Raw genomic sequence first — 226,055 nt, 5'->3', positions numbered from 1 at the left:
TAGGTGACGCCGAGCGCCTCCTCGTCGGGCTTGCCCGGGTTCAGCGTCTCCAGATCCGCGGTCGGGGTCTTCCAGGTCAGCTCGTCCGGTGCGCCCAGAGCCCCCGACAGGGCCCGTACCCGCCGCTTGGTCAGGCCGGTGAGCGGCACCACGTCGGCGGCGCCGTCGCCGAACTTGGTGAAGAAGCCGGAGACCGCCTCTGCCGCGTGGTCGGTGCCCACGACCAGGCCCTCGTGCGCGCCCGCCACCGCGTACTGGGCGATCATGCGCTGCCGGGCCTTGATGTTGCCGTGCACGAAGTCCTGGTGGTGCGCGTCACGGAAGACGGTGCCACCGGCCAGCACCGCCTCCAGCGCGGCGTCGCTGGCGGGCTTCACATCGACGGTCAGCACCCGGTCGGGCCGGATGAACTCCAGCGCCCGCTGCGCGTCCTTCTCGTCGGCCTGGGTGCCGTACGGCAGCCGCATCGCGAAGAACGTCGACTCCTGCCCGGCGGCACGCACCCGCTCGACCGCCAGCTGGCACAGCCGACCTGCGGTCGAGGAGTCCACTCCGCCGCTGATGCCCAGCACCAGCGAGCGCAGGCCTGTGGAGGTCAACTGGTCGGCGAGGAAGGCCACCCGGCGTTCGATCTCCTGCTGTGCGTCGAAGGACTCGCTCACCTGGAGATCCCGGGCGATGTCCCGCTGCAGGGATATGGACGTCGGGTCGGTCACGGTGGCTCCTCGGTCGTGCTCGTGGACAGGGTCGGCACGCGCCGCGGGGCCGGGGCCACCGGCGCGTGCAGGGACGGAAGCACTCTAAAGGAGGTGCGACATCCCGCGTGGTCCGGCAAGGGGCAGGTCAGGCGCCGAGCGGCGTCGTGGCCGGGCTGGTGCCGTCCTTTCCCGGCTCTTCGGCGGTCGTCTCTTCGGCGGTCGCCTCAGGGACGGTCGCCTCCGGGGCGGTCGTCCCTTGGGCGGTGCGGTGCGCCTGTTCGATGGCCTGGCCCCAGTAGGTCCCCGCGACCATCAGCACCGCGCCGAGGGCGGCGAGGGCGGTCAGATGCTCGCCTCCGATGCCGATACCGATGGCGGCTGCCCACACGGGTTCGGTGCCCAGCAGAAGGCTGGCCCTGCTCGCGGAGGTCCGCTGGATGGCCCAGGTCTGCGCGATGAAGGCGAACACGCTGCAGAACAGGGCGAGATAGGCCAGCTGGGCCCAGGTGCCGGCGGTGATGTGAGCCACAGCCGCCCCACCGCCCGCGGCGGCCGGGGCGAGACACAGCACCGCCCCGACGACCGTCTGCACGGACGTCAGCTGGAGCGGCCTGAGCGAGCGGCCCGAGGTGAGCCGTCCGACCAGGGCCACATGGACGGCTCGGACCACGGCCGCGGCCAGCATCAGGACGTCCCCCACCCCGGGCGTGTGCAGGCCGTGGACCGAGGTGAGCAGGCCGACCGCCACGACGCACACGCCGGCGGCGAGGAAGAAGCGTGGGGGCACCCTGCCGCGGCCGCCCGAGCGGTCCAGCAGCGGTGTGATCACCAGCGTCAGACTGATGAGCAGCCCCGCGTTCGCTGCGCTGGTGTGCGCCACGCCGTACATCTCCAGCACCAGGACCGCTGTCTGGGTCAGGCCCAGCACCGACCCGATGTGGATCTCCTCCCGGGTCCAGGGAAACCGCCGCCGGCGCGCGAGGGCCAGGACGAGGGGCACGCCGGCCAGCGCGGACAGCAGATAGCGCAGGAACAGCACCACCAGGACCGGAGCGACCTCGGTGGCGTTCTTCGCCGTCAGATAGCTGGATCCCCAGACCATCGCGACGATCAGGAGCACCAGATCCGTTCGACGTGTGTCACGCATGCGCTCCACGGTGCCCGACCAGCACAATGAAGCCAAGTAGCAGCTACTGAACTGAGGCTTTAGCAGAGCTACAATGTCCGCGTGGACGAGAGGCAGCTACGGGTCCTGCGTGAGCTGGGCGAGCTGGGCAGTGTCACGGCCGCGGCCGAGGCGCTGATGGTCACTCCTTCGGCGATCTCTCAGCAGCTGCGTCTGTTGCAGCGTTCGGTCCCCGTCCCGCTCACCGAGCGCGAGGGCCGGCGGCTGGTGCTCACTCCCGCGGGCCGGGCTCTGGCCGCCGCCGCGATCGAGGTGGAGGCCGCCCTGGCCCGAGCCCGCCACAGCGTCGAGGAGTTCCTCGGTCAAGCCGACGGCCCGGTGTCGGTGGCGGCCTTCCACAGCGCCGCCGCGGCCTTCTGGCCGCACCTGGTGCGCGCCCTGTCCGCCCCGGGCTCACCGAGACTCACGTTCGCGGACGAGGACGTGCCCCAGCACGACTTCCCGCTCCTGACCCGCGAGTACGACATCGTCCTGGCCCACCGCCTCGACCACGCCGCGCCCTGGCCGGTAACCGTGTCCGCCACCGCCCTGCTGCACGAACCGCTCGACGTAGCGCTGCCCGCCGGCCATCCGTTGACCGCCAAACGGCGGCTGACACCCCGCGACGTGGCCGACTGGCCCTGGGTCACCGTCCATGACGGCTTCCCGCTGATGGCCACCATCGAGGCGATCGCCGCGGCGGCCGACCGTCGGCTCCACCTCGCCCATCGCATCAACGAGTTCGCCGTGGTCGCCGAAGTCGTGGCCGCCGGGGCCGGAATCGCCCTGATGCCGCGCTGGACCGCCCGCCCGCATCCCGACGTGGTTCTCAGGCCCCTGGTCGGCGTCAGCGCACGGCGTCACATCGACGCGCTCCACCGCCCCGAACGCACGGCCCGCACGGCTGTCCGGACCGTTCTCGGTGAGCTGCGAAGCGCCGCGGCGGCCGTCAGCGGCCGGGCTACCGGCGACACGCAGACGCGCGACTGAGTTGCCGGCGCTCGGCGTCAACAGCGGTTCCGTGCCGTTCGGCGCGCGGTCCGGACGGGCGGGCACGGCCTGACGGCCGGGGCCCCGCGGCGCTCGTCCGGCTCCGACGCGACGCGGACCGTCAATCCGGCTCCGACGCGACGCGGACCGTCAGTCCGGCTCCGACGCGACGCGGACCGTCATTGCTGACGGAGCGTCACTGTCCGGCGGAGCCAGCCGACTTCGCGGCCTGGAGGACGAGGTCGGTGACGGCGTCGGGGTGGGAGATCATGGCCACATGGGAGGAGTCGATCTCCACCGTGTGCGAGCCCGCACGCTGCGCCTCGAAGCGTTCCTGGGCCGGGTTGATGGTCATGTCCTGCTTCGCTACGAGGAACCAGGACGGAATGGTGCGCCAGGCGGCCTCTTTGGCCCGCTCGGAGAAGGCGGCCGTGCTCGCGGGCCGCTGGGTCGCCGCGAGCACGCGCGCCGTGCGCTCCGGCAGATCGGCGGCGAACACCCGGTGGAGCTTGTCCGGCTGGAGGTAGAGATCGGTTCCGCCCACTCCTCCACCGGCCCGGTACGGAACGGAGCGGAGAGAACTGGCGAGTTCACTCGGGAACTTGCCGGACAGCGACATCCCGCTCTCGCCCTTGTCCGGCACCAGGGCCGACACGAACACAAGTGACCGCACCTGTCTGTTGCCGGCCGCGGCGGAGCTGATCACCGCGCCGCCGTAGGAGTGGCCCACCAGCACGATCGGTCCCTTGATGCTCTGCAGCACCGAGGCGATGTAGGTGGAATCGTTGTACAGGCCGCGCAGCGGATTGGCCGGGGCGACGACGGTGTAGCCCCGGCGCTGCAGCCGTTCGACGACTCCGTCCCAGCTGGAGGCGTCCGCGAAAGCCCCGTGCACCAGGACGACGGTGGGCTTGGTGTCGGAGGTGGCGTCGGCCGCGCCGACGGGGGCTGCCCCGACGACACACAGGGCCAGGGCGGACCCGACCGCGGTGAGGTGCGCGCCTCGTATGCGACGCGCTGTGCCGTGGATCGCAGATGCTGTCATGGCGTTCTCGCTTTGCTCGAGGTCTCCGTGACCCCGAGTGTTCACCCGTTCGTGGCGGGTGGCCCGGCCGCATGGTCCGAACGGGGCAATGATCGCCCGTTGGGGTGACGGCGGCCTGCCGGCCGGCCGGAGGCCTCCCCCTCCCTCCGGATCCCGTCACGAATCCGGGGCCGGCCGTCGCCACAGCACGGTGCCCACTCCGGCGACGAGGAGGGTCGCGCAGCCCGCGAAGACCACACCGGCGTCGCGCACTCCGAGGGCCGCGGCCAGGGCGCCGACCCCCACGACGGGCAACGAGATGCCCACGTACGCGACGACGAAGAACGCCGAGACGGTGGCGCCCCGGTGCGTCTCGGGCGCCGCGGAGCTCACCGCGGTCAGACCGGCCCGGAACGCCATGCCCTGCCCGGCACCGCCGGTCACGGCCCCCAGGAGGAGCACCGGCAGCGACTCCAGCAGCAGTGAGACCCCGACGAGCACGAGACCGGCGACGAGCACCAGACAGCCGAGCGGCAGGGCTCTGCGCGTCCTCACCCGCCCCTGAAGCAGCTGTCCGCCGGTCGAGGCGCAGAACACGGAGAAGACGACGGCTCCGACCGCCGCCAGATCACGCTCGCCGAGCGTCTGGCCGAGGAAGGCCGGGGCGACCGCGGTGAACAGGCCGAGCAGCGAGAAACCGGCGAAGGCCGCGAGGGCGCACGGCGCGAACACCCCGCGCACTTCGGGCGGGACCTTCATGCCCTGGGGTCGCAGCGGGGGCCGGGGGCCGGACCGGCGAACGGTCTCCGGCAGCAGAACGGTGACCACGGCGGCGGCCGCCAGCAGCACCAGATGCACGAGGAAGGGCAGCCTGAGCGGCCAGGGCGTGTACTCGGCGAGGGCACCGGAGACGAGGGGACCGAGTCCGAGGCCGCCCATGTTGGCCGCGGTCGCCGCGAGACCGGCGCGGGTGCGTCGCTCCGGGGGCGCCAACTCCAGGACGGCCGCGGTGCCGGTGCCGCTCAACAGGCCCGCGGAGAACCCCGACAGGACCCGTCCCACGTACAGCAGCGGCAGCCCGCCCTCGCAGAGGAAGCACACCGCGCTGAGCGCGGCCAGCCCGAGCGCGGCCAGCAGCACCGGGCGTCGCCCGAGCAGATCGGAGAAGTCACCGGCCACCAGCAGGGCGGTGATGACGCCCACCGCGTAGACGGCGAAGACCACGGTGACGATCAGCTCGGAGAACCCGATCTGGTGGCGGTACAGCCCGTACAGCGGCGTGGGCAGGGTGGTGCCCATCATGCCGACGGCGAAGACGCCCGCCGCGGCCACGTATCCGGGCCGAGGGGCCGGTCGACGGCGTTCGGTGTCACGGCTCATCACGTCCCACCATAGGTATCCGGCACGCGGTGCGGTGCGCCGGGCCCGGCGCGGTCGACGGCCGCGCGGTTCACGGCCGGTCCGGCGCCCCGACGGAGACAGGGCCGGACGGGTGACGGCCCAACGGGTGACGTCCACGCGGGACAGCGCACACTGCTGCTACCTGCAATCGGCTTCAAGTGCCGCCGCAGACAAGTTACTTGGGCAGGACCACGGCCCGGGACAGCGCCCGACAGGGCCGCCGACGCCACGGCGCCGGGCCCGCCCCCACCGGCCCTGACGTGCTAAGCGAAGGCTATGAGACAGTCCCGAATCGCGGCATGTGTGTCCTCGCTCCTCCTGTCCGCCGTCTGCACCCTCACGGGTACCACGGCGGCACAGGCCGCCCCGGAAGCAGCGGCCACGGGCTATGTGGCCCTCGGGGACTCCTACTCCTCCGGGGTGGGAGCCGGCGGCTACTTCGCCGACAGCGGCGACTGCCTGCGCAGCAGTCGGGCGTATCCCGCCCTGTGGGCCGCGTCCCATCATCGGTCGTCGTTCAGCTTCACCGCGTGCAACGGCGCCCGCACGAGTGATGTCATGGACCACCAGCTCAGCCCGCTCGGTGCCCGTACCGGACTGGTCAGCGTCACCGTCGGCGGCAGCGACTCGGGCTTCGGCCATGTGATGACGACCTGTGTGCTGCGCGGCAGCGCCGCGTGTCAGTCCGCCGTGTCCGAGGCGCGCACCTATATGGACAGCACCCTCCCGCACGACCTGGACCGTCTCTACACGGCCATCCGGCGCAAGGCCCCGGCCGCCCGCGTGGTGGTCCTCGGCTATCCGCATCTGTACAAGGTCCACGGCACCTGCACGGCCGGCCTGGCCGACGCCTCACGATCCGCGCTCAACAACGCCGTCGACCACCTCGACACCGTGATCGCGAAGCGGGTCGCCGACCACGGATTCACGTTCGCCGACGTGCGCGGCGCCTTCAAGGACCACGAGATCTGCACCTCCAGCCCCTGGGTGCGCAGCGTCAGCCTGCTGGCGCCCGTCGAGTCGTACCACCCCACCTCGCTCGGGCAGTCCCGCGGCTACCTCCCCGTCTTCACGCGTACCACCTGAGCGGCCCTGAGCGGGCGCGGTCGGGACGGCAACGGCTGCCTCACCTTCCGCGGCTGACGTTCTGTCACAGGGCAGGTCACGGTGCCGGAGGCAGGTGGAAGCCGTGCAGGTCCTCCGGCAACGGGCCCGCGGGCCGGAACACGGTCGCCGCCGGACCGTCGGCGACCGTCGCGGGCGCGTCGGTGAGCCGCATCCGGTCCCTGAGCCGCCCGTAGAAGTTGGCGGGGGCCAGCCTGACCAGGCGCAGCGGGCGCGGCGCCGCGGCCACCCCGACCCAGTCGCCGGGCTCCAGGATGCCGCGCGACTGCCCGTCCACACTCACCGCGGCCCGCCCGGAGTGGGGCAGCACCAGCAGGGCGATCGGCTCGTCCAGGTTGGCGACCACCGTGCGGTTGAACGCCATGTGCGGGGCCACAGGGGTGAAGACGAGGGCCTTCATCCGTGGCGAGAGCACCGGGCCTCCCGCGGCGAAGCTGTACGCGGTCGAGCCGGTCGGGGTGGCGAGGATGACGCCGTCGGCCGAGTACGACGCGAGCAGCCGGCCCGCGAAGTACACGCCCACGCTGACCTGCCGGTCCCGCGCCAGTTTCTCCACCACGATGTCGTTCAGCGCATTGACGTCCAGTGGGATCCCCCAGCCGTCGTCCTCCGCGGCGTCCGGCTCCGGCTGCGGCTGGGGCGGCGGCAGCGCCGGGCCCCGCCCGTAGCACAGGGTCTGTTCCATGCCGACGGGAATCTCCAGCAGCCTGGAGGACCGCATCATCAGCATCATGCGTTCCTCGCACTCGGACCTGCCTGCCTGGATCGCCTCCAGTGCCTGCGCCACCTGGGTGACCGGGGTCTCGGTCAGGAAGCCGACCTTGCCCACGTCCACGCCCAGCACCATGGCGTCGTTCTTGGCGGCGACGCGCGCGCCACGCAGAAACGTACCGTCCCCGCCGAGTGTCACGATGAGGTCCGGACCGCCCGCCGCCCGCACCTCCTCCCGGGCGTGCCGGCGGCTCGCGCCGTCCTGCCACACATCGATGTCGACGCACTTGATCCCGTGCTGCGAGCACCACTCCCGTACCGTCTGCGCCCCGGCGACCGCCTGTGGACGGCCCCCGTGCACCACAAGTCCCACCCGGCTGATCGGCATGACACCACCTCCGGCCGCGGCCCCTGCGACAGGCCGGAATCGGTCGGCCCTGCTTCCGGTGAAGCCCGTCGCGGGAGAGCGGCCCGTCCCACTATCGTCGCGCAGCGGGCGCCGGGCCTCCTCTCGCGTGACGGGCACCGCCGCCGCAAGCCCGGGACGGGAAGGGCGTGGCGCTCCTCCGTTTGCCGGGCCCCGTGGGCGGAACCCGAAGGGTCTGTCGGGCGCGGCCACCACGGAACCTAGGAGGTGTCGCGTATGCGGCCCGTGACCAAAGGTCTGCTGGCGGGGGCGGCCGGCACCGTCGCACTGAACCTGGTCGGCTACGGCGACATGCTGCTGCGCGGCCGTCCGTCCAGCGATGTGCCCGCCGAGATTGCCGATCGTCTCGCCGAGCGCACCGGTGTCGCACTGGGTGACGCAGAAGCGAGATCCAGCCGTGAACAGGCGGTCGGCGCCATGCTCGGGTACGTCATCGGTCTCGGGATCGGCGGCGCGTACGGGCTGTGGCGGTGCCGGGCCGGCCCGCCGTCGCTCTGGACGGCCGGGCCGCTACTCGGCGCGGCCGCCATGGCGGGCAGCGACCTCCCGGCCACCGTGCTGAAGGTGACCGACCCGGCCTCCTGGCCCCTGACGTCCTGGGTGTCGGACGCGGTGCCGCATCTCGCCTACGGCCTGACCACGGCCTCCGTGTACGAGGCACTGCGCTGACGAGCGGCCCCTGCGTAGCTGCGGGTCGAGGCTCCAGGGACGTACAGTGAAAACAGTGCCGGCTCTCCCGCAGCCGCTCCCGGTTCGGGGTGTCTGTGGGAGGCCGCGGGCCGCAAGGAGCGAGGCATGATCCATTCAGCCGACATCCGCGAATGGCGCAACCGTGACGTGCTGGACCCCAAAGGGCGCAAGATCGGGGCCCTGGAGGCGGTCTATGTGGACACCACCACCGACGCGCCGGCCATGGCCACCGTCCGCACCGGGATACCGACCCGTCAGCGGCTGGTCTTCGTCCCCCTCGACGAGGCGACCCTGGGGCCGGGCTACGTCAAAGTGGCGCATTCCAGAGGGCTGGTGAAGAAGGCGCCGTCCATGGGCCTGGACGACATCCTGCCGGCTGAGCGCGAAGCGGAGATCTTCCAGCACTACGACCAGGCCTATGCGCCCGGCGCCGACCGTGGACGCCGCCTCGCACGCCGCTGACCAGCCATGTCGCCGATCGGCCCGCAGAACGTCGGCGATCCGTCATCCGCACCACCGCCCGGAGGATGTGTTCCCTCATGGCGTTCCTAGCGCTTGTCCTGTTCCTGATCCTCGCGGCGGTCGTCCTCGGGTTCCTCGGCGCGATCCTCAAGGGGCTCTTCTACCTCTTGATCATCGGCGTCGTGGTCTTCGCGGCGACCCTGTTGCTGTCGGGGTTCCGCTGGTCCCGCCGCTCCCATCGGCACTTCGTCCGCTGACGCCTCCGGCCGGGGGCGCACCGCGGTGGGGCGCGCCCCCGGCGGTCGGGCTCAGCCGCGTTCGCGCTGGTAGGCGGCCAGGAGGAAGAGCCAGATCTCGCTCACGGTCGGGAAGCAGGCGACCGCGTGCCGCAGTCGCTTGAGCGGCACCTCACCGGCGACCGCGACGGTCGCCGAGTGCAGCAGTTCGCTGACCCCCGGCCCGACGAAGGTCACTCCCAGCAGGATCTCCCGGTCCTCGTCGACGACGAGCCGGGCGTGGCCCCGGTAGCCGTCGGCGAAGAGGTTGGCGCCCTGGGCGGCGTTGAAGGGCACGTCGACCGTTCTGACGCGGTGACCGGCCCGGGTCGCCTGTTCGGCGGTCAGGCCCACCGCCGCCGCCTCGGGATCGGTGAAGAAGACCTGGGGCACGGCATGCTGGTCGGCGGTGGTGGCGTGGTCACCCCAGGGCGCGTCGTCCAGCGGGCGGCCCGCGGCACGGGCGGCGATGGCGTCTCCGGCGGTGCGGGCCTGGTACTTGCCCTGGTGGGTGAGCAGGGCGCGGTGGTTGATGTCCCCGCAGGCGTACAGCCAGTCGCCGTCGACCTCACGCACCAGGCAGGTCGTGTCCACGTCCAGCCAGGATCCGGGCGTCAGGCCGACCGTGTCGAGGCCGATGTCGTCGGTGGCGGGCCTCCGGCCGGTGGCGAACAGGACCTCGTCGGCCTCCAGTTCGCTGCCGTCGTCGAGGGTGAGCGTGACGGGCCCCTGCGGTTGCGGACGCCGTAGCGCGGTCACCTGCCGGCCGATCCGCACGTCCACCCCCGCCTCGGTGAGCCCGCGTTCCAGCAGCTCGCCCGCGACGGGTTCCATCCGGGGCAGCAGGGCGCGGCGGGCGAGCAGGGTGACCTGGGAGCCGAGGCCCTGCCAGAGGGTCGCCATCTCGACACCGACCCCGCCACCGCCGACGATCGCGAGGCGGGCGGGCACGTGGCTGGAGTCGGTGCCGTGGCGGTTCGTCCAGGGCCGGGCCTCCTGGATGCCCGGCAGATCCGGCAGGGACGGCACGCTGCCGGTGGCGACGGCCACGGCATGCCGCGCGGTCAGGGTCCGGCGCGCGCCGTCGTCGCTGGTGACGGTGACCCGGCGGGGGCCGTCGATCCTGCCCTGCCCGCGGAACAGGTCGGCGCCCATGGACTTGACCGCTTCGGCCTGCCCGCTGTCGTCCCAGTCGGTGACGTAGTGGTTGCGGCGGCCGAAGACCCGTTCGCTGTCGATCCGGCCGGTCACGGCCTGCCGGGCGCCGTCCACCCGGTGGACGTCGGCCAGGGCGATCACCGGCCGCAGCAGTGCCTTGCTGGGGACACACGCCCAGTAGGAACACTCGCCGCCGACGAGTTCACGCTCCACCACGGCCACGGAGAGCCCGCCCGCGCGTGCGCGGTCGGTGACGTTCTGGCCCACCGGGCCCGCACCCAGCACGATCACGTCATACGTGGCGGTACCGGCTTCCTTGTCTCCGCCTGCTTCGCTCATTTCTCCCTCGCATCCTGGTCGGGGCTGCCCGGCACGGCGGAAGACCGGCGGGAAACGCCTCCGTGCGCATCCCGGGTCATGTAACCGCGCGGTGTCCGCCGACCACGGGACCCCGGCCTCATGGCTCACGAAGAGCGCCCGGAAGAGGCACGTTCGGCCGCACGCAGGCGCCGTGCCGAGGCCGCACACCTCGTAGACGGCGGCTCACGGCCGGGGTGCCTCCGCGCCGGACGGTCACGCGAGCGAGGCCGGACACAGCAGACCGGCCCCTCTCCGTACGGGACGGAGAGGGGCCGGGTGTATGTCCGGTGTCCGGTGAGGCTGCGTCAGCCCTGGCGGGCCTTGAAGCGCGGGTTCTTCTTGTTCACGACGAAGACCACGCCCCGGCGGCGCACCACCTGGGCTCCGGGCTTGGACTTCAGGGAGCGCAGGGACTTGCGTACCTTCATGACTGTCTTCTCCTCTCGCAGGCCGTCCGGCCGGTCGTCAGCGCTGGGCCGGGGCCGTGCGGCCGTAGCGGCGTTCGAAGCGCTCCACCCGGCCGGCGGTGTCCACGACACGCGAGGTGCCGGTGTAGAACGGGTGGCTCGCCGACGAGATCTCCACGTCGACCACCGGATAGGTGTGGCCGTCCTCCCACTCGACGGTCCGGGTCGAGTGTGCCGTCGAGCGGGTCAGGAACGAGACGTTCGCGGCGCGGTCGCGGAAGACCACCGACCGCAGTTCGGGGTGGATGCCAGGCCTCATGGGAGTTCCCTTTCTCGTGGCCGTTCGTGTGTGTCCCGTGGCCTCGGGGCCGACCGGGACTCGGGTCAGCGCTCCTCGCGGAAGAGGACGTGCTGGTTGGCCACCGGGTCGTACTTGCGGAGCACCAGCCGGTCGGGGTGGTGCTGACGGTTCTTGCGCGTCACATAGGTGACGCCGGTACCGGCCGTCGACTTCAGCTTGACGACCGGGCGCGCGCTGCTGCGTGCCATGAGGTCCTCCCTTCACCCACATCCGCGATCCTGACTCGCGCATGTCAGCTACGTGCTCTGTAACAGCGACCCCCGCCCTTGCATTCCCGGCCGATCCGGCGAATTCGACGAGCGTCCCGCCGCGGCGGCGAGGGTGGTGCCGCACGGCGTATGGGCGTCGCCGACCGGGGCATCCGGTTGTGCGGGAGGTCGAGATGAACACGAGCGCGATGGCCCAGGGCGGCCGGACACGGGCCCGGCGCGCGGCACGGAGCCCGGTGATGCGAGGCGCCGCCCGGGCGGGACTGACCGCCAGCGGAGTGATCTACCTGCTGGTCGGTCTTCTGGCGCTGCGGATCGCCTTCGGTGACCACCGGCAGCAGGCCGACCGCAGCGGTGCCGTCGACCGGATCGCGCACGAGCCGTTCGGCGCCGTACTCCTGTGGGCCCTCGGTACGGGATTCGCCGGCATGGCGCTGTGGCGGCTGTCCGAGTCGGTGTTCGGTTCGGTCGGGCCGGACGGCCGCAAGGTGACGAAGCGGCTGTCCGCCCTGGCCCGGTGCGTGTTCTACGGGTGCGTCGCCTACTCCGTGCTGTCGTTCGCCGCGGGCTACGGCGACCAGGGCCGCTCCAGCGACCAGCAGTCCCGGGATGTCACGGCCAGGCTGCTGGGGATGCCCGCCGGACAGTGGATCGTCGGCGCCGCCGGGATCGGGATCGTGGTGGCGGGCGTGTGGGCCGGGGTCCAGGCCGTTCGGCGCGACTTCCACACCGAGCTGAGGCTGGGCGAGATGTCCCCGGGCGCCCGGCGGCTGGTGGACCTCACCGGCGTCGGGGGTGGCGCGGCGCGGGGACTGGTCCTCGCCGCGGCGGGGGGCTTCGCGGTGCGTGCGGCGCTCGACTACCGGCCCGACCGCGCCAAGGGACTCGACGACACGCTGCGCTCCTTCGCCGGCACGCCGTTCGGGCCATGGCTGCTGGCGCTGGTCGCGGCCGGGCTCGCCCTGTTCGGGCTGTTCTCCTTCGCGCTGGCCCGCTGGGGCAGGGTCTGACCGTGCCGCCCGGACCCGCGCCGATCGTCACGGAGGATGACCAAGGCTTACCCTCGGTGACTGGTGCTGGAGAGGAGCGGCGATGGAGCAGCACGAAGAGCCGGGCGACGGTCCGGGGCGCACGACGTGCATCGCGGTGGTGGTTTTGGTGGCCGCGTCCGGTGCGGTGGAGGCCATCTCGTTCACCGCGCTCGGCCATGTCTTCGCCGGTGTCATGACCAGCAATCTCGCCCTGCTGGGGATGGCGCTCGGCCGCGGCCGCGGTACGGGAGTCGCCTCCGCCGTGCTGGCCCTGGCGGGGTTCGGCGCGGGCGCCGGGCTGGTCGCCTGGGTGACCCACGGCCGGACGGAGGTCGCCACGCACTGGCCCCCGCGGGTGATGTTCTGTCTGATCGGCGAGGCCGTGCTGCTGGCGGTGGGAGCGGGGTTCTGGGCGGCCTCGGGCGGCGCACCCGGAGCGGGGGCGCGGGCCGCCCTGCAGTGCGGCGCCGCGATGGCCATGGGCGGGCAGGCCGCGGCGATGGTGGCCGCGGGACGGGCCGCCGCCCCCACCACCTATCTGACCGGGACGCTCGCCACCTACATCGTGCGCGGCGTCGGACGGACCCGCCCCGACGGATGGGTGCCCGCCCGGCTCGGAGCGCTCATCGTCGGCGCGGCGGCCACGATGGCGTTGCGCCGGGTGGCGCCCGCGTGGGCCGGGGCGCTGCCCTTCGTGCTCGTCGCCGCCGCCACGCTCACCGCGGCCCGGGCCGTGTTCCTGCACCGGCCGGCGGCGGGTGGCCGGCAGGCGTAGGGCCGTGACGGGGCTTCACAGTGCCGTGGGCCGCGTCCCCGGGGTCTCCAGCGCCACCACGGCCTCAGACGTGTAGACCATGAAGGTCAGCGTCTCCTGGAAGTACAGCCGGACGCTGTTCTCGTCGTGCGACAGATAGCCGATCGACAGGTCCTGGCCGAGGCGCAGTTCGAAGTCGCCGCCCCGCGTGGACAGCAGGAAGGCTCCGTCGATGGCGGGCGCCCACACGATGTCGCCGTCCAGAAGCCGGGCCATGTGGTCGATTACCGGATAACCGTAGTCGGAGGTCTCGCTGACGGCGGTGTACGCCGCCGCACTCAGCACCAGGGTGTAGGCGCCGCCCACACCCGCGAGCCGCAGCGCGCTCACGGCCTGGCTGACGGCGTTGGGGTACTCGGGCACCCCCTCGGGCAGGACCAGGCGCGGGTTCGAGGAGCTGTCGCGCAGTCCGGCGATGCCCGCGGCCGCGTAGCCCTCGAACACCGCCCGGTCCTCCGCGTACGCGATCCGGCGGGCGGCGTCCTTGACCGGTTGCCAGTCGGCGTCCTTGGCTCCGCGTGCGACATCGTCGACCTGCCGCCGGTCCACGGTGAACGGGACTCTCAGCTCGACGAGCGGCTGGAAGAGGCGGGTGTGGGCGATGACGCCGTCGGCGGGGCCGTCGACCGCCTGGAGGTGTCCGGTGCCCACACCGGCCAGCTCGGAACCGCCCGGCTCGGGTACATCGACGATCCGGCGGGCCGCCACATGGCGTCTGAATGTGCGGCCGGCTTCCTCCTCCAGATCGGCCCACGCCTCGGCGGAGACGGGCGCCAGTTCGCGGTGAAGGTTGTTCATCGGCCCAACCGCCCTTCAGGAATGAGGTTCTTGACCGCGCTTCAGGTCGCCGATCCCGAGGGAACCGTCCGGGACCCGCGCCGGTACCAAGGGCGCGGTGTCGCTCTCGCCGTCACCGTCGTCCATGGGCGTGCCGGCCTCGTACGCGGACGGCGGGGTCGCGTACGACGGCGAGCCGGACTCCGCCAGGGGCGTGCCCGACTGGCGTGACGCGCTCGCGCCGGGCGGATCGGGCAGGTCGTCCAGGAAGTCACTGGTGGGGACGTGGAACAGCGATCCGGTGACGGCGGTGGAGAAGTCCAGGATCCGGTCGTGGGCCGCCGACGGCACGCCCAGGAACATCCGCTCCAGCATCCGCTCCGTCACCGTCGGGGTGCGGGCGTACCCGATGAAGTACGTGCCGAACTCGCCCTTCCCGACGGTGCCGAAAGGCATGTTGTCGCGGAGGATCTCGTGCTTCGTGCCGTCGGCATCGACCAGCGTGTTCAGCGCGACATGCGAGTCGGCCGGTTTGACCTCGTCGTCCAGTTCGATGTCGGACAGTTTCCGACGGCCGATGACCAGCTCCTGCGCCTCGACCGGAAGGGCGTTCCAGGCGTCCAGATCGTGGAGGTACTTCTGGACGATGACATAACTCCCGCCCGCGAACGCGGGATCCTCGTCCCCGACCAGCACGGCCGCCCGCGCCGCCGGGCCCGTGGGGTTCTCGGTGCCGTCGACGAAGCCCAGCAGATCACGCACGTCGAAGTACTTGAACCCATGCACCTCGTCGCGCACCGTGACGACGTCCCGCAGCCGTTCCATGATCTCGGCGGCCAGCGCGAAGCACAGGTCGAGCCGCGCGGCACGGATGTGGAACAGCAGGTCGCCGGGCGTCGACACGGCACGGTGGACGGGCCCGGACAGTTCCCGGAACGGATGCAGTTCCGCCGGCCGCGGGCCGGCGAACAGCCGGTCCCATGCCGCGGAGCCGATGCCCAGGACGCAGCTCAGCCTTCCGTCCGGCTCGGCCCGGAAACCGACGGCCCGCTGTATTCCGGTGAGGTCGGCCAGCACATCCCGCACCACCGGCTCGCCCCCTGGGTCGATCGTCGTCACCAGGAAGATCGCCGCAGTGGTCAGCGGCGACAGCACCGGCTGGGGAACGGGATCCCGGGGGCGTCCGGCCATGGGCCACACCTCTTCCCAGCGGCCGCGAGCGGAGCCTTGGGGCGCGGCCGTAGATCGGCGCCGGGCCCGGGTGACCGCACACCACGGCCGGGTGCGGTGGCCGCCCGGCCGCTCGGCGCGCGGGACCTGACGGAGAACGTTCTTTCACTCTAGGGCGGCCACCGCGCCCTCTGCCACCGCGGCGGCCCCCGCGCGGTCAGCGGGGTCGGGTGGCCCGGGTGCACCGCGGCCGTACAACTCCTGGCCGGGATCCCCCGGGTTGACCGTGCCGGTCACTCACGGCCGCCGGAAGGCCGGGGGCGGGGAAAGTGCTCCAGGGCGGCGGCCAGCCCGGTGGCGTCGGTGCCGATCTTGCGGTAGGCGGAGGAGAGCAGCTGCCGCACGCCTTGCTCGGTGAGCTGGAGCTCCTTGGCGACCACTCCCGTCGAGTGGCTGCGGGCCGTCATTTCGGCGGCTCTGCGTTCCTGGGCGGTGAGCGTGTCCGTCTGTGCGTAGCGCAGGGGCAGCGGCCGCAGCCCGGCCTTGGCGAGTTCCCTCCTGGCCCGGGCCGCCAGACCCTCGGCACCGCAGTGGACGGCGCCTTCCAGGCCCCGGTAGAGCCGGTCGGCGGCCTCATGGGGCTGCCCGTTCTCGAACAGTGCGGCGCCCTGGCCGATCAGCGCACGGGCCAGCTCGTACGCCGCCGGTGAGCGCTCCAGGTGGGTCACGGCCTCCGCGTAGGGTTCCAGTGCGGCCGCTCCGACGGCGACCTCGGCCCGGGTGCGCAGTGCCTGGCCCACGGCGGACGGCGCGCCGAACTCCCGGGCCCGTGCGACGGCCTCCTCCGCGAGGCGGGCGGCCTGCTCGGGAGCGGTGGGGGCGAGCGCTGCGGCCAGGTCCAGCCGCCAGGGGCACCACGCGGGATTGCGCCACGCCCGTGACTCCAGCCACTCCCCCACGTCGAGCAGCAGGTCCGCCGCCTCGCCGTGCCGTCCCTCGGCCAGAAGCAGTTCGGCGTACATTGTACGGGGGTCGGGGTAGATGACGGCGTTCGGGACCACCTTGCCGTAGCCGTGCGCATCGGCGAGCCGACGTGCCTCGGGGGTCCGCCCGCGCGCCAGCAGGATCTGGATGAGGATGCCGACCGCGAACCACTGCGCGGGCACGCCCTCGTCGACCCGGTCGGCGATGCGCAGCCCCTCCCGGACCAGCTCCTCCGCCTCGGCGAGCGAGCCCCGGTGGTGACGGATGTAACCGAAGAGCGTCTGACCGAGGGCGAGGTGCGAGCCGCGCCAGCCCTTCGCCTCGCACTCGGCGATGCCCTGGGTGAACAGCTCTTCGGCGCGTCGCGGCTGGTCGCAGTACATGAACGTCAGAGCGACCGAGACCGGCACCTCGAAGCCCCGGTTCTCATCGGTCCAGCTCAGCCCGCCGCGCAGCGCCTCCGCGGCATACCTGAGCACGGTGTCCCTCGGTTCGCCGCGCAACAGGGCGTCCCAGGCCCGTAGGCCCAGGATGGAGCGCTCCTCCGGCCCGCGGCCGGTCAACCGCCCGGCCAGCTTGGCCAGTCTGCGGGAACGGGCCGCGGAGTCGGGCTCGTCGGTGCGGCACTGGCTCCACTGGAAGTGGTCGGCCAGCATGCGCAGCCGGATCCGCGGATGGGAGGTCAGTCGCGCCTCCTGCTCGGCCACGGACGCGGCCTCCGCCACCCGGTCGGTGTGGGCCAGCGCCTGGGTCAGCCGGTAGACGATGGAGGCGCGCAGCTCGTCGGTGATCACCGGCTCCGCGAGTGCCGCGCGTAGATGGCCGACCGTGGAGGTGGGTTCGATCAGAAAGGTGGAGCAGGCGAGTTCGTAGAGCAGGGCGGCACGCTCCTCCTGGGCGGGCGGCTCCCGCAGGGCCCGGGTCAGGACGCGCTGGGCGGCCTCCGGAGCGCCCGCCCGCAGAAACTCACGGGCCGCCTCCCGAAGGCACACGACCGCCTCGGAGTTGCCCTCGCACGGCACCTCCAGCAGATGCCGGGCCGCGGCGGCGGCTCCGAGGCCCGCGGCGCGGATCGCCTCGGCGGCCGCATTGTGCAGTCCGACCCGGAGGCCCGGGGGAATGGCCCGGTAGACGGCCGTGGCGATCAAGGGATGGGCGAACTCGAGGACGCCGCCCGGTCCCTGACCGTCGGCCAGGATCCGGGCGGCGCGCAGCTTCTCGGTCGCCTCGTCGGCCTGCTCGCTGCCGACCACGGCGATGGTGGCGGCGAGTTCCCGCGGGACGGCCGTCCCCAGTACGGCGGCGGCCCAGGCGAAGCGCACGGTGGGGGTGCCGAGGCGTTGGAGACGTTCGACCAGTCCGGGTCCCTTGACCGCCGAGGCGAGTTCCCGGAGTACGGGCACGTCCCGCCGGGTGCCTCTGACCCGCCGCTCACCGAGCCGGACGGCCAGCTCCACCGTCTCGAACGGGCTTCCGCCGGTGATGGCCCAGCACTCGCCGCAGAACCCGTCCTCGGCCTGCTCCCCCAGTTCGTCCCGGAGGACACGGGCCACACCGCCGGCGGTCAGCGGCGCCAGGGAGTAGGGGCGGTTGCCGTGCCGTTCCGCGAGAGAGCGGAAGACGGCCGCTCCGGGCGGCAGTTCGTCGGGCCGGTAGGCGACGACGATCAGCAGGGGCAGGTCCTCCGCCCGTGGTGCGAAGGAGGCGAGCCAGCTCAGAGACTCCTCGTCGGCCCAGTGCATGTCGTCCAGGAGGAGGACGAGGGGCGCCCTGCGCACCGCCAGACGGGTCAGGACCCAGTCGAGACCGTCGCGCACCGCGGTCGGATCCGGCACATGCGCGGCGTCCTGCGCCTCGATGCCGAGGGCCGCGGCGACGATGTCGTACCAACTCCCCAGCAGTTCACGGCGTTCCGCCTCCTCCATGGCCGCCAGGGCGGGTTGCAGCAGGCGGCGGACCAGGCGGAAGGCCACGCCCTGCTCGTTCTCGCCGCCGTGGCCCGAGAGGACCGTGCATCCCCGTGCCACGGCGCGCACGCGCGCCTCCGTGAGAAGGGTCGTCTTGCCCAGTCCGGCCGAACCCGTGAAGGCGAGCAGCCCGCCCCGCCGCCCCCGTGACACACCGTCGGCGGCCTCACGGAGGTCCGAGAACGCGGAATCGAGGCCATGGAGCTCCCGATGACGCTCGAACAGGGGCCGGCGCTCGATGACCGGATAGGAGGTTGCGTCCACCATGTGCTCTGCCGCTTCCTGCCGTCGGCTTCGGACGACGGAGACGAGCGTACGCCCAGGTGGACGTCGAGTAGAGGTTTTGGAGATTCCTCGCCTACGGAAAGAGTGAATCACCCATTTCGGTGTTTTGACCTTCCGCGCCTCGGGTAGCGGACGTTGATCGAGTTTCTTGCGGGACGGATGCCGATGTGTGCCCCGGATGGTGCGCGGAAGCCGAAAATCCTATTCCAGGGAGCCGACGGGTACGGCGGCCGTGTCGGCATAGCGCGGTACGCCGCGGGACCAGTAGTAACAGCCGCGAATCCAGCCGGCCATGCCGTTCACATAGCCGATGCCCAGGGCGCTCAACTCCGGCTCGGTCTCCTTGAAGAGCCGCTCGAACTCGCCGATGGTGTCGTTGATGCGCCGCACCGCCAGCATCACCCCTTCCTCCAGTGAGCAGCGGTGCTCCCGGCGGTAGGCCAGGGCCAGGTTGATCACTCCGCCCAGCCGCTGTTCCTTCACCGCGGAGAACAGGTCGGGAATCCACACGGCCGCATCGGCCGACAGCCTGCGCAGGCGCCGTACGGCCGGGTGACCGAGTTCCTCCGGCGTCAACTCGCCGGGCAGCGCGGCCTCGCACAGCGGATAGAAGGGCTCCACGCCCGCGATGAGTGAGCGTATCGAGGTGCACAGCCCGATTCCCGGACCCTCGGGGTCCTCCTGGGCCACCGCCTCGTACAACAGGCCGTGCACATACTCACGGCCCGCCCATGCCCAGCGTTCGGCCTGGTCGGGGGTGCAGCGCTCCAGGACCTGGCGCCGGAGATCGGCCAGGGCCGCCCCGAGCGGGGTGCTCGGCGACCGGCCGTCGCGCAGGATGCCGACGCTCTCGCAGAGCATCGGCATCAGCCGGCTCGGCCGCCGTCGCCCGATCTCCTCCGCCCGGTCGTCGAAGACGAACTGATAGGCGATCTGATTGGCCGTGATCTGGAGGATGTCCGGGTCCATCGTGGGCCCGTTGTAGGACGCCAGTTGGGCGGGGCGGGTGTGGGCGATCATCGCCGCCACCGAAGGGTCGTCGGTCAGCCCACAGTCGCGTAACCAGTCGTCCACGCCCGCCGCGACCTGCTCCTCGTACGGATTGCCGAGAAAGGGAAAGGGCATGTGGAGCCGGGTCTCGATCAGGTCCTTCAGGCTCGCGGCCGGTATCCGGCCGTGCGACGCGGCCGGGTCGCCCTCATGCGCCGTGGTCACCGTTCTCACCTTCTTTCCGGTGCTTTCCGGTTCTTTGGAGAAGTCCCGTGAGCGGTGCGTCACCGCCGTCCGGGTTGCGGGGGAGCCTCGTTCCGGTCCCGAGAGAGCGGTGCGCGGGAGGGGGCCGGTCCGCTCAGGGTGCGGGAGCCGACTGCGCGGGGCCCAGGTCCCGGGCGGTGGTGCCGTGCGCCGGCGGTTCGGTGGCCGGTGCGTGGGGGCGCGGTTCGCAGATCATCCTGAGCGCCCTGGGCCCGAGGGTGGCCGCGGGGCGCGGTTGTTCGGCGTGTCCGCGCAGCGGCCGCAGGCGCCAGCGGCCGGCGATCGCCGCGACGGCCAGCGTGGCCTCCGCCAGGGCGAACGTGTCACCGATGCACTTGCGGCTGCCCGCCGCGAAGGGGAGCATCGCGCCGTGCCGGGCTGCCGCGCCGGGCCCCGGCAGCCAGCGGTCCGGGAGAAACCGGTCCGGTTCCGGGAAGGACGCGGGATCGTGGTGCAGTAGGTAGGGGCTGTACAGGACGGTGGTCCCCTTGGGGAGCCGCACTCCGCCGAGCTCCGTGTCCCGGGTGGTGATCCTGGTGAACAGCCAGCCGGGCGGACACGTCCGCAGGGTCTCCGCGACGACACAGCGGGTGTGGACCAGGTGCGGCAGGTCCTCGCCCCCGGGCCGGCGGCCTCCCGGGAGCACCGCGTCGATCTCGGAGTGCAGTCGCCGCTCGGCCTCCGGATGGCCGGGGAGCAGACCGAAGAGGGAACCCAGGCACATCGCCGTGCTCTCGACTCCGGTGAGCAGCAGGGTGATCAGCTGGTCGTGTATCTCCTGCGCGGTGACCGGGGACGCCGGCCCGTGGTCCTCCTCGGCCGACAGCAGGGCGCCCAGCAGGTCGTCGCGAGGGCTGCTCCGCCGACGCTGCTCGACGACGGAGTCGGTGATGGCGTGCAGGCGGTCGAACGCCCGCCGATAGCGCAGGTTCGCGGGTGTCGGTACCCGGAACAGAGGGGCGACGGGCACGACGGTACGGATGAACAGGCCCCGGACCAGGGCGGCAAGACAGTCCCGCACCTCGGCGACGGTCGCCGCGTCGAGCGAGTCGGAGAAGAGGACCCGGCTGGTCACCCGGGTGGTCAGTGCCAGCATCGCCGCGCTGACATCGACCGTCTCCCCCGGTCGCCACGTACGGCAGACCGCCTCCGCCTCCTCCGCCATGATCTGCGTGTAGCCCGTGATGCGGGAGGGGTGGAAGGCGGGCTGAAGGAGCCTGCGCTGCCTTCGGTGCTCCTCATGGGCCGAGGTGACGAGACTGTTGCCCATCAGCGGCCGGAGCCTGTCGTACTGCGGGCCTCCCTTGTCGAAGGTGCGGGCGTCCATGAGCACGCGGTGGACCAGCTCCGGGTGGCACGCCAGCCAGGCGCGCTGGGGGCCGAGGCGTATCTCGACCACATCCCCGTACGCGGGCAGGGAATTCAGAAAGGCCAGGGGCCGGCGGAACAGGGAGATGCCGTGCCCCACGAAAGGGAATATGCCTGGCGCAGTTCCACTCTTCCAGACTCGCTCTTGGGTGGGTATGGAAGCGCTCATGGAATACCACCTGCCTCAGTCGGTACATGGAGGAAGTCGGTGAAGCGTTCCAACGACGGGACACTTGAATCGTTTCCCGACCAGTGCAACCCGTACGGGCGCCCGAATTCCTCCGCCCAAGGGGGCGCACGGGAGCACAACGAAGCATGCGCCACAGGTGAGTTACGGCATTCTGCTCACAGATCACGCCCCGGCCGGCGAGGACACCGGCCGGGGCGTGCCGTGGGTCGTCAAGCCGCCAGGGCGTGGCCGGGGTGCAGGACCACCTTGGTGTAGCCCTCGACCCGCTTGTCGAACTTCTCGTACGCCTGCGGCGCCTGGTCGAGCGGCAGTTCATGGGAGACCACGAAGCTGGGCTTGGCCCGACCGGCGATGATCATGTCGCGCAGCTGACGGTTGTACTGCTTGACGTTGCACTGACCGGTGCCCATCTGCTGGCCCTTCTCGAACATCTTGCCGATGGAGACGAGCAGTTGGCCGTGCCTGGCGTGGTCGTCCGGTCCGCCCGGGTCGGAGGGCACATACAGGCCCGGCACACCGAGCAGGCCGGTCGGCCGTACGGTCTCGACGAGCGCGTTGAGGACGATGGCGGGTTCCTCGTGGCTCGCGTCATGCGCCTGAGCCTGGTAGCCGACGGCGTCCACACCCTTGTCGGTGCCCTCGCCGTTCGTCTGCGCCTTGATCTGCTCGGCCGGGTCGCCCTGGGTGAAGTCGATGGGTATGGCCCCGATCTCCTCCGCCTTGGCGAGCCTCTCGGGCACCCGGTCGACGCAGAACACCTTCGCCGCACCGCGCAGCAGAGCGGAGTAGGCCGCCATCAGTCCCACCGGGCCGGCACCGTAGACGGCCACGCTGTCTCCCGTGGACACCTGGGCGAGTTCACAGCCGTGGTAACCGGTCGGGAAGATGTCGGCGAGCAGGACGAAATCGTTCTCGAACTCGCGCCCCGGCGGCAGCTTCAGGCAGTTGAAGTCCGCGAACGGCACCCGCAACCGCTCCGCCTGACCGCCCTTGTAGGGACCCATCGCGACATACCCATAGGCTCCGCCGGCGAAGCCGGGATTCACCGTCAGACAGAAACCGGTCTTGCCGGCCAGGCAGTTCTTGCAGAATCCACAGGCGACGTTGAAGGGCATCACGACACGGTCACCCTGGGACAGGGAGACCACACCACTGCCGAACTCCTCGATGATGCCGAGGTTCTCGTGGCCGAAGACGATGCCCGACTCCGCCGCCGTACGCCCCTCGTACATATGCAGGTCCGAGCCGCAGATCGCGGTCGACGTGACGCGCACGATCACATCGTTCGGATGCTCGATCTGCGGATCGTCGACCTCGCGCACCGTCACATTGAAAGGCTTCTCGTAGACGACGGCTTTCACCTGGGTCACCTCCGCGTCGCACGCTGGCATGACGGCGGCGACGGTCGGGGCGCTACGGGGGCACACAGAAAGGCGCGGGCCAGCGGTCTGTGCCGTGGCCCCAGGGCGCTCTCGTTCTCACCGCCGGGCCAGGGCGTGTTTCAGAAGTCCCGCCTGTCTCGCGACGCCTGGCACGCCCTAGTTCCAGGTAACGCCCACGCGGCACGGGCCGCAACCCACACCGGGTGCGCCCGCGATCCGTTCCACGAACTCCGCACGGTCCGAGGGCTCGGCAGGCCTCGTCGATGTTCGGCTCCGGGCCTGTTCACGACCGCTGTGGTGCCGGCTCCTGGGCGCCGGGGCCCGAGCCGTTCCGTCGTACCGGCGCCGTGTCCCAGGCTCCGCCGGCGGCCAGGGCACTCGCCAGGCCCACGCTGCCCGCCCCGATGAGCGCCACGCCGACCACCTCGGGCAGCACCCGGACGCCGAGGGCGATGCGCTCCTCGAACAGCACCCACCCCAGAGCCACGCTGGTCAGCGCGTCCCCCAGGGTGAGAGCCGGCTGCGAGGCCGACAGCGAGCCGGCCCGGAACGCGCTCTGCAGCAGCAGGAAGCCGACCGTTCCGGCGGCGATCCCGGCGTAGAGCGGCCAGTGCGTCACCACGACATCGACACCGTGCCCGAGTTGCCCGACGACCTCCTTCATGAGCGCGGCGGTGGCGGCGAAGGACACGGCCGACGCCAGGCCGAGCAGCACCGCTCGCGGCGATCCCGTCACCGGAAGGGCCGCCACGATGAGCACCACCACGGCGCACAGCACCGCCGTTCCCGTCACCGGCCAGCGGCCCGCCACGGCCGTGGTCCGCCCGGCGGAGGGCGCCGCCGCCCCCAGGAAGAGCGCGAGCCCGGCGGCGAGCGCCGCGAACGCCAGCCAGGTACGGCGGTCGGGGCGCCGATGGAAGACCACGCTTCCCACCATCAGGGTGAACAGCAGTTCGCTGGCCAGCAGGGGCTGAACGACGGAGAGACTGCCGACGGCCAACGCGGAGGCCTGCAGCACGGTGGACAGCGCGAGCAGACCGGTGCCCGCCAGCCAGTGCGGCCGGCGCAGCACCTGGGCGAGCCAGCGGGCAGCCTGCCGGATTCCCCGGCCGCCTTCGGCCTGGTCCGTCGCCGCCCGGCGCTGCAGCACGGACGCCGAGGCGTTGGAGAGCGCGGTGAACAGCGCGAGGACGACGGTGAGGACGCTCACCCGGCACTCACCCGAACCTGGCCGCGAGCCGCCGGTACAGGCCCGGCGCCGCGCCGCGCACCCGTGCGGGCAGACGCAGCCAGCCGGGGACGTAGATCTCGTCCCGGCCGCGGGCCGCGGCACGCCAGACCGCGTCCGCGACGCGCTCGGCCGGCACCGGCCTCGGCCTGCTGCGCCGATAGGGCACGCCCCGGCGGTCGAAGAACGGGGTGTCCACCACCCCCGGGATCACCAGACTGATGCCCACGCCGGTGCCCCACACCTCGTAGCGCAGGGCGTCGGCGAACGTGGCGAGTGCTCCCTTGGCGGCGGAGTAGACGGCCTCGCCCCGGACGCCGACGGTGCCCGCGAAGGAACCGATGATCACGATCCGTCCGGAACCGGCGTCGACCATGTGCGGCAGCAGATGCCGCACCAGGCGCATCGTGGCGAGCGCGTCGACCTCGATCACCTCGGCGATGGCGGACGGGGGCATGGTGGTGAAATCACCCGCCCAGCCGATGCCCGCACCGGCCACCAGCAGGTCCACCCGGCCGACGCGGCGGAGGGCGAACTCGGCCAGCCGCCGGTCGGCGCCCGGGCGGCTGAGGTCCGCGGGGAAGACGGCGGCCGACGCCTGGGCGGCGACGCCCGTGAGCCGTGGCACGTCACGGCCGTTCAGGACCAGGCTCCAGCCCCCTTCGGCGACCAGCCTGCCGACCACGGCGGCGCCGATCCCGGAGGACGCGCCGGTCACGAGCGCCGTGCCCCGGGTGACCGCCCGGCCTGCGGACCCCCGACGGCCCGGGCGGGCGCTCGGGCCCGACGTGGCCACGGGCAGGCCGGGGACGGATCGTGCGCGGGAGGGAGCATGGGACATGGCGGCTGACCTCGGCTGCGACGGCGAAACCGGACGGGCGGGCGGGACGGCTACTGCTCCCGGGTTCCGGCCGGAGCGGGACGGGTACCCGCCCGCCTCACCCCGAAGCTCGGAACGCATGGATGTGTGGGGAAGACCGTGGAAAGGGACAATCGGTACCGATGGCTGTATTTTTCCCTGCTCGGCGACGGCAGGCGACGCGAGCGGTCGCCGCGGCTCCCCCGGTTGCCGGTGAGCGGCGCGGTCCATGAGCGCGCCGAGACGGCTGCTGATCGTCAGCGCGAGCATGGGGTCCGGGCACGACACAGTGGCCGGGGAACTGGCACGCCGCGCCGTACAGCACGGCCATCAGGCCCAGGTCGTGGACGTTCTGGGTTTGCTGCCGTACGGCCTGGGCCCCGGGCTGCGGGGCTTCTACCGGTCGTCCGTACGGCACTACCCCTGGGCCTACGCCGCCCTGTACCGCACTTTTCTACGGCGCGGGAGGGGCCGCCGCCCGAGTGGTGTGCCGTTGGCCCGGCTGGCCGGGCAGCGTCTGCGGGAGCTGGCGGACCGCACCGGCGCGGACGCGGTGGTACCCGTCTTCCATCTCGCCGCACAACTCACCGGCCACCTCAGGGCCAAGGGACTGCTCGCGATCCCCAGCGCCGTTCTGGTGATCGACTTCGCCGTTCACCGGCAATGGCTCCATCCGGGGAACGACACGTACTTCTGCCTCACGGACGAGGCCGCGCGGGAGGTGCGCCAGGACCTCTCGGTACCCGCCGAGGCACCGGGCGCGGTCGTCGCCCCCGAGTTCCTCGCGGCGGCTCCTGGCGCGGCCGAGTGGTCCGCGCGGTTCGCCCGGCACGCCCCGGGTCGCCCGCCCGTCCTGCTCTCCGCGGGCGCGTGGGGCGTCGGTTCGCAGCTGGCCTCGACCTCCGCACTGCTGGCCGGACACGGCTTTCAGCCCGTGGTGCTGTGCGGCCGGAACGAAAGGCTCCGTGACGCGCTGGCCGGGGTGCCGGGCACCGTCGCGCTGAGCTGGGTGTCCGACATGCCGGGTCTGTTGCGTGCCGCGGGCGCCCTGGTGGACAACGCCGCCGGTCAGACGGCCGTCCAGGCGCTCGCCGCGGGACTGCCGGTGGTGGGCTATCGCCCGTTGCCGGGCCACGGCGCGGACGGCGTACGAAGGATGGCCGAACTCGGCCTCTCGGAGTTCGCCGCGGACGCTCCCGGACTGCTCGGCTCGCTGGGGCGACTCACCACAGCCGGCCCGGACCGGGACCGCAGGATCGCCCGGGGGCGCACGCTCTTCCGCGATGACGTGCTCACCCGGGTGCTCGCACTCTGCCGTGCAGGCGCCGGTTGAGCGTTCACGGAACGGCCGCCGCTTGAGCCTCTGCGGTCCGACCGCCGTTCGAGGGCGCCGGCGCCGTACCGGACCCTGCCCAGGGGCATGCGGTGGGGTACGGCGCGCCGCGCTCAGGTGAACGGTGCGCTCATGGCGATGGCGGGTCACATGCCGTGTGCGAGGTGGGGAACGGCTCGACCGGAGCCCCGGCCGGGGCCGCGCTCCCTGCCCTCAGCTCACCGGCGCGTGCGGTTGGCGATGCCGATCGTCAGGCCCATCGCGGCCAGACCCAGCAGGATCGTCACCGCGCCGACCACGCAGTTGCTCCAGAGGACGCCGGCCCGTGCGCCGTGGGCAGCGGTCACCACCCAGGGCGAGATCACCAGCCAGATACCGAGCGGAACGGCCAGCCACGCCATGCGGAGCATCCGTTCCGGAATCATGGCCAGACCGACTCCGATGAGGCCGATGGTGAGGCCGACAATCAGGTTGTTCACAGTGAGGTTGGGCTCAGCCCCCGAAAAGTGCATGACCCAGGGCGATATGGCGGCGTAGATGCCCGCCAGCATGATCAGGCCCTCGATGATGACCGCTTTGCCGGAGGCCGCACGCTCGAACCGTTCCCGCATCTCTGCTATCTCGGGGTGCGTGCCCATCTCACTGGAGTGATGCGGATACGACATCGCTGTCGTCCCCTCTCCACGAGTGCTGTAATGCCTCTGCCCTGTACAAGATTCCCCCATTCGGGGGGTTTACGCGACTTTCGCACTCTTTGCCGAGATGAGAGCCATGTGTCCGTGCGGGGGCTGTCGGCGGCCCAGGGCCTGTCGTCGAACTCGCGTCGTCGCCCGGAGGGCGGCTCTGCGGCGTCAGATGCGTGCTCTGGGGGCACCGCCCCTGCTCGAAGAGCTTGGGGGAGTGCCCGGCGGAAGCCCTCGTACTGGACGTACGTGGGGTTTCGCCCGGCGCGGCGGTGGGGGCACCGCCCGCGCGAGCGAAGCCGAGCGTGGGGGGAGGGTGCATGGCGTCGCGCGCCCGGCGGGAATCGCCAGACGCCCTAGGGTGTAACGCGCCGGTCGACGGCCACACAGACCGGAACCCCGGCCCGATTCCGGCGGGCCGGGGTTCTCGTTCTGCGGTACGAGGCGAGTGGATGTCACTTACCGGGGGCGGGGCTGCTGGTGGTGGTGCTGCTGTCGTTGCTGTTGTTGTTTTTGTAGCTGTAGTCGTACTCGTACGAGTTGCCCTCGTCGTCGTTGTCGTTGTCGCCGTGGTCGTGGTCCTCGTCGAAACGGTGCACGATCCGGATGCTGCCCACCACGCCGTGCTTGACCTTCACGCCGCCGCGGACGCGGCGGGGGAACAGGCCGTTGCTGGAGCTGTGCGGACCGACCGTGGCGATGGGGGCGCCGTTGTCGCACGTAGCGCCGTTGAAGACCTCGACGAACTTCTTGCTGTCGTTACGAATGTTGAGGCTGTTCGCCCCGAGGCCGCTGACGACCGTGATGCAGCTGCTCTCGTGGGGGGAGTACTCCCGCTCGTTGACGAAGATGCGCCCCTCGCCGTGGTGGTGGTGCTCGTGCTCGTGCTCTTCCCCGTGCTCGTGGTGGTGGCCCTCGTTGCCCTTGGAGTTGTCGTTGTTGTAGTTGTCGTTGTTGTTACTGTTGTTGTTTCCACTGCTCCCCAGAGGGGCAGCGACAGCGGCGGCCGGCTCGGAGGCGGCGGAAGCGTAAGTGATGCCGGTGGCCACGAGGGCCGCGCCGGCCGCGACGGCCGCAGTAACAGCGATGGAACGCGTTGCCATGTCACTTCTCCTGTTCTCAGACACGTCGGCTGTGAACCGATGCGTGATTGAAGGTACATATCGGATCTATCCGTGTCATACAGGACATACCGACAATATGAGGATGAATCCGATCGGAGCAGTTCCGTCGCTGACACCTCGTCATTTCACCAGGTCGCGGCGGCGTCGCCCCCTGCGGGACGGCCTGCCCGGCCGGGCGCGGCGCGCCGTGTGCGGGCAACCCGCCCAGGCGCCGATTTCCTTGTCGGAGAGGCGCGTTGACTGCCGACGGCCCGCCAGTCCGGTTCTCGGCCGGGGACTTCCGTTGCCGGACGCTCCGGGGCGAGGGAGCGGTCGCCATCCGTCCGGAGCGCGCTTGCGGCGCGGGCCGACACGCCGCGCCCGACCGCCCTGCGAAGCCGGTCATGGTCTGCCGTTCGGCCGCCCTCCGGTGGCGGCCCCCTCCGGCCGGCGGCTTGCTGGTGCCAAGATCCGGCACGGAGGAAGCGAGCGCCCATGGAGACGACGGAGCCGAGGCAGCAGGTACTGCAGACCCCACGCGCCGCCGGGCTGGCAGGGGTCGTCTTCGCGGTCCTGCTCACGGCCATGATCGTGCTGATCCGGCTGGGGATCCCCGAGGGCGCCGACGCGCCCGCCCCCGAGGCGTCGGCCGATCCCGTGCGGCTCAACTCGGTACGGGCGGCGCTCGCGCTCGTCCCCTTCGCGGGGATCTTCTTCCTGTGGTTCGTCGGCGTCGTGCGGACCCATATCGGGGCGGCGGAGGACAAGTTCCTCGCCACCGTGTTCCTCGGCAGCGGGCTGATCTTCGTGGCCACGCTGTTCGAGGCCGCCGCGGCCGCCGCGGCAGTGCTGGACACCACCTCCCCGTCCCGTGGCGCCCCCGGAGGTCCCACGTGGGCCTACGGCCGTCACTTCGCGTACACGCTGATGATCGATTACGCGATGCGGATGGCGGCCGTCTGCACCTGCTCCCTGTCGGCGATCGCGTACCGCATCGGGGTGCTCCCCCGCCGGCTCGCCCTGCTGGGCTTTCTGACCGTCCTGACGCTGCTCTTCGTCGCGACCGCCGTCCCCTGGTCGGAGCTGGTGTTCCCGGCGTGGGCGCTGCTGGTCAGCGTCCACATCCTCACGGCGTGGGGCCGCTCCCGGCCCGGCGCCCCGGCGGCGGCCTGAGACGGGGCGCCGGGCCGGGAGCGGCCCCTCCTCGGACCCGCCCTCACTCCTTCGGCACGCCCCGCGAGCGCGGGTCCCCACGGGTCTCCCATGCTGGCGTGGGGAGATGACCGCCGTCCGGGGGTGCCAACGGAGCGTGAGGCGCCCGGCGGACCTGGCCGCCGGAAGGGGCGAGTGGTGATGAGGCTTGTCGTCGATCTCAACAGGTGCCAGGGCTATGCGCAGTGTGCGTTCCTGGCGCCGGAAGTCTTCACCATGCACGGTGAGGAGTCCCTGGTCTACAACCCTCGGGCCGAGGAGGAGCACCGGGACAAGGTGGCGCGCGCCGTGGCCGCCTGTCCCGTGCAGGCGATCACGGCCGAGGGACTGGACGACGCGGCCGATCCGCCGGCCTGGGCCGGTCAGGAGGCCTCCCATGACTGCTGACGACCATCTGGCGTGGCTGCGGCGCGAGGGCCGGATCGTGATCGTGGGCGCCTCCCTCGCGGGCCTGAGGGCGGCCGAGACACTCCGCGAGGAGGGCTTCACCGGTTCGCTCACCATGATCGGTGACGAGCCCTACGAGCCGTACGACCGCCCGCCGCTGTCGAAGGCGGTCCTGCTCGGCAAGGCCTCCTCCCAGTACACCGAGCTTCCCCGGCGCCGGGACATCGACGCCAAGTGGCTCCTCGGGGTCGCGGCGACCGGCCTCGATCTGTCGGCCAAGCGGGTGCGGCTGGAGGACGGGGACGAGGTGGAGTACGACCGGCTGCTGATCGCGACCGGAGTACGCGCCCGGCCCTGGCCCAAGGAGGCGGAGGCCCAGCTCGACGGCGTCTTCGTGCTGCGGACCCGTGACGACGCGGTCGGGCTGGAGCGGCGGCTGCGGGCCTCGCCACGTCGTGTGCTCGTCATCGGCGCCGGTTTCACCGGGTCGGAGATCGCCTCCGCCTGCCGGGACCAGGGCATCGCGGTCACGGTGGCGGAACGCGGGGGCGCGCCCCTGGTGGGCGCGCTCGGCGGGGTGATCGGCGCGGTGGCGGCGGAACTGCACCGCGAGAACGGCGTGGACCTGCGCACCGGCGTCATGGTCACCGCCCTGGAGGGCGACCCGGCGGGCCGGGTGCGGGCCGCGCACCTCTCCGACGGCGACATCGTCGAGGCGGACGTGGTGGTGGTGTCGCTCGGCGCGACCCGCAACACCGAGTGGCTGGCCGGATCGGGGCTCGGCGCGGGCCCTCGGGGCATCGCCTGCGACGCGGGGTGCCGGGCCTTCGACTTCCGGGGCATCGTCACCGACGACATCTATGTCGCGGGCGATGTGGCACGCTCCCCGCACCCGCTGTTCGGCTACCAGTTCCTGTCCCTCGAACACTGGGGGAACGCCGTCAGCCAGGCCGAGGTCGCCGCGCACAACATGATCAGCGCCAGCGCCGACCGGCGTCCGCACATCTGGGTGCCCGCCTTCTGGTCGTCGCAGTTCGGCGTGAACATCAAGTCGGTCGGCGTCCCGCCCATGGGCGACGAGATCATGATCACACAGGGTTCGCTGGCCGAGCGCCGTTTCGTCGGGGCGTACGGCTACCAGGGGCGGGTCATCGCCGCCGTGAGCTTCGACAACACACGCTGGCTGGAGTTCTACCAGCGGCAGATCGAGATGGCCGCGCCCTTCCCGGTGGAGTTCCCGACGGTGGACCGCCGTCCCGAGGGCCAGCGGCCGGTCCCGTCCGACTTTCCCGACCCGTCCCTGCCGAGCCATGGTCCGACGGTGACCCTGAGCGGTTACTCGCCGGCCGACCGGCGGCTGGTCTTCACCCCGGCCCACCACTGACCGACCGCCGGCCCGACCTCACGCCCCGAGGATCCCTCATGACGCACCACTCGCTCCTGCGCCAGATCACCGACTACACCAATCGCGCCGACCCGTATCCGCTGTACAAGGAGCTCCGAAAGACCCCGGTGCTGCACGAGGGGGACGGCGGCCCGTACCTGGTCAGCTCCTACTGGGACATCCTCAACCTGCTGCACGACCCGAGGATCAGCTCCGACGCCGCCAACCTCGCCGCCGCGGGCGCCGACGAGATGGGCGGGGCGGAGACGGGGCTGCCGCCGAGTTTCATCCGGCAGGACCCTCCGGAGCACGACCGGCTGCGCCGGATCGCCAACCGTCCCTTCGGGCCCCCGCACAGCCCCCACAAGATCGAATCGATGCGCGGGGAACTGGCCGAGATCGTCTCCGAGCTGATCGACGGCCTCTCAGAGACCCGGCAGATCGATCTGGTGGATCAGTTCGCGTACCCCTTCCCGGTGACCGTGATCTGCCGGCTGCTGGGTGTGCCACGCGAGGACGAGCCGCGCTTTCGCGCCTGGGTCGACCCGATCGTGGCGAGCCTCGACCCGGACACCGGCAGGGAGGACGCCGAACGCAGGCGTGCCGCCCAGGAAGCGCGGATGCAGCTGGGTATGTACCTGGCCCAGCTGGTCGAGCAGCGAAGCAGGAAGCCCACCGGGGACATGCTGTCCGAACTGGTCACGAGCCACGGCCCGGACGGCCCCATGACGACGATGGAGGTACTCAGCACCGCGGTGCTGCTGCTGATCGCGGGCCATGAGACCACCGTCAACCTGATCACCAACGGCATGCTCACCCTGCTGCGCCACCCGGAGTACCTCGAGAGGCTGCGCGACGATCCCAGACTGTCCGTCAACATCGTGGAGGAACTGCTGCGCTACGAGCCCCCGGTGCAGCTCGTGCCGCAGCGGACCTGCATCGCGGATATCGAGGTACGCGGCATCACCATCCCGAAGGGTTCACGGATCTGGCTGATGCTGGCCGCGGGCAACCGGGACCCCGAGCGCTTCCGGGACCCCGACCGGTTCGACCCCGACCGCGGGGACATCCAGCATCTGGGTTTCGGCAGCGGCATCCACAGCTGCTTCGGCGCGCCTCTCGCGCGGCTGGAGGCACAGATCGCCCTGTCCGAACTGGCCCGCCGTCTCGACAACCCCCGCTTGGTGGAAGACCCTCCCCCCTACCGCCAGAACGCGGTGCTTCGCGGCCCGCGCCATCTGCCGATCGGCTTCGACGGCCTGCGTCCCTGAGCGGACGGCCGCCCCGCCCACGGCACACCGCGGCGCCCCGGCCGCCGGAGACGGCGGGGCGCCGCGGAGCCACGGCCTCAGCCGATCGGACCGGGGCTGCCGGAGTCACCGGGCCGGATCCGATCCCGCCAGGCTCCGGATTCACTCCCGCGCTCTTCGATGAACTCCTTGAAGCGTCGCAGGTCTCCCTTGACGCGCCGGTTGATGACGCCCAGGGTGTCCGCCGTCCGCTCCACGGCCCCGGCGGGCTCGACGTCCATCACGAGCTCCACCCGGGTGTGCATGTCGTCCACGCGCTGGAAGCGGACCGATCCCTTCTGCCGGGTGTCACCGCTGGTGGTACGCCAGGTGATCCGCTCGTCGGGAAGCTGGTCGACGATCTCGGTGTCGAACTCCCGGCGGATGCCGCCGATCTTGGTGGTCCAGTGATTGTGGCGGTCGTCGAGCTGCCTGACCTCCTCGACACCCTCCATGAATTTCGGGAACTGCTCGAACTGGGTCCACTGGTTGTAGGCGGTGCGGAGGGGGACCTCGACCTCCACCGTTTCCTTGACCGTGCTCATCTGCGCCTCCTTCGGCTGATCGACCGCGACCGGCCGGGGGCCCGCCGCTCGGATCCTGGTCATCGCGCCGAGTACCCGGCACGGACCCGTTTACGGCGGCGACGCCCCGACTTCCCTACAACCACCACCGCTGCCACACCGCACTCGGCGGCCACCCACCGATCAGCCGCGTGAACAACGCTCGTGATCAATACACCTTGGGGGTGCTCGGCCTTCATCCGGTGGCCGCGCGACCGATGGGGAGGCAGGGTGTAACCATGGGTCTCCGGCAATGGGCCGTCGCGGGGCTACGAGAGCAGTGGCAGTCGAGCCATGCCCTCCTGCTGCTCCCCGTCGCCCTGATCGTCGCGATCATGGCAGTGGACATCCACTCCCCCGAAACCATCCATCTGGGGCCCGCACTGGTGATCGCGCCCGCGCTCACGTCCTCGTTCGCCGGGCCCCGGTTGTCCGGCCTGGTCGGGGCACTGGCGGTGCTCGCGCAGATCGTCATCGCCGTCCTGCACGGCGGGTTGGGCACCACCAACCACATCGTGCAGATCCTCACCCTGTTCGTGCTGTCGGTGATGATCGTGGTCTACTGCGCCGTCCGGGACCGGCACCGTGAACAGCTGGCCCAGGTCCGGTCGGTGGCCGAGGCGGCACAGCATGTCCTGCTGTGGCCGCTGCCGGAACACATCGGCCCCTTGCGGGTGGCGTGCCTGTACCTGGCGGCCGAGGACGAGGCGCAGATCGGCGGCGACCTGTACGCCGCCACCCGGGCCGACAGCAGGGTGCGCGTCCTGATCGGCGACGTACGCGGCAAGGGGCTCTCCGCCATCGGCGAGGCCGCCCTGCTGCTCGGAGCCTTCCGTGAGGCGGGCCACCGGCAGTCGTCCCTGCCGGATCTGGCCGCCACCCTGGAGCAGAGCGTGACCCGCTATCTGGCCGACTTCGAGCCGCCCGAGGAAATGGGCGAACGCTTCGCCACCGCCCTGCTGATGGAGATCCCCGACGGGGACCCGATCACCCGTATGACCAGTTGCGGGCATCCTCCGCCGCTGCTGCTCAGTCCCGGTCATGTGGTCACCGTCCCGAGCGTGCACCCCGCACCGCCGATGGGGATCGGATCGGCGCACCCGGGGGACTACCACCTGGACGTGTTCTCCTTCGAGCCCGGGGACACCCTCCTGCTCTACACCGACGGCGTCATCGAGGCCCGGGACGCCGCCGGCCGCTTCTATCCGCTCGCGGACCGCGCGGCCCAGTGGACCGAGGAGAACCCCGAGACGCTGCTGCACCGCATCCGTCGTGATCTGCTCGCCCACACCGGCGGGCGCCTGGACGACGACGCCGCCCTCATCGCCCTGCACCGGACGCCCAGCGTCCATCACGGGCGTCCGCACCAGCGGATCATTCACGCCGACGGCTTCCGTCATCGTCCGCAGAACCAGCCGCAGGGCGGCTGACCCCCCGATCCGCACCCTCACTCAGGTGGTGAAGGGGGTGGAGGGACCCGGAGGGGTGGGCGTGGGCGCCGGTGCGGACGTCGGGCGGGTCTCGGCGGCATGGCCCGACAGGACCAGCTCCTTCGCCCTGCGGAACTCGTCGTCCGTGATGTCGCCGCGGGCGCGCATCTCGGAGAGCCTGGCGAGTTCGTCGACGCCGCTGGTGGGCCCGCGGGTGCCGGCCGTCTCGCGGATGTAGTCGTCGACGGCGCGTTGCTGCGCCCGGGCCTGGGCCATCTCCCGGCGCCCCATCTCCCTGCCGCGGACGACGACGTACGCGAAGACGCCGAGGAAGGGCAGGACCAGACAGAAGACCAGCCAGCCGGCCTTGGCCCAGCCGCCCATGGAGTCGTCGCGGAAGATGTCGAGGACGACCCGGAAGAGCAGGACGAACCACATGACCCACAGAAAGAACCACAGCAGCGTCCAGAAGGCGCTCAGCAGGGGGTAGTCGTACGCGAGGTACGTCTGTGTGACCATTTCCTCCTCCGTTCCGGGCATGCGCCCCGACAGCGGCCCCTGGCGCCTTCAGGGTGCCCACGGCATCCGGCGGCGGGCCTCACCCGGGGCGGGTGAGCGGGCGCGGTCACCCCCACTCCGGCAGCCGGCGCATCTCCACGAGATGCAGTCCGAGGGACTGGCAGCGGGCCAGCAGCTCGTACACCTGCGCATCGTCGAGGACGGGGCCGAACAGAAGGGTCTGGCCGGACATCGTGACGTGCTCCAGCTCGGGAAACGCCTGGGCCAGCGTCTCCGACATCTGCCCGTCGACACGGATCTCAAAGCGCATGGGCTGCTCTCTCGCGGATGGCCTGGGCCGGGCGGCGTGCGCCTCTCCCCGTGATGGTGCGCTCCGACGCGTCCCCGCACCTCACCTGGGGCAGGTGAACCGTCCCGCCGTCAGTCCTTCACGGCGATCTTGAACACGATGATCAGCAGACCGATCAACAGGTTGATCGTGGCGGACACGGCCACCAGGCGCCAGGAGGCCCCGGCATGGCGTGCTGCGGCGGCCGACCAGCCCATCTGCCCGGCCACGGCCACGGAGAGCGCCAGCCAGACCGTGCCCCGCAGGTCCAGGCCCAGCAGCGGGCTGACGGCGACCGCCGCGGTCGGCGGGACGGCGGCCTTGACGATCGGCCACTCGTCACGGCACACATGCAGAACGGTCGCGCGGTCCAGGCGCGGCTGCGCCAGGCGCGCGCCGAACAGCTGGGCGTGGACATGCGCGATCCAGAACACCACGCCGGTACTCAACAGCAGCAGCATCAGTTCGCCCCGCGGCACCGGGCCGTGGGTACCGGCGCCGACCACCACCGAGGCGGCGAGCAGGGAGCCGTAGACACCGCCGGTGTAGTCGGCACGGGCCCGGCGTTCGGCGACGCGCGCCCGGGCGTCGGAGTCGTCCGCCTTGGACCTGCGTCGCATGGGGGATGACCTTCCTGATCGCTCCGCCTCGTCGTGCCGGGGCACCGGACCCTCGTACTGAAGCAGTCGAATAACGGAATATCAGAAATACGAGGCGAGATCGCGCATCGGGCGCCGGTGTCCCCGGCAGTGCGGGTGGACCGCCCTACCGGTACCGGGGGCGCCCGGCGTCACCCACCCGGCGCGGGAATCCTTCGCACTCCGTTCCGCCCGGAAAGCGACGGCCGGGCCAGGGGTGGATCGGCGAAAAGCGGAGCTCGATGGGAACGTCCGGACGAAAATCACACTTAGGTATCGGACATTTCGCGCTTCAATCTTCACGCCAGCCACACAAGTTGGCTAAGTTGACGGCTGGGCCGAGCGACTCCCTCCGGCGAACCTCGCCGGGTTGCACGGCCTCCGCCGAATCCGGTGCATCTTGACCACAGCCGGAACCGGGGACCCAACCGACCACGGGGTGAATCGGTCCAACTGCCGTCGAGGCAGGGGCCGTAGGGCATACCTTCCGGATCCGTCCGCCCGAACCCGTCAGCTAACCCGGTAGGCGGAGCACGGAAGGAGTACGACCCCATGGCGCCGGAGCGAACCCCGGGCCCAGGAGGCTTCGACCTCCCCGGCAGGCGCAGGTTCACCGAGGACGACGCGCCGAGCCGCGACGAGGTCCAGCAGCGGATCCACAGCCTGTATGACCGGGCGGAGACCGACAGCGGAACCTTCAACGCGACGCGCGCGGTGGCGACGGGGACGCAGAGGCGTGCCAATCCGGTGCTCGACAAGGATCGCCGACGCGCCGACCTCGCCCTCGACGACGTGGCCCGGCAGTGGCTCGAGTCGGCGCGCCTGAGGCTGGGCCCGACCGTTCCGGCCGCGCTGCCGCGCGACAGGATGCCGGACAGGCCGTCCGCGGGCCGGCCCTCGGAGCCGGCGAGTCTCCCGGTGAGCGACCTCGTCGTCCTCCTGCGCGAGCTGGGCCTGGCCGACCGGCCCGACCGCGAACTCACCGCCGGCCCGGCCGCGCGTCCCGTGGCGGAGCTGACCGCCGCCGTGGCGGAACCGGCCGCGCGCCCCGCCGCGGAGCTGACCGCCGGACCCGCTGCGGAGCTGACCGCCGGCCCCGTCGCAGCGCTGCCCGCTGCCCCGCCGAGACTGCCGGAGAGTCCCCAGGTCACGCCGGGCGGGGCCACCGAGCCCGAGTCGTCCGTCCCCGAGACCGCCAAGGAGCACACCCGGCAGAGGCTCTCCGCGGCCCGTGACCTGCTGGCCCAGCGATCCGCGCGGCAGGGCACGCCGTCCCCGGCGGTCGAACCCCCGGCCGCGACGGACGCCTGGCGCTCTACGGAGGGGCAGGACGGCCCGGCGGTCCAGGAGGCCTGGCAGCGGCAGCAGGCCGCCGGCCTCGGCATGGACTTCCCGGCCACCTCCCCCGGCACCGGCCTTTCCACCACCGTCCCGGCGGCTCCCCTCACACCGGATCCGCTGACGGACCCTCGATTCGCCACGGAGAACACGCCGTTCGCCGCGGACCCCCAGGCGTTTCCGACCATGGAACCCTGGCCCGCCGCCGGCCAGCTCCCCACCCCGGAACCGTTCCTCGCCGCCCCTCAGCCGTTCCCCACCACAACACCCCTGCCCGCCGCACCCCGCCTCCCCGTCCCCGAACCGTTCCCCGCCACCCCCCAGCCCTTCCTCACCGCCGAACCGGTTCCCGTCGCCGAGGCCGTTCCCGGCGCGGGACTCCCCCTGGGGATGGGCGGGGCGCAGGAGCCGGGGTACGAGACGAAGTACGCGAAGGCGGTCACCTTCGCCCGTGCGCAGCTCGGCAGGCCCTGCCTCTGGGGCGCGGCCGGACCCGAGTCGTACGACGCCGCCGGTCTCACCCAGGCCGCCTGGAGGGCTGCCGGGGTGACTCTCCCGCGTGCGGCCCGCGACCAGTCGTTGATCGGCACGGTGGTCCCCCTCACCGACATCCAGCCCGGTGATCTCGTGTTCTTCAACCCGGACGCGAGCCATGTCGGCCTGTGCACCGGCAACGGCATGATGATCCACGCCCCGGGCCCGGGCGCCTTCATCCGCGAGGAGGCGGTCCTCTACGCGGGTGAGGCGGCGATCCACAGCGTGCTGCGGCCCGTGTGACGCGACCAGGGGGCGGCCGTACTCGGTTCGCCCCCGGCTCTTCGTCGCCGGAACCCGTCCGGGGGCTCGGGCGACCGCTCGTCGATCACCGGTGGCGGAGTGTGCCCGAAGGGACGTCCCGGCGGCCGCCGCGAGCGCTTCACCTGCGCGTTCGGACCGGTCACGCGGCGGCCGGTCGGCATTGCGGCAGGCGGCTTCGCGTAGCAGCGTAGTGGGTGTGAAAGGCCCGGGTTTCCAGCGGATCCACCGGAAGGGGGACCGGCGAGGCTGGCTGAGAGGCGCGCCACCCCCTTGGTGGGTGAAGGTGCTGCCCGTGGTCCTGCTCATCGTCGTGGGCATCGTCAGCCTGGCCGCACCGTCGCCGCTGGACATCGGATTCCTTCTGGGAGCCATCCCGCCGCTCGCCGTCCTGTCCTACGGCCCCGCCGCCACCGCCGCGCTCGGCCTTCTCGTCGTCGGACTGCAGCACACCCGCGTCTTCCACCTGGACCGGCCGGGCAGCACGGACCTGCTCACCATCAGCTTCGTTGCCGTGCTGAGCGTGTTCGTGTCGTATGTGCGCAGCCATCGCGACGCCCAGCTCAACGTGGAACGCACGGTCGCGGAGGCGGCCCAGAACGCGCTGGTCCCCCCGCTGCGCGAGCAGGTGGGACCGGTCCACTGCGCCGGTCTGTACCGGGCGGCCCAGCGCGGGACGCTCGTCGGCGGCGACTTCTTCGATGTGCGCGAGGGTCCCACCGGGGTACGGGCGGTGATGGGCGATGTGCAGGGGCACGGGCTGTCGGCGGTCTCTACGGTCTCCTCGCTGCTCGGGGCCTTCCGGGAGGCGGTGCTCGACCAGCCCGATCTGCCCTCGGTCGCCTCCCGCCTCGACCGCAGGCTGCTCGTGGACTCGGGGAGCAGCCAGCTCGCGGAGCTGTTCGCGACGGCGGTGCTGCTGGAGTTCTCCCCCGACGCCCGGACGGTACGGATCATCGCCTGCGGCAGTCCGGCGCCCGTACTGCTCCACGACGGCAAGGCCACCGAGCTGGAGGTGTCCTCCGGCACGCCACTCGGGATCGGGCTGAGCGAAGGGGGCACGTACGACGAGGCCGTCCGGACGCTGGAAGGCGGGGACCGGCTGTTCCTGGCCTCGGACGGCATCTGGGAGGCACGGGACGCGACCGGCGCGTTCTATCCCCTGGTCGACCGGCTCCCCCGGCTCGCCGACGACGAGGCCACCGAGACGACCGAGCGAGTGTGGGAAGATCTCCTACGCTTCTGCGGATCCGTCCGCGACGACGCCACGATGCTCCTCCTCACCCCGGAGCCCCAGGGCGACCCATAAGGCCGCCTTATGACGTCATAGAGGCAACCCGCGTACCAAGTAAGGTTTGCCTTAGTTTAAGGTTTCCGACGAGCCGTCTGTCACCGCTCGAAGGGAACCTGATCATGCCGCGCCCCCTGCGGGTAGCCATCGTCGGAGCCGGCCCCGCCGGGATCTACGCCGCCGACGCCCTGCTCAAGTCCGAGGTGGCCGCCGAGCCCGGCGTGTCCGTCGACATCTTCGAGCGGATGCCGGCGCCGTTCGGCCTCATCCGCTACGGCGTCGCCCCGGACCACCCGCGGATCAAGGGCATCATCACGGCCCTGCACCAAGTGCTCGACAAACCGCAGATACGTCTGTTCGGCAACGTCGACTACCCCACCGACATCAGCCTGGACGACCTGCGCGCGTTCTACGACGCCGTGATCTTCTCGACGGGTGCGACGGCCGACCGGGCCCTCGACATACCCGGCATCGGTCTCGAGGGCTCCTACGGCGCGGCCGACTTCGTCTCCTGGTACGACGGACACCCGGACGTGCCGCGGACCTGGCCCCTCGCGGCCGAGAAGGTCGCCGTCCTCGGCGTGGGCAACGTCGCGCTCGACGTGGCCCGCATCCTGGCCAAGACCGCGGACGAGCTGCTGCCCACCGAGATCCCGCCGAATGTCCACGACGGTCTCAAGGCCAACAAGGCCCTGGAGATCCATGTCTTCGGCCGCCGTGGTCCGGCACAGGCGAAGTTCAGCCCGATGGAGCTGCGGGAGCTGGACCACTCCCCCAGCATCGAGGTCATCGTGGACCCCGAGGACATCGACTACGACGAGGGGTCGATCGCGACGCGGCGCGGCAACAAGCAGGCCGACATGGTCGCCAAGACGCTGGAGAACTGGGCGATCCGGGACGTCGGCGACCGGCCGCACAAGTTGTTCCTGCACTTCTTCGAGTCGCCCACCGAGATCCTCGGCGAGGACGGCAGGGTCGTCGGTCTGCGCACCGAGCGCACGGCCCTGGACGGCACCGGCAACGTCAAGGGCACGGACACGTTCCGGGACTGGGACGTGACCGCGGTCTACCGTGCGGTCGGCTATCTGTCCGACCCGCTGCCCAAGCTGCCCTGGGACCTCGCGTCGGGCACCGTTCCGGACCAGGGCGGGCGCGTCATCGAGGAGAGCGGCGAGCACCTGCAGTCCACCTATGTCACCGGCTGGATCCGGCGCGGTCCGGTGGGCCTGATCGGTCACACCAAGGGCGACGCCAACGAGACGGTGGCCAATCTGCTGGACGACCACGCCAACGGGCGGCTGCACACGCCGGCCTCCCCGGCGCCCGAGGCGGTGGAGGCGTTCCTGGCCGAGCGGAACATCCGCTTCACCACCTGGGAGGGCTGGTACCGCCTCGACGCCGCGGAGAAGGCGCTCGGCGCGCCGCAGGGCCGTGAGCGTGTGAAGCTCGTCGAGCGGGAGGACATGCTCCGCGAGAGCGGAGCCTGAGCGCACGACGCCGTCCCGCCGCGGCGGGACGGCGTGACCGCCGGCCGGACGTCCCGGCCGGCGGTCTCCATGCGGACCGGTCAGGGGTAGGAGACCAGGTTCGCCACGTTCGTGGACGCGTCGGACGGTCCACCCCGGTCGTTGACGACGTGCCGGATCGTTCCCGTGCCGCCCAGCGAGACGGTCACCATGTCATGGAACTGGACGCCCGGCGTGTGAGGCACCTCGAAGGCGTGCTCCGCCGTGACGCCCGGGTTGGCGCTGAAGTAGCAGTAGCTGCCGAGCCCGTACGCCTGGTGGCTGGTGACCGAGTTCGCCACCTTGTAGGCCGCGTAGCCCTGGGTGGAGCCGTTCATCCAGGCCGCCTGGTTCGGCGGGTCGTACGGCATCTCGTTCTGGTAGAAGTACGTGCGGCCGCCGTTGCCGTTCCAGATCGTCTGGTACTTCTGGAAGTGCTCCACGAACAGGCCGTACATCGTCACGTCGTCGCCGTTGACGATCAGGCCCGTGTCCGCCGTGTTCTGTGTCCAGCCCACCCCGCTGCCGTGGTCGGCGCGCCAGATCCACATGTGGTCGCCGATGACGTTGCGGCTGTTGACCACCAGGCTCGTGGTGGCCTTCCCGACTCCGGCGCCGCCGACCCGGAAGTAGACGTCGTGCAGGGACGTCGGGTCGCCGGCGTGGGAGGCCGAGGCACCGGACGGCCCGACCTCCATCAGGGTCGGCGAGTTGGTGGTTCCGGCGTCGAACAGCAGACCCGCGACATCGACACCGTCCACGTCCGCGACGGTCATGGCGGTGATGCCGTTGTCGGGGACGAGGGTGGCAAGGCCCAGACCGAGCACCACGGTGTCGGGACGGGTGACCTTCAGTGTCTGGTCGAGATGGTAGACACCAGGGGTGACCAGGAGGTTCTTGCCCGCGGCCAGGGCCGCGTTCAGCTGCGCGGCGGTCGCGCCGGGTTTGACGACGTAGAACTGGTCCAGGGACAGCGAGCTGCCCGCGGGGGCACCGGAGGCCCAGCTGGTGGCCGTCGAGTCGGTGCGCACGGACGGTACGAACACCCGGTAGGCGCCCGCGCCGTCGACGTAGAGGAACGGCTTCTCCCGGGTGACCGGGCTGCGGTCGACCGTGGTGTACGGCGGGTTGGGGAAGCTCGTCGACGGAACTCCCTGGCTGCCGACGAAGACCATGTTCCAGTTGGCTCCGGTCCAGCTGCCGAGCTGGGAGTTGCGGGTCAGCCACTGCTGCTGGGTGCCGGAGCGCACCTGCCCGTCGATCTTGCTGTCCGCCAGATAGCCGCCGCTCGACCAACCACCGTCGTCCAGCGCCAGGTTGCCGCGCAGATGCATCCGGCGGTACGGGGCGGCCTGGGACACCGCCCAGCCGTCGGTGCCGCCGGTCGGGTCGACCGAGAGGTTCTCGGCGCCGCGCCAGAAGTTCTGGGTGGCGTTGCCCTGGAACCAGTCGGCCTCCGCGTGCACGGCGCCGTTGATGGTGACCGCGTCGGGTGACAGACCGAGCCCGAGGACCTGGGTGTAGAAGCCGACGTTGACGTCGTTGCTGTAGGTGCCGGGCTTGAAGAGCACGGCGTAGCGCTGGGAGCCGAACTGGTTCGTCTCCTGCTGCTGGAATATGGAGTTGAGCCGGCTCTGGATGGTGGACGAGGACATGGACGGGTCGAAGACGACCACGTTCGGGCCGAGGTCGACGTCCCCGGGCGTGGAGGCAACGGGGGCCACCTGGAAGCGCTGGGCGGCGGTGCCGTTGCAGGTGTACTGGGCGAGTTGGACGCTGTCCGCGATCGAGGCGGCCGGGACGTCGAGGCACTTGCCGCTGTGCCGGTTGACGAAGTGATAGGCGCCACCGCCCTCGTCGACCGGCTGCCACTGCTGGTTGTCGCCGCCGCCGTACGTCCAGAGCTGGACGGGCGCGCTGTCCGCGGTGGACACATCGGTCACGTCCACGACCTGCGCGGGGTCGTTGCGGTTGTCGATACGGACGTAGCCGTCGCCGGTGGCGGTGAAACTCCACTGCTGGGCCGTTGAGTTGTTGCAGCTGTACTGCTGGACGACGGTGCCGTTGGCGGTGGCCGCGGCGCGGGCGTCGAGACACTTGCCGCTGCCGCTGTTCACGACGGTCGCATAGCCGTCGGGCAGGCCGGCCGGTGCGGCGGAGGCGGGGGCGGCCGTGGAGCCGAGGGTCAGCGCCGAGGCGGCGGTGACCAGCGCCAGGGCGGCCGCCGTACGGGGGCGGGCGCCCCGGCGGCGGCCCGCCGGGGGATGGATGAGGGAGCGAAGCACGGTTTCTCCTGGGCCGGCCGGTGGCCGGCCATGACGGGGGTGGGGGGTGGGACGGGCCTCGGTCAGCCGGTGTAGGCGGCGAGGACGCGGGTGTAGTCCCAGTCCTGCTGGCTCACGCCGGAGCAGCTGTCGGCCGGGCCGCCCGTGCACGGGCGGTCGCGGTTGGCGGACCAGAAGGTGAGCCGCGCCAGATGGTGCTGCTGTGCGTAGCCGAGGATGGTGCGGAAGTCGGCGACGGTGACGGTCTCGTTCTGGTCGGTGACGCCGTTCATCGAGGAGATGCCCATGTCGCGGTAGGCCTGGTCGTCGCTGTAGCCGTAGGCGCTCTTCAGCGCCGACTTCAGGCCCTCGGCCGCGCGCAGGGTCAGCGTGCCCATGTTCTGGCCGGCGCCGCCGAAGTCGAACGGCATGATGGTCCAGCTGTCCACCGTGAGGCCCGATCCCGCGGCCCGGTTGATCAGGCTGGTGTCGGGGCCGCTCTGGTCGGTGCCGATGGTGACGTACACCTTCAGTCCGGGGTTGTTCGCCTTCACGGTCTTCAGGGCGTCGACCGTGCGCTGCTGGACGGTCGGGTTGCTGTAGGCGTCGGCTTCTATGTCGATGTCGATCGCCTTCAGCCCGTAGGTGTTGATCACCTTCTGGTAGGCGGCCGAGAGTTCGCCCGCGCTGGAGCAGGAGCTCTCCAGCTTGTTGCCGCTGTAACCGCCGAAGGACGGGATCACGTCGCCGCCGTTCGCCCGGACCGTGTTGACCGTCTGCTGGTCGACACCGCCGGTCAGCGGGCGGCTGCCGTCCCACTGGGGATTGCAGTAGCCGTTGCTGAGGACGAAGGCCAGGGTGAACCACTTGACGCCCGTGGCGTTGGTGATCGTGGTCGGGCTCGGCGGGCTCCCCCAGCCGTTGTAGAGGTACGGGGCCACGGCCATCGGTGCGGCGGGGGTGGTGCCGCCGGCCGCGGGAGCCGTCCACTTCTGGTTGGCGCCGCCCGTGCAGCTCCAGATCTGGGTGGGGGTGCCGTTGGCGGAGTTGTTGCCCGTGACGTCCAGGCACTTGTTCGCCTGCGGGTTGACGATGTCGTGGGCGGCGGTGACGGTCCACTCCTGGTTCGCGCCGCCGGTGCACGACCACAGCTGGGCGCGGGCGCCGTCGGCGGTCGAATTGCCGGTCACGTCCAGGCACTTGCCGAGGGCGCGGAGGGTTCCGTCGGTGCCGACCGTCCACTGCTGGGCCGCGGTGCCGTTGCAGTCGTAGAGCTGGACGGGCGTTCCGTCGGCCGAGTTGGCCCCGGCGACGTCGAGACACTTGCCCGCGAGACCGGTGACGGCTCCGGTGGCGGCGGCAGCGGGGGACGCGGACAGGGCGGTTGCGGACAGTGCCAGCAGGGACACGGCCAAAGCGGCGCGAACGGCGGTAGGGGTGCGCATGACTCTCCCTTTCTTCACGTGGGGGGTGAGGTGAGAGTTACTTCAAACCGCGATTTAAGGAGTGAACTAATGGAGTGTCAAGTCCTTGGTCCGGACCACTGGTTGACTCATGGAATCACCGGCCTGCACCCGCCCGCTCCGGACGCCGGCCGGTTCCGTCGGGCGTTCGGGTCGAACGGGATCCCGGAGGACTCGGCCTTCGCCAGGCGGGAGGCGAGGGTGTCGTCCCGCAGACCGAAGTGGGCGCGGCCGAAGTCGGCCCAGCTCAGCCTGTCGCGGGCAAGCTTGTCATGCATAGAACAACGCACCGGAACGACACCGCGGAACCCTTGCGACACGGCGGACATCGGCGGTCGCGCCGGTGAGGGCCGGTCGACGCGTGGACGGCGAGCGGCGTCGCGTGGAGGGGCGCGAGTCGCCTCCGGGCGGAGCAGTCCCGCGCGACAGGCGGCCGGGCGCGTACGAGGGTGGAGAGCATGACCGAGGACACGTCATGATCGAGGCCCGCTCCCTCACCAAGCGGTACGGAGCGCGAACCGCCGTCGACGACCTGAGTTTCGCCGTGCGCCCCGGCGTCGTGACCGGGTTCCTCGGGCCCAACGGGGCCGGCAAGTCCACCACGATGCGGATGCTCCTCGGGCTGGACGCACCCACCTCGGGCCGGGCCCTCGTCAACGGCAGGCGCTACGCCGAACACCGGGCGCCGCTGCACGAGGTGGGGGCGATGCTGGAGGCGCGCTCGGTCCACACCGGGCGCAGCGCCTATCACCATCTGCTCGCGCTCGCCGCGACCACCGGCATCACCCGGCGCCGGGTGAACGAGGTGATCGACCTGGTCGGGCTGCGCGAGGTGGCGAGAAAACGGGTCGGCGCCTTCTCGCTGGGCATGGGGCAGCGGCTGGGCATCGCCGGCGCGCTCCTCGGCGACCCGGCGACGGTACTGCTCGACGAGCCGGTCAACGGCCTCGACCCCGAGGGCATCGTCTGGATCCGCACTCTGCTGAAGAAGCTGGCCGCCGAGGGGCGTACGGTCCTGGTGTCCTCGCATCTGATGTCGGAGATGGCGCTGACGGCCGAGCATCTGATCGTGATCGGGCGGGGGCGGCTGATCGCCGACACATCGGTCGCGGAGTTCATCGCCCGGGCCGCCGGGGACGTGGTGCGGGTGCGCACGGACGAGGCGGGGCGGCTGGCCGCCCTGCTCGCCGGCCCGGACGTGTCCGTCGTGTCGCAGGAGCCGGGGGTGCTGCAGGTCACGGGGCTCGCCGGCGAGCGGATCGGGCGGATCGCGGCCGACCACGGCGTCGCCCTGGCCGAACTGACGCCACAGCGGGCGTCGTTGGAGGAGGCGTTCATGGAACTGACCCGGGACGCCGTGGAGTACCAGGCACCGGCGGCGCAACTTGTCGGTGCGGCCGGGAGAGGGCGTGCGGTATGACGACGGCCACGGCGATTCCCGAGGCGGAGCGGGGCCACGTCACCCAGCTGCGGGTGATCCGCTCCGAGTGGATCAAGCTACGGTCGCTGCGCTCCACTGTGTTCACGCTGCTCGCGGCCGTTGTCGCGATGACGGGCCTGGGCTTTCTGTTCAGCTACTTCACCGCCGTGCGCTGGGACCGGCTGCCGCCCGAGGAGAGACTCGCGTTCGATCCGACGCTGGTCAGTCTGCGCGGGTTCTTCCTGGCCCAGTTGGCCGTGGGCGTCCTGGGTGTGCTGGTGGTCAGCGGCGAGTACGCGACCGGGATGATCTGGTCCTCGCTCTCCGCGGTGCCGCGCCGCCTTCCCGTGCTGTGGGCCAAGGCCCTGGTGTACGCGGCGCTCGCCTGGGTGTCGATGACGACAGCGGCCCTCGGGGCGTTCCTGCTGGGGCAGTTCGCACTGTCCGGCGCGCACCGGGGAACCTCGCTGAGTTCCCCCGGCGTGCTGCGCGCGGTCCTCGGCGCGGGTCTGTATCTGACCGTGGTGGGTGTGATCGGAGTGGCCCTGGGCGCGCTGATCCGCAGCACGGCGGGCGGTATCGCCACCCTGTTCGGTCTGCTGCTGGTGCTGCCGTTGCTCGCCCAGGCGCTCCCCTCGTCATGGCTCGACACCATCAACCCGTATCTGCCGAGCACGGCCGGCCAGGGCCTCGTCCATGTGCAGCAGCAACCCCACACCCTGGCGCCCTGGACGGGGTTCGCGGTGTTCTGTCTGTACGCACTGCTGGCGCTGGCCGGGGCGGGGGTGGCCCTCAGACGACGGGACGCCTGATCCCGCAGCCCCGGCGCGGCCACGACACCCCGCCCCCGCCGACGTGTTCAGCAGCCCGCCCGCGCCGGCAGGCCGTCGGGGGCCGGGGTCCGGTCGCGGTAGGTCTCACGCAGGAGGCGCAGGAACGCGTCCACGTCCCCCGGCTGGGACGACACTCCCAGGGAGACGCGGACCGCACCCGCCGAGGGCAGGCCCAGCACCTCCAGATGGACGTGAAGACCACCGTGTACTCGGCCGGGTCCGCGCGGAAGTGGCGAAGTACCGCCCGCCGGGCCTCGGCCGGCAGCCGGCCGGAGGAGCGGGAGGCGGGGCTCTCGGAGTGGGGGTTGCCGAACAGACCGCCGGTGATCCGCTCCGCGCTGCCCGTGACCAGGGAACGCGGGAGCAGTCCGGCTCCGGTGTGGTCGAGGTAGATGTGTCCGCCGGCGTCGAGATAGCCGAACTCGTCGGCACGTAACCGGGCGAAGTCCTTGGCGATGTGTTCGTGTTCCACGGGGTCCCCCCTCGGGTCCGGCCGTCCCGTCCCCTCACCGGCACGGAACGGGCTGCCCTCATCCCCCGCCTGTTCGAAGGGACCTGTGCCGCGGCCACGGGAAGAGATCTTCCTCGGGCACCGGGCGCGGCACGCGCCTCGTCACACCCGCGCAACGATCACCTGAGAGAATCGAACGAGGCAACGGCGTACGCCGCAGCTGCCATGGACCCTGGAGGAGCCCTGTGCCGCCGACCTCGACACCGCTGGAGAAGCTCGGCTTTCTCACCATCGGCCTGTTCGACGAGGCCGATCCCCGCCGCGGGCACGAGTCGACGCTGGAGATCATCGAGCTGGGCGAGCGGCTCGGCTTCGACAGCGCCTGGGTGCGCCACCGCCATCTGCAGTACGGGATCTCCTCCCCCGTCGCCGTGCTCGCCGCCGCCTCCCAGCGTACGAGCCGGATCGAGCTGGGCACGGCGGTGATCCCCCTGGGCTGGGAGAACCCGCTGCGGCTGGCCGAGGATCTGGCGACCGTCGACATCCTCTCCGGAGGCCGGCTCAATCCCGGGGTCAGCGTGGGCCCGCCGATGCACTACGACCATGTGAAGCAGGCGCTCTACCCGCGCACCGCCGAGACCGAGGACTTCGGCTACGAGCGCGTGCAGCGGCTGCTGGACTTCGTACGCGGAAAGCCCGCCACCGACTTCAGCGGCGTGGAGGGCATCGAGGTGTTCTCCGACCGGGTGCAGCCCGTGTCCCCCGGCCTCGGCAGGCGCATGTGGTACGGCGGCGGGAGCCTGCGCTCGGCCCGGTGGGCGGGCGAGCACGGGATGAACCTGCTGACCAGCAGCGTCGTCAAGGCGGAGGAGTCGGAGGACTTCGCCGAGGTGCAGCTCTCGCACATCCGCGCGTTCCGCGCCCAGCACCCCGACGGCGACCGCGCCCGGGTCTCGCAGGGCCTGGTCGTCATCCCCACCGACAGCGCCTCGCCGGAACAGCGCGCCAAGTACGAGGCGTACGCGGCGCAGCGGATGCCGCGCACGGCGGCCCCGCAGGGTCCGGCACGGATGATGTTCGCGCCGGACCTCGTCGGGCCGTCCGAGCGGGTCGCCGAACAGCTGTACGCGCACGCCGCGTTCCGGGAGGTGACGGAGGTGGCGTTCGCCCTGCCGTTCACCTTCGAGCACGAGGACTATGTGCAGATCCTCACCGACATCGCGACCCGGCTGGGCCCGGCACTCGGCTGGCGGCCGGCCGGCTGAGGGGCCGCGACGGCCGGGGCCGGGGGCCCTCAGGCCGTCAGCAGTCCGCGTCCCAGCCAGTCCGAGGAGTTCTTCACGCCGGGGAGGGCGAAGAAGTAGCCGCCCCCGGTCGGGGAGATGTAGTCGACGAGAGGCTCGTCGATCAGCCGCGTCTGGGTCGCCTCGAACTGGCGCTGCACATCCTGCTGGTAGCAGCAGAAGGCCAGTCCCATGTCGAGGTTGCCGACGCTGTCGATGCCCCGGTCGTAGTTGTAGCCGCGCCGCAGGATGCGGGAGCTGTCCGTGCGCTCGGTGCGAGGGTTGGCGAGGCGTATGTGGGCGTCGAGCGGGATGGCCGTGCCCTGCGGGTCCTTGGCGTAGTTGGGCGTGTCGGTCTCCTTGGCACCGTCCAGCGGGGCGCCCGTGTCCTTCCGGCGGCCGAACATCTTCTCCTGCTCGGTCAGCGAGACCCGGTCCCAGAACTCCACCAGCATCCGGATGATCCGGATGACCTGGTAGCTGCCGCCGGTGGCCCAGGCGGGTTCGCCCTGTCCCTCGCCCACCCAGATCAGACGGTTCGTCTCACGGGCGGAGCTGACGTCCGGGTTGGCGATGCCGTCCTTGAAGCCGAGCAGATTGCGCTGGGCACCGGAAGGGCGGGGCGCGTTCTGGAAGCCGTCGATGCGCCACTTGATCTGCATCGCGCCCCGGGTGTGCCGCGCGATGTCGCGCAGCGCGTGCAGCACGGTGTCCTGGCGGGCGGCGCAGATCTGCAGGGACAGGTCGCCGTGGCACTCGGCCGGCCGGAGGTTGTCGTTGGGGAACGTGCGCATCGGGGTGAGCCGCCGGGGCTTGGCCGCGGCGAGACCGTAGCGGTCGTCGAAGAGGGAGGCGCCGACGCCGACGGTGACGGTCAGCGCGTCGGCGGGGACCTCCGGCCCGAGGATGCCGTTGTCGGAGGGCGGGGCACCGACGCCCAGGTCCTCCGGGGTGCCGCCGGCGGTGAGGAAGCGGGCCCGCTCGGTGATGGTCCGGAACAGGTCGGTGAGTTCCTGGCGGCTGTCGGCGATGACGTCGAGGGACACAAAGGTGGCCGCGGCCGGGGCGGGGGTGATGATGCCCGCCTGGTGGATGCCGTGGAAGGCGACCTTCGCGGAGTCGGTGTCGTCCGCGGCGCGGGCCTCGCCGGCGCCCGCCTGGCTGAGGGCGAACCCGCCGCCCGCCAGGGCGGCGCCGGCGGCGCCCGCGCCCAGGGCCGTCTTCACGAAGGAGCGACGGCCGGCACCGGCAGGGCAGCCGCCCGGGTGGGCGGGCGTTTCGGCGGACGGCATGCGGAGGTTCCCTTCGGTGGTCATGTGGTTCGTGCGCGGATCGGCCATCAGGCGGACTTCCGGATCTCCAGCAGGTCCGGAACGGGGGCGAGGTCCTCGAGGAGCTGTCCGGTGGCCCCGTTCAGCCGGTCGCGGGTGGTCGCGTCGAGGTGGTCCACGGGGGTCCAGGAGTCGCCCTGATGGGCGCCGTCGAGCAGCTTCTGCACCCGGTCGATGTCCGTGTCGACGGTGGGGAGCAGATGCGGGGCGCGGCTGGTGAGCAGGGGCGTGAGCACGGTGAGGAGTTCACGGGTGCCGGACAGGTTGGCGTCCGCGGTGGCCAGTTCGGTGCCGCTGCCCTGGTCGGTGTCGCCGGTGAGCTCGAACTGAAGGGTGTTCTCCAGGATCTCGTGGGCGCGCAGGGGCAGGTCGCCGGGGTCGAAGGTCTGCGTGGGGAACGCCTTCTGCAGCCCCGCGGCCGCGTCGGCGAGCTGCTGGGCCGGGCCCTTCAGCTGGTCGGCGGACTGGCCGTGCCACAGCCCGTACTCGACCCGGTGGAAGCCGGTGAAGTCCGGGTCGTTCACCCCGCCGGGGAGCCCGTCGGCCCGACCGTTGATCTTCTTGTCGAAGTCCTCGAAGGTGCCGTAGGCGGCGCCGAGCGAGGAGTAGGTGCGGTGGGCGGTCAGCCAGTCGGTGCGCGCGGTGTCGAGGTGGTTGCCGGCGATGTCGTCGTTCAGCTTCCCGGTCTGGGTGACGAGGGTGGCCAGGCCCTGGCCGACGTACGCCTTGTACGCCTTCAGGGGCGCGGCGAGGTCGTTCTCGGAGACGGGTACGACGGCCTTGGCTCCGCCGCCGCCGGTGACGCGGACGGCCTGGGAGGTGACGGCCTTGCCGCCGGTGGGCACGCAGCGCCAGGCGTAGCTGCCGCCGGCGACCGTGGCGACGAGGTCGCGGGTGGTCCCGGGGGCCAGTCCCTCGATCTCGCCGTAGACCGCGTTGCTGGCGGGGTCGACGAGATAGACCTCCGAGGTCTTGTTCCCGGTGTTGTGCATCTGGAAGGTCTGCCGGCCGGGCCGGGGCGCGCTGAAGCCCTTGCCGCAGTCGGTCTCCGAGACGGCGACCGTCTGGGCGCCCGCGGGCTTCGAGCCGCTGAGGGCGACGGTGAGCCCGGCGAGCACGGAGGGCACGGCGACGACGGCGACGGGCACCACCCAGACGGGACGGCGACGCTCGGGGGCGACCGGCTCGGGGGCACGCGGGGCGGGCCGGGACCCGGGCGCCTGCGCGGCGTCGGGCTTCTCGTCGGCCTTTACGGCGGTCTCGGGCTGCTCGTCGGCCTTCGCGGCGACCTCGGACACCTCCGGCGCCTTCCCCGCGGGCTCGGGCTTGGCGGACGGGGCGGTGCGCAGGCCGCGCACGAACAGGGTCATCACCGTGGCGAGATAGGCGACATAAACCGCGACCTGCAACCACGTCATCGTCGGCGTCAGGTTGAACACGCCCTGGACGAGGGTGCTGTACCAGGAGCCCGCGTCGATGCTGCCGCTCAGATCGACGGCGTACGCGCTCTTGCCGGGCAGCACCCCGCCCTCCTGCAGATCGCGCAGACCGTAGCCGAGCACACCCGCCGCGATCACGACGAGGACCGCTCCGGTGGCGGTGAAGAACCTGGTCAGGTTGATCTTCAGGACCCGGCGGTACAGGCCCCAGCACAGGCCTGCCGCGAGGACCAGGCCGATGCCGGCCCCGGTCAGCGGACCGGCGGACTCGCCCGCCGCACGGGCCGTGGTCCACAGGAACAGCGCCGTCTCCAGGCCCTCGCGGCCCACCGCGAGGAACGAGGTGACCACCAGCATGCCCGCGCCCATCGCGAGCGCCTGGGTGACCTTCTGCTTGATCTCGCCGGACAGGCTGCGGGCCGAGCGGCGCATCCAGAACACCATGGCGGTGACGAACGCGACGGAGATCACGCTGAGGGTGCCGCCGAACGCCTCCTGGGCGGTGGCCGACAGGGACGCGGCGGTGAACGTCAGCACCGCGCCGAAGCTCAGGGCGAGCGCGATCGCGGCCAGGACTCCCGTCCACACCTGGGGCAGCCGGGACTTGGCGTCCGCCCGCACAAGGGTCGCGATCAGGAGGGAGACGATGAGTCCCGCTTCGAGCCCTTCCCTCAGTCCGATGAGAAAGCTCGGAAACGCGTCATCCCACATACGGCCCTCCCCGGCACACCCCCCGCCGACGGTCGTGCAGGTTAGCGAAGGCATGCCTTACTTGTGCCGAACCATCATGACTACAGGTGTGTCGTCAATCGCCCAAGAGGTGGTAATGGAACGGCAAAAGGACCTGTGCGAGGCGGGGCGCACGGGGTCCGTGTGATCTTTCGCACGGGTCCGGGACGGGCCATGCTGGGCCCGTGACATCCGCCCGCACGACCGACGGAGGCCGTATGACGACGGAGAGCGCAACCGGGATCTCGGTGAGGCCCGTCGCGGGCCGCATCGGCGCCGAGATCAGCGGGGTCGATCTGGCCGGCGACCTGGACGGCGCGACGGTGACCGCGATCCGGTCGGCCGTACTCCGCTGGAAGGTGGTGTTCTTCCGGGACCAGAAGCTGGACCATGCCGCGCACGTCGCGCTCGCTCGGCGGTTCGGCGACCCCGTCGTGCCGGGCCGGCGCGGCAGCGCCTCGCCCGCGGACTTCCCGGAGGTCGAGACCACGGCCGACCGGCTGGAACTGGGCGGCCGCTACGGCATGGAGCACGACGAGTGGCTGCGGCGCCGACGCCACTCCCTGCTGCGGGGCTGGCACTGCGACCACGGCGCCCGTATCGATCCGCCCGCGGCGACCATCCTGCGGGCCGAGACCGTGCCGCCGTACGGCGGGGACACCCAGTGGTCGAATCTGGCCGCCGCCTACGCGGGCCTCTCGGAGCCCGTACGGCGTTTCGTGGACGGTCTGCGGGCCGAGCACCGGCTCGGCGTCGGCTACCAGGCGCGGCCCGGCGACGACGCGTATCTGCGTCATCTGCTGGACCACCAGGTGGCCTCCGAGCATCCTCTCGTCCGTGTGCACCCGGAGTCCGGCGAGCGGTCGCTGTTCGTCAACGGCTACTACGTGGAGCAGATTCGCGGGCTCTCGCGCGCCGAGAGCGCTCATGTGCTCCAGATGCTGCTGGAACAGGCCACCCGCCCCGAGTACACGGTCCGGTTCCGCTGGGAGCCCGGCAGCGTCGCCTTCTGGGACAACCGCGCCACCATCCATCTCGCCCCCGGCGATCTCGTCACCCCGGAGCACCCCCGCATCATGCACCGGGTGATGCTCGCGGGCGAGGTCCCGGTGGGTCCGGACGGCCGTCCCTCGGAGCCCGTCACCGGTACGGAGCCCGGCCGCTGGTGAGCCGGCGGCCGGCACCGGGCGCCCCCGGACGGGCGCCTCTCGGCCCCGTGGCGCCCGTACTCCCGATTGCGGTGGGTTCCTTGTCGGTTCCCTCCCCGTCGGGCGGCGACCTCGGCTAGATTCGAGCTCCGCCGATGCCGCACGCGTCGGGGGCGTCGCAGGAAGGGCTCGTGAACGGCGCATGCGCGACTTCGGGAACGCCCGGGCGGCCGCCCCAATGACGGCGTCAGGCCCGGTCATGTCGGGGGGACTTGCGGACAGCGTCTTCGACACGGCGAGCCGGGACCCCGGCCTGCCGCTGATCGCCCGCCGCATCGGTCCCGCCGAAGCGCCCTGGACCCAGATGACGGCGAGCGAACTCCGCGACGAAGTGGTCGATCTGGCCCGGGGACTCGTCGCCTCGGGCATCCGCCCCGGCAACCGGGTGGCGGTCATGGCGCGCACCCGTTACGAGTGGACCCTCTTCAGCTGTGCGCTCTGGGCGATCGGGGCCGAGGTCGTACCGATCTACCCGACGTCCTCGCACGAACAGGTCGAGTGGATCCTCAGGGACGCGCACTGCGTCGCGGTCGTCGTCGAGGACGAGCAGGGCGTCATGACCGTCGGCTCGGTCTGCGCCTCGCTCCCCCAGCTGCGGCACGTGTGGCAGCTGGACTCCGGCGCTGTGCAGGCACTCGTACTGCGGGGCCGTCCGGTGCCCGCCACCACCGTCGACTCGCTCCGCCGGATCGTGCTGCCGGACTCCACCGCGGTCGTCGCCTACACCTCCGGCACCACCGGCCGCCCCCGCGGCTGCGCCCTGAGCCACCGCAATCTGGCGGCCCCCTGCGACACGATCCTGGCCGGGTGGGGACACACCGGAGCACCGCCCGGCCAGCAGCCGGCCATTCTCGCCTTCCTGCCGTTCTCCCATGTGTACGGGCTGATGATCCAGGGGCTGTGCCTGCGCGGCGGACTGCTCATGGGCCATGAGCCCGAGCTCAACGCGGACGTCCTGGCAGCCGCGTTCCAGAGCTTCCGCCCCACCTATCTGTACGCGGTCCCGTTCGTCTTCGAGAAGCTCTACAAGAATTTCCTGCGCACCGCCCAGCAGGCGGGCCGCGGCGCCCTGTTCGAGCGGGCCGTGCGCACGGCCCAGGACTACGCCCTGGCCATGGAGCGGCAGCGGATGGGAGCGGGGTCCGGCCCCGGCATCGATCTCAAGCTTCAGCACGCCCTGTACGAAAAGGCGGTGTACCGCAAGCTGCGCGCCGCACTGGGCGGCCGGGTGTACGGCGCCGTCTCCGGCGGATCGCCGCTGAACCGTGAACTCGCCCTGTTCTACGCCGGTATCGGGATCTCCGTCCATGACGGCTACGGACTCACCGAGACGGGCGGGGGCATCACCGTGCAGCCCCTCGGGCGGGAGAAGTCCGGCACCGTGGGGCGCCCGCTGCCTGGGGTCGAGGTACGGGTGGCCGAGGACGGGGAGATCCTGGTGCGCGGGGCGTCGGTGTTCCAGGGGTACGTCAACGACGACGCCGGCACCCGTGCCACGCTGCGGGACGGCTGGCTGGCCACCGGCGATCTCGGGCAGCTGGACTCCGACGGCTATCTGTCCATCACGGGCCGCAAGAAGGAGATCATCGTCACGAGCGGCGGCAAGAGCGTGGCTCCGGCGGCGCTCGAGGAGCGGCTGCGCGCGCATCCGCTCATTCACCAGGCCGTGGTCGTGGGCGACAACCGGCCCTGTGTGGGCGCCCTGATCACCCTCGACCCCGAGTTCGTGGCGCACTGGCGCGGCGGTCTGTTCACCCAGGGCGACACGGCGGGGCGGGAGGCCCGGGAGGAGAACGCCCTGCGGCAGGAGATCACCCGGGCGGTGGCCGCGGCCAACACCACGGTGTCCCGGTCCGAGTCGATCCGGGTCTTCCGGATCCTGCCGGAGCCCTTCGATGTCGCGAGCGGACTGCTGACGCCGTCGATGAAGCTGCGCCGGGACGCCGTCGTACGCCGGTACGCGGTCGAGATCGACGCCATGTACCAGTCCTCGTCGCGCATCCCCCGCGAGCGGAGGGGGGAGGACCCGCCCGCCTGGGACGACGCCTCCGACGATGTGTTCCGCCGGGTGAGGTAGACAGGCCCGCGTCCCGGCGCGACAGGGCACGCTCGCCGCGAGTCGGGGCCCGTCACCCCGCCGACGGCACACCCGGGCGGGCGGTGCCGTTCGTTCCGGCACCGGCGGACCCGCACGGCCCGTCCACGGCCCCGCCGCCCCGATCCGGTGCACGGCGGGAGAGTGCCCCCAGGTCGTCCGGATGCGCATGCGGGGCGATACGGCGCATTCTTGCTGTGTTACCCGACCCGACGGCCCGTGACGAGGGCAGACCGATGCAAGGGAGCGCCGAGAGCGCGGACAGCGCGCCCGGGACGGCCACCGCCGTGCTGACCGGCGCCGTGGCAGACGCGATCCACGCCGCCGGCGGCCTGGTGGGCGGGATGTACCTGCGCTCGAGCACGCCAGAGGTGCTGCGTCTGGCCGTGCTCGCCGGGCTGCCCGCGAGCCTGTTCCGGCCGTGGTCACGGCTGCATCTGGACCGGCCGTTCCCCGTCGCGGACGCGTTCCGGCTCGGGGTCCCGGTGGTGCTCAACGACGCCACGGAGACGATGCGGCGCTACCCCCAGCTGGCGGCCGGGCTGCCGTTCCGCTTCGGCTCGGTGTACGTGCCCGTGGTGGGCGCCACGACGACGTACGGCGTCCTCATGGTGCTGCGCCCCTCGGGGCCGGACGCCATCGAGGCACTGCCCGATATGGACCGGATGATGGCGACCGCGGAACGCCTCGCCGAGGCCCTCGGTGCCGTGGAGAAGGCCGGGGACCCGGTGGTCTGGGACGGCCCGCCGCTGTGTGTGCGCCCCCCGGCCGCCGCCCGGCTCCGCAGCCGTATCGGGCACTTCGTCTGGGACCCGGCCGAGGCGACGGTGACCGGGGACGACACCTTCCAGGAACTGTCGGGCGGCGCCGTGCAGGACCTCGCCGGGTCGCCCGAGGCGCTCGCCGAGGCAGTCTCGCCGGACGACGCGCGCCTGGTGCTGTCGGCACTGCGAGAGACCGCGGGGGGCTGCCCGCCGAGCCGCCCGCTGCGGGTGCGGGCCAAGGACGGCGGACAGCGTCTGCTGGAGTTCTGGGCGGAGAACCCGGCGCTTGGAGGCCCGCACCGGGTCGGGGGTCTCGTGGTCGATCCGGGAACCGGCCCCGCCGCACAGGGAGCCACGGACCTGCTGCCCGACGGCGTGTTCGCCTTCGACCGGATGGGCCTGATCACCTACGTCAACCCGCGCGCCGGCGACCTGCTCGGCAGCTCGCCGCAGGACCTGGTGGGCCGGCACCTCTGGTACGCGCTGCCCTGGCTGGACCGGCCCGCGTACGAGGACCATCTGCGGGCGGCGCTGCTGGCTCCGGAGCCGGTGCACTTCCAGGTCCGCCGTCCCGTGGAGGGCGCCGACGGGGAGGGGGACGGCGACTGGCTCACCCTTTCGGTCTATCCGGGCACGGATGTCCTGACCTGTCGGGTGATGCCGTTCGGGCACACCGCCGACACGGCTTCGCTGAGCGAGGCGTCGAACAGAACGGCGGACCAGCTGAGCCCCTGGGACGCGGCGGCGCCGGTGTACCGCCCCGTCATCCTCGCGATCGCGCTGTCCGAGGCCGTGACCGCGCGCCAGGTGTCCGAAGTGGTGATGCGCGAGCTGCTGCCCGCGTTCGGCGGCCACCGGCTGGCCATCCATCTGCTGCAGGAGCGGCATCTGTACCTGGCCTGGGAGACGGGCTTCCCGGCCGGGTACCTCGCGCAGTTCGACGGAGCAGGGCTCGACGCCAGGCTGCCGGGGGTGGACACCCTCACCACGGGCCGCCCCCTGTTCTTCGAGTCGATGCAGCAGTTCGCGGCCGCGTACCCGGCCCTCCCGCTGGACACCACCGAGGGCTCCCGGGCCTTCCTGCCGCTGATCGCCTCCGGACGGCCGGTGGGCTCCTGCACCCTCGGCTTCGAGAGCCCCCGCGTCTTCAGCGACGAGGAGCGCACGGTGCTCACCGCGCTGGCCGGGCTGATCGCGCAGGCGCTGGAACGCGCACGGCGCTACGACTCCGAGGCCGCCCTCGCGCGCGGACTGCAGGAGGCCCTGCTGCCGCACCGGCTGTCCACCCACCCCCAGGTGGAGACGGCGGGTACCTATCTGCCCGGCACCCAGGGCATGGACGTGGGCGGCGACTGGTACGACGTCATCGAGGCCGGCGACGGGCTGGCCCTGGTCATCGGCGACGTCCAGGGGCACGGGGTGCAGGCCGCGGCCACCATGGGGCAACTGCGGAGCGCCGTCCGGGCGTTCGCCTTCGGCGACCACGCCCCGCACCAGGTGATGAGCGGCACCAACCGGCTGCTGATCGACCTCGATCCGGGCCAGTTCGCCAGCTGCTGCTATGTCCGGCTGGACCCGGTCACGGGGCACGCCCGGGCCGCGCGGGCCGGGCATCCGCAGCCGCTGCTGCGCCATCCGGACGGTCGCACCGACGTCCTCGACCTGCCCGGCGGACTGGTGCTCGGAGTGGACCCCAAGGCCAGCTACCCGGTGACCCATCTGCGGCTGGAACCCGGTGCCGTGCTCGCGCTGTACACCGACGGCCTGGTGGAGCGGCCGGGAGCCGACATCGACGAGGGGGTCGAAGCGCTGCGCGCCGAGTTGTCTCGCGCGAAGTACGACACCCACCGCCGGGGCGGCCTGTCGCTGACGGGGATCGCGGACCGGCTCACCGAACGGGCCCGGCACACGGCGGACCGTCCCGACGACATCGCGATCCTCCTCGCGACCCGCCTCCACGGCACGGAGGGCATCGACGACGTCCTCGGTGAGGCGTAGCGCGAACGCCGCCGTGCGCGGCGCGAGTTCCGGCCGGTGGTGCGGGCGCCGCCGACGTACATCGCGCCATCCGCATGAACATTCCCGGGTGCGAGCCGCCCCGAGGTGATCCCGGGCGCGGGGCGCCGGACGGCGTTGCGATGATGTTGTCCGCAGGCCCGGCCGTACCGCCTGCGGCCTGGCATCGAGAGGCAGGAGAACCCCTTATGACCGCCGTTCGTGGAACGTCCGTGGACATCCCCACCCCGGACGGTACGGCCGATGCCTATCTGGCCTACCCGGACGACCACAGCCCCCACCCCGCGGTCCTGCTCTACATGGACGCCTTCGGACTGCGCCCCGGTCTGAAGGCGATGGCCGACCGCCTGGCCGGGAACGGTTACACCGTCCTCGTCCCCAATCTCTACTACCGGCACGGGCGCGCTCCCGTCGTGGAGCTGCCCGAGTTCATCGACACGTCCGAGCGCCCGGAGCTCTTCCAGCAGCTCATGCCGCTCATCCAGGAGCTGACGCCCGACGTCGCCGACCGCGATGCCGACGCTTATCTGCGCTGGCTGGCCGACTGCCCGCAGGCCGCCGACGGGCCCGTCGGGGTCACCGGCTACTGCATGGGCGCCCGGCTTTCCCTGCGTGCCGCCGGCACCTACCCGGAGCGCATCGCCGCCGTGGCCGGCTTCCACGGCGGACGGCTGGCCACCGACTCCCCCGACAGCCCGCACCTGGTGGCCCACCGCATCACCGCGGAGGCCTACTTCGGCCACGCGGACCACGACTCCTCACTGCCGCCGGAGCAGATCGAGCGGCTGGAGAAGGCACTCACGGAGGCGGGAGTGCGCCACCGGTGCGAGGTCTATCCCGACGCCCCGCACGGCTTCACCCAGGCCGACACCTCGCACTACGACGCCGAGGCGGCGGAGCGCCACTGGACGGAGCTGCTGGCCCTCCTGGACCGCGCCCTGTAGGAACGGTCCGCGCGACGGGGTGAGGTGACCGCCCGGGCAGGTCTTCGAGCCGTGCCGGGGCGGGCGCCCGCGGTCCGAAGCCCGGTGCGCCCGGCCGGATCAGGCGGGGGGTACGACCGCCACGGGGCAGGGCGCGTGGTGCAGCAGCGCGTGCGCCACCGAGCCGATGCGCGCTCCGACGGGCAGGCTCGCGTGCCGTCCCACCACCACGAGCTGAGCGCCGGCGGCCGCCTCCAGCAGGACCTGGCCCGCGCTGCCCATCTCCACTTGCTCGGTCACCGGTACGTCCGGGAAACGTTCCCGCCAGGGCCGTAGCGCCTCGTCCAGCGCCTTGCGCTCGTACGGTTCCAGACCGCCGGCCTCGTCGAGGAGCTTCAGCGAGGCCGGGCTGTAGGCGAACACGGGCGGCAGGCTCCAGGCCCGTACGACGCGCACGGCCGCTCCGCGGGCCGCGGCGGTCGCGAAGGCGAACCCGAGGGCGGCCGCGCCGTCCTCGGGATCCCCGTGCTGGCCGACGACGATCTGCCGGCCCGCCGCCTCGGCCGTGGCCCGGTCGTCCGAGCGCACGAGCACCACCGGCGCGGCGGACTCGGCGATCACCTGCCGGCCCACCGAGCCCAGCAGGAAGCCCACGAGGGCGCCGTGCCCGCGCGAGCCCAGCACCAGCAGTTCGGCTGCGGCCGCCTCCGCCGTCAGCGTGTCCACGGACCCGCCCTCCACGGCCTCAGCCGTCACGGTCAGCCCCGGGTGTCGTTCGGCGATCGTCGCCCGGGTCTCCTGCGCGAGCTGCCCCGCCCACGCGGCCTGGGCGTCCCGGTCGGCGGTGGGGGCGAGGTCGTACGACTGCCACTGCCAGGCGTGCACGATCCGCAGCGGGAGGTCGCGGCGTACCGCCTCGCGGCCCGCCCAGGCCGCCGCGGCGACGCTCTCCGGTGATCCGTCCACTCCCACGGTGACGGGGCGGGTCATACGGCTGCCTCCTCGTTCGCGCTCCGGTGATCACACGCTACCGGTTTCGATGCTCGCCGGGTTCCGAGGCGAAACCGGTCGATCGAACATACGATGGGCGAGACGCGAAGAGTTCGGGGCGGGAGACTCTATGACACAGGCTGCCGGTGCAGCTGCACGGACCGTCATCCTGACCGTGGACGACGATCCCGGGGTGTCGCGCGCCGTGGCCCGTGATCTTCGGCGCCGGTACGGCGAGTCGTACCGCATCGTGCGGGCCGAGTCCGGCCAGAGCGCGCTGGACGCACTGCGGGAACTGAAGCTGCGCGGCGATCTGGTGGCCGTGATCATGGCCGACTACCGGATGCCGGAGATGAACGGCATCGAGTTCCTGGAACTGGCCCTGGACGTCTACCCGGGTGCCCGGCGGGTGCTGCTGACCGCCTACGCGGACACGAACGCGGCCATCGACGCGATCAACGTGATCGACCTCGACCACTATCTCCTCAAGCCGTGGGACCCGCCGGAGGAGAAGCTCTACCCGGTCCTGGACGATCTGCTGGAGGCGTGGCGGACCTCGGACTACCGGCCGGTGCCCACCACCAAGGTGGTCGGGCACCGCTGGTCGGCACGGTCCGCGCAGGTCCGCGACTTCCTCGCCCGCAACCAGGTGCCCTACCGCTGGTACTCGGTCGACACCCCGGAGGGCAGGCGGCTGCTGGCGGCGGCCGGGGAGGACGGGGAGCGGCTGCCGCTCGTCGTCACCCCTGACGCCACCCCGCTGGTCGAGCCGGAGGACGCGGAGCTCGCGGAGCACGTCGGGCTGGCGACGAACCCGACCGCCGAGTTCTACGACCTCGTGGTGATCGGCGGCGGGCCCGCCGGGCTCGGGGCCGCGCTGTACGGGGCGTCGGAGGGGCTGCGGACGCTCCTCGTGGAGCGGTCCGCCACCGGCGGACAGGCCGGGCAGAGCTCCCGGATCGAGAACTATCTCGGCTTTCCCGACGGGGTGTCGGGCGCCCAGCTGACCGACCGGGCGCGACGGCAGGCCAAGAAGTTCGGCGCGGAGATCCTCACCGCGCGGGAGGTGTCCGCCCTGGAGGTCAACGGGGCCGCGCGGATCGTGCGGTTCTCGGACGGGCCCGCCATCTCCGCGCACAGTGTGATCCTGGCGACCGGTGTGTCCTACCGGCAGCTTGCGGCCCCGGGCCTGCGGGATCTGACGGGGCGCGGGGTCTTCTACGGCGCGGCGCTCACGGAGGCCCCGGCCTGCACGGGCCAGAACGTGTACATCGTCGGCGGTGCCAACTCCGCGGGCCAGGCGGCGATGTTCCTGTCCCGCAACTGCAAGTCGGTCACCCTGCTCGTACGCGGAAAGTCCCTGTCGGCGTCGATGTCGCACTATCTGGTCCAGCAGATCGCCGAGACGCCGAACATCGTCGTGCGCACCAACACCGTGGTGGACGCGGCGCACGGCACCCAGCACCTGGAGCAGCTGACGCTGCGGGACGTGTCGACGGGAGAGACCGAACTCGTCGACACACCATGGCTGTTCGTGTTCATCGGGGCGGCTCCGCTGACGGAGTGGCTGGAGGGGACCGTGCTGCGCGACGACCACGGCTTCATCCTGACCGGCCCCGACATGACGTGCGACGGGCAGCCGCCGCCGGACTGGGAGCTGGACCGGCCCCCGTACCACCTGGAGACCAACGTCCCCGGTGTGTTCGTGGCAGGTGACGCACGCGCCGAGTCCGCCAAGCGGGTCGCCTCCGCGGTGGGCGAGGGCGCGATGGCCGTGATGCTCGTCCACCGGTATCTGGAGCAGTCATGAACCCACAGCCCGGGGAGCGGACATGAGCAGCCGGCCGATGTTGTGCGACAAGGCGGAGCTGAAATCACTCTTCCTGTTCGAGAAGCTGAGCGACGAGCAGTTGGCGCGGCTGTGCCGGGAAGGGCGCGTGGAGGAGTTCGAGCCCGGCCCGGTGTACACCGAGGGCGACCCCGCCACCTGCTTCTTCGTGCTCCTCGAAGGCACGCTGGTGCTCTCGCGGCGGGTCGGCGACGACGATGTGGAGACCAACCGGACCTCGCAGCGCGGCGTGTACTCGGGCGCCTTCCAGGCGTATCTGGGCGACCGGGCGCGGGCGGCCCAGTACAACGCCTCGATGCGGGTCACCGAACCCTCGCGGTTCTTCATCCTGCCCGCCGAGACGTTCGCCTCCGTGATGCGGGACTGGTTCCCGATGGCCGTGCATCTGCTGGAGGGGCTGTTCTTCGGCATCAAGAACATCCAGCAGGTCGTCAACCAGCGGGAACGGCTGCTGGCGCTGGGCTCCCTGTCCGCGGGTCTCACCCATGAGCTCAACAACCCGGCGGCCGCGGCCGTGAGTGCCACGTCGGCGCTGCGCGAGCGGGTGGCCGGGATGCGGCACAAACTCGGGGTGATCGCGGCCGGGCGGTACGAGCCGGACGCGCTGCTGACGCTGGTGGACATCCAGGAGCGGACGGCGGAGCAGGTCGCGAAGGCCGTCCCGCTCAGTCCTCTTGAGGCATCCGACCGCGAGGACGCCATCGGCGACTGGCTGGACGGCCACGGCATCCAGGGCGGCTGGCAGCTCGCGCCGACCTTTGTGCAGGCCGGCCTCGACACGGACTGGCTGGACCAGGTCGAGGCGGCCGTGGACGAGGGAACCCTGGAGGGCGCGATCCGCTGGCTCAACTACACGGTCGAGACCGAGCTGCTGATGAACGAGATCGAGGACTCCACGACCCGGGTCTCCACCCTGGTGAACGCGGCGCGGCAGTACTCGCAGCTCGACCGGGCCCCGTACCAGGTCGTCGATGTGCACGAACTCCTCGACAGCACCCTGATGATGCTCTCCGCCAAGCTCGGCCCCCGGATCACCGTGGTCAAGGACTACGACCGCACCCTGCCGAACATCCCCGCCTACCCCGGCGAGCTGAACCAGGTGTGGACCAACCTCGTCGACAACGCGGTGTCGGCCATGAACGAGGTCGACGGGGACGGGACGCTGACCGTGCGAACGGCGCTCGACCGGGATCGGCTGCTGGTCGAGTTCCGTGACACGGGTCCCGGCGTGCCGCCGGACATCCGCGGCCGTATCTTCGACCCGTTCTTCACCACGAAGCCGGTCGGCCAGGGCACCGGACTCGGCCTGGACATCTCCTGGCGCATCGTCGTCAACAAGCACCACGGCAGCATGGACGTCCGATCGGAGCCGGGGGACACCCGGTTCCAGGTGTGGCTGCCGCTCACCGCCGCGGCCTCCGACGTCCCGCAGCAGAACTCCGGCACGCAGCCCGGTTCCGAGACACCAGTGGAGGCATCATGACGACAGCCAGCGGGATCGATCCCAGCGTCCCGCCCGGCGGCACGGGCTGCGCGGAGTGCGACGCGGCGGGTGGGTGGTGGGTCCATCTGCGGCGCTGCGCGCAGTGCGGGCACATCGGCTGCTGCGACGACTCCCCCGCCAAGCACGCGACGGCCCATTACCACGCCACCGGGCACCCGGTGATCCGCAGCTTCGAGCCGGAGGAGGACTGGTTCTGGGACTACACCACCTCCGAGTTGTACGAATCGGGGCCCGAGCTGGCTCCCCCGGTCTCCCATCCGCTCGACCAGCCGGTACCGGGGCCGGCGGGCCGTGTCCCGGCGAACTGGGCGGACACGCTCCGCTAGTGCCGTGAACGGAAAGGTTCACCGGCTCGCGACGCCCGGCACGGGACCGGGCGCGAGTCTGACGGCCCGTCGGCAGCCCCTGATCCCCGGCTGCGGCGAGCCGGGGCGAGTCGAGGTGCCCGACTGATGGCCGAAACCACGGAATGTGTCGGATGCGGCGGCGCGGTTGCGCCCGACGGCGTCTGCTGGCACTGCGGCTTGGCGCAGCCGGCCTTCCGTGCGCATGTGGAGATCACCGTGGGCGCCGACGCGGCCGGGGTCAGCGACCGGGGCCACCGGCGGGAGGTCAACGCGGACGCCCTGGCGCTGGCCGCCACCGGACTCTGGACGGTCGGGGTGGTCTGTGACGGGGTGTCCCTGTCACCGCGGCCCGAGCGTGCGGCCCGGGTCGCCGTCAAGGCCGCGGCGGCTGCCCTGATCGCCCGGCTGCGGGAGGGACAGCTCCCGGAGGTGGCGCTGGCCGAGGCGGCCGGGCGCGCGGGCCGGGCGGTGAGCGCTCTGGCGGCCGTGCGGGACGGCGCGCCCGCCTGTACGTTCGTCGCGGGCGTCGCCGGTCCGGAGGGGATCTGGAGCGCCTGGATCGGTGACAGCCGGGCCTACTGGCTGCCCGGCGAGGGGCCGGGCCTGCTCATGTCCGAGGACGACACGGGCGACCACGACGCTCTCACCGCCTGGCTGGGCGCCGACGCCGGGCCGGTGACCGCACGGGTGCGGGCTCACCGGCCCCGGGTACCCGGCCGACTGCTGCTGTGCACGGACGGTCTGTGGCGGCATCTGCCGGACGCCGCCGGGCTGCTGAGGTTGCTCGGGCGGCAGGGGCGGAACGTACTGGCCGATGCGCGGGCACTGGTGAGCCGCGCCCTGGACGCGGGCGGCGAGGACAATGTCACCGCCGCGGTCATCCGCGTGGTGCCGGCTCCTCTCGGGACCTGAGGGGTGCCCGGTTGCGGCGCAGCGGGCCGCCGTGCAGGGGTGCGGTGTGCCAGCGGGCGGTGAAGGTGCCGGCGCCCGGGGTGTCCGCGTCGAGGGTGCCGGTCACGGTGAGCCGGTGCGGTGTCTGCAGGAACACGACGTCGAACCGCAGGGTGTCCGGGTCCGTCCAGCCGCCGCTCACCGCCGTGGGGACACGCCCCTCGTCGAGGGCCCAGCCGGAGTCGGGGACCCGCAGCACGAGGCGGTCGTCGCCCTCCACCAGGGTCACCGTCCAGCCGCCGTCCGGGCCGGAGATCTCGGCCGCGGTCAGGCCGGGCTGGTCGGCGCAGCGGCCGCCCTCGGGCGTGAGCCGGGCCCCCGACCAGAGCCCGGAGGCCGTCCCGGGCGCGGGATGGGCGGCGACCGGGGGCAGGGCGAGCCCGTCGAGACGGTGCTGGAGCGCCTTGTCCTCGTCGGCGCGGTCCGGGAGCGGGTCGGGGCCGAACGCGGGCAGCAGATGGCGCCACACCGCGTCGAGCAGCTGCTGCATCTGCCCGGTGGCCGCGGTCGTGGCGATCACGGCGTCGTGCTGGGGCAGGACGATGCAGAACTGGCCGTAGGCCCCGTCGCCGCGGTATCCGTGCTGCGACATCCAGAACTGGAAGCCGTATCCGTGCTGCCAGTCGGAGCCGATGCCCTCGAGCGTGCCGTCGGCGGTGGGGATGTGCGGGCGCGTCGCCTCGGCGACCCAGGACGACGGCAGCAGGCGCTTGCCCTCCCAGACACCGTCCTGGAGGTACAGCAGGCCCAGGCGGGCGATGGCGTCCGTGGTGGCGTGCAGTCCGCTGAAGCCGAGGTCGCGGCCGCGCGGATGCTGGATCCAGGCGACCTCGCCGATGCCGAGCGGATCCAGGATCCGGGGGCGCAGATACTCGGTGAGGGACTGGCCGGAGCAGCGCTGCACGATCGCGGCCAGGGTGTAGGTCGCGGGCTGGTTGTAGGCGAAGACGGTGCCGGGGTCCCGGTCCGGCGGGATCAGCAGAAAGCCGCGCACGGGTTCGGCCCGGTCGGTGCCGAACGCCTGGTCGTTGGTCTCGGCGAGGTGCCCGCTCGCCATGGACGCGACGTGCCGGACCAGCATGGCGCGGCTGCGCGGGTCGGTGATGTCCGCCTCGAACTCCGGGAAGTACGAGATGACGGGCGCGTCGAGGTCGAGGAGCCCCTCGGCGACGGCCACCCCGGCGGCCGTGGAGGTGAAGCTCTTGCTGAGCGAGTACAGCAGATGGAGGCGGTCGGCGGCGTACGGTGCCCACCAGCCGGAGGCCACCAGCCGGCCATGACGCAGGATCATGACGCTGTGCGGCTCGATGTCCGGGGCCGCCTCCACCGCGTCGAGGAACGCATGGATCCCGCGGGCGTCGACGCCCTGCTCGGCGGGCGTGCCGACGGGCAACGGACGGGTGCTCATCCGACGGGCCTCCTGGCGGTCGCGGGTGGTGGGCACGGCTGCGGTTCGATGTATCCGCCATCCTTGCTCTGTCCGCCATCCTTACCGTCCGGTCGGGACATGTCCATGATCCCGACGGAAAGTGGCCTCGGGGGGGCGGTTCCGCTGTCCCGTTTTCGTGTCCGCGGACCGGGAACCCGCGTCGTTATGGTGCATATCGGATACACGATGATGACTGAGCAGGCGGGCCCGCGTGCGCTCGTCGACCATGTGGTGCGCGCCGAGGAGGCCGGTTTCGACTTCTCCGTGATCTCCGACCACTACTTCCCGTGGCTGCGGGAACAGGGACACTCGCCGTACGCGTGGAGTGTGCTGGGCGCCGCCGCGCAGGCCACCTCGCGGATCCCGCTGATGACGTATGTGACCTGCCCCAGCGTGCGCTACCACCCGGCGGTGGTGGCCCAGAAGGCCGCCACCGTGCAACTGCTGTCACAGGGCAGGTTCCGGCTGGGTCTCGGTTCCGGTGAGAACCTCAACGAGCATGTGGTGGGCCGGGGCTGGCCCTCGATCGAGGTCCGGCACGAGATGCTGGAGGAGGCGATCGGAATCATCCGCGATCTGTTCGGCGGCGGCCATGTCAGCCGCCGCGGCAGGCACTTCGACGTCGACTCGGCCCGGCTGTGGGACCTGCCGGACCAGCCACCGCCGATCGGTGTCGCCGTCTCCGGCGAGCGGTCCTGCGCCCTGGCGGGCCGGCTCGCCGACCTCGTCATCGCCACCGAGCCGAAGCGGGAACTCCTCGCCTCCTTCGACCGGCACGGCGGCGAGGGCAAGCCCCGGGTGGGGCAGCTGCCCGTATGCTACGACCGCGACCGGGACGCCGCGGTACGGCGGGCGCACGAGCAGTTCCGCTGGTTCGGCGGCGGCTGGAAGGTCAACTCCGAGCTGCCGCACCCGGATTCCTTCGCGTCGGCCACGCAGTACGTCAGGCCCGAGGACGTGGCCTCCTCGATCCCGTGCGGCGACGACCCGGCGGACTTCGCCGAGGCCGTACGGCCCTACGCCGAGGCCGGGTTCACGGAGATCGCACTCGTACAGATCGGCGGCGACTCACAGCCCGAGTTCATCGAGTGGGCGGCCAGGGAACTGCTGCCCGCGCTGCGGGAGTCGCTGCGCTGAGCCGCACAACACGGGTGCACCGGGGCCCCGTTGACGGTACACCGCCATAATGGGCGGGTGATCAACTCTTCCCCCACCCCCTTCCCACCGTCCGAACAGCACGTCCCCGTCGTCATCGTCGGCGCCGGACCGGCCGGGCTGACCCTGGCCAACATCCTGCGGGACGCCTCCGTCGACTGCGTCGTCCTGGAGGCCGAGAGCCGGGAGTTCATCGAGCAGCGGCCCCGGGCGGGGTTCCTGGAGGAGTGGGCGGTGCGGGCCCTGGAGCGGCACGGGCTCGCCGGGGGGCTGCTGGAACGGGCACCCACGCACAGTTCCTGCGAGTTCCGCATCGACGGCGAACGGCACCGCTTCCCCTACACGGAGATCTCCGGCCATCACCACTTCGTCTATCCCCAGCCACTGCTGGTGACCGACCTGGTACGGGAGTACGCGGACGTCAGGGGCGGGGACATACGGTTCGGGGTGCGCGAGGTCGAGCTGCACGACATCGACACCGAGCGGCCGTCGGTGTCGTACACCGATCCCGGCTCGGGCACGCGCCGCCGGATCGCGTGCGCCTTCGTCGCCGGGTGCGACGGGGCGCGCGGGGTGACCCGGGCCGCGCTGCCCGCGGAGCGCTCCCACCTCGCCCGGCTGGACTACGGAGTGGGCTGGCTGGCGCTGCTCGCGCAGGCGCCGCCGTCGTCGGACTGTGTCGTCTTCGGGATCCATCCGCGTGGTTTCGCCGCCCATATGGCCCGCGGCCCGCAGGTCACCCGCTACTACCTGCAGTGCCCGCCCGGCGACGACCCGGAGAACTGGCCGGACGAACGCGTCTGGTCGGAGCTGCGCACACGGCTGGCCGTGACGGGGTCACCCCCGCTGACGGAGGGCCCGCTGATCGAGAAGCGGGTGCTCGACATGCACAACTACGTGATGCAGCCGATGGCGTACGGGAGGCTGCTCCTCGCGGGCGACGCCGCACACCTCGTCGCCCCGATCGCCGCGAAGGGCATGAACCTCGCCCTGCACGACGCGCTGCTGCTCGCCGACGCGCTGATCGCGTACCACCGCACGGGCGAGAGCGAGGCGCTGCGCGGCTACTCGGCGGCCTGTCTGCGCCGGGTGTGGGAGTACCAGGAGTTCTCGGAGTGGTTCTCCGAGCTGCTGCACGGTCCTTCGTCCGGCGATCCGTTCCGCGCGGGCAATGCGACGGCCCGGCTGCGGCGGCTGTTCCACTCCCCCGCCGCGGCGGCCGCCTTCGCCGAGTCGTACATCGGCGCACCCCCTACCCGTAACCCAAAGTAACCTACTGGCCAGTAGTCGAGGAAGCGTGTTTCCGCACGTGTGAGCGGATGTTCAAGCCGCGCACCCGGTCCGCGAGAAATCCGGCGCGAAGAAATCTCCTTTCTTTGAACACCCACCGTCACGTCCGCCGTACATCCGGGAAACCGGAGAGTCTGGTGCGCAGCAAGGGGTGACGATGGACCACGGGCAGGCCTCCACCGAGGAGCTGATTGCCGGTCGGTACCGGACGCTCGAAGTCGTCCAGCAGGAGGAGGGACGGACCGTCGGGCTCGGCTGGGACGTCGAGTTCGGGCGGCCGGTCACGCTGGTCGGGTCGCGGCTCGCCCCGCTGACGCCCGAGGCCGGCATACGCCGCACGGTCGCCCGGATCCTGCGCGACTCGGAGGCGATGCAACTGCTGTGCCCGGACGGGGCCGCCACCGTCCTCGACGTGATCGCGGACAACGGTGTCCTGTGGACCGTGACGGAGCGGATCGAGGGCACGCCCCTGGGCGAGATCCTGGCCCGAGGGCCCCTCAACCATGTGCGTGCCGCCCGGATCGGCATCGGCATCCTCGATGTGCTGGAGGCCGCCCACCGCAGGGGCATGACCCATGGCGACCTGAGCCCCGGCCAGGTGTTCGTGCGGGAGGACGGCGGGGTCGTGGTGACCGGGTTCGGGCTGATCGGCGCGTCCGTCACCCAGCGGGTCACCGCGCCCGCGTACGCCTCCCCCGAGCAGGCACGCGGGTCGAGCGCCGGTCCCGCGGCCGACCAGTGGGCGCTGGGCGCGCTCCTGTACGCGATGACGGAGGGCCGTCCGCCGGTCAAGGACCGGGGTGACGCCGAGGCCACCCTGCGCGCCGTGGACCGGCTGCCGCTGCGCACCCCGGTGAGGTCCGGCCCGCTGACGCCGGCCGTGACGGGACTGCTGCGCCGCAGCGCCCTGGAGCGGGTGCCGGAACCGGTGGTGCGTGCCTCCCTGGAGCGCATCCTGAACGGGGACCTGGCGGAGTCCGCCGAGCAGACGCCGGCGACCGGCCCCAACGCCGCCCTGCTGGTCGCGCACCGGGCGGGACGGGCCTGGAGCAGGCCGGCCGTACGCCGGTCGGTGCTCGCGGGGGCGGGACTGGTGGTCGTGGCCTCGTCCGTCGCCGTCCTGGCCACGGCGGGCCACCACGGCGGCGCCCCCACGGCCGGCGCGGAGTCGTCCCGTTCCGGCCCGCCCGCCGTCTCGGCGGCCCCGTCCGGCGACGGCGCCGGACGGACGCCCCCCACGGAGGCGAGCAGAACGGGGACCGCCTCCCCGTCCGCCTCCCCGTCCGCCTCCCCGTCGTCGAGTGCCCCCAGTGCTCCGCAGCCGGACCTCGAGCGCTTCGTCGCCGACGAGGGCTTCTCCGTCGACCTGCCACGGGGGTGGAAGCGCCTCAGCACGACCCGGGCCGCCCAGGACACCTACCGGGTGACCTTCGGCGCGAGCAAGGACCCGCGCACCCTGACGGTCACCGCCGGCGTGCACCTCGGCGACGACCCGGTCGCGGTCTGGCAGAACCTGGAGACGTCCCTGCGGAGCACGGACGAGGACTTCGCGCGCGTGGGCACCATCCGCGCCGTGACCTACCAGGGCTACCCGGGCGCCGACATGGTGTGGCTGTCCACGGTGGACGGCGTCCGGCTCCGTACCTACGGCCGTGGCTTCCTCACCGGTGGCGGCCGCGGTTTCTCGCTGCGCTGGACGACCCCCGCCGCCGACGCGAACAGCAAGGCCGACCAGCGGACCCTGGACGCGATCCTGCGCGGCTTCCGGACGACATCGGGGTGACGGCGGGGCCGCCGGCCCCGGGGCCGCGCACCCGCTCCCGTGCACCGGCGCGGCGGGTCACCGACGGTCCTCGGGGAGACGGCGGTCCGACGCCCGCAGGGCGAGCCAGTCGGCGACCGCCTCCGCGATCGCCTGCCCGGTCTCCAGTTCGATGAAGCCGAACTGGCCGCCCTGATTGCACTCGAGGAACCACCACAGCCCGTCCTCGTCCTCGGCGAAGTCGAAGGCCGCGTAGGCGAGTCCGGACAGCGCCAGATACTCGTGCACCGACTTCGCGACGCGCTCCGGCACCGCCGTGACCTCCCAGGAGTACCCGGTGTCGCCGTAGCGGCCGTCGATCTGGTCCGGCGCGGCCCTCTTGCGCGCACCGAACAGACGGGTGCCGACACAGGTCAGCCGGATGTCGGCCCGCTTGGGGACATAGCGCTGGAGCAGGACGGGGCCCGCCGCCACGGCGGAGAAGTCGGTGTCGGGCCCGATGAGCGTGGTGGGCAGCGCGAGTTCCGGGGCGTCCGGCGGCGGCCCCGAGGCGGACTTCACCACCACCTCGCGGTACTCCTCGGCGAACTGCGCGGCGACGCGCGGGGCGGTGGTGATGACGGTGGGCGGCACGGCGAAGCCGCTGAGATGGGCGATCCGCAGCTGCCACGGCTTGTAGCGGGCCTGCTCGGCGTTGCGGGGATGGTTCATCCAGCGGGTCGGGGCCGAGAAGAGCATGCCGTACAGGGCCTGCCGGGTCTCGGCGGTCAGCCAACGGGAGGCGTGTGCCGCGTGGGCGGCGGGCTCGCCGGGCCGGCGCACCCACACCGAGCGGAGCCCGCCCATGCTCAGCACATGCCCGTTGACCGAGAGATGGCCGTCGAAGTCGCCGTGGGCGTAGTCGGCGGCCAGCACCGCCTTGCCGGGGAGGTCGGCGGGATCCAGCCGCATCACGGGGACGCCCCGTTGCAGCAGCACGGCCACCGCCAGGTCCGCGGTCACGTCCTGCTCCGACGTGAGGATGAGAACCGTCATCCGGGTGCGGGCCGTCAGTCGTCGAAGTGCGTCTGGGAGCCGGCGGTGGACGTCGTCGTGCCGGCCGCGTGGAGCAGCGCCCGGTCGCTCACGGCGGGCCGGCCGTCGGGCAGCACGTTCAACTGCCGGGAGGCGTCGAAGCGGTACGGCGTCACCGTGACCGGAACCCCGCGGGGCACGGCGTAGTTGAGGGTGAACGGTCGCACGAAAAACCTCCACGGTCCAAAGTTGTCTCTTCTCAGCCCTTTACGTCCTCAACCCGTAAGGAATTCATCACTTTCCGCCACATCAGGGTGAAGGTCATCACATTGTCAGGACCTGGCCGTCGCCCTCCGGGGAACTCTCCGGCACGCCGGATGCGCACTGTCGGTGCGCTCGGCAACAATGCGGGGTAAAGATCATCTCGCCCCGGGGCGGGACGACCGCCCGCCCGCGCCCTCGAAAGGCTGACCGATCATGACGCGCCCTCGGCTCAGTGTCCGTGCTGCCGAAGTGCTGCGCCTGATCATGGACCAGCGCATACCGGTGTTCCTCACCGTGCATGCCAACGGCCGCCGCCGCTACGGGTGTTGGGAGGCCGACGGCCGTCATGCGGCACTGCCCACCGACGAGTGCGAGGCGCTGCTCGTGGCCGGTCGGATCGTGCTCGGGGACCCGTTGGTGGACCGGGCCAAGACCACCTACCGGGTACGGGCCGCGGCGCGGGGCACGACCCGCGCCGGCCGCTCGGCCCTGACGGCATGACACCCTGCCGGACCCGGTTCTACCAGCGGTCCTCCACCTGCTCCTTGACACGCCGGTCGTACAGGTCCTCGATCGCGTCGAGCGTCTCCTGCGACAGCGCGGGAAGCCTCGCGACCGCCGCGTTGGCGCGGGCCTGGTCCGCCGAACGGGCGCCCGGGATCACGGTCGTCACACCCGGCTGCTGGATGATCCAGGCGAGCGCCAGCTGGGCCGGGGTGAAGCCCTCCGGGGCCAGCGCGGCGAACTCCGCCGCCGCGTCCACGCCCGTCGCGTAGTCCACACCGGAGAAGGTCTCGCCCTGATCGAAGGCCTCGCCGTGCCGGTTGAACGAGCGGTGGTCGTTGGCGGCGAAGACCGTGTCCTTGGTGTACTTCCCGGACAGCAGGCCGGAGGCGAGCGGCACCCGGGCGATGACGCCCACGCCCGCCTCCCGCGCGGCCGGAAGGACCTCGCGCAGCGGCTTCATCCGGAACGGGTTCAGGATGATCTGCACGCTCGCCACATTCGGGCGGGCGATCGCGGTCAGCGCCTCGGCGCACGTCTCGACGCTCACACCGTACGCGGCGACACAGCCCTCCTCGACGAGCGTGTCGAGGGCGTCGTAGACCTCGTTGGAAGAGTAGACGGGTGTCGGCGGGCAGTGGAGCTGCACCAGGTCGATCTGGTCCACGCCGAGATTGCGGCGCGAACGGTCGTTCCAGGCGCGGAAGTTGTCCATGACGTAGTTCTGCGGGACCTGGTCGACGCGGCGCCCCATCTTGGTCGCCACCAGCACATGCAGGTCGGGCCTGCCGAGCAGGACGGCGGCGATGGTCTGCTCGCTGCGCCCGTCGCCGTAGACATCGGCGGTGTCGAAGAACGTCACGCCGGACTCGGCCGCCGCCTCCAGCACCTCGTGGGCGGTCTTGTCGTCGACATCGCCCCAGTCCGCGCCCAGTTGCCAGGTGCCGAGGCCGATGACCGACGCGTGCTGCCCCGACCTGCGGAATTCTCGTTCCTCCATGCGGCCAGTGTGTCACTCGGGCCCGCCCGTGCACGGGACGCCCCGTCCAGCGCGCCGCCGGGGCGCGCTCCCACCGGTGACGGGCACCGCCCGGAGCCGGCCGCCGGCCAGGGCACCAGTGCCTCGGCAGGTGATGGCCCGTGAGGGAGCGGCGTCATGGGGGTCCCCCTGCTCGAGCGAAGCCGAGAGCTCGGGGGAGCGCGCTCTGGGAGTACCCCCCTGCCCGAGGAGCTTGGGGAATGCCGGCCGGAAGGCCTCGTACTGGATGTACTCGGGCTTTCGGCCGGTGCGGCGAGAGCTCGTGCCGGGCGTCGCGGCGGGCGATCGTTGCCCACCGGAGCACTAGATTGGGGTCGCACCGACCGAGGAGACGCCCATGCCCGCCCGCCCCCGTCTGCTGTACGTGACCGACCTGGCGTATCCGGCGCGCGGGCGGCGCTACTGCGACGAGGACATCGACCTGTCCTCCCGGCTGCGCGCGGACTTCGACATCGCCCTGTGCCATCCGCTGGACGCCGCCGCGCTGATGGACGGCTTCGACGCCGTCGTCATACGCAACAGCGGACCGGTGCTGCACTACCGGGCGGCCTACGACGCCTTCCGCGCCCGCGCCGCCGCGCACGGCACCCGGGTGTACAACCCGCTGACCGGACGGGCCGACATGGCGGGCAAGGGGTACCTGCTCGATCTGACCGAAGCGGGCTTCCCGGTCATACCCACGGTGGCCCGCCCCGAGGACCTCGGCCTGCTGCCCGAGGCGGCCCGGTACGCAGTGAAGCCGAAGGCCGGGGCGGACTCCATCGGTCTGGACTTCGTGCCCCGTTCCCGGCTGGCGGAGCTGACCTGGGGCGACATCCTGGTCCAGCCGCGCATCGACTTCCGTTACGAGGTGTCCTTCTACTACGTCGACGACGCCTTCCAGTACGCGCTGCACGCCCCGGACCCCGAGCGGCGCTGGGTCCTCGAACCCTACGAGGCCACGGACGCCGATCTGGCCTTCGCCCGGCGCTTCATCGACTGGAACACACTGGACCGAGGGATCCAGCGCGTGGACGCCTGCCGCACCCGGGACGGGGATCTGCTGCTGGTCGAGCTGGAGGACCTCAACCCCTATCTCTCCCTCGACCTGGTGCCCGGCCGTACCCGGGACGCCTTCGTCGCCGCGCTGACGGCCTCGCTCCACCGCTGTCTGGAGCCGACGCCCCACGGGTGAGGCCCGGCCCGTCGCCCGGTCGGCTCGGGGCAGCCGTGGCCGCCTACGAGCCAGAGGGCGCGGACGGCCGCGCCCTCTGACGGTGTCGCCGGTGCGGCGGTGGGCTCAGGCCGGCCGGCGGCTCTCCAGCCGCAGCTCGACATCGATCTCCTGGTCGCCCGCCACCACGCCCAGCTGCTGGACGACGAAGGTCTCGTCCAGAGCCTGGCGCAGACGCTCCACCGCCCGGGGCTCACCCTGCAGTTCGGCCTTCACGGAACCGGACAGGGGCGGTGCCGACGTCCTCCCCGGGGACTCGCCGGGGGACGCCGAGGTGTCGAACGTGCCGGTCCACATCGTGGGCCGGGATCCGGAGGTCTCGTGCGGTGTGTCGGTGGCGCAGCGGTCGGAGCCGAAATGCCGGCACAGTTCGGCGAACAGGCTCCCGGCGTCCGTCGCCGAGCAGTCGCTGACCACCACCTCGACCTGTGGTACGTGCGCTACGGGCGAGTTCACGGCCGCTCCTCTCCTTCATGGCCGGCGCGTCCTTCGCGGGGCGACGCGGGTACCCCTCCCCCGGCTCCCCATGCACGACGGTACGGCCGTGGCGGCGGGTGCGCCTGTCGGGGAGCCGGCTGTGAAGTGAGCCGTAAGGTCCCTGGTCAGCGCCGTCCGTGAGCTATGTTGAAGGTCCGAGGGACATGAAGGAGGCGGTCCGGTGCCATCGCCGCAGCAGACACGCGCGCAGGCGTCTGCGATCACTGCGGGGAAGACGGCCCCTGAGGCGGGAGCCAGCTCGACGTCCCAGCTCAGAGAGCTGTTCGACGGTCCCCGCCTGTCTCCGGGGCACCGCCGGATCGCCCAGTATCTGATCGAGAACATCACCGAGGCGGCGTTCCTGTCGATCACGGACCTGGCCGAGCGGGTGGGCGTCAGCCAGCCCTCGGTGACGCGTTTCGCGGCGGCCGTCGGCTTCAGCGGTTACCCGGCGCTGCGGGAGAAGCTGCAGGCCATCGCCCTGAGCACGCTCGGCACCCCGAGCCCCCCGGCGGAATCGCGCAGCAACGAGCTGCAGGCGGCCGTGGACGCCGAGATCGAGAACCTGGAGAACCTGCGCCGCGACTTCGCCGACCCGGACCGGGTGATCCGCGTGGGGCGTGCGCTGTCGGAGTCGACGCCGCTGACGGTCATGGGCCTGAGGATCTCCGGTTCCCTCGCCGAGTACTTCGCCTACGGGGCCCGGCGGGTCCACCCCGATGTACGGCTGGTGACCCGTGGCGGCACGGTCGCCTACGACGCGCTGCTCCAGTCACGGGAGGCGGGCGGCACCTGGGTGCTGGCGTTCGGTATGCCCCGGCACGCTCAGGAGAGCCTGACCGCGCTGCGGGTGGCACGCAGTGCGGGGCTCAAGGTCGCCCTGATCACCGATCTGGCACTGGGGTTGCTGGCCGACGAGGCCGACGTCGTCTTCACCACCGGCACCGGCTCGCGCCTGGTCTTCGACTCCTACGCCGCCCCCGGCCTGATCGCCGCCGCGCTGCTGCAGGCCATGACCGACGCCGACCCGGAGCGGACACAGGCCCGGCTCGAGGAGTACGAGCAGATCGCCGACCAGCATCAGTTCTTCCTCAAGGACTGATCCGGTCCCTCCAACCTCAAGTCTTCCTCAAGGGCTCGCGGGGGCCGCATGCGCAAGACGGGATCAATCGCACCAAACCTCAGATGAATTTTTTCATGTCCTTGCGTAACCACCGGTATATATAAATACTGCTCGCGGATCGTGACCCGGGCTTCCCCTCCCGGCCACGCCGACCGGACCACCGGGGCCGTCCGCTCCTACCCACGGGCGCCGGGTGTCCGGCCGGGCCCTGCCTGCGCGGGCGTCCATGGCGGCGGCTCCGGCCCTCCCCTGGCCGGAGCCGCCCCCAAGCTGCCGTACATCCTGAGCCGACGTGACCCGGAAGCGAAGACCATGGCCTTGACGACGTACTCGCCGATCAGCTCGGACTGGCCGTGCCAGGTCAAAACACCAGGCAGCTACGACTGGGAGCGATCGGCCACCAGATGGCTGCGCGAACTCGTCCCCGCCCGCTACGGCAGCTACCCGGCCCTGATCCGCCATCCGGTCCTGCTCGCCCGGCATGCGCAGATCCAGGTGCACCACGAGGTCCGGGTCGCCCGGACCGCGCTGCAGACGGCGCGGGCGGAACTGCCCGCACTCGGTCTGCCCGAGTCGGTCATCGAGCACACGATCCGGCTCTACGCCGCCGAGCTGATGCAGCTCCAGCACATCGCGCGCAGCGTGCGCGCCGTCACCCAGGCCCTGGTGGACAGCAGCGCCGCGCGCGGCCACTGACCGCTCCCCGCAAGCCCGTTCCCCTCGCGACCGTCCGGGGCATTCGGCCCGGGACGGGCACTGTCCGCCGCGAAGCCGGGCATCCGTAGGAGAGGACGACTCCTACGGATGCCCGGAGCTGTGCATGGACTCCATGAGCTGGACCGTGATCGCCGTCATCGCGGTCCTCGCGGCCACCCTGCTCGGCGTGGCGATCGCGCTGCTGCTACGACTGGTCCGTACCCGCCGCGATCTGCGGCGTGCCGGACTGCCGACCGGGCCCCGCTGGGTGTTCTGGGGCGCGGTCCTCTATCTGGTGCTGCCGACCGATCTGCTCCCCGATCCCGTCTACCTCGACGACATCGCCGTACTGCTGCTGGCCCTGAGGTCGATGCGGGCCGCCATGCCGGTGCGGGAACTCCCGGGCGGCGACGGCGCGTTGCCCGACTGACCGGCGACGGCCCGCGCGACCGTGCCCTGCGCGGTCGCTCGGCGGCTCCCCCTCCTGCTCCTCACTCTCCCTGGCGACTTTCTCCGCGTGGGTGCAACCCACGTACCCCTGCGGCGCGTACAGATGATGCCGGCGCCCGTATCCGGGGCGCGGTCCGGGCCGGGAACCGGTACCGGGAGAAGGAGACTGGGAGAGAAGAGCTGATGGTCTCAGCAACGGTGGGCAAGGGCACGGCGCTCGGCGCCGTCCTGCTGTCCCTCCTGGCGGTCCCCGCGCTCGCCGCCACCACGACGGCCGCCCCCGGACACGCCCCCAGGACGGCCACGGCCGAGCCGCTGCCGGCGCCCGACATGGCCGCGCTGGACGATGTGCTGCGCACGGCGCTGGCGCAGGGCGCCCCGGGCGCGATGGCCCGCGTCGACGACAACGGCACTCAGTACACGGCGGCGGAGGGTGTCGCCGACCGGTCCACCGGGCGAGGCATCGGCGCGACGGACCGCTTCCGGATCGGCAGCGTCACCAAGAGCTTCTCCACGGTCGTCCTGCTGCAACTCGTCGGCGAGGGCAAGCTGGACCTGGACGCCTCGGTGAACACGTATCTGCCGGGGCTCCTGCCCGACGACCGGATCACGGTGCGGCATGTGCTCAGCCACCGCAGCGGTCTGTACGACTACACCAACGACATGTTCGCGCAGACCGTGCCGGGCTTCGAGGCGGTGCGCAACAAGGTCTTCTCCTACGAGGACCTGGTGAAGCTGTCGCTGGCGAAGCCGCGCACCAACGCGCCGGGCGCGGCGTACTCGTACTCGAACACCAACTTCGTCGTCGCCGGCATGCTCATCGAGAAGCTGACGGGGCACTCCGTGCGGACGGAGTACACCCACCGGATCATCGAGCCGCTGGGACTGCACGACACGTTCTACGTCCACCCGGACACCGCGATCCCGGGGCCGCACGCGAACGGCTACCTCACACCGGACGAGGCCGGCGCGGCCCTGGTGGACTCCGCCGAGCAGACCGTGTCCTGGGCGCAGAGCGCGGGCGCGATGATCTCCAGCACCCGCGATCTGGACACGTTCTTCTCGGCGCTGGTGCAGGGCACGCTGCTCCCCGCCGAGCAGTTGACGCAGATGGAGCAGTGGGAGCCGGTCACCAGCACCCAGGGCTACGGGCTGGGGCTGCGCCGCCGTGACCTGTCGTGCGGCATCTCGGTCGTGGGTCACACGGGCACCGTCCAGGGCTACTACACCTACGCGTTCACCTCGCAGGACGGCAGACGCACCGTCACGGCGCTGGCGAACACCTCCAACAACGGGTCGGTCCTCAACACCATGGCCCGTACGCTCGAAGCCGCCTTCTGCGGCGCACGGGCGACCACGGTCGTCACGCGGGGCGCGGCGCCGACCGAGCGGCACGAGGACATCGCACCGGCCATCACCCGCCACTGAGAGATGCGTGCGGCCGAGGTCCCGCCCCCGGCCGCACGGCGCATGCCGGCGCCCGTACCGGAACTCAGGCGGCGTGCCCGGCCCCGCAGGGCGCCGTCACTCCTCCCTGCCGGGCTGATGGTTCGGCCGCCGGTGCAGCGGCTGCTCCGGGGCCGGGCGCGGCTTGACCGGCGGGATGTCGCGGGTCTGCGGCTTGTCCGCGTCCACGGTGAGCGGTTCACCGTGGTGGTGGATCACCAGCGGACCACCGCTCAGCAGGGTGTACGTGGCCGTGGTGCGGCCGATCTCCACCCGCAGTCGGCAGCCCCGCACTTCGAGCGTGAAGGCGAGCCGGCCGAACTGCTCCGGCAGCCGCGGCGCGAACGCGAACCTCTCCCCGTGATGGCGCAGTCCGCCGAAGCCCGCGACGAGCGCCATCCAGGTACCCGCCAGGGACGCGATGTGCAGGCCGTCGCGGGTGTTGTGCTCCAGGTCCTGCAGGTCCATCAGCGCGGCCTCGTGCAGATAGTCGTAGGCGAGCCGCAGATGGCCCGTCTCGGCCGCGATGACCGCCTGGCAGCAGGCGGACAGGGACGAGTCGCGCACGGTGAGGGGTTCGTAGTAGGCGAAGTTGCGCGCCTTGTGCTCCGCGTCGAAGGCGAGACTGCACGTGTACATCGCCAGGACCAGGTCCGCCTGCTTGACCACCTGCTTGCGGTACAGGTCGAAGTAGGGGAAGTGCAGCAGCAGCGGGTACTGGTCGGGGCGCGTCGAGGCGAAGTCCCAGCGCTGGTAGCGGGTGAATCCGGTGTGCTGCTCGTGCACGCCCAGTTCGTCGTCGTAGGGGATGTGCATCGCCTCGGCGGCCTCCCGCCAGGCGGCGCTCTCCTCCTCGTCGACGTCCAGCTCCGCGGCCCGGCGTGGATGGCGTTCGACGGCGTCCGCCGCGGCGAACAGGTTCGCGCGGGCCATCAGGTTGGTGTACGTGTTGTCGTCGGCGACCGCGCTGTACTCGTCGGGGCCGGTCACCCCGTCGATGTGGAACGTGCCGTGGTGGTCGTGATGACCGAGCGAGCGCCACAACCGGGCCGTCTCCACCAGGAGTTCCACCCCGGTGTCCCGGTCGAAGCGCTCGTCGCCGGTGGCGGAAGTGTAGCGGACGACCGCGTCGGCGATGTCGGCGTTCACATGGAACGCGGCGGTGCCCGCGGGCCAGTACGCCGACCCCTCCGAGCCCTCGATGGTCCGCCAGGGGAACGCCGCGCCCCGCAGGCCCAGTTGGACGGCCCGCTCCCGGGCGGCGGGCAGGGTGTTCTGCCGCCAGCGCAGCGCCTCGGCGACCGCGTCCGGCGAGGTGTAGGTGAGCAGGGGCAGCACGAACATCTCGGTGTCCCAGAAGGCGTGACCGTCGTAGCCGGATCCCGTCAGTCCCTTGGCGGGGATCGCCCGCTGCTCGGCCCGGGCTCCGGCCTGCAGCACATGGAACAGGGCGAAGCGTACGGCCTGCTGGATCTGTTCGTCGCCGTCGATCTCGACGTCGGAGCGCGCCCAGAACTCGTCGAGGTAGCCGCGCTGTTCGGCGAGGAGGGCGGACCATCCCCCGCTCGTGGCGGCGGCCAGCGCCGCGTCCACCTGGTCGCTGATCGCGGGCAGCGAGCGGGTGCCCGACCAGCCGTAGGAGACGAACTTCTCCACGCGCAGCCGTTCGCCCGGGTCCAGCACGGTGGCGATGGTGAGGCGGGCGAGGTCCTCGTTCGCCTCGCTGTCGGTGGTGGTCGGGTCGGGGCCGCTGACGAGGTGGTCGGCGGCGGCGCCGACCCGCAGGCCGCTCCTGCGGGTGCGGTGCACCAGCCGCAGCCGGCCGCTCTTCGCGAAGTGGTCCTCCGCCTCCAGCGGCGACTCGAGGACCATGGCGGCCCGTGGGTCGCCGTCGTGGCCCGGCAGTTGCTCGTTGGCGACCAGTTCCGACTGCACCACGATCCGGGCCCGGGCGTCGACGGCCTCGACCTCGTAGGCGACGGCGCCGATCGCACGCTGGGTGAAGGAGACGAGCCGCGTGGAGCGCACCCGGACCGTCGTACCGGCGGGTGAGGTCCATTCGCAGGTCCGGGTGAGGGTGCCGGCCCGCAGATCGAGGACGCGCTCATGGGAGTGCAGCCGGCCGTAGCGCAGGTCGAAGGGCTCGTCGTCCACCAGCAGACGGATGATCTTGCCGTTGGTGACGTCGATGACGGTCTGCCCGGACTCCGGGTAGCCGTAACCCGCCTCCGCGTACGGCAGCGGATGCCGCTCGTGGACGCCGTTGAGATAGGAGCCCGGCAGTCCGTGCGGCTCCCCCTCGTCGAGGTTGCCACGCCAGCCGACATGCCCGTTGGACAGCGCGAACACCGACTCGCTCTGCGGCAGGACGTCCGGATGGAATCCCCGCTCGCGCAGTACCCAGGGTTCGGTGGCGTACGAGGCGTGCGTGATCACGACCGCTCCCCCAGTTCCGCGAGATCCCGTACGACGACATCGGCGCCGTGCGCCCGCAGCGCGTCCGCCTGGCCGACGCGGTCCACGCCCACGACGTACCCGAAGTGCCCCGAGCGCCCGGCGTCCATGCCCGCCAGCGCGTCCTCGAAGACGGCGGCGGCCTTCGCCTCCACGCCGAGGTCCTGGGCGGCGGCGAGGAAGGTGTCCGGGTGCGGTTTGCCCGGCAGCTGCCGCTCGGCGGCCACGATCCCGTCGATGCGCACGTCGAAGAGGCCCTCGGCGCCGATGGACCGCAGGACGTCACGGCAGTTGGCGCTGGAGGAGACGACGGCCGTGCGCAGCCCGGCTGCGCGTACGGCCTCGATGTAGCGGATCGTGCCCTCGTACGCCTCGACACCGCGAGTGCGGATCAGTTCCAGCAGCAGTTCGTTCTTGCGGTTGCCGAGGCCGTGGACCGTGTCCCGGTCCGGCGGGTCGTCGGGGGCGCCCTCGGGCAGCCGGATGTCGCGGGAGGCGAGGAAGGTGCGGACACCGTCGGCGCGGGGCCGCCCGTCGACGTACTCGTCGTAGTCGGAGACCTCGTCGAAGGGACGGTAGGACTCCCCGTCCCGTCGGCGCAGAAAGTCGTCGAACGTCTGTTTCCATGCGGCCGCGTGGACGACGGCGGTCTTGGTGATGACCCCGTCGAGGTCGAAGAGGCAGGCTTGGATGCCGTCCGGAAGACCGAGCTCTGTCATAGGAGTCACCTTCCCCCATGAACGCCGCTCAGGGGGTGGTGAACCCCACATTCCGCCGGGCGTCCACCGCGGTCGGCGCAGGGACGCCCGGCCCGTTCGCCCCTCTCGCGTTCCCGTGCGCCCGAGTGGTCCAATGTCCTGATCCGGCCCGCCGCACCAGCGGGCTCCCCTCGACCCGGCAGCGAGCGCGGACACCTATGACCTTCGACGACCTTCTGAAGCGGGCCGCGTCCCTCGGGCGCCCCGGCCGCCGCGCGATCCTCGGCATCACCGGCAGCCCGGGCGCGGGCAAGACGACGCTCGCCGAACGACTGGTCCGGGAGCTGAACGGCGACGGGCCCGCATGGGTGGCGCACGTCCCGATGGACGGCTTCCACCTCGCGGACGTCGAGCTGGACCGCCTGGGCCGCCGTGGCCGCAAGGGCGCACCGGACACGTTCGACGCGGCCGGGTACGCGGCGCTGCTGCGGCGCCTGCGCGAGGAGCACGAGGAGGCGACCGGCGAGATCGTGTACGCGCCGGGGTTCGAGCGGACGCTGGAACAGCCGCTCGCGGGAGTGATTCCGGTGCCGCCGTCGGCACGTCTCGTCGTCACGGAGGGCAACTACCTGCTGCTGGAGACGGGTTCCTGGGCGCGGGTCCGGCCGCTGGTGGACGAGGTGTGGTTCTGCGAGATCGCCGAGACCGAACGCGTCCGGCGGCTGGTGGCCCGCCATGAGGAGTTCGGCAAGGACCATGAGACCGCGGTGGCGTGGGTGGCCGGCACGGACCAGCGCAACGCGGACCTGGTGGCGACGACCCGCCACCGCGCGGACCTGGTGGTGCCCGAGACCGCGCTGCCCACGGCGAGCGGTTCCGCGGCCCGGCCGTAGGCTGCAGCCGTGGGTCTGGGCATCACCGTCATGGCCGTCGACTGGACGCGTCTGGAGGCGGTTCCGGCCGGGGAGCGACTGGACCGGCTGTACGGGGAGTCGGACGCGGCGGTCGTGGACGCCGGCTGGTTCTGGCCGACGTCCCGGGGCGAGCCGTGGTGGGGTGTCCACGAGTTCCGCGACACCCTCGGTTCGTACAAGCCCCACTTCTGGGCCGGGGAGGTCTGGGACGACGTACGCGAGCACGCCGTGCCCGAGCTGCGCGACGCGCTGGACGGCTTCCTCGTCGGGCTGGGGATCCGGTGGGACCCCGAGGAGGAGGACGCCCCGCACGACTCGGAGTCCTGGCGGTCGGAGCTGCTGCTGTGCCGCACTCCGGCCGAGGCGTCGGCACTGGCCCGGCTCTGGGCGCGGGCGGAGCCGCTGGTGGACGAGGTGCGGGAGCCCTTCGACGCCCATGCGGCGCGCGGTCCGGAGAAGTGGATGTCGGACCATGCCGAGTTCGCGTCGCTGCTGCGCGGATGGGGCGAGGTGGTCGTCGAGGCGGACCGGCGCGGGTGGGGGGTCGTCGGCCTGCGCTGCTGACCTCACCCCCGACCGGCCCGGTCCCCCGGGTTCATCCGTGCAGGGTGAGCAGCGGCTCGCCGTGCGCGTCGCCCGCCGGGTCGCCGATCGTGGCCGTGAAAGCCTCCGTGCGTACGGTCAGTCCCTGCTCGGAGTGGTCGAAGGCCGGGGCGAACGGGCCGCCGGGGCCGTAGCGCACGGCGAAGAGGTGCAGTTCCTCCGGGGCGCCCGGGGCCGGTCCGGCCTCCAGCGCCGTTGACGCGACAAGATGGCGCCAGCCCTCGTCCGGGTCGCCGTACACGCGCGGGTCGGCCGCCAGGGCGAACGCCGCCTCCTCCTGGGTGAGGTGTGAGCGCGCGTCGAAGGTGTCGGCGCCCTCGGGGTGCGTCAGACGCAGGGTGCCCGCCGACGCCGTCTCGCCCTCCGCGGTCCTGCGCACCCGGTCGCCGTCGTCCGCGGCGTACGGCATCCCGGCCAGCAGATACGGCGTCCCGCCGCTGCGTTCCACGGCGACCGTGACCCACAGGCGGGTGCCGTCGGTGACGTACAGGGACCGCACATGACGCAGGACGTGGTCGCGGTCCACGACGGGCTGGGTGACGAGTCTGGCCGCCAGCCCGTCCGTACGGACGTCCCGTACCCGGACCGCGCCCATCGGCCGGCACAGCAGAAAGCCGTCGACGACCGGGCCGAAGCCGTGCCGGCGGTCGACCGCGGCCGGCAGATAGTAGGTGCCCGCCGCCTCGACCAGGGCCGGGGTCATCCGGCCGTCGAAGGCCACCGAGACGGCGCCGGCCCGGAGTTGGTGGCGGGCGACCGCCGCCGACGGCGCCCGGTGCCAGCGGGTGGGGTCCTGGATCTGCCAGACCAGCATGAAGGCGAAGTGCCCGTCGACGCCCCCGTCGGGCTGGGTCGCGTGCCGCCCCCAGCGTGTGTCGCCCCGATAGCGGCCCAGGTCGGCGCGGATACGCCGGCTGAAGTAGCGCAGCCCCAGCACGGCCTCGAAACCGCAGTGCTGTTCGCTGTAGCGCGGACCGCCGATGTCGAAGCCGCCGTTGGTGAGGCGGGCGTCGATGTAGCGGGCGAGTGCGTCGCCGTCCTCGGCGAAGACGTCCTCACCGCTCACCCGGTGCGCCTGGGCGAGGAAGGAGAGCGAGATCGGGCCGTAGTTGTTGTCGTAGGCGCCCTTGTGCTCGGGCGGCAGCAGCGCGCCCCGGTCCGGCACCCGGCGGGCGTGGATCTCGTCGGCGTACAGACGCAGCGCCCGCTCGCGGACCCGCTCGCCCTCGGGGGCCGGCAGATGGCGCGCCATCATCAGCCCGCCGACCACACAGCCGATGGCCTGGTTGCCCGCCTCCTGCGGATTGAAGAAGGTCGCCTCGGTGAGCCGGCGCCAGTAGCCGTGCGCCACCCTCGTGAGCGCGGCCAGCTGTTCGACGTCGAGGAGCCCGTCGGCCGCGTCCAGGACGTTGACCGCCTGGAGCAGCGCCCACACCGTGCTCGGCCAGTCACCGATGGGGTGCGCCCCCGGCGCCAGGACGTAACGGGCGTACGGGAGACCCGAGTTGCGCACGGTGAGATTGGGATAGCCCGGGTTGTCCTCGGTGAACACCCGCTCGCGCAGATGGAAGGCGAGGCTGCGGCGGACCGCCTCGGCCTGCCTCGGGTCCCCGGTCCGCTGCCAGGCGAGCGCCAGCAGCGAGGTGATGCCCAGCGAGGTGTCGCCGATGTCCAGAAGAGCGGCGGGGTGTTCGAGACTGCCCTCGGGGGTCATGCGCGCGAGAGCCTGTTCCCCGACCACGGCGAGGACGGCGTCGTAGGCCTCCGGAGTGTCCGCCAGATCGTGCAACGGACCACGCTGGTAAGGGAGATGCACGTCGGTCAGCCCTTCCTTGCCGGAGGTCGCCGGTCCCTCCGGCAGCTTCTCCGGGAGGACGGGAGGGCAGATGAGCGCCGGAAGGAGCGCGAGCGTCGACGGGGCGAACTTCGCGCCGTACGACGCCGGTCCGGTCCGGTCCGGTCCGGTCCGCGAGGAGGGTGACGGCGCGACCGTTCCTGTGAGCCGGGCCGACCGCCTTCACCCCGAGGACATGTCCCGGTCGCCGGGCCCTCGTCGAGGGGACACGGCACGGCCGTACATCTTCACGTAGGCATCACATGACCCGACGGGCGATCCCCTGACTCATGGGTCATCGAACCCGCCGCGTGTCACCGCCGTTCGCACACCCCCCTTGGCCCCACGGCCGAAGAACTCCAGAGAGGCACCCCCATGCCGTCATCCGCCGGGCACCGCACCACCGGCCGACTCGCCATGAACAGACGAGGGTTCTTCAGGACCTCCCTCGGCGCCTCGGCCGGCGTACTGGCCGCGCCCGCCTTCGTCACCTGGCTGGCCGCCGCCGACGCGAAGGCGGCCACCGCGCCCGCCGCGTTCGTCGACGACTACCGGACCAACGTCCCGGCGAACCTGACGCCCGAGACCAACGCCGTGGTCCGTGTGCTCGGCGGTATGACCCAGGTGTGGAAGACGGGCGGTGCCTGGAACACCGGCGTCCCGCTCCGGCCCGACGTGCTGCGCGCCAATATGCGCTACTGCTCACGCATCACCTCCGCCCGCTCCGACGCGCAGGCGAAGGAGGCGTTCATCTACGACCGGCAGCACCAGAGTTACGCGCTGATCGCCGGCCTGGGCCCGCTCGCCGGCTACTACCGGGAGGGCGCCAAGGCGGTCACGTCGATCACCCAGGCACCCGACGGCACGCCCGCGACGACCGTCAACGACGCGGTGCCGGCCGACGCCCCGGCCGGGTCGGCGCTCGGCGCGGGCGCGCACGACTCCGCGCTCGGCAAGGTGGCCGAGCTGGTCGACACCGTCCGCGGCCCGTACGCCTCGGGCAACCCGGCCAAGTACGCCTACCGGTACCCGCGTCCGTGGCGGATGAACGAGCACAGCGAGGTCGTCGACACCGGTCGGACCGATGCGCTCGGCTACCCGGTCTACGAGTCCGACGTGGTCGTCGCCCCGCAGTTGCTGCGGCAGCGTGGCACCTCCCCGGTCGACGACGGCGGTTTCCCGAGCGGCCACACCAACGCCTTCCACCTGGCCGCCCTCGCCTACGCCTATGCCGTGCCCGAGCGCTTCCAGGAGCTGGTGACCCGTGCCCTGGAGCTCAGCCACACCCGGATCATGGCGGGCATGCACTCCCCCGTCGACGTGATCGGCGGGCGCATCATGGCCACCGCACTGGCCGCCGCCACCCTCGCCGACCCGGCCAACGCGGAGCTCAAGGCCGCAGCGCGCGCCCAGGCCCTCGCCTACTTCGAGGCGCGGACCGGGACGACGGCCGACACGCTCTACGCGTTCGCGCACTCGGCGGGCACCGCCACCGACCCGTACGCCGACCGGACCGCCAACGCCCGTGCCGTCCAGCCCCGGTTGACGTATGTGCTGACCCGGCACGGTCGCGGCACGGCCCTGACCGTACCCAAGGGGGCGGAGGTCCTGCTGGAGACGCGGCTGCCCTACCTGGACGCGGCGCAGCGGCGCGAGGTGCTGCGGACGACCGCCCTGCCCTCCGGCTATGTGCTGCTGGACGGGTTCGAGCAGTGGGGGCGCCTCGACCTGTTCGCGGCGGCGGACGGCTACGGCTCCTTCGACTCGGACGTGTGCGTCACGCTCGACGCACGCTCCGGCGGCTTCGGCGCGCACGACAGCTGGCGCAACGACATCGACGGCTTCGGCTCCCTGACCAAGCGGGGCAGCGGGACCCTGACCCTGACCGGTGCCAACCACTACACGGGCGGGACCGTGGTCGAGGACGGCACCCTGGTCGCCGCCTCGCCGGGCGCCCTCGGACACGGCGATGCGCGGGTGGCGGGCGGGACGCTGCGGACGAGCGGCGCCGTCCGGGTCCGCGGTTCCTACACGCAGGCGGCCGCGGCCACCGTGGACGTGACGCTGCGGGCGGGTCGTACGGCGCCGCTGACGGTGGAGCGGCGTGTGGTGCTCGACCGCGGCAGCGTGCTGTCGCTCCGGCTGGACGAGGAGCGGCCGCCGGCACCGGGAGCCATGATCCCGGTGATCGCGACCCGGTCGCTGCGGGGCCAGTTCGGACGCGTGACGGTCGCGTCGGACCGCTACCGGGCCGTGCCGGTGTACACGGCCCAGGGGCTGGCCGTACGGCTGCTCAAGCGGTAGGCGGCCGCCACACGGTGACGGGCGTGTCGCGCGAGGGGAGCGCACGACACGCCCGTACCGCGTATGCGGGAACGGCAGGCGTACGGCTCAAGGGTGAGCGGCCGCCGTACGCCTGCCGTGCCCGCCGCCGCACCCGCTAGAGCGGGGTGCGGGACTCGAGGTCGCGGCGGGTGTCGTTGCCGTAGACGCCCGTCTCGTCGCCGCGAATGCCGTACCAGAGCTGGAAGCGGGCGACCGCCGCAGCGAGCGTGGCGTCGTAGCGGCCGTCGGTGGAGCCGTTCTTGTAGACGTCGGGGATGCGCAGCAGGCGCTTCTGCAGATCGGTCACCTCGGGCCCGCTGTCGCCCTCGCGCAGGGTGCCGGCGCCGTCGGGGTCGGTGCCCTGCCGCTGGACGGGCGCGGAGGCCGAGGCGGAAGCGCCGGTGACGGGCGGCCGGGCGGGCGGGGCGGCTGCCCGGCCCGAGGCACCGTCGTTCCCCGCGCCGGGCAGCAGAAGCGCGGCGCCGAAGCCGATCAGGGCGGCCGCGGTCACCCCGACCGTGATGGCCGCGCGGCGCAGGGTGAGCCCGTCGTCCACGGGTCCCTCACGCCGGGGCCGGGTCTGCCGGCGGGGGGCGGCCGGCACCGGGGGCAGTTCCTCCGTCGCGTCCTCGGTGGATTTCGGCTCGACATGGACGACGATCGGTTCGTATGCGGGCTCCGGTGGACGGGCGTCGCCCTCGCGGAGCTGTCTGACCAACTCGGCCAGCGCCTCCGTGCGGCGACGACGCATCACATACGTGGGTTCCAGTACCGGGCGCCGCACCGGCTGGACCTGCTCGGGCGGTGTCGACACACTGCTCTCCTTCCGTCCCCGCGGCCGTGGGCCCATCCCCGGGGAGTGATACGTGCAGGCATGCCGACCGGTTCACCGGGAAGCCACAGTTTCGAACAGCGACCGTCGGTCCGCGGTGGCGCGCCCCCTCGCGCTCTATACCCCCTAGGGGTATAGTGCCCGCATTCCGGATCGCCAAGGAGAGGGCGCCGCATGTGGGACGCCATCAGGCACGCGCTGTCCATCACCGGTTCGATGACCTGGGAGATCACCTGGGCGCTGATCCTCGGCTTCACCCTGTCCGCCGTGGTGCAGGCGGTGGTGCGCCGTTCGACGGTCGTACGGCTGCTGGGTGACGACCGGCCCCGTACCCTGACCCTCGCCGCGGGGCTCGGCGCGGCCTCGTCCTCGTGCTCGTACGCGGCGGTCGCCCTGGCGCGCTCCCTGTTCCGCAAGGGCGCCGACTTCACGGCGGCGATGGCCTTCGAGATCGCCTCCACCAATCTCGTGGTCGAACTCGGCGTCATCCTGGCCCTGTTGATGGGCTGGCAGTTCACGGTCGCGGAGTTCGTCGGCGGACCGGTGATGATCGTCGTCCTCGCCGTGCTCTTCCGCGTCCTGCTGCGCGAACGGCTGTTGCGGCAGGCCCATGAGCAGGCCGAGCGGGGGCTGGCGGGGTCGATGGAGGGGCACGCGGCGATGGACATGTCGGTGGGCGGCGAGGGCGGCTTCCTGCGCCGGCTGCTCTCCCGCCAGGGCCTCACCTCCGTGTCGCACATCTTCGTCATGGAGTGGGCGGCGATCCTGCGGGACCTGGTGGTCGGACTGCTGATCGCCGGCGCGATCGCCGCCTGGGTGCCCGACGACTTCTGGCGCGCCTTCTTCCTGACGGGCCATCCGCTCACGGCCCGGCTGATCGGACCGCTCATCGGGCCGCTCGTGGCGATCGTGAGCTTCGTGTGCTCGATCGGCAACGTCCCGCTCGCGGTGGTGCTGTGGAAGGGCGGCATCAGTTTCGGCGGGGTGATCGCCTTCATCTACGCCGACCTGCTGATCCTGCCCATCCTGAACATCTACCGGAAGTACTACGGGGCCCGCACGGCCGGATTCCTCCTCGTCACCTTCTACGCGGCGATGGTGGTCGCCGGGTACGTGGTCGAGTTCCTCTTCGGCGGCCTCGGCCTGGTCCCCGACCGGTCCCGTGCCAGGATCCCCGAGGAGGGCGTCAGCTGGAACTACACGACCTGGCTCAACATCGCGTTTCTGCTGCTCGCCGCCGCCCTGCTGGTGCGCTTCCTGCGCACCGGCGGGCCCGCGATGCTGAAGATGATGGGCGGCGCCCCCGACCACGCGGAACACACGGAGCACACCGGGGCACACGAAGGCCACCACTGACCGCCTTCACCGAAGACGGGCGTTGCCGGGATCACTTCCCCGCCGAGGCGGCGAGATCCGATGATGGCCCGATGAGACGACAGGCGAACGCCGAAGAGGACTGGGCCTCACAAGCGGACCCCCTGCTGGCCCTGGCGCAGAAGGACCTGGGGTTCTACGGCCGCCGGCGGGACCGGGCCCGGCTGCAGCACTACGTCACGGAGATCGGCGCCCTGCTCGCCACCTCCTCCACGGTCGTGGCGGCGGCCCTGCACGCACCGGCCTGGCTCACCGCACTGATCGCCGGCAGCGCCGTCTTCTTCACCGGGATGCGCCAGTTGTTCAACCCCGCGCCCCGCTGGGTGCTCGCGTCACAGTCACGCGAGACTCTGCGCCGGTCCGTCGACCGCTATCTCCTGCTCCCCCCGTCCGAACGCGACAGGACGGCGCGGGCGTCCCTGCACGCGGCGATCGAGGAGGTCGGCACGAACGAACTCCGCGAGTGGTCAGAGGCCCAACACCAGCGCACGGCACCACCGTTGCCGACTCAGCAGACCTGACGAATGGCGGCTCGGGATCCCGAGCCGCCGGGACGCCTTGTCCTCGGCGAACACGGCCTCCGCCGGGGACGTCCCGGAGCCCCGCACCTGCGTCATGACGCCCCACCACCTCACCACCGAACGAACATTCGACCATGGAGGCGGTCATGGACCCGCCCGTCCGCCGACGCCGCACCCAAGGGCGGCCACCAGGGGGCGACCTCAGCCACGACGGTTAGCCTCGGATGCGCCCGAGACAGCCCAACGACCCTTCCAGCAGACTGTTCCGAGTACTCGTGCACGCCGCAGCACCACTCAGTCATTGAACGGAAGAGGGAGCCGTGAAAGGTCCGCGTACACCGCGGTCGGTGTACAGCGTCGAGGTGCAACGAGGCGGTCCAGAGGGGTGGCACTCCGACCGCGCGCAAGCGGTGCTGAGATCGCGCACCCTTTGCACGACGAGGAGTGGGGCGTGCGTCGCTTCTTCGTGCGGGATCCCGACGGGCGGGTGGTCACCGCGCTGAGCCACCGGTGGTGTGCGGGGTCACCCGGATGCCGACCGTGCCCTGCTCGCCCCGGCGCAGCCTGCTGCCGAGGAGGGTGAGCCGGCCGAGGATGCCGTACTTGCGGGCGATGAGTCCCCGGTACCGGGCGGTGGCGGCCGGGTCGCAGATCTCGGCGGTGGCAGGGACCTGGTCGCCGGTCGGAGTGCCGCGCACGTCGCAGGGGCCGATCAGGACGTCGGAGCGGGCCCGGATCCGCTTCACCTTCCAGGAGTCCGCGACCGTCCAGACACCCAGCGCGTCGCCGTCCCGCACCACCCACACCGGCGTGGCGACCGGGGTGCCGTTCTTGCGGTAACTGGTGATCAGCAGGTACTTGCCCGTGGCGAGCAGGTCCAGCGAGGTTGCGTCCATGGTCGCAGTCTAGGCGCGGCACGCACGGGGCGCCGGTACGGACTTACGCCCGTATCCGGCGCCCGGGAGTGCGGCAGGCCGCGTCAGGACAACTGGCCGTTGTAGTCGGGCAGCTTGAAGGTGCGCTCGGCGTGGCCGCCGACCAGGTCGGAAGTGTTGTTGCCGACGTTCGCGATGATCGTGTAGCCCTGGGACTCGATCTCCGCGCGCTTGCCGGTCTTGTAGGCGCTGACCTCGTCGAAGAGGTCCGGCAGATCCCGCACGTACAGACCGTCGACGGGGTAACCCACGGTCTTCAGGTTCCACTTGGTCTCGGCCGCGATGATGCCGGGGCGCGCGGTGATGAAGAAGACGGAAACACCGCGGGACTTCGCATACTTGGCCAGCTGCAGGGAGGGCTGGAGGGCAGGGGTGGGCAGCTGGTACCACGGGTGGAAGTCGGTCTCCAGCGTGGTGTTGTCGATGTCGAAGACGATCGCGAGCTTCTGCCCGGCCGCGTTCGCGGTGCGCTGGGCGACGTACGGCGTCGCCTGGTCGATGACCGCCTTCACGTCCGCCTGCCAGGTGGCATAGTCGACCCCCGAGGCCTGCGTTGCGGCCACGCTCGCGACGGTCACGTCCGGCGCCGCGACCGCGGTCTGCGCCGCGGTGACCGTGCCGCCGACACCCAGCGCCACGACCACCGAGACCGCGCCGATCCGGCGCCCCACACCACGTCCTGTCATGCCCGTGCCTTCCTTGTGTCCTTGCACGTCAATGCGGCGAGGGTTCCCCGACCATCGCCGCTTTGGACATGTTCACGTCCAATAGTGGACGGAAGACGACCGAAGCGTTACCGGTCGGTAGACAGTTACTCGCGAGTAGGAATCGGCATGTCCGTGAACGGACACGGTTGGCCGGGGCCCGGGTGCGGGATGATCCTCCTGGGCACGAGGCAGGGGGCGAGACAGTGACCTGGGATCGTGGGAGCGATGTCCGGACGGAGGCGGCCGTGCCGCCGCGCGAGGTGGCCTGCGACGAGTCGGGCTCGGACGGCGAGAACCTCACCAGCGGGAACACCGATGTCTTCGCGCACGCCAGTGTGCATATGCCGCTTTCTTCGGCTGCCGGTCACGTCCAGGAGATCCGTGACCGGATCCGGTCCCCCGCGGAGGAGTACAAGGCGAACCATCTGCTCCGGGAGAAGCACCGGTCGACGCTGGAGTGGCTGCTCGGTGCGTCCGGGCCGCTGTACGGGCACGCCCATGTGCTGCTCGTGGAGAAGGCGTTCTTCGTCGTCGAACGGGTGGTGGACCTGCTGCTCGGTGATCCGGCGGGGGCTCTGAGCCTCTTCCGGGCGGGTGGCGAGCGGTTCGGGGACGAGCGGTGGCGGCACTTCCTCGGGGCGTCCAACGAGTTGGTGCGCGCGCGGAGCAACGGCGAGCCCGGCGCCCCCGTCGAGGAGTTCTTCCGCGCCCTCGGCGCGCTGCGCCGGACGCATCCTCACGACGAGTCGGGCGAGATCCTCGCGCTGCTGGCACGCTCCCGTGAACGCGCGCTGGCCCACCGGGACCGTCTCGCCCGGGGCCCGGCGGTCGTGCCCGCGCTCAACCCCCTGGTGCCGGCGATCGTAAGGACCGCGGCGTACTGGTGCGGCGACGGACGTCCCGTCTCGCTCGTGCACGACGAGCAGAACGTGCTCACCGCCCAGCGCATCGCCTGGATCACGGAGGCGACCCGGATCGTGGGGTTCCGGCTGGTCGACTCGCGTGACGACGCACGGGTACAACTCGCCGACTTCCTCGCCGGAATCGCGCGGAAGATCGCCTCGGACGAGCTGAACGGGCGGGGCGACCCGGCGCTCACCGCGCTGCTGAGACCGTACGTGGGTGGGGACTCCCTCTGGGGTGACGAGCGCAGCGGCGCGCTGCTGCGAAGCTCCTCGACCGCGTCAACGACATGATCTTGGGCATGTCTTGGTGAACGTGGCGACGTGGGCGCCCGTATAGGAGGCAGGGTGCTCGACGAACGGAGCGCCCCGCGGTGGTGACGCCGTGCCGTTCGGGTTTCGGAGCCATGGATGAGGCATGCACGACGACGGATCGTCCGGCGGGGGGCGCGCGTAGCGGCCCTCGGCGGGCTGCTCCTGGGAGGTCTGATGGTCACCCAGGCCCTGGCGAGCGAACCGTCCGGTGCGCAGGCTCCCGGCGGCACGGCCGCGAAGAGTGTCTCCCGGACGGGCACCACACTCGTGTCACGGCTCGGCACCTCGCGCACGGCGGGCAGTTGGATCGCCGACGACGGCACCCCCGTCGTCGCCGTCACCGACCGCGCCGCGGCCGCCGAGGTGAAGGCGTCCGGTGCGCGGCCCAAGATGGTGAGCCACAGCATGGACCAGCTCAAGTCGGCCACGCACATGCTCAGTTCCGCCCCGAAGGTGACGGGCACGGCCTGGGCCGTGGACTACCGCACCAACCAGGTGACGGTGGAGGCCGACAGCAGCGTCTCCGCCTCCGACTGGTCGCGGATGAAGCGACTCGCGGGCGGCATCGGGGACTTCGTGCACATGCAGCGCACTCAGGGGAAGTTCACCACCCGGGTGAACGGCGCCCAGCCCGTCTTCTCCACCGGCGGCCGCTGTTCGGCGGGCTACAACGTGACGAACGGGCAGACCGAGTTCATCCTCACGGCCGGCCACTGCGGACCCGGCGGCACACTCTGGTTCTCGGACAACACGGGTCAGACGCAGCTGGGCCGGACGGTGACGTCGGAGTTCCCCGGCGACGGCGACTTCTCGCTCATCCGGTACGAGAACGGCCAGCAGACCCCCGGCGACAACGTCGTGGCGATCGGCGGCGGGCGCGGGGTGCGCATCACGGCGGCCGGGGATCCGATCGTCGGGGAGAAGGTCTTCCGCAGCGGCAGCACCAGCGGTCTGCACGACGGCGAGGTCACCGCGCTGGGCGCGACGGTGAACTACCCGGAGGGCACGGTCACCGGCCTCATCCAGACCACGGTCTGCGCGGAACCGGGCGACAGCGGTGGCCCGTTGTTCTCCGAGGGCATCGCGCTCGGGGTGACCTCGGGCGGCAGCGGGGACTGCCAGGCGGGCGGTACGACGTTCTTCCAGCCGCTGACGAACGCGATGGCGACGCTCGGGGTCCAGCTGACCGGGCAGTCGGGCGCGTCTCCCGCGCCCACCGCGTCCACCTCGGCCCCTCAGGGCGCGGCCATCGCGCCCGGGTCGGCGGCACCCGGGTCCGTGGCCCCCGGCGCGGTCCAGCAGATGGGGGCCACCGACAGCGCCGACGGTCTCCTCGCCCGGCTGACCGACCCGCGGAACGTCGGGCCCGGCCTGCTGGTCATCGCCGGCAGTCTGGTCGCCCTGGTGGCCACGCGCTACATCCGTACGGAACAGGAGCGCAACGCCTATCGCCGGGCGTACTCCGGCACCTGGGGCTGACGGCACCGGGGCCGGCCGGTCGGTCGGGTCGGGGAAAACGGGGAAAGCGAGCGGCGGTGGAGATGGCGGGAAGGTCGCCGTCGGAGGGCCTGCCGTCGAGGGCAAGCCGGGCGGTCACGCCGCTTTTGTGGACTGAGGGGAGGAGGCCACCGCCCATTCCAGGACGAGCGTCTGATACACCTGCCGCTCCTCCGTCGTCAGCGTCCCGCCGCTCCGAGCCCACAGGGCCCGGATCTCCTCGTTGACCTCGTCGGCGGAGCGTTCCGCTGCGGGTTCGGGAGTGGTGGACATGGCGTGAAGCATACGAGGCCTGACGTGAAGGCGCTGTGAGCAATCGGACGTCTTCCGCCATTCCGGACCGTGAAGCTGATCACTTCCCGAGCCCCTGCACAAGCTTCCCCGTCAGCCCTCGGCGGTGCCGAGCACCAGCACCTGGATCGCCAGTACCGCCGCCCCACGGGCCCAGTCGTGGAAGTCGGAGACCTTGGTCTCCAGGGCGACCGGGGCGGCCAGCGGATGGCGGTGGGCGCGGATGGTCTCCCAGGCCGTCGTGCCGGCGACGTCCATCAGACCGACCCCCTCCCCCGCCAGCAGGATCTTCTGGGGCATGGCGAAGTTGGCGATCCGGGCGACGAGCGCCCCGAGGGCACGCGCCGCCTCGTCGACGACACGGGAGCACATGGGCTCGCCCGCGACGGCCAGGCCGAGGATCTCCTCGTAGCTCAGATCGCGGCCGGTGGCTGCCCTGATCTGATAGCGGATGCTGGGGATGGTCAGCAGCGAGACCGCGCTCCCGCGTTCCCCGGTGGGGGTGAGCGGGCCGTGGGGGTCAATGATCCAGTGGCTCCCGAACCCGCGGTCCTCCTCCGCGTACGGCACCCGTCTGCCGCCGAGGACCAGGCCGTAGCCGATGCCCGCGCCGATGGTGAGGACGGCGAAACGGTCGAGCCCACGACCGGCCCCGAACCAGGTCTCGGCCTCGACGAGGGCCGCGACGTCGTTCTCGACGACCACGGGCAGCCCGGTGCGCCGCTCCACCAGGCGGGCGAGCGGGACGTCACGCCACAGCAGGAAGGGTGACTCCCCGACCACCGCCCGGTCCCGGACCCGGCCGCCCACACCGATCCCGATGCCCGCGAGCCCGGGACCACCGGCGGCGAGCTCAGTGGTCATCTCGGCCAGGAGGTCCGCGACATCCTCGGGATCGTGGCTGGTGAGCGGCCGGTCGAGGCGGGCCGTGACATCGCTTCTGAGCGTGGTGACGACGCCGTAGACCCTCTCCTGGGTGACCTTGAAGCCGAGGAAGGCGCGGGACTCGGCGACGATGTCGAGGGGCCGGGAGGGGCGCCCCTGGCGCGTCTGCGTCGCACCGCCCCCGTCGGGGACCTCCACCAGCAGCCCGGACTCGATCAGCGGCTTGGTGAGCCGGGTGAGGCTGCCGGCCGACAGGTTCAGCCGGTGGGCGAGTTCTGTGCGCGAGAGAGGGCCGTGGACGAGCACCTCGATCGCCACGGAGCGCTCACCCGCAGTCAGCGGCAGCCAGCTCTCGGCATGTGCAGTCATGGCTCGGGACTCCCAGGCTTCCTTCGTTAATTTCACCATGGAACCAATGGCCCGGACTCTACGGCATTGGTGGCTGGCTGTGGGCCACTGTCAGGGGCCTTGACGGCGGGATTGTTTCATAGCAAAAGTAAGTGCGGCAGAAGCAAGTCCCGGACTGATGCAGCCCGCCACTGCAGCACACCCCAGGGAAGGGCACCCGTTTCATGACGTTCTCGCTCGGCATCGTCGGCGCCGGACAGTTCTCCGGCCAGTTCGCCACCCTCTTCCACGCCCACCCCGGCGTCGGCGACGTCTACGTCACCGACCTGCTGCCCGAACGGGCCGAGCGGCTCGTCGCCGCCCAGGGGCTGGCCGGCACCTTTCCGTCGTACGAGGCCATGCTGGAGTCGAAGGCCATCGACGCGGTCGCGATCTTCACCCAGCGCTGGACGCACGGTCCCCTGGTGCTCCAGGGCCTGAACGCCGGCAAGCACGTGTACTCCGCCGTCCCCATGGCGATCACCGAGGAGGAGATCGCGGCCGTCATCGACGCGGTGAAGGCGACCGGGCTGACGTACATGATGGGTGAGACCAGTCAGTACAACCCGGCGACGGTGCACGCGCGCAACCGCATCGCCGAGGGTGCCTTCGGACGGCTCTTCTACGCCGAGGGCGACTACGTCCACGACATGGACCTGGGCTTCTACGACGCCTACCGGTACAGCGGCGGGGAGACATGGAAGGCCACCGCCAGCTATCCCCCGCTGCTCTACCCGACCCACTCGGTGGGCGGTGTGCTCGGCGCCTGGGGCACCCATGCGGTGAGCGTGTCCGCGATCGGCGTGCGGGACGAGCGCGAGGACGGAGTCTTCGACAAGCGGATCAGCCAGTTCGACAACGACTTCTCCAACGCGACGGCACTGTTCGAGGTGGCGGGCGGCGGCTCCTTCCGGACGAACGAGTTCCGCCGGGTCGGCTATCCCTCGCACATCCGGGAGTCGCGTTTCCGGTTCTTCGGCACCGAGGCGAGCATGGAGCAGCTCGCCACAGTGGCCCTGTGGCAGGACAAGAACGGGGTCGAGGACATATCGGAACTGCTCGAGCCCAAGCCGACCATGGCGCCTGACGACCCGTCGCTCCGGCACATCGCGCCGGAGCTACGGGCCGCCTTCACCTCCGGTTCCGCCCCCGTGCACGACCGGTCCCGGCTGCCCCGGGTGTTCGACCGGTTGCACAACGGCCATGAGGGAAGTCACCACTTCCTGGTCGACGACTTCGTGACCGCGGTCAACACCCGTGCCCTGCCGTCCGTGAACGCCTGGGTGGCGGCCCGCTACACCCTGCCCGGGATCGTGGCGCACGCGTCGGCGCTCCGGGGCGGTGTCCGGCTGGAGATACCCGACTTCGGCGACGCGCCCGAGGCGTGACGGCTCCCGCCGCGGGCCGGGTGCCTCAGGTGCCCGGCTTGCGGCCGTACACGAACACGTCGTCGCCGTTCTTCAGCAGTGCCCAGTACTTCTTGGCGTCGTTCGAGGTCATGTTGACGCAGCCGTGCGATCCCGGCGGGTTCCACATGCTCAGGCCCACCGAGTGGAAGGCCTGCCCGCCGTCGAAGAACTGGCTGTAGGGCATCGGCACGTGGTACACGCTCGACACATGGTCGATGTCGCGCCAGTAGATCTTCTTCAGACCGGTGCGGGTCTCGTAGCCGTCGCGGCCCGTGCGGACCGGGACCGGGCCGTAGACGAGACGGCTGCCGTCCTGGATCCAGCTGAGCTGGAGCGTGAGGTTGACGCAGGCGATGCGGCCCTTGTCGACGGGGCACTTCCCGTCCCTGCCGGGCTTGTTGCCGACCGCCTTCTGCTTGTTCATGAGGTCCATCACGCCCCAGGTGACGGGACCCGCGTAGCCGATGGCGGGAGTGATCCCGTGCTTGTTCTGGAAGGCCCGGATCGCCGTGCAGTCGGCGGACGACTGCCTGCCGTCGACCGGCCGCCCGAGGAACTTCTCGACCTGCTTCTGATACGGCCCGGTCTGGGTGGTGCAGCTCGCCGCCTGCGCGGGCGCCGTGCCGAGCGCGAGCGCGAGCGGCGCCATCAGTCCGGTGACGCCCAGCGCCACGGCTCCTCGTCTGCCTATGTCCCTCATGACCGGCCTCCCCTTTTCGCGTGTTCTGCGGCCTCCGTCAACTAGACCGGCGCGCGGGGGTGCCGGTTGCAGGGATGGCCGCTCTGTGACGAAACGGTGAACCTGCCCGGTCACCCCCGCGGCGGTCCTTGCCGCACGCCGACCGTCCATGGTAGGCGATCGCCGCAGCTCAGCCGCCTGACGGGTCACAGATCGGTGGCGGGTACCCGTATCACGATGCGGGCGCCGGGGGCGTTGTCCTCGATGTCGACGCGGCCGTGGTGGGCGGCGACGATGTCGTGCACGATCGCGAGGCCCAGCCCGCTGCCTCCGGTACCCCGGGCGCGGGCCCCGTCCAGGCGCGTGAAGCGGTCGAAGACGCGGCCGCGGTCGGCCACCGGGATGCCCGGTCCGTCGTCCGCGACGACCAGGCGGGCGATGCCGTCATGGACGCGCAGGCTGACGTCGATCCGGTCGACGGCGTACCGGATGGAGTTGTCCAGCAGATTGCGCACCACGCGCGCGAGGGCGTCCTCGTCGCCGTAGACCCGGGCCGCGCTGACGGCGTGCCGGTCGATGAGCAGATGGGTGTGCAGCCGGGCGTGGCAGACCTCCCGGAAGACGATCTCGTCCAGGTCGACGGGGCGTTTGCGCAGCTGGGGCTGGGCGTCGAGGCGGGCCAGCCGCAGCAGGTCGTCGACGAGCCGGGACAGCCGCTCGCTCTCCTCGATCAGGGCCGGGCCTCGGGTCTCCCAGGCCGCCGAGCCGGGGTGCCGCACCGCCACCTCCAGCTGTGTGTGGAGGCTGCTGAGGGGGCTGCGCAGCTCGTGCGCGGCGTCCGCGACGAACTGCCGCTGGTGCCGGGTGGCCACGTCGAGCCGGGCCAGCAGGTCGTTGAGGGTGCGGGCCAGCCGGCCGAGGGCGTCGTCGGCCGGCGGCACGTCCAGGCGGCGGCCGAGGTCGACGGCGGTGATCTCGGCGGTCTGGCCGCGCAGGGCGTCCACGGGCCGCAGCGCCCGGCCGGTGAGCAGCCACACGACGCCGGTGAGCAGGGCGACGGCCGGCGGTACGCCGATGGCCAGCCCGGCGGTCAGGGCGGCCAGGTTGCGGTCCACAGGGGCCGTCGGGACGGCGACGTACACGGTCAGCGGATCGCGGTCGGTCCCGGCGGGCACGCCCACCGCGCGCCAGGTCTCGGCCCCGGTCAGCGGCAGGTGGTGCACGGCGTGGATGTGGTTCGGGGCCTCGGAGGCGGCGGGGGCGAAGTGGAACAGCGGGGGGTCGCCAGCCAGGTTCGCCGAGCTGGACCGTACGCCGCCCGAGGCGTCGACGACCTGGATGGCGGTGTCGCCGTTGCCCGACAGCGGGAGAGTACGGGGCAGGCCGCCGTCCTCCTGGTTCGCGGCGATGACCTGGGCCTGCTGGAAAGCGGCCTGGTCGAGTCCGCTGATCAGGCTGGCGCGCAGCCAGACGACCAGCAGGGACGCCGCGCCGACGAGGCCCGCCGCGATCATCAGGGCCGCCGCGGCGGTCAGCTTCAGGCGCAGGGAACGGCGGGCCCACCACTCCGGGACGGGGACGCGCACGGGTTCATCTCCCGGTGCCGTGCAGCAGATAGCCCGCCCCGCGGACGGTCTCGATCGTCCGGCGGCCGAAAGGAGCGTCTATCTTGCGGCGCAGATAGCCGACGTAGACCTCGACGACATTGGTGTCGCCGTCGAAGTTCTCCTCCCACACATGGTCGAGGATGTCGGTCTTGCTGACCACTTCGTCGGGGTGCCGCAGCAGGAATTCCAGGAGGGTGAACTCGCGTGCCGTCAGCGCGATCTCCCGGCCCGCACGTTGGCAGCGGCGCCGCGCGGGGTCCAGGGCCAGGTCGCCGGCCGCGAGCACCGCGGGCCGGGCGGGGGCGCCGCGGCGCAGCAGCGCCCGCAGATGGGCGACCAGTACGACGTAGGAGAACGGCTTGCTCAGGTAGTCGTCCGCGCCGAGGTCGAGAGCGTCGGCCTCGTCGTACTCGCCGTCCTTCGCGGTCAGGACGAGCACGGGGGCCCACACACGGGCCGCGCGCGCCCTTTTCAGGACCTCGTACCCGGACAGACCGGGCAGCATCAGGTCCAGCACGATCGCGTCGTACGGCTCGTGCACGGCCCGCCAGAGGCCGTCCACGCCGTCGTACACGGCATCGACGACGAAACCCTCCTCGGCGAGCCCGTGGGCGATCGCCTCGGCGAGTCCTCGTTCGTCCTCGATCACCAGTACTCGCATCGCCGACCTCGTCTCCACCCTACGAAGGGATGGCCGGGGGTGCGCGTCGAGCACGTGAGGACGGTCGGACCTGCGGTGGGCGCGGGCTCCCGCACCCGCGCCCACCGCAGGAGACTGGCTCAGGCCGCCCTGCGGGCCCGCCCCCGGTGGGTGCGCACGATCTGCGCGTACCGGTGTCCGCTGCCCTTGATGGTGCGGACCTGGGTGCGGTAGTCCACGTGGACGAGGCCGAAGCGCTTGTCGTAGCCGTAGGCCCACTCGAAGTTGTCGAGCAGCGACCAGGCGAAGTAGCCCGCGAGCGGGGCACCCTTGCGGGCCGCCGACGCGCAGGCGGCGAGGTGCCGCTCCAGGTAGTCCTGGCGCTCGGGGTCGTCCACGGTGCCGTCGGGGCGTACGACGTCGGGGAAGGCGGATCCGTTCTCGGTGACGTACAGCCGGCGGGCACCGTAGTCGTGGGTGAGGCGCAGCAGCAGGGTCTCGATGCCGCTCGCGTCGATCTCCCAGTCCATGCCGGTGCGCGGGACGCCCAGGCGGCGTACGGCACGAGCGTGGGGGACGGGGCCGGCCGGGTCGTCGACGACGGTCGCCGGGAAGTAGTAGTTCAGGCCGAGCCAGTCCAGTGGCGCGGCGATAGTCGCCAAGTCGCCCGGTAGTTCGGGGAGTTCGACGCCGTAGACCTCGCGCATGTCGGCCGGGAAGCCTCGGCCGTGGACCGGGTCCAGCCACCAGCGGTTGACATGACCGTCGTGGCGGCGGGCCGCCGCCTCGTCCTCGGGGCGGTCGCTCGCGGCGAAGACGGTCGAGAGGTTGTTGACGATGCCGATCTCGGCCCGCGGGGCCGCGGCGCGGATCGCGCCAACGGCGAGGCCGTGGCCGAGGAGCAGATGGTAGGAGGCGCGGACCGCGGCGGTCAGGTCGGTGGCCCCGGGGGCCATCCTCCCCTCCAGGTGGCCGATCCAGGCCGAGCAGGAGGGTTCGTTGAGGGTGGCCCAGTGGGTGACGCGGTCGCCGAGGCGTTCGGCGACCGCGGACGCGTATGCGGCGAAGTGCTCGGCCGTGTCCCGTTCCGGCCAGCCGCCGCGGTCCTGGAGCACCTGCGGAAGGTCCCAGTGGTAGAGGGTGACCGACGGGGTGATGCCCGCCTCCAGCAGGCCGTCGACCAGCGCGTCGTAGAACGCGAGGCCCTTGGGGTTCACCGGCCCGTCGCCGCCCGGGATCACCCGGGGCCAGGCGATGGACAGCCGATAGGCGTTGGTGCCCAGCTGCTTCATCAGCCCGATGTCCTCGCGCCAGCGGTGGTAGTGGTCGCAGGCGACGTCGCCGTGGTCGTTGTTGTCGATCTTTCCGGGGGTGTGGGAGAAGGTGTCCCAGATCGACGGCGAGCGGCCGTCCTCGTCGACGGCTCCCTCGATCTGGTACGCCGATGTGGCCGTACCCCACAGGAAGTCCTGCGGGAGCGCGGCGAGGTCGATACGTTCGGACACAGAAGTCCTCTCAGGAACAAAGGGGTTGGTCACTTCACGGCTCCGGCGGTGAGCCCGGTGACGAGATAGCGCTGCAGCAGCAGGAAGCCCGCGACGACGGGAACGCTGACGACCAGTGAGGCGGCCATGATCTGGTTCCAGTACACGTCGTTGAGCGTGGAGTAGCCCTGGAGCCCGACGGCGAGGGTGCGGGTGGTGTCGTTGGTCATCACGGAGGCGAAGAGCACCTCGCCCCATGCGGTCATGAAGGCGTAGACGGCGACCGCGACGATGCCGGGTACGGCCGCGGGCACCACGATCCTGAGCAGCGCGCCGAGCGGTCCGCAGCCGTCCACGAGTGCCGCCTCGTCGAGATCCCTCGGCACCGAGTCGAAGTACCCGATGAGCATCCAGATCGAGAACGGCAGCGAGAACGTGAGGTACGTCAGGATCAGCCCGCCACGGGACCCGAACAGGGCGATGCCGGTGGCGTTGCCGATGTTGACGTAGAGCAGGAACAGCGGGAGCAGGAAGAGGATGCCGGGGAACATCTGCGTGGACAGCACGGTGACCGTGAACACCCGCTTGCCGCGGAATTCGTAGCGGCTCACCGCGTAGGCGGCGAAGACCGCGATCACCACCGAGCAGACCGTCGCCGCGCTCGCCACGATGAGCGAGTTCACGAAGTACCGCGCGAGCGGGACCGTCGACCAGATGTCGATGTAGGGCCGGATGGTCAAGCCGCTGGGCAGCCAGCGGAACTGCCCGGAGACATCCGCGAGCGGCTTCAGGGAGCTGGAGACCATGACGTAGACCGGCACCAGCACGAAGCCGGTGAGCAGGGTCAGGAAGACGCGCCGGGACCACAGGAAGGAACGCGGCGGGGCCATCGGGGACCTAGACATCGGCGGACCTCCGTCCACGCGAGGTGACCGCGAGATAGGCGCCCGTCACGACCAGCAGGAAGAGCAGCAGCAGTACGGACATGGCGGAGCCGGTGCCGAAGTTCCAGGTGACGAAGGAAGCCTGGTAGATGTGGACCGAGATGAGGTCCGCGGCCTGCGGGGCCGCCTTGCCGAACAGCACGTACGGTGTGTTGAAGTCGTTGAACGTCCACAGGAACAGCACCAGGATCAGCACCTGGTTGACGGGCCGCAGCGACGGCAGGGTGATCCGGCGGATCTGCTGCCACATGCCGGCGCCGTCGAGCGCTGCCGCCTCGTACAGTTCGCGGGGGATGTTCTGCAGTCCGGCCATGACGATGAGAAAGGCGAACGGCCAGCCCCTCCACACGGACACGGTGAGCAGGGCGACGAAGCTGTTGTCGCCGATCAGCCAGAAGGAGGGCTTGTCGGTGAGGTGCAGCTGGTCGTGCAGAACGTGGTTCACCAGGCCGTTGTCGTGCTGGAACATGAACACCCAGGTGATGACGGCCGCGTAGACGGGCAGCGCGTACGGCACCAGGAACAGCGCGCGCAGCAGGCCCCGGCCGCGGAAGGTGTCCTGCATGAAGACGGCCGCCGCCGTGCCGATGAGCCAGCACAGCCCGACCGACAGCAGGGTGAAGCCGACGGTGACGAGGAAGGAGTGGAGCAGCGCGTCCCCGACCGGGGCGTGGAAGTCCACCGAGACGCGATAGTTGCCGAGTCCGGTCCAGGGGGCGGTGCCCCAGTCGCGAATGTAGAACTGGGTGAGCTCCTTGAAGCTCATCACGAGGCCGATCACCATCGGCACCAGATGGACGAGGAGTTCGAGGAGCAGGGCGGGCAGGAGCAGCAGGTACGGCAGTCCGATGCGCTGGATCCGCCCGGTGCGGCGCGGGCCGCGCGCCGCACCGGGGGAGTTCTTGGGCACGGTCCGTCCGTCGGCCGCTGCGGGAACAGTGGTCGTCATGACGGTGTCCGTGCTCACTTCGTCGGCATCTGCTGCTGGGCCTTCTGCAGCTTCGCCTTGACCGAGTCGGTGGTGACGGCGCGTCCGGCCGCGGCGTCGGCGAACAGCTCCTTGACGGCGGTGCCGACGGTGGTCTCGAACTGGGACTCGTCCGCGACCTGCGGCAGCGCGGCGGCGCTCTTGGCGAGGGTGTCCTTCAGGACGGCGTTCGCCGGGGTGGTGAAGGCGGGGTCGGACTGGGCGGTGCTGACCGGCGGGATGGAGCTGTACTCCTTGTTGAGGATCTTCTGCTCCTCGTCGCTGGTCATGAACTTCACGAACTTCATGGCGCCGTCCATGTTGTGCGTGTTCTTGAAGACGGCCAGATTGATGCCGGCGACCATGGAGTCGACCTGGGCGCCGGTGCCGGGGGTGCCGGACTGCACGGGTACCGGCGCGATGCCGTACTGGTCCTCGCTCATGCCCTGCGACTTCAGGTTGGCGGCCGCGGACTGCCACAGCAGCATCGCCGTCTTGCCCTTGGCGAAGTCGCTCACGGACTGGTTCTGCGCGTACTCGGCGTTGCCGACGGGAATGACCTTGTCCTTGGCCATCAGGTCGACGTACTGCTTGACCGCGGCGACCACACCGTCGTTCGTGAAGTCGGCCTTGCCGTCGGGGGTGAAGAAGTCGGCGCCGTGCTGCTTGCCGAAGACGAAGACGTGGTGAATGTTCTCCGAGACGTTGGAGCCCTCCGCGCCGAGGACCTGCTTGCCCTTCTGCTGGATCTTCTTGCCGTCGGCGACCAGTTCGTCCCAGGTGGCGGGCGGCTGGGAGACACCCGCGTCGGCGAAGATCTGCTTGTTGTAGTAGAGCGCGTAGGCCATCGAGTAGAGCGGCACGGCCGCCGGGTCCTTGCCCTGCACGCCGGTGGAGCCGAGCGCGGAGTCGACGAAGCGGGACTTGCCTCCGATCTTGTCGAAGTTCTTGGCGTCCCACGGCACCAGCGCACCGGTGGCCTGCAGGGAGGCGCTCCAGGTGTTGCCTATGTTCAGCACGTCGGGACCCTGGCCGGAGGTGGTCGCGGTGAGGATCCGGTTCAGCAGGTCGGACCAGGGGACGACCTCCAGCTTCACCTTGATGCCCGTCTGCTTCTGGAACTTGTCGAGTTCCGGCTGGAGGACCTTCTTGTCGACCTCGATGCTGGCGCCCTGGTTCGACGCCCAGTACGTGAGCGTCTTCGGCGAGTCGTCGGACCCGCCGTTCGTCGACGAACCGCCTCCGCAGGCCGAGGCGGCAAGGGCGAGTGACATGGTGACGGCGCCTACGGCCGCGGCTCGGATGCTGCGCATGGCTCCTGGTGTCCCTTTCCGGGAGTCGAGAACGCCGGGAGGGCTCCGACAGCCTCTCCGTTCAGCTCCCGAAGATCCTCATGGCTTAATTTAGGACGTGAGTTAAACCCCAAGAACGAGATGCGTCAAGGGTTTTGACACCATTGCGGAAGTCCGGCCGCAACTCTTGTACAGGCGCCCCGAACGTGCCGGGGCGCCGTCCGTCACTCACCGCTCCAGGAAGTCGAAGAGCTCCTCCCACCGGCGGACGATGACCTCCGGGGCGAAGCGCTGCACGTTCTGCCGTGCCCGCTCCCCCATCGCGTCGCGCAGATTCTCGTCGGCCATCAGGCGTACCAGGTGACGGGCGAGTTCGGAGGTGTTGCCGTGCCGGGCCAGCAGGCCGTCCTCGCCCTCCCGGATGATCTCGCGCACCCCCGGGGAGCAGTCGAACGCCGCACACGGCACACCGCAGGCCATCGCCTCCAGGAGGACCAGCGGAAAGCCCTCGCCCCGGGACGACTGCACGAGCACCGACGACCGTCCCAGCGCCCCGATCACGTCGTCGGTCTGTCCCGCCCACTCCACCGAGTCGTCCAGGCCGAGTTCCGCGCACTGCCGCCGCAGTTCCGGCTCGTGGTCGCCCGCACCGTGGACACGCAGGATCCAGCCCGGCTGCCGGGGCGCCGCCTCGGCCCACACGTCGAGCAGCAGATCGACGCCCTTCTCATGGTTCAGCCGCCCGATGCTGACCACCGCCTTCTCCGTGCGCGGCGACGGAGCGGCCGGCATCACCGGCAGCGGGTTGGGCAGGAAGCCGACGTTGTTGAGGCCCTGCCCCACCCAGAGGTCGGCGTCCTCCTGGGTGAGGACCAGCAGCCGGTCCACGTCCTGGTAGTACCGCCGTACGCGCGCGAAGCGCGAGGAGCGCCGGGACGCCTCGAAGGACTCATGACTCATGCCGATGACCGGCAGCCCGGCGGTGTCCGCGAGCGCCACCCACTCCATCGCCCACACCTGGGTCACGACGATCACGGCACCGGGCCCCGCAGCGCGGAACACGTCCGACAGACGCTCCGCGGCGGCCCGTCTGGCCGCCCCGCCCGCCCGGGCCACCGGGGCGACACGGCCGAGCGGGACGTGCGCCCCGCGGCGGGCCGGCGGCCGGCGGTCGTAGAGGGTCAGCGTCTCGAACGGCGGATGCGTACCGAGGTCCATCGGCACCTGGGGCGGGGCGACACCGATGATCCGGACGCGATGACCGCGCTCCGCGAACAGCCGGGCCATCTGGGTCTGCCAACGGCCCACGCCGCCCAGCTCGTTGACCTCGTTGGCGACGAAGAAGATCTCACGCTGTGTCATCGGGCCTCTCCCGCGGGTCCGAAGAAACGGTCCACGATGCGAGCCGCCGCGTCCCCGCGGTCGTACTCGCCGTACTTGTCCACGAACTCCTTCAACCGCGCCTCGTACTGGGCGCCCACGCCCGGCAGGTCGTCGAGCACGGCGAGGAGCTCGTCCTCCGTGCGGGCGACCGGCCCCGGGGCCTCCTCCAGCAGGTCCAGATAGGTGCCGCGCACGTCCCGGGAGTACTCCTCCCAGTCGTAGGCGTAGAAGACGAGCGGCCGGCGCAGCAGGGCGTAGTCGAACATCGTTGAGGAATAGTCGGTGATGAGGGCGTCGGCCAGCAGCAGGAGCGGGGTGATGTCCGCCTCGTCCGTCACGTCGATCACGCGGTCCGCCACGGACGGGGGCAGGGTGACCCGGTTCAGATAGTGGGAACGGACCAGAAGCGTGTACCGGTCCCCGAAGCGGTCGGCGAAGCGCTCCACGTCGAAGGGCATGTCGAAGTCCCGTACTCCGCCGCCGGGACGGGCCCGGAAGGTGGGCGCGTACAGCAGCACGCGGTGCCCCGGGCGGATGCCGAGGCGTTCGGCGAGCCGGCGGGCGGCGGGGTCGGGCGTCCGGGGGTCGCGGGCGGCCCGGACCAGGACGTCGTTGCGCGGATAGCCGGTGCGCAACAGCTTCGCCTCGGGGATGCGGTAGGCGCGGGCGAGGGTACGCACATCGTGCTCGCTGCGGACCACGAAGTGGTCGAAGCGGTCCAGCGCTTCCTGGTAGGTGCGCTGTTCCTGCTCGGACATCACCCGGTGGCTGGGCTCGTCGAACCCCATCTTCTTCAGGGCCGAGCCGTGCCATGTCTGGATGTAGGTGGTCTCGGGGCGTTTGGCGAGCCGGAGGGGAAAGCCCTGGTTGTCGATCCAGAACTCGGCCTGGGCCAGTGCCCTGAGATAGCGCCAGGACCATCTGCGGACGAGTTCCGCGTCCTGGGGGAAGCCCACGGGCCGCTCCCCGGCGTAGGACCAGATCGCGGTGACGGGCAGCCGGCGGCGGCGCAGTTCTTCGTAGAGGGCCTTCGGGCTGTCGCTGAACTGCTTGCCTAGATGGCTCTCGAAGACGACGGTGCCCCGGCGCACCGGGAGCAGCCGCAGCATGCGGTGGTAGATCTGGACCTTGCGCGTGCCGGAGGCGAGGTCCCGTCTGACGGCGCGGAGCGTACGGTAGGCGCCCTTGAGGGTCCGGGCGGCGGAGCCGTGCAGATTGCGGTCCACCAGGGCGCGGCCGCGCCGGGCCGCCGCGCCGTGCTGGACGAGCCGGAAAGCGAGATGTCCCTTGGCGGAGACCTGGGGTTCGAGCCGGTCGGCCATGAGGCGGGTGAGGCGGGGTCGTACGGGGACGGGGGCGGCGCTCTCCAGATCGACGCTCCCGGCGGTGATCCGGCTGGTGGTCCGTCTGCCGTCCGCCCGCAGATGCAGCCGGACGTCCCAGACCTCGTCGATGACGCCCAGCGGCCGGAAGCGGCCGGACAGCGGGACGGAGGCCTGCCAGACGAGGGTGTCGCCCTCGTGGCGGATCGTCCGCACCGGGAAGCGGAACGTCTGCAGGCTGCGGCGGCGGGCGCGGAACTCCAGCTCGGCGGTGAGCCGGGCATCCGCGGGGACGGTGTGCAGCGGGTTGACCACCGCGCCTTCGAGGAGCACGAGGTCGCCCTGGACGGCGTACCGGGTCAGCAGATTGCGCAGGAACATCTGCTCCAGCGGTCGGCCGTGGTGACCGAGGCCGGTGACGTCCATGATCTCGCGGGCCCCGGGGTCGTCCAGGTACCGGTCGCACCAATAGACACGGCCGTCGCGCTCGGCGAGCGGCGCGGAGATCTTGCCGCGGTTGATCAGGGCGTCGACGGCCGGCATCAGGTTGTCCCAGTCCTCCCGCGTCAGCAGGTAGGCGCAGATGGCGTGCACGGGGTCCAGGGCGGCGTACGCCGCCTCCGGGAAGTCCTGGAGGTAGCCGCGGGCCAGTTCCGCGAAGCGGTGGCGGTAGTCGTCGTCGAGGAAGGGGAGGTCGCGCAGGTAGAGGACGAGGTCGTGCTTGAGGAACTTGATGTCCTTGTGCAGCTTCAGCTCGTCGAGTCCGCGCCGGTGCAGTACGGCGTCGATACGGCGGTGGATCTCCAGCCGGTCGGTGAAGTTGTTGATCTCGTGGCGCCGGTTGCTGATCGACTTGGCCGTGGTCTTCTGCGTCACGCTCCAGTAGTAGACCGTGTGGGGGATCAGGGTGATCCGCCCGGCCGCGAGGTAGGTCTGTGCCGTGAACAGCAGGTCCTCGTAGTGGATGCCGTGCGGGAACGCGAGTTCGTTCTCGACGAGGAAGTCCCGTCGGTAGCACTTGTTGGTCGACAGGGTGTCGAAGACGAAGAGGTCGGGCAGCTCGGCGATGGACTCGACGGTGCGCGTGGACCGGTAGAGCCAGGGGTACCAGGGCACCTGCTTGCCGTGTCTGCTGTCGGTGTACACCCGCACGGAGAGTCCCGAGACCAGGTCGGCGCCGGTGCGCTCGGCCGCCTCCAGCAGATTGCGGCAGGCGTTGCGTTCGAGGGTGTCGTCGCTGTCCAGGAACATCACATAGCGGCCGCGGGCCTCGGCCAGGCCCCGGTTGCGGGGCTCTCCGCAGCCGCCGCTGTTCTCCGGCAGCCGCAGGGCCCGCACCCGGCCGGGGTGGGCGGCGGCGAGTGTCCGCGCCACCTCGTACGACTCGTCGGTGGAGCAGTCGTCGGCGATGATCACTTCCACGTTGCGCAGCGTCTGGCCGAGCACGGAGCGTACGGCCGTCGTCAGGCGCGGGGCGTCGTTGTAGACGATGACGACGACGCTGATGTCCGGGTCCGCCCCGCCCGACTCGGGTGTAACGATCGACACGGCCACCTCTCGTCTCGGATCGCGGCTCTCCGGGCGGCCGACCTGTCACCGCCGCGGCTCGGCGGCGTCCGCGGAGTCGTCCGGCGGACAGGGTGGGCCCGGGTCCGGCACTGGGTCCGCGCCCCTGCGAGCGGCAGGGGCGCGGCGCGCGGCTGATGGCGGCGGGGGCCGGTGCCCCTGCGCCCTCCCCACGCTACGTGACGGCCGGCCATGAGGCGCGTGACCGCGGTCCGCCGGGCGTGTGGCGGAGGCGGCACAGGGTGCCGGGGGCCGGTGCGGATGACGAGGACTCACCCGTTCGGGAAGTTTGCGGGTTGAACGGGCGTACGGCGGCCGGAATGGGAACCGCCTGCCGGGCGGCAGACGTTCACCAGGCATGTCGATCATTCACCGCACCACCATGGCGCCCACCAAGCTGGAACTCCTGACGCCCTGGCTGCCCGCCCAGCCCTGGTACCGAGGCTCGGGCGGCGAGCCGGTGCTGTCACGGACCGGCGGGTTCCGGCTGGACGACCCCCAGGGCGAGGTCGGGATCGAGTTCATGGTGAGCACTGACGAGTCCGGCGACCGGCCCGTGTCCTACCACACACCGCTCACTTACCGGGCCGCGCCCCTGGAGGGAGCCGAGGAGGGGCTCATCGGGACGTCCGAGCACGGCGTGCTGGGGAAGCGGTGGATCTACGACGGGACGCATGACCCCGTGCTGGTCGCCGAGTTGCTGGCGCTGCTCCAGGGCCGGGCCGAACCCCAGGCACAGAGCGTGAGCGACACCCCGGACCCGTCCGTCACCGTCCGCTTCGACGGTGCCCCTCTCGCCACCGGGGTCGTCTCGGCGACCGTGACCAGCGGCCCCGACGACACCCGCCTGACCGTGGACACCACCGGGTCCCCCTCCGGCGGGCGCCTGACCATCCGGGTCACGCGTGTCCTGGAGCCGGGCGGCACCGGCCCGGCCAGCGCGGCGGGGCATGTCACGGCGGGCTGGCGCTCCCCCGACGACGGCGAGCCCCGCGCCGTGTTCGCGGCGCTGCTGGGGTAATACAACCAGGGCCTGTCGTCAACCTCGCGTCGTCGCCCGGAGGGCAGGCGGGAGTTTGACGACAGGCCCTGGGTAGGACGCTGGTGAGTAGGTTCTTACCGACGTCCTGTGGAGGTCGGGCAACGGGACACGCGTACGACTCCCTCTTCGTGGTCGTCGGTCCGGTCATATGAGGTACGGGACCGGACCGACGCGACGGTGAAGAGTTCCGCGGGAGTCCTGGAAGGGCCCATCCATGCTCAGCCCCCATTCCGAGCCGACCACTGTGTCCGGCCCCGAGCCCACCGCCTCGGGCGCGGCGGCCCCGGCCGCCATCGCCCGACCCGACGACGGGACACGGCCTTTCCGGTGGACATCGAGAACACCCCGGCCACGGTACGAGGTTCCGGTCCTGTTGTCCCTCCTGGCGCTCGCGGCCGTGCTCGACACCTGGGGCATCGACCGCAGCGTCTATCACGTGTTCTACGCCAGCGCCGTGCGCAGCATGACCGACAGCCCGACCGCCTTCTTCTTCGGCTCGTTCGACCCGGGCAACTCCATCACCCTCGACAAGCTGCCCGGCTTCCTGTGGCCCCAGGCCCTGTCGGCGATGCTCTTCGGCTTCCACCCCTGGGCGCTGGTCCTCCCCCAGGCGGTCGAGGGCGTGGCCTGTGTGCTGCTGCTTCATGTGCTGGTGCGCCGCTGGGCCGGTGTCCCGGCGGGTCTGCTGGCCGCGGGGTTCCTGACGCTCACGCCCGTGACGGTGGGGCTCGGCCGGTCGATAGTTGAGGACGCGCCGTTCGTCCTGCTGCTGCTCCTGGCCGCCGAGGCAACCTGGCGGGCCGTGGAGCGGGCGCGGCTGCGCACCCTGCTGCTCGCCGGGGTCTGGGTGGGGGTGGCGTTCCAGTGCAAGATGCTGGAGGCCTGGGCGGTGCTGCCCGCGCTCGGAGTCACCTATCTGGTGGCCGCGCCCACGACCTGGCGGCGCCGGGCCGGGCACATGGCACTGGCCGGCGTGGTGACGATGGCCGTGTCGGTGTCCTGGATGGTCGTCGCGACGGTGGTACCCGCGCAGTCCCGCCCCTTCATAGACGGGACGACGGACAACTCCGCCTACAGCATGGTCGTGGGCTACAACTTCCTCAGCAGGTTCGATGCGGTCGGTGTCGACGCGGGCGGGACGGGCAGCGTCGCCACCGGCCAGGCCGCGCACCATGCGAGCGGTTCGGGCCCCGGCATGGGCGACAGCGTGCTGAAGATGTTCAGCCCGGGACTGGCGACGCAGACGGGGTGGCTGTACCCGCTGGCCGCGCTCGGCCTCGCCTGGGGGCTCGCGGTGGTGTGGCGTCGCCGCCCCGGCCGCACCGACAGGATGTTCACCGGCTACCTGCTGTGGGGCGTGTGGCTGGCCACCTTCTTCGCCGCGTTCAGCTTCGGCAGCGTCACCGGTCACACGTACTACATGGGCGTCGTCGCCGTGGCCCTGTCGGCGCTGAGCGGCGCCGGGCTGGTCCGGGCCTGGCGGGCCTGGCAGCGCCGCGGCCGCCGCGCCTGGGTGCTGCCGACGGTGATCGCCGTGAATGTGGTGTGGTGTGTGGCCCTGACGCTGTGCTACCGGCACTTCCTCAGCTGGCAGGGCCCCGCGGCAGTGGTGCTGGCCGTGGTGTCCCTCGCGCTGCTCGGCCTGCGCAGGACGCGCCTCGCCCAGCGGCCGCGGATCGCCATGGCCGGACTCGCCGCCGGACTCGCCGCGGTCATGCTGATACCGACCGTGTGGTCGGCCTCGGCGCTGTCCCCGCGCTACAACCAGCCGGGCGGCATGGCCCGGGTCGGCCCCGCCAGCCGCCCCGGGGGCGGCGGTCCCTCCCGGCTGACGCCGGCCCGTGAGCGGTTCCTGGCCTATCTCGAAGCGCACCGGGGCGGGGCGAAGTACCTTGCGGCCGTGCCCGCCTGGAGCGACGCCTCGGCCTACATACTCGCGGCGAACGCGCCCATGCTGCCGATGGGCGGGTTCACCGGGCAGGTGCCCTACCCCACCCCGCGGGCGATGCAGCGGCTGATCAGCTCGGGCGAACTTCGCTACGTCGGCCTGCGTCACCCGCACAAGAAAGGCCGGCACCACACGGCGCTCGCCCCCGACGCCGCCGCCGTCGCGCACTGGGTCACCACGCATTGCACGCAGGTACCGGCGTCGGCCTACGGCGGGGGCGCTCATCTGCCGGTGCTCTACCGCTGCGACGCCCGGCCGTCAGCGCGACAGGAGTGACCGCTTGCGGCGTGGCTCACCGGCGCTGCCGCACCGCCTGGCGGAATCCCGTGTTCACGGCGAGCAGACCGCCGTCGACACACAGCGTCGTGCCCGTGATCCACGCCGCGTCGCGGGAGGCCAGGTAGGCGACGGCCGCCGCGATGTCCTCCGGTTCGCCGACCCGGCCCAGTGGGTACAGCTCGCCCGCAGCGGCCAGGTCGGCCTCGCGGTCCTGCCACGCGGTGGTCCGGACCGTGCCCGGGGCGACCAGATTGACGCGGACCCCGCGAGGGGCCGCGTGGCCGGCGAGGGTACGGGTGAGGGACATCAGACCGGCCTTCGCCGCGCTGTAGGCATGGTTGCCGAAGTCCTGGATGCCGTTGACGGAACCGATGTTGACGATCGCGCCGCGGCCGGAGGCCACGAGGTGCGGGAGCGCCGCGCGGCTGCAGCGGTACGCCCCCGTCAGGGTGAGGTCGAGGTCGCGGGCCCACACCTCGTCCGGCTCGTCCTCGAAGAGCGGGGCGTCGGGGGTGCAGCCGTAGGCGTTGTTGACCAGGACGTCCAGTGTCCCGAACGCCTCCACGGCGCGGGCGACGGCCGCCTCCACACCGGCGCGGTCGGCGACGTCGCAGGGGAACGCCTCCGCCCGCGCGCCCCCGTCCCGCAGCGCCGCCGCGGTCCTGTCGGCCTCCTCCGCGTCCACGTCGGTGACCAGGACCCGGGCGCCCTCCTGGGCGAGCCGGCGGGCCGTCGCGGCGCCGATGCCACGCGCCGCGCCCGTGATGAGAACTGCGTACCCCTCGAACCGCCTTGTGTGATCCATGCCACGGACGCTACAGCGCCCGCCCCCGGGTGCCGACGGTCGTGTTCCACGGTCCGCCGGCCCGGCATCGACGGTCGGCACCTCCGGTCAGGCCGCCGTGGGCGCCGAGGAGGCCGGTGTGCCGAGGAACTCCTCCCAGCCGCCGAGCGGTGACTGTCCCGGTGCCAGGGTGCGCAGCTTCCTGAGGACCGCCGGGTCCTGGGCCTCCAGCCACTCCACCAGCTGCCGGAAGGACACCATGCGCACCTCGTCGTACGCGGCGATCCGCCCGATCGCCTCCTCCACGGCGTCCATGTAGATGCCGCCGTTCCAGCGCTCGAAGTGGTTGCCGATGAAGAACGGGGCACGGTTGCTCTCGTAGGCGCGCTGGAAACCGGCCAGGTAGGTGTCGCGGGCCTGGGCGCGCCAGGCGTCGTACTGGGTCTTGTCGCCCAGAGGGTTGCCGGCGGACTGGTTGAACATCATGTTGTAGTCCATCGACAGCACCTGGAAGGAGTGTCCGGAGAACGGGATGGACTGGAGGGGGAAGTCCCAGATCCGGCCCCCCTGCACCTTGCCGGGCCACATCTGCAGTCCGCCGGGCGAGCTGGCGTCGTACTTCCAGCCGAGTGCGGCGGCGGTGGGCAGCAGGGCCGTCTGGCCCTCCAGGCAGGGGGTGCGGCCGCCGATCAGTTCCTTCTGGTAGTCGAAGGGCAGCGGGTCGAGGTCGGTGAAACCGGTGTTGGTCTTCCACTCGGTGACGAAGCGCATGGCCTGGTCGATCTCGCTCTTCCACTCGGCGGACGACCAGTTGCGCACCCCGTCGGCGCCGCAGAAGTGGCCGTTGAAGTGGGTGCCTATCTCATGGCCCTCCAGCCACGCGGAGCGCACCTGCTGGAGTGTGGCGTGGATGTGCCGGTCGGCGAGGTAGCCGATCGCGGAGGCGCCGACCGGGTGCTGCGGCGGACGGTAGAGGTGCTTCTTGGACTCGGGCAGCGCGTAGATGCCGCTGAGGAAGAAGGTCATCGACGCCTTGTGGTCGGCCGCGATCTTGCGGAAGCGGGAGAACAGCTGGTTGCTGAGTTCGCCCGCGCCGTCCCAGGAGAACACCACGAACTGCGGCGGCCGCTGGCCGGGCTTCAGCCGCTCGGCCTCGGGCTGGTGCGGCTGGGCGCCGGTGTCGGCGGTGGAGCCGTCGCCGATGAGCTTCAGGGGCCGGGCCTGTGTCGTGCCCGAGGGGTGCGAGGGGCTCTCACCGCCCGAGTCCAGGCCGCCCAGACCGCCCAGACCGCCCGAGCAGGCGGACAGCGCGCCCAGGGCGCCCACCGTCGCGCCCGCGGTCAGCACACGCCTGCGTGAGATGCCGTTCATGATCGTCCCCGGTTTCCTCGTCACGGCCCCGTGCGGAGCCTCCGTTGGTGTCGCTCAAACGGGTTCGATGGGCGAGGACGGCGGAAAGATCGGGGTTCCCGGCACGTGTTGCCGCTCTGTGACAAACGCGACAGTCCCATGAACAACCCCGCTGTCCGACGGGCGGACAGCGGGGCCGGGGGGCAGGGGTCAGGCGCCGGTGCCCGCCTGGAAGACCGACAGGTGCGCCGTGGAGGAGTTGCCGGACACGGGGACCGGACCGCCCGACCACGTCACCTTCACGGAGTCCCGCTCGTCGGGCGGGGTGATGAGGATCGCCGCGGGCTTGGCCGTCTTGGCCCCGCTCACCCCGGGGTTGGAGAACGTCAGGCCCGCCCAGGCGCTCCGGCCCGGTGCGAGGGTGATCTTGGCGGGGCTTCCGGCGTTGCGCTTGGGGTCGGGGCCCAGTTGCTTGCCGGAGGCGTCGACGAAGGCGGCGCCCGGGTAGCCGTCGATCGTGCAGGTCCGCCCCGAGCTGTTGGTCAGCACGAGCGGGAAGCTCTCCTGCCCGGCCCCGGGGTTGTTGGCGCCGACCGACGCGCGCAGCTCGGAGGTGTGGCAGCGGCTGCTGGTGCCGCCTCCGGTGGAGCCCGCCGGGCTCTTGGAACCGGAGTCGCTCGATCCGGTGGAGGCGGCCGGGGTGCCGCCGCTCGTGTCCTTCGACGCGCCGTCGGCGCTCGTCCCGTCGCCGGTGGCCGGCTGGGCCGTCCCGGGCAGCTTCTGCGGGGCGGTGCCGGACGTGCCGTGCTGGCCGCCGCAGGCGGTGAGCAGGGTCAGCGCGGCGACCGCGCCCAGCGCCGACACCATGCGTCGCGCCGTCAGGAAGGGTGCCGTGCCGTAGTGGTCCGGGCCCGTCGTGCCGCGCCGGAAGGTCAACATGATCGATGCTCCTCGCAACTCACCGCCTGGGAGGGCGTGTGCGGACGGGGCCGTGTGCTCCGTCCTTTCTGTCCGATGCGCGCTCGCGGGGAAAAGTTCGGGCGTTCCGGCTGGGTGCGCCGCTGGGGGACGACCGGCGCGCGCTGTGCCGTGGGGGGCGCTGCACTGCGTTCTGTGTGGGGGCTGACCCGCCCCGTGGTGACGGGGCTGACGCACTGAATTGTGCGGGGTCGCCGGCTACCCGATACGCGGGTGGTCAGCCGGTGACTCGCATCGAGTTTAGGACCCGGTCGGTGCGGTCGCTGCCGCCGTCCTGGCGTAGCTGCACATACACCCGGATCCCGCCGGTGCCGTCGGTGGCGGCGAGGGCCGCCTCCGTGACGGAGCCCTTGCCGCCGTCGCAGTCGTCCCAGGTGCGTATGGGCCCCTGCCAGGCCGTGCCGCGGTAGTCACGGCTGCCCTCGTAGTGACAACCCGAATGGGTGAGCGCGCGCACCTTGGCGGCGAGGTCCCCGTGCTCGCTCAGGCCGACGAACGCGCCGTTGACAGGGCTGCGGAGGTCCTGCCATCGCGAGAGGTCCTCGGCGACGCCGAGGGCGGGCTCGTGCCCGTTCGGCAGGCCCAGTGTCTTCGGGTCCCAGCCGGCGTCGCGCAGCTGCTGGCCCCAGGCCGCGGGCACGGCGACCTGGATCCTCCCGGAGGCGTCCTTGACCGTCACGTCCGCCGCCGCGGGCCGGTCGAGCAGCATGGTGGTGGCGAGCGCGGTACCGCCGGCGACGGCCACCGCGGCGAGCGCGAGGAGCAGGGTCCCCCGACGGCGGTGGGGACGCACGGCGGCCGGGGCCGAGGGCGCCCGGCTGGGCGGTGCGACGTCGTCGGCGAGCCGGTCGAGGACGTCGGCGAAGGCGTCCGCGGTCGGCCAGCGCCGCTCCCGGTCGGGTTCCATGGCCCGCAGCAGGGCCCGCCGGGCCTCGGGCGGCAGATCGGGGCGGAGCCGGTCCGGGGGCTGCACCCGGCCGGGCGCTGCGGGGACCGTGCCGGTGACGAGGTGGTAGCCGAGGGCGCCGAGGCTGTAGACGTCGGCGCGGGCGTCGATGCCCATGCCGGGTTCGGTCTGCTCGGGCGGTGCGTACCCCGCGGAGCCCGCGGCCATGGTCAGTCCGGAGGCCTGCGCCAGGCTCTTGGCCAGGCCCAGATCCGCGAGCAGCAGCCGGGTGGAGCCGTCGGGCCCGGTGCGCAGCAGGACGTTGGACGGCTTGATGTCCCGGTGCACGATCCCGGCTCCGTGCAGGGCCGCTGCCGCCCGCGCGGAGGAGGCGGTCAGCCGCAGGGCCTCGGCGACCGGGAGCGGACCGTCGGTGAGGCGGTCGGCGAGGGTGCCGCCGTCGGCGTACTCCATGACGAAGTAGGGCCTGCCGTCGGGCAGCTCACCGATGTCGTAGACCTGGACGACCCGGCTGGAACCGGCCCGGCGCAGCAGGCGTGCTTCAGAGAGGAAGCGCTCCCTGATGTCCAGCCGGTGGGCCCAGTTGTCGGCGAGCACCTTGACCGCGACGAGCGCCTCGAGGTCGTCGTCGTGGGCGAGCCAGACAGTGCCGAAGGCGCCGCCGCCCAGGCGGCGTTCCAGGCGGTAGCGGTCGATCCGCTCCAGGGAGTGCATAGGACTATCATGCCTGGTCGAACATCGACTTCGAGGGGAGCTCCCAGTGGGGGATGCCGCGGATTCCGAGGAGCTCGCCCGACGAGCGGCGGCAGGTGACGCAGTGGCCCTGGACAGGCTGCTCCAGCTGATCGGGCCGGAGGTCCTTCGGCGCTGCGGGCGGTTCCTGCCGTGCCGGGAGGACGCCGAGGAAGCGGCGCAGGACGTGCTGCTCCAGGTGGCGCGGAGAATCACCACGTTCCAGGGCCGCAGTCGCTTCAGCACATGGCTGTACACGGTGGTCGCGAACTGTGCGCGGCAGAAGTACCGGGAACTGAAGCGCCGGGCCGCCGAGCAGCCCGCGACCATCGATGCGACCGAGTACGTCGATCCGCGGACCACCAGCGTGATCGCCGGGTCCCGCGTCGATCTGCTGGAGGCACTGGAGCGGCTGGAGCGTGAGCATCCGCATCTGGTGGCGCCGCTGGTCTACCGGGACATCTGTCAGCTGGAGTACGCGGAGGTCGCCGAACGCGTCGGGGTCCCGCTGGGCACGCTGAAGTCCCGTCTGCACGAGGCGCGCCGGCAGGTCAGGCCCTGGCTGGCCGGCAGCATGTGAGGGACCAGGGGCGGTACGGAGATCCGTACCGCCCCTGCCCGTCAGTGACCGCTGACGTGATGCGGCCGGTACGGCTCCTGGAGCGCCTCGGTCTCCTTGTCGGTGAGGTGGACGTCGAGGGCCGCCACCGCGTCGTCGACGTGGTGCGGCTTGGTGACGCCGACGATGGGCGCGGCGACGGTGTTCTGCTGCAGCAGCCAGGCGAGGGCGACACGGGCGCGCGGGACGCCCCGCTCGGCGGCCACGGTGGCCACCGCGTCGACGACGGCCCGGTCGCCCTCCTGGTAGAGCCGCTTGCCGAACTCGTCGGTGCGGCTGCGCTCGCTGGTCTCGTCCCAGTCGCGGGTCAGACGGCCGCGGGCCAGCGGGCTCCAGGGCAGCGTGCCGACGCCCTGGTCCGCGCACAGCGGCAGCATCTCGCGCTCCTCCTCGCGATAGAGGAGGTTGTAGTGGTTCTGCATCGACACGAAGCGTGTCCAGCCGCCCAGCCGGGCCGTGTACTGGGCCTTGGAGAACTGCCAGGCGTACATCGAGCTGGCTCCGATGTACCGGGCCTTGCCCGCCTTGACCACATCGTGCAGGGCCTCCATCGTCTCCTCGACGGGGGTCGTGGGGTCCCAGCGGTGGATCTGGTAGAGGTCGACGTAGTCGGTGCCGAGACGGCGGAGACTGTGATCGATCTCCGTCATGATCGCCTTGCGGGACAGTCCGCCGCCGTTGGGTCCGGACCGCATCCGCCCGTGCACCTTGGTCGCCAGAACGATCTCGTCGCGCCTGGCGTAGTCGGCGAGCGCTCGGCCGACGATCTCCTCGCTGGTGCCGTCCGAGTAGACGTTCGCGGTGTCGAAGAAGTTGATGCCGGCGTCGAGCGCCCGGCGGATCAGGGGGCGGGACGCCTCCTCGTCGAGGCTCCATGTGTGGGTGCCGCGGTCGGGGAGGCCGAAACTCATACAGCCCAGGCAGATCCGGGACACGTCAAGACCGGTCGAACCGAGCTTCACGTACTCCATGCCACTCCTGCTTTCCCTCGGGGCGGGGCCGGGCGTCGCGGAGCGCCGGAGACGACCGCTCACGGCCGGCCGGCGCCGCCGTCGGCCCCGACGACGTGATCCCTGCCCACCCTAGGGGGTGGCCGGCAACTCCCGCCGGGTGCACGACACCGGGCGCCGGTCCGGCCTCCGCGCCGCGGATCCGGGTGCGCGGATCGTGGGCGGAAGCCGGACGCCCTCGGGCGTCTCTCGCGTCGGCGGCCCGGCGCGTTCGCGCATGGGTCTTCCGACGGGTGCGCGCGTCAGTGGCCGCGCGCGATCCATTCGTCGAGGTGGGGCGCCTCGGCGCCGATGGTCGTCGACTCGCCGTGTCCCGTGCGGACGACCGTCTCCGGCGGGAGGGTCAGCAGCCGGTCGCGGATCGACGCGACGATCGTCGGGAAGTGGGAGAACGAGCGGCCGGTGGCCCCGGGACCGCCCTGGAAGAGGGTGTCCCCGGTGAAGACCGTGCCGAGACCCGGGTCGTAGAGGCAGACCGCCCCGGGTGCGTGACCGGGGGTGTGCAGCACGGTCAGATCGGTGCCGGCCGCCTCGATCACATGGCCGTCGTCCAGCCAGCGGTCGGGCAGCCGGTCCGGATGGGTCATCTTCCACAGCGGCAGGTCGTCCGGGTGGAGCCAGATCGTCGCGCCGGTGCGCTCGGCGAGGGCGGGCGCGGCGTCGATGTGGTCGTTGTGGGCGTGGGTGCACACGATGGCGCGCAGCCGCCGGTCGCCGACGGCCTCGGCGATGGCGTCGGCGTCGTGGGCGGCGTCGATGACGATGGCCTCGTGGTCGTCACCGACGATCCACACGTTGTTGTCGACCTCCCACGTTCCGCCGTCGAGGGAGAAGGTGCCGGAGGTGACCAGGCGGTCGATGCGGGCGGTCATCACAGCACCACCACCGAGCGCAGCACGTCGCCCTGGTGCATCCGCTCGAAGGCCTTCTCCACCTCGTCGAGGGTGATGGTCTCGGTCACGAACTTGTCGAGCGGGAGGCGCCCTTGCAGATGCAGGTCGATCAGCATGGGGAAGTCGCGGGAGGGCAGGCAGTCCCCGTACCAGGACGACTTGAGCGCCCCGCCGCGCCCGAAGACGTCGAGAAGCGGCAGCTCCAGCTTCATCTCGGGGGTGGGGACCCCGACGAGGACGACGGTGCCGGCGAGATCACGGGCGTAGAAGGCCTGCTCGTACGTCTCCGGGCGGCCGACCGCCTCGATGACGACGTCGGCGCCGAAGCCGCCGGTCAGTTCGCGGATCGCCTCGACGGGGTCGGCCTGCCGGGAGTTGACGGTGTGGGTCGCGCCCAGTTCCTTCGCGGTGGCGAGCTTGCGGTCGTCGATGTCCACCGCGATGATCTTCGCCGCGCCCGCGAGATACGACCCCGCGACGGCCGCGTCACCCACGCCGCCGCAGCCGATGACCGCCACGGAGTCGCCACGGCCCACGTTCCCGGTGTTGATGGCGGCGCCGATGCCCGCCATCACCCCGCAGCCCAGCAGGCCAGCCACCGCCGGGGAGACGGACGGGTCGACCTTGGTGCACTGTCCGGCCGCGACCAGCGTCTTCTCCGCGAAGGCGCCGATGCCGAGGGCCGGGGAGAGTTCCTGGCCGGTGGCGGCGAGGGTCATCTTCTGCCGGGCGTTGTGCGTGTTGAAGCAGTACCAGGGACGACCGCGCCGACAGGCACGGCACGTGCCGCACACCGCCCGCCAGTTGAGGATCACGAAGTCCCCGGGGGCGACGTCCGTGACGCCCTCGCCGACCGACTCGACGACGCCGGCCGCCTCGTGGCCGAGCAGGAAGGGGAAGTCGTCGGTGATGCCGCCCTGTTTGTAGTGCAGGTCGGTGTGGCAGACACCGCATGCCTGGATGCGCACCACCGCCTCACCGGGACCCGGATCCGGCACGAGGATCGTCTCCACCCGCACCGGCTCGTCCTTGCCAGGGGCGATCACGCCGCGTACTTCCTGCGCCATGCTGCTGCCTTCCGTCGGTGGTGCGGGCGCGGTGCGCCCGGAGCGGGCCAGGGGCGGCCCACCCCTATGATCCACGGCGGATTAGGCTGAACGCCCATATGGCGCAGGGAATGCCGTGACACTTCGCGAGGAGCGGTGTGAGCATCACCGATAGAGAAGACACGGACAGCACGGAGGACGCGGAAGGCACGCGGGACGCGTACGGTCCCGACGGGCCGAAGGCTGCCGAAGGTGCCGAGACCGCCGGGGGTGCGGAAGGTGCGGCACCGGGCCCGGACTCCGCGGTGCCCGCGTGGCGGCTGCTCCTCGGATATGTACGACCGCACCGGTGGACGCTGATCGCGGGTGCGCTGCTGGCGCTCGTCACGGGGGCCACGGGGCTGCTGCTGCCGCTCGTGGCCCGCGGCCTCATCGACGATCTGGCGCACCACCGGCCCCTCACCGGGGCGCTGCTCGGCATGGCGGGGCTCGTGCTCGGCAATGCGGCGCTGGGCGGACTGGGTTCGTACGTGCTGCGGCGCACCGCCGAGTCGGTGGTGCTCGGTGCCCGGCGCACCCTGTCGTCGTATCTGCTGCGGCTGCGGATATCCGCGGTGGACCGCACCGAGCCCGGCGACCTGATGGCCCGTATCACCTCCGACACGACGCTGCTGCGCGAGGTCACCACGGACTCGCTGGTCGGTCTCGCCACCGGCGGCCTGACGCTGCTCGCGACGCTGGTGATGATGGGCCTGGTGGACGTGGTGCTGCTCGGTGTCACGCTCGCCGTGGTGCTGGGCGCGGGCACCGTGCTCGGGGTGATCGTGCCGCGCATCAACCGGGCGAGCCGGCAGGCGCAGGACGCGGTCGGCGCGATGGGCGCCCTGCTGGAGCGGATCCTCGGCGCGCTGCGCACGGTCAAGGCGTCGGGTGCGGAGTACCGCGAGGAGGCGGCCGTCCACGCGGCGGCGGAGGAGTCGTGGCGGCAGAGCGTGCGCGCCGCCAAATGGACGGCTGTCGCGGGAAACACGGCGGGCCTCGCGATGCAGATCGCCTTCATCACCGTGCTGGCGGTGGGCGGCGCGCGAGTGGCGACCGGCGCGATCGACGTGGGCACCCTGGTCGCGTTTTTGCTCTACGTGTTCTATCTGATGTCGCCGATCCAGGAGGTCGTCGGCGCGGTGACCCAGTACCAGACCGGTTCCGCCGCGCTCGCCCGTATCCAGGAGGCGCTGCGGCTGCCCGCCGAACCGCCCCTCCGGTCCGCTCCGTTGCCGTCGCCCGGCGCGCGACCGGCCGCCGTCGCCTTCGAGGAGGTGCGCTTCCGGTACGGCGACGATCTGCCGTATGTGCACCACGGGATGACCTTCGCGGTGCCGGCCCGCGGGATGACCGCCTTCGTCGGTCCTTCGGGTGCGGGCAAGACAACCGTGTTCTCCCTGATCGAGCGGTTCTACGACCCGGAGTCGGGCACCATCACGGTCGACGGCCGGGACGTGGGCGAGTGGGAGCTGTCCGAGCTGCGCTCCGCCATCGGCTATGTGGAGCAGGACGCGCCGGTGCTGTCCGGTTCGCTGCGGGACAACCTTCTGCTCGGCAACCCCGAGGCGGACGACGCGGAGGTGACGCGTGTGGTGCGGACGACGCGGCTGGACGGTCTGGTGGGGCGTCTCCCCCAGGGGCTCGACACCCTCGTCGGGCATCGCGGGACCAAGCTGTCCGGCGGGGAGCGCCAGCGTGTCGCGATCGCCCGCGCGTTGCTGCGCCGCCCGCGCCTGCTGCTGCTGGACGAGGCGACCTCGCAGCTCGACGCGGTCAACGAGGCGGCCCTGCGGGACACCGTCGCGGATGTGGCGCGGTCGACGACGGTCCTCGTGGTCGCCCATCGGCTGTCCACCGTGACGGCGGCCGACCGGATCGTCGTCATGGACGGGGGCCGCGTTCGCGCGGTCGGCACCCATCGCGATCTGGTGGCCGCGGACCCCCTGTACGCCGAACTGGCCGCGACCCAGTTCCTCGCGGCGGACGACTGAGGGCGCCGCGGCCAGGCTCGGGGCGGGTCAGGACTCCGGGCGTGCGGCGGTCAGGATCTCCGGGGCGGCCTCGTCGTCGACGGAGTGCGCGAGGAAGTCGTCGACCATGCGGTGGAAGAGGGTGGCGAGCTGCCTCAGTTCCTCGGGCGACCACGCGGAAAGGGCCGCCTGCATGCCACGGACGCCGGTCTCGCGGACGCGGTCGACGGCCTCCCGGCCGAGGGTGGTGAGTTCGACGCGGTGGGCGCGGCGGTCGTCCGGGTCCGGCACCCGGCTGACGTAGCCCGACTTCTGCAGCTGCTGCACCTGCCGGGTGACGTGCGAGGCCTCGACCCCGAGCCGGTTGGCCAGTTCGCCCGGGCGCAGCGGCTCGGAGTCGGCGATCTGCCGCAGCAGGGCGACGGCGGCCCGGTCCAGCGGCACACCCGCGAGCGCCATCAGCCGGTCGTGCTGTCGGGCGCGCGTGCTCAGATACGTGATGCGGTTGAGCGCTCGCTCGATCTCGATCACTTCCGGAGAGGCGGGGGCGGAACGCGGCTGTGGGGTGGGCATACGCCCGAGTTTACCATATCGTTGACTAAGTCAAGTAAATTGGCCGCGGGGTTCCGCACCGGGCCGGCCGTGCTCGGCCAGCCGTCCGACCTCGTATCCCCGCTGCTCGCAGGTGTCGAGGACGAGCGGCAGCGCGCCCAGCGCCGACCGCCAGGCGCCCGGGGCGGAGGTGCAGTCGGAGTCGTGCAGCAGGACGGTCCCGCCCCCGTCGAGGTCGGCCGTGACCGTGCGGTGGACTGAGTCCGGTGTGGCGTGGGCGGTCCAGTCCTCGCCCCAGCAGGTCCACAGCACGGGGGTGAGATCGAGACGGCGGGCGGCCAGATGCGCGGCGGCCGACATGATGCCGTAGGGAGGCCGGAAGAGCCGCGGCTGCCGTCCCGTGATCGCGGCGACCGTGTCACGGGCACGGGCGAAGTCGTCGTAGGTGGCGCGCGGGCCGCGCAGCAGCAGCGGACGGTGCCGCCAGCCGTGGACGCCGATCTCGTGGCCCGCCGCGGCGATGTCGCGGACCAGACCGGGAGAGCGGTGCGCCTGGTTGCCGAGCAGGAAGAAGGTGGCGTGCACGCCCCGGTCGGCGAGCAGCCGCAGGAACAGCGGGGTGGACACCGGGTCGGGGCCGTCGTCGAAGGTGAGGGCCACATGACCGGCCCGGCCGCGGCCGGACAGGCGGGGCATGACGCGGTTGCGCAGCGGACCGAAGGTGGAGACGACGGGCGCGACATGGACGGCGGCGAGGACGGGCAGCGCGGCACGGGCGGCGGCGCGCACCAGGCGAGCGGCGGTCATGCGTCGGGTCCCTCCGGTCGGAGCCGTACGGTGGTCACGAGGGGTGTCCCTCCGGTCGGGGGCCGTGGCCCGGTGCGAGGCGAGCGGGATCACGATCCAGGATGACAGCCGGGCGGCGGCGCGGCGCGCGCCGCGTCAGCTCGGGTGGTAGAGCGAGATCAGCAGCTCGGTCACGGACTGCACCGCGGGGTGCGGATCGTCCCGCCACCAGGTGAGCCGGACGGCGATGGGCTCGGCGTCACGCACCGGCCGGTAGACGACCCCGGGCCGGGAGTACTGATTGGCGGTGGACTCGGCCGTCATGCCGATACGCCGGCCGGTGGAGATCGCGGCCAGCCAGTCGTCGACGTCGTGCGTGGCCTCGGTGGCCGGGCGGGCGTCCGGCGGCCACAGCTCCGCTGTGGTGGTGCCGGTGCGGCGGTCCACCAGGAGGGTGCGTCCACTCAGGTCCCCGAGGCGTACCGAGCGGCGCCTGGCCAGCGGATCGTCGGCGGCCATGGCGCACAGCCGCCGCTCCAGCCCCACGATCGCCGAGTCGAAACGCCGGTCGTCCACCGGTCTGCGCACCACCGCGAGGTCGCAGGATCCTTCCGCCAGCCCGGCCGTCGTCGAGTTCACGCGTACCAGGAGCAGTTCGGTCGCCGGATGCTGTTCACGCCAGCGCCGCTGGAAGGCGAGGGTGTGGCGGCCGAGCGCCGACCAGGCGTAGCCGATCCGCAGCCGGGCGGGACCGGAGGTCGCGTCCCGGACCAGTTCGTCCACCTCGGCGAGCACCCGCCGAGCGTGCGCCATGACGCGCACCCCGGCGGGGGTGGGGGTGACCTCGCGGGAGGTACGGCGCAGCAGCCGTACGCCCAGCGAGCGTTCGAGCGAGGCCAGCGTGCGGGACACGGCCGCCTGGGAGACGCCGAGGGCGATGGCCGCGTCGGTGAAGGTGCCCTCGTCGACGATCGCCAGAAGGCACCGCAGCTGCCGCAGTTCCACGTCATGCATGACCCAAGCGTATGAGTGTCTCGGTGCATGCATTTTTCGCATGCTTCCCGTCCTCGCACCATCGGAGCATGCACGCAGCATCCGCAGACCCCGCGGCGCCCGCCGCAGGCCGGACCGATCCCCCGGTCCTCGGGCCGCAGTCCGCCGGCACGAGCCCGGCCGGTGTCGTCACCATGGTCGGCAGCGGCCTGTCCAATCAGACGGGCGCCGCGATCGGGTCCCTCGCCTTCCCCGTCCTGGGGCCGCTCGGCGTCGTCGCGGTGCGCCAGTACGTCGCGGCGCTGGTCCTGCTGGCCGTCGGCCGGCCCCGCCTGCGGTCGTTCACCTGGCCGCAGTGGTGGCCGGTGCTGCTGCTGGCCGTGGTGTTCGGGACGATGAACCTGTCCCTGTACAGCGCCGTCGACCGGATCGGCCTCGGGCTCGCGGTGACCCTGGAGTTCCTCGGCCCGCTCGCCATCGCCCTGACCGCGTCACGGCGCCCGGTCGACGCGTGCTGTGCGCTGATCGCGGCGGCGGGAGTCGTCGTCCTGATGCGCCCTCAGCCGTCCGCCGACTACGTGGGAATGGGCCTCGGCATCCTGGCCGCCTGCTGCTGGGCGGCGTACATCGTGCTCAACCGCGTCGTCGGCCGGCGCGTCCCCGGGGCGCAGGGCTCGGCGGCCGCGGCAGCCGTGTCCGCCCTGCTGTTCCTGCCCGTCGGGGTCGTCGTCGCGCTTCGGCACCCGCCGACCGCCGGGGCGGCCGGGTGTGCGGTCGCGGCCGGTGTCCTGTCCTCCGCGGTGCCCTATCTCGCGGATCTGTTCACGCTGCGGCGCGTCTCGGCGCCCGCGTTCGGACTGTTCATGAGCGTCAACCCCGTGCTGGCCGCGATCGTGGGCCTGCTCGTGCTCCGCCAGCGGCTGGGCGGCATGGAGTGGGCGGCCATCGGGGCCGTCGTGGCCGCCAACGCGGTCAGCATCGTGGCCGGACGGCGCTGACGAGGCCCGGAAGCGCTCGGCCGACGCGGTGTACGACGGGACGCGGGTGGAGGGCCGGTCCACCGGCCCCCCTCGTCAGAGCGACGGACCGCCCGGGGTGGCCTCACGCACCGCGGCTCCCGCAGCGGGCGTGCCGGCCGCGTCGGTCCCCACGGCCTCGCGCCAGGCCGCTCCGGACGCGATGGCCTGCCGCCAGTGTCGGATCGCCTTCGGCGCTATTCCCGCGGCGACGACGCCCGTCACCCGGTCACCGGTGCGGTACACCGCCAGAAACCGCCGTTCGGCCAGAGCACCCTCCACGACGGCGAACTCGTCATGGCCGCGCAGATGGCCGTAGGCCTGGATCTTCAGCTCGTACTGGTCGGACCAGAAGAACGGCACGGGTGCGAACGGTCTGCCCGGTCCGGCCGCGAGCAGGTTGCGGGCCGCGGCCATGCCCTGCTCGGCCGCGTTGGTGCGATGCTCGATCCGCATCGACACACCGAACAGCGGGTTGTGCCAGCGGGCCACGTCCCCGGCCGCGTACACGTCCGGGGCCGCCGCGCAGTACTCGTCGCAGACCACTCCGTCGTCCACCGCCAGGCCGCTGTCCGCCAGCCAGCCGGTGTTGGGCACCGAGCCGATCGCGACCAGGATCTCATCGGCCTCGACCACCTCGCCGTCCGCGAGCCGCACTCCTTCCTCGGTCACCTCCGTCACCGTGACCCCGGTGCGCAGTTCCACCCCGTGGTCCTGATGGGCCTGGGCCAGCACGCGTCCGACGTCCTCGCCGACCGCGTGCGCGAGCGGCACCGGCGCCGGTTCCAGCAGGGTCACCCGGGCGCCGAGTCCGCGGGCCGCGGCGGCGGCCTCCGCCCCGAGGAACCCGGCGCCGACCACGACCAGCCGTCGGCCTGGGGCGAGCCCGTCCCGCAGGGTCAGCGCGTCGTCCAGGGAGCGCAGGACGTGCGCGCCCTCGCCGGGCAGCCGGCGCGGGCGTAACCCGGTGGCGATGACCAGTCCGTCGTACGCGACCGTGGAACCGTCGGCCAGCCGGACCGCTCGGCCCGCCAGGTCCAGCCCCGTCGCCGCGACGCCCAGTCGCAGGTCCAGGCCGAGTGCGCGCAGATGGCCGGGCGTGCGCAACATCAGCCGCTCCGGCCGCCATCCGTCGGCCAGCAGTTGCTTGGACAGGGGCGGCCGGTCGTAGGGCGCGTGGGGTTCGTCGCCGACGAGGGTCAGGGTGCCCTCGTACCCCTCGCGGCGCAGTGTCTCGACCGCGGCGAGACCCGCGGCCGACGCGCCGACGACCACGATGTGCCTCACTGTGCCGCCGCCCGGGTCGTGGGGGCGTCGCGCAGGGCGCTCGGCTGGTCCTGTTCCATCCGCGTGTTCCCTTCCCCATTCGTCGGATTCATCTGGTGCCGGATCGTCGGATCGCTCGGTGCATCGGATGCGTGGTCTGGCATGAACGGCCGCCACCAGAGCGAAAGTTCGGGGATACGGTAGTCCGATACGTTCAGTGGGAACGGGAGTTCGTTCTCGGCGTAGCCGCAGCCCCTTTCCCTCCCCCCGGTCGCGCGCGTATCTCCCCTGTCTCAGGCGCGGTTCGTGACCGGGGCCAGCCAGATGCCGACGATCGCGTCGACCAGGCCGCTCGCGGCGTCGCCCCAGGTGGCACGAGGGGTGGGCGTGCCCTCGGCCAGGGCGCGTTCCCGTTCGGCGGGCAGATGGAGTATCAGCTCCCTTGCCATGGCGCTGCGTTCGGCCCGGATCTCGGGCGGCAGATCGGGCAGACAGCGGTGCAGCCCCTCGAGCACCTGCCGAAGTGACGACGAGGAGAGGGACTCCTCGACCATGATCGCGTGCATCCCCGGATCGGTCATCACCTGGGCGCAGAACCGGGCGTACCAGGTGGGGCTGCCGAGCGCCGCAAGATGCTCGGGGAGGGGACGCACCAGACAGGACACCCAGTCGCGTACGTCCGTGGAGTCGCCGGTCTCGGCCAGCATCCGCAGGCGCACGCCCTCGATGCGTGCGGCGTGTTTGCGGACGATCGCGCGGACCAGGTCGGCCTTGGTGCCGAAGTGGTAGCCGACCGCGGTGTTGTTGCCCTGGCCCGCGGCCTCGCTGACCTGACGGTTGGACACGGCGTGCACCCCGCGCTCGGCGAACAGCCGCTCCGCGGCGGTGAGGATCAACTCGCGCGTCGCGCCGACCTGTTCCGCCCGTACCGTCCTGCCGGCCATGGTCACCACCCCACCGGGACTGCGGGCGGTCCTCCGGCGGCCAGTCCCGCGAGCGGCCGGAGGTCCTCGACCGGGGTGGCGAGGTCCACGGGCGGAAGCCTACGCAAGGGCGGTGCCCCGACGATCCGCCGGCGCCCGAGGGTCCCGGCGGCTCGCGGCCGTTCCGGCGTCCCCGGGCCCTGATCAGCGCATCCAGGCGCGGTACGACAGCATCTCACCCGCCTCGAGGCCGTACTCGCGTTCGGCCCGGCCGGAGGTGCTCTCCAGACCCAGTACGCCGCTGGGCACGGGATCGGCGCGGCGCAGCTGCGCCCTGCGCCGCAGGCTGTGCGCGGGCCGTCTGCTCGGTGCGGCGCTCGCCGTCGCGGCCACCCTGCCGGCGGTCGTGGCGGGGTGAGGGCAGAGCCGGCTGCTCAGGCGCCCGGCCGCCAGTGGGCCGGGCGCAGGATGGCGAGCAACTGCCGGACCAGTTCGTCCACGATCTCGTCGAGGGTCGCCTCCACCCAGCCGGCCCGCCAGTCGTGCAGCAGGCCGTTGACGCTGCCGATGAACGCCGTGGCCGCGATCCGGTAGTCGCGCGGCGCCGCCTCCCCGCGCTCGGCGGCCAGCGCGGCCTCGGCACAGATGAACTCCACCCACCGGGAGCGGCGTTCCAGCCGCTGTTCCTCCAGCCGCGGGCTGACGCCGATGATCTCGACGAAGGTGATCCGGATCCGGCGCGGATCGGAGGTGACGTCGGCCGCGTACGCCCCGAAGACCGCGGCGGCGCGCTCGGCGAGCGGGAGGTCGCGGGCGCGCGCGAGGGCGGCCGCCGCGGCCTGCTCCGCCCAGTCGTTGACCTGGAGGTGCAGAGCGGCCAGCACGTCCTCGAGGGTGTGGAACTGCTCGTAGAACTGGCGTGTCGACAGCCCCGCCGCCTCGCTCAGCGCCGCGACTGTGGTGCACCGGTAGCCGGGACTGTCACCGAAGAGCTGCAGCGCGGCGTCCAGAAACCGCCGGCGTCGCTCGGCCTGCCGTTCCTCGGCCGACTTGCCTCCGTAGCGCCCCGTGGGCTGTCTGAGTCTGCCCGTCACGCACTCCCCCGCGTCACTCGCCGATGTGTTCGCCTCTCGCTCAATTTTGTCGCGTGCGGAGTCTTGTGAAGAAGGCGGCACCCTCCTTACTTTCCAGTAAGTCATTCTGAACGCAGACGTATTCAGAATCGGCGACCCGCACCCTCCGGCCCCGCCGGGCGTCGCACCCCGATCGCATTGTCATGCTCGCACCAGGTCCAGGTGGCCTTCGCCACCCTCCCTCGACGACAGGACCCCCACCATGCCTGCCTCCAGACCCCGGTACCTGCTCGCCCTGTCCGCCGCCCTCGCCCTGACCGCCGGCGGGACGGCGTCGGCGGCCTCGGCACAGGACTCCTCCACCGCGCTGCGCGAGGTGATGTTCGTCGGCAACAACTGGGACGGCACCGCCGACGTCATCAGGTCGAGCGGCGACTTCGCGAAGATCGGCCGCGTCAACGTGATCCCCGACAAGTCCGAACGGATGGCGGAGATCAACGGCGATCCCATCAAGTGGATCTACTTCATGGCCATCCGCAACAGCGTCGGCGAGGGGCACGACCAGTTCGTCGACGACATGTACTCCACGCCGGACGGCAGGTCGATGGTCGTCTCCCGGCCGAGCTTCGCCGACGTCGTGTCCATCGATCTGGCCACCGGAAGGATCAACTGGCGTTTCCCGGTGGCGGGTTACCGCGCCGACCACATGGCGGTCTCCCCCGACGGCACCCGGGTCGCGGTCTCCGCCTCCACCGCCAACAAGGTGCAGGTCCTCGACATCGACACCGGTCAGGAACTGGGCGAGTTCGCCACCGGCGACAAGCCGCACGAAAACATCTTCACCAAGGACGGCAAGTACATCTGGAACATGGCCATCGGTGACGTCAACACCTCGCTGGACGACCCGGCGTGGGACTGGACCAAGGGCGACCGCCACATCACGGTCGTGGACGCCCACACCTTCAAGCAGGTCAAGATCGTCGACATGCGCAGCCGGCTCGACGCCATCGGGCTGAAGGACTTCTCCGACGCGGTGCGTCCCGCCGCGTTCACCCCCGACGAGTCCAAGCTGTACTTCCAGGTGTCGTTCTTCAACGGCTTCCTGGAGTACGACGTGGCCGCCGACAAGATCACCCGGGTGAAGACCCTGCCGAAGAACCCGGCGACCAGCGAGGACCGTACGACCTGGGTCAACGACTCACGCCACCACGGCATCTCGATGAACCCGTCCGGCACCAAGCTGTGCATCGCGGGGACGATGGACGACTACGCCACCGTCGTCGACCGCGCCACCCTCCAGGAGGGCCCGCTCGTCACCGCCTCCAAGCCCTACTGGGCGACCGTGAGCGGGGACGGCGAGGACTGCATCATCTCGGAGAGCGGCGCCGACCAGGTCACCGCGATCGACTTCTCGACGGGCGAGAAGGTCGTCTCGGTCCCGGTCGGCGACCACCCGCAGCGGGTGCGCCTGGCCCATGTCCCGGAGGACTGGACGGGTCCCTCCGCTAGCTGATCTCCTTCGCCGCCCACGCCGACAGCTCCGTCCGCGCCGCGCTCAGCAGCGACGCGGACGGGGCCTTCGCTCCGTTCGTGACCAGCGCGCAGTGCACGCCCGCGGGGCCGGAGGCGGTCAGCAGAAGCCGTTTGCCGCCCGCGCCACCGGGTTCGTCCGCCACGGCGATCGGGGTCGACCCGGTGTACGCGGGCAGTCCAGCCGCGGTGCCGAGATCCGAGACCACCGTGGTGGACGCGGCCGGGAAGGAGGCGGGCAGATGCAGCTCCGTGGGCGCGGCGGAGCCGTTCGAGCGCCAGACCAGCAGACCGTACTGGCCCGAGCCCACCAGCCGCGCCACGTCGGGGAGCGAGGCCGGGACCGGGTTCCAGGTCAGGGTGGTGGAGCCGTCCCGGGAGCGGTCCTCGTACGTGAAGGCGAGCGTCGTCCCCGCGGTGGCGCTCGGGTAGAGCCGGTCCAGCAGCCGGGCGTCCTGGCGCAGCACCGGGGAGCCGGAGTCGTCGAGGGCGACCACCGAGAGGTCCTCCCCGTTCCAGGCGTCGCCCGGGGTGAGGACCTTGTCGGGGTTGCCGTTCATCGCCTCGTGGTGGCGGCCGCTGTAGAGATCCCACTGCCACTGGGTGCCGGACAGCACCGTTCCGGAGGCCGCCGGATCGTTCCACCAACTCGTGCCCGGCAGCCGGGAGTCGAGGGCCTGGTACATCGCCTTCACCACGGTGGGCGCCTTGTCGGAGACCGAGCCGGACAGCGGATGGCCGAACTCGCTGACGACGGCGGCCGTGCCCAGGGCGGCGGCCCGGTCGCGCACGGTGGCGAAGTCGCCCGCGTACTGACCGTCCCCGGCCTTGCCCCACATCAGGATGCCGGAGATGGCCTTCTGGTCGTAGAAGTGGGTGTTGAAGACATAGCGCGATCCGAGCGTGCCCGCGTCGAGGAGTCCTCCTTCCTGCTTCTGACTGGAGATGTTGGCGTTCCAGAAGAGGTTGGGCTCGACGAAGGCCGGTTTGTCCTGCCAGCCGGCCGAGTCCATGCGCGCGCGGAACCGCTCGTAGAACGGCAGGAGCACGTTCTGCTCCCAGGTGCGGCTCGTCCGACCCGAGTCGTAGGTGCCCGCGTACGGCTCGTTGTACGGGTCGAAGCCCATGACGCCCGCGAACTCGTCGTCGGTCAGGTGCTGGGCGAGGTACGTCATGGTCTGCTGGGCTGTGGCGAGGAAGGCGTCCTGCACGCCGTACGCGTTGCGCCAGAAGTCGTACGACGCCTTCGTCACCGCCTGGTTCTGGGTGATGTTCTGGCCCCAGAAGAGACAGATCCCGCAGGACTCAGCGGGGTAGTTCCCGGCGTCCACGGCCCACTGCGGGGCGCCGTCACCGGTGTACCAACTTCCCTCGTCGAACAGATGGCGCGAGTAGAGGTCCTGGTGGAAGTCGGGCAGAACGCGGAGGCCGGCGTCGAGGAACGGGCGCATCTGGTCCGTGAGCGCGGCGAGATAGGCCGTGTCGGTCCGGCCTCGTACGGGCTCGGCGTGGTCCCACGAGAGCAGGAAGCGGACCGCGTTGCCACCGCCCAGGGTGCGCAGCGCGGCCGCGGACTTCCTCGCGTCGGCGACCGAGGCGAAGGGCAGGCCGCCGTTCTCCGCCAGCTTGGTCTCGCCGGAGACGTTGTAACCGCGCAGCACGACCTCGCGGCCGAGACCGTCGGTCAGCCGGCCGTCCCGGACGGTGAGGGCGGACCGGGCCCGGGCGTCGAACCAGAGGGAGTCCGGAAGGGAGGCGGCGGCCACGGGATGTCCACCGGTCGTCGCAAGCAGACCGGTGAGCGCCACGAGAAAGCCGAGCAGACGCGCACGCAGTTTCGCCATGTCCATTACAATCGGACGAGAATTGCGAGGCGTCAACTCACTTGCCCTGACCGCCTGTTGGGGCGCTAGATGCGTGGGGGCAGGCGGTGCAGTCGTACGTCCCCGAGCGTGCCCTCGGTCACCGTCGCGGTCATGTACGTGCAGTGCGGCCGGCGTCGCCGGTCGGTCGGGGAACCCGGGTTGAGCAGCCGCAGACCGGTGTCCGTGGTGGTGTCCCACGGGATGTGGCTGTGTCCGAAGACCAGCACGTCGAGATCGGGAAAGCGCGCGGCGCAGCGGGCTTCACGCCCCCGGGCGGCGCCGGTCTCGTGGACCACCGCGAGGCGCAGACCGTCGAGGTCGGCACGGGCCACCTCGGGCAGCCGGGCTCGCAGGGCGGGACCGTCGTTGTTGCCGTGGACGCCGATCAGCCGCGCGGACCGGCTCTCCAGCAGATCGAGCGTGGCGACGTCCACCCAGTCACCGGCGTGGATCACGACGTCGGCACGAGGGAGTTCGGCGAGGAGTTGCGGGGGCAGTTCCCTGGCGCGCCGGGGGACGTGGGTGTCGGACATGAGCAGCAGACGCACGATGTCAGGGTGTCATGACGGCACGACCGGGGGGCGCCGCCCGCACCGGGGGCGCGTCCACGGCCATGCGCGGGCCGGTGTCCGTGGTCGTGTCGACGAGCGGTCGTCGTCAGGTGCGGGCACTCGTCGGCGCCTGTTCGAGGAGGATGTCCGCCCACACCTGCTTGCCCCCGCTGACCGGGAGCGTCCCCCAGGCCGCGGCCACGGCCTCGACGAGCAGGATGCCCCGGCCGCCGGTGGCCTCCCAGCCGATGCTCGTCGGCTTGACGGGCGAACGCGGTGAGGCGTCCGCGACCGCGACGCGCAGCCGGTGGTTGAGCAGAGTGAGGTCGAGGCGCACCCGGCCGTCGGTGTGCACAAGGGCGTTGGTGACGAGCTCGGAGACGACGAGGAGCACGGTGTCGACGTCCTCCGTCGCCACACCCCAGACACGCAGATAGCGCCGGGTGAAGCGCCGGGCGTGCCGGACCGCCTCGGGGACCCGCCACACCGTCCAGGTCTCGCGCAGCGGGCGCACCGCCATGCCGTCGTAGCGGACCAGGAGGAGGGCGACGTCGTCGCTGCGGTTGGCGTCGGCGAGCAGCGCGTCCGCGACGAGCCCGAGGTGGCCGGGATCCGCGGCGGACAGCTCCCGGCCCAGCCGCACGAGGCCGTCGTCGAGGCTGGTCTCGGCGGTCTCCACCAGGCCGTCCGTGGTGAGGGCGACGATCGTGCCGGGCTGCAGCCGCATCTGGGTCATCGGGTACTCCGCCTGGTCGACGACGCCGAGGGGCGGTCCGCCCTCCGCCTCGACGATCTCCGCTCTGCCGTCCGGATGACGCAGTACCGGCGGAATGTGTCCGGCACGGACGCACCAGGCGGTCCCCTCCTCCATGTCGACGTCGACATAGCAGCAGGTGGCAAAGAGGTCGGACTCCATCTCCACGAGGAGCCGGTTGGCGTGCGACACGACGACGTCAGGGGGGTGGCCCTCGGCGGCGTACGCGCGCAGGGCCGTGCGCATCTGGCCCATGAGGGTGGCGGCTCCGGCGTTGTGACCCTGCACGTCGCCGATGACGAGGGCGGCGTGGTTCTCGGGCAGCGGGATCACGTCGTACCAGTCGCCGCCGAGTTCCAGGCCCGCGGTGGTCGGCAGATAGCGGGCCACGGCGTCGGCGCCCGGCAGCCGGGGCAGACGGCGGGGAAGAAGGGCGCGCTGGAGCATGCCGATCAGTTCGTGTTCGGCGTCGAAGGCGTGGGCGCGCACGAGCGCCTGTCCGGCGAGACCCGCGGCGGCGGTGAGCAGGGCGCTCTCGTCGGGGGTGAAGTCGTGCGGGCTGTCCCAGCCGATGAGGCAGGCGCCCGCCGTTCGTCCGCCCGCGGGCAGCGGCAGCACGACCAGGCCGCCGGGCCCGACCTCGGCGAGCGCGGGTTCCAGGTCGGTGCCGGCCGGCCAGATCCCCGCGCGGCCCTCGCGCAGCGCGGCGGCGAGCGTCGGCATGGCGCGTACGGGGGCGTCGGGCCACTCGGTGCGCCATTCGGTGCGCCACAGCTCGGGCCAGGCATCCGGTTCGGGCGGGTCGAGGACGGTGACGACGAGCCGGTCGGACTCCAGCTCGGCCAGGGCGATCCGGTCCGCGCCCAGCGGGGTGCGCAGGGCGGCGACCACGGCGCCGCTGACATCGCGGACGGTGCCCGCCATGGCGAGGGCCGCGGCGAGCCGTTGGATGCGGGTGACGTCGCTGACGGCGGGGCGCAGCTTCGAGGCGTCCGCGACGGTACCGACGAGCCGGGCCGGCCGTCCCTCCTCCGCGGGCAGCAGCCGCCCGCGCAGCCGCAGCCATCTCGGCGCGCCGGAGGGCTGGAGGATACGGAACTCCAGTTCCCGGTCCCCGACGGAGAGACGCTCGGGTTCCACGACGGACATCAAGGCCGGCACGTCCTCCGGCACGGTCCGGGCGAGCAGGGTCTCGACCCTGCCGTCGAACGCGTCCGGATCGATGCCGTAGAGGTCCAGTACCTCGCCGTCGACCTCGACCCGGCCGGTGTCCACGGTGAGAGCGAACGAGCCGCCGACCGGCCGGGCGGTGCCGTCCGTGTCCGGCGCGGGGCCGGTGACGGCTTCGGTGACGAGTTGGAGGCACTCGCGGTCCTCGGCGTCGAAGCCGTCCGGATGGTCGGTGACGGCGGCCAGGCAGCCGCCGTCGCGCAGCGGCAGGATCCCCAGCCAGAAGTCCGGGTCCGGCAGCCGGCCCGGGTCGGAACAGCGACCGAGGTCCTCCGGCGCGAGCCAGAGGGGCTGCCCGGTGCGGTGGGCGTCCGCCAGGGGGGACCCCGCGGGAAGCGGATGGATGTCGCGCAACCCGTACAGGGTCCTCGGCACGCCGACCGCTTCGATCAGCCGGACCCCGTCACCGTCCTCGTGCGGGGTGTAGACGGCGACGAGGGTGGCCGTCGTGAAGGCCAGGGCCTGTTCGAGGACGCGGCGCAGCCGCTCGCGCGGTTCGAGGTCCGCGGTGAGCGTCTTGAGGGCAAGTTCCGCACGCTGCGTTCTCGTTCTGCGTCCCGCAGCGCCCTCACTGCCCACTCTGCAATTACAGCGCTTCCGCCGCTGCGGCGCAGCCCCTCTGCGCGTGTCGGCGCAGCTCCTTGTGCGTGTCGTTACCTCGGGGCGCCGACGGACTGTCGCGGCGGAGCCTGGCGGGATGCGATGTGTCCCGGTTTCTGGGGGTGACAGGGACACCCGGGAAGCGCGGGAGCGGACCTACGGTGGTCGTATGAACGGCACGAACGCCGTCGGCGACTTGGAGGTCGCGCTGCTCGCCGGCATCAGCTCCGACCACCACCTGCGGCTGGAACAGGGCCGCACTCGAACAAGTTCGAGATCGGCGTTCCGGCCACCGCGCCGACCGACGAGGGATGACCGGTCCGGACTCCCTGAGAAGGGGGCGACTTCGCGGTCGCGAACGTTTCAGAACGTATTGCCGGCCGACGCCGATCGGTCCGGCCCTCCCGCCGGAGGGCCGGACCGTGGCGCACTGATTCAGGGGCTCAGTGGCTCGTCAGCGAGGAGCCGTCGGCCGCGCCGTTGCCCTGCGCCTGCCCGGGCTGCTCACTGCCGGACTGCCCACTGCCGGACTGGTCGGCCGCGCCGCCCGTCTGCTGACCGGCGCCGCTCTGGTCGCCGGGGCTGGCGCTCTCCTGACCAGCACCGCTCTGGTCACCCGCACCGGCACCGGCGCCGGCACCGCTCTGGTCACCCGCACCGGCACCGCTCTGGTCACCCGCACCGGCACCGGCACCGCTCTGGTCACCGGGGCTCGCGCTCTGGTCGCCCGCACCCGCAGCGCCGCCCCCGCCCACCGCGCCACCCGCGCCGAGGGTCGCGCCGGTCGCCTTGAGCGCCGCGGTCACCGGCTGGAAGAAGGTCTCGCCACCGGCGGTGCAGTCGCCGCTGCCGCCCGAGGTCAGACCGACCGCGCTGCCGTCCTGGGTGAAGAGGGAGCCACCGCTGTCTCCGGCCTCGGCGCAGACGTTGGTCTGGATGAGCCCGGTGACGGTGTCGACGCCGCCCGGCACGGTCTCGCTCTGGAAGTTGACGGTGGCGTCGAGTCCGGTGACGGTTCCGTCGTGCAGACCGGTGGTGCTGCCCATCCGGAAGACCTGCTGGCCCACCACCGCGTCCGCGGCCTGGTTGATCTGGACCGTCTGCCCGTTGCCGGCGTTGACCTCGCTCGGCGCCTGGGTCTTGGGGTCGTCGTACTTGACCAGCGAGAAGTCACCGTTGCCGGGGAAGGTGGCCTGGTCGACGGTGGCGATCGGCTGCCCGTTCTGGGAGTCGGACCACTGCTTGGCCGCGACGCCGCAGTGGCCGGCCGTCAGGAAGGCCGGGGTCCCGTCGCTCGCGGTGACGTTGAAGCCGAGGGAGCAGCGGACACCACCGCCGTTGGCCTGGGCGAAGATGGCGTCACCGCCCGACACCAGCGTCTTGAACGAGCCGCCGGACTTCTTGAGGGTCGCCATACCCGAGCCGAGGCTCTTGACGGTCGACTCCACCTTGTCCCACTTGGCGCCGGTGACGCTGCTGTCGGCGCTGACCTGGATCTTGTTGGTCTTGGGGTCCACGGACCAGGCGGTGCCGGGGACCGTGGCCTGCGCCTTGAGCGTCTTGGCTGCGGCCTGGAGCGCGGCGGTGCTGTTCTGCACCTTGTTGGGGATCGCGCCGGCCTTTCTGATGGTGTTGACGACATTGCTGTCGTTGCCGACCACATTGACGACGATCTGCTGCTTGTCGGCGTTGTAGTACGAGCCGGCGAAGGCATCACCCAGCTGGGCGGCGATCTGCGAGGCGAGGCTCGAGACGTCGTTCGCCTTGAACGTCTTCGGAGTGGCGTCCGACGAACCCGTCTGTGACGCGTTGGCGTTGGGCAGCAGAAGGGCCGCCGCTCCGAGCGCCGCCACGCTTCCCACCGCGATCGCGGCCTTGCGCTTGGGTATGCGTTTGTGACTCAACTCTTTACCTCCTGGGGACGGGGGGTGGTTCGCCGCCGTCCGGCAGCTGTCTGGGGCGCCTGGATGCCTGTTGATACGCACGTGTCATGAGGGGTGTTCAACCGGGCTGCGATCTGGCCGAGTTGGCGTATGCGAAAGCGTGAAATAGGTGGCAAACGCGTCTGCGGAGCCCCGGACGGGGGTATGGAATCACGCATGACGCCAGCCGAAGCCGACAAGATCCTCGTCGGCAGCTTCGCCCCCTGGGTGCAGGACCTGGGACTCACCGTGGTCGAACTGGACGAACGGCGGGCCGTGCTGCGGCTGCCCTGGTCCACCCGCCTCGCCCGAGAGGGCGGCGCGCTGTCGGGACAGGCTCTGATGGCCGCGGCCGACACGGCCACCGTGATCGCGGTGTCGGCGGCGCGCGGCGGCTTCGTCCCCATGACGACCGTCCAGCAGTCCACCAGCTTCCAGCGCGCGGTCGTGGATACGGATGTACTGGTGGAGGCGGTCCTCACCAAACTGGGCAGGCGCATGGCGTTCGCCGACATCACGATGACCTCGGGCGACACGGCCACGATCGCGGCACGGGCGAGCACGGTGTACGCACTGCTGGACTAGGGCCTGTCGTCAGACTCCCGCCTGCCCCGCGACGCCATGCACGCTCCCCCACGCTCGGCTTCGCTCGCGCGGGCGGTGCCCCCACCGCCGCACCGGGCGAAACCCCACGTACCTCCAGTACGAGGGCTTCCGCCCGGCACTCCCCCGAGCTCTTCGAGCAGGGCACCCCCAGAGCACGCACCTGACGCCGCAGGGCCGCCCTCCGGGCGACGACACGAGTTCGACGACAGACCCTAGCCCGGGGAGCCGTCCGAGGAGGCTTCCCCTAGCGCCCGATCGCGCCGGATTCCCTGCGCGAGCGACGAGACCGGCGCACGTATCCGACCGACTGACTGTCACAGGCACTGTACGGACGACGGTCACAGGCACCGTACGGACGGCCGCCACAGGCACCGTATGGGCGACCGTCACCACCCTGTACGCACACGCTTCGCGACTGCTCGGTGACGTTGGGTTCAGCGCCAGGAGCGGAATCCCGGCTTCAGGGAATCTGCACACTGATTACGCAATCAGGTCACCGCGCACGACGGATCTGCACACTCGCGCGCCGGGCCCCGCGCCATTGGACCAGGAGTGTCCCATTCGGATTCCGGGCCACAAGCAGCCGAGGGCACCGAAGCGCCATTGCATGTGAAGAAGTGGCCGACGCGGCGTGCGCGCACCTGCACGGATCCACAAGCAGGGACATCAATTGCCCTGGTGAGAGCGTTGGTTGATTGGAAGAGCCGGGCTCCGGCGTGCTTTGATCCGTTGCACCGCGGGGGCCGCCCCCATGGGGCCCGGCGACGGGTTCCCGGCATCCGCGAACGCGGCCGACCGTCTGTCCCCAGAGGGGGGCCGCTCTCCCCCTTGTGAATATCCATATGAAGGGAAGTTCCATCATGAACTCCACCCCCCAGGTTGCGACCGCCGAGATCTCGGACGCCGAGCTGGACGCCGTTTCCGGCGGCCTGCAGATCAACGCCGTTGGCACCGCCACCGGCCTGGTGGATGGCATTGCCCCGGTTTCCGGCCTCGTGGGCACGGCCGTCGGCACGGTCGAGGGTGTCACCGGTCTGAACACCGCCCCGGTCACCCAGCTGGTCGCCGGTCTCTGATCGCACCTGTGTGCCGTTGAGTCCCGGAACCGTCTCCCGGTTCCGGGACTCTCGGATGCCGTAGATCTCTCCGAACAGGTGAGGGAAAGTTCCGTGCAGTTCCGCCAACAGGCCCTCGCCAAGCTGCAGTCGCCCGAAGAGCTGGATCTCCCGGTGCGCTTCGCCCGCCCCCAGGGCTGGCTCGTGCTCACCGTGACGGTGGTCGCCATGGCCGCAGCGTCCGCCTGGGCCGTCACCGGCTCCGTGACCTCCACGGTCAGCGCGCCGGCCATCCTCACGCATGGAGAGGGCAGCTACCTCCTGCAGAGCCCGGTCGCCGGACAGGTCACCGCGGTCCTCGCCCGGGAGGGCGAACAGCTCCCCGCGAACGCGCCCGTGGTGAAGGTCCACACGAGCGAGGGCGACTCCGTGGTCCGCACGGTCGCCGCGGGCCGCATCACCGGGCTCGCCGCCACCATCGGCCAGATCATCCAGACCGGGACGAACGTCGCCTCGGTGGAGAAGGTGGCCCACGCCTCCGACCCGCTGTACGCGACGGTGTACGTGCCCGCCGAGAACGCCGCCGCCATCCCCGCGAACGCCTCCGTCGACCTCACCGTCCAGTCGGTGCCGACCCAGCAGTACGGGGTGCTGCGCGGTCATGTGAAGTCCGTGGACCGGGCGCCCCAGTCGGCACAGCAGATCGCCTCGTTCCTGGGCGACGGCCAGCTCGGGGAGCAGTTCACCAAGAAGGGCCGCCCGGTGGCCGTCCTGGTGCGGCTCGACAAGTCCTCCGGCACGAAGAGCGGCTACCGATGGTCGTCCGTGGACGGCCCTCCGTTCGCCCTCACCTCCATGACCCTGGCCTCCGGCTCGATCCGCATGGCCGATCAGCGTCCCGTCGATTGGCTCCTGCCGTGACCGCTCCCTCGGACACCCTGCCCCCGGTACGGGGCAGACGCCGCGCCACACCGCCGAAGCGCACGGTGCCCAAGGGCCGGACGAAGACCGTCCGCACGCCCACCGTGCTGCAGATGGAGGCGGTGGAGTGCGGCGCCGCCTCCCTGGCCATGGTGCTCGGGCACTACGGCCGACACGTCCCTCTTGAAGAGCTGCGCATCGCCTGCGGCGTCTCCCGCGACGGCTCACGCGCCAGCAACCTCCTGAAAGCGGCTCGCAGTTACGGTCTCACGGCCAAGGGCATGCAGATGGACACGGCCGCGCTCGCCGAGGTGCGGGCGCCGGCCGTCCTGTTCTGGGAGTTCAACCACTACGTCGTCTACGACGGCATGGGGCGCCGCTTCGGCCGCCGCGGCGTGTACGTGAACGACCCCGGCAAGGGCCGCCGCTTCGTGCCCATGGAGGACTTCGACACCAGCTTCACCGGGGTCGTACTGGTGATGGAGCCGGGCGAGGACTTCACCCGGGGCGGGCGCAGGCCGGGCGTCCTGGGCGCCATGCCCGCCCGGCTGCGCGGCACCTCGGGCACGATGCCCGCAGCGATCCTCGCGAGCCTGCTGCTGGTGGTGGTGGGCGCCGCGATGCCGGCGCTGAGCCGCACCTACATCGACATGTTCCTGATCGGCGGGCAGACCTCGCTGCTCGGTGTGCTGTTCGCGTCGATGGCCGCGTGCGTGCTGCTCACGATCGTGCTGACCTGGTTGCAGCAGACCAATCTGCTGCGCGGCCGGATCATCTCCTCGACGCTGTCCAGCGCCCGCTTCCTGCGCCATCTGCTGCGCCTGCCGGTGACGTTCTTCGCCCAGCGCAGCCCGGCCGACCTGGTCCAACGCCTCCAGTCCAACGACGCGGTCGCCGAGACCCTGGCCCGCGACCTCGCGGCGGCCGGCGTGGACGCGGTCGTCGTCGTGCTGTACGCGGTGCTGCTGTACACGTACGACCCGCAGCTGACCTTCGTCGGCATCGGCGTCGCGCTGCTCAACGTGGTGGCGATGCGAGTGGTCGTACGACTGCGGGCGACGCGCACCGCGAAGCTGCGCGCGGACAGCGCCCGGCTCACCAACACCGCCTACACCGGGCTGCAGTTGATCGAGACGATGAAGGCGACCGGCGGCGAGGACGGCTACTTCCGCAAGTGGGCGGGGCAGCACTCCACCACGCTGGAGGAACAGCAGCGGCTCGGGGTGCCGAGCGCCTGGCTGGGGGTGGTAGCGCCGACGCTCGCCACGCTCAACAGCGCGCTGATCCTGTGGATCGGCGGACTGCGGGCGGTCGAGGGCCATATCTCGGTCGGTCTGCTGGTCGCCTTCCAGGCGCTGGTGACCCGGTTCACCGCGCCGATCACCCGGCTCAACGGGGTCGCGGGCCGGATCCAGGACTTCGCCGCGGACGTGGCGCGCCTGAAGGACGTGGAGAACTTCCAGGCCGACCCGCTCTACGGCCGCTCCGGACGCGGCGAGTCGACCCGCCGGCTGCACGGCCATGTCGAACTGGAACACATCACCTTCGGCTACAGCCCGCTGGACAAGCCGCTGCTGAACGGCTTCAGCCTGACCGTGGGCCCGGGTCAGCAGGTGGCCCTGGTCGGCGGCTCGGGCAGCGGCAAGTCGACGGTGTCCCGGCTGATCTCGGGGCTGTACACGCCCTGGGAGGGCGAGATCCGCATCGACGGACGGCGCCTGGAGGACATTCCGCGTGGCGCGCTCGCCGCCTCGGTCTCCTTCGTCGACCAGGACGTCTTCCTCTTCGAGGGCACGGTTCGGGACAACGTGGCGCTGTGGGACCCCTCGATCCCGGACCACGCGGTGGTCGCGGCGTTGCGGGACGCGGCCCTGTACGACGTGGTGATGCGTCGCCCCGGCGGCATCCACAGCCGGGTCGAGCAGGACGGGCGGAACTTCTCCGGCGGGCAGCGCCAACGTCTGGAGATCGCCCGGGCGTTGGTGCGCGACCCCAGCATCCTGGTCCTCGACGAGGTGACCAGCGCCCTGGACGCGGAGACCGAGCAGACCGTGATCGACAACCTGCGCAAGCGAGGCTGCGCCTGTGTGGTGATCGCGCACCGGCTGAGCACCGTGCGCGACAGCGACGAGATCGTGGTGCTCCAGCACGGCACGATCGTGGAACGGGGGCGGCACGACGCCCTGGTGGCGGCCGGCGGGGCGTACGCCGAGCTCGTCAGGGAGCGATGAGATGACGGCGGTTCACGAGGGAGACCTCGTTCTCGGCGCGCTGGGCACGATGGGGTCCCCGGTCGACTGCTCCGGCCTCGGCCGGCTCGACCTGGAGGGTCCTCAGGTGCTGTGGCTGGTCGCGGCCGGCGCGCTGGACCTGTTCGCGGTGGACGCCACCGCGCAGGGCCACTGGCACCACCTCGGCCGCCTGGAGGCGGGCTCGCTGCTGCTCGGCCCGGTCCCGGGACCCCAGCACACCCTGGTCGCCCGCCCGGTGCGCGACTGCGCGGTGCGCCGCATCCAGCTGCGCGAGCTGTATCAGCAGGTCGACACCCAGACCTGGTCGTACGACGAGTACGGCAACCCGCAGTACGTACCGCCGACGACGAGCCCGCTGGAGTACGCGCTCGCCCTGGGCGTCGGCCGGAGTCTGTCGATCCTCTTCCAGGCGCCGACGGCGAACGAACGGGCCGCCGAGATGACCGACGACGATGTGTTCTGGATGCAGGTGCCGCCGGGCAGCGTCCAGTACGGCTCGCTCTACGGGGCGGAGGCGGCGGCCGATCTGCTGATGGATCCCGCGGTCTGGCAGGGAATGGTCGACCAGCAGTACCGGCTCCTCACCACCCTCGACCGGTGGATCGAGCAGGTGGAGCGCAGCCACGAGACCCGTACCGCTGCCGGTATCAAGGCGGGCGAGGCGGTCCGCGCCCAGGCCGACCGCACCCTGCTCGCCTCGATCGGCAGGGCGTCGGCCCGGCGCACGACGGCGGCCGACGCCGACGCCACCTACGCGGCCTGCCGGCTGGTGGCCCGCGCCGCCGGGATCGCGCTGGCCGACCCCGCGGGGAGCGATACCGAGAGCGACCGCCTCGATCCGGTCGAACGCATCGCCATCGCCTCCCGGGTCCGCACCCGGGTCGTACGGCTGGACGGGCGCTGGTGGCGCGACGACGTCGGGCCGCTGGTGGGCCACCGTGCGCTGTCGGGCGCGCCGGTCGCACTGCTGTGGCGGCGCGGCGGCTATGTGGCCGTCCAGCCCTCGTCGGGCCGCGAGACCCCCGTCGAGAAGGCGAACGCGGCCGAGTTCGAGCCGCGGGCCGTGATGTTCTACCGTCCGCTGCCCGATCAGGGCCTCGACCCGCTGCGGCTGCTGCGGTTCAGCATGCGCGGCACCCGGGGCGACCTGCTCGGACTGCTGCTCAGCGGTCTGGTGACCGTGGCGATCGGCGCGCTGGTGCCCATCGCCACCGGCAAGGTGCTCGGCGAGTACGTACCGAAGGCCCAGCAGGGGCTGATCGTCCAGGTCTGCCTCGCCCTGATGGTGACCGGTGTGGTGGCCGCGGCGTTCATGTTGCTGGAGAACCTGAGCATCCTGCGCCTGGAGGGACGGATCGAGGCGACGCTCCAGCCGGCGGTCTGGGACCGGCTGCTGAGGCTGCCGACGAAGTTCTTCGCGGAGCGCTCCACCGGTGAGCTGGCGAGCGCGGCGATGGGCATCAGCGCCATTCGCCGACTGCTCGCCGGGGTCGGTCCGGTGGTCGCCCAGTCGGTGACGGTCGGCATGATGAACCTGGGGCTGCTGCTGTGGTACAGCGTGCCCATGGCGCTGGCGGCGATCGCCATGCTCGTCGTCATCGCCGCGGTCTTCCTGGGGCTCGGGCTGTGGCAGGTGCGCTGGCAGCGGCGACTGGTGCGGCTCGGCAACAAGCTGAACAACCAGGCGTTCCAGACCCTGCGCGGACTGCCCAAGCTGCGGGTCGCGGCGGCCGAGAACTACGCGTACGCCGCCTGGGCCGGCGAGTTCGCGCACAGCCGTGAGCTGCAGCAGAAGGTGGGCCGGATCAAGAACCTCACCACGGTGCTGGGTTCGGTGTATCTGCCGCTGTGCTCACTGCTGATGTTCATCCTGCTCGCGGGCCCGGCCAGGGGCGCCCTGTCGGCCGCCGACTTCCTCACCTTCAACACCTCGGTCACCATGCTGCTGACCTCGGTCACCCAGCTCACCGGCGCGTTCGTGTCGGTGGTGGCGGCGCTGCCGCTGTTCGAGGAGATCAAGCCGGTGCTCGACGCGACACCGGAGGTGCGTACGGCGAGCACCCGCCCGGGGGTGCTGTCCGGTGCGATCGAGGCGCGCCGGCTCTCGTTCCGCTACGCCGACGACGGTCCCCTGGTCCTCGACGATGTGTCGTTCGCCGTGCGGCCGGGCGAGTTCGTGGCGATCGTGGGCCCGAGCGGCTGTGGCAAGTCGACGCTGCTGCGCCTGCTGATCGGCTTCGACAAGCCGTCCTCGGGCAGCGTCCTGTACGACGGGCAGGATCTCGCGGCGCTGGACCAGTCGGCGGTGCGCCGGCAGTGCGGGGTGGTGCTCCAGCACGCGCAGCCGTTCACCGGCTCGATCCTGGACGTCATCTGCGGCACCGAGCCGTACACGCCGGAGGAGGCGATGGCCGCGGCGGAGATGGCGGGACTGGCCGAGGACATCAAGCGGATGCCGATGGGTCTGCACACCATCGTCCAGGGCAGCGGCGCGATCTCCGGCGGACAGCGGCAGCGGCTGATGATCGCGCAGGCCCTGATCCGCCGCCCGCGCATCCTGTTCTTCGACGAGGCGACGAGCGCGCTGGACAACGAGACCCAGCGCCGGGTCATCGAGTCCACCCGGGCCCTGAACGCGACCCGGATCGTGATCGCCCACCGGCTGTCCACGGTGCTGGACGCGGACCGGGTCATCGTGATGGAGGACGGCAAGGTCGCCCAGCAGGGCCCGCCGGCGGAACTGCTGGCGGACACCGGCGGGCGGCTGCACGAGCTGGTACGACGTCAGATGGCGTGAGCGGTCAGGCGTCGGTGCCGGGAACGGGCGCGCCGGAGGGGATCCCGGCCCGGATGTACCGCTCGTAGTACTCCTTCCAGGGCGCGGTCTCCCCGGCATGCGGGCCTTCGAAGCGCTCGCCGCGGGCCCGGGCGTCCAGGGCCGCGAGGCAGACCTCCCAGCCGGCGCCGTTGCGGGCGGCGGTGTTCTGCTCCCCGAGGACGTTGGTGAGGGTGAAGCGGGTCCGTCCGCCCTCCAGTTCCTCCAGGTCGAAGCGCAGTTCGTCGCCGCCCCAGGTGAAGGAGAGGTGCCGGGGCGCGTCGACGGCCAGGACCGTGCCGGTCGGCTCCGGCATGTGGGGGTCCCCGCTGAAGTGGACGGTGCCGCCGGAGTGCAGCTCGAACTCGGCGCGGGACGGGAACCACCGGACGAGTTCGTCGGGGTCGGTGACCAGCCGCCAGACATGGTCGACCGGGTGCTCGTAGACCCGGCTGAAGCGTACGGCGGGGCGGCCGTCGTCGAGGGTGAGGTAGGTGCCGGTGAGGTCGGCGGCCATGGTGATCAGTCCTTCGCGGAGGGTCGGTCGGGGTCGTCCGAGGTCTCGTCGAGGCGCCGCCCCAGCGCGTCGAGGCTGCGGTTCCACAGCCTGCGGTAGGGGTCGAGCCAGGCGTCGAGTGCGGCGATCGGGGCCGGGTCGAGCGCGTACACGCGGCGCTGCGCGTCCTGTCGTACGCGCACCAGGCCCGCGTCGCGCAGCACCTTCAGATGCTTCGACGTGCTCGGCTGGCTGAGACCGCACGCATCGACGATCTCACCGACGGACCGCGGCCGCTCCAGGAGCAGCGCGACGATGGCCCGTCGGTGGGGGTCGGCGAGGGCGGACCACAAGGAGGCATCGGACACGCCCCCAATATGCTCGTCTGGTTATATTCCTGTCAAGGAATGAAGGACACGCCGCCGAGGGCCCACCCGTCCACGCGAATCACCCCATCGAAACGTTGCCGTTTCGCGAGGAGGGGTCTACGCTCGAAGTGTACGAAACAGTTTCGTTTATGACTGTCCGAACGACTTTCCCTGGAGTGGTTCTGCCATGTCCCAGACGGTGAAGAGCGGCATCCCGACGGACGCCGTGGAAGCACCACCCACCGCCTCGCCGAAGCGGTGGTGGATCCTCGCGGTCGTCGCGATCGCGCAGCTGATGGTGGTGCTGGACGCCACGATCGTGAACATCGCCCTGCCGTCCGCCCAGGCGGACCTGGGCTTCTCCGACGCCAACCGGCAGTGGATCGTCACCGCGTACGCGCTGGCGTTCGCCTCCCTGCTGCTGCTCGGCGGGCGGATCGCGGACCTCTTCGGCCGCAAGCCCGCGTTCCTCGTCGGGGTCGTCGGATTCGCGGCGGCCTCCGCGCTCGGCGGCGCCGCCACCGGCTTCGGCATGCTGGTCACCGCCCGTGCCCTGCAGGGCGTCTTCGGTGCGCTGCTGGCGCCGGCCGCGCTGTCGCTGCTCAACACCACGTTCACGGACGCCCGGGAGCGGGCGCGGGCGTTCAGCGTGTACGGCGCGATCGCGGGCGCGGGCGGCGCGGTCGGCCTGCTGCTGGGCGGGATGCTGACCGATGCGCTCGACTGGCGCTGGACGCTCTATGTGAACGTGGCCATCGCCGTCGTCGCCTTCGCGGGCGGCTGGGTCCTGCTCGGCAACCACCGCGACGCCGCGAACTCCAAGCTCGACGTGCCGGGCACGGTCCTGGTCGCGGGTGGTCTCTTCTCCCTCGTCTACGGCTTCTCGAACGCCGAGACGCACCACTGGGGTTCGCCGCAGACCTGGGGCTTCCTGATCGCGGGCGGTGTGCTGCTCGCCGCCTTCTCCTGGTGGCAGACCCGGGCCGCGCACCCGCTGCTGCCGCTGCGCGTCCTGCTCGACCGCGACCGCGCGGCCTCCTATCTCGCGGTCCTGGTCACCGGCGCGGGCATGTTCGGTGTCTTCCTCTTCCTCACCTACTACCTGCAGCTGAACCTCGGCTTCAGCCCCACGAAGACCGGTGTGGCGTTCCTGCCGATGGTCGGGGCGCTGATGGTGACGGCGCAGCTCGGTACCACGGTGCTGCTGCCGCGGATCGGTCCGAAGATCGTGATCCCGCTGGGCTTCGCCGTCGCCACGGCCGGCATGGCCTGGCTCACCGGCATCGGGCTCGGCTCGCACTATCTGAGCGCCGTGCTGCCGCAGCTGATCGTGATCGGCGTGGGCCTCGGCCTGGTGATGCCGCCGGCCATGCAGCTCGCCACCGGCGGGGTGGCGGCCGAGGACGCGGGGGTCGCCTCCGCGACCGTCAACGCGATGCAGCAGGTGGGCGGTTCCATCGGTACGGCGCTGCTGAACACGCTGGCCGCGAGCGCCGCGACCGACTATCTGGCCGGGAGGGACGCGACCAGCAGGCTGGTCCGGGCACAGGCGACCATGGAGAGCTACACCACCGCCTTCGAGTGGTCGGCGGGCCTTTTCGCCGCGGGCGCGGTCGTCGCGTTCCTGCTCTACCGCGCCGGCACCCAGCAGCCGGCCGCCGAGGGCGCCCCCGTCGTCCACATGTGATCAGTACCCGAGAGCCGAGGGGCCGCCGTCCGCAGGGAGACGGCGGCCCCTCCCCCGTCCCCGGAACCGGGCGACGACGGCGGCGAGCCGTGCCTGCTGGACGATCTCGCTGCGCGGTACGGCGGGCCGGTAGACGACCAGCGCCCGGTTCCGCTTGGACAGCCGCAACGCCCTCGGAGCCGGGACGACTTCACCGTCGCAGGCGCAGGTGTCCGTGCCTCTGAGGTCCTCGATCCGCACCTCGGGCACCCGCTCGGCGACATACACCGGACAGTGTCCGAGGGCCCCGAGGAGCGCCGCGAGGACCACCCGGGTGCGGGCCAGCCGGCGGTCCCCGTCGATGAGCCGCAGATCGAGCAGCCCGTCGTCGAGCCGGGGACGGAACGCGGGCGCGAAACCGTCGGGCACATAACAGCCGTTGCCCGCGAAGAGCAGCCACAGCCGGCGGCGCCGGCCGTCGATGCGCAGTTCCGTGGGCGCGGCGGTGCGCAGCACCCGGACGAGCGCCACGGTCGCCGCGGGCCATGTGCCGATCCGGTGCTCCAGGCGCTCGCGCAGCCGGACCAGTTCGGGATAGAGACCGATGGCGAAGGTGTTGAGGAACTCCGTCGGAGCCGTGTCCCGGTCCGTGTCCGCGCTCGTTTCCTGGGGAGCGGCGGTCCCGAGGTCCACGGCGACCGCCTCACCGCGCTCCACCGCGGCCACCGTGTCCGCGACGTGCGGGACGCCCACATCGAGGGCGAAGTGGTTGAAGGTGCCGCCGGGGAACACCGCGAGGGGCAGGCCGTGCCGGGCGGCGGACCGGGCCACCGCGTTGACCGTGCCGTCGCCTCCGTGGACGCCCAGCGCGCCGCCCCGTGCGAGGGCTCGACGGACCGCCCGGTCGAGCAGCGCGTCGAAGTCGTCGTCCGGTCCGCACGCCACGAGTTCCGCCCCGGGCAGGAGTTCCGCCAGGAGGGTGGTGGCCGGCAGCGGGGCGGCCGGGGTCCCGGCGCCGGTGTTGACGAAGACGACGAGCCCTTCGCCGCCGGGCAGGGCGGGTGCCGTGGCGAGCGGCCGCTCGCGCTCCGGATTCACCTGGCGCGGCGGCCACCAGCGGCAGGTGAGCACCGCAGCGCCGACGCCGATCACCGTGCCGGCCAGGACGTCCCCCGGGTAGTGCACACCCACGTAGACCCGCGAGAAGGCGACCGCGGCGGCCACCGGGGCGATCAGCGCGCCGTAGCGGGTGGATTCCAGGGCGACTCCCGTGGCGAAGGCCGCGGCCGACGCGGAGTGACCGGAGGGGAAGGAGGTCGTACGCGGCTGTCGCATGAGGTGCCGGATCTGGGGCACGGGGTCCAGCAGCGGTCGCGGGCGCCGGGCGGACCACTTGACGACGGTGTTCACGGTCAGCGAGGCGAGGACGAGCGAACCGGCGCCGCGCAGGGCGGCGCGCCGGGCGGTGTGGCCGCCGAGCGTCACGAGCCCGGCCGCCGCGCCCAGCCACAGCCGGCCGTGGTCCGCCGAGCGGCTGAGCCGGGTGAGCGCGGGGTCGGCGCCCGGCACACGGGCGGCGGCGACCCGGATGAACAGCCGCTGGTCCAGCTCACCGAGGAAGCGCATGCTCCACGGCTACCGGCATGGGCCGACGGCGGCATCCGGGACGCACCCGACCGGCGGACGCCCGTCACCACCGCGTCGGCCGTGGGACGTCCTCCCCCTCGCCTCCCGCTCTGCTTGCCTGGGAACCCCGGCGGCGGTCGGGGCGGGAGTCGCGGCATGGGAAGCCGTGCCCCGTCCGCTCGCCGGGCATCGGAACCGACGGCGTCGGGGCCGCTCCCGGGCAGGGCGCGGCCCCCCGCGCCCGCGGCGGCTACTCCCCCGCGTACGCCTTCTCCAGGGCCGCGATGTCCAGCTTGGACATCGTCATCATGGCCTGGGTGGTGCGGGCCGCCCTCGCCGCGTCCGGGTCGCTGATCAGCTCGATCAGCCTGGCCGGTACCACCTGCCAGGACAGGCCGTACCGATCCTTGAGCCAACCGCAGGGGCCGGGCTCGCCGCCGCCCTCGAGGAGCCGGTTCCAGTAGTGGTCCACCTCGTCCTGGTCGTCGCAGAAGATCTGGAAGGACACGGCCTCGTTGAAGGTGAACTGCGGTCCGCCGTTCAGCGCGACGAACTTGTCGCCGTTGGCCACGAACTCGACGGCCATGACGGAGCCCGACCGGCCGGGGCCGGCGTCGGTGTAGCGGCCCACACGGCCGAGCCGGGAGTTCTTGAAGACGGACACATAGAAATCGGCCGCTTCCTCGGCCTGGCCGTCGAACCACAGACAGGTGGTGAATCCGTCGGCGGGCATCGGTACCTCCTCGGGTGGGAACGTCATCACCCCGGTAGACCGATCCTCGTCCCCCGACTCATCGGTGGCGAGCCGACCACTGTTCCCGGCCATGTGATCGGGGGTGACCCCCGTGGCCGGGACTACGATCCGCCACCATGACCACCTCTGAGGACGCGGCGCCCCCGCAGCCGTTCCGCATCGACATCCCGCAGAGCGACCTCGACGACCTGCACGAACGCCTCGACCGCACCCGTTGGCCCGACGCCCTGCCGGATGTGGGCTGGGCGTACGGGGTCCCCCTCGGCTATCTGCGCGAACTCGCCCGGTACTGGCGTCACGACTACGACTGGCGCGCCGCCGAGGCACGGTTGAACGAGTGGCCGCAGTTCACCACGGAGGTCGACGGGGCCCGGATCCACTTCGCCCACATCCGCTCCCCCGAGCCGGACGCCATCCCGCTGCTGCTCACCCACGGCTGGCCGGGATCGATCGTGGAGTTCCTCGACGTGGTCGGGCCGCTCGCCGATCCGGCCGCCCACGGCGGCGACCCCGCGGACGCGTTCCACGTCGTGGTGCCGGCCCTGCCCGGCTACGGATTCTCCGGCCCGACCCAGGACACCGGCTGGGAGGCGGGCCGCATCGCGGACGCCTGGGTCGAGCTGATGGACCGGCTCGGCTATCCGCGGTTCGGCGCGCAGGGCGGCGACTGGGGCGCGATGGTCTCCCGGGAACTGGGCCGTGCCCACCCCGACCGGGTGATCGGTGTTCATCTCAATCTGCTGCCGGGCGCGCAGCAGACCACGGAGCCGACCACCGAGGAGCTGGCCGCGCTGAGTCCGCACGAGCGCGAGCGCACCCTCACCTCCTGGCGGCGATGGGAGGAGTGGCAGCGCGAGGGCACGGGCTACGCGATCCTGCACTCCACCCGGCCGCAGACGCTCGCCTACGCCCTCACGGACTCGCCGGTCGGCCAGCTCGCCTGGATCGTGGAGAAGTTCCGCGAGTGGACCGACTCGCGGGAGCTGCCCGAGGAGGCCGTCGACCGGGACCGGCTGCTCACCGACGTGATGCTGTACTGGCTCACCGGCACCGCCGGTTCGGCGGCCCGTATCTACTACGAGCGGGCGCATGCCGCGGGCCGTGCCGCCGCACCGTCCGAGCCGTCCACCGCACCGACGGCGGTCGCTGTCTTCCCGGCCGAGATCCAGGTTCCGCTGCGGCACCGGGCGGAGCGGACCGAGAAGATCGTGCGCTGGACGGAGTTCGACCGGGGCGGGCACTTCGCGGCGATGGAGGAGCCCGACCTGCTGGTGGACGACGTACGGGCCTTCTTCCGGCAGCTGCGCGAGAAGGGCTGATCTGCCCTCGGCGAATCTGCGGCGGGCAGAGAAACGGTGTGCGCCCGTCGCCGCGGGCCGACAGTGGAGTCGACGGCATCCGTGCCACGACAAGGAGACCCGATGACTCCACTGACCACGCTCTCTCCGCGCGCCGAGGAGGGCGACACCCCGCCCAGCCGGTTCGACGACCATCTCGCCGCACAACTGCTCGCCCAGCGCATCGTCTTCCTGGGCACGCAGGTCGACGAGGTGTCGGCGAACCGGGTGTGCGCGCAACTGCTCCTGCTGTCGGCGGAGGACCCGCGCACCGACATCGGCCTGTACATCAACAGCCCCGGCGGGTCCGTCACCGCGGGGCTCGCCATCTACGACACCATGCGGCTCATCCCCAACGACGTCTCGACGCTGGCGATGGGATTCGCCGCCAGCATGGGCCAGTTCCTGCTCACCGTGGGAACGAGCGGCAAGCGGTTCGCGCTGCCGAACGCGCGGATCATGATGCACCAGCCCTCGGCGGGCATCGGCGGCACGACGGCGGACATCGAGATCCAGGCGGAGAACCTGGAGTACACCAAGCAGGCCATCGAGCGGATCACCGCCGAGCACACCGGGCAGAGCGCGCAGACCATCGCACGGGACGGCGACCGTGACCGCTGGTTCACGGCCGAACAGGCCCGGCAGTACGGAATGGTGGACCGGGTCGTGGAGTCGCTCACCGACGTCCGCCCGGCCGCCGCGCGCCGACGGATGGGGCTGTGACATGGGGTCGTACACGGTTCCCTACGTCGTGGAGCGAACCGCGCAGGGCGAGCGGTCCTACGACGTCTTCAGCAGGCTGCTCTCCGAGCGGATCGTCTTCCTCGGCACCGAGATCGACGACGGCGTGGCCAACGTCGTCATCGCGCAGCTCCTCCATCTGGAGTCCGCCGACCCGGAGCAGGAGATCTCCGTCTACCTCAACTCCCCGGGCGGGTCGTTCACGTCACTGATGGCGATCTACGACACGATGACGTTCGTACGGGCCCCCATCTCCACCTTCTGCGTCGGGCAGGCGGCCTCGACGGCGGCGGTGCTGCTGGCCGGCGGCGACCCCGGTCGGCGGTTCGTGCTCCGGCACGCCCGGGTGCTGCTCGGCCAGCCCGCGGCCGGAGGGCAGCAGGGAACGGTCTCCGACCTGAGCCTGAAGGCCAAGGAGATGGTGCGTATCCGCTCCCAGGTGGAGGAGGTCCTCGCCCGGCACACGCACCACGAGGTGGCGACCCTGCGGGCCGACATGGACCGGGACAGGGTCTTCACCGCGGAGGAGGCCGTGGCCTACGGACTCGCCGACGAGGTCCTCGGGCGCCGAGGTGCGTTCGAGTGACCCGGCGGGCCGGGGGCCGGACTCCGTGGAACGGTCAGGCGACGAGGCACAGCCCGTCGTAGCGCCCGCCCGGCCGGGCCGTCGGCGACGTACGGCCCCGGCCCGGCCGGTTCCGGGCGCCACCCGCCAACTCGTCCTGGGCGAGCGAGAGCAGGTCCGTGAGGCCGAGCCCGAGCGCCCGGGCCGCGGCCGCGAGGACCTCTGAGGACGCCTCCTTGCGGCCGCGCTCCAGCTCGGACAGATAGGGCATCGAGATACGGGCCGCCTCCGCGACGTCCTTGAGCGTGCGCTCCTGGGCGAGCCGTTCGCGCCGCAGTATGTCCCCGACGAGGTCCCGCCACAGCGGCTCCTTGGGCGCGGCCGTCCGGGGGGCCGGACCCGGCTGCTGCGCGGGGCGGGGCGCTGTGCCGGTGCCGGGCGCTGTGCCGGTGCGGGGCTGCGCGCCCTTCGGGCGGAGCGGGATGACGCGGGCTTCGTTCGGCGCATGAGGGCTCACCCCCTCAGCCTAGGGACGGCGGGCGCGACGGGAAGGGGGCGGTGTTGCGCCCTGGGTGAACCCCCCGCCGCCGTAGTACACATGGCGGCCGGGCCGTCCGGCGGTCGCCGCCGCGTGAACGGCGTCACGCCGTCCGGGCGACAGCACTGACATGAGATGCCGACTTCGGGGTAGACGCGCTCACACACGGATGGACGACGCCCAAGAGGCCAAGCCCAAAAGGCCGAAGAGTGAGTTTCCTGGGAGAGGTAGAGGCAATGGACACCGCCGCCATGAGCTGGTCCACGGTCATCGACGACAGCGTCCGTACCAGGACTGGTGAGGGCCCCCTGCCGACCGTCACGGATCCGCGGGCCGTGGCTCCTCGTGACGCGCGGGAACTGTCCCGGCAGTTCTTCCACCGCCTGACCACCCTGGACGAGGGCACACACGAATACCAGTACGCGCGCAACACCCTCATCGAGATGAACATGTCGCTGGTGCGGTTCGCGGCCGGACGGTTCCGGGGCCGCGGTGACGACATGGAGGACATCGTCCAGGTCGGCATGATCGGCCTGATCAAGGCCATCGACCGGTTCGAGATCTCGCGGGAGGTGGAGTTCACCTCCTTCGCGGTGCCCTACATCGTCGGTGAGATCAAGCGGTTCTTCCGCGACACCACGTGGGCCGTCCATGTGCCGCGCCGCCTGCAGGAGTTGCGGGTGGAGCTGGCGAAGGCGCGCGAGGAGCTCGCCACCCGCCTGGACCGGGAGCCGACCGTCGCCGAGCTGGCCGCGCTGATGAACCTGTCCGAGGACGAGGTCACGGAGGCGCGGATCGCGGCCAACGGCTACAACTCGTCGTCCCTGGACGCCACGCTGACGGGGGAGGACCAGGACGGGGAGACGGTGCTCGCCGACTTCATCGGCGAGGAGGACGAGGGCCTGCGTCTCGTCGAGGACTTCCACACCCTCGCCCCGCTGGTGGCGGAGCTGAGCGAACGGGACCGGACGATCATCCATCTGCGCTTCGTGGAGGAGGCCACCCAGGCCGACATCGGCGCGCGGCTCGGCTGCTCCCAGATGCATGTCTCACGCCTCATCAAGCGCATCATCGAGCAGCTGCGCAGCGGGATGCTGGACGATCTGAACCGGGTCGACGCCGTCTGAGCGAGGGCCGGTCGACAGCGACGCAGGACGGCCGGTGGTGACCGGCGGCTCCGCCCGACGGCAGGGGCCCGCACCACCGGCCGCTCCGGTGCGGACGCGGCCGGCTCAGCGGGTCAGCCGTACGACCGCCCGTACACACTTGCCCACCGGCACCAGCTCGGCCGTGACCTGGGCAGACACCGCATGGACGATCTCCAGCCCATGGCCACCGACCCGTCCCGGGTCCCTGGGATAGCGCCGGGGCAGCGCCGCGCTGCTGTCGTAGACGGCGACCGTGACGGCCGTGTCGGTGCCCTCCAGCTCCAGGACGTACGGGCCGTGGCTGTGCCGCTGCGCGTTGGTGACCAGTTCGCTCACCACCAGAAGCACATCGTCGGCGGCGAGCCGTTCGATCGGGGCGCACCACTCGGACCTGAGCTGTTCGACGAACAGTTCTCCGAAGGTCCTGGCCTCGGCGATGGACCCCGGCTCACCGGTGTAGTGCGCCGCCCGCCGCAGCGGCTCAACGGGCATGTCGAAGTCAGTAGGTATCACTGCTCCGTCCATGTGCTCCATCATGCGGTTCTCTCTCGGAAAGCCGGGATTCGTACGGCGCGGCGCCCTCGTCGGAGGAACACCGCACCAGTGCTCGTACCCAGCGATACGGTCTCCAGTCCCCCGGGAACGATTCGAGGGCGCGGTGACAGGCTGCGGGGAGGCCGTCACGCGGGGCATCTTCGGATGCGTCCGGGGCATCCGCATGGTACGGCGCCCGGCCGACGGCGGCCGGGGCCGGGGTACCGGAGGTGGACCGTGAGCTGGTGGGAGTGGCCGGTCCTCGTGGTGGTGGCGGTGGCGCTGCTGTCCGGACTGTCGCTGTGGGTGCAGGCGCGCCGGCGGGCGGGCACGGTGATCGCGGTCCGGCGGGGTGACCGGCCCGGAAGGCGGGATGGGCGATGAACGAGCTGACAGGGGCGCGCGAACTGTCCGGGCGTCCCGTGGTGACGCTGAGCGGTGACGCGGTCGCCCAGGTGCGGGACACGGTCTTCGACGGCCCGGCCGGCCGGATCACGGGGTTCACGCTCAGCGGCCGTGGCCTGCTCGCGGGGCCGCTGCGCAGGAGCCTGCCGTGGGGTGCGGTGCACGCGCTGGGCCGGCACGCCGTGCTGATCCGCGCTCAGGACGTGCTGGCCGAGTCGTCCGCGGTGGTGGCGCGCAAGGAGGCCGCGCGCGGGCAGGTGCTCGGCGCCAGGGTGCTGACGGACGCGGGCACGGAGATCGGCGTCGTGCTGGACGTGGTGGTCGAGGGCGGCACGAGCGGACGGGTGGTGGGCTTCCGGATCAATGCGCGGGAGTCGCTGGTCGCGGGGTCGCGCAGGCGACGGCGCCGGGTGTTCGTGCCGCGTGGCGAGACGCTCGCGGTGTCGGGGCGGGCTCTGGTGGTACCGGCGGACGCGGTCCGGTTCGTCGCGGACGACCTCGCCGGGTTCGCGGCCCGTGTGGAGGCGTACCGGTCGCGGGGCGGCCCCGCCGCGGAGAGTGTCGAGAGGGGGCCGCTGCCGTGATGACGTTCTCCGAGGCGCGGGGGCTGCCGGTGGTGACGCTCGGCGAGGCGCGGGAGATCGGTGCGCTCGCCTCGCTCGCCCTCGACGCGGCGGCCGGCCGGATCACCCATCTGCGGGTGGCGGGACCGCGCGGCCGGAAGGAGACGGCCGTCGCCTGGAAGGCCCTGCACGCGGTCGGTGCCGACGCCGTGATCGTGGCATCGGACGTGCCGCCGGACCCGGGCCCGCCCGGCCCGCGCCACGAGGTGCTGGGGATGCTGGTGCTGTCCGAGGAGGGCGAGGAGCGCGGCACGGTCCAGGACCTGGTCTTCGACCCGTCCACCGGACGGATCGACAAGGTGGTCACCACCCTGGGCGAGGTCGCGGGCGACCGGCTGCTCGGGCTCGGGGACTACGCGCTCGTGGTCCGGGCGGACTGAGGCGGTCGGCCCAGGTCGGCGGGCGGAGCGGGCAGGGGCTGCTTACCGTGGCAGCGTGAGCGTCCCGACCTCGTCCGACCGGGCCGCCGTCCGCACCGACGGCCCGCCGATCGCCCCGTACGGCTGGTTCCAGGCCGTGTGGACCGTGCTGGCCGGACTCGTCGTCATGGGAGTGTTCGCCGCCCTCGGGCTGTGGGCGGCGGGCGGTACCCATATCCCCGAGAACGGCTTCCCCCGGGCGGTCGTGGCCGTGGTCGTCGTCGCGGTCGGCGGCAGCGTGCGGCTCGCGGGGGACGCGGGCCCGCTGGCCGGCAGCCGCGCCGGGCTCACGGTGATGCCCCTGTCGGTGACGCTCGCGGGGGCGCTGGTGATCGCCGCCGGCTTTCTGCGTCCGCTGCGGCACCGGGCCGTCGCGGGGGCGCCCGAACTGGCGGGCTGGGCGGCCCGGATCGCCGTGCTGTGGCTGCCGGCGCTGATCGGTATGGCGCTGGCGGCCCGTCAGACGTTCCCGGTGCCGCTCGGCGGCACGATCGGGGACATCGGACAATTGTTCGGCATCGCTCCCCGGATCGGCTACACGACGGACCTGCCGCAGACCGTGCTGTTCGGACTCCTGTGGCTGGCGGGCGTGTTGGTCGTCGCCCTGCTGATCTCGCCCGGCGTCCCGCTCCCCGACCGGCTGCGGCACCGTCAGGAGTCCGTGCGTCCGGCCGCGTACGCGGTGGTGGCCCTGCTTCTCGCGTACGTCGCCCTGGGCGTCGTCATCGCGCTGGTGGTGGCGGCGACGCGCGGGCACCCCGCGCAGACGCTCGCGGTGATCCTGCTGGGGCTGCCCAATCTGGTGTGGCCGCTGTTCACCATCGGGCTGGGCGCGACCTGGCACGGGCGGGTGGACGGGCCGTTGGGGCTACCCGCGCCGCATCTGCTCGACGAGGTGCTCCGCACGCCGGACGTCTCGACGCTCAACCTGAGTACGCTCGCCGCGCACGACGGCCGGGTGTGGTGGCTCATGGTCGTGAACGCCGTGCTGGTGCTGGCCGCCGGGTGGCTGACGGCGGCGCGCTCCCCGGCGGGGACGCGGGCCTGGTGGCACGCGGGGCGCCTGGCCGTCGCGCTGGTGGCGGCGGTGCTGATGATCTGCCTGGTGTGCCGGATCCGGGCGCACTACGGGCTGTCGCTCCTGGGCGTCGGCGACCTGGGCGGCGGCCTGTCCGGTGTGCTGATGCTGACACCACAGTGGTGGACGGCTCTGGGCCTGGCCGCCCTGTGGGGGCTCGCCGCCGGATTCATCGCCGGCCCGGCGGCCGGGCGCATCCTGCGGCGGGGCGGCGGGCGCGGCGAGGTGCCCGGTCCGGTTCCGCGGCGGAAGGCCACGACGGAACCGGACAGCGGCTCCACCGGCTCCCCGGACGACTGAGGCCGAGGAACGGCTCCAGCCACCCGCCCGGGTGTGCTTCCGGTGGGGTGCGGGCCGTACGGGTCGGTCAGGCCGCCGGGGTGGAGAGCGCGGGCACGAAGCGCTGCATCCGCAGGGCGTCCACGGACTCGGCGAGCAGTTCGTACTCGGTGGTGTCGTCGCTGACGGCGACGCGGACCAGCCGTCCGGCGGCCAGTTCCTCGGCGACCTGTTCCTGTCGGCTCGTGTCACCGCACCAGGCGCGCAGAACGCTCGGCACATCGGGGACCGTGTCGGCGACGGGGGCGACGGAGTTCGGGGGGAAGAGCGGGTTGTCCGGATCCGGGTCGAGCCGCTCGGCGATCCAGGAGGCGCGGTCGCGCATCCACCACAGCGCGAGGGCGAGGGTGGGCGCGCGATAGGTCCCTAAGGGCACGCCGACTCGCTGACCGCCGCAGATGCCGTATGCGGTGACATGGCACAGGAATTCGTCGTGCACGTTCGTCCCCCAGTGCGGTGCTCGGTGCCGGGCGGGCCCGTGGTGCCTTGCATGCGCGCGCTGTGCACGGGGGTGATCCGGCCCCGGCGCATCCTCCGCTCCGGGATGTGGGCCGCATCACCCTGTCACTCGAGTATCGCCACTCCTGACACTCTGTCACCATGCCATTTCAGCCAGTCTCCTGGCATATGCGCGGCGGTCGTTGGCCGAAAGGAGGCACCCCGGACCGCCGCGGGGGACGCCCGCGCGGCCGTACCGCACCGAGAGCGCCCTTACCCGAGAGGTAATCGACGGCCACAGGGCACCCCCGGCATGGTGGAGACATCGGTTCCCCGACAGGCACGACGCCCGGGGAAACCGACGTCCGACCAGCGCTTACGACCTTGATGGAGGCTGATCCGCCATGTCCGCAGACACCCAGCGCCACGAGTCCGCCGTCGCCCGCTACCTCGAGGCGTGGAACGCCCGCGACCCCCAGACCCTGGCCAAGGCGGTCGCCGCCGCCTGGAGTCCGGACGGAACCTACACCGACCCGCTGGCCGATGTCGCCGGGCACGAGCAGATCGCCGCCGTGATCGCGGGAGCCCATGAGCAGTTCCCGGGGTTCTCCTTCCGGCTCCTCGGCACGGTCGACGGGCACCACGACATCGCCCGCTTCGCCTGGGAGCTGGTGAGCGACGCGGACGGCTCGGCGCCCGTCGCCGGCTTCGACGTGATCGCCCTGGCCGACGACGGACGCATCCGCACGGTCCACGGTTTCCTGGACCGCGTGCCGACGGCCGCCGCCTAGGAGATCGGGCCGGGCCAGCTCGGGGGCTGCTCGTCGGAGCCCTCCGGGCTGCCCGGCGCCTTCTCGCCGGACTCGGCCCGCGCGGCCTTCTCCTCCTCGGTCACCGCCTTGAGCCGGAGGACCAGCTCGTCCTCCGCGACATCGACGACGACCGTGTCGCCCGCGTTGAGCGTGCCGTCGAGCAGCATGTTCGACAGCCGGTTGTCGAGTTCCATCTGGATGGTGCGGCGCAGCGGCCGGGCCCCGAACTCCGGTTGGTAGCCACGGTCGGCCAGCCACTCCTCGGCCGCCTCGGTGACCTCCAACTGCACGCCCTGCGCGTGCAGCCGGCGCCGGGTGCCTTCGAGGAGCAGATCGACGATCTGCACCAGGTTCTCGCGGTCCAGCGCATGGAAAATGATCACTTCGTCGATCCGGTTGAGGAACTCCGGGCGGAAGTGCGCCTGGAGCTCCGCCATCAGATCGTCCCTGATCTCCTCGACGTCGCCCTGGTGGTCGAGGATGTGCTTGGAGGCGATGTTGCTGGTCATGATGACGACGGTGTTGCGGAAGTCGACCGTGCGCCCCTGGGCGTCGGTCAGCCGTCCGTCGTCCAGGACCTGCAGCAGCAGGTTGAAGATGTCCGGGTGGGCCTTCTCCACCTCGTCGAACAGCACGACGCTGTACGGCTTGCGGCGCACCGCCTCGGTGAGCTGACCGGCCTCCTCGTAGCCGACGTAGCCGGGCGGGGAGCCCACGAGCCGGGAGACGGTGTGCTTCTCCTGGAACTCGCTCATGTCGAAGCGGACCATACGGTCCGGGTCGCCGAAGAGCAGTTCCGCGAGTGCCTTGGCGAGTTCCGTCTTGCCGACTCCGGTGGGGCCGAGGAAGAGGAAGCTGCCGGTGGGCCGGTTGGGGTCGCCCATGCCGGCCCGGCCGCGCCGGACGGCCTGGGCCACGGCGGTGACCGCCTGGTCCTGGCCGATGACGCGCTCGTGCAGCAGGTCCTCCAGCTTCATGAGCCGCTCACGCTCGGTCTCGGTCAGCTGGGAGACCGGGATGCCGGTGCGCGCGGAGAGCACCTCGGCGATGTCGTCGACGGTGACGAGGGGCGTCGTCGCCACTCCGCCGCCGGTGGTCTCCGAGAGCTGCTGCTCCAGCTCCGCCATCCGGCGCTTGATCTCACTCGCACGCTCGAAGTCCTCGGTGCGGACCGCCTCGTCCTTCTCCCGGCTCAGCCGCCCGAGGTGCTCCTCCAGCTCGGCGGTCTCGGCGGGGGCGCCCATCGTGCGCAGCTGGACCCTGGCTCCGGCCTGGTCCATGAGGTCGATGGCCTTGTCGGGCAGGAAACGGTCGCTTATGTAGCGGTCGGAGAGGGCGGCGGCGGCGTCCAACGCCTCGTCCAGATAGCGGACTTGGTGGTGGGCCTCGTAGGAGTCGCGCAGCCCGCGCAGGATCTCCGTCGTCTCTTCGACGGTGGGCTCGGGCACCATCACCGGCTGGAAGCGGCGTTCGAGCGCCGCGTCCTTCTCGATGTGCTTGCGGTACTCGTTGAGAGTCGTGGCGCCGACGACGCTGAGGTCGCCCCGCGCGAGGGCGGGCTTGAGGATGTTGCCCGCGTCCATGGAGCCCTCGCCGGTGGCACCCGCGCCGACGACCTGGTGCAGTTCGTCGAGGAAGAGGATGATCCCCTTCTTGGCGCCGGTGACCTCGTCGATGACCTTCTTCAGCCGTTCCTCGAACTGGCCCCGGTACTGGGCCCCGGCGACCAGACCGGCGATGTCCAGGGCCACCACCCGGCGGTCCTTCAGCGCCTTGGGCACCTCTCCGGCGACGATGCGCTGGGCCAGCCCCTCGACGATCGCCGTCTTGCCGACGCCGGGCTCGCCGATGAGGACAGGGTTGTTCTTGGTGCGCCGGGAGAGGACCTCGATCGTCTGCTCGACCTCCACGGCCCGGCCGACGACGGGGTCGAGGCGGCCGCTGCGCGCCTCGTCGGTGAGGTCACGTCCGTACTCGTCCAGGGTCGGGGTGTCGGGGTGGCCGCCCGCGGCGCGCCTCTCGCGCCCGGCGCCGCTCAGCGCGCCCGGCGAGGCGCCCTCGGCCTGGAGGGTCTGGGCGAGCGGGGAACGCGGGTCGTCGAGGAGTGCGGCGAGGATGTGTTCCGGGCCGATGTAGGAGGCGTCGGCCGCCTGCGACCGGGCGTGGGCCGCGAGCAGCGCACGCTTGGCCGCCGGAGTGAGCGCGGGCTCCCCCTCGCCCGTCCCGGAGGGCAGCGACGCCTGGAGATCGGCGGCCATCCGGTCCGGATCCACGCCTGCCTGCTCCAGGACCTGGCGTGCGGACGGCACCTGGGTGGCGGCCCACAGAAGATGGACGGCGTCGAGATCGGAACCGTCCTCCGCCGCCCGGCCACCCGCGGCGCCCAGCAGCTCGTGCGCGGATTCGCTGAGAAGCCGTCCGATGGGGACGCGTTGCACGGCCGGCGGGGAGGTCGCCGGGCTCATGCCGAAGAAGCGGTTGAAGAGATCGGAGAAGGGGTCACCTGACCCGAAGGGTGAGATCGTCACGGTTGACCACCCGTCCGGCGTGCGACACGGCCGCGCGGCACGCCGTAGTCGATTTGCCCGTACTCGCCCAGTCTTGGCCAGGTCGCCTCGCATCACAACCCAGGCATCACGCGGCACATCGGGGTGGTTGGGGACGGTTGGAGAGGGAGTGCGCGGGTACTCGACCGTGCTGTGCACGCCCTCACGCTTGGACGGGTCGGCCCCGAGCGGCGTCCCGGTAGCGCTTCGGCGCGATACCCACGGTGCGTTTGAAGGCGTTGCTGAAGGCGCTCTCCGAGGTGTAGCCGACGGACTGGGCGAGGGACGCGACGGGGGTGTCGTCCTCGCGCAGCGCACGCGCGGCCAGGCTCATCCGCCAGTTGAGGAGATACGTCAGGGGCGGCACGCCGGCCGCCTCCTTGAAGCGCAGGGCGAAGGTGGTCCGGGACATGGCGGCGGCCCGCGCCAGCTCGTCGAGCTGCCAGGGGCGCGACGGGTCGCCGTGCATCAGACGCAGCGCCGGGGCGAGACGCTCGTCGGCGAGCGCCCGCAGCCAGCCGGCCGGGAGCGTCTGCGCATCCACCAGACAGACCCGCAGCACCTGAAGGAAGAGCAGCTGGGCGATCTGGTCCGAGGCGAACCCGGAGCCCGCGCGGCCCGCCGTCATCTCCCCCACCAACTGCCCGATCAACCAGCCGAGCACCGGCGCCTCGACGGTGGCGGCCCGCACATGGATCATCTCGGGCAGGGCCCGGCGCAGCAGGTCACCGCTGTCCCTGCTGAGGTCGATATGCCCGGACACACACAGAAAGTCCTCGCCGTCGCCGAGGTGCGCCATGCGGTCACCGGGGTCCACCGCGACCTGTCTCGAGTCCAGCGGCGTGACGTCCGGGGCGCTGCACAGCACGTAGGAGCGTCTGCCGTCGGAGACCACGACGTCGCCCGCCTCCACCCGGACGGGCTCGCCGCCCTCCTCGCGGACCAGCAGGCAGTGCCCCCGCACCACGGCGTTGACCTTGAGCTTGTATCGCCCACGGAGCCTGATGGCCCAGTCGCCCCCGGCCGTGAAGCCGCCGGAGAAGACGCAGCGCGCGTCGGCGACGGCGAGGGCGTCGGACAGGGGATCCACGGACATGTCTGAACTATCACGCAGGTAATGCGGATTCTCAAGCATTCATCGTACGGATCGCTCGTCCTACGGTGGCCGGGACAGCCCACGAACCGCCCCCGCAGGGACACCCGGCGCACCGACCGCAAAAGGGAAGGCGCGCCGACGCCCCGCCGGGGACACATGAGGGATTTGCGAGGAGACCCACACCATGACCACCGCCCAGCAGCCCGTCCACTCCGGCTTCGACGCCGCCTCCACCGCCGATGAGGTCGCCAAGGGGATCGACCTGACGGGCAAGGTCGCCGTCGTCACCGGCGGCTACTCCGGCATCGGCCTGGAGACGACCCGCGTGCTGCGGGCCGCGGGCGCCGAGGTCGTCGTACCCGCGCGGGACGTCGAGCGGGCCCGGGCCGCGCTCCGGGACGTCGACGGCGTCGAGGTCGAGCCGATGGACCTGATCGACCCCGCGTCGATCGACGCCTTCGCGGCCACGTTCCTGGCCTCCGGCCGTCCGCTGCACATCCTGGTGAACAGCGCCGGCATCATGGCCACACCGCTGACCCGGGACGCGCGCGGCTACGAGGCACAGTTCGCCACCAACCACCTCGGTCACTTCCAGCTGGTGTCCCGGCTGTGGCCCGCGCTGGTCGCGGCCCACGGAGCGCGGGTGGTCGCGGTGTCCTCCCGGGGCATCCGCTTCTCCCCCGTCGTCTTCGAGGACCTGCAGTTCGCCGACCGGCCCTATGAGCCCTTCCTCGCCTACGGCCAGTCGAAGACCGCGAACGCCCTGTTCGCGGTGGAGCTGGACCGGCGCGGCCGGGCGGAGGGGGTGCGGGCCTTCTCCGTGCACCCCGGCACCATCATCGACACCGGGCTCGCCAAGCACCTCTCCGACGATGCGCTGCGGGCGGCCGGCGCCATGGACGAGGAGGGCCGCCCCGTGCGGGACCCCGCCCGGCAGCTGAAGACCGTCGCCCAGGGGGCGGCCACCAGCGTCTGGTGCGCGACCAGCCCCCAGCTCGACGGCCTGGGCGGGGCCTACTGCGAGAACTGCGAGATCAGCCCGCTGGTGACCGAGGCGGACGAGGCCGCCTGGCGTGACAACGCGCAGATCCCCGGCGTGCTCCCCTACGCGGTCGACCCGGAGTCGGCCGCCCGTCTCTGGGACGTCAGCGAGCGTCTTCTCGCGTGATCGCCGCGTCGATCCGTGCCAGCTCCTCCGTGTCGAAGTCCAGGTTGCGGATCGCCGCCACACTGTCCTCCAGCTGCCGCGGGCTGCTCGCGCCGACCAGCGCCGAGGTCACCCGGCCGCCGCGCAGCACCCAGGCCAGGGCCATCTGCGCCAGCGTCTGGCCCCGGGAGCCGGCGATGTCGTCGAGCGCGCGCAGCTGCCGCACCAGGTCCTCGGTGACCTGGTCGGCCTGGAGGAACGGGCTCTCGCTCGCGGCCCGGGAGCCCTCCGGGATGCCGTCGAGATAGCGGCCGGTCAGCAGTCCCTGCTCCAGCGGTGAGTAGGCGATGGAGCCGACCTGGAGTTCGTCGAGGGTGTCCAGGAGCCCGTCCTCGGGGCGGCGGTCCAGCATCGAGTAGCGCGGCTGGTGGATCAGCAGCGGGGTGCCCAGTCCGCGCAGGATGCGGGCGGCCTCACGGGTCTGCTCCGGCGAGTAGTTGGAGACGCCGACGTACAGCGCCTTGCCCTGCTGGACCGCCGAGTGCAGGGCACCCATCGTCTCCTCGAGCGGGGTCTCGGGGTCGAAGCGGTGCGAGTAGAAGATGTCGACGTGGTCGAGGCCCATCCGCGTCAGACTCCGGTCGAGCGAGGACAGCAGATACTTCCGCGACCCCCATTCGCCGTACGGCCCCGGCCACATGAGATAGCCGGCCTTGGTGGAGATGACCAGCTCGTCGCGGTAGGCGCCGAAGTCCGCCCGCAGGGCGTCGCCGAGGGCGGACTCGGCGGCGCCGGGCGGCGGTCCGTAGTTGTTGGCGAGGTCGAAGTGTGTGACGCCGAGGTCGAAGGCCCTGCGCAGGATCTGCCGCTGGGTCTCCACGGGGCGGTCGGGACCGAAGTTGTGCCACAGGCCGAGGGACAGCGCGGGCAGCTTCAGACCGCTGCGTCCGGTGCGGCGGTAGGGCATGGCCTCGTAACGGGAGGGGTCTGCCGTGTACAACTTGCACTCCAGAGGGACGTTTGCTGACAACGCTGACGACGCCGTCCACTCTCGCCCGGCCGCCGTACAGCGGTCCAACAGAGGAATCGGATGAGATTCAGCGCTTAGGCTTCTCAATCATGGAATTGCGTCATCTCCAGCACTTCGTCGCGGTCGCCGAGGACCGTCACTTCACCCGGGCAGCGGAACGGCTGATGGTGTCCCAGTCGGGGCTGTCGGCCTCGGTCCGCGCCCTGGAGCGGGAGTTGCAGGCCCCGCTGTTCGTGCGCACCACCCGCACCGTCACCCTCACGGAGGCGGGCCGTGCGCTGCTGGTCGAGGCCGAGCGGATCCTGGCCCAGGTGCGCGCGGCCCGCGAGGCGGTGGCGGCCGTGCAGGGTGTGCTGCGCGGCACGCTCTCACTGGGCACCGAACAGTGCATCGCCGGGGTCGACGTCGCCCGGCTGCTCGCCGCGTTCCGGCGGCGCCACCCCGACGTGGAGATCCGGCTGCGGCAGGCGGGGTCGGGCGCGCTGGCCGAGGAGGTCGCCGCGGGCCGGCTGGACCTGGCGTTCGCGGTGCGCACCCGGGCGGACACCGATCAGCTGCGGTCCGTCCCGCTGACCAGTGAACCGATGACCGTACTGTGTCATCCATCGCATCCGCTGGCCACGGGCGGCCCGGTGACCCCCGCGGACCTGGGCGGAGAGGCGTTCGTCGACTTCCACCCCGACTGGGGACCGCGCCGCACCACCGACTCCGTGTTCACCCGGGCGGGGGTCCAGCGGACCGTGACGCTGGAGGTCAACGACGTGCACAGCCTGCTGGAGCTGGTCCACGAGGGGCTCGGTGTCGCCGTCGTCCCGCGCCACTTCGGGCACAAGCGCGAGGCGTCCACGCTGGTCTCGCTCCCCGTCAAGTGCGACGCCGAGTACGAGACGGTCGCGATCCTGCCCCCGCACGAGGCCAGCAGCCCGGCGGCGCGGGCACTGATGAGCCTGCTCGCGGCGAACCCGGCGGACTCGCCGGATACGTCGGACACATCGGACCCGCCTCCGGCCGGCTGACCGGCGCGCGAGGGACGCGGGGCACGCTGCGGCCGCGGCGCGCCGGCCGGAGCGAGCGGCGCGCTGGGCGGGTTCGCCGCACGCCCGAGGGCGCGATGCGCGATGGTGGACCCATGCATGCGAAGGACATCCTCATCGACGCGTACAGCCGCATCCAGGAAGAAGTCCATGCCGCCGTCGACGGTCTGGGGCCGGACGACCTCAACGCCCGGCCCACCGCGGAGACCAACTCCGTCGCCTGGCTGATCTGGCACCTCACCCGAGTCCAGGACGACCACGTGGCCGACGCCTTCGGCCTCGACGAGGTATGGCTGTCACAGGACTGGGAGAAGCGCTTCGGGCTCGATCTGCCGCGCAGCGACACCGGATACGGCCACAGCCCGGCGAAGGTCGCCAAGGTGCGGGTCGACTCGGGCGACCTGCTGACCGGGTACTACGACGCCGTGTACGAGCAGACACTCGCGGCCCTTCGGCAACTGACCGCCAAGGACCTGGAGCGCGTCGTGGACGACGGCTGGGATCCCCCGGTCACTCTGGGCGTACGCCTCGTCAGCGTCCTGTCCGACGCCCTGCAGCACGTCGGACAGGCCGCCTATGTGGGAGGGCTGCTTCAGAGCGCGGCCTCGTAGCCGGGCAGGACCACGTCCCGGATGAGGGCGTTGCGCTCGTCGAACGGGATGAACGCGCTCTTGAGGGCGTTCACCGTGACCGTGCGCAGGTCCTCGACGCTCCAGCCCGCCTCCTCGACCAGCAGGGACATCTCGCGGGTCATCGTCGTGCCCGAGACCAGGCGGTTGTCGGTGTTGAGGGTGACCCGGAAGCCCAGGTCCTTCAGGGCGGTGATCGGGTGCTCGGCGATCGAGGTGGCGGCGCCGGTCTGCAGGTTGGAGGTCGGGCACATCTCCAGCGCGACACGGCGGTCCCGCACCCAGCTCGCGAGCCGGCCGAGCTTGCCGTCGACGATGTCCTCGGTGATCCGCACACCGTGGCCGATGCGCTGGGCGCCGCACACCTGCAGAGCCTGGTGGATGCTGGGCAGACCATGCGCCTCACCGGCGTGGATGGTGAACGGGACGCTCTCGCCGCGCAGATGCTCGAACGCGGCCAGGTGGTCGGCGGGCGGGAAGCCGTCCTCGGCGCCGGCGATGTCGAAGCCGACGACTCCGGCGTCACGGTAGGCGACGGCCAGGTCGGCGGCCTCGCGGACCCGGTCGAACATGCGCATGCCGCAGAGCAGGGTGCCGACCCGGACCGGGGTGCCGGCGGCGGCCGCCTTGGCCATACCGGCGGCGAGGCCCTCCTGGACGGCCTCCACGACCTCGCTCATCGACAGCCCGCCCTGGGTGTTCAGTTCGGGGGCGTAGCGCACCTCGGCGTAGACGACACCGTCGGCGGCGAGGTCGAGGACGTACTCCTCGGCGACGCGCAGCAGGCCCTCGCGGGACTGCATCACGGCGAGGGTGTGCTCGAAGGTGGCTATGTAGCGGACCAGGTCACCGGAGTTCGCGGCCTCGAAGTACCAGGCGGCGAGCTCGTCGGGGTCGGTGGTGGGCAGGGTGTGACCGATCGCGGCCGCGAGTTCGACGACGGTGGCGGGGCGCAGGCCGCCGTCGAGATGGTCGTGCAGGACGGCCTTGGGGAGGCTGCGGATCAGTTCGGCATCTACGCGCGTAGCAGTCATGGTGGGTCTTTCCTTGGGCGAGCGGTTCGAAGCGGCGGGAGGAGGCTCAGTCGGCGGGCTGGAGCAGGTCCCAGCGGTTGCCGTACAGGTCCTGGAAGACGGCGACACTGCCGTACGGTTCGTGCCGCGGCTCTTCCAGGAAGGTCACACCGGCGGCGGTCATCCGGGCGTGGTCGCGGGCGAAGTCGTCCGTGTGCAGGAAGAAGCCCACACGCCCGCCGGTCTGGTCGCCGATCCGGCCGCGCTGGGCGTCGTCCTTGGCCCGGGCGAGGAGCAGGCCGGTGCCGAGGTTCGCGACGCCGGGCTCGACGACGACCCACCGGGAGCCGTCGGGCCGCGGCTCGTCGGCCGCGAGCCGGAACCCCAGGGCCTCGGTGTAGAAGCGGATCGCCTCGTCGTAGTCGTCGACGACGAGGGTGACCAGGGCAATGCGTCTCATCGGGCCTTCCGGGATACGGTGTCACGGCGTTGCCGCGTTATACGTAACACGTAGCGTACGGCATCCCGTCAAGCGGCTGGGCTGGAGCGGGGCGTGGGTCGTCCGCCGAACAGGGCGGGCGGCGCCTCAGGGCAGGCGGCCCCTCAGGGCAGGCGGCCCCTCGGGGCGGGAGGCTCCCCCTCCGGCGTCAGTCGCCCCGTTCGCCCTGGGCGACCTCGACCGCGTGGTGGAAGCCGATGATCCCGGTCGCCGAGGCGCAGGCGGAGGCGGCGGCGCACGCGATGAGCAGGGCGGCGATCCAGCGGGCGGTACGGTGCGGCGCCCGCGGGGCCGCCAGCAGCGCGGCGACACGCTGCGGCACGGGCCCGGTGGTCGCCGCGGGGGCGAAGGACGGCCGCTCCCCCTGGGCGGCCCGGGCGGCGAGCGCGGCCCGGCCGATCGCCTGGGCGGTCAGCCGCCGGTTCCCGACCACCGCGGCGGCGGCCTCGTCCGCCGCGCGTTCGGCGGCGAGCCGGATGACCTCGCCGGTGGGCCGCAGCCCCGGGTGGCAGAGCGCGGCGAGTTCGGCGACGGCGAGGAAGTAGTGGTGTCCGGCCGCGTTGTGGGCGCGCTCGTGGGCGAAGAGCGCCTCCCGCTCGGCCGGATTGAGACTGCGCAGCATCCCGGTGGTGACCACGATGCGGTGCGGGCGCCCGGGCAGGGCGTACGCGTCCGGGCGCGGGGAGTCGATGACACACAGGTCACCGGCGGTGGAGCGGCGGTCCGCCTCGCTCGTGGCGGCACGGAAGGCCCGGGCCTGATGTGTCACGGCGCGGCACACCGCCCACAGGCTCACGGCGAGCGCGCCCACGGAGAACGCCGCCGCCGGTACGACCACCAGGTTCGACGGGGTGCGCAGCGGCCGGACCAGCTCCCCGAACGCGGCGAACAGCGGCAGCTTGAGCAGCCCGGTGAGCACGAAGGCACCCAGCGCGGTCAGGGAGCAGCACGCGAGGACGACCGTGGCGCCGGTCACCAGCCACAGCGCGGTCGCCGGGGCGAGGTGCTGGAGGGCGCGGCGGCCGAGCGGAGCCGTCGCGAACGGCAGCGCGAGCGGGATGAGCAGCAGGAAGGTCACTGCTCACCGGATTCCAGCAGATCCCGCAGGATGCGCTCGTCGTCTTCGCTGAGCTGGGCGACGAAGCGGGCCAGCACGGTCTGCCGGTCGCTGTCCCGGTCCAGTTCGGTGTGCATCCGCCGGGCGGTCAGGCCGTGAGCGTCCTGGACGGGGAAGTAGGCGTAGCCGCGGCCCTGGCGCCTGCGGTCGACGACGCCCTTCTCGTGCAGCCGGGACAGGATCGTCGTCACCGTCGTGCGGGCGAGACCGGCACCCAGGCTCACCTGCACCTCGCCGGAGGTCTGGGGCGCGCCCGCGGCCCACAGGGCGGCCATGACGCCGGCCTCCAGCTCGCCCGCCGGGCGACGCTCGTCCCTCGCTTCGGTCATGGGAACCTTCCTCACCCCGTATTCGTCTACATTTCTGTAGACCGTCTACAGAATTGTAGTCCTCGCGGCTCCGGCCAGGACCGTACCGCACGTCCATTATGAAAGGGGTCCCCGAACATGGGCGCAGCATCGTGCACCGCATCGCGGCGCACGCCCGACGTCCCACGGGTGGCGGCATGAAGCGGGCCGACACCTCGGACCTCGCCGGTTCGACGGCGCTGGGCGCCCTGGCGGCGTTCGTCCTGCTGGCGCTGACCGTGCGAGGACGGGGTGGTTCCCCGCTGTACGGCGACGCCGACCTGCTGGCATGGTCGGTCGGCCACCGCCCGCACCCGGTGGTCGTGGCGGCGCGGGCCGTGACGTTCACCGGCACGGGAGCCGTCCCGTATCTGCTCGCCGCCCTGGCCGGTCTGCTGGCCGGACGCACACCGCGCCGGCGGGCCCTGTGCATGGCCGCCGCGGTCGTCTGCCTGGCCGTGGGCCAGGCGCTGCGGTACGGGGTGATGAATACGGTGGCGCGCCCTCGCCCGGCCACACGGGACTGGGTCACCCAGGCGTCAGGCTGGTCCTTCCCCTCGGGTCATACGACGACGGCCGCGATCACGGCGGGCCTGCTGGCCCTCGCGATCCTGGCCCGCGCCCCACGAGCCAGAGCGGCACTCCTGGTGACCGTTCTCACCTGGGGCATACTCGTCGGCCTCACCCGGGTGTATCTGGGCGTCCACTGGTTCTCCGACGTCCTGGGCGGCTGGCTGTTCGCCGTGTGCTGGCTGAGCCTGTGCGTCTACGCCGCCGCGCGGTTCGCCCCGCGCGCCCTCACCGGCGCGGCGGAACCGCTCTCGTCCTCGACACCTTGAAGCCTCGTCCCCGTCGAGCAGCGCGTCGAGGCGGGTCACGTGATCGCCCATGACCCGATCTGGGCGCGGTACGGCGATCGACCGCTCAGGACCGCTCGGCGTCCCGAGCCGGCGGGCGGCGCCGCCCCCCGGCCGCATCGCGCCGGGACCGATGCGGGGACGGGCGGGCCCCCTGTTTCCAGATGCGCGTCCGCGGTGGTCGTCCGTGAGGCTGTGAGCTCGCACATGGACGATGCGCACACCGTTCGCCCCCCGCACGCGCTCTTGGTAAGCGCTCTACGGATAGGTGTAGGTGTTCAGGGTGTTCACGGCCGAGGCCGGGTTCCCGAGGTCGTAGCGGTCGACCGCGAGGTAGTTGGGCTTCTTGCGGGCGGCGGGCTGGCAGAACCGCTGGGCGCGGTCGGTCAGCTTGGTGTTGTCGGTCTGGGCCGTGGACGTGATCGTCGCGTCACGGAAGTGGTTCATGACGAACAGCGGACGGAAGCCCGGTTCGGTGCGGGTCAGGGGGATGATGGTGTTCGCGTCGTACCAGCGGCTGTAGCAGGACCAGTCGGAGGATCCGATGCCCGAGCCCATGGACCAGTAGTTCTCCACCGTCCAGTCCTTCTGGTACATCACTCCGAAGCTGTCGCGGGTGAGTCCGGCGGCCTCGTCGGATGAGCGGCTGTGGTCGGTGAAGATCAGCAGCCGGTGGTTCGCCGCGAGCAGATCGGCCATCTTCGGCCAGCCGTTCTGCCGTACACCGGTCCGGTCCGGCCGGTAGAGGACGTCCGACAGACCGTTCACCCGCGCCAGTTCGCTGCGCAGCACGCCCGGGTCTACGTAGTCCTCAAGGAAGACGGTGATGAACTGATCGGGGTGCGCCTTGAGGAAGTCCACGATGCGCTGGACGTCCACCCACAGGGCGACCGGCTTGCTGACCAGGGTGCAGCTGTCGTGACAGAGGATGGCACCGTCGGGCGTCTGGTGGATGTCCAGCATGAACCCGCGGACACCGTCGGAGAGTTGCTGGTTGATTCCGCGGGTCTGGTTGGGCACCAGGTTCACGAAGGGCGGGGCGAAGCCGCCGTCGACGCCGTTGGCGTACGCGTTGTGCGCGGTGAGGAACGTGACCTGGTCCAGGGTGCGCTGGTCCGGGGACGGCATGGGGCCGGTGGGAGACGTGACCGGGGTGAGGTACCAGGAGGCCAGACCGCCCGAGGATCCGATGGCCAGCTGAGCGGGGTAGTCGGCGCCGGAGGGCTTGGCGGCGACCGTCAGATAGCGCTCGGTCCCGGGGGCCTTGAGCGTGTACTGGTCGCCGCCGGCCGGAGCGATCTCCCAGGCCGCGTCGGTGCTCGTGCAGGCGACCGTACGGGCCTGGTCGCCGGAGCGGCCGAGACAACTGCCCGCGGTGTCGGCGCTCTCGAGGACGTACGAGGATCCGGCGGCCTTGAGGTTCCACTGCTGGTGGTCCTCGTTGCCCTTGGGGTTGTGCTGTTCGACGGCTCCCCCGTGGTCGGCAGCGTTGAGCCCGGTCGTGGCGCTCTGCACGTAGTAGGCACCGGCGGCGGGGACCGCGGCGGCCGCATGGGACGGGGGTGCCACAACCGCGGCGGTCAGCGCGATGGCCGCCGCGAGCAGGGCGTGGGGGGTTCGCATGGCAGAGCCCTTCATTCGGCGAGGCTAAGTCAGGTTCATGACAGCAGCCCCGGCGGTCGGGCGCCGACAGGGAAGGTTGCCGTCGGGTGAAGCTCCGCGAACCCGGGCACGGCCGCTCCCGGGCAAGGGCGCAGCGGGGCGGCCCTTGCGCGCACGCGCCGGTCTGGCCGGCCACGGCGTGGGGGCGGCCGCGGTGGGGGGTTGCGGAGGGACACTCAACCGCGTTGATGTACACCAGTCAAGGGTTTAGACCAGTTGACCGACGGACGGGCCCTGCCAGTCCCGTCGTCCGTAGGGCCGCTGACGGAGAATGCCTCTCATGACCACCGCAGCGCACCCGCTCGTCGTCCGTGCCCGTCAGCTGGCCACCGGTCTCCTCGGACCACAGGCGGAGCGGGTCGACCAGGAGGGTGTGCCCCCGAGCCATGTCAAGGCGCTCAAGGGCTCGGGGCTGCTCGGGGTGAACGCGCCGACGGAGTACGGCGGGGCCGCGGCGCCCGCCGCGGTGGCCCGGGACACCGCGGAGATCCTGGCCGGTGCCTGCTGTTCGACGTGGTTCGTGCTGACGCAGCACTACACGCCGGTCAAGCTGCTGGCGTCGACGGAACTGCCCGTGCGCGAGCGGCTGCTCGGCCCGCTGGCCAGGGGCGAGTTGCTGTCCGGGATCGCCTACGCCCACGTCCGCGCCTTCCCCCGGGTCCCGGTGCGGGCCACACCCGAGCGAGGCGGCTGGCGCTTCGACGGGACCGTGCCGTGGTACACGGGGTGGACGCTGAACGACGTGCTGCTGCTCGCGGGCGTCTCCGAGGCGGGCGAGGTGGTCTTCGCCTTCACCGAGGCACGAGAGCAGCCCGGGATGCGCCCCACGGCGCCGATGCGGCTCGCGGCGCTCACCGCCGCCCACACGGTCTCGCTGGAACTGAACGGCCTGTGGCTGCCCCGGGATTCGGTCGTGCTGCGGACCCCACAGACGAAATTCGCCCTGGTGGACCGGCCCCGGAACACCAACGCCTCCCCGGCCGTATTCGGGGTGGCGTACGCGGCGCTCGATCTGCTGGAGGCCAACCCGGAGGCGAAGGAGACGGCAGGTTCGCTTCGGAGCCGTCTCGACGAGGCACGGCGGGAGGCCTACGCCCTGTGGGACCACCCTGTGCCGCACGAACGCATCGAGGAACGGCTCGCATGGAAGCTGCGGGCCCACGATCTGATGCGGACCGCGACGACCGCCGCGCTCGTGGCCGGCGGCGGCCGGGCCATGGCCCTGGGCAGCCGGGCCCAGCGGCTGGCGAGGGAGGCGATGTTCCTGCTCGTGCAGGGACAGACGGCCGAGGTGCGCCATGCCCACCTCGGCCATCTCTCCGAACTTCCCTGACCGCTCCGGTCGTCCGGCTCCTCCGACTCGCCCGGCTCCCGGAGTTGGGCACTCCGCTCAGCCCGCCGCGGCCAGCAGCGGAGTGGGGCCGAGGACCGCCGAGAACTGGTCGACCACCTGGGTCAGCGCCTCCCCCGCGCCCGGCGCGACGGTGAGGGAGCCGTCCTCGTGCACGGTGATGTCCTTGTCCAGGGTGAACCAGCCCTGCACTATGTGCGCCGCGCCCATGGAGTTAAGGACGGGGCGGAGGGCGTAGTCGATGGCCAGCACATGCGCGGTGCTGCCGCCGGTGGCGAGCGGCAGCACGGTCTTGCCCGTGAGGGCGTACTGCGGAAGCAGATCGAGCAGCGCCTTGAGGACGCCGGAGTACGACGCCTTGTAGACGGGGGTGCCGACGACGACGCCGTCGGCCCGTGCGAACAGCTCGGTGGCCTCGACGATGGCCGGATGCCGGAAGTCCGCGCCGAGCAGGGCCTGCGCCGGGATCGTACGGACGTCGAGCGGCACCACCTGGTGGCCCTGTGCGATCAGGCGCTGGTCGAGGTGACGCAGCAGGCGGTTGGTCCGGGAGGAGGCGGAGGGGCTGCCGGAGACGGACAGAACGGTGGCCATGCGGTCCTCTTTCGGGAGGAAGGGAGGGAGCGGGGCGGTCAGGCGTGCGCCGGGGCGGGTTCAGCCGATGTCCGGTGCCGATACCGGTGCGGATACCGGTCTCACCGCCGCTGTCGCTTCCCCTGCGTCCGCTGAAGTCGCGGATGCGGTAGGCGAGTTGTCCGGGCGGGCGGGACGTGCGGAACTCCAGGCGGAATGACGACCCACCGAATGCGGAATGCGCGGGACGGCAGCAACACGACTGCGCCACCGAGGCGATGCGCTGAACTCGGGGAACGGAATGCGAGCACACGGCCGTACGGGCGTCACGGACGCCGTGCGTCACACAGGGCTCGACGAGCGGACGTGTGCCGGGAGAACGCGGCGGACCGGAGGGCGATCAGGCCGCGGTGCAACAGGAGGCGCTGGAGACACGCGCGAGGTCGACATGGCGTCGCCGCGTGAGGTCCAGTCGCATCGTCATGGCGTCGATCGTGGCAGCCGCCGGCTCGGACCGTCAAGGAAATCCCGGGCGTTCTCGTATCGCGGACCGAGGGCGCCCCGCTCCCGGTGGCCGTGTGCGGTCAGTCGTCGTCCCGCGTCGGGACCACCACGAGGAACGCGTCCGACTTCAGATCCATGACGACCTTCGCGGGCTCACCCTCGGCACGGCGCGCCGCCGCGAACTCCTCCGCCGGCCACGCTCCGCGCGGAGCACCTGCGGGAAACCGCTCCAACACCTTCGCGCCCATAGCGGCAGCCACCTCCGGCGTCGACCGGCATCGGCCGTCGACTCGAACCAGCAGTTCTCCTTCTGTTCGCCTGCCCTCGATCGACACCGACATGTCCGCCTCATGGAAACCAGTTTCCCGGCGGCCGCCGGCCCGGGCCCCGGACCCCGAGAGCGGCCTCCCCCTCCCCCGTTGACGTCGCGGTACTCCGCCCGCGCAGTCGGCGTACCCCCGAACGAGGGAGGCATCAGCGAAGGACATGGACGACGAAGGAGCGAGGAACCAGGATTGAGGATCAAGGGTCGAGGACTGAGGAACGATGAACGGCGATGAGGCCGGGCGAGGGCTGAGCTGCCTCGTGACCGGCGCCACGGGATACATCGGCGGCCGGCTCGTGCCGGAACTGCTCGCCGCAGGGCACCGCGTACGCTGCCTTGCCCGCTCTCCCGGCAAACTGCGCGACCACCCCTGGGCGGGCGAGGTCGAGGTGGTCGCCGGAGACGTCACCCGGGCGGAGTCGGTCGCGGCGGCCATGCGCGGTATCGACGTCGCGTACTACCTGGTGCACGCTCTCGGCACGGGCAGCGACTTCGAGGAAACGGACCGCACGGCCGCACGGATCTTCGGGGAGCGGGCCCGGGCCGCGGGCGTTCGGCGCATCGTCTACCTCGGCGGTCTGACACCCGTGGGCGTCCCGGAACGTCAGCTGTCCCCTCATCTGCGCTCGCGGTCCGAAGTGGGCCGTATCCTGCTGGACTCGGGCGTCCCGACCACCGTCCTGCGGGCCGCAGTGATCATCGGTTCGGGCTCGGCCTCCTTCGAGATGCTGCGCTATCTCACCGAGCGCCTGCCCGCGATGATCACCCCGCGCTGGGTGCGCACCCGGATCCAGCCCATCGCGGTGCGGGACGTGCTGCGTCTGCTGGTGGGCAGCGCGCGGCTGCCGGACGACGTCAACCGCGCCTTCGACATCGGCGGTCCGGACGTGCTGACGTACCGGGAGATGATGGTCCGGTACGCGGCGATCGCGGGTCTTCCGCCCCGGCTCATCGTGCCCGTCCCGGTCCTCACCCCCGGCCTGTCCAGTCTCTGGGTCGGACTGGTGACGCCCGTGCCCGGGTCCATCGCCCGGCCGCTCACCGAGTCGCTGCGCCACGAGGTCGTCTGCGGTGAGCACGACATCGACCGCTGTCTACCCGCCCCGCCGGGGCATCCGATCGGCTTCGACGAGGCGGTCCGGCTGGCGCTGCAGCGGGTCCGCGACGCCCAGGTAACGACCCGTTGGTCGTCCGCGTCGCCACCCGGAGCACCGAGCGACCCGCTGCCCACCGATCCCGACTGGGCCGGCGGCAGCCTCTACACGGATCGCCGGGAACTCACGGTCGACGCCTCCCGCGCGGCCCTGTGGCGGGTCGTCGAGGGCATCGGCGGCGACAACGGCTGGTACTCGTTCCCCCTCGCCTGGGCGGCACGGGGCTGGCTGGACCGGCTGGTCGGCGGGGTGGGGCTGCGCCGGGGCCGCCGCGACGCCGAGCGGCTGCGGGCCGGCGACTCGCTGGACTTCTGGCGGGTCGAGGAGATCGAGCCGGGGCATCTGCTACGGCTGCGGGCCGAGATGCGACTGCCGGGACTGGCCTGGCTGGAGATGTACGTCGAGCGGGACGAGCAGGGCCGTACCCGATACCGGCAGCGGGCCCTGTTCCATCCGCACGGGCTCCTCGGGCACGCCTACTGGTGGAGCGTCTCCCCCTTCCACGCCGTCGTCTTCGGCGGCATGGCCCGCAACATCGCGAAGGCCGCGGCCCGGGCCCCCGCCGTCGGCCCCGAGGACGGCACCACCACCCGCTGACACCCGCGTCCTCCACCGGGCTCTCCCGGAAGCAGACCACAGCCCACCCGCACGCGTCCCGGAGTGCACGCCATGAACGTCTCGGTCGTCCTGTTCACCTCGGATCTGCGCCTGTACGACCATCCCCCGTTGCGGGCCGCCCTCGCCGACGCCCGGCAGGTGGTGCCCCTGTTCGTGCGCGACCCGGCCGTGGCCGCCGCGGGGTTCGCCGCGCCGAACCGGCTGGCGTTCCTCGCCGACTGTCTGCGGGACCTCGACGCGGGTCTACGGGCCCGGGGCGGCCGTCTCGTCGTCCGTTCGGGGGACGTCGCCGACGAGGTGTGCCGGGTGGCGGCCGAGACGGACGCCGACGTGGTGCACATGGCGGCCGATGTCAGCGCCTACGCCCACCGGCGCGAGGCGCGGCTGCGGCGGGCCCTGGAGGCGGCGGGACGCCGGCTGCACGTCCATGACGCCGTGACCACCGCCGTGCCGCCCGGCGAGGTCACCCCGGCCGCCTCGGACCACTTCGCCGTCTTCACGCCGTACTTCCGGCGGTGGTCCGGGCAGCGGTTGCGCGACACCCTGGGCGCGCCCCGCACGGTCGAGGTGCCGGACGCCGTCGGGTCCGAGGAACTCCCCGTGCGGGCAGAGCTTCCGGGGCTCTCCCCGGGGCTCGCCCCGGGCGGCGAGAGCGAGGGCAGAAAGCGACTCGCGGCCTGGCTGCGCGGCGGTGTGAACGCGTACGAGGACCGCCATGACGACCTGGCGGGCGATGCCACGTCGCGGCTCTCGCCACATCTGCACTTCGGCACGCTCTCCGCCGTCGAACTCGTCCACCGGGCCCGGCAGGCCGGCGGCCCGGGCGCCGACGCCTTCGTACGGCAGCTGGCGTGGCGGGACTTCCACCGTCAGGTGCTGGCCGCGCGGCCGGACGCGGGCACCCGCGACTACCGCACGAAGCACGACCGCTGGCGTTCCGGGCGCGCTGCACACGCGGACGTGGAAGCGTGGCGGGAGGGCCGCACCGGTTACCCGGTGATCGACGCGGCGATGCGCCAGCTGCTGCACGAGGGATGGATGCACAACCGCGCCCGGCTGCTGACCGCGAGCTTCCTCACCAAGACCCTGTACGTGGACTGGCGGGTCGGCGCCCGACACTTCCTGGAGCTGCTGGTCGACGGCGACCTCGCCAACAACCAGCTGAACTGGCAGTGGGTCGCCGGAACCGGCACGGACACCCGGCCCAACCGGGTCCTCAACCCGATCGCCCAGGCCAAGCGCCATGACCCGGACGGGGTGTACGTGCACCGCTGGGTGCCCGAACTCGCCGGGCTCGACGCGCCCCTGGTGCACGAGCCGTGGAAGCTGCGCGGCCAGGAGCGCGCCGCCTACGCCGCCTACCCGGACCCGATCGTGGACCTCGCCGAAGGCCTGGCCCGCTTCAGGCGGGCCCGCGGAACCGACTGAACAGCCCCGCCCGACCCGAAAGGCCTGCCGAACCGGCCGACCCGAACGAGCCGCCGCCCGGCGGCATCTGACGACCGACCGGACCGGTGCTCGAAAAGTCCGTCGCACCCCGGGCCGGGCCTCCTTCGACCGGGTGACAGCATGGCCTTGCGTGTGCGGGTCAGGGAATGGGTGACAGACGGGTCCGCCACCCGGCGCCCGCACCAGCGGGCCGGGCGACGGTACGCACGGTCGCGCGCGACGCGGCTCGGAGGGAAGGGCAGTGGTGGAAGGGCAGGCGTCGGTATCCCCCAGGAGACGTCCACGGCTGCGGCGGGTCGGCGCGCCGGCCGGCCCGGACTCACCGGTCGTTCCCCAGCATGCGTTCACCCGGGCCGGCCGCTCATGGCCGGTGCTGTGGACGGCCCTGCGGCGCACACCGGTGGCGATGTGGCGGGACGATGTGTCGGACTGGGCGGCGGCCCTGACGTACTACGCCATCCTCGCCCTGCTGCCCACGTTCCTCATGACGTTCTCCCTGATCGGGGCGGTCAGCCCGCATCTCACGGACGCACTGATCATGCGGGTCACGGCCTGGGCCCCGGCCGAGGCGGGGACGGCCCTGCACAGTACGCTGCGCCGCCTGGCCGGAGAGCGGTCCGCCGCGCTGACGGTGGCCATCGGTGGCGGGGCGAGTGCGCTGTGGTCGGCCTCCAGCTATCTGGCGGTGTTCCGGCGCGCGCTGCACGACCAGCACGGTGTCGCGGACAACCGCCCCGCCCTGCGCAAGGCGCACCGGATCCTGCTCACGGCCGTGACGCTGCTGCCCCTGCTGTTCGGCAGCGCGCTGCTGCTCGTCCTGAGCGGCTCGCTGGTGCGGGCGCTGGGGCGGTGGATGGGGCTCGGCGAGGCAGCTGAGGCCGTCTGGGTCCTGCTGCGCTGGCCCGCCCTGATGGCCCTGGTGGCGCTGCTGGTGCTGGTCCTCTTCCGGACCGGGCCGCCGCAGGCCCGCACCCTGCGTCACGCGGTGCCGGGCGGGGTGCTGGCGGCGGCACTGTGGCTGGCCGCCTCCGTGTCGTTCACGGCGTACGCCGACGGGCTCGGCGCCTACAGCAGGCTCTACGGGTCCCTCGCGGGCGTGGTCGTCTTCCTCGTGTGGCTGTGGATGTCCCATCTGTCGCTGCTGGCGGGATCCCAGTTCACGGCCGAACTGACGCGTGCCGAGCGCGAGCGCTGACGCGACCAGTATCTACACATAAAGAAAAAATAAGAGCACAATAAGCATACGCAGCCCTTCACCGCATACCGCACCAGGCGCGGTCATGCCTGCGAAGTGGAAGGAGTCGAGTGATGGCTGACGTCTCGCACACCAGAGGGGACATGACGACCCACCCCGACGTCCATGAGATGCGGGCCCGCTACGCCCGCGTACTGGGCGGCCGCGATGTGGCGCTGATGGACGGACCGGTGTTCCTGCTCGGTCTGTACTGCGCCGCGTCCCCGTGGATACTCCACTACACGACGAGCCAGCCCCCATTGGTGACGCACAACCTCATCATGGGGATAGCGATCGGTCTGCTGGCTCTCGGGTTCACCGTCATGCCGGAGCGTATGTACGGTCTGAGCTGGGCCATGTGCGCCCTGGGCGCCTGGATGATCATCTCGCCGTGGATCGTGGGCACGGCCCCGGACACCGGAGTCGTGGTCAACAACATCGTCATCGGCGCCCTCGCCGTGGTGCTGGGCATGCTGTGCATGGGCGCGACGGCAAAGGCCACTCGACGCCCGTAGTCGCATCCGCCCGTCATCGGGGACCGCGCACACGACAAGCACGTGGGCCGGTCCGCGGCAGCGCACCGGCCCACACATCCCACCCCCGATGACTACGCGCTCGCGGGTTCCGCCTCCGGGGCCGTGAGGTACTCCTCCACGATCTCCTTCGGCCCGAACGGCCAGACTTTCTCCAGCCGGGCCCAGACCAGGAACGCCACACAGCCGAGCACCAGCCAGCCCAGTGACCACTCGACGGGGTGGCGGCCCGGGGAGTTCTTGTCCGCGTAGCCGTAGATGACCAGCCAGCCGACGAGGGCCACGAGGCTCGGCACGGGATACAGCCACATCCGGTACGGGCGGCGCAGTCCAGGCTGCCGGCTGCGCAGTACCGTCACGGCCGCGATCTGGGCCAGCGCCTGGACGAGCACCATCACCGTGGTCAGCAGCTGGATCAGGGTGGCCAGGTCAGTGTGACGGCCGATCAGGAAGCCGATCGCCGTGACCACGCCCATGGTGGCCAGGCCCAGCATGGGGAAGCGGTGCCGGGGATGGAGTTTGGCGTAGGGGCGGAAGAAGACCCGGTCGCGGGCCGCGTCGTACGGCACCCGGGAGCCGCCCAGCAGGCCGGTGAACACGGACGCGAACGCCGTGATCAGAACAAGGACCGTGACTGTGTCCGCCGCGCCCTTGCCCCAGGTCTTCTCCAGCACCGCCGATGCCACCGATGTGGAGGCGATGTCGTTCGGGTCGGTCATGCGGTGCCAGTCGACGACGCCGAGCGTGCCGATCTGCAGCAGCAGATAGATGGCCATGATGCCGAGGATGGAGAAGATGATCGAGCGCGGCAGCGTACGGCCCGGGTCCTTGATCTCCGCGCCCATGTAGGCGGTGGTGTTGTAGCCCAGATAGTCGTAGATGCCGATGGTCAGGCCCCCCGCGAAGCCGAGCCAGAAGTGACCGCCCGTCAGCTCGAAGGCGCCCGCGGGGTAGGTGAAGGCCAGGTGGGGGCTGAAGTCGGAGGCCGCGGCGACGATCACCAGCAGTACGGAGGCGATCATGACGGCCCACATCACCGCCGTGATGCGGGCGATGTTCTCGATGCCCCGCCACAGCAGCAGGACCACGAGCACGATCACGCCGAGCCCGATCAGATCACCGGCGGTCCGGCCGAGATCCGGGGCCAGATAGCCCAGATACTGCACGAAGCCCACCACACCGGTGGACATGATCAGCGGGATGAAGAGCATCGCGGTCCACACGAACAGGAACGGCATCAGCCGGCCCGTGCGGTATTGGAAGGCCTGGCGCAGATAGACATAGCTGCCGCCGGAGCCGGGCATCGCCGCGCCCAGCTCGGCCCAGACGAGCCCGTCGGCGAGGGCCAGCAGGGCGCCCGCGACAAAGCCGATGACCGCCTGCGGTCCGCCGAACGCGGCGACCATCAGCGGGATCGTGACGAACGGCCCGATGCCGCACATCTGGCTCATGTTGATCGCGGTCGCCTGGAACAGGCCGACTCGGCGGACGAAACCACCCTCTGGTGGCGGGCTACCGGACACGGGACCTCCTGGAAGCGGGACTCGGGGAGAGGGATGCACGGACTGCGGACCGACCGCGCGGAGCGGCCCGCGGATCAAGGGCTGCGGGTGTCCGGCCGGCGCTGGGCTCCCCTTGACTCGCCCGGCGAGGCTGACTGGCGGATATAGTTAAGGAGTCTTACTAGAGGCGTCAAGAGCGCGTCATGAATGCGTGAGAATGGTGCGATGCCCGCCAGCGACGCCGTAGATCAGCCGGATCAGCCCTGGAACCGCCGACGGCTGCGCAGCACCAACGAGCGGCTGCTCCTGGACCGGCTGCGCGCCGCCGGCTCCGCCTCGCGCGCCCAGCTCGCCCGGGAGACGGGCCTGTCGAAGCCGACGGTCTCCAGTGCGCTCGCCGCGCTGGAGGAGGCGGGACTGGTCCGCGAGGCCGGTACGCACACACCCGAGCGCGGCCGGATGGCCGTGCTGTACGCGCCGGATCCGTCCGCCGGGTACGCGCTCGGCATCGACATCGGCCGCGGCTGGCTGCGGATCGCGGTCGCCGATCTCGCCGGCGAGGTGGTGGCCCGGTCGGACGTGCGCAACCGGGCCCGCACCTCGAGGGCGCTGGCCGACCTGGTCGTCGGCACCGCCCGGCAGGTGATCGCCGGCTCCGGGACCCGGATCGAGGAGGTCGCGCACGCCGTGGTCGGGACGCCGGGCGTCTACGACGAGGAGCGGCGCCGGGTGCGGTACGCGATGCATCTGCCGGGCTGGGGGCGGGCCGGACTGTTCGACCGGATGCGCGAGGAACTCGGCATCCCCCTGGAGGTCCACAACGACGCGAACCTGGCCGCGCTCGGCGAGTACACCTATGGCGTGGGCACGGGCAGCCGGCTGTTCGCGTACATCCTGATCGGGACCGGCCTCGGCATGGGAGTCGTCAGCGAGGGACGGCTGTTCACCGGTGCGCACGGCGGGGCCGGGGAGATCGGGTTCCTGCCGTGGCCGGGGCGGCAGAAGCCCCAGACGCTGGAGGACGCGGTGTCGGGCGTGGCGGTCGTCGAGTCGGCGCGGGCGTTCGGGATGACCGGACAGCTCACCGCGAAGGCGGTCTTCGGCGCGGCCCGGCAGGGTCACCCCGCCGCGACCCGGGCGGTGGAGCTGGAGGGCGAGCGCATCGCGCACACCGTGGCGGCCGCGGCGGCCGTGCTCGACCCCGACCTGGTGGTGCTCGGCGGCGGGGTGGGCCACAGCGTCGATCTGCTGCTGCGTCCCGTCCGCGAGACGCTGCGTGCGCTCACCCCGCTCCGCCCGAAGATCGTGCCGAGCCGGCTGGGCGAGGACGCCGTGCTGCTGGGGGCACTGGCGACTGCTCTGGGCACGGCACGGGACGTGGTGTTCGAGCGCCGGTCGACGGCTCCCTGACCAACTCCCCCATTCGCAACGGCGATTGACAGCGTGCACCCCGCGCCCTAGCGTGAGGCGGCGTTAGTAAAGTTTCCTAACTTTACGAAGAGGCTGGAGGACCCCGTGTTCCACCGCCCCGCCCACCCCACCGCGTCCCGGCACCGCGCCTCGTCCCGGAGCCGCACGCCGTCTCGCCCCGGCCGTCGTCGCCCTGGGCCTGCTGGGCACACTGACGACCAGTGCGTGGGCCGGCCCGCACACCGAGCGCACCGCCTCGCACCCCCGGGTCACCCGGATCTCCTCCGCGCCCGGCAGCGCGACCGCGCTGTCCGGCTACGCCATCCAGTCGACGGCCAAGGTCGGGGACCCGCCGGACGCGGTCTCCTCCCCCGGCTATCCGGCGACCGGCTGGTACCCGGCCGGCTCCCGCTCCACTGTCCTCGCCGCGCTGCTCGCGGACGGCGTGTACGCCGACCCGTTCTACTCGGCCAACCAGCAGAAGATCCCGAGGGCCGACTTCCAGGTCCCCTGGTGGTACCGCTCGGACTTCACGGTCCCCGATCCGTCCGAGCGCACCCGGCTGGACTTCAGCGGGGTGATCTCGGCCGCGGACGTGTACGTCAACGGGCGTCAGGTCGCGCAGGCCGCGGATGTGTCGGGCGCGTACACCCACCACGAACTGGATGTGACCTCGCTGGTCCGGCAGGGCACCAACACGGTGGCCTTCCGCATCCGGCCCAACGATCCCGACAAGAACCTGACCATGGGCTGGATCGACTGGCTCCAGCCCCCGCCCGACCGGAACATGGGCATCGTCCGCGACGTACTGGTGCGCCGCGGCGGGCCGGTCGCGGTGCGCGACGCCCATGTCCTCACCCGGCTCGACGTGCCCTCGCTCGCCGCCGCCGACCTGACGGTCAAGGCGCTGGCCCGCAACGACTCGGACGCCCCGGTCACCGCCCGGCTCTCCGGGACCGTCGGCTCGGTCTCCTTCGCCAGGGACGTACCGCTCGCCGCGCACGAGTCGAAGACGGTCACGTTCACCCCGTCCGACGTTCCCGGCCTGCATCTGACCTCACCGAAGGTGTGGTGGCCCGCCGGCATGGGCGGCCGGCCGCTGTACGCGCTGGACCTCACCGCGTCCGTCTCCGGCACCCCCTCGGACATCGCCCATGAGACCTTCGGCATCCGGGATGTGAAGGCGCCGCTGAACTCCGACGGCGCACGGCAGTACAGCATCAACGGCCGCAGACTGCTCATCAAGGGCGGCGGCTGGTCGCCGGACGAGTTTCTGCGCTGGGACCGCAGCTATGTCGAGGACCGCCTCAAGTACGCCCTCGATCTGGGGCTCAACACCATCCGTCTCGAAGGGCACATCGAACCCGACGAGTTCTTCGACCTCGCGGACCGCTACGGCATCCTCACGCTGCCCGGCTGGGAGTGCTGCGACAAGTGGGAGGGCAACGTCAACGGCGGTGAGCCGGGCGAGAAGTGGACCGCCGCCGACTATCCGGTCGCCAAGGCGTCGATGGCCGCCGAGGCCGCCCGGTTGCGCGACCACCCGAGTGTCGTGTCCTTCCTCATCGGCAGCGACTTCGCCCCCGACGCCACCATCGAGAAGAACTGTCTGGACGCCCTGAAGGCCGCCGACTGGCCCGATCCGGTGGTCTCGGCGGCCTCCGACAATTCCTCCCCCCAGCTGGGCAGTTCCGGAATGAAGATGACGGGACCCTACGACTGGATCCCGCCGGACTACTGGTACGCCAAGCGCGAGGGCGGCGCCACCGGCTTCAACTCCGAGACCAGCGCGGGCCCCGACATCCCGACCCTCGACACCCTGCGCCGCATGATGAGCCCGGCGGAGCTGGACACCCTCTGGAAGGACGCGAGCGCCAAGCAGTATCACCGCTCCCCGTCGTCGACCTTCAGCACGCTCAAGCTCTACGACGACGCGCTCGCCGGACGGTACGGCCCGCCGACCGGTCTCACGGACTACGTACGCAAGGCGCAGCTCGCGCAGTACGAGAACGTACGGGCGCAGTACGAGGCGTACGAGCGCAACTCCACCGACTCCGCCAGGCCGTCGACCGGCGTGATCTACTGGATGTTCAACAGCGGCTGGACCTCGCTGCACTGGCAGCTGATGGACCGTTATCTCGACCAGGGCGGGGCCTACTTCGGGGCCAAGAAGGCCAATGAGCCACTGCACGTCCAGTACGGGTACGACAACCGCTCGGTCGTGGTGGTGAACAACCGGCACGCGTCCGTGTCCGGGCTGACCGCCCGGGTCACGCTGTTCACCCCCGATGGCACCCAGAAGTACGACCGGACGGCGAGCGGAGTGAGCGTCGCGGGGGACGGCGCGCACACCACCGCGCTCACCCTGCCCTCGTCGGTGAGCGGCCTGACGGCAACGTACCTGGCCCGGCTGGTGCTGACCGACTCCACGGGCAAGGAGGTCAGCCGCAATGTCTACTGGCTGTCCACCAAGCCCGACACGCTCGACTGGTCCCACACGGACTGGTACTACACGCCGACGACGAGCTACGCCGATCTGACGGGGCTGAGTTCGATGGCGCAGGTGCCGGTGACGGCCACGGCGTCCACCAACACGAGCCCGGACGGCACCTCGACGACCACGGTGACCCTGCGCAACGCGGGGACGGGCAGGACGCCCGCGCTGCTCACGGACGCGCATCTGGTGGACTCGGCCGGCAGGCCCGTGCTGCCGGTCCGGTGGTCGGACAACGACGTGAGCCTGTGGCCGGGCGAGTCGGCGACGCTGACCGCCACCTGGCGGACGGCCGATCTGCACGGCTCGGTGCCCGGCGTGCGCGTCTCGGGCTGGAACACTCCGGAGCGCACCGTGCCGGCCGTGTGAGCGGGGAGCGGAAGACGGAGAAGGGGTGGGCCCGAGGGCCCACCCCTCACCGACAGGTCAGCTCACATCGAGCGCCGTGTCGTCGATGACGAACGACGTCTGGAGGCTGGAGCCCTCGGTGCCGGTGAACTTGAGGGTCACGGTCTGCCCGGCGTAGCTCGCGAGGTTGACGCTGCGCTGGGTGTAGCCGCTGCCGGCGTTGAGGTTGGAGTACGTCGCCGGGGTGCCCAGCACGGTCCCGGAGCTGTTGAGGACCTGGACCTTCAGCGTGTCGTACGCCGTGCTGGTGGTGGTCTCCGCCGTGTCGATGTGCAGATAGAAGCTGAACGTGGCGGAGGTGCAACCGGAGGGGATGGTCACCGACTGGGACAGGGTGTCGGTGTGCGCGGAGCCGTAGCCGTCCAGCCAGGCGTAGTACGAGCCCGTACGGGGCGACTCGCTGGTGGAGTTGGTGATGACGCCGCTGCTGGCGCTCCAGGTGGTGGCGCCGGCCTCGAAGCCGGTGTTGCCGAGGAGCTGGGCGGCGGTGCAGGTGCCGGTGCCGCCGCCCCCGCCGCCGGTGCTGCCGCCTCCGCCGGCGAGCCATGCGGTGGCGTTGAGGGCCAGGGCCGCGTTGGTGGCGCCGGAGTCGTTCCAGCCGTCGTAGAGCGTGTTGCCGGACTGGCCGGTCCCGTCGTCGATCGGCGAGCTGTCACCCCAGAAGGCGACGCGGCCGCTTCCGAAGGTGCTGGTCAGGAAGAAGGCACCGGTGGTGCCGGAGTAACCGCTGCGGTAGACCAGGCCCTTGACGGAGGAGTTGTCGGAGGGCTTGAGCGTGGCGGTGGTGCCGTTGGCGATGAGGCTCTTGGTGACGGTGCCGAAGGAACCGTGCAGCACCGGGTCGGTGCTGTCGCTGATGGCCGCCGGGTAGCCGGATGCGATGTTCAGCGAGTCGATGGAGAAGCCGAACGGATCGGTGGAGTCGACGCTGTTGTTGGTCATCAGGTCGTTCAGGATCTTGACCGCGTCAGCGCCGTCGTTGTTGCGGTCGGCGCCGGTGTGGTCGGAGATCATGAACAGTCCGCCGCCGTTCTTCACGAAGTTCATGATGGCCGTCTTCTCGGCCGTCGTGAACAGCGTGTTCGGCTCCGGGAGAACGAGCGTGTCGAAGTTCGACAGGTCGGTCGAGGACGAGCCGCCGTAGCTCAGGCTGGAGCCCGAGGGCAGCGTCTTCAGGCTGTAGTCGCCCGTCTTCTGCAGGGCGACGCCCCAGGACGAGAGGGCGCCGGTCCAGTCCGTCTCGACGGACGGGGAGGAGTCCTGGCCGAGGGGGTCGGGCTGGCTGGTGGAGATGATCCAGTCGGCGTTTCCGGCCGTCTCCGCATGGGCGTTGTCGAACAGGACGCGGTGCGGGGTGGCGGCGTGGGCCGCTGTGGCCGCCGTGGTCGCCTGGACCGCGGCGCCCGTGGTGAGCAGGCCGAACACGGCGAGGGCCGTGGTGAGTCTGTGACGGGCCTTGGTGGATCGGAGCATCCGGCAGACCTCCGTGAGGTGAGGGGAGTCGGGGAGAGTGGGGGGTGGGGCGAACTCGGGCGGAGCGAGGTGCGGGTGCCGCGGGTCTGCGCGCGTAGAGCCATGGCCGCGGTCTGCGCGCGTAGAAATCCTTCCTACGCCGCCCACGCGACCGACTGTTGAACGGTACATGGCAAATCGGGGGCGGGACAGAAGAATGCCGCTCCGGCAGGGCGAGGATTGACCCGGCGTTGACCGGAGATTGAACGTTGACCGGAGATGGAGACGGAACGGACTGTTGCCCCGCTCAGCGGGCACATTGGAGGAGTGCGCAGACCTTCACGATAAGGGGCGAAGATGGAGATCTCGGGGATTATCAGTGCACTCGTCATCGGGCTCGTCATCGGCGTCCTGGGACGCCTCGTCGTCCCCGGCCGCCAGCACATCGGCGTGCTGTGGACGATCGTCGTCGGCATCGTGGCAGCCTTCATCGGCTCCGGGATAGCCGCCGCGTTCGGCCAGCGCGACGGCCGGGGAGTTGGGTTCGGGGACGTCGATGGCGATCTCCCGGCCGGCGGCCTCGGCGCTCACCGCGCTGAACAGGGCGGCGGCGGTCTCGGCGGTGTCGGCGAACAGCGGGCCGATGCGCAGGGCGTCGCGGGCCGGGCGGATCACGGCGTAACCGGTCAGCCGGTCGCCCTCCACGTGGACGAGGACCCGATGGCCGGGAGCGGTGAGCCAGTGTTCCAGGAAGCGGGGCCGGTCGGCCGGATAACAAGCGCTGTCGTACGCCGTCACGGCGTCGAGGTCCGCCTTCTCGGCCGGGCGCACTCCGGGCGCCGTTCCCCCGGCGGGGGCCGGCCCGGTGTACCGCACGGTGCGGTGGGCGAACACGAATCCCGACCGGCGGTAGTTGTCCTGTTGGGCGACGACACCGTCCAGGCCGATCGTGCGCCCGCCCGCATGGGCGAGCCCCGCCTTCCAGGTGGCCAGCCCGAGGCCCCGGCCGCGCAGATCGGGGCGTACGAGGTAGCAGCCCAGGAAGGCGTAGTCGGCGCCGTAGGTGACCACGGAGACGGCCGACACGGGCTCCCCGCCTAGCCGTCCGATGAAGAAACCTCCGGGGTCCTGGGCGAAGAAGGCCGGGCCGTCGGACAGTCCCGGGTTCCAGCCCTCGTCCGCCGCCCAGCCGCTGATCACCGGCCAGTCGTCGAGCGTGGCCCGGGTGACGACAAGGGCTCGGGGGCCCGCAGAGGTCATCGTTGCGCTCCGTTCCGTGGGGGGGTGGCGGTCGGTACGGGGATCGGCCGCACCGGACCCGCAGCATCCTTCCCGATCCCGGAGTCCTACGCCATGCCGACTCCCCCTGTGGCCGAGAACGATCTCCTCACCCCGGCCCGGCTTCTGACGAGCCGTCAACCGCTCCCTCGCACCCGGACGAGGGCCCCGCGGATCGCTCGTGCGACGGGGCCCTCCTCGGCGTGCGCAGGTCGACTCAGCGGGTCGCTCCCACGCGGAAACGGCGGTAGAGGATCGTTCCTCCAAGCACCAGGGCCGCGCCTCCCGCGAGCGCGGGCAGGGGTGCTTCCGCGCCGGTGTGGGCGAGCATCCCCTGCGAAACGGGCCGGGCCACGACCGGTGCGGGAGTGTGCACCGTCGGCGGCACGACCGGCCGCGGCGCGGGGTGGGGCCGGCCGGGCGAGGAGTTGACGGACGTGTTGCCGACGGCCTTGTTGCCGAGACCGACCACATTCACCGAGTTGCCGCTGATGTTCACCGGGAGGTGAATCGGCACCTGCACCTCGTTGCCCGCGAGCAGGCTCCCCGAACCCTCCGTTCGGCCGCGCGCGGAGGCGCCACCGGGGACGGTCCCGATCCCGTGGCGCGGGCCTGCGCGGTGTGTCCCCCGGTTCACGCAGGCGTTGCCCGCGGCCGGGTCGAGGAGCCCCAGGACGTTCACGGTGTCGCCGCACACGTTGACCGGCACGTGCACCGGGAGCTGAATGCTGTTGCCGGAGATCAGTCCGGGCGAACCCGCATCGGTGCCGTGCGCCGCGGAGTCCGCGTGCGCCGGCAGCGCCGTGACCAACGCCCCCGAGGCGGCGGCCGCGGCGATCAAACCATTTCGGGTAACCCGTTTCATAGGTTCTCTGCCTTCCAGACATGGTCGCGAGCACTCGCCCGCACCCGATAAAACGCAGAGGCACCAATCCGAGTTATGGCTTATCTGCCTTTCACCCCTTCGAGTGGCCCGGCGTCGAACCCCCGAACCCACCGCACGCGCCGTCCGCGCGCCCCGAGGCGTCAGGCCAGGGACACCTCGGGCTTGTAGAGGTCGAACCACAGCGCGAGGTCCAGGGTGCGTTCGAGGCCGCGGCGCGAGTTCTGGGTGATCTGCGGTGTGTCGCGTTCGGTGGCCTCCCGCACCCGTTCCCGGTCGACCAGGTCGAAGACCGGGTGGTCGGAGCGGGCGAGGAGGGCCTTGGCCTGTTCCTGGAGGGCGACCGCGTAGCGGGGGTCCTGGGTGGAGGGGTAAGGGCTCTTGACCCGGTCGTAGACGGACCTGGGGAGCAGGTCCCGGGTGGCCTCCCGGAGCAGGCTCTTCTCCCGGCCGTCGAACGACTTCAGCGTCCAGGGGGTGTTGTACACGTACTCCACGAGTCGGTGGTCGCAGTACGGCACGCGTACCTCCAGGCCGACCGCCATGCTCGTGCGGTCCTTGCGGTCGAGCAGGATGCGGACGAAACGGGTCAGGTGGAGATGGCAGATCCGCCGCATCCGGTACTCGAAGTCGCTCTCGCCGTCGAGGCGCGCGACACGCGAGACGGCCGTGTGGTACGCGTCCGCGACGTAGGAGTCCAGATTCAGGACCTCGGCCACCTCGGGGCGCAGGATCTCCTCGTCCCTGCCGAGGCGCAGGGCGGAGGGCACGAGCCAGGGAAACGTCTCGGCGGCGCGGGCCTCCTCGTCGAAGAACTGGAGATAGCCGCCGAAGACCTCGTCGGCGGACTCCCCCGACAGCGCGACCGTGGAGCGCTCCCGGATCGCGCGGAACAGCAGCAGGAGCGAGGTGTCCATGTCGCCGAATCCCGTCGGGAGGTCCCGGGCGCGGATGACCGCGGCGCGCACGTCGAGGTCGGCGAGGGCTTCCACGTCGAGGACGATGTCCTGATGGTCGGTGCCGCAGGCCTGCGCCACGTCGTGCACGAACGGTGTGTCGGGGGTGCGGCGCAGCTCGTCGGCGACGAAGTGCTCGGTCTGGCCGACGAAGTCGACCGCGAAGCTGCGCACCTTCTCGCCGTGCACGGCCAACTGCCGTGCGGCCAGCGCGGTCATCGCGGAGGAGTCGAGCCCGCCCGAGAGCAGGGTGCACCGGGGCACGTCGGCGACCAGCTGGCGGCGCACGATGTCGTCGAGCAGCGAGCGGACCTTGGCGACGGAGGCCGCGCGGTCGTCGGTGTGGGGGCGGGTCTCGAGCTGCCAGTACACGCGCCGCCGGGGGCCGCTGCGGTCGACGGTGACGACCGTGCCGGGCTCGACCTCGTGCATACCGTCCCAGGTGGCGTGCCCGGGCGTCTTGACCATGGTGAACAGTTCCCGCAGCCCGTCGAGGCGGACCCGGGCCGGGGCCAGCGGGTTGGCGAGAATGGCCTTCGGTTCCGAGCCGAAGAGGACGCCGTCGGAGGTCGGGTAGTAGTAGAGCGGCTTGATGCCCATGCGGTCCCGGATCATGACGAGGGTGTCGTCGCGGCCGTCCCAGACGGCGAAGGCATACATGCCGTTGAGGCGTTCGGCGAGGGCGTCGCCCCATTCGAGGTAGCCGCGCAGGACCACCTCGGTGTCGGAGTCGGTGCCGAAGTGGTGCCCCCGCCCGCTCAGTTCGCGGCGCAGCTCGGTGAAGTTGTAGGCCTCTCCCGAGTAGACGAGGGCGACCGTGCCCCCCGGGGTCTCGGCGGTCATCGGCTGGCGTCCGCCGGGCAGGTCGATGATCGCGAGCCTGCGGTGGCCGAGGGCGGCGGGCCCCTCGGTCCAGGTTCCGCGGGCGTCGGGACCGCGACAGGCCATCGTCTCCGTCATCGCATCCAAGGTCGCGCCCTCCGTCCGCAGGTCGCGGTCGTAGGAGACCCAGCCGGTGATGCCGCACATATGTGACCTCCCGCGTCCTGTCGCCAGGACCAACCCGCCCACCTGCGACTTCCTCAGGGCAGCGGCTACCTCCGGGCAAACCAGGTGTATGGAGCAGCTATATGTCGAGCGTCTGCCACCCACGGGAGGCGGTCAACTCGTGCTCACCCCGGCGAGCCCCGGTCATCCGGCGGTCTCGGCCCCGTTTTGCCCTGTGCGGACCCATGGACCGGCTTCACCCCGGGCCGGAACGGCCGGGTTCCGGCCATGGGCAAAGAGTTCCTCAACCCTCGCACGACCGGGCGCCGGCCTCGCCGTAGGCCATGGCGGTGATTGTCGTCGGCCCGACTGCCCCGAATGCCCGACACGCGAATCGGTCCTAAGGTGCTCATATGGAAGCGCTCAGTCCCTCGACCCTCGCGGAACTGCGCCGGCCGCGGCCCTACCCCGCGGTGTCGGTCCTCGCGCCGACGCACCGCCGCGAGCCGGACAACGCCCAGGACCGCGTGCGCCTGCGCAATGCGCTGGCCGACGCGAAGAAGCAGTTGGAGTCCGATCCCGCGGTCACGCGCGATCGCCGTATCGATGTCGAGACCCAGCTCGACCAGGCGCTCAGCGAGATCGATCTGACGTACACCGAGGACGGCGTCGTGATCTTCGCCGCGCCGGGTGAGCACCAGGTGTGGGCACTGGCCCGTTCGGTGCCTGAGCGGGTGGTGCTCTCCGACACCTTCCTCACCCGCAACCTGGTGGCCGCGCACGTCGCGGAGCGACCGTTCTGGGTACTGGCGGTCTCCGCGGACCGGGTGACGCTGTGGAACGGCGGCGCCGGTCATGTCACCGAGGCCCACATCGGCGCCTTCCCGCTGGCCAGGGGCCGGGAGAACTTCGACGCCGAGCGCCGGATGCAGATCGGTGACACCCCGAGCACCTTCCGCGACGAGGACACCCGCCATTTCCTGCGCGAGGCCGACATCGCGATGGGCCGGGTCCTGCGCCAGGACCCACGGCCGCTGTACATCACCGGCGAGCAGGCGGCCCTGTCCGCGCTCGACGAGTCCGGCGGCGTCGCCAGGGAGGCGGTCCACGTGCCGCACGGCGGCCTCGCGCACGGCACCCCCGAGGCCGTGTGGCAGGCGGTACAGCCGGTGATCGCAGCCGAGGCCCGCAAGAACGTCGAACGGGTCAGCCGCGAGTTGGAGGCGGCCCGCGGCCGCAAGGCGTACGCCGCCGGTGTGGACGAGGTCTGGCAGAACGCGGCGGACGGCCGGATCCGGCTGCTCGCCGTCGAGGAGAACTACCGCGTGACGGTCCGCGACGACGCCGGCGACCACCTCGTACCGGCCGAGAGCGGGGACCTCGACGCCCGCGAGGACATCGTGGACGAGATCGTCGAGCGCTGTCTGGACACGGGCGCCGAGGTCCGCTTCGTCCCCGACGGCGCGCTCGGTGACGCACAGGGCATCGCCGGGGTGCTCCGCTACTGAGGCCGCCCTCTTCCGGGGTCTACCCTGCCGGGGATGATCCACGGAAGGGGAGAGCGGCACATGGGCGACCTGCTGGGCGTGGCGGTACTGGGTGCGGGACACATGGGTGCCGACCACATACGTCGTCTGGGCCACGGCGTGAGCGGGGCCAGGGTGGTGTCCGTGGCGGATCCCGACACGGATCGCGCCAAGGAGGCCACGCGCGGCATCGACGGCGCACGCGTGTACTCCGAACCGCAGGCGGCGCTCGACGCGCCCGGTGTCGAGGCCGTGCTGGTCGCCTCGCCCGGAGGGGCGCACGAGGAGGCGCTGCTGGCGGCCTTCGCGCGCGGGCTGCCGGTGCTGTGCGAGAAGCCGCTGGTGCCGGACGCGGCCGGGGCGCTGCGCGTGGTGGAGGCGGAGGCCCGGCTCGGGCGGCGGCTCGCGCAGGTGGGGTTCATGCGGCGGTACGACGCCGATTACGCGCGGCTGAAGTCCCTGCTGGACAGCGGGCGGCTGGGCCGGGCACTGATGCTGCACTGCACGCATCGCAACGTGTCCTCGCCGTCGCACTTCACCACGGACATGCTGATCAACAGCTCCGTCTCGCACGAGATCGACGCGGCCCGCTGGCTGCTGGGCCAGGAGCTGACCGCCGTGTCGGTGCTGCGCCCGCGGCCGTCCGGGAACGCCCCGGAGGACCTCCTCGACCCCCAGTTCGTCGTGTTCGAGACCTCGGGCGGCGCCCTGGTCGACGTCGAGGTCTTCGTCAACTGCGGCTTCGGGTACCAGGTGCGCTGCGAGGCGGTCTGCGAGGACGGCAGCGCCCGGATCGGCGACGGACACTCGATGCTCGTGACGCGTGCGGGGGTGGCGTACGAGGAGGTCGCGCAGGACTATCTGGTGCGGTTCGCGGACGCCTACGACCGGGAGGTGCAGTCCTGGGTCGACGCCACCCGGCAGGGGCGGGTCTCCGGGCCGTCCGTGTGGGACGGGTACGCGGCCTCGGCGGTGGCCGAGGCGGGGGTCCGGGCCCTGCACGAGGGTGTACGGCAGACCGTGGATCTCGCCCCGCGGCCGGGGCTGTACGAGGCCGGCGGCAACCACCCCCGGTAGCCGCACATATGCCCCACGAACGTACGCCTGAACGAAGGCGCGTGCGCCCCATGAGCCCCTCAAACCCCCTGCGCCACAGTCGACTTGGCCGGTCCGCGCACCCTCACCGGCCGGCCCGCCCCAGCGTTCCGCCAAGCCGCTGACATATGCCAGAAGCACCACCGTATCGTGTGTTGCCAAATCCCTTACAGGGCGTCGCGGGCTGTGCAACAGTCGTAACGGTCCTTCCGTAACCCTTGGTCGAGCCGTCCCGTATCGGAGCGCGTCATGCCACCCCATCTCTCCGCGGACCGCCCAGCCGCCGGGTCGCCCCGACGCGGCACGGTGGATGCGCTCATCTCGCAGACACGACAGCTGCGCGGAGAGGTGGACGCCGTACGGCGGGAGGCGCCGGAGGACGGATCGGACCCCGAAGGCCGGTGGCAGCGCGCACTGTGCGATCTCGCACTGCACCAACTCAGGGATCTGGACGAGCACTTGGGGCAGCTGCGGGACGGCCCTCCGGCCGTGCCCGCCGACGACCGTCCCGCGGACGCCGTCCCGACGGCCGCGCCCGCCGCACCGGGGGGCTCGCTGCTCAGCCGGGTGGGCAGCGCGGAGTGGAACCTCCTCACGGACGAGGCCAGTTGGTCCGGTGAGCTGTACCGGATCCTCGGCCGCGACCCCGCGGCCTCCGCACTGACCCTCGACGAGCTGCCCTCGCTGGTGCACGAGGAGGACCGGCCGCTGCTGACGGCGATGGTCACCGACTGTCTGGTCGACGGCAAGCCCATCGACGAGGAGTTCCGGATCGTGCGCCCCGGCGGTGAGGTCCGCACCGTGCACATGATGGGCGAGCCCGTGCTCGACGCCGACGGCACCACCGCCTCGATGTGGGCCGTGCTGCGGGACGTCAGCGCACTGCGCCGCACCCAGCGCACCGTGCACGAGACCCGTGACTCGCTGCGGCGCCAGCGCGCCCACACCGAGCGCCGGCTCGCGGTCGAGCTGCAGGAAGCCGTGCTGCCGCCCTCGCGCGGCTCCCTGCGGCTCTCGCGCCAGGGCCCCGGCACACTGGACCTGGCCGTCCGCCATCTGCCCTCTTCCGCGAGCCGACCGATCGGCGGCGACTGGTACGACGCACTGGAACTGCCCGACGGGGACACCCTGCTCAGCATCGGCGGCCTCACCGGACACGGGGTGACCGTGGCCTCCGGCATGGCGACGCTGATCGGTGCCTTGCGCGGTATGGCCGTCGCGGGCGCCGAGCCCGGCCCTCTGATGGGCTGGCTCAACCAGTTGCTCGACGCCTCCGTCCAGCCGGCCCTCGGCAGCGCGGTCTGCTGCCGCTACCGGCCCGCCACCCGCACCTTGAGCTGGGCACAGGCAGGACACCCCGCCCCGCTGCTGTTCCGCGGCGGGACGGGGTGTGTACTCGCAGCACCGGACGGCGTGCTGCTCGGGGCGACCTCGTCGGCCGCCTACGGGCAGGCCGAAGTGACCCTCCAGGCAGGCGACCTGCTGCTCCTGCACACCGACGGGCTGATCCCGCGGCACGGTGGCACGGCTGCCGTCCAAAGGCTGCTCGACCTGGCCCCGCGCCTCGGTGGAGCCCGCACGGCCCAGGACTGCGTACGGAGCGTCGTGGAGGAGTTCGGCGAGAGCGAGCGCGCGGACGACGCCTGTCTGCTCGTCGCCAGGGTCGTCTCCTGACGGACGAGACACACGAGTTCGTCACGAACGCACATGGACAGCGAAGACAAGCGGGACCTCAGGTCCGGCACCAACCGGCTCACACCGACGCGCTGTTGCCGCTCCTGGGCTTCGACAACCCCTTCGGAAGCGCCAGTTTGATCTCCTCACGCAGATCCTGGATCTTCGGGTAGCTGGCGTACTGCCCCGTGAGCCGGTACATCTCACGCAGCCGGTCCCAGGTACGCAACGAGGAGTTCGCGCCCATCGACGTCAGGGCCAGGCGTGCGTAGCGGTCGGCCTGTTCCGGGTCGTCGGCGATGAAGCAGGCGGACGCGAGCGAGATGTGGTCGAAGATCTTCGACCGCTCCCGGCCGGTCCCCCGCAGCTCCAGCGCCTCCTTGGCGTGCCGCTGGGCGATCAGGGCGGCGCCCGGCTCGTGTTCGGCGAGGGTGCGGTAGGCCAGGGCCTGCATGCCGTGCAGATCCGCCTCGTCGAACAGCTGCATCCAGCTGGGCGGCGGCACATCTCCCTTGTCGGAGACGAACAGGTCCTCCGCCTCGCCGAGGGTGCGCCGCATGGCCTGCCCCTTGCCCAGGGACGCCTGTGCCCAGGCCTCGATGGTGCAGAGCATGGCCTGGGTGCGCGGCAGCACCTGGTCGCCGGAGCCTGACTTGGCGAGCTGCATCAGATCGAGTGCGTCGTCGGGCCGGCCGAGGTGCACCATCTGGCGGGCGGCGCGGGAGAGCGCCTCCCCGGCGCGGGGCCGGTCGCCGCCCTCACGGGCCGCGTGGGCGGCGATGACGAAGTACTTCTGGGCCGTGGGTTCCAGGCCGATGTCGTGGGACATCCAGCCCGCGAGGACGGCGAGGTTGGCGGCGACGCCCCACAGGCGCCGCTGCAGATGGTCGGGGTGGTGGTAGGAGAGCATGCCTCCCACCTCGTTGAGCTGCCCCACGACGGCCTTGCGCTGCAACCCGCCACCGCGGGACGCGTCCCAGGCCCGGAACACCTCGACCGAGCGCTCCAGCTCCTCGACCTCCTGCGACCCGATGGGGGCGGCCTCATAGCGGTCGAACCCGGCGGGGTCGGCGTGCAGGGGATCGTCGTAGCGGGGGGCGTCGGCCGCGAGAGCCGGATCGGTGTGCAGCCAGTCGTGCATGGCGCTGCTGAGTGCGGAGCCTGCGGCGAGCGCGGCGCCCGCGCTCACCAAGCCGCGTCGGTTGAGCATGAGGTCCATTCCCGTGAATTCGGTGAGGACCGCGGCTGTCCGCTCGGGCGCCCATGGAACTCCGTCGGGGTGCTGCGCATGCCCGTCGTCACGCCGTCTCCCCACGCGCCCGTGCCGGACCAGACCGAGGTCCTCGATGGTCACGACACGGCCGAGTCGCTCGGTGAACAGCGCTGCCAGCACCCGCGGAACCGGATCGCGCGGGATCTCTCCCATGTCGATCCAACGCCGCACCCGCGAGGTGTCGGTCGCCAGCTGGGGGTGGCCCATGGCCGCCGCCTGCCGGTTGACCATCCTCGCGAGTTCGCCCTTGGACCAGCCGGCCAGGCCGAACAGGTCCGAGAGGCGGGTGTTGGGTTGTCCGCTCACGTCAAGCCCCCAGGTTCTCGGCTGAGTTGACAGTAGCCCTCCGTCAGTTGCTTGTGGACTATTCGCCATGGTTCGCCAGGGTGCGCCAGATGGTGTGCCACGGGGCGACGGGTGTCAGGTAGGAACGCGCCACCCCGACCCGGTCGCCGCACGGGCATTCCCCAGGGTGCACCCACGACGGCCGAGCCGGGTGGCGCGGAATTCGCAGGCACACGAAGGGATCTGTATCACCCATGTACGCAGCATCGTCCTCCGTGTCCGCCCCGCCCCGGCCGCTGCGCCCCCGCCCGGGCGGCGGCGGCCCCTACCTCGAACCCGCGCGGCCGACGGCCCCGGTGCTCGGTGCCGGCCGTACGCGCCGCGTCCCGGGCGCCGGCGCCCAGCCGCTCAGCGGCAGAATCGACCTGTCCGGCCCCCAGGGCGCCCAGTTGCGCACGGCGATCGCTTCGGTGCACCGCATCTGCCCGGAGTTCGCTCCGGTCCAGGTGCTGCGCCGTAGCGGGCGGTCCGTGCTCCTCATCGGCACGACCGGGCGCACCACGGCGGTCGCCAAGTGTTTACTGGACCACTCACCCATCTGGTCCGAGCGCATCCGGCACGAAATAGCGTCGTACCGGGCGTTCGTCAGGCACCGGCCCCCGGTACGGGTGCCCCGCCTGATCGCAGCGGACCCGGACAACTGCACCCTGGTGATCGAGCGGATGCCGGGCCGGGTGGCGGCGCTGCAACGGCATCCCGTGGAGGCACCGCCGCGCACGGACATCCGCACCGCGCTGGGCGCGATCTGCCGGCTGAACGCATGGCGTCCCCCGGCCGGCACGTTCGACGCCCCGCTCGACTATCCGGAGCGCATCGCGCGCTTCCATGAGCTGGGGCTGCTCACGGACCGGGACATGGGCGATCTGCAGAAGCTGCTGCACGACATCGCCCACTCGGCGGGCCGGCAGGGCATGGGCCAGTTCTGTCACGGCGACGCGCTGCTGTCGAACATGCTGCTCTCACCGGCTGGCCCGGTGCTCGTGGACTGGGAGCACGCGGGCTGGTACCTGCCCGGGTACGACCTGGCGACGCTGTGGGCGGTCCTCGGAGACGCCCCCGTGGCCCGGCGCCAGATCAGCCAGATCGCGCAGTCGGCGGGTCCGGCCTCGCGCGACGCCTTCCTGGTGAACCTGATGCTGGTCCTGACCCGGGAGATCCGCACCTACGAGACGGCCGTGCAGCGTTCGATGCACGACACGGCCCCGGCGGCACCGGGAGTGGCCCCCCAGGGTGCCGCGCCGTCCGGCGAGGAGCAGCGGCTGCTGCTGAGGCGGCTGCACGACGACTGCCAGTTGGCCCGCCGGGCCGTGCGAGCGGCGGTCGGCACTCGCTGAGGGGGATGACGGTCCGCGGTGGGCGTGCGCGACAGCGCCGTACCGCGGACCCTCGTCGTTCCCGGACCCTCCTGCCGCCTGACGGGTGTGCACCGTTCGGGTCATTGGTCCACTCCACTGACGCCCCGCAGGCTGCGTCCCCACCATGAGGAAACCTCTCGCCACCGCTGCTGACATGGGAAATCGCCCTGGTCCTGGCGTGATTGACGGATCGTCGGAGAGCCGGTACCACTGACGCACGTTCGGCCCCCGCACGCCCCAGAGCGCCCGACCGTCCCAGGAGGCTGCATTGCGAGGTTCCGTCACCGACCACGACTCCCCCGCCTGGCACAGACGCGCCCTCAGGACAGCGGGCGCCGTCGCCTCGACGGCGCTGCTGCTGCCGCTGCTGGGCGCCGCCCCGGCCCCCGGACCCGCCGCCCCGGCCGGGCTGCAGGGCGCGTTCGCCGCCGCGGCCGACACGTACCACGTACCGCCGAGTGTGCTTCTCGGCGTCTCGTATCTGCAGTCCCGCTGGGACGCCCACGGCGGCGCGCCAAGCGTATCGGGGGGTTACGGCCCCATGCATCTGACCGACGTCCGCACCGCGCTCGCCCAGGCCGCACACCACAGCGAGGGTACGGAGGACGCCCGGGGCGACCAGGCCCGCGCCGCGCTGCTGCCGACGACGAAGGTGCCCGCGGCCGCCGAGCTGCCCGCCCGGCTCAAGACCCTGCCCAGGGCGGCCGAGCTGACCGGTATCCCGGCCGCCCGGCTGCGCACCGACCCGGCCGCGAACATCGCGGGCGGTGCCGCGCTGCTGGCCGCGGCGCAGAGGCAGTTGGGCGAGCCGTTCAGCGACGATCCGGCGGACTGGTACGGCGCGGTGGCCGAGTTCTCGTCCGCGGACGACCGGGCCACGGCGGCGGCGTACGCGGACGACGTCTTCTCCGTACTGCGCACCGGCGAGCGGCGCACCACGGACATGGGCCAGAGCGTCACGCTCACCGCTCGGCCGGGCCTGGCCCCCGACACCGCACAGCTCGGACGGACCGGACTGCGCACGGCCGACCCCGGCGAGACCGAGTGCCCGAGACTCGTCTCCTGCGAGTGGATCCCGGCACCGTACGAGCAGTTCGGCGACAACGACTACGGCAACCACGATCTGGGCGACCGGCCGGTGTCCCAGAGCATCAAGTACATCGTCGTCCATGACACCGAAGGTCAGTGGGACGGCGTGATGAAGCTGATCCAGGACCCCACGTATGTGTCCTGGAACTACACCGTGCGCTCCACGGACGGCCTGATCGCCCAGCATGTGAAGGCGCAGGACGTGGCCTGGCACGCGGGCAACTGGTACGTCAACGCCAAGTCGGTCGGCATCGAGCACGAGGGTTTCCTCGCCGCCCCGGACGCCTGGTACACGGAGGCGATGTACCGGGCGTCCGCCCGGCTGGTGCGGTATCTCGCCGGGAAGTACGGCATCCCGCTGGACCGGCAGCACATCCTCGGGCACGACAACGTTCCGGGCCCGACGACCTCGACGATCCCCGGCATGCACACGGACCCGGGCCCGTACTGGGACTGGCGGCACTACTTCGAGCTGCTCGGCAGGCCGTTCCACACCACGGCGGACCTCCGGGGCGGCCTGGTCACGATCCTGCCGGACTACACCGCGAACCAGCCCGTCTACACGGGCTGCACCACCCCGGGCGCGCCGTGTCCGGCGCACGGTTCCGGCGAAGTGCGCCTGTACAGCGCGCCGGACGAGACCGCGCCGCTGATCAAGGACATCGGGCTGTATCCCCAGGGGAACGACTCGACGATCGACGTGAACGACGTGGGCTCACGGGTCTCCACCGGACAGCGGTACGCGGTCGCCGGCCGTGACGGGGACTGGACGGCGATCTGGTACCTGGGACAGAAGGCCTGGTTCCACAACCCGCGGGGGCAGCGGACCGCGGTGAACGCGTCCGGTCTCGTGGTGACGCCGAGGGCCGGCCTCGCCGACATCCCGGTCTACGGCCGGGCGTACCCGGAGAAGGAGGCGTACCCGGCGGGGGTGCCCGTGCAGCCGGTGTCACCGCTGCCGTATCGCCTGCCGGCGGGCCAGCGGTATGTGATCGGCGACCGGGTACCGGGCGAGTACTACTACTCGGTCACCTTCACCCCGGACTCGCATCGGGTCGTCGTCGGCAAGGACCTGTACTACGAGATCCAGTTCGGTCACCGGGTGGAGTTCGTCCGGGCGGCGGACGTCCAGGTGGAGCGGTCGGGCGCGTAGCCGCCGGACACGCGGCCGGTCGTACGCCGAAGGGCCGGACCCGCCGCCTGCGGGTCCGGCCCTTCGTATGCCGGTCAGTCCTGCCGGAACAGCTCCGCGGGCAGGGGCTTCAGCAGCGCGTACAGATCGTCGGTGATCGGGCGGTCCCAGGCCGCGATGGTCACGAGCACGTTGTCGCTGCGGTCGAACTGGACGCAGGAGATCCGGCTCTCGGAGAGCTTGAGGCGGCGGACGATGAGGAGGTTGTCGCCCTGCATCACAGGGATGTCCTCGGTCCCGACGACCGTGACCTCCTCGTCGTTCCCCAGCGCGACCAGGAGCTGGGTCGCCTCGAAGGGGATCTCGCCCTCATCGACGTCGCGCGCCGGGGAGCCCTCCGGCAGATTGCCGATGATCATCGCGGTGCCGCGGCCGCCGAACAGGTCGTACCGCAGGAAGACGCCCTGGCAGCTGCCGTCGGGGGCGGGCAGCAGACCGGCACCGAGGTTGCCCGGCCAGTCACCCGGGTCCATGGCCAGTACGTCGAAGTCGGGCCCGGCGGGGGTGGCGCTGCGGCGGCGGAGGAAGGACATGCCGCAATGGTACGTGCCCGAGCGAAGAGCCGGGCCCTGGGTCCGACCCCGTGGAGAGCCGGTCGTCCGCCGTCGCGTACGCGACTCGGTGGCGGCTTCGTCGGCCGATGTTCGTGTAATTGGGGGAGCGGTCGGCAATGAGAAGGAGACCCCGTCATCGACGAAGAAGGCACGCGGATCTCGTAGGACTCTCGTCGTCGCCGTCGGTCGACCGGCTTCACGACAGAGGTTCGGGCAGAGGTGAGCGGGCCGTACTGTGACCGGTTCCGCACGGTGAACGGTTGCTGCGGTCAGCCGTCGGTGTGGGCGGCGTCCGCCGAGGGCGGGATCACCGCGACCGGGCACGCCGCGTGCAGCAGGACAGCCTGGGTCACCGAGCCGATCATGCGGGCGGGTGCCAGAAGGCGGCGGCGGTGACGGCCCACGGCGACGAGTTCCGCGCCCCTGGAAGCCGCGACGAGATGGCCCGCCGCGTCCCCGGGCGGGGTCGACAGATCGACATGGACATCCGGGTGCCGCTCCCGGTGGACGGCGAGGAGCCCCATGGCCTGGGTCCGGATCTCGTCCTCGACCGCGTTCTCGTCGACGGCCGGGGGCATGAGTTCACCGGGCGCAGGCCAGAGCTGCACCGGCGGCCACGGGTACACGGCGATCACGTGCAGGCGGGCGCCTCGGCGGTCCGCCTCCGCGAAGGCGAAGGCGACGGTGGCCTCCGCGGGGCTGTCGATGTGCAGACCCACGACCACCCGTGGCCCCGGGGCCGGGGGCGGGACCTCGTGCACCTCGCGTCCCGGGCGTGGCACGACGACCACCGGGCAGGCGGCATCGCGGGCCGCCGCGAGGCTGTTGGAGCCGAGCAGCAGGCTGGCGAAGCCCCCGCGGCCGCGCGAGCCGAGCACCATCAACTGGGCGTCGGCGCCCAGTTCGGGCAGGACCGCGACCGTGGGGCCCTCCGGGGCCAGGTACTTCACGACCGATCGCTCGGCCCGGCTCTCGACGAGGCTCCGTGCCTGGTCGAGCACGGAGTCCTGGCCCGGCTCCGGGGGGCCCGCCACAAGCACGTCGGGCTGCCCCCAGGGCGCGTACTGCCGTACATGGACCACATGCAGCGTCGCCTCGCGCAGCCGGGCCGCGGTCAGCGCCCAGTCCAGGGCGCGCAGGCTGTCGTCCGACCCGTCGACGGCCGCGACGACCGGCAGGGTGCTCATGGAATCTCGCCTCCGGCACACAGCTGTGATCGTTCCGGGGCCAGCCTGGCGCACAGGGCGGCCCCGGGACGGTTTCCACGGCCGCGTGTCCGTGAATTGCGGACCGGGCGGCGGCTGCCGTCGGCGGCGGGACTCAGGTGAGGTCGAACTCTCCCTCTCGCGCCCCTGACACGAACGCACCCCACTCCGCGGGGGTGAAGATCAGAGACGGGCTCTCGGGACGGCCGCTGTTGCGCATCGCGATGAAGCCTTCGACGAAGGCGATCTGGACATCTCCTTGCCCACGGCTGCCGGAATGCCAGTCGGCGTTGGTCAGATCCAGCTCCGGCTTGTCCCAGCCCGCGAGCGGCTGCTGCTGGGTGGTGCTCTCGGCCACGTCCGTGCTCCTCCCGATTCGTCGTCCGCGGCCAGCCTAGCGATCGTGTCCCCCTGCCGACAGAGCGTGTGGACGGATGGCCTCAGGAGGTGGGCGGCCGGTCGCCGACCAGCCACATGGAGAAGAACTGCGACCCCCCGCCGTAGGCATGCCCGAGCACTCGGTGTGCGCCCTCCACCTGGTGTTCTCCGGCCTGGCCGCGTACCTGGAGGGCCGCCTCGGCGAAGCGGATCATGCCGGAGGCCCCGATGGGATTCGTGGAGAGGACCCCACCGGACATGTTGACGGGCAGGTCCCCGTCGAGCTCGGTGACTCCCGACTCGGTGAGCTTCCAGCCCTCGCCCTCCTCGGCGAAACCGAGGTTCTCCAGCCACATCGGCTCGTACCAGGAGAACGGCACGTACATCTCCACCGCGTCGATGTCGCGGCGCGGGTCGGCGACGCCCGCCTGCCGGTAGACGTCGGCGGCGCAGTCCTTTCCGGCCTGCGGTGACACGAAGTCCTTGCCCGCGAAGAGGGTCGGCTCGCTGCGCATCGCGCCGCCGAGCAGCCACGCGGGGGGCCGGGGCGAACGGGCCGCTCCGGCGCGGTCGGTGAGCACCATGGCGCAGGCGCCGTCGGAGGACGGGCAGGTCTCCGAGTAGCGGATCGGGTCCCACAACATGGGTGAGGACTGCACCTTCTCCAAGGTGATGTCGTGCTCGTGGAGGTGTGCGTACGGGTTCTTGAGCGCGTTGCGCCGGTCCTTGTAGGCGACCAGGGAGCCGACGGTGTCGGGGGCGCCGCTGCGTCGCATGTACGCACGCACGTGCGGGGCGAAGAAGCCGCCGGCGCCGGCCAGCAGCGGCTGCTGGAAGGGGATCGGCAGGGACAGTCCCCACATGGCGTTGGACTCGGACTGCTTCTCGTACGCGAGCGTCAGCACCGTGCCGTGCACGCGGGCCGCGACGAGGTTCGCGGCGACGAGTGTGGTGGAGCCGCCGACCGATCCGGCCGTGTGCACCCGGAGGACGGGCTTGCCGACCGCGCCGAGGGCGTCGGCGAGATACAGCTCCGGCATCATGACGCCCTCGAAGAAGTCGGGGGCCTTGCCGATGACCACGGCGTCGATGTCGGACCAGGTCAACTCGGCGTCGTCCAGGGACCGTAGGGCCGCCTCCCGGACGAGCCCGGCGATCGACACGTCCCGGCGTGCCGCGACATGCCGGGTCTGACCGATACCGGTGACGGCCACGGGCTCCTTGCTCATCGCGGGTCTCCTTCGAGTACGGCGACCAGGTTCTGCTGCAGGCACGGGCCGGACGTGGCGTGGGCGAGGGCGCGGTCGGAGTCGCCGCGCTGGATACGGGCGGCGGCCTCGCCGATGCGGATCAGTCCGGCGGCCATCATCGGGTTGGCGGCGAGGGGTCCCCCCGAGGGGTTGACCGTGACGTCCGGGCCGAGCCGCAGCGCCTTGCGCAGGATCACCTGCTGCGCGGTGAAAGGCGCGTGCAACTCGGCGGTGTCGACCGGCCGTTCGAAGGCACCGGCCCGCTCGGCGGCGCGTCGTGCGGACGGCGAGGCGGTCAGGTCGCGCGATCCGGGCGCATGGGCCTCGACGCGGTGGTCGATGCCCCGGATCCAGGCGGGCCGCCGGCACAGCTCGCGGGCCCGTTCGCCGGCCGCGAGGATCACGGCGGCGGCGCCGTCGCCGATCGGCGGGCAGTCCCCGGTGCGCAGGGGCCGTACGACATAGTCCCCGTGCGGCACCGAACCGCTCAGCTGGGCGTGCGGGTTGGCGGTGGCGGCGCGGCGGTCCCGGGCGGCGATCCCGGCGAGCGCGGTCTCGTCGGTCTCGCCCGCGTCGATGAGCGCCTGGGTCTGCAGGGCGGCGAGCGCCACCGAGTCCGGCCACAGCGGTGCCAGGTAGTAGGGGTCGAGCTGGCGGGTGAGGACGTCGCGCAGGGAGCCGGGTGACGACTTGCCGTACGCGTAGACGAGCGCGGTGTCGGCATCGCCCGTGAGCAGTTTGGTCCAGGCCTCGTACAGCGCCCACGCGCCGTCCATCTCGACATGGGACTCGGAAATCGGCGGCCAGGCGCCCACTCCGTCGAGAGCGAGTGTGAAGGAGAAGGCTCGGCCCGCGAGATAGTCGCTGGAGCCGGAGCAGGTGAAGTCGATGTCGGCGGTCTTCAGGCCGGTCCGGTCGAGGACGTCGTGCAGGACCGGCATGAGCATCTCCACCTCGGAGAGCTCGTCGCTGGTGCGCCGGTGGTCGGTCTGGGCGAAGGCGACCACGGCGATCTCCCGGCTGTTCGGGGTGCCTTCGCGTGTCACAGCAGCTCCTTGTAGGTGTCGTAGTCCGCGTCGGGTTCGCCGGTCGGCCGGTAGTGGTCGGGGTAGCGGGCCCCTTCGGTCCATACGGGCTCGACGCGCAGGCCCATGCGCACCTGGTCGTAGGGGATGCCGCCGATGCGTCCGTGCAGCGCGAGGTCGGCGCCGTCGAGCGCGATGTGGGCGTAGACGTAGGGCACCTCGATGTCGAGGTTCTTCGCTTTGATGTTGACGATGCAGTAGGTGGTGACGGTGCCGCGGGGCCCCACCTCGACCTGTTCGGCGGTGGCGACGCCGCAGGTGGGGCAGGCGCCCCTCGGCGGGACGTACACCTTGCGGCAGGAGGGGCAGCGTTCGCCGACGGTGCGCTGTCCGGACAGGGCGTCGATGTAGGCGGACTGGGCGCGGCCGGGCGAGTAGGTGTAGTCGAGGCGGGCGGGGGCGACGATGCCGGTCACGGGGTTCTCGAACGTGCCGGGGCGGCCGGCCGGTTCGGCGGGGCCGCCGTCGTACGGCTCGAAGCAGGCGATGTCGGTGATGGCGCCGTGGCGTGCGGCGGCCCAGCGGATGCGGACCCGCATTCCGGTGCGGACGGCGTCGGGTCCGGGGGCGTCCAGGGCGTGCAGGAGGGCGGTGTCGGCCCCGTCGAGCCGGACCAGGACCCAGGCGAAAGGGGTGTCGAGGGGCTGGCCGCGCCGTGGCGCGTGGTTCCAGGCCCAGGTGGTGACGGTGCCGGTGGGGGCGACCTCGACGAGGTCACGGAGTTCCGCTGCGGTGACGGGGTCGTACTCGACCGGTGGCACCAGGGTGCGGCCGTCGCCGGTCCGCACTCCCAGCACGACGCCTTCCCGCAGGCCGGTGAGAAAGGCGCTCTGCACGGGGCCGAGGGAGCGCGTGAAGGGGAACTCGACGACGAGGGGGGCTTTGCGGACTGAGGGCATCCGGGGGTCTCCTTGGGTTGCCGCTGGGGTCTGCCGCCGGTCAGGCGCGCCTGTAGACGGGCGGGCGTTTCTCCGTGAAGGCGCGGGCGCCCTCCTTGGCGTCCTCGGTGTCGAAGACCGGCCATCCGCGCTTGAGTTCGGCGGCGAGCCCCTCGGTCTCCGTCAGCTCGGCGGCCTCGTAGACGGACGCCTTGACGGCCTCGACGGCGAGGGGCCCGCAGGCGTTGATCCGCTCGGCGATCTCCAGGGCCGTCTCCAGGGCACTGCCGTCGGGCACGACATGGCCGACCAGTCCGATGGCGGCGGCCTCGGACGCCGAGTACGGGCGCCCGGTGAGCAGCATCTCCAGGGCGTGGGTGCGCGGGATCTGGCGGGGGAGGCGGACCGTGGAGCCGCCGATGGGGAACAGCCCGCGCCTGACCTCGAAGAGCCCGAAGGTGGCGGACTCGCCGGCCACCCGGATGTCAGTCCCCTGGAGGATCTCGGTGCCGCCCGCGACGCAGGGGCCCTCGACGGCGGCGACGACCGGTTTGCGGGGGCGATAGTGGCGCAGCATCGCCTTCCAGTGCAGATCCGGGTCGGCGGTGAGCCGGTCCCGGTACCGCTGTCCCTCCATCCCCCGGCCGGCCAGGGCCTTCAGGTCCATGCCGGCGCAGAAGGAGCCGCCGGCGCCGGTGAGCACGATCGAGCGGACCCGGTCGTCCCCGTCGGCCTCGATCCAGCCGTCGTAGAGCCCCACCAGCATCGGCAACGAGAGCGCGTTCTTGGCCTGTGGCCTGTTGAGCGTGAGCACGAGTGTGGCGCCTTCGCGCTGCACAGTGAGGTGTTCCGTCCCGCTCATCGCTTCCTCCCGTCTCCGGAACGAGAACAGGTTGCAGGAGGCGCGCGACGAGGACAAGCCTTTTCTGACACCTAGTCAGGTTTCTTGTCCACGGGCCTTCACAGGTGCGTCCGCCTTTGCTCTGATGACCGGCGAACCGACGGACGCGACCTACCTCGCCGAGCGTCGCCGGGGACAGGAGGAACGGTGGAGTACAACCTTGCCGACCTGTTCGAGTCGGTCGTCGACGTGGTCCCGCACCGTGAGGCGCTCGTCTACGTCGACCACCCGGGCACCGGAGCGGAGCGCCGGCTCACCTATGCGGACCTGGACGCGGCGGCCAACCGCATCGGGCACCATCTGCTCGATGCCGGGATACGGCCCGGGGAGCATCTCGGGCTGCATCTGTACAACGGCGTGGAGTATCTGCAGACGGTGCTGGGCTGCCTGAAGGCACGCATCGTGCCGGTCAATGTCAACTACCGCTATGTGGAGGAGGAGTTGGTCTACCTCTACCGGGACGCCGACCTGGTTGCGCTGGCCTTCGACGCGGAGTTCGCCGACCGGGTCGCGGCGGCGCTGCCGCAGGTCCCCGGGCTGCGGCGGATGCTGCGGGTGGGGGCCGCCGCGCCGGGCGCCGCCCCGCTGCCCGCCCTGGACTTCACCGAGGCCGAGGCGGCCGGATCGCCGAGGCGCGGGTTCCCGGCCCGGTCGGGAGACGACCAGTTCATCATCTACACCGGCGGCACGACCGGGATGCCGAAGGGTGTGATGTGGCGCCAGGAGGACCTGTTCTTCTCCGGGCTCGGCGGCGGCGCTCCGACCGGCCGGCCGGTGCGCACACCGGCGGAGCTGGCCGAGCGGGTCGCGGCCGGCAGGGAAGGCATCACCTTCTTCCCGACTCCCCCGCTCATGCACGGCACCTCCACCCTCACGGCGTTCATCGGCTTCAACTTCGGCCAGCGGGTCGTGCTGCACCGCAAGTTCGTCCCGGTGGAGGTCCTGCGGACCGTGGAGCGGGAGAGGGTCAGCAGCATGTCGCTGGTGGGCGACGCGATGCTGCTGCCGCTGATCGACGCGCTGAGCGGACCCATGAAGGGGACGGACTGCTCGTCGCTGTTCAGCGTGTCGTCGTCCGGGGCGATCATGTCGGAGACCGTGCGCGCCCGGTTCCAGGAACTCGTGCCGAACGCCCTCCTGCTGAACAACTTCGGCTCCTCGGAGTCGGGCTTCAACGGCACCGCGACCGACGACTCGGGCCCGGAGCGGGGCTTCAGGATCCGAGTCAACTCCCGTACGCGGGTGGTGGATCCGGTCACCCGGGAACCGGTCGCGGCGGGACAGCCGGGCCGCATCGCGCAGCGGGGACATGTGCCCCTCGGGTACTACAACGACCCGGCGAAGACCGCGGAGACGTTCTTCCGGAAGGACGGCGAGCGGTGGGTGCTGCTCGGTGACATGGCGACGGTCGACGAGGAGGGCGTCGTCACGGTCCTCGGCCGCGGCTCGCAGTGCATCAACACCGGCGGCGAGAAGGTGTACCCGGAGGAGGTCGAACAGGCCCTCAAGGCGCATCCGGACGTGTACGACGCACTGGTCGCGGGGGTGCCGGACGCGACCTGGGGCAACCGCGTGGCGGCGGTGGTGCAACTGCGCGAGGGCGCGCCACGGCTGTCCCTGGAGGAGGTCCAGGCCCACTGCCGGTCACGTCTGGCGGGCTACAAGGTCCCCCGTCAGCTGGTGCTCACCGACACCGTGCGCCGTTCGCCCAGCGGCAAGGCGGACTACCGCTGGGCCAGGGAGGTGGCGGCGGAGGCCGGCTGAGCCCCGGCGGAAGCGGCGCCCGGCCGCCGCCACGGGACCGCCCCCGTCATCCGGTGAAGAAGTCGCCGACCCGGGCGGTGAACCGCTCCGGATCGTCCAGCCACGGGTAGTGGCCCCCGCCGGGCTGCACGAAGAACTCGGCGTGCGGGACGAAGTCGGCCACGCGACGGGCGAGTTCGGGGGTGGGGCCGCCGTCGGCCCCGCCCGCGTACACGAGGACCGGCGCGGTCAGACCGGCGAGGGCCACGCCGGTCGCGGGCGGATCGTAGGCGCCCTCGGAGTGGTAGACGTCGGCCGCCGCCTCGTTGGTCTGCTCCTCGTCGGCCGCCGCGTGGGCCTCGGCCACCGCGTCCCAGCGCCCGTAGAAGAACGGTACGAAGACGGGGTCGTACTCGCCCTCTCCCGACAGCCATGCCCGGAACGCCGGGAAGGCGTCCTCGAACCAGGGCTCGTCCTTGCGCAGCCGGGCCGCCGCGAGCCGCTGCTCGGGGGTGGCGCGCATCCCGAGGGCCCACGGGATCGCGGTGATCAGGGCCAGCCGGAAGACGCGCTCGGGGTACCGCGCCGCGTAGCGCAGGGCGAGGCTCCCGCCCGCCGAGTGCGCCAGGATGTCCATGCGCTCCAGTCCGAGATGCGTACGGAGCGCCTCCACGTCGTCGACGAGCCGGTCGCAACGGTACGTCCCGGGGTCCGCCGGCGTCGCGGAGTCACCGGTCCCGCGCAGATCGAGCAGCACCAGCCGGCGCCGGGCGGCGAGACCGCCGAGGTCCCCGAGATAGGCGGACGCCCGCATGGGCCCACCGGGCAGCACGACGAGCGGCTCGCCCTCTCCCCGCAGGTGATACGTGAGTCTGGTCCCGTCGTACGCGTCGAAGATCGGCATGTCCCGATCATGGTGGCGGGGCACGCCCGGGGGCAATGCGGTTTCCGGAGCACGTTTCCGGCGCGGACCTGCCGCCGGAAAATTCGAACGGGCCTCTTGTCTTCGGGCCGACGAACTGAATTACTGATCCCCACAAGATCCGACCGAATGATCGGTCGCCCGGAATGGTGCGATTGACGAGGGAGACGCCCTCATGGCGAACGCGCACGACCTGCTGGACGCGGGGGAACGGCTCGATCCGGAGGCGCTGCGGGACCTGCAGCTGGAGCGGCTTCGGGCCTCGCTGCGGCACGCATACGCGCACGTCCCCTTCTACCGGGACGCCTTCGACAAGGCGGGCGTCCACCCGGACGACTGCCGGACGCTCGCCGATCTCTCCCGCTTCCCGTTCACCGTGAAGGCCGATCTTCGGGAGAACTACCCGTACGGGATGTTCGCCGTGCCCCGCGAGCGGATCCGGCGGCTCCACGCCTCCAGCGGCACCACCGGGCACCCCACCGTCGTCGGATACACCGACGGCGACCTGTCGCTGTGGGCTGACATGGTGGCCCGGTCGATCCGCGCGGCGGGCGGACGCCCCGGCGACACGGTGCACGTGGCGTACGGCTACGGCCTGTTCACCGGCGGCCTCGGCGCCCACTACGGCGCCGAACGCCTCGGCTGTACGGTGATCCCCGCCTCCGGCGGCATGACGGCACGCCAGGTGCAGCTGATCCAGGATCTGCGGCCGGGCGTCATCATGGTGACCCCGTCGTACATGCTGACCCTCCTCGACGAGTTCGAGCGCCAGGGCGTCGACCCGCGCACCACGTCCCTGCGTGTCGGGATCTTCGGCGCCGAGCCGTGGACCGAGGAGATGCGGCGCGAGATCGAGGAGCGGTTCGCGATCGACGCCGTGGACATCTACGGGCTGTCGGAGGTGATCGGCCCGGGCGTGGCGCAGGAGTGCGTCGAGACCAAGGACGGCCTGCATGTGTGGGAGGACCACTTCTACCCCGAGATCGTCGACCCCCTCACCGGCGAGGTGCTGACCGACGGCGAGGAGGGCGAGCTGGTGTTCACCTCCCTCACCAAGGAGGCCATGCCCGTCATCCGCTATCGGACCCGGGACCTGACCCGCCTGCTGCCCGGCACGGCCCGGCCCTTCCGCCGCATGGAGAAGATCACCGGCCGCAGCGACGACATGGTCATCCTGCGCGGGGTCAACCTCTTCCCCACCCAGATCGAGGAGATCGTGCTGCGCACCCCCGGCGTGGCGCCGCACTTCCAGCTCCGGCTGACCCGCGAGGGGCGGCTCGACGCGCTGACGGTGCGGGCCGAGGCCCGGGCCGGCGCCACCCCCGAACAGCGCGACGCGGCGGCGCTCACCATCGCCGCGGCCGTGAAGGACGGGATCGGCGTCTCGGTCGGCGTGGAGATCGTCGAGCCGGAGTCGCTGGAGCGGTCGGTGGGGAAGATCCGGCGGATCGTGGATCTGCGGCGCTGAGCCGTCTCAGGCGCGTGCGAAGCGCTCCCGCAGCGCCCGCTTGAGGATCTTCCCGCTGGCGTTGCGGGGCAGCTCGTCCACGAACAGCACCCGCTTGGGGGCCTTGAAGGGGGCGAGCCGCTCGCGCACATGCGCGAGGAGTTCGCTCTCGGTCACCTCGCCGCGCGGCACGACGACAGCGGTGACCGCCTCGATCCACCGCTCGTCGGGCAGACCGATCACCGCGACCTCGGCGACCCGCTCATGGGTGTACAGGGCGTCCTCGACCTGCCGCGAGGCGATCAGCACGCCACCGGAGTTGATGACGTCCTTGACCCGGTCGACGATCGTGAAGTAGCCGTCGGCGTCCCGCACGGCGAGATCGCCGGAGTGGAACCAGCCGTCCCGGAAGGCCTCGGCGGTCTCCTCGGGCTTGTCCCAGTACCCCTCGCACAGCTGCGGTGACCGGTAGACGATCTCGCCACGCTCCCCGTCGGGCACGTCGTTGCCGGACTCGTCGACCAGCTTCGCCTCCACGAACAGCACGGGGCGCCCGCAGGAGTCCATCCGCCCCTTGTGCTCATGAGGCGCGAGGACCATGGCCAGCGGACCGATCTCGCTCTGCCCGAAGCAGTTGTAGAACGCGAGCTTCGGCAGCCGTTCCCGAAGCCGCTCCAGGACGGGCACGGGCATGATCGAGGCGCCGTAGTACGCCTTGCGCAGCCCGCTCAGGTCGCGCGTGGCGAAGTCGGGGCGGCCCGCGAGACCGATCCACACGGTGGGCGGCGCGAACAGGCTGTCCGCGTCGCCGGTCTCGATCAGGTCGAAGAGCCGGTCGCCGTCGGGGGCGTCCAGGATGATGTTCGTCGCGCCGACGGCGAGAGAGGGCAGCAGGAAGACGTGCATCTGCGCCGAGTGGTAGAGCGGCAGCGCGTGCACGGGCCGGTCGCCCGCGCTCAGGTCGAGTGCGGTGATCGCGCTGAGGTACTCGTGCACCAGCGCTCGGTGCGTCATCGTCGCGCCCTTGGGAAGGGCGGTCGTGCCGGACGTGTAGAGCAGCTGCACCAGGTCCTCGCCGCGCGGTTCCTCGCCGTCGTACGGCTCGGTCTCCGCGAGGCGGGCGAGCAGGGAGTCGTCCGCGTTCCGCAGCGGCTGTACGCGTACGCGCTCGGGAAGGTTTCCGGCGAGGTCGGGATCGGCGAGGACCAGGGCGCAGCCCGACTGCTCGACGAGGTAGGCGAGGTCGTCGCCGGTGAGGTTCTGGTTGACCGGCACATGCACCAGTCCGGCGCGGGCGCAGGCCAGGAAGCCGATCAGATACGCGTCGGAGTTGTGACCGTAGGCGCCGACCCGGTCACCGGGGGCGAGTCCGCTCTCGCGCAGGACGCGGGCGGCCCGGGAGACGGCGTCGTCGAGTTCGGCGTAGGTCCACGACCGGTCGTCGTAGCGGATCGCGACCCGCTCCGGGGTGCGCCGGGCGCTGCGCCGCAGTGTGCCGTCGACCGTGACGCTTCGTCCCGCCGTCATGTACCGCCCCTTCGTCCCGACTTGCTCCTGCCGCGATCCTCGTGGCGTCACGCGACGCGGGTCAAGCCCGTCGTGGCCGTCAGGGGGCGAGTCCGAGGTACCGCAGATAGGCGTGCAGGACCGCGGACGCCTGCAGTCGCTTCAGGCTGCGGCGGTGGAGGTCCCGTTCCCGATGGGTCAGTTCTTGGAGGACGCGGTCGGGACTGCCGCTCGTGCGCAGTTCCTCCAGGACCGCGCCGATGGTGTCGAGCGGGTGGTGGGCCCGGCGCAGCAGCGCGGCGATGTGTGCGGCGACCTGCTCGGTAAGGGGGTAGACACGGTATCCGGTGGAGGGCTCCCGCTCCGGCCGCAGCAGACCTCGGCTCTCCCAGAGCCTGAGTACGGGTGGCTTGACGCCCACGGCGCGGGCCACCTGACCGATGCGCGGACGGCGGTGCCCGGTGGCCGGGTGGCTGGGCCGGTCCGTCACGACGGACTTCAGGGCGTCGCGGACCGCCGCCAGTTCGCCGCGCTCCCGGTGCAGCTGGGCATGGCTCGCGTCCAGCGCGGCCAGTGCGGTCTCCAGGTCGCCGGTGTGCACCGCGCTCAGGACGAGACGGGTCGTTCCCCAGCCGTGCCCCTCGGCCAACTGCCGTGCGGCGGTGAGGGCTTCGGCGTGCACGCCGGTGAAGACGCGGTAGCCGCTCGGCGTGCGTTCGACCGGAGGCAGCACCCCTGTCTCCACGTAGGTGCGGACCTGCTGGACCGAGATCCCCGCCGCTCGCGCCAGATCGCCGACACGCAGCCGGTTCCCCATGCCCCCTCCCCCGATGCCGACGACCGCCCGCGCTCACCCTAGCCCCTGGTGCCTCACCACGGGTTGAGACTTTTCCGGCATACAGCGGGGACGACCTGCGGCGGGAGACGTAAAAGTCTCTGGCAGCACTTGAGTGGAACAATTGATACCACGGGTCACGGCCGGACTGACCGGGCCGAACGCGTCCATGAGAGGAAGGCGGGGCACATGAGGTTTCAGCTCGACATCGAGATGGATGACGGGTGGTCCACGGAGGATTCCGTGCGTGAACTGGGGCGCATCCTGCGGTACTGGGGCGGCAACCTCGGCCACTACGCCCTGAAGCCCGGGGACGGCGCGGCCGTCCACGACTCCGCGTACCGGGAGGTCGGCCGGTGGCGCGTCGTCGCCGCCCCCGAGGCCTGACCCCGGGTCAGAGCTCGCGGGCGCGGTTCTCCCAGTAGGGTGCGCGCAGCCGGCGTTTGTACAGCTTGCCGTTGGGGTCGCGGGGCATCGACTCGATGAAGTCGACGCTCTTGGGCCGCTTGTAGCCGGCGAGTTGCCGGGCGCAGTGGCCGAGGATGTCCGCGGCGAGGGCGGGGCCCGGCTCATGGCCGGGAGCGGGCTCGACGACGGCCTTCACCTCCTCGCCCCAGTCGTCGTGCGGGATCCCGAAGGCGGCGGCGTCGGCCACCGCGGGGTGTCCCAGCAGGGCGGCCTCGATCTCGGCCGGATAGATGTTGACCCCACCGGAGATGATCAGGTCGATCTTGCGGTCGCGCAGGAAGAGATAGCCGTCCCCGTCGAGGCAGCCGAGGTCGCCGACGGTGAAGAAGTCACCGATCCGGTTCTTCCTCGTCTTGGCCTCGTCCTTGTGGTACGAGAACCCGCCGGTGCTCATCTTCATGTAGACGGTGCCGAGTTCACCGGGCGGCAGCCGCTTCCCGTCGTCGTCGAAGATCGCCAGTTCGCTGATGGGCCAGGCCTTGCCGACGGTGCCCGGCTTCTTGAGCCAGTCCTCGGCGGTCGCGAAGGCGCCGCCGCCCTCGCTCGCCGCGTAGTACTCCTCGACGCACTCGCCCCACCACTCGATCATCGCCCGCTTCACATGGTCGGGGCAGGGCGCGGCGCCGTGGATGGCGTGCCGCATGGAGGAGACGTCGTAGCGCGCCTTCACCGTGTCGGGGAGCGCGAGCAGGCGGTGGAACTGGGTGGGCACCATATGCGTGTGTGTGCACGCGTGGGTGTCGATGAGACGCAGCATCTCCTCCGGCGTCCACCGGTCCATCACCACCAGCCGGTGCCCGAGGTGCAGGGACGCGCCCGCGAACTGGAGTACGGCCGTGTGGTAGAGCGGCGAGCAGACGAGGTGGACGTTGCCGTCGTACGGCCTGATGCCGAAGATGCCGAGGAAGCCGCCGAGGTAGGCCTCCTCGGGGGGTTTGCCGGGCAGCGGCCGACGGATGCCGCGCGGGCGGCCCGTGGTGCCCGAGGTGTAGTTCATGACCCAGCCGAGGGTGCGCCCCTCGGGCGCCGAGTCGGGCTGTCCGGCGAGGAGTTCGGAGTACGGCCGAAAGCCCTCCGCCTCGCCGGCCGCGTACCGGCGGTCGGCCGGCAGCTCCGCCTGGTCGGCGGCGCGCCGGGCCGCGTCGGCGAACCGTTCGTGGGTGATCAGCACCTTGGCGCCGGAGTCGGCGACGATCCAGGCGATCTCGGGTCCGACGAGGTGATGGTTGACGGGCACCAGATAGAGCCCGGCCTCGGTGGCGGCCAGATAGGCGGTGAGGAACTCGACGCCGTTGGGCAGCACGACGGCGAAGGAGTCACCCCGTTCGAGTCCCGCGGCGCGCAGTCCGTGCACCAGCCGGTGGGCCGCGGCCAGCAGCCGCCCGGCGGTCCACTCCTCCCCGTCGGGGGCGACGAGAACGACACGCTCGGGGTCCGCCGCTGCCTGGGCCCAGAATCCGGGGGCGGTCTGGCTCACTGCTGGCTCCTTCCGGCGATCCGGTTGATACGGTCGACGGCCCGCTCGAATCCGCGGGTGAGGTCGTCGACGACGGCCTGAACGCTGCGTTCGCCGGTCATCCGGCCGACGATCTGGCCGACCGGGGTGCCGAGCAGGGGCTCCACCTCGTACTTCTGGATGCGGCTGACCGCCTCGGCGACGAGCAGTCCCTGCAACGGCATGGGCAGGGCGCCGGGCCCGTCGGGGGCGTCCCAGGCGTCGGTCCACGCGGTACGCAGCTGCCGGGCCGGTTTTCCGGTCAGCGCCCGAGAGCGGACCGTGTCGCCGGATCCGGCGGCGAGCAGCTTGCGGACGAGTGCGGGCGAGGGGAGTTCGGCCTCCGTGGTGGTCAGCCAGACCGAGCCCAGCCAGACCCCCTGCGCGCCGAGCGCGAGCGCGGCGGCCGCCTGTTGACCGCTGCCGATGCCGCCGGCGGCCAGTACCGGCAGCGGGTCGACCGCCTCCACGACCTCGGGGGTGAGCACCATCGTGGCGATCTCCCCGGTGTGACCGCCCGCCTCGTATCCCTGGGCGACGACGATGTCGATGCCGGCGTCCCGGTGCTTGCGGGCGTGCCGGGCACTGCCGGCCAGGGCGGCGACCAGGACGCCGTTGTCGTGGGCGCGGGCGACGACGTCGGCGGGCGGGGAGCCGAGGGCGTTGGCGAGCAGCTTGATCGGGTGGTCGAAGGCCACGTCGAGCTGGGTGCGGGCCACCTGCTCCATCCAGCCGGTGATCCGCCAACCGGAGGCCTCGCCCTCGGTGAGTTCCGGCACCCCGTACGCGGCGAGGGTGTTCTTGACGAACTGGCGGTGCCCTTCCGGGATCATCGCCTCGACGTCGGCCTCCGTGACGCCTTCGACCTTCTTCGCGGGCATGACGACGTCGAGGCCGTAGGGCCGGCCGTCCACCTGGGCCTCGATCCAGTCGAGGTCGCGCTTGAGTTCGTCGGGGGCCGTGTAGCGGACCGCACCGAGCACCCCGAAGCCGCCCGCCCTGCTGATGGCCGCGGCGACGGCGGGAAACGGCGTGAAGCCGAAAACGGCGTGTTCCACTCCCAGTTGCTTGCTCAGCTCCGTCTGCATGGGCGCAGGATGCCGCAGCCACCGGAAGGAGGGAAGACTGTTTCTGATACCCCGTCAGATCTTAGGCTCGGGTGCCGCCCCCGAGGTCTTCGAGGACCGCCATCGCCGCGTTGTGCCCCGGCACCCCGCTCACTCCGCCGCCGCGCACCGCGCCCGCACCGCACAGCAGGACATTGGCCTGGCGGGTCTCCACACCCCAGCGTCCCGTGCCCTCCTGGGCGTACGGCCAGGCCAGCTCGCGGTGGAAGATGTTGCCGCCGGGCAGCCGCAGATCCCGTTCCAGGTCGAGCGGTGTCTTCGCCTCGATGCAGGGGCGTCCGTCGGCGTCCCTGGCCAGACAGTCCTCCAGGGGCTCGGCGAGGTGGGCGTCCAGTTGGGCCAGCGTCGACTTCAGCAACTCCTCCCGCACACCGTCGTTGTCGCGCTCGAAGAGCCGCGCGGGGGTGTGCAGACCGAACAGGGTGAGGGTCTGGTAGCCCCGCTCGACCAGCTCCGGACCGAGGATGGTCGGGTCGGTGAGCGAGTGGCAGTAGATCTCCGAGGGCGGCGCGGCGGGCAGCGTGCCCGCGGCCGCCTGGGCGTGCGCGGCGGCCAACTGCTCGTATCCCTCGGCGACATGGAAGGTCCCCGAGAAGGCCTCGCGCGGATCGACCTCCGGGTCGCGCAGCGCGGGCAGCCGCCTGAGCAGCATGTTCACCTTGAGTTGGGCGCCCTCGGCCGGGGCGGGCGGGGCGTCGCCGGTGAGCCGGGCCAGCTCCTGCGGCGACGCGTTCACCAGGACGTGCCCGGCGGAGACCGTACCCTCGCCGTCGGCGGTGCGGAACGCGACCTCCGCGGTGCGCCCGTCGCTCTCGATGCCGACCACCTCGTGCCCGGTGGCGATCACCGCGCCGGCGGCCCGCGCGGCCGCGGCCAGCGCGTCGGTCAGCGCGCCCATGCCGCCGACCGGAACGTCCCAGGCGCCCGTACCGCCGCCGATCACGTGGTAGACGAAGCAGCGGTTCTGCCGCAGCGAGGGGTCGTGGGCGTCGGCGAAGGTGCCGATCAGCGCATCGGTCAGCACGACCCCGCGGACCAGGTCGTCGGTGAAGTACCGCTCGACGGCGGAGCCGATCGGCTCCTCGAACAGCACCTGCCACGCCTCCTCGTCGTCGATACGACGGCGCAGTTCGTCCCGGGTGGGCAGCGGCTCGGTGAGTGTGGGGAAAACTCGTTCGGCGACCTGCCCGGTCATCCCGTAGAAGCGCTGCCAGGCCTCGTACTCACGGTCGGATCCGGTCAGCCGGGCGAACGCCTCCCGGGTGCGCCGCTCTCCGCGGCCGACGAGAAGGCCGGTGGGGCGCCCACCCCGTTCGACGGGGGTGTAGGAGGACACGGTGCGCCCGCGCACCCGGAAGTCCAGGTCCAGATCCCGGACGATCTTCCGTGGCAACAGGCTGACCAGGTACGAGTAGCGCGACAGCCGGGCGTCGACCCCGGCGAACGGCCGGGTGGACACGGCGGCTCCCCCCGTGTGGTCCAGCCGTTCGAGCACCAGCACGGAACGTCCGGCCCGGGCCAGATAGGCGGCGGCGACCAGCCCGTTGTGGCCCCCGCCGACGATCACGGCGTCGTAGCCCTCGTGTTCGTGTCCTTCGTGTCCCTGGCTTCCCTCGTGTACAGGCATGTCTCTTGGTAGCACGCCATGATCCGGCCCGGCCAGAGCCGGGCCGTGCGGAGGCGGCCGGGCACCCGGTCCGCGCGCGGTGTCACTCGTCCACCGGCGGCGACGCCGTACGGCGCTGCGCGGCGGCAAGGATCTCGGACGGCCCGCGCGCCCACTCGAGCGTGCGGCCGACCAGCGTGGCTGTCGGCCGGTCCCAGCAGAGGCGAACCGCCGCCGGACGGTGCATGCCGAGTTCGGCCCGCGCCCAGTCGGGAAGGAGCCCGACGGAGGCGTTCATCAGCACGCCCACGACCAGCCGCTCCCTTCCGGTACGGCCGAAGCCGCGCAGAAACCGCACGGAGTCCAGCGCGGCCGGTGTGGCACGCAGCCGGGGGCGTATCCCGTCGAGGTAACGCTCGACCTCCCGTACGCTGCCGGGCACCTGCTTCGCGCCGAGCGCCTCGGCGACCGGGGCGACCTGGCGGTAGTACGCGTCGCACTCGGCGGGCGTGAGCCGGGCCGGCCCTGGTGCGTACGCCTGGTAGCCCGCCAGGAAGCTGCTCACCTCCGCGGTGTGCACCCAGGTCAGCAGCTCGGGGTCGGCCGCGCTGTACGCCCGTCCGTCCGGGGCGGTGCCGTGCACCCGGGTGTGGATCCGGCGGACCAGGGCGATCGCCTCGTACGCAGCCGACACGGACCCGAAGGTCGTCGTGGTGACGAACCGCGCGGTGCCGATGAGCCGCCCGACGGGGTCGGACCGGAAATCCGAGTGCTGCTGGACCCCGGCCATGGCCAGAGGGTGCAGTGACTGGAGCATCAGCGCCGCGAACCCGCCGGTCAGCATCCCGGTCGGATGTCCGTGCACCCGCCAGGCAGGATCCCCCGGGTTGATCCCGAGCAGCCCGCGATCACCGGCCGGGCCCTCGTACCGTTCCAGTTTGAGGTCCCCGCCGTGCACGGTCGCCTTGAGCTCGTCCGCGATCCGGGCCCGCAGTCCCACCAGCACCTCCCGATCCCCTGCGCACTGCCACTACGTCGCCATTCTCGCGCTTCGTCACGGTCACCGGCATGGGCCGCGCCACACCGCACGGGATCGGGCACGCCTCCCGGTACGGGCCGGCAGCCCGGCCCGGGCCGGTCCGCGTCGCCGGGCGATTCCGGTCCTGTCAACGGCAGCCTGAATCGGCGCCGCCGTCACGACCGCGGACGCGACGCGTCTTGTCCACCTCCGCTCATCAGCATCCGCGCAGACGACGCCACCCGCCCCTTCCGTCACCTCATGAGAAGGCCGGTTCAGTGCTGTTCGGTCCAGCGCCGGTACAGGCTGATCCGGTCCTCGCCGATCCTGGCGCGCAGTTCGGGCGCATCGATGCCGAGGTTCTCGGCCGGGGCCGCGCACAGGACCGCGACGCGTCCGAGCGGGTGGGCCTGATCGTCGCCAGGCCGTCGCGCTCGGCGCGGCACATCACGTGGTCGAGCATCTCCTGCTGGATGTCGAGCACATCGAGCCGTCCCTCCGGCCCGAGCTGCGGGGCGACGTGCAGCGACTGCAGGCCGGTCCCCGGGCCGATCTCCAGGATCCGCTCCCCCGGCCGCGGTTGCAGTACGGCGTCCATCCGGTCGGCGGTCAGGAACGGCAACGGCACGTCGAGGAGGCCGCGTTGGGCGTACGGATAGGGCGCCGTGTCGCCCAGCCACCAGGCGGCGGCCAACGCGGCGCCGACGCCGGCGGCGACCGCCCGGCGGGTCCGGGCCGGGATCGGGGCGACGGGGGCGGTGGTGATGCGGTGCATGGTGTTCTCCGGTGGATTGATTTGGTCCGTGGCATGTGGCTGGGCGGTCGGCGTCACGCGTGCCGGCTCAGCGCCCGCAGCGCCAGCCGGCCGCACAGCGCGGCGAGCGGCAGCTCGGCGCCGAGCGCCATGGCGACCGCGGTGGCGAAGTCGCCGCCCGGGGCCGCGGTCGTGGTGTCGAACCAGGCGTCCACCACAAGCAGCGTCGCGGTCGCGGCGGCTGCCAGGGCGTGCCGCCGGTCGCCGCGGGCGGCGAGGAGGCCGGTGGCGATCAGGCCGAGCGCCTCCAGCGCGTCGAGCCCGACCCAGGCGACCGGCCAGTGCGCCGCGGTCGCGGTGGCCGGCAGGCCGGTGGCCAGCACGTACAGCCACGGCAGCAGGGCGAGCCCGCAGGCGACCAGCAGCCACCCGGCCCGCCGCATGCCCCGCGCCGGGCGCGGCTCCTCCGTCTCTTCGTGGAGCCGGATGACCTCGGCGCGGTCGAAGCCCTCGGCACCGGCCAATTCGTCATTGCACAACACCAGTTGACGCATCGTCTTCCCCCGCTTCCCGCCGTCTCTCCCCTTCACGTGCTCCACCCTCCGCCGCACACCAGGGCGCCGTCAGTCACGCAGGGTTCCGACCCGGGGTGGAGAAAAGTGCACCCCCGAACCGGGCGGGAGCGTCATGGCACGGGGATGGCCTGCGGCTTTACCGTTTGACGCATGCAACTCACGACGTGGCCGCAGCTGGTTCTGGGCCGGCCGTTCCGCAGGGCGGGACACCGGACCGCGCTCGTCGCCGCCGGCCTGCCGCTCCACCTCGCCGTGGTACCACTGTGGCTCTGGCTGGCGGGCACGATGGCGGCCCGGGTGTGGGCCCTGACTCCGCTGCCCGTGCTGGTCACGCTCCTGGTGACACCCCTACTGACCGTCGGGCAGCGGCGACGCTACCGGGCACTCGTCGGCAAGGACCTCCCGCGCCCCGCCGTACCCGGGCCCGGACGCAACTGGAACTCGGCGGTACGTCGGCTGACCACGCGGGCCTTGTGGCGGCAGGTCTGCTACCACGCCGTGGCGGGTCCGCTGCTCGCCGTCCTGGACCTCGCCGTCCTCGCCGTCTGGGCCGCCGCTCTCGTGGCCGCCTCCATCTACGTGTGGATCTGGGCGCTGCCCCCGCAGTGGCGGGTCACCGACCTCGGGTACACCACGCAAGCCGCGTACATCACCGCCGGCGGCCTCGCCCTGCTGTTCCTCGGGCCCCGGCTGACCGGCGCTCTGGTGCGGCTGGACACCCGGGCGGCCGAGGTCCTGCTCGGCCCCAGCCGCACGGAGAAGCTGGCCCGCCGGGTAGCCGACCTCGCCGAGAGCCGGGCCGGTGTGCTCGACGCCGCCGACGCCGAGCGGCGGCGGATCGAGCGCGACCTGCACGACGGCGCACAGCAGCGCCTCGTCTCACTCGCCGTCAACCTGGGCCTGGCCAGGTCCACCCTCGGCGACCTGCCGGAGGACGCCCGCAAGGTGATCGACGAGGCGCACCGCGAGGCGAAGGAGGCGATCGCCGAGCTGAACAACCTGGTGCGCGGCCTGCATCCGGCCGTCCTTGAGGACCGTGGCCTCGACGCCGCGCTGTCCGGGGTCGCCGCCCGCCTGCCGATCCCGGTGCGCGTGGCGGTGGACCTGCCGCAGCGCCCCTCACCCACGGTCGAGGCCGTCGCGTACTTCGTGGTCTCCGAAGCCCTGACGAACGTGGTCAAACACGCCCAGGCGACCCGGGCGGACGTGACCGTGGAGCGGATCGGGGAGACACTGCTGGTGGTCGTCGCGGACGACGGCGCGGGCGGCGCGGATCTCGCGGCGGCCGGCGGTGGCACCGGGCTCGCCGGACTAGCCAAGCGCGTCGCGTCCGTCGACGGCACGTTCTCCTGCCGCAGCCCCGCCGGGGGCCCGACCGTCATCACCGTGGAGCTGCCGTGCGCGCCGTGATCGCCGAGGATTCCCTCTTGCTGCGCATCGGCGTGGTCAAGGTGCTGGAGGCGGCCGGCTTCGAGATGTGCGCGCAAGTCGCCGACGCAGAAGGGCTGCTGGCAGCCGTCGAGGAGCACCGGCCCGACATCGCCGTGGTCGACGTGCGCATGCCGCCCGGCTTCACCGACGAGGGAGTGCGCGCCGCGCTGGTGATCCGCCGCCAGTACCCGCGTACCGCCGTGCTCCTGCTGTCGCAGTACGTGGAGGAGCGGTACGCCGCCGATCTGCTCGCCGCCAACACCTCGGGCGTCGGCTATCTGCTCAAGCAACGGGTCGCCGACGTCGAGGAGTTCGCCGAGGCGGTACGCCGGGTGGCGGCCGGCGGCACCGCGCTCGACCCGCAGGTCGTCGCGCAGCTGCTGGTGCGCCGGCACAGCGATCCGCTCGACCGGCTGACACCGCGCGAGCGGGAGGTGCTGGAGCTGATGGCGGGCGGCCGGTCCAACTCCGGCGTCGCCGCCGAGCTGGTCGTGAGCGAGAGCGCGGTCGCCAAGCACATCAACAGCATCTTCACCAAGCTCGACCTGCCCAAGGCCGACGCCGACCACCGCCGCGTCCTAGCGGTGCTGCGCTTCCTGGGCGTTGCGACCGCATAGTGCGCGATCACGCCCGCATGCCCAGTCGACAACGGTGCTGAGCAGCACTTAGTGGGGAATGCGGCGCCTTCGGACAGGTGCTCTCCACCAGGCTTTGCCGCGCTGGGTGCGTCCCAGATGGATGGCGGCCCTGGCGACTCCGGTCGTCCCGCTTGCCTCCCTCGCCATCCTCGCCATCCTCGCCACCGTAGCGGAGCACCCGGAGCCGACCACCGACCGTGATCCGCGCACCAGCACGGTCGCCGACTCCTACGACGGGTACGACACCAAAGCTGCCGAGCAATTGCGCATGGACCAGTGTCTGATGGCCGACGGCCTGCGCAGAGGCGGGCCGAACCTGTACAGCCTGGCCAACGCTTCCCTGCCGCTGCCGGCGGACCAACTACATCAGATGGCAGACCGCACCTACGGCACCGGTGCGTTCGCTCAGGCATGGCAGAAGGACAGTGACGACTCCGACGCCTGGGTGAAGAAGGCCGAGGACACCGACCTGTCGTGGGTGAAGACCGTCAGCGGCCTCGACGACTACCCCGGCTCTCCCAAAGCGGGGAAGATCTTCGAGAAAACGGGGATGCTTCCCTGGCTCTACCAGTCGTACTTCAAGTCCGTCGACTTGATGTCACCGTTCTACGACCCGTCACCGCAGGCGGACGACAAGACCAAAGAGACCGCCCTCGCCATCGGGGACCCGCTGTACACCAGCGGTGGGACGAGCCAGGAGCAGGAGGCCTGGAAGCTCTGGAAGAAGAATTCCGGAGACGTCGTCCCGAGCGAGATCTTCGTGCCGCGGGTGTTCGCCGACGACGCCCGTATCTTCCTGGCCTCCGGGGGCTTCCCAAGGACCGCGCCGGCACCGGACACCCCGGAATTCCGCATCGCGGTCGAGGACCTGAAGTCCCGGTTCGCGTCGTGCGCGTGGCACGACCCGATCGACCCCGACCGGGTGCTCGGCAAGGAGGTGGCGCAGGCGTCCGCCGAGTGGCAGCAGGAGATCTCCTCGCAGGCTACTCAACGCAACCAGATCCTTGCTGCCAGCAGTACCGGAAACAAGGCCTTGCGGGACGGCTCGTTCGCGCTGGGCAAGTTGCTGGGTCAATCATGGATCGCGGACTACTCCACCCGCTGGCTGGACTACTACACGGCGGGCGGCCTCGGCTGGATCGGTGACGGCCAGCTGGAGATCCAGGTGCCGGGGGCTGCCGGCAAGTGCCTCGACGTGGCGCGCGGCGGCAAGACGAACGGCACGCCCGTGCAGGTCTACACCTGCAACGGCGGCGCCGCCCAGAAGTGGCAGCTCATGGGCTCCTACGACGGCGGCTACACCCTGGTCAACCCGAACTCCTTCAAGTGCCTCGAGGTGCAGAACGGCAACAGCGCCGACGGCACGAAGATCCAGATCCGGGACTGCGGCAGCGCCAAGGCCCAGCAGTGGAAGTTCGACGTGCGTAGCGCTGGCCCGCTGGTGAACGCGGCGTCCGGCAAGTGTCTGCACCTGCCGACGTTCGACAACAGCAAGGACGCCGTGCTGTCGACCTGCAACGGCTCTGTCGCGCAGAAGTTCAGGATCGTCCCCAAGACACACACCGGCACCGCACCGGCAAAGGCCGACGTGGAGAAGGCCAAGGCCAACATCACCGCTGCGCAGGCGGAGTCGAAGAAGCAGCTCGCCGTGGTCAAGACCCAGCTGGAGACAGCTCAGAAGGCCGCGACCGCGTCGGACACCGCGCTCCAGGCCGCCTACGGCATCGCGCTCACAATCAACGTCGGCAAGGCACGGGTCACCGCCACACAGCACCACCCCTTCTGGTCACCCAGTGCCCACCGCTGGAACGACGCGGGCGACCTCAAGGCTGGCCAGACCCTGCGCACCAGCAACGGCGAGACCGTCACGGTGGTCCGCGTCCACCGTGACCATCAGCTCCACCCGGCCTACAACCTCACAGTTGACAGCCTCCACACGTACTATGTGCTGGCGGGTACCACGGCTGTGTTGGTGCACAACAGCGGTGTTTGTCTTTTCCCCAACACCATGCCGGGGACTCTCGCTCAGGAGCTGGCGCTTGCGGAGAATCTGGGCGTGAAGCCTGCCGCCGTCGGATCTGCGGCCTTTGACGCGGCAATCACCTCAGGGACGATCAAATGGGCAGTTCGGGAAGACGGGAGTCTCGTAATCATCCCGAAGTTCGTCCAGGGCAAAGAGATCTCACATTCGGTTCTGACCGGAGGGGCTCCTGTACGCGCGGCCGGTGAGGCTGACATCGCAGGCTCAGCGAAGGATGGTTACTTTGGGTTGGACATCAACAACCATAGTGGACACTTCCTCCCGTCCAGTGAAAGTCTCAAGATCGGCAAAGAAGCGTTCACAGCAGCAGGAGTTCACTTCTGATGAACAGTTTCGTTGATCTGACGTCGCTCGACCTGCAGTCACTCGCCGAAGTCCTGGCGTCGCACACTCCCGCTCAGTCTGATCTGGCGGCCGGCCAGTGGCTCGGTGTTGTCGAGTTGCTGACCATGCGCCTCACTCACGGCTTCGGCGACCTGCCGACAGGGTATTGGGACATGTGCTCGTCGGCATTTGGATATGCGCTCGACAGCGCTGTCGCCTCGGGCGCAATCGATTACCGTGAGAGTTTGATTCGCCGCATGAATCTCTCACTGGTTCTACTCCAGAAGACTCCACCGAACACACGAGTTGATCTTCTCAACCCAGATCTGCTCATCGGACTTCTACTCCCGGAACTCCCGATGTCAGCCGAAGAAGCCTGCATCATGTCGGCCGATTGGCGCAATCTCGACATCTCTCAGATTCGGGCTCTACGCATGGCCAAGAACCTGGTCTCGCCGGGCCTTGCGATCGCCAGGCTGGTCTGTGAGGAAGAACTTGACCCCCGCTTGCAGGAGTGGGAAAGGATTCTGCCGTCGCTTCCGTGAGCAACTAGCAGGCTGACCCATCGGATAGGCCGCCGATGGGTCAGCCTGATTTTTCGTGACGGTCTGTCGGTTTCTCGGCCGGCTATTTCGGTTGTTTGGGCTGATGGTGGGCGGGTCGGTGGCCAGTCAGCCGCGAAGATCAGCGACTTGTGGTCCGAGTCCACCCCTTCCACCGGCTGCACTCGGCGTACAACCTCGCGGTCGACAGCCTGCACACCTACTGTGTGGCCTGACGGCCCTCGCCCTTTCGACGCCGTCCTGCCGCGACCGGCCCCGCGGCTCACCCCTCCCGGGACGGCAGCGGCAGGAGCGTGGCGGTGAGCGTGTCAGCCAGCCATTCCCCGATTGCTGGTTGCCTCCGGGCGGCGGGCCGATCGCGCACGTGCACAAGAGTGCCGATGAATCCTTCTACGTCATCTCAGGCACGGTGGAATTC

The 226,055-nt window shown here is 71.6% G+C and carries 198 protein-coding genes, 1 pseudogene and 1 riboswitch (1 of these 200 running past the window's edge); of the genes and pseudogenes, 89 read left to right on the top strand and 110 right to left on the bottom strand.

The features are described 5' to 3' along the window. On the bottom strand, positions 1–716 hold the 5' portion of the coding sequence (gene nadE / locus ACFY2Z_RS14635) for an ammonia-dependent NAD(+) synthetase (protein ID WP_390744528.1). Its footprint begins 115 nt before the window's first position; the window shows 716 of its 831 coding nt (coding positions 1–716); its start codon is at positions 714–716; the stop codon falls past the left edge of the window. A gap of 127 nt (positions 717–843) precedes the next feature. Further along, complete coding sequence (locus ACFY2Z_RS14630; RefSeq protein ID WP_390744527.1) at positions 844–1,845, bottom strand: DMT family transporter; 1,002 nt, start codon at positions 1,843–1,845, stop codon at positions 844–846. 81 nt (positions 1,846–1,926) lie between these two features. Here ACFY2Z_RS14630 and ACFY2Z_RS14625 point away from each other — a divergent pair, with 81 nt between their 5' ends. Further along, positions 1,927–2,853, top strand: a complete 927-nt coding sequence (locus ACFY2Z_RS14625) for a LysR family transcriptional regulator (protein WP_390744526.1) — start codon at positions 1,927–1,929, stop codon at positions 2,851–2,853. A gap of 196 nt (positions 2,854–3,049) precedes the next feature. Here ACFY2Z_RS14625 and ACFY2Z_RS14620 read toward each other — a convergent pair whose 3' ends face one another. Both ACFY2Z_RS14620 and ACFY2Z_RS14615 read right to left on the bottom strand, forming a co-directional pair. After that, entirely contained in the window at positions 3,050–3,898 is an 849-nt protein-coding gene (locus ACFY2Z_RS14620) for an alpha/beta fold hydrolase (RefSeq protein ID WP_390744525.1), read from the bottom strand. A 156-nt stretch (positions 3,899–4,054) separates the two neighbouring features. After that, positions 4,055–5,257: an MFS transporter gene (locus tag ACFY2Z_RS14615; RefSeq protein ID WP_390744524.1), complete on the bottom strand. Its 1,203-nt coding sequence runs from the start codon at positions 5,255–5,257 to the stop codon at positions 4,055–4,057. Positions 5,258–5,554: 297 nt separating this feature from the next. Here ACFY2Z_RS14615 and ACFY2Z_RS14610 point away from each other — a divergent pair, with 297 nt between their 5' ends. Then, complete coding sequence (locus tag ACFY2Z_RS14610) at positions 5,555–6,364, top strand: SGNH/GDSL hydrolase family protein (RefSeq protein WP_390744523.1); 810 nt, start codon at positions 5,555–5,557, stop codon at positions 6,362–6,364. Positions 6,365–6,440: 76 nt separating this feature from the next. Here ACFY2Z_RS14610 and ACFY2Z_RS14605 read toward each other — a convergent pair whose 3' ends face one another. Then, positions 6,441–7,502, bottom strand: coding sequence for an NAD(+)/NADH kinase (locus ACFY2Z_RS14605; RefSeq protein ID WP_390744522.1), 1,062 nt, complete (start codon positions 7,500–7,502; stop codon positions 6,441–6,443). A 255-nt stretch (positions 7,503–7,757) separates the two neighbouring features. Between ACFY2Z_RS14605 and ACFY2Z_RS14600 the strand changes: the two genes are divergently transcribed. From ACFY2Z_RS14600 to ACFY2Z_RS14590, 3 genes are all read left to right on the top strand, one after another. Then, positions 7,758–8,210 carry a hypothetical protein gene (locus ACFY2Z_RS14600; protein ID WP_390744521.1) on the top strand — a complete coding sequence of 151 codons (453 nt, stop codon included), beginning with the start codon at positions 7,758–7,760 and terminating at the stop codon, positions 8,208–8,210. A 126-nt stretch (positions 8,211–8,336) separates the two neighbouring features. Beyond that, positions 8,337–8,693: a PRC-barrel domain-containing protein gene (locus tag ACFY2Z_RS14595; protein WP_390744520.1), complete on the top strand. Its 357-nt coding sequence runs from the start codon at positions 8,337–8,339 to the stop codon at positions 8,691–8,693. 77 nt (positions 8,694–8,770) lie between these two features. Continuing rightward, positions 8,771–8,950, top strand: a complete 180-nt coding sequence (locus ACFY2Z_RS14590; protein WP_390744519.1) for a hypothetical protein — start codon at positions 8,771–8,773, stop codon at positions 8,948–8,950. 51 nt (positions 8,951–9,001) lie between these two features. On the opposite strand, the gene ACFY2Z_RS14585 is transcribed toward ACFY2Z_RS14590, so the two are convergent. The 4 genes from ACFY2Z_RS14585 to rpmG form a co-directional block, all read right to left on the bottom strand. Further along, the gene (locus tag ACFY2Z_RS14585) at positions 9,002–10,465 is read right to left on the bottom strand and encodes a dihydrolipoyl dehydrogenase family protein (protein ID WP_390744518.1); all 1,464 of its coding nucleotides are present in this window, start codon (positions 10,463–10,465) and stop codon (positions 9,002–9,004) included. A gap of 326 nt (positions 10,466–10,791) precedes the next feature. After that, positions 10,792–10,914, bottom strand: a complete 123-nt coding sequence (gene ykgO / locus ACFY2Z_RS14580) for a type B 50S ribosomal protein L36 (RefSeq protein ID WP_054244622.1) — start codon at positions 10,912–10,914, stop codon at positions 10,792–10,794. Positions 10,915–10,951: 37 nt separating this feature from the next. Continuing rightward, a complete protein-coding gene (locus tag ACFY2Z_RS14575) occupies positions 10,952–11,212 on the bottom strand; it encodes a type B 50S ribosomal protein L31 (protein WP_390744517.1) in 261 nt (86 codons plus the stop codon). A gap of 65 nt (positions 11,213–11,277) precedes the next feature. Further along, positions 11,278–11,442: a 50S ribosomal protein L33 gene (gene rpmG, locus ACFY2Z_RS14570; protein WP_311697647.1), complete on the bottom strand. Its 165-nt coding sequence runs from the start codon at positions 11,440–11,442 to the stop codon at positions 11,278–11,280. 194 nt (positions 11,443–11,636) lie between these two features. On the opposite strand from rpmG, the gene ACFY2Z_RS14565 reads away from it, so the two are divergent. Both ACFY2Z_RS14565 and ACFY2Z_RS14560 read left to right on the top strand, forming a co-directional pair. After that, a complete protein-coding gene (locus ACFY2Z_RS14565; protein WP_390744516.1) occupies positions 11,637–12,473 on the top strand; it encodes a DUF1206 domain-containing protein in 837 nt (278 codons plus the stop codon). Between the two features lie 82 nt (positions 12,474–12,555). Then, positions 12,556–13,269, top strand: a complete 714-nt coding sequence (locus ACFY2Z_RS14560) for a DUF1275 family protein (RefSeq protein ID WP_390744515.1) — start codon at positions 12,556–12,558, stop codon at positions 13,267–13,269. Between the two features lie 15 nt (positions 13,270–13,284). On the opposite strand, the gene ACFY2Z_RS14555 is transcribed toward ACFY2Z_RS14560, so the two are convergent. From ACFY2Z_RS14555 to ACFY2Z_RS14520, 8 genes are all read right to left on the bottom strand, one after another. Next, on the bottom strand, positions 13,285–14,106 hold the full coding sequence (locus ACFY2Z_RS14555; RefSeq protein WP_390744514.1) for a family 1 encapsulin nanocompartment shell protein: 822 nt from the start codon (positions 14,104–14,106) through the stop codon (positions 13,285–13,287). A 15-nt stretch (positions 14,107–14,121) separates the two neighbouring features. Then, a complete protein-coding gene (locus ACFY2Z_RS14550; RefSeq protein ID WP_390744513.1) occupies positions 14,122–15,276 on the bottom strand; it encodes a Dyp-type peroxidase in 1,155 nt (384 codons plus the stop codon). A gap of 272 nt (positions 15,277–15,548) precedes the next feature. Next, positions 15,549–18,473: an ATP-binding protein gene (locus ACFY2Z_RS14545; RefSeq protein ID WP_390744512.1), complete on the bottom strand. Its 2,925-nt coding sequence runs from the start codon at positions 18,471–18,473 to the stop codon at positions 15,549–15,551. 219 nt (positions 18,474–18,692) lie between these two features. Further along, entirely contained in the window at positions 18,693–19,706 is a 1,014-nt protein-coding gene (locus ACFY2Z_RS14540; protein WP_390744511.1) for a (-)-alpha-amorphene synthase, read from the bottom strand. 133 nt (positions 19,707–19,839) lie between these two features. Beyond that, positions 19,840–21,213 carry a cytochrome P450 gene (locus ACFY2Z_RS14535; protein ID WP_390744510.1) on the bottom strand — a complete coding sequence of 458 codons (1,374 nt, stop codon included), beginning with the start codon at positions 21,211–21,213 and terminating at the stop codon, positions 19,840–19,842. A gap of 299 nt (positions 21,214–21,512) precedes the next feature. Beyond that, positions 21,513–22,664: a glutathione-independent formaldehyde dehydrogenase gene (locus ACFY2Z_RS14530; RefSeq protein WP_390744552.1), complete on the bottom strand. Its 1,152-nt coding sequence runs from the start codon at positions 22,662–22,664 to the stop codon at positions 21,513–21,515. A gap of 304 nt (positions 22,665–22,968) precedes the next feature. Beyond that, positions 22,969–23,895, bottom strand: coding sequence for a DMT family transporter (locus ACFY2Z_RS14525; protein WP_390744509.1), 927 nt, complete (start codon positions 23,893–23,895; stop codon positions 22,969–22,971). 7 nt (positions 23,896–23,902) lie between these two features. After that, positions 23,903–24,754, bottom strand: coding sequence for an SDR family NAD(P)-dependent oxidoreductase (locus ACFY2Z_RS14520; RefSeq protein ID WP_390744508.1), 852 nt, complete (start codon positions 24,752–24,754; stop codon positions 23,903–23,905). 286 nt (positions 24,755–25,040) lie between these two features. Here ACFY2Z_RS14520 and ACFY2Z_RS14515 point away from each other — a divergent pair, with 286 nt between their 5' ends. Then, entirely contained in the window at positions 25,041–26,105 is a 1,065-nt protein-coding gene (locus ACFY2Z_RS14515; protein ID WP_390744551.1) for a galactosyldiacylglycerol synthase, read from the top strand. Between the two features lie 218 nt (positions 26,106–26,323). On the opposite strand, the gene ACFY2Z_RS14510 is transcribed toward ACFY2Z_RS14515, so the two are convergent. Next, on the bottom strand, positions 26,324–26,770 hold the full coding sequence (locus ACFY2Z_RS14510; protein ID WP_390744507.1) for an SPW repeat protein: 447 nt from the start codon (positions 26,768–26,770) through the stop codon (positions 26,324–26,326). Between the two features lie 473 nt (positions 26,771–27,243). Continuing rightward, positions 27,244–27,891, bottom strand: a complete 648-nt coding sequence (locus ACFY2Z_RS14505) for a hypothetical protein (RefSeq protein WP_390744506.1) — start codon at positions 27,889–27,891, stop codon at positions 27,244–27,246. Positions 27,892–28,386: 495 nt separating this feature from the next. Between ACFY2Z_RS14505 and ACFY2Z_RS14500 the strand changes: the two genes are divergently transcribed. From ACFY2Z_RS14500 to ACFY2Z_RS14485, 4 genes are all read left to right on the top strand, one after another. Further along, positions 28,387–29,064 (top strand): hypothetical protein, encoded by a 678-nt coding sequence (locus ACFY2Z_RS14500; RefSeq protein WP_390744505.1) that lies wholly within the window; start codon positions 28,387–28,389, stop codon positions 29,062–29,064. Between the two features lie 180 nt (positions 29,065–29,244). After that, a complete protein-coding gene (locus tag ACFY2Z_RS14495; protein ID WP_390744504.1) occupies positions 29,245–29,490 on the top strand; it encodes a ferredoxin in 246 nt (81 codons plus the stop codon). Then, positions 29,480–30,874, top strand: coding sequence for an NAD(P)/FAD-dependent oxidoreductase (locus ACFY2Z_RS14490; RefSeq protein WP_390744503.1), 1,395 nt, complete (start codon positions 29,480–29,482; stop codon positions 30,872–30,874). Before ACFY2Z_RS14495 ends, ACFY2Z_RS14490 begins: the two co-directional genes overlap by 11 nt. Before the next feature lie 38 nt (positions 30,875–30,912). Continuing rightward, a complete protein-coding gene (locus tag ACFY2Z_RS14485) occupies positions 30,913–32,145 on the top strand; it encodes a cytochrome P450 (RefSeq protein WP_390744502.1) in 1,233 nt (410 codons plus the stop codon). Positions 32,146–32,222: 77 nt separating this feature from the next. Here the strand turns inward: ACFY2Z_RS14485 and ACFY2Z_RS14480 are convergent, their stop codons facing one another. Continuing rightward, positions 32,223–32,708, bottom strand: coding sequence for an SRPBCC family protein (locus ACFY2Z_RS14480; protein ID WP_390744501.1), 486 nt, complete (start codon positions 32,706–32,708; stop codon positions 32,223–32,225). Positions 32,709–32,965: 257 nt separating this feature from the next. On the opposite strand from ACFY2Z_RS14480, the gene ACFY2Z_RS14475 reads away from it, so the two are divergent. Further along, positions 32,966–34,156, top strand: coding sequence for a PP2C family protein-serine/threonine phosphatase (locus tag ACFY2Z_RS14475; RefSeq protein WP_390744500.1), 1,191 nt, complete (start codon positions 32,966–32,968; stop codon positions 34,154–34,156). A gap of 21 nt (positions 34,157–34,177) precedes the next feature. Here ACFY2Z_RS14475 and ACFY2Z_RS14470 read toward each other — a convergent pair whose 3' ends face one another. The 3 genes from ACFY2Z_RS14470 to ACFY2Z_RS14460 form a co-directional block, all read right to left on the bottom strand. Further along, positions 34,178–34,675 (bottom strand): SHOCT domain-containing protein, encoded by a 498-nt coding sequence (locus tag ACFY2Z_RS14470; protein ID WP_390744499.1) that lies wholly within the window; start codon positions 34,673–34,675, stop codon positions 34,178–34,180. Between the two features lie 106 nt (positions 34,676–34,781). Further along, positions 34,782–34,985 (bottom strand): hypothetical protein, encoded by a 204-nt coding sequence (locus ACFY2Z_RS14465; protein ID WP_390744498.1) that lies wholly within the window; start codon positions 34,983–34,985, stop codon positions 34,782–34,784. 110 nt (positions 34,986–35,095) lie between these two features. Beyond that, positions 35,096–35,623, bottom strand: a complete 528-nt coding sequence (locus ACFY2Z_RS14460; protein WP_390744497.1) for a hypothetical protein — start codon at positions 35,621–35,623, stop codon at positions 35,096–35,098. A gap of 390 nt (positions 35,624–36,013) precedes the next feature. Continuing rightward, positions 36,014–36,186: riboswitch (cyclic di-AMP (ydaO/yuaA leader) on the top strand. A 7-nt stretch (positions 36,187–36,193) separates the two neighbouring features. Between ACFY2Z_RS14460 and ACFY2Z_RS14455 the strand changes: the two genes are divergently transcribed. From ACFY2Z_RS14455 to ACFY2Z_RS14445, 3 genes are all read left to right on the top strand, one after another. Continuing rightward, positions 36,194–37,756 (top strand): NlpC/P60 family protein, encoded by a 1,563-nt coding sequence (locus tag ACFY2Z_RS14455; protein WP_390744496.1) that lies wholly within the window; start codon positions 36,194–36,196, stop codon positions 37,754–37,756. 298 nt (positions 37,757–38,054) lie between these two features. Next, positions 38,055–39,083 (top strand): PP2C family protein-serine/threonine phosphatase, encoded by a 1,029-nt coding sequence (locus ACFY2Z_RS14450; protein ID WP_390744495.1) that lies wholly within the window; start codon positions 38,055–38,057, stop codon positions 39,081–39,083. Between the two features lie 104 nt (positions 39,084–39,187). After that, a complete protein-coding gene (locus tag ACFY2Z_RS14445; protein ID WP_390744494.1) occupies positions 39,188–40,552 on the top strand; it encodes an FAD-dependent oxidoreductase in 1,365 nt (454 codons plus the stop codon). A gap of 80 nt (positions 40,553–40,632) precedes the next feature. On the opposite strand, the gene ACFY2Z_RS14440 is transcribed toward ACFY2Z_RS14445, so the two are convergent. The 3 genes from ACFY2Z_RS14440 to ACFY2Z_RS14430 form a co-directional block, all read right to left on the bottom strand. Then, positions 40,633–42,855 (bottom strand): RICIN domain-containing protein, encoded by a 2,223-nt coding sequence (locus tag ACFY2Z_RS14440; RefSeq protein ID WP_390744493.1) that lies wholly within the window; start codon positions 42,853–42,855, stop codon positions 40,633–40,635. A 62-nt stretch (positions 42,856–42,917) separates the two neighbouring features. Further along, positions 42,918–44,279, bottom strand: a complete 1,362-nt coding sequence (locus ACFY2Z_RS14435) for a lectin (RefSeq protein ID WP_390744492.1) — start codon at positions 44,277–44,279, stop codon at positions 42,918–42,920. A gap of 107 nt (positions 44,280–44,386) precedes the next feature. Then, positions 44,387–44,575 (bottom strand): hypothetical protein, encoded by a 189-nt coding sequence (locus ACFY2Z_RS14430; protein ID WP_390744553.1) that lies wholly within the window; start codon positions 44,573–44,575, stop codon positions 44,387–44,389. Between the two features lie 197 nt (positions 44,576–44,772). Between ACFY2Z_RS14430 and ACFY2Z_RS14425 the strand changes: the two genes are divergently transcribed. After that, positions 44,773–45,717, top strand: a complete 945-nt coding sequence (locus ACFY2Z_RS14425; protein ID WP_390744491.1) for an ABC transporter ATP-binding protein — start codon at positions 44,773–44,775, stop codon at positions 45,715–45,717. Further along, positions 45,714–46,529 carry an ABC transporter permease gene (locus tag ACFY2Z_RS14420; RefSeq protein ID WP_390744490.1) on the top strand — a complete coding sequence of 272 codons (816 nt, stop codon included), beginning with the start codon at positions 45,714–45,716 and terminating at the stop codon, positions 46,527–46,529. Before ACFY2Z_RS14425 ends, ACFY2Z_RS14420 begins: the two co-directional genes overlap by 4 nt. Here ACFY2Z_RS14420 and ACFY2Z_RS14415 read toward each other — a convergent pair. Continuing rightward, positions 46,510–47,022, bottom strand: coding sequence for a hypothetical protein (locus ACFY2Z_RS14415; RefSeq protein WP_390744489.1), 513 nt, complete (start codon positions 47,020–47,022; stop codon positions 46,510–46,512). The two genes, ACFY2Z_RS14420 and ACFY2Z_RS14415, sit on opposite strands and share 20 nt — an antisense overlap. Before the next feature lie 224 nt (positions 47,023–47,246). Here ACFY2Z_RS14415 and ACFY2Z_RS14410 point away from each other — a divergent pair, with 224 nt between their 5' ends. Then, positions 47,247–48,266 carry an LLM class flavin-dependent oxidoreductase gene (locus tag ACFY2Z_RS14410; RefSeq protein WP_390744488.1) on the top strand — a complete coding sequence of 340 codons (1,020 nt, stop codon included), beginning with the start codon at positions 47,247–47,249 and terminating at the stop codon, positions 48,264–48,266. A gap of 29 nt (positions 48,267–48,295) precedes the next feature. On the opposite strand, the gene efeB is transcribed toward ACFY2Z_RS14410, so the two are convergent. Then, the gene (gene efeB / locus ACFY2Z_RS14405) at positions 48,296–49,576 is read right to left on the bottom strand and encodes an iron uptake transporter deferrochelatase/peroxidase subunit (protein WP_390744487.1); all 1,281 of its coding nucleotides are present in this window, start codon (positions 49,574–49,576) and stop codon (positions 48,296–48,298) included. A 47-nt stretch (positions 49,577–49,623) separates the two neighbouring features. Further along, positions 49,624–51,765: an iron uptake transporter permease EfeU gene (gene efeU, locus ACFY2Z_RS14400; protein WP_390744486.1), complete on the bottom strand. Its 2,142-nt coding sequence runs from the start codon at positions 51,763–51,765 to the stop codon at positions 49,624–49,626. A 236-nt stretch (positions 51,766–52,001) separates the two neighbouring features. Between efeU and ACFY2Z_RS14395 the strand changes: the two genes are divergently transcribed. From ACFY2Z_RS14395 to ACFY2Z_RS14380, 4 genes are all read left to right on the top strand, one after another. Next, positions 52,002–52,952, top strand: coding sequence for a TauD/TfdA dioxygenase family protein (locus tag ACFY2Z_RS14395; RefSeq protein WP_390744485.1), 951 nt, complete (start codon positions 52,002–52,004; stop codon positions 52,950–52,952). A gap of 238 nt (positions 52,953–53,190) precedes the next feature. Further along, positions 53,191–55,068, top strand: a complete 1,878-nt coding sequence (locus ACFY2Z_RS14390) for an AMP-dependent synthetase/ligase (RefSeq protein WP_390744484.1) — start codon at positions 53,191–53,193, stop codon at positions 55,066–55,068. Positions 55,069–55,322: 254 nt separating this feature from the next. Next, on the top strand, positions 55,323–57,848 hold the full coding sequence (locus tag ACFY2Z_RS14385; RefSeq protein ID WP_390744483.1) for a SpoIIE family protein phosphatase: 2,526 nt from the start codon (positions 55,323–55,325) through the stop codon (positions 57,846–57,848). Between the two features lie 206 nt (positions 57,849–58,054). Continuing rightward, on the top strand, positions 58,055–58,810 hold the full coding sequence (locus tag ACFY2Z_RS14380; protein WP_390744482.1) for a dienelactone hydrolase family protein: 756 nt from the start codon (positions 58,055–58,057) through the stop codon (positions 58,808–58,810). A gap of 99 nt (positions 58,811–58,909) precedes the next feature. Here the strand turns inward: ACFY2Z_RS14380 and ACFY2Z_RS14375 are convergent, their stop codons facing one another. Continuing rightward, positions 58,910–59,779 (bottom strand): universal stress protein, encoded by an 870-nt coding sequence (locus tag ACFY2Z_RS14375; protein ID WP_390744481.1) that lies wholly within the window; start codon positions 59,777–59,779, stop codon positions 58,910–58,912. A 130-nt stretch (positions 59,780–59,909) separates the two neighbouring features. Here ACFY2Z_RS14375 and ACFY2Z_RS14370 point away from each other — a divergent pair, with 130 nt between their 5' ends. The 4 genes from ACFY2Z_RS14370 to ACFY2Z_RS14355 all read left to right on the top strand — a co-directional run bounded on the left by ACFY2Z_RS14370 (position 59,910) and on the right by ACFY2Z_RS14355 (position 64,391). Beyond that, complete coding sequence (locus ACFY2Z_RS14370) at positions 59,910–61,589, top strand: FAD-dependent oxidoreductase (RefSeq protein ID WP_390744480.1); 1,680 nt, start codon at positions 59,910–59,912, stop codon at positions 61,587–61,589. Positions 61,590–61,611: 22 nt separating this feature from the next. Beyond that, positions 61,612–63,111, top strand: coding sequence for an ATP-binding protein (locus ACFY2Z_RS14365; protein ID WP_390744479.1), 1,500 nt, complete (start codon positions 61,612–61,614; stop codon positions 63,109–63,111). After that, on the top strand, positions 63,108–63,458 hold the full coding sequence (locus tag ACFY2Z_RS14360) for a UBP-type zinc finger domain-containing protein (RefSeq protein ID WP_390744478.1): 351 nt from the start codon (positions 63,108–63,110) through the stop codon (positions 63,456–63,458). Before ACFY2Z_RS14365 ends, ACFY2Z_RS14360 begins: the two co-directional genes overlap by 4 nt. Before the next feature lie 225 nt (positions 63,459–63,683). Continuing rightward, positions 63,684–64,391, top strand: coding sequence for a PP2C family protein-serine/threonine phosphatase (locus tag ACFY2Z_RS14355; protein ID WP_390744477.1), 708 nt, complete (start codon positions 63,684–63,686; stop codon positions 64,389–64,391). Here ACFY2Z_RS14355 and ACFY2Z_RS14350 read toward each other — a convergent pair. Then, complete coding sequence (locus tag ACFY2Z_RS14350; protein ID WP_390744476.1) at positions 64,357–65,838, bottom strand: serine hydrolase domain-containing protein; 1,482 nt, start codon at positions 65,836–65,838, stop codon at positions 64,357–64,359. The genes ACFY2Z_RS14355 and ACFY2Z_RS14350 overlap by 35 nt on opposite strands. Before the next feature lie 186 nt (positions 65,839–66,024). On the opposite strand from ACFY2Z_RS14350, the gene ACFY2Z_RS14345 reads away from it, so the two are divergent. The 3 genes from ACFY2Z_RS14345 to ACFY2Z_RS14335 all read left to right on the top strand — a co-directional run bounded on the left by ACFY2Z_RS14345 (position 66,025) and on the right by ACFY2Z_RS14335 (position 70,087). After that, a complete protein-coding gene (locus tag ACFY2Z_RS14345) occupies positions 66,025–66,996 on the top strand; it encodes an LLM class F420-dependent oxidoreductase (RefSeq protein ID WP_390744475.1) in 972 nt (323 codons plus the stop codon). Between the two features lie 57 nt (positions 66,997–67,053). After that, entirely contained in the window at positions 67,054–68,286 is a 1,233-nt protein-coding gene (locus ACFY2Z_RS14340; RefSeq protein WP_390744474.1) for a 4-hydroxybenzoate 3-monooxygenase, read from the top strand. A gap of 175 nt (positions 68,287–68,461) precedes the next feature. Then, the gene (locus ACFY2Z_RS14335) at positions 68,462–70,087 is read left to right on the top strand and encodes a serine/threonine protein kinase (protein ID WP_390744473.1); all 1,626 of its coding nucleotides are present in this window, start codon (positions 68,462–68,464) and stop codon (positions 70,085–70,087) included. A 57-nt stretch (positions 70,088–70,144) separates the two neighbouring features. On the opposite strand, the gene tgmB is transcribed toward ACFY2Z_RS14335, so the two are convergent. Both tgmB and tgmA read right to left on the bottom strand, forming a co-directional pair. After that, positions 70,145–71,101, bottom strand: coding sequence for an ATP-grasp ribosomal peptide maturase (tgmB, locus tag ACFY2Z_RS14330; RefSeq protein ID WP_390744472.1), 957 nt, complete (start codon positions 71,099–71,101; stop codon positions 70,145–70,147). Positions 71,102–71,115: 14 nt separating this feature from the next. Further along, positions 71,116–71,307: a putative ATP-grasp-modified RiPP gene (tgmA, locus tag ACFY2Z_RS14325; protein WP_388970603.1), complete on the bottom strand. Its 192-nt coding sequence runs from the start codon at positions 71,305–71,307 to the stop codon at positions 71,116–71,118. A 250-nt stretch (positions 71,308–71,557) separates the two neighbouring features. On the opposite strand from tgmA, the gene ACFY2Z_RS14320 reads away from it, so the two are divergent. Then, a complete protein-coding gene (locus ACFY2Z_RS14320; RefSeq protein WP_390744471.1) occupies positions 71,558–71,845 on the top strand; it encodes a hypothetical protein in 288 nt (95 codons plus the stop codon). Between the two features lie 19 nt (positions 71,846–71,864). On the opposite strand, the gene ACFY2Z_RS14315 is transcribed toward ACFY2Z_RS14320, so the two are convergent. Then, on the bottom strand, positions 71,865–72,848 hold the full coding sequence (locus ACFY2Z_RS14315; RefSeq protein ID WP_390744470.1) for an aldo/keto reductase: 984 nt from the start codon (positions 72,846–72,848) through the stop codon (positions 71,865–71,867). A gap of 376 nt (positions 72,849–73,224) precedes the next feature. On the opposite strand from ACFY2Z_RS14315, the gene ACFY2Z_RS14310 reads away from it, so the two are divergent. Further along, complete coding sequence (locus tag ACFY2Z_RS14310; protein WP_390744469.1) at positions 73,225–74,061, top strand: hypothetical protein; 837 nt, start codon at positions 73,225–73,227, stop codon at positions 74,059–74,061. 105 nt (positions 74,062–74,166) lie between these two features. Here the strand turns inward: ACFY2Z_RS14310 and ACFY2Z_RS14305 are convergent, their stop codons facing one another. Then, a complete protein-coding gene (locus ACFY2Z_RS14305) occupies positions 74,167–74,556 on the bottom strand; it encodes a hypothetical protein (protein ID WP_390744468.1) in 390 nt (129 codons plus the stop codon). 202 nt (positions 74,557–74,758) lie between these two features. Between ACFY2Z_RS14305 and ACFY2Z_RS14300 the strand changes: the two genes are divergently transcribed. The 4 genes from ACFY2Z_RS14300 to ACFY2Z_RS14285 all read left to right on the top strand — a co-directional run bounded on the left by ACFY2Z_RS14300 (position 74,759) and on the right by ACFY2Z_RS14285 (position 78,274). After that, on the top strand, positions 74,759–75,679 hold the full coding sequence (locus ACFY2Z_RS14300) for a MurR/RpiR family transcriptional regulator (protein WP_390744467.1): 921 nt from the start codon (positions 74,759–74,761) through the stop codon (positions 75,677–75,679). Positions 75,680–76,012: 333 nt separating this feature from the next. Then, a complete protein-coding gene (locus tag ACFY2Z_RS14295; RefSeq protein ID WP_390744466.1) occupies positions 76,013–76,396 on the top strand; it encodes a hypothetical protein in 384 nt (127 codons plus the stop codon). 124 nt (positions 76,397–76,520) lie between these two features. Continuing rightward, positions 76,521–76,826 (top strand): DUF1232 domain-containing protein, encoded by a 306-nt coding sequence (locus ACFY2Z_RS14290; protein WP_390744465.1) that lies wholly within the window; start codon positions 76,521–76,523, stop codon positions 76,824–76,826. A gap of 203 nt (positions 76,827–77,029) precedes the next feature. Beyond that, positions 77,030–78,274 carry a serine hydrolase domain-containing protein gene (locus ACFY2Z_RS14285; RefSeq protein ID WP_390744464.1) on the top strand — a complete coding sequence of 415 codons (1,245 nt, stop codon included), beginning with the start codon at positions 77,030–77,032 and terminating at the stop codon, positions 78,272–78,274. A gap of 96 nt (positions 78,275–78,370) precedes the next feature. Here ACFY2Z_RS14285 and ACFY2Z_RS14280 read toward each other — a convergent pair whose 3' ends face one another. Both ACFY2Z_RS14280 and ACFY2Z_RS14275 read right to left on the bottom strand, forming a co-directional pair. Then, positions 78,371–80,728 carry a glycoside hydrolase family 65 protein gene (locus ACFY2Z_RS14280; RefSeq protein ID WP_390744463.1) on the bottom strand — a complete coding sequence of 786 codons (2,358 nt, stop codon included), beginning with the start codon at positions 80,726–80,728 and terminating at the stop codon, positions 78,371–78,373. Further along, positions 80,725–81,465: a beta-phosphoglucomutase family hydrolase gene (locus tag ACFY2Z_RS14275; RefSeq protein WP_311694619.1), complete on the bottom strand. Its 741-nt coding sequence runs from the start codon at positions 81,463–81,465 to the stop codon at positions 80,725–80,727. Before ACFY2Z_RS14275 ends, ACFY2Z_RS14280 begins: the two co-directional genes overlap by 4 nt. A gap of 17 nt (positions 81,466–81,482) precedes the next feature. On the opposite strand from ACFY2Z_RS14275, the gene ACFY2Z_RS14270 reads away from it, so the two are divergent. Both ACFY2Z_RS14270 and ACFY2Z_RS14265 read left to right on the top strand, forming a co-directional pair. Next, positions 81,483–82,337 carry a nucleoside/nucleotide kinase family protein gene (locus ACFY2Z_RS14270; RefSeq protein WP_390744462.1) on the top strand — a complete coding sequence of 285 codons (855 nt, stop codon included), beginning with the start codon at positions 81,483–81,485 and terminating at the stop codon, positions 82,335–82,337. A 9-nt stretch (positions 82,338–82,346) separates the two neighbouring features. After that, complete coding sequence (locus ACFY2Z_RS14265) at positions 82,347–82,922, top strand: hypothetical protein (protein WP_390744461.1); 576 nt, start codon at positions 82,347–82,349, stop codon at positions 82,920–82,922. Between the two features lie 31 nt (positions 82,923–82,953). On the opposite strand, the gene ACFY2Z_RS14260 is transcribed toward ACFY2Z_RS14265, so the two are convergent. Further along, on the bottom strand, positions 82,954–84,777 hold the full coding sequence (locus tag ACFY2Z_RS14260; RefSeq protein WP_390744460.1) for a hypothetical protein: 1,824 nt from the start codon (positions 84,775–84,777) through the stop codon (positions 82,954–82,956). Positions 84,778–85,170: 393 nt separating this feature from the next. Between ACFY2Z_RS14260 and ACFY2Z_RS14255 the strand changes: the two genes are divergently transcribed. Next, on the top strand, positions 85,171–87,099 hold the full coding sequence (locus ACFY2Z_RS14255) for a phosphatase PAP2 family protein (RefSeq protein WP_390744459.1): 1,929 nt from the start codon (positions 85,171–85,173) through the stop codon (positions 87,097–87,099). Positions 87,100–87,235: 136 nt separating this feature from the next. Here ACFY2Z_RS14255 and ACFY2Z_RS14250 read toward each other — a convergent pair whose 3' ends face one another. Continuing rightward, positions 87,236–87,934: a peptidoglycan-binding protein gene (locus ACFY2Z_RS14250; protein ID WP_390744458.1), complete on the bottom strand. Its 699-nt coding sequence runs from the start codon at positions 87,932–87,934 to the stop codon at positions 87,236–87,238. 192 nt (positions 87,935–88,126) lie between these two features. On the opposite strand from ACFY2Z_RS14250, the gene ACFY2Z_RS14245 reads away from it, so the two are divergent. From ACFY2Z_RS14245 to ACFY2Z_RS14235, 3 genes and pseudogenes are all read left to right on the top strand, one after another. Further along, entirely contained in the window at positions 88,127–89,308 is a 1,182-nt protein-coding gene (locus ACFY2Z_RS14245; RefSeq protein ID WP_390744457.1) for a permease, read from the top strand. Between the two features lie 71 nt (positions 89,309–89,379). Further along, positions 89,380–89,847: an SLATT domain-containing protein gene (locus ACFY2Z_RS14240; RefSeq protein ID WP_390744456.1), complete on the top strand. Its 468-nt coding sequence runs from the start codon at positions 89,380–89,382 to the stop codon at positions 89,845–89,847. A 400-nt stretch (positions 89,848–90,247) separates the two neighbouring features. Next, positions 90,248–90,358, top strand: a pseudogene (locus tag ACFY2Z_RS14235) (glyoxalase); the annotation flags it as partial. Here ACFY2Z_RS14235 and ACFY2Z_RS14230 read toward each other — a convergent pair. Both ACFY2Z_RS14230 and ACFY2Z_RS14225 read right to left on the bottom strand, forming a co-directional pair. Beyond that, positions 90,339–90,743: a PPOX class F420-dependent oxidoreductase gene (locus ACFY2Z_RS14230; protein ID WP_390744455.1), complete on the bottom strand. Its 405-nt coding sequence runs from the start codon at positions 90,741–90,743 to the stop codon at positions 90,339–90,341. The pseudogene ACFY2Z_RS14235 and the gene ACFY2Z_RS14230 sit on opposite strands and share 20 nt — an antisense overlap. Positions 90,744–90,826: 83 nt before the next feature. Then, positions 90,827–91,468 (bottom strand): HAD family acid phosphatase, encoded by a 642-nt coding sequence (locus ACFY2Z_RS14225; protein ID WP_390744454.1) that lies wholly within the window; start codon positions 91,466–91,468, stop codon positions 90,827–90,829. A 224-nt stretch (positions 91,469–91,692) separates the two neighbouring features. Between ACFY2Z_RS14225 and ACFY2Z_RS14220 the strand changes: the two genes are divergently transcribed. Next, a complete protein-coding gene (locus ACFY2Z_RS14220; protein WP_390744453.1) occupies positions 91,693–92,685 on the top strand; it encodes a DUF3800 domain-containing protein in 993 nt (330 codons plus the stop codon). A 117-nt stretch (positions 92,686–92,802) separates the two neighbouring features. Further along, a complete protein-coding gene (locus ACFY2Z_RS14215) occupies positions 92,803–94,185 on the top strand; it encodes a S1 family peptidase (protein ID WP_390744452.1) in 1,383 nt (460 codons plus the stop codon). 114 nt (positions 94,186–94,299) lie between these two features. Here the strand turns inward: ACFY2Z_RS14215 and ACFY2Z_RS14210 are convergent, their stop codons facing one another. Continuing rightward, positions 94,300–94,488 (bottom strand): hypothetical protein, encoded by a 189-nt coding sequence (locus ACFY2Z_RS14210; protein WP_390744451.1) that lies wholly within the window; start codon positions 94,486–94,488, stop codon positions 94,300–94,302. Positions 94,489–94,587: 99 nt separating this feature from the next. Then, complete coding sequence (locus tag ACFY2Z_RS14205) at positions 94,588–95,748, bottom strand: ROK family protein (protein ID WP_390744450.1); 1,161 nt, start codon at positions 95,746–95,748, stop codon at positions 94,588–94,590. Between the two features lie 203 nt (positions 95,749–95,951). On the opposite strand from ACFY2Z_RS14205, the gene ACFY2Z_RS14200 reads away from it, so the two are divergent. Further along, complete coding sequence (locus ACFY2Z_RS14200) at positions 95,952–97,154, top strand: Gfo/Idh/MocA family protein (RefSeq protein WP_390744449.1); 1,203 nt, start codon at positions 95,952–95,954, stop codon at positions 97,152–97,154. A gap of 25 nt (positions 97,155–97,179) precedes the next feature. Here the strand turns inward: ACFY2Z_RS14200 and ACFY2Z_RS14195 are convergent, their stop codons facing one another. The 9 genes from ACFY2Z_RS14195 to ACFY2Z_RS14155 all read right to left on the bottom strand — a co-directional run bounded on the left by ACFY2Z_RS14195 (position 97,180) and on the right by ACFY2Z_RS14155 (position 109,047). Beyond that, the gene (locus ACFY2Z_RS14195) at positions 97,180–97,875 is read right to left on the bottom strand and encodes a L,D-transpeptidase family protein (RefSeq protein ID WP_390744448.1); all 696 of its coding nucleotides are present in this window, start codon (positions 97,873–97,875) and stop codon (positions 97,180–97,182) included. Positions 97,876–98,060: 185 nt separating this feature from the next. Then, positions 98,061–99,440 (bottom strand): sensor histidine kinase, encoded by a 1,380-nt coding sequence (locus ACFY2Z_RS14190; protein ID WP_390744447.1) that lies wholly within the window; start codon positions 99,438–99,440, stop codon positions 98,061–98,063. A gap of 4 nt (positions 99,441–99,444) precedes the next feature. Further along, a complete protein-coding gene (locus ACFY2Z_RS14185; protein WP_390744446.1) occupies positions 99,445–100,122 on the bottom strand; it encodes a response regulator transcription factor in 678 nt (225 codons plus the stop codon). A 119-nt stretch (positions 100,123–100,241) separates the two neighbouring features. Further along, the gene (locus ACFY2Z_RS14180) at positions 100,242–101,606 is read right to left on the bottom strand and encodes a GH1 family beta-glucosidase (RefSeq protein WP_390744445.1); all 1,365 of its coding nucleotides are present in this window, start codon (positions 101,604–101,606) and stop codon (positions 100,242–100,244) included. A gap of 29 nt (positions 101,607–101,635) precedes the next feature. Further along, positions 101,636–102,475 (bottom strand): carbohydrate ABC transporter permease, encoded by an 840-nt coding sequence (locus ACFY2Z_RS14175; RefSeq protein ID WP_390744550.1) that lies wholly within the window; start codon positions 102,473–102,475, stop codon positions 101,636–101,638. A 7-nt stretch (positions 102,476–102,482) separates the two neighbouring features. Beyond that, positions 102,483–103,478, bottom strand: coding sequence for a carbohydrate ABC transporter permease (locus tag ACFY2Z_RS14170; RefSeq protein ID WP_390744444.1), 996 nt, complete (start codon positions 103,476–103,478; stop codon positions 102,483–102,485). Between the two features lie 14 nt (positions 103,479–103,492). Beyond that, on the bottom strand, positions 103,493–104,809 hold the full coding sequence (locus tag ACFY2Z_RS14165) for an ABC transporter substrate-binding protein (protein WP_390744443.1): 1,317 nt from the start codon (positions 104,807–104,809) through the stop codon (positions 103,493–103,495). A 207-nt stretch (positions 104,810–105,016) separates the two neighbouring features. Further along, positions 105,017–106,150, bottom strand: coding sequence for a glycosyltransferase (locus ACFY2Z_RS14160; RefSeq protein ID WP_390744442.1), 1,134 nt, complete (start codon positions 106,148–106,150; stop codon positions 105,017–105,019). Next, positions 106,147–109,047, bottom strand: coding sequence for a CDP-glycerol glycerophosphotransferase family protein (locus ACFY2Z_RS14155; RefSeq protein WP_390744441.1), 2,901 nt, complete (start codon positions 109,045–109,047; stop codon positions 106,147–106,149). Before ACFY2Z_RS14155 ends, ACFY2Z_RS14160 begins: the two co-directional genes overlap by 4 nt. Before the next feature lie 370 nt (positions 109,048–109,417). Here ACFY2Z_RS14155 and ACFY2Z_RS14150 point away from each other — a divergent pair, with 370 nt between their 5' ends. Continuing rightward, complete coding sequence (locus ACFY2Z_RS14150; RefSeq protein WP_390744440.1) at positions 109,418–110,080, top strand: 1,4-alpha-glucan branching protein; 663 nt, start codon at positions 109,418–109,420, stop codon at positions 110,078–110,080. Positions 110,081–110,474: 394 nt separating this feature from the next. Then, positions 110,475–112,325, top strand: coding sequence for a glycosyltransferase family 39 protein (locus tag ACFY2Z_RS14145; RefSeq protein ID WP_390744439.1), 1,851 nt, complete (start codon positions 110,475–110,477; stop codon positions 112,323–112,325). Positions 112,326–112,341: 16 nt separating this feature from the next. On the opposite strand, the gene ACFY2Z_RS14140 is transcribed toward ACFY2Z_RS14145, so the two are convergent. The 4 genes from ACFY2Z_RS14140 to ACFY2Z_RS14125 form a co-directional block, all read right to left on the bottom strand. Continuing rightward, positions 112,342–113,133: an SDR family NAD(P)-dependent oxidoreductase gene (locus ACFY2Z_RS14140; RefSeq protein WP_390744438.1), complete on the bottom strand. Its 792-nt coding sequence runs from the start codon at positions 113,131–113,133 to the stop codon at positions 112,342–112,344. 87 nt (positions 113,134–113,220) lie between these two features. Then, complete coding sequence (locus tag ACFY2Z_RS14135; protein ID WP_390744437.1) at positions 113,221–114,483, bottom strand: hypothetical protein; 1,263 nt, start codon at positions 114,481–114,483, stop codon at positions 113,221–113,223. A 189-nt stretch (positions 114,484–114,672) separates the two neighbouring features. After that, on the bottom strand, positions 114,673–115,401 hold the full coding sequence (locus ACFY2Z_RS14130; protein WP_390744436.1) for a DUF4232 domain-containing protein: 729 nt from the start codon (positions 115,399–115,401) through the stop codon (positions 114,673–114,675). A 256-nt stretch (positions 115,402–115,657) separates the two neighbouring features. Further along, positions 115,658–117,061 carry a serine/threonine-protein kinase gene (locus ACFY2Z_RS14125; RefSeq protein ID WP_390744435.1) on the bottom strand — a complete coding sequence of 468 codons (1,404 nt, stop codon included), beginning with the start codon at positions 117,059–117,061 and terminating at the stop codon, positions 115,658–115,660. A gap of 46 nt (positions 117,062–117,107) precedes the next feature. Here ACFY2Z_RS14125 and ACFY2Z_RS14120 point away from each other — a divergent pair, with 46 nt between their 5' ends. Continuing rightward, a complete protein-coding gene (locus ACFY2Z_RS14120) occupies positions 117,108–117,659 on the top strand; it encodes an RNA polymerase sigma factor (RefSeq protein WP_390744434.1) in 552 nt (183 codons plus the stop codon). Between the two features lie 41 nt (positions 117,660–117,700). Here ACFY2Z_RS14120 and ACFY2Z_RS14115 read toward each other — a convergent pair whose 3' ends face one another. The 3 genes from ACFY2Z_RS14115 to ACFY2Z_RS14105 form a co-directional block, all read right to left on the bottom strand. Next, entirely contained in the window at positions 117,701–118,669 is a 969-nt protein-coding gene (locus ACFY2Z_RS14115; protein WP_390744433.1) for an aldo/keto reductase, read from the bottom strand. A 281-nt stretch (positions 118,670–118,950) separates the two neighbouring features. After that, complete coding sequence (locus tag ACFY2Z_RS14110) at positions 118,951–119,580, bottom strand: MBL fold metallo-hydrolase (RefSeq protein WP_311694651.1); 630 nt, start codon at positions 119,578–119,580, stop codon at positions 118,951–118,953. Continuing rightward, positions 119,580–120,668 (bottom strand): S-(hydroxymethyl)mycothiol dehydrogenase, encoded by a 1,089-nt coding sequence (locus ACFY2Z_RS14105; RefSeq protein ID WP_390744432.1) that lies wholly within the window; start codon positions 120,666–120,668, stop codon positions 119,580–119,582. Before ACFY2Z_RS14105 ends, ACFY2Z_RS14110 begins: the two co-directional genes overlap by 1 nt. A 284-nt stretch (positions 120,669–120,952) precedes the next feature. On the opposite strand from ACFY2Z_RS14105, the gene ACFY2Z_RS14100 reads away from it, so the two are divergent. Then, positions 120,953–122,680 (top strand): ABC transporter ATP-binding protein, encoded by a 1,728-nt coding sequence (locus ACFY2Z_RS14100; RefSeq protein WP_390744549.1) that lies wholly within the window; start codon positions 120,953–120,955, stop codon positions 122,678–122,680. Between the two features lie 27 nt (positions 122,681–122,707). On the opposite strand, the gene ACFY2Z_RS14095 is transcribed toward ACFY2Z_RS14100, so the two are convergent. From ACFY2Z_RS14095 to ACFY2Z_RS14085, 3 genes are all read right to left on the bottom strand, one after another. Continuing rightward, the gene (locus ACFY2Z_RS14095; RefSeq protein ID WP_390744431.1) at positions 122,708–123,232 is read right to left on the bottom strand and encodes a MarR family winged helix-turn-helix transcriptional regulator; all 525 of its coding nucleotides are present in this window, start codon (positions 123,230–123,232) and stop codon (positions 122,708–122,710) included. Positions 123,233–123,262: 30 nt separating this feature from the next. Beyond that, entirely contained in the window at positions 123,263–124,018 is a 756-nt protein-coding gene (locus ACFY2Z_RS14090) for a polysaccharide deacetylase family protein (protein ID WP_390744430.1), read from the bottom strand. A gap of 135 nt (positions 124,019–124,153) precedes the next feature. Next, complete coding sequence (locus ACFY2Z_RS14085; RefSeq protein ID WP_390744429.1) at positions 124,154–125,011, bottom strand: LysR family transcriptional regulator; 858 nt, start codon at positions 125,009–125,011, stop codon at positions 124,154–124,156. Positions 125,012–125,079: 68 nt separating this feature from the next. On the opposite strand from ACFY2Z_RS14085, the gene ACFY2Z_RS14080 reads away from it, so the two are divergent. Continuing rightward, positions 125,080–125,988 carry a DMT family transporter gene (locus ACFY2Z_RS14080; protein WP_390744428.1) on the top strand — a complete coding sequence of 303 codons (909 nt, stop codon included), beginning with the start codon at positions 125,080–125,082 and terminating at the stop codon, positions 125,986–125,988. A gap of 75 nt (positions 125,989–126,063) precedes the next feature. Here the strand turns inward: ACFY2Z_RS14080 and ACFY2Z_RS14075 are convergent, their stop codons facing one another. The 4 genes from ACFY2Z_RS14075 to ACFY2Z_RS14060 all read right to left on the bottom strand — a co-directional run bounded on the left by ACFY2Z_RS14075 (position 126,064) and on the right by ACFY2Z_RS14060 (position 129,289). Further along, on the bottom strand, positions 126,064–127,293 hold the full coding sequence (locus tag ACFY2Z_RS14075) for an NAD(P)/FAD-dependent oxidoreductase (RefSeq protein ID WP_390744427.1): 1,230 nt from the start codon (positions 127,291–127,293) through the stop codon (positions 126,064–126,066). A gap of 272 nt (positions 127,294–127,565) precedes the next feature. Beyond that, a complete protein-coding gene (locus tag ACFY2Z_RS14070) occupies positions 127,566–128,216 on the bottom strand; it encodes a TetR/AcrR family transcriptional regulator (RefSeq protein ID WP_390744426.1) in 651 nt (216 codons plus the stop codon). A 183-nt stretch (positions 128,217–128,399) separates the two neighbouring features. Then, positions 128,400–128,588 carry a hypothetical protein gene (locus ACFY2Z_RS14065; RefSeq protein WP_390744425.1) on the bottom strand — a complete coding sequence of 63 codons (189 nt, stop codon included), beginning with the start codon at positions 128,586–128,588 and terminating at the stop codon, positions 128,400–128,402. 41 nt (positions 128,589–128,629) lie between these two features. Continuing rightward, on the bottom strand, positions 128,630–129,289 hold the full coding sequence (locus ACFY2Z_RS14060) for a TetR/AcrR family transcriptional regulator (RefSeq protein WP_390744424.1): 660 nt from the start codon (positions 129,287–129,289) through the stop codon (positions 128,630–128,632). 241 nt (positions 129,290–129,530) lie between these two features. Here ACFY2Z_RS14060 and ACFY2Z_RS14055 point away from each other — a divergent pair, with 241 nt between their 5' ends. After that, positions 129,531–130,781 (top strand): YncE family protein, encoded by a 1,251-nt coding sequence (locus ACFY2Z_RS14055; protein ID WP_390744423.1) that lies wholly within the window; start codon positions 129,531–129,533, stop codon positions 130,779–130,781. Here ACFY2Z_RS14055 and ACFY2Z_RS14050 read toward each other — a convergent pair. The 4 genes from ACFY2Z_RS14050 to ACFY2Z_RS14035 form a co-directional block, all read right to left on the bottom strand. After that, positions 130,774–132,648 carry a cellulase family glycosylhydrolase gene (locus ACFY2Z_RS14050; RefSeq protein WP_390744422.1) on the bottom strand — a complete coding sequence of 625 codons (1,875 nt, stop codon included), beginning with the start codon at positions 132,646–132,648 and terminating at the stop codon, positions 130,774–130,776. The two genes, ACFY2Z_RS14055 and ACFY2Z_RS14050, sit on opposite strands and share 8 nt — an antisense overlap. A gap of 59 nt (positions 132,649–132,707) precedes the next feature. Further along, positions 132,708–133,211, bottom strand: a complete 504-nt coding sequence (locus ACFY2Z_RS14045) for a metallophosphoesterase family protein (protein WP_390744421.1) — start codon at positions 133,209–133,211, stop codon at positions 132,708–132,710. A 109-nt stretch (positions 133,212–133,320) separates the two neighbouring features. Then, positions 133,321–135,777, bottom strand: coding sequence for a SpoIIE family protein phosphatase (locus tag ACFY2Z_RS14040; protein ID WP_390744420.1), 2,457 nt, complete (start codon positions 135,775–135,777; stop codon positions 133,321–133,323). A gap of 464 nt (positions 135,778–136,241) precedes the next feature. Beyond that, complete coding sequence (locus ACFY2Z_RS14035) at positions 136,242–137,702, bottom strand: S1 family peptidase (RefSeq protein ID WP_390744419.1); 1,461 nt, start codon at positions 137,700–137,702, stop codon at positions 136,242–136,244. A gap of 195 nt (positions 137,703–137,897) precedes the next feature. Between ACFY2Z_RS14035 and ACFY2Z_RS14030 the strand changes: the two genes are divergently transcribed. The 5 genes from ACFY2Z_RS14030 to ACFY2Z_RS14010 all read left to right on the top strand — a co-directional run bounded on the left by ACFY2Z_RS14030 (position 137,898) and on the right by ACFY2Z_RS14010 (position 145,351). Further along, entirely contained in the window at positions 137,898–138,305 is a 408-nt protein-coding gene (locus ACFY2Z_RS14030; RefSeq protein WP_390744418.1) for a PaaI family thioesterase, read from the top strand. 881 nt (positions 138,306–139,186) lie between these two features. Next, positions 139,187–139,402 carry a type A2 lantipeptide gene (locus ACFY2Z_RS14025; RefSeq protein WP_311694668.1) on the top strand — a complete coding sequence of 72 codons (216 nt, stop codon included), beginning with the start codon at positions 139,187–139,189 and terminating at the stop codon, positions 139,400–139,402. Positions 139,403–139,495: 93 nt separating this feature from the next. Further along, complete coding sequence (locus ACFY2Z_RS14020; protein WP_390744417.1) at positions 139,496–140,302, top strand: HlyD family efflux transporter periplasmic adaptor subunit; 807 nt, start codon at positions 139,496–139,498, stop codon at positions 140,300–140,302. Further along, positions 140,299–142,533 (top strand): NHLP family bacteriocin export ABC transporter peptidase/permease/ATPase subunit, encoded by a 2,235-nt coding sequence (locus tag ACFY2Z_RS14015; protein ID WP_390744416.1) that lies wholly within the window; start codon positions 140,299–140,301, stop codon positions 142,531–142,533. The genes ACFY2Z_RS14020 and ACFY2Z_RS14015 overlap by 4 nt, the downstream gene beginning before the upstream one ends. A gap of 1 nt (position 142,534) precedes the next feature. Beyond that, a complete protein-coding gene (locus ACFY2Z_RS14010) occupies positions 142,535–145,351 on the top strand; it encodes an NHLP bacteriocin export ABC transporter permease/ATPase subunit (protein WP_390744415.1) in 2,817 nt (938 codons plus the stop codon). 4 nt (positions 145,352–145,355) lie between these two features. Here the strand turns inward: ACFY2Z_RS14010 and ACFY2Z_RS14005 are convergent, their stop codons facing one another. Continuing rightward, positions 145,356–145,886 (bottom strand): SRPBCC family protein, encoded by a 531-nt coding sequence (locus ACFY2Z_RS14005; RefSeq protein WP_390744414.1) that lies wholly within the window; start codon positions 145,884–145,886, stop codon positions 145,356–145,358. A 5-nt stretch (positions 145,887–145,891) separates the two neighbouring features. After that, positions 145,892–146,233: an ArsR/SmtB family transcription factor gene (locus ACFY2Z_RS14000; RefSeq protein WP_390744413.1), complete on the bottom strand. Its 342-nt coding sequence runs from the start codon at positions 146,231–146,233 to the stop codon at positions 145,892–145,894. A gap of 187 nt (positions 146,234–146,420) precedes the next feature. Here ACFY2Z_RS14000 and ACFY2Z_RS13995 point away from each other — a divergent pair, with 187 nt between their 5' ends. Beyond that, complete coding sequence (locus tag ACFY2Z_RS13995) at positions 146,421–147,920, top strand: MFS transporter (protein ID WP_390744412.1); 1,500 nt, start codon at positions 146,421–146,423, stop codon at positions 147,918–147,920. Here ACFY2Z_RS13995 and ACFY2Z_RS13990 read toward each other — a convergent pair whose 3' ends face one another. Both ACFY2Z_RS13990 and ACFY2Z_RS13985 read right to left on the bottom strand, forming a co-directional pair. Beyond that, complete coding sequence (locus tag ACFY2Z_RS13990) at positions 147,921–149,525, bottom strand: bifunctional phosphatase PAP2/diacylglycerol kinase family protein (protein WP_390744411.1); 1,605 nt, start codon at positions 149,523–149,525, stop codon at positions 147,921–147,923. Positions 149,526–149,775: 250 nt separating this feature from the next. After that, entirely contained in the window at positions 149,776–150,258 is a 483-nt protein-coding gene (locus ACFY2Z_RS13985) for a VOC family protein (protein WP_390744410.1), read from the bottom strand. A 137-nt stretch (positions 150,259–150,395) separates the two neighbouring features. Here ACFY2Z_RS13985 and ACFY2Z_RS13980 point away from each other — a divergent pair, with 137 nt between their 5' ends. From ACFY2Z_RS13980 to ACFY2Z_RS13970, 3 genes are all read left to right on the top strand, one after another. Further along, a complete protein-coding gene (locus ACFY2Z_RS13980; protein WP_390744409.1) occupies positions 150,396–151,598 on the top strand; it encodes an epoxide hydrolase family protein in 1,203 nt (400 codons plus the stop codon). 102 nt (positions 151,599–151,700) lie between these two features. Beyond that, positions 151,701–152,339: an ATP-dependent Clp protease proteolytic subunit gene (locus tag ACFY2Z_RS13975; protein WP_390744408.1), complete on the top strand. Its 639-nt coding sequence runs from the start codon at positions 151,701–151,703 to the stop codon at positions 152,337–152,339. A 1-nt stretch (position 152,340) separates the two neighbouring features. Next, complete coding sequence (locus ACFY2Z_RS13970) at positions 152,341–152,943, top strand: ClpP family protease (protein ID WP_390744407.1); 603 nt, start codon at positions 152,341–152,343, stop codon at positions 152,941–152,943. A gap of 34 nt (positions 152,944–152,977) precedes the next feature. Here the strand turns inward: ACFY2Z_RS13970 and ACFY2Z_RS13965 are convergent, their stop codons facing one another. After that, positions 152,978–153,439 carry a helix-turn-helix domain-containing protein gene (locus tag ACFY2Z_RS13965; RefSeq protein WP_390744406.1) on the bottom strand — a complete coding sequence of 154 codons (462 nt, stop codon included), beginning with the start codon at positions 153,437–153,439 and terminating at the stop codon, positions 152,978–152,980. Positions 153,440–153,696: 257 nt separating this feature from the next. Here ACFY2Z_RS13965 and ACFY2Z_RS13960 point away from each other — a divergent pair, with 257 nt between their 5' ends. Then, positions 153,697–154,587 carry an RNA polymerase sigma factor SigF gene (locus ACFY2Z_RS13960; protein WP_390744405.1) on the top strand — a complete coding sequence of 297 codons (891 nt, stop codon included), beginning with the start codon at positions 153,697–153,699 and terminating at the stop codon, positions 154,585–154,587. A gap of 105 nt (positions 154,588–154,692) precedes the next feature. On the opposite strand, the gene ACFY2Z_RS13955 is transcribed toward ACFY2Z_RS13960, so the two are convergent. Continuing rightward, the gene (locus tag ACFY2Z_RS13955; protein WP_390744404.1) at positions 154,693–155,145 is read right to left on the bottom strand and encodes an ATP-binding protein; all 453 of its coding nucleotides are present in this window, start codon (positions 155,143–155,145) and stop codon (positions 154,693–154,695) included. A gap of 234 nt (positions 155,146–155,379) precedes the next feature. On the opposite strand from ACFY2Z_RS13955, the gene ACFY2Z_RS13950 reads away from it, so the two are divergent. From ACFY2Z_RS13950 to ACFY2Z_RS13935, 4 genes are read left to right on the top strand one after another with little or no spacing between them, the layout of a single operon-like run. Beyond that, positions 155,380–155,526 (top strand): hypothetical protein, encoded by a 147-nt coding sequence (locus tag ACFY2Z_RS13950; RefSeq protein WP_311694682.1) that lies wholly within the window; start codon positions 155,380–155,382, stop codon positions 155,524–155,526. After that, a complete protein-coding gene (locus ACFY2Z_RS13945; protein ID WP_390744403.1) occupies positions 155,523–156,131 on the top strand; it encodes a PRC-barrel domain-containing protein in 609 nt (202 codons plus the stop codon). The genes ACFY2Z_RS13950 and ACFY2Z_RS13945 overlap by 4 nt, the downstream gene beginning before the upstream one ends. Continuing rightward, entirely contained in the window at positions 156,131–156,550 is a 420-nt protein-coding gene (locus ACFY2Z_RS13940; RefSeq protein WP_390744402.1) for a PRC-barrel domain-containing protein, read from the top strand. Before ACFY2Z_RS13945 ends, ACFY2Z_RS13940 begins: the two co-directional genes overlap by 1 nt. Positions 156,551–156,605: 55 nt before the next feature. After that, the gene (locus tag ACFY2Z_RS13935; protein WP_390744401.1) at positions 156,606–157,967 is read left to right on the top strand and encodes a streptophobe family protein; all 1,362 of its coding nucleotides are present in this window, start codon (positions 156,606–156,608) and stop codon (positions 157,965–157,967) included. A 67-nt stretch (positions 157,968–158,034) separates the two neighbouring features. On the opposite strand, the gene ACFY2Z_RS13930 is transcribed toward ACFY2Z_RS13935, so the two are convergent. After that, on the bottom strand, positions 158,035–158,445 hold the full coding sequence (locus ACFY2Z_RS13930; RefSeq protein ID WP_390744400.1) for a hypothetical protein: 411 nt from the start codon (positions 158,443–158,445) through the stop codon (positions 158,035–158,037). Between the two features lie 403 nt (positions 158,446–158,848). Between ACFY2Z_RS13930 and ACFY2Z_RS13925 the strand changes: the two genes are divergently transcribed. Continuing rightward, positions 158,849–159,235: a nuclear transport factor 2 family protein gene (locus tag ACFY2Z_RS13925; protein ID WP_390744399.1), complete on the top strand. Its 387-nt coding sequence runs from the start codon at positions 158,849–158,851 to the stop codon at positions 159,233–159,235. Here ACFY2Z_RS13925 and ACFY2Z_RS13920 read toward each other — a convergent pair. Together ACFY2Z_RS13920 and ACFY2Z_RS13915 are read right to left on the bottom strand one after the other, a co-directional pair. After that, a complete protein-coding gene (locus ACFY2Z_RS13920; protein ID WP_390744398.1) occupies positions 159,232–161,784 on the bottom strand; it encodes an ATP-dependent Clp protease ATP-binding subunit in 2,553 nt (850 codons plus the stop codon). The two genes, ACFY2Z_RS13925 and ACFY2Z_RS13920, sit on opposite strands and share 4 nt — an antisense overlap. A gap of 181 nt (positions 161,785–161,965) precedes the next feature. Beyond that, positions 161,966–162,898 (bottom strand): AraC family transcriptional regulator, encoded by a 933-nt coding sequence (locus tag ACFY2Z_RS13915; RefSeq protein WP_390744397.1) that lies wholly within the window; start codon positions 162,896–162,898, stop codon positions 161,966–161,968. A gap of 184 nt (positions 162,899–163,082) precedes the next feature. Here ACFY2Z_RS13915 and ACFY2Z_RS13910 point away from each other — a divergent pair, with 184 nt between their 5' ends. Then, a complete protein-coding gene (locus ACFY2Z_RS13910) occupies positions 163,083–164,066 on the top strand; it encodes an oxidoreductase (protein WP_390744396.1) in 984 nt (327 codons plus the stop codon). Here ACFY2Z_RS13910 and mgrA read toward each other — a convergent pair. Further along, entirely contained in the window at positions 164,044–165,045 is a 1,002-nt protein-coding gene (mgrA, locus tag ACFY2Z_RS13905; protein ID WP_390744395.1) for an L-glyceraldehyde 3-phosphate reductase, read from the bottom strand. The two genes, ACFY2Z_RS13910 and mgrA, sit on opposite strands and share 23 nt — an antisense overlap. Before the next feature lie 119 nt (positions 165,046–165,164). On the opposite strand from mgrA, the gene ACFY2Z_RS13900 reads away from it, so the two are divergent. Continuing rightward, entirely contained in the window at positions 165,165–166,091 is a 927-nt protein-coding gene (locus tag ACFY2Z_RS13900; protein WP_390744394.1) for a LysR family transcriptional regulator, read from the top strand. Between the two features lie 113 nt (positions 166,092–166,204). Further along, a complete protein-coding gene (locus ACFY2Z_RS13895) occupies positions 166,205–166,720 on the top strand; it encodes a DinB family protein (protein ID WP_390744393.1) in 516 nt (171 codons plus the stop codon). On the opposite strand, the gene ACFY2Z_RS13890 is transcribed toward ACFY2Z_RS13895, so the two are convergent. From ACFY2Z_RS13890 to ACFY2Z_RS13875, 4 genes are all read right to left on the bottom strand, one after another. Beyond that, complete coding sequence (locus ACFY2Z_RS13890) at positions 166,702–167,772, bottom strand: adenosine deaminase (protein ID WP_390744392.1); 1,071 nt, start codon at positions 167,770–167,772, stop codon at positions 166,702–166,704. The genes ACFY2Z_RS13895 and ACFY2Z_RS13890 overlap by 19 nt on opposite strands. Positions 167,773–167,818: 46 nt before the next feature. Further along, the gene (locus ACFY2Z_RS13885; RefSeq protein ID WP_390744391.1) at positions 167,819–168,211 is read right to left on the bottom strand and encodes a VOC family protein; all 393 of its coding nucleotides are present in this window, start codon (positions 168,209–168,211) and stop codon (positions 167,819–167,821) included. Between the two features lie 187 nt (positions 168,212–168,398). Continuing rightward, positions 168,399–169,328 carry a M48 family metalloprotease gene (locus ACFY2Z_RS13880; protein ID WP_390744390.1) on the bottom strand — a complete coding sequence of 310 codons (930 nt, stop codon included), beginning with the start codon at positions 169,326–169,328 and terminating at the stop codon, positions 168,399–168,401. After that, a complete protein-coding gene (locus ACFY2Z_RS13875) occupies positions 169,325–169,696 on the bottom strand; it encodes a BlaI/MecI/CopY family transcriptional regulator (RefSeq protein ID WP_390744389.1) in 372 nt (123 codons plus the stop codon). The genes ACFY2Z_RS13880 and ACFY2Z_RS13875 overlap by 4 nt, the downstream gene beginning before the upstream one ends. Before the next feature lie 176 nt (positions 169,697–169,872). Between ACFY2Z_RS13875 and ACFY2Z_RS13870 the strand changes: the two genes are divergently transcribed. Further along, positions 169,873–170,553 carry a phosphatase PAP2 family protein gene (locus tag ACFY2Z_RS13870; protein WP_390744388.1) on the top strand — a complete coding sequence of 227 codons (681 nt, stop codon included), beginning with the start codon at positions 169,873–169,875 and terminating at the stop codon, positions 170,551–170,553. Between the two features lie 276 nt (positions 170,554–170,829). Here the strand turns inward: ACFY2Z_RS13870 and ACFY2Z_RS13865 are convergent, their stop codons facing one another. After that, the gene (locus tag ACFY2Z_RS13865) at positions 170,830–172,194 is read right to left on the bottom strand and encodes a phospholipase (RefSeq protein ID WP_390744387.1); all 1,365 of its coding nucleotides are present in this window, start codon (positions 172,192–172,194) and stop codon (positions 170,830–170,832) included. A 319-nt stretch (positions 172,195–172,513) separates the two neighbouring features. Here ACFY2Z_RS13865 and ACFY2Z_RS13860 point away from each other — a divergent pair, with 319 nt between their 5' ends. Then, on the top strand, positions 172,514–173,566 hold the full coding sequence (locus ACFY2Z_RS13860) for an acyl-CoA dehydrogenase family protein (RefSeq protein ID WP_390744386.1): 1,053 nt from the start codon (positions 172,514–172,516) through the stop codon (positions 173,564–173,566). Between the two features lie 57 nt (positions 173,567–173,623). On the opposite strand, the gene ssuE is transcribed toward ACFY2Z_RS13860, so the two are convergent. The 3 genes from ssuE to ACFY2Z_RS13845 form a co-directional block, all read right to left on the bottom strand. Beyond that, positions 173,624–174,178, bottom strand: a complete 555-nt coding sequence (gene ssuE, locus ACFY2Z_RS13855) for an NADPH-dependent FMN reductase (protein ID WP_390744385.1) — start codon at positions 174,176–174,178, stop codon at positions 173,624–173,626. A gap of 379 nt (positions 174,179–174,557) precedes the next feature. Beyond that, on the bottom strand, positions 174,558–174,635 hold the full coding sequence (locus ACFY2Z_RS13850; protein ID WP_351520955.1) for a putative leader peptide: 78 nt from the start codon (positions 174,633–174,635) through the stop codon (positions 174,558–174,560). 106 nt (positions 174,636–174,741) lie between these two features. Beyond that, the gene (locus ACFY2Z_RS13845; protein WP_388976087.1) at positions 174,742–174,909 is read right to left on the bottom strand and encodes a hypothetical protein; all 168 of its coding nucleotides are present in this window, start codon (positions 174,907–174,909) and stop codon (positions 174,742–174,744) included. 298 nt (positions 174,910–175,207) lie between these two features. Between ACFY2Z_RS13845 and ACFY2Z_RS13840 the strand changes: the two genes are divergently transcribed. From ACFY2Z_RS13840 to ACFY2Z_RS13825, 4 genes are all read left to right on the top strand, one after another. Further along, positions 175,208–176,737, top strand: a complete 1,530-nt coding sequence (locus ACFY2Z_RS13840; protein ID WP_390744384.1) for an SDR family oxidoreductase — start codon at positions 175,208–175,210, stop codon at positions 176,735–176,737. A 72-nt stretch (positions 176,738–176,809) separates the two neighbouring features. After that, the gene (locus tag ACFY2Z_RS13835) at positions 176,810–178,186 is read left to right on the top strand and encodes a cryptochrome/photolyase family protein (protein ID WP_390744383.1); all 1,377 of its coding nucleotides are present in this window, start codon (positions 176,810–176,812) and stop codon (positions 178,184–178,186) included. Between the two features lie 391 nt (positions 178,187–178,577). Beyond that, positions 178,578–179,402 (top strand): YihY/virulence factor BrkB family protein, encoded by an 825-nt coding sequence (locus ACFY2Z_RS13830; protein WP_390744382.1) that lies wholly within the window; start codon positions 178,578–178,580, stop codon positions 179,400–179,402. 113 nt (positions 179,403–179,515) lie between these two features. After that, positions 179,516–179,956 carry an SPW repeat protein gene (locus tag ACFY2Z_RS13825; RefSeq protein WP_390744381.1) on the top strand — a complete coding sequence of 147 codons (441 nt, stop codon included), beginning with the start codon at positions 179,516–179,518 and terminating at the stop codon, positions 179,954–179,956. A 92-nt stretch (positions 179,957–180,048) separates the two neighbouring features. Here ACFY2Z_RS13825 and ACFY2Z_RS13820 read toward each other — a convergent pair whose 3' ends face one another. Beyond that, entirely contained in the window at positions 180,049–181,497 is a 1,449-nt protein-coding gene (locus tag ACFY2Z_RS13820) for an APC family permease (protein ID WP_390744380.1), read from the bottom strand. A gap of 204 nt (positions 181,498–181,701) precedes the next feature. Between ACFY2Z_RS13820 and ACFY2Z_RS13815 the strand changes: the two genes are divergently transcribed. Both ACFY2Z_RS13815 and ACFY2Z_RS13810 read left to right on the top strand, forming a co-directional pair. After that, on the top strand, positions 181,702–182,886 hold the full coding sequence (locus ACFY2Z_RS13815; protein WP_390744379.1) for an ROK family protein: 1,185 nt from the start codon (positions 181,702–181,704) through the stop codon (positions 182,884–182,886). A 193-nt stretch (positions 182,887–183,079) separates the two neighbouring features. Next, complete coding sequence (locus tag ACFY2Z_RS13810; protein ID WP_390744548.1) at positions 183,080–185,749, top strand: sugar-binding domain-containing protein; 2,670 nt, start codon at positions 183,080–183,082, stop codon at positions 185,747–185,749. 57 nt (positions 185,750–185,806) lie between these two features. Here the strand turns inward: ACFY2Z_RS13810 and ACFY2Z_RS13805 are convergent, their stop codons facing one another. The 4 genes from ACFY2Z_RS13805 to asnB all read right to left on the bottom strand — a co-directional run bounded on the left by ACFY2Z_RS13805 (position 185,807) and on the right by asnB (position 191,386). Further along, on the bottom strand, positions 185,807–187,261 hold the full coding sequence (locus tag ACFY2Z_RS13805) for a hydrolase (RefSeq protein WP_390744378.1): 1,455 nt from the start codon (positions 187,259–187,261) through the stop codon (positions 185,807–185,809). 318 nt (positions 187,262–187,579) lie between these two features. Then, on the bottom strand, positions 187,580–188,500 hold the full coding sequence (locus ACFY2Z_RS13800) for a GNAT family N-acetyltransferase (RefSeq protein ID WP_390744377.1): 921 nt from the start codon (positions 188,498–188,500) through the stop codon (positions 187,580–187,582). Between the two features lie 235 nt (positions 188,501–188,735). Further along, positions 188,736–189,359, bottom strand: a complete 624-nt coding sequence (locus ACFY2Z_RS13795; RefSeq protein WP_390744376.1) for a chaplin — start codon at positions 189,357–189,359, stop codon at positions 188,736–188,738. Between the two features lie 185 nt (positions 189,360–189,544). Then, positions 189,545–191,386 carry an asparagine synthase (glutamine-hydrolyzing) gene (gene asnB, locus ACFY2Z_RS13790; protein ID WP_390744375.1) on the bottom strand — a complete coding sequence of 614 codons (1,842 nt, stop codon included), beginning with the start codon at positions 191,384–191,386 and terminating at the stop codon, positions 189,545–189,547. Between the two features lie 371 nt (positions 191,387–191,757). On the opposite strand from asnB, the gene ACFY2Z_RS13785 reads away from it, so the two are divergent. From ACFY2Z_RS13785 to ACFY2Z_RS13775, 3 genes are all read left to right on the top strand, one after another. Then, positions 191,758–192,852 carry a chemotaxis protein gene (locus ACFY2Z_RS13785; RefSeq protein WP_390744374.1) on the top strand — a complete coding sequence of 365 codons (1,095 nt, stop codon included), beginning with the start codon at positions 191,758–191,760 and terminating at the stop codon, positions 192,850–192,852. Positions 192,853–192,912: 60 nt separating this feature from the next. Further along, positions 192,913–193,947, top strand: a complete 1,035-nt coding sequence (locus ACFY2Z_RS13780) for a Gfo/Idh/MocA family protein (RefSeq protein ID WP_390744547.1) — start codon at positions 192,913–192,915, stop codon at positions 193,945–193,947. A 267-nt stretch (positions 193,948–194,214) separates the two neighbouring features. Further along, positions 194,215–195,639: a PP2C family protein-serine/threonine phosphatase gene (locus ACFY2Z_RS13775; protein WP_390744373.1), complete on the top strand. Its 1,425-nt coding sequence runs from the start codon at positions 194,215–194,217 to the stop codon at positions 195,637–195,639. 79 nt (positions 195,640–195,718) lie between these two features. Here ACFY2Z_RS13775 and ACFY2Z_RS13770 read toward each other — a convergent pair whose 3' ends face one another. Further along, positions 195,719–197,218, bottom strand: a complete 1,500-nt coding sequence (locus tag ACFY2Z_RS13770) for a hypothetical protein (RefSeq protein WP_390744372.1) — start codon at positions 197,216–197,218, stop codon at positions 195,719–195,721. Positions 197,219–197,451: 233 nt separating this feature from the next. Between ACFY2Z_RS13770 and ACFY2Z_RS13765 the strand changes: the two genes are divergently transcribed. Then, the gene (locus ACFY2Z_RS13765; protein ID WP_390744371.1) at positions 197,452–198,591 is read left to right on the top strand and encodes an aminoglycoside phosphotransferase family protein; all 1,140 of its coding nucleotides are present in this window, start codon (positions 197,452–197,454) and stop codon (positions 198,589–198,591) included. 289 nt (positions 198,592–198,880) lie between these two features. Then, on the top strand, positions 198,881–200,854 hold the full coding sequence (locus ACFY2Z_RS13760) for an N-acetylmuramoyl-L-alanine amidase (protein WP_390744370.1): 1,974 nt from the start codon (positions 198,881–198,883) through the stop codon (positions 200,852–200,854). A gap of 74 nt (positions 200,855–200,928) precedes the next feature. Here the strand turns inward: ACFY2Z_RS13760 and ACFY2Z_RS13755 are convergent, their stop codons facing one another. From ACFY2Z_RS13755 to ACFY2Z_RS13725, 7 genes are all read right to left on the bottom strand, one after another. Further along, positions 200,929–201,426 (bottom strand): hypothetical protein, encoded by a 498-nt coding sequence (locus ACFY2Z_RS13755; RefSeq protein ID WP_311694719.1) that lies wholly within the window; start codon positions 201,424–201,426, stop codon positions 200,929–200,931. Between the two features lie 290 nt (positions 201,427–201,716). Continuing rightward, positions 201,717–202,634 (bottom strand): universal stress protein, encoded by a 918-nt coding sequence (locus ACFY2Z_RS13750; RefSeq protein WP_390744369.1) that lies wholly within the window; start codon positions 202,632–202,634, stop codon positions 201,717–201,719. A 133-nt stretch (positions 202,635–202,767) separates the two neighbouring features. After that, on the bottom strand, positions 202,768–203,010 hold the full coding sequence (locus tag ACFY2Z_RS13745) for a DUF397 domain-containing protein (protein WP_388976128.1): 243 nt from the start codon (positions 203,008–203,010) through the stop codon (positions 202,768–202,770). Positions 203,011–203,092: 82 nt separating this feature from the next. Then, the gene (locus ACFY2Z_RS13740) at positions 203,093–204,259 is read right to left on the bottom strand and encodes a thiolase domain-containing protein (RefSeq protein ID WP_390744368.1); all 1,167 of its coding nucleotides are present in this window, start codon (positions 204,257–204,259) and stop codon (positions 203,093–203,095) included. After that, positions 204,256–205,326 carry a thiolase domain-containing protein gene (locus ACFY2Z_RS13735; protein WP_390744367.1) on the bottom strand — a complete coding sequence of 357 codons (1,071 nt, stop codon included), beginning with the start codon at positions 205,324–205,326 and terminating at the stop codon, positions 204,256–204,258. Before ACFY2Z_RS13735 ends, ACFY2Z_RS13740 begins: the two co-directional genes overlap by 4 nt. Then, complete coding sequence (locus tag ACFY2Z_RS13730) at positions 205,323–206,264, bottom strand: Zn-ribbon domain-containing OB-fold protein (protein ID WP_390744366.1); 942 nt, start codon at positions 206,262–206,264, stop codon at positions 205,323–205,325. The genes ACFY2Z_RS13735 and ACFY2Z_RS13730 overlap by 4 nt, the downstream gene beginning before the upstream one ends. Positions 206,265–206,304: 40 nt before the next feature. Further along, the gene (locus ACFY2Z_RS13725) at positions 206,305–207,105 is read right to left on the bottom strand and encodes a crotonase/enoyl-CoA hydratase family protein (protein WP_390744365.1); all 801 of its coding nucleotides are present in this window, start codon (positions 207,103–207,105) and stop codon (positions 206,305–206,307) included. 186 nt (positions 207,106–207,291) lie between these two features. Between ACFY2Z_RS13725 and ACFY2Z_RS13720 the strand changes: the two genes are divergently transcribed. Beyond that, on the top strand, positions 207,292–208,908 hold the full coding sequence (locus ACFY2Z_RS13720) for an acyl-CoA synthetase (RefSeq protein ID WP_390744364.1): 1,617 nt from the start codon (positions 207,292–207,294) through the stop codon (positions 208,906–208,908). A 46-nt stretch (positions 208,909–208,954) separates the two neighbouring features. On the opposite strand, the gene ACFY2Z_RS13715 is transcribed toward ACFY2Z_RS13720, so the two are convergent. Then, the gene (locus ACFY2Z_RS13715) at positions 208,955–209,791 is read right to left on the bottom strand and encodes an alpha/beta fold hydrolase (protein ID WP_390744363.1); all 837 of its coding nucleotides are present in this window, start codon (positions 209,789–209,791) and stop codon (positions 208,955–208,957) included. Between the two features lie 193 nt (positions 209,792–209,984). On the opposite strand from ACFY2Z_RS13715, the gene paaK reads away from it, so the two are divergent. Then, complete coding sequence (gene paaK, locus ACFY2Z_RS13710; RefSeq protein ID WP_390744362.1) at positions 209,985–211,277, top strand: phenylacetate--CoA ligase PaaK; 1,293 nt, start codon at positions 209,985–209,987, stop codon at positions 211,275–211,277. Positions 211,278–211,283: 6 nt separating this feature from the next. Here the strand turns inward: paaK and ACFY2Z_RS13705 are convergent, their stop codons facing one another. Both ACFY2Z_RS13705 and ACFY2Z_RS13700 read right to left on the bottom strand, forming a co-directional pair. Beyond that, positions 211,284–212,783, bottom strand: coding sequence for an acyl-CoA synthetase (locus ACFY2Z_RS13705; protein ID WP_390744361.1), 1,500 nt, complete (start codon positions 212,781–212,783; stop codon positions 211,284–211,286). Positions 212,784–212,862: 79 nt separating this feature from the next. Further along, complete coding sequence (locus ACFY2Z_RS13700; protein WP_390744360.1) at positions 212,863–213,579, bottom strand: MerR family transcriptional regulator; 717 nt, start codon at positions 213,577–213,579, stop codon at positions 212,863–212,865. Positions 213,580–213,786: 207 nt separating this feature from the next. Between ACFY2Z_RS13700 and ACFY2Z_RS13695 the strand changes: the two genes are divergently transcribed. Further along, on the top strand, positions 213,787–213,984 hold the full coding sequence (locus ACFY2Z_RS13695; RefSeq protein ID WP_390744359.1) for a hypothetical protein: 198 nt from the start codon (positions 213,787–213,789) through the stop codon (positions 213,982–213,984). A 7-nt stretch (positions 213,985–213,991) separates the two neighbouring features. Here ACFY2Z_RS13695 and ACFY2Z_RS13690 read toward each other — a convergent pair whose 3' ends face one another. From ACFY2Z_RS13690 to ACFY2Z_RS13665, 6 genes are all read right to left on the bottom strand, one after another. Then, positions 213,992–215,542, bottom strand: a complete 1,551-nt coding sequence (locus ACFY2Z_RS13690) for an acyl-CoA synthetase (RefSeq protein ID WP_390744358.1) — start codon at positions 215,540–215,542, stop codon at positions 213,992–213,994. Continuing rightward, complete coding sequence (locus ACFY2Z_RS13685; RefSeq protein ID WP_390744357.1) at positions 215,539–216,648, bottom strand: nitronate monooxygenase; 1,110 nt, start codon at positions 216,646–216,648, stop codon at positions 215,539–215,541. The genes ACFY2Z_RS13690 and ACFY2Z_RS13685 overlap by 4 nt, the downstream gene beginning before the upstream one ends. 61 nt (positions 216,649–216,709) lie before the next feature. Continuing rightward, positions 216,710–218,314: a phytoene desaturase family protein gene (locus ACFY2Z_RS13680; RefSeq protein ID WP_390744356.1), complete on the bottom strand. Its 1,605-nt coding sequence runs from the start codon at positions 218,312–218,314 to the stop codon at positions 216,710–216,712. 82 nt (positions 218,315–218,396) lie between these two features. Further along, positions 218,397–219,299 carry an oxygenase MpaB family protein gene (locus ACFY2Z_RS13675; protein ID WP_390744355.1) on the bottom strand — a complete coding sequence of 301 codons (903 nt, stop codon included), beginning with the start codon at positions 219,297–219,299 and terminating at the stop codon, positions 218,397–218,399. A gap of 271 nt (positions 219,300–219,570) precedes the next feature. After that, positions 219,571–220,086 carry a methyltransferase domain-containing protein gene (locus ACFY2Z_RS13670; RefSeq protein WP_390744354.1) on the bottom strand — a complete coding sequence of 172 codons (516 nt, stop codon included), beginning with the start codon at positions 220,084–220,086 and terminating at the stop codon, positions 219,571–219,573. Positions 220,087–220,139: 53 nt separating this feature from the next. Beyond that, entirely contained in the window at positions 220,140–220,655 is a 516-nt protein-coding gene (locus ACFY2Z_RS13665; RefSeq protein WP_390744353.1) for a hypothetical protein, read from the bottom strand. Between the two features lie 135 nt (positions 220,656–220,790). Between ACFY2Z_RS13665 and ACFY2Z_RS13660 the strand changes: the two genes are divergently transcribed. The 4 genes from ACFY2Z_RS13660 (at position 220,791) to ACFY2Z_RS13645 (ending at position 225,619) form a co-directional block, all read left to right on the top strand. Next, positions 220,791–222,050 carry a histidine kinase gene (locus ACFY2Z_RS13660; protein WP_390744352.1) on the top strand — a complete coding sequence of 420 codons (1,260 nt, stop codon included), beginning with the start codon at positions 220,791–220,793 and terminating at the stop codon, positions 222,048–222,050. Continuing rightward, entirely contained in the window at positions 222,038–222,688 is a 651-nt protein-coding gene (locus tag ACFY2Z_RS13655; RefSeq protein WP_067360243.1) for a response regulator transcription factor, read from the top strand. The genes ACFY2Z_RS13660 and ACFY2Z_RS13655 overlap by 13 nt, the downstream gene beginning before the upstream one ends. Before the next feature lie 304 nt (positions 222,689–222,992). Further along, a complete protein-coding gene (locus ACFY2Z_RS13650) occupies positions 222,993–225,074 on the top strand; it encodes an RICIN domain-containing protein (protein WP_390744351.1) in 2,082 nt (693 codons plus the stop codon). Continuing rightward, on the top strand, positions 225,074–225,619 hold the full coding sequence (locus tag ACFY2Z_RS13645) for a hypothetical protein (protein ID WP_390744350.1): 546 nt from the start codon (positions 225,074–225,076) through the stop codon (positions 225,617–225,619). The genes ACFY2Z_RS13650 and ACFY2Z_RS13645 overlap by 1 nt, the downstream gene beginning before the upstream one ends. The last annotated feature ends 436 nt before the right edge of the window (positions 225,620–226,055 follow it).

The sequence above is a fragment of the Streptomyces sp. NPDC001222 genome, assembly GCF_042896945.1.
GTDB classification, from domain to species: Bacteria; Actinomycetota; Actinomycetes; order Streptomycetales; family Streptomycetaceae; genus Streptomyces; species Streptomyces gibsoniae.
The sequence above is the reverse complement of the archived record's forward strand: the minus strand, read 5'-3'. Positions and strand labels throughout refer to the sequence as shown.

Bases quoted from the DNA above. Each gene is read 5' to 3' on its own strand.
- ACFY2Z_RS14090 (WP_390744430.1), bottom strand. From the start codon at position 124,018: ATGACCGCCGCTCGCCTGGTGCGCGCCGCCGCCCGTGCCGCGCTGCCC.
- ACFY2Z_RS14550 (WP_390744513.1), bottom strand. From the start codon at position 15,276: ATGGCCGGACGCCCCCGGGATCCCGTTCCCCAGCCGGTGCTGTCGCCG.
- ACFY2Z_RS14055 (WP_390744423.1), top strand. From the start codon at position 129,531: ATGCCTGCCTCCAGACCCCGGTACCTGCTCGCCCTGTCCGCCGCCCTC.
- ACFY2Z_RS13800 (WP_390744377.1), bottom strand. From the start codon at position 188,500: ATGACCTCTGCGGGCCCCCGAGCCCTTGTCGTCACCCGGGCCACGCTC.
- ACFY2Z_RS14485 (WP_390744502.1), top strand. From the start codon at position 30,913: ATGACGCACCACTCGCTCCTGCGCCAGATCACCGACTACACCAATCGC.
- ACFY2Z_RS13705 (WP_390744361.1), bottom strand. From the start codon at position 212,783: ATGACGGCGGGACGAAGCGTCACGGTCGACGGCACACTGCGGCGCAGC.
- ACFY2Z_RS14010 (WP_390744415.1), top strand. From the start codon at position 142,535: ATGACGGCGGTTCACGAGGGAGACCTCGTTCTCGGCGCGCTGGGCACG.
- ACFY2Z_RS14135 (WP_390744437.1), bottom strand. From the start codon at position 114,483: ATGAACGGCATCTCACGCAGGCGTGTGCTGACCGCGGGCGCGACGGTG.
- ACFY2Z_RS14275 (WP_311694619.1), bottom strand. From the start codon at position 81,465: ATGACAGAGCTCGGTCTTCCGGACGGCATCCAAGCCTGCCTCTTCGAC.
- ACFY2Z_RS14225 (WP_390744454.1), bottom strand. From the start codon at position 91,468: ATGACAGGACGTGGTGTGGGGCGCCGGATCGGCGCGGTCTCGGTGGTC.
- ACFY2Z_RS13685 (WP_390744357.1), bottom strand. From the start codon at position 216,648: ATGCAGACGGAGCTGAGCAAGCAACTGGGAGTGGAACACGCCGTTTTC.
- ACFY2Z_RS13980 (WP_390744409.1), top strand. From the start codon at position 150,396: ATGACCACCTCTGAGGACGCGGCGCCCCCGCAGCCGTTCCGCATCGAC.
- ACFY2Z_RS14460 (WP_390744497.1), bottom strand. From the start codon at position 35,623: ATGCGACGCAGGTCCAAGGCGGACGACTCCGACGCCCGGGCGCGCGTC.
- ACFY2Z_RS14605 (WP_390744522.1), bottom strand. From the start codon at position 7,502: ATGCCGATCAGCCGGGTGGGACTTGTGGTGCACGGGGGCCGTCCACAG.
- ACFY2Z_RS14600 (WP_390744521.1), top strand. From the start codon at position 7,758: ATGCGGCCCGTGACCAAAGGTCTGCTGGCGGGGGCGGCCGGCACCGTC.
- ACFY2Z_RS14315 (WP_390744470.1), bottom strand. From the start codon at position 72,848: ATGGAGGAACGAGAATTCCGCAGGTCGGGGCAGCACGCGTCGGTCATC.
- ACFY2Z_RS14200 (WP_390744449.1), top strand. From the start codon at position 95,952: ATGACGTTCTCGCTCGGCATCGTCGGCGCCGGACAGTTCTCCGGCCAG.
- ACFY2Z_RS14425 (WP_390744491.1), top strand. From the start codon at position 44,773: ATGATCGAGGCCCGCTCCCTCACCAAGCGGTACGGAGCGCGAACCGCC.
- ACFY2Z_RS14350 (WP_390744476.1), bottom strand. From the start codon at position 65,838: ATGAGCACCCGTCCGTTGCCCGTCGGCACGCCCGCCGAGCAGGGCGTC.
- ACFY2Z_RS14610 (WP_390744523.1), top strand. From the start codon at position 5,555: ATGAGACAGTCCCGAATCGCGGCATGTGTGTCCTCGCTCCTCCTGTCC.
- ACFY2Z_RS13700 (WP_390744360.1), bottom strand. From the start codon at position 213,579: ATGGGGAACCGGCTGCGTGTCGGCGATCTGGCGCGAGCGGCGGGGATC.
- ACFY2Z_RS14630 (WP_390744527.1), bottom strand. From the start codon at position 1,845: ATGCGTGACACACGTCGAACGGATCTGGTGCTCCTGATCGTCGCGATG.
- ACFY2Z_RS13970 (WP_390744407.1), top strand. From the start codon at position 152,341: ATGGGGTCGTACACGGTTCCCTACGTCGTGGAGCGAACCGCGCAGGGC.
- ACFY2Z_RS13740 (WP_390744368.1), bottom strand. From the start codon at position 204,259: ATGAGCAAGGAGCCCGTGGCCGTCACCGGTATCGGTCAGACCCGGCAT.
- ACFY2Z_RS13845 (WP_388976087.1), bottom strand. From the start codon at position 174,909: ATGGGCGCGAAGGTGTTGGAGCGGTTTCCCGCAGGTGCTCCGCGCGGA.
- ACFY2Z_RS14080 (WP_390744428.1), top strand. From the start codon at position 125,080: ATGCACGCAGCATCCGCAGACCCCGCGGCGCCCGCCGCAGGCCGGACC.
- ACFY2Z_RS14545 (WP_390744512.1), bottom strand. From the start codon at position 18,473: ATGGTGGACGCAACCTCCTATCCGGTCATCGAGCGCCGGCCCCTGTTC.
- ACFY2Z_RS13995 (WP_390744412.1), top strand. From the start codon at position 146,421: ATGTCCCAGACGGTGAAGAGCGGCATCCCGACGGACGCCGTGGAAGCA.
- asnB (WP_390744375.1), bottom strand. From the start codon at position 191,386: ATGTGCGGCATCACCGGCTGGGTCTCCTACGACCGCGACCTGCGGACG.
- ACFY2Z_RS13840 (WP_390744384.1), top strand. From the start codon at position 175,208: ATGAACGGCGATGAGGCCGGGCGAGGGCTGAGCTGCCTCGTGACCGGC.
- ACFY2Z_RS14285 (WP_390744464.1), top strand. From the start codon at position 77,030: ATGGTCTCAGCAACGGTGGGCAAGGGCACGGCGCTCGGCGCCGTCCTG.
- ACFY2Z_RS14455 (WP_390744496.1), top strand. From the start codon at position 36,194: ATGGCGCCGGAGCGAACCCCGGGCCCAGGAGGCTTCGACCTCCCCGGC.
- ACFY2Z_RS13890 (WP_390744392.1), bottom strand. From the start codon at position 167,772: ATGACTGCTACGCGCGTAGATGCCGAACTGATCCGCAGCCTCCCCAAG.
- paaK (WP_390744362.1), top strand. From the start codon at position 209,985: ATGGCGAACGCGCACGACCTGCTGGACGCGGGGGAACGGCTCGATCCG.
- ACFY2Z_RS14245 (WP_390744457.1), top strand. From the start codon at position 88,127: ATGTGGGACGCCATCAGGCACGCGCTGTCCATCACCGGTTCGATGACC.
- ACFY2Z_RS13750 (WP_390744369.1), bottom strand. From the start codon at position 202,634: ATGAGCACCCTGCCGGTCGTCGCGGCCGTCGACGGGTCGGACGACAGC.
- ACFY2Z_RS14555 (WP_390744514.1), bottom strand. From the start codon at position 14,106: ATGAACAACCTTCACCGCGAACTGGCGCCCGTCTCCGCCGAGGCGTGG.
- ACFY2Z_RS14445 (WP_390744494.1), top strand. From the start codon at position 39,188: ATGCCGCGCCCCCTGCGGGTAGCCATCGTCGGAGCCGGCCCCGCCGGG.
- ACFY2Z_RS14095 (WP_390744431.1), bottom strand. From the start codon at position 123,232: ATGCCCACCCCACAGCCGCGTTCCGCCCCCGCCTCTCCGGAAGTGATC.
- ACFY2Z_RS14105 (WP_390744432.1), bottom strand. From the start codon at position 120,668: ATGGCGCAGGAAGTACGCGGCGTGATCGCCCCTGGCAAGGACGAGCCG.
- ACFY2Z_RS14185 (WP_390744446.1), bottom strand. From the start codon at position 100,122: ATGCGAGTACTGGTGATCGAGGACGAACGAGGACTCGCCGAGGCGATC.
- ACFY2Z_RS13670 (WP_390744354.1), bottom strand. From the start codon at position 220,086: ATGCACCGCATCACCACCGCCCCCGTCGCCCCGATCCCGGCCCGGACC.
- ACFY2Z_RS13865 (WP_390744387.1), bottom strand. From the start codon at position 172,194: ATGCGAACCCCCCACGCCCTGCTCGCGGCGGCCATCGCGCTGACCGCC.
- ACFY2Z_RS13825 (WP_390744381.1), top strand. From the start codon at position 179,516: ATGGCTGACGTCTCGCACACCAGAGGGGACATGACGACCCACCCCGAC.
- ACFY2Z_RS14030 (WP_390744418.1), top strand. From the start codon at position 137,898: ATGACGCCAGCCGAAGCCGACAAGATCCTCGTCGGCAGCTTCGCCCCC.
- ACFY2Z_RS14595 (WP_390744520.1), top strand. From the start codon at position 8,337: ATGATCCATTCAGCCGACATCCGCGAATGGCGCAACCGTGACGTGCTG.
- ACFY2Z_RS14490 (WP_390744503.1), top strand. From the start codon at position 29,480: ATGACTGCTGACGACCATCTGGCGTGGCTGCGGCGCGAGGGCCGGATC.
- ACFY2Z_RS14255 (WP_390744459.1), top strand. From the start codon at position 85,171: ATGCCGTCATCCGCCGGGCACCGCACCACCGGCCGACTCGCCATGAAC.
- ACFY2Z_RS14560 (WP_390744515.1), top strand. From the start codon at position 12,556: ATGGAGCAGCACGAAGAGCCGGGCGACGGTCCGGGGCGCACGACGTGC.
- ACFY2Z_RS13645 (WP_390744350.1), top strand. From the start codon at position 225,074: ATGAACAGTTTCGTTGATCTGACGTCGCTCGACCTGCAGTCACTCGCC.
- ACFY2Z_RS14575 (WP_390744517.1), bottom strand. From the start codon at position 11,212: ATGAGGCCTGGCATCCACCCCGAACTGCGGTCGGTGGTCTTCCGCGAC.
- ACFY2Z_RS14505 (WP_390744506.1), bottom strand. From the start codon at position 27,891: ATGGCAACGCGTTCCATCGCTGTTACTGCGGCCGTCGCGGCCGGCGCG.
- ACFY2Z_RS14205 (WP_390744450.1), bottom strand. From the start codon at position 95,748: ATGACTGCACATGCCGAGAGCTGGCTGCCGCTGACTGCGGGTGAGCGC.
- ACFY2Z_RS14270 (WP_390744462.1), top strand. From the start codon at position 81,483: ATGAACGCCGCTCAGGGGGTGGTGAACCCCACATTCCGCCGGGCGTCC.
- ACFY2Z_RS14385 (WP_390744483.1), top strand. From the start codon at position 55,323: ATGCAAGGGAGCGCCGAGAGCGCGGACAGCGCGCCCGGGACGGCCACC.
- ACFY2Z_RS13730 (WP_390744366.1), bottom strand. From the start codon at position 206,264: ATGCCCTCAGTCCGCAAAGCCCCCCTCGTCGTCGAGTTCCCCTTCACG.
- ACFY2Z_RS14290 (WP_390744465.1), top strand. From the start codon at position 76,521: ATGGACTCCATGAGCTGGACCGTGATCGCCGTCATCGCGGTCCTCGCG.
- ACFY2Z_RS14475 (WP_390744500.1), top strand. From the start codon at position 32,966: ATGGGTCTCCGGCAATGGGCCGTCGCGGGGCTACGAGAGCAGTGGCAG.
- ACFY2Z_RS14335 (WP_390744473.1), top strand. From the start codon at position 68,462: ATGGACCACGGGCAGGCCTCCACCGAGGAGCTGATTGCCGGTCGGTAC.
- ACFY2Z_RS13695 (WP_390744359.1), top strand. From the start codon at position 213,787: ATGAGGTTTCAGCTCGACATCGAGATGGATGACGGGTGGTCCACGGAG.
- ACFY2Z_RS14230 (WP_390744455.1), bottom strand. From the start codon at position 90,743: ATGGACGCAACCTCGCTGGACCTGCTCGCCACGGGCAAGTACCTGCTG.
- ACFY2Z_RS13860 (WP_390744386.1), top strand. From the start codon at position 172,514: ATGACCACCGCAGCGCACCCGCTCGTCGTCCGTGCCCGTCAGCTGGCC.
- ACFY2Z_RS14310 (WP_390744469.1), top strand. From the start codon at position 73,225: ATGCCCGCCCGCCCCCGTCTGCTGTACGTGACCGACCTGGCGTATCCG.
- ACFY2Z_RS13985 (WP_390744410.1), bottom strand. From the start codon at position 150,258: ATGCCCGCCGACGGATTCACCACCTGTCTGTGGTTCGACGGCCAGGCC.
- ACFY2Z_RS14320 (WP_390744471.1), top strand. From the start codon at position 71,558: ATGACGCGCCCTCGGCTCAGTGTCCGTGCTGCCGAAGTGCTGCGCCTG.
- ACFY2Z_RS14615 (WP_390744524.1), bottom strand. From the start codon at position 5,257: ATGAGCCGTGACACCGAACGCCGTCGACCGGCCCCTCGGCCCGGATAC.
- ACFY2Z_RS14520 (WP_390744508.1), bottom strand. From the start codon at position 24,754: ATGTCCCATGCTCCCTCCCGCGCACGATCCGTCCCCGGCCTGCCCGTG.
- ACFY2Z_RS14470 (WP_390744499.1), bottom strand. From the start codon at position 34,675: ATGGTCACACAGACGTACCTCGCGTACGACTACCCCCTGCTGAGCGCC.
- ACFY2Z_RS13725 (WP_390744365.1), bottom strand. From the start codon at position 207,105: ATGAGCGGGACGGAACACCTCACTGTGCAGCGCGAAGGCGCCACACTC.
- ACFY2Z_RS14130 (WP_390744436.1), bottom strand. From the start codon at position 115,401: ATGTTGACCTTCCGGCGCGGCACGACGGGCCCGGACCACTACGGCACG.
- ACFY2Z_RS14590 (WP_390744519.1), top strand. From the start codon at position 8,771: ATGGCGTTCCTAGCGCTTGTCCTGTTCCTGATCCTCGCGGCGGTCGTC.
- ACFY2Z_RS13755 (WP_311694719.1), bottom strand. From the start codon at position 201,426: ATGTCCTTCCTCCGCCGCCGCAGCGCCACCCCCGCCGGGCCCGACTTC.
- ACFY2Z_RS13975 (WP_390744408.1), top strand. From the start codon at position 151,701: ATGACTCCACTGACCACGCTCTCTCCGCGCGCCGAGGAGGGCGACACC.
- ACFY2Z_RS13815 (WP_390744379.1), top strand. From the start codon at position 181,702: ATGCCCGCCAGCGACGCCGTAGATCAGCCGGATCAGCCCTGGAACCGC.
- ACFY2Z_RS13990 (WP_390744411.1), bottom strand. From the start codon at position 149,525: ATGCGCTTCCTCGGTGAGCTGGACCAGCGGCTGTTCATCCGGGTCGCC.
- ACFY2Z_RS14390 (WP_390744484.1), top strand. From the start codon at position 53,191: ATGTCGGGGGGACTTGCGGACAGCGTCTTCGACACGGCGAGCCGGGAC.
- ACFY2Z_RS14195 (WP_390744448.1), bottom strand. From the start codon at position 97,875: ATGAGGGACATAGGCAGACGAGGAGCCGTGGCGCTGGGCGTCACCGGA.
- ACFY2Z_RS13780 (WP_390744547.1), top strand. From the start codon at position 192,913: ATGGGCGACCTGCTGGGCGTGGCGGTACTGGGTGCGGGACACATGGGT.
- ACFY2Z_RS13885 (WP_390744391.1), bottom strand. From the start codon at position 168,211: ATGAGACGCATTGCCCTGGTCACCCTCGTCGTCGACGACTACGACGAG.
- ACFY2Z_RS14175 (WP_390744550.1), bottom strand. From the start codon at position 102,475: ATGGCCCCGCCGCGTTCCTTCCTGTGGTCCCGGCGCGTCTTCCTGACC.
- ACFY2Z_RS14365 (WP_390744479.1), top strand. From the start codon at position 61,612: ATGAGCAGCCGGCCGATGTTGTGCGACAAGGCGGAGCTGAAATCACTC.
- ACFY2Z_RS14515 (WP_390744551.1), top strand. From the start codon at position 25,041: ATGGGGTCCGGGCACGACACAGTGGCCGGGGAACTGGCACGCCGCGCC.
- ACFY2Z_RS13850 (WP_351520955.1), bottom strand. From the start codon at position 174,635: ATGCGACTGGACCTCACGCGGCGACGCCATGTCGACCTCGCGCGTGTC.
- ACFY2Z_RS13765 (WP_390744371.1), top strand. From the start codon at position 197,452: ATGTACGCAGCATCGTCCTCCGTGTCCGCCCCGCCCCGGCCGCTGCGC.
- ACFY2Z_RS13805 (WP_390744378.1), bottom strand. From the start codon at position 187,261: ATGCTCCGATCCACCAAGGCCCGTCACAGACTCACCACGGCCCTCGCC.
- ACFY2Z_RS14005 (WP_390744414.1), bottom strand. From the start codon at position 145,886: ATGGCCGCCGACCTCACCGGCACCTACCTCACCCTCGACGACGGCCGC.
- ACFY2Z_RS13940 (WP_390744402.1), top strand. From the start codon at position 156,131: ATGACGTTCTCCGAGGCGCGGGGGCTGCCGGTGGTGACGCTCGGCGAG.
- ACFY2Z_RS14070 (WP_390744426.1), bottom strand. From the start codon at position 128,216: ATGGCCGGCAGGACGGTACGGGCGGAACAGGTCGGCGCGACGCGCGAG.
- ACFY2Z_RS14085 (WP_390744429.1), bottom strand. From the start codon at position 125,011: ATGCATGACGTGGAACTGCGGCAGCTGCGGTGCCTTCTGGCGATCGTC.
- ACFY2Z_RS14295 (WP_390744466.1), top strand. From the start codon at position 76,013: ATGGCCTTGACGACGTACTCGCCGATCAGCTCGGACTGGCCGTGCCAG.
- ACFY2Z_RS14620 (WP_390744525.1), bottom strand. From the start codon at position 3,898: ATGACAGCATCTGCGATCCACGGCACAGCGCGTCGCATACGAGGCGCG.
- ACFY2Z_RS14585 (WP_390744518.1), bottom strand. From the start codon at position 10,465: ATGAGCGAAGCAGGCGGAGACAAGGAAGCCGGTACCGCCACGTATGAC.
- ACFY2Z_RS14025 (WP_311694668.1), top strand. From the start codon at position 139,187: ATGAACTCCACCCCCCAGGTTGCGACCGCCGAGATCTCGGACGCCGAG.
- ACFY2Z_RS14380 (WP_390744482.1), top strand. From the start codon at position 58,055: ATGACCGCCGTTCGTGGAACGTCCGTGGACATCCCCACCCCGGACGGT.
- ACFY2Z_RS14140 (WP_390744438.1), bottom strand. From the start codon at position 113,133: ATGGATCACACAAGGCGGTTCGAGGGGTACGCAGTTCTCATCACGGGC.
- ACFY2Z_RS13910 (WP_390744396.1), top strand. From the start codon at position 163,083: ATGACCACCGCCCAGCAGCCCGTCCACTCCGGCTTCGACGCCGCCTCC.
- ACFY2Z_RS14170 (WP_390744444.1), bottom strand. From the start codon at position 103,478: ATGACGACCACTGTTCCCGCAGCGGCCGACGGACGGACCGTGCCCAAG.
- ACFY2Z_RS14435 (WP_390744492.1), bottom strand. From the start codon at position 44,279: ATGCGCACCCCTACCGCCGTTCGCGCCGCTTTGGCCGTGTCCCTGCTG.
- ACFY2Z_RS13870 (WP_390744388.1), top strand. From the start codon at position 169,873: ATGAAGCGGGCCGACACCTCGGACCTCGCCGGTTCGACGGCGCTGGGC.
- ACFY2Z_RS14240 (WP_390744456.1), top strand. From the start codon at position 89,380: ATGAGACGACAGGCGAACGCCGAAGAGGACTGGGCCTCACAAGCGGAC.
- ACFY2Z_RS13960 (WP_390744405.1), top strand. From the start codon at position 153,697: ATGGACACCGCCGCCATGAGCTGGTCCACGGTCATCGACGACAGCGTC.
- ACFY2Z_RS14395 (WP_390744485.1), top strand. From the start codon at position 52,002: ATGACGACGGAGAGCGCAACCGGGATCTCGGTGAGGCCCGTCGCGGGC.
- ACFY2Z_RS14480 (WP_390744501.1), bottom strand. From the start codon at position 32,708: ATGAGCACGGTCAAGGAAACGGTGGAGGTCGAGGTCCCCCTCCGCACC.
- ACFY2Z_RS14160 (WP_390744442.1), bottom strand. From the start codon at position 106,150: ATGACACAGCGTGAGATCTTCTTCGTCGCCAACGAGGTCAACGAGCTG.
- ACFY2Z_RS14430 (WP_390744553.1), bottom strand. From the start codon at position 44,575: ATGCATGACAAGCTTGCCCGCGACAGGCTGAGCTGGGCCGACTTCGGC.
- ACFY2Z_RS13715 (WP_390744363.1), bottom strand. From the start codon at position 209,791: ATGCCGATCTTCGACGCGTACGACGGGACCAGACTCACGTATCACCTG.
- ACFY2Z_RS14150 (WP_390744440.1), top strand. From the start codon at position 109,418: ATGTCGATCATTCACCGCACCACCATGGCGCCCACCAAGCTGGAACTC.
- ACFY2Z_RS14375 (WP_390744481.1), bottom strand. From the start codon at position 59,779: ATGACCCGCCCCGTCACCGTGGGAGTGGACGGATCACCGGAGAGCGTC.
- ACFY2Z_RS13895 (WP_390744393.1), top strand. From the start codon at position 166,205: ATGCATGCGAAGGACATCCTCATCGACGCGTACAGCCGCATCCAGGAA.
- ACFY2Z_RS14370 (WP_390744480.1), top strand. From the start codon at position 59,910: ATGACACAGGCTGCCGGTGCAGCTGCACGGACCGTCATCCTGACCGTG.
- efeU (WP_390744486.1), bottom strand. From the start codon at position 51,765: ATGTGGGATGACGCGTTTCCGAGCTTTCTCATCGGACTGAGGGAAGGG.
- ACFY2Z_RS13680 (WP_390744356.1), bottom strand. From the start codon at position 218,314: ATGCCTGTACACGAGGGAAGCCAGGGACACGAAGGACACGAACACGAG.
- ACFY2Z_RS13660 (WP_390744352.1), top strand. From the start codon at position 220,791: ATGCAACTCACGACGTGGCCGCAGCTGGTTCTGGGCCGGCCGTTCCGC.
- ykgO (WP_054244622.1), bottom strand. From the start codon at position 10,914: ATGAAGGTACGCAAGTCCCTGCGCTCCCTGAAGTCCAAGCCCGGAGCC.
- ACFY2Z_RS13900 (WP_390744394.1), top strand. From the start codon at position 165,165: ATGGAATTGCGTCATCTCCAGCACTTCGTCGCGGTCGCCGAGGACCGT.
- ACFY2Z_RS14495 (WP_390744504.1), top strand. From the start codon at position 29,245: ATGAGGCTTGTCGTCGATCTCAACAGGTGCCAGGGCTATGCGCAGTGT.
- ACFY2Z_RS14500 (WP_390744505.1), top strand. From the start codon at position 28,387: ATGGAGACGACGGAGCCGAGGCAGCAGGTACTGCAGACCCCACGCGCC.
- rpmG (WP_311697647.1), bottom strand. From the start codon at position 11,442: ATGGCACGCAGCAGCGCGCGCCCGGTCGTCAAGCTGAAGTCGACGGCC.
- ACFY2Z_RS14210 (WP_390744451.1), bottom strand. From the start codon at position 94,488: ATGCTTCACGCCATGTCCACCACTCCCGAACCCGCAGCGGAACGCTCC.
- ACFY2Z_RS13925 (WP_390744399.1), top strand. From the start codon at position 158,849: ATGTCCGCAGACACCCAGCGCCACGAGTCCGCCGTCGCCCGCTACCTC.
- ACFY2Z_RS14565 (WP_390744516.1), top strand. From the start codon at position 11,637: ATGAACACGAGCGCGATGGCCCAGGGCGGCCGGACACGGGCCCGGCGC.
- ACFY2Z_RS13650 (WP_390744351.1), top strand. From the start codon at position 222,993: ATGGCCGACGGCCTGCGCAGAGGCGGGCCGAACCTGTACAGCCTGGCC.
- ACFY2Z_RS14125 (WP_390744435.1), bottom strand. From the start codon at position 117,061: ATGCACTCCCTGGAGCGGATCGACCGCTACCGCCTGGAACGCCGCCTG.
- ACFY2Z_RS14345 (WP_390744475.1), top strand. From the start codon at position 66,025: ATGGTGCATATCGGATACACGATGATGACTGAGCAGGCGGGCCCGCGT.
- ACFY2Z_RS13785 (WP_390744374.1), top strand. From the start codon at position 191,758: ATGGAAGCGCTCAGTCCCTCGACCCTCGCGGAACTGCGCCGGCCGCGG.
- ACFY2Z_RS14110 (WP_311694651.1), bottom strand. From the start codon at position 119,580: ATGACCGCCCGCATCGACCGCCTGGTCACCTCCGGCACCTTCTCCCTC.
- ACFY2Z_RS13835 (WP_390744383.1), top strand. From the start codon at position 176,810: ATGAACGTCTCGGTCGTCCTGTTCACCTCGGATCTGCGCCTGTACGAC.
- ACFY2Z_RS14360 (WP_390744478.1), top strand. From the start codon at position 63,108: ATGACGACAGCCAGCGGGATCGATCCCAGCGTCCCGCCCGGCGGCACG.
- ACFY2Z_RS14215 (WP_390744452.1), top strand. From the start codon at position 92,803: ATGAGGCATGCACGACGACGGATCGTCCGGCGGGGGGCGCGCGTAGCG.
- ACFY2Z_RS13915 (WP_390744397.1), bottom strand. From the start codon at position 162,898: ATGTCCGTGGATCCCCTGTCCGACGCCCTCGCCGTCGCCGACGCGCGC.
- ACFY2Z_RS13955 (WP_390744404.1), bottom strand. From the start codon at position 155,145: ATGATGGAGCACATGGACGGAGCAGTGATACCTACTGACTTCGACATG.
- tgmB (WP_390744472.1), bottom strand. From the start codon at position 71,101: ATGACGGTTCTCATCCTCACGTCGGAGCAGGACGTGACCGCGGACCTG.
- ACFY2Z_RS14420 (WP_390744490.1), top strand. From the start codon at position 45,714: ATGACGACGGCCACGGCGATTCCCGAGGCGGAGCGGGGCCACGTCACC.
- ACFY2Z_RS13945 (WP_390744403.1), top strand. From the start codon at position 155,523: ATGAACGAGCTGACAGGGGCGCGCGAACTGTCCGGGCGTCCCGTGGTG.
- ACFY2Z_RS13875 (WP_390744389.1), bottom strand. From the start codon at position 169,696: ATGACCGAAGCGAGGGACGAGCGTCGCCCGGCGGGCGAGCTGGAGGCC.
- efeB (WP_390744487.1), bottom strand. From the start codon at position 49,576: ATGCCGTCCGCCGAAACGCCCGCCCACCCGGGCGGCTGCCCTGCCGGT.
- ACFY2Z_RS13775 (WP_390744373.1), top strand. From the start codon at position 194,215: ATGCCACCCCATCTCTCCGCGGACCGCCCAGCCGCCGGGTCGCCCCGA.
- ACFY2Z_RS14115 (WP_390744433.1), bottom strand. From the start codon at position 118,669: ATGGAGTACGTGAAGCTCGGTTCGACCGGTCTTGACGTGTCCCGGATC.
- ACFY2Z_RS14050 (WP_390744422.1), bottom strand. From the start codon at position 132,648: ATGGACATGGCGAAACTGCGTGCGCGTCTGCTCGGCTTTCTCGTGGCG.
- ACFY2Z_RS14165 (WP_390744443.1), bottom strand. From the start codon at position 104,809: ATGCGCAGCATCCGAGCCGCGGCCGTAGGCGCCGTCACCATGTCACTC.
- ssuE (WP_390744385.1), bottom strand. From the start codon at position 174,178: ATGGCCACCGTTCTGTCCGTCTCCGGCAGCCCCTCCGCCTCCTCCCGG.
- ACFY2Z_RS14510 (WP_390744507.1), bottom strand. From the start codon at position 26,770: ATGTCGTATCCGCATCACTCCAGTGAGATGGGCACGCACCCCGAGATA.
- ACFY2Z_RS14465 (WP_390744498.1), bottom strand. From the start codon at position 34,985: ATGCGCTTTGAGATCCGTGTCGACGGGCAGATGTCGGAGACGCTGGCC.